We start from the raw sequence: 230,686 nt of genomic DNA on the forward strand, positions 1-230,686 counted from the left end.
CGATGCCGGCGTGACTGAAAGGGCTACAAACATCCTGCACAGGACAAATCCGACCAAAGCACGGTGATTTCGCGATGACGCCAAGGTTGCGCGCAGGGTCCCGATAGAGTCCAGCTTCGTGACCTAATGCGTCAGACGCTACCCATGACTAATGTCGCTCAAGGACTGAAGCATTTAAGCGACTGATAGATACAGGTATGAAAGAAAACGCGTTCCCGCTCATTTCTAACCTCCCAGCCACTGATACAGGCGGACTTCTATTCCCTTGATCCTTTGCCGACATGATGTCATCGAACTCCAAAGCTGCCGGACCATTCGATTTGATGTCGAGAGGAATTTGATTCTCTATACAGCTCGAGTCGACCATTGAAGAGCCATGCATCCCAACGACTATCTGACCGACCAAGCGAATATCACGACCGATATATTGTGAAGGGTGCTTTGAAACTTCGCACACCGAATCTACCTCATGAGCACCAATGTATAGCGGCATCATTGCCAGCATAGAAAATATAAACTGATGTGATTTCATGGGCATCGGCGTCCAGGACATTTGTGAAATGCCTCGCTTGTCGCATCCTCTACCACATTCGCCTGGCGGTAATGGTCACGATCATTGCTCGGCAACGATGGATTCCATAAATCGGAATACGACTTAGCGTTGTAAGCCTCGTTAACGTAGGACTGAGAGCGAAAAGCATTCATCTCGCCATAGAGTGTGTCATTGAAGGTATTGGCCGTAAAGACACCATTGTGCTGATCGATCACATGTTGTCCCTCATGAACCACGACTGCAGCCAACTCTATCCCTACATCATTTCCATTCGCCACAAACCTCGACGTCGCAGATGCAAGATTTAAGGTCACATCAATCTGTCCATTATCCTGGCTCTGCGTCTCAGCAAAGACACCGCGACCGAGGTCGCTAAAGTTAACCTGGACATCCACGTGTCGATCGTTACCAATCGTGCCATACCCCCCTTCTTTGCCATATGCAGCTGCGATGCTCTGCAAGGATGTCCGTTGCTTCGATCCTGCAGGTAATTTCCGAATGGCATCATGTATTCGCCTGACCGCATCCCGAATGACTCTGCACTCTCCATCCGATCCATTACAAGTGTAGTTGCCACTTGGATCACTCAACATAACCGGGTTGTTGTTAGCATATCCATAGTCATTAAAGCTAAAGATATTACCCGGCCCAAGCGTGATTGCATCAGCGCTAAGTAACCTACCAACCGCCGGGTCATAATAGCGCGCCTGCATGTAGACGAGCCCCGTATCTGGATCACTCACATGCCCCGCATATCCTGGCCCATTCGACGCATCCCCTAGCGCTTGCGACCCATATGGTCTGTAATCAAACGTCGCCGTGATGTTGCCACTAGCATCCGCCTCTGCCAACGGCGTTCCCTGTGGATCGGTATAGATGTAAGTGACAGTGTGCTGTTGCGCCTGCGCAACTCCGCACAGCAGTAACAATAAGACAAACCGGCAGAATTCCTTCCTCATTAGATACCCCCAGGCAGACCAACAATATTCATTGCCCTAAGCAAATCCGTAAGCAGACACACTCATTGTCAAACACATTAGGCGTGTAGCCACCGTTGACCACAGCGAAGCACCTGAATTTCGCTAAGTTAAGCCTTGCGGGACAGGGATAGCCGAGTTGACGAAGTTTTGATAGTCGATGCTGTAGTAGGTGTAGTAGTCAGTTGCGCTATCGCTCGCCCCATCGGATGCGCGGTGAGGTCAGTCAGCGTATGGGGATCCAACAGCAGACCGTGTTGCTTCAGCGTGTCGGCAGGGCCGGCTGCCACATGCCTTCGACGGCATGGGCGGAAGAAATGAAACCAGCGGAAATGGCTGTGGCCCGCAATAAACGACGCATATAGAACTCCTTTTCGAATGGCGCCGGGAGCGAGCCCGGCTGCGGTGAAACTCAAGAAGATAGCAGCCGGGTACCGCGCAAACAGCATCGAGGGCATCAGCAGTAAGTCATGAAACCCGGCCCGATCAACCCTGACACCGTACTCGAAACGGCCGCCGTCGCCAAAAAGCACCATGGCGCGCGCGCGCCGCGACCCAGGCTTTTCACCCATCGCCGCCCGCTTTAATGGGGCAAATTCATTGCGCCAGGGCAATGCGTGACATGGATAACACGTGGCATACATGCCAAGAGAGCGTCTGCGCGCGACGCCCTGGGCAGGTGTTTGTCGCGACTTTTTCCGCTCGCATCATTGGCCGAGATCGGCCTGCCAGAAAGACATGGTCTTAACAATACTTCGCGTTATGCTGCGTCCAAATAAAACATGTTCGGGGAACTGAGATGCGTACCACAGTGAAACGGCTGTTGCCTTCGGCGGCTCTTGTCGTAGCGGTTATCTGCGGTAACGCTTGGGCACAGCCAACGACGGCTGTCAGTACTGGTCTCGGCCAGGCGTGGCCCAATGCCCCTGATGTCAGCTCAAGTCCGCGCTGGCACGTCTATGTGTTCGAGCGCGACGGCATCAGGTTCGTCCAGGTCAATGACCTTAACGGTACGGTACGTGGAGCATTTGCCACAGTTCAAGGCGAGTTTCTGGCATTACCGATCGGCAAAGATTCCCAGTACATCAGTACGCCCCAGCATCAGCTCGACGTTTCCGCGCAAAGCCCCGTGGAGGAGGTCTACAAAGACAGCTCGATCAAGGTGCTTCTGACGCCGCAGATCAATGGCAAAGTGCAATTGAACGCCGTTGTGCTCGATTGCACCGGGCTGGATTGCAGTGGCGGTGGTCGAGTTAACTAACTGAGTAAGTCATCGCCATATATATAGCGAGATATATAGCGAGGCAATCGGAGCGGGGCCATCGAAAACTTACACGACCTCTCCAAATACCCAGTCAAGAGAGGGGTCCGAAGTATCTTGCAGTTGAGCGCGTACCCTGATGGTGCCTGCACGTAGCCGCTCGATAGCCAGGCTTCCCTTATACAGCCGAACTCGATTACGCATTTCTTCTTCGCTGAGTCCCGCGCTGCCCAGGCGAGCGAGGACATTCGTCCGATCTAGCGGCTCGACAGGATCACCGGCACCCTCGATGTCCAGGTCCACCGACCAGATGCCTCGTTCCGATCGTGTAAACGTACGTAGCACCAGCCTTTCAGTGGGCGCCTCGCACAGCACATAAGTCACGATCTCGCAGGCAAGCCGATAGAGCGCCACACGAATATCGGGGGCAAGAAGGCTCATCTGACCACCCGGCTCAACCTCGTAAGTCACGCCGAAATCACGAAGCGTTTGCGTAATGGGGCCTTCCCACAGCGCGTTCGGATGACCGACGCGCCCCCACTCCACCGGCGATAGACGTCCAGCCACCGTATGGAGATCTCTTTGCGCCGAGAGCAGTTGCTCGCGGTAGCCAAGCTCCTCACTTCCAGGCAGGTAGCCGCGCAGGCGATGCAACATTTGCCCATGAGTAAGGTTCAACTTTTCCCGTGCGGCTTCCACATCCTGGGCGTTGCGGCGAACACGCAACTCGTTGAGAAACAGTTCTTGCCGGGCGATACGAAGGTTGTGCCAACCCTCATGCAAAGACAGGCGCATCACCGTAGTGCGCGCACCCAGCATCAACAACGTAGTCAGGGCAAGCGCCATAGCTGTCTGCGCCAATAACGTGGCGCGATCACTATGCGCTGGCATGAGCCAGACAATGCAGCAGCTTGCCACTGCTCCCGCAAAGGCAGCGCCCCGCCAACCTCGACGCAGCGCGAAAAAGACCACTGGAACGAACAGCACTATCTGTGCGAGATCACGCCAGAATTCGCTGTTCGCAGCAAGGGCGCCCGCCGATGTCGCCGCCATGAGTAACAAGAGCAGCAGCGACTCACCCACAACATGCGCGCTGGGTGAAATAACTTTGATTAGCCCACCCTTTATGCCGTGCAACGTCGCGTCAAACGCAATCAGCGCCAGAGGGACTATCACCAGGATTCCGAGGTACGTGCCGAGAAAGTATTGGCTGGCGGCCTCTTCCAGAGGAACCTTCGCTTCGCCAGAAGTCGAGGGCACCAAGCTATAGACACCGGCATCGATGACCGCCGTCAGTATCGAAGTACCCAGGACGCACAACAACAAGCCCAGCATATGTTGGGCTGTCGATCGTCGAGGGCCAGGAAGGTGGTCACGCAACCATACGACGAACGGCATCGCGAGCAGGATCGGAGGCACGGACGCAGTCAGTGTCCATGCCGCGCCAAACTGTTGCAGACACTGAAGGTTGAAATAGACCAGCGGGATAATTTCCCCGACGACCAGTGCAGCCCAGTAGCGTCGAGGGAGCAGCAACAGACAGCCGAGACGCAATCCGGCAATGAGTGACCAATGCGAGAACGACACATTACGCAAAACGATATAAGCGAACGCGTAAACGGCTGCCATGGCGATGTGACATAGCCAGACACCTGTTCGATTCCCGATGCGCATATCACCGCCCCCGTTTAGACCGAATGCCGCGCCCTCAGCATTATTAGCTTAATGCGGGCATTACCTGAATCGAACCTTTTTCGAGATGAATTCCGCGTGAAATTATTCACGTTTGCAGGCGAATGGCAGTGCCGCCCCCAAAAACATCGGGGGAGTAGGCATTTTTGTCGGTGGGACGCCCTATAAAGCGTCCCAGCCCGGGGCCGTAACCGCCTGGCCGGGATAGCTCAGGGCACCCCTAGCTCTTTCAACAACTGCGGTGCGGGATAGACCTTGTCCATCAACCAGCGCATATAGCGCATGTCCACATGGATGGCGCGTTTATAGCGCGGGTCGTACATCCAACTCGCGCTTACCGCCTCCCAATTGCTATCGAAATTGAGGCCAACCAACTCTCCCCTCGCATTGAGTACGGGCGAGCCGGAATTGCCGCCAGTGGTATCGAGGTTACTGAGAAAATTGACTGGCATGGTTTTCGATACAGGGTCGATATAACGGCCAAAGTCGCCTTTGTGTATCGCAGCGAGCAAGGGCTGTGGCGCATCGAACGGTGGCTTGCCGGTGTTTTTTTCGACAATGCCGACGACACTGGTCAGCGGCCCGTAGGTCACCGCATCGCGTGCGATCAGCGGCGTGACTTTGCCGTAGCTGACACGCAGGGTCGAATTGGCATCGGGATAAACAGCACCGCCCTGGGTTTGGCGATAGGCCATCAGCGCCTTCATATACGACGGACGCAAGCGCAGCAGATCGCCCTCGCGCGCCTTGCGTTGCTCGTCCATGCGCAATAGCGCCGGCTGCAGCTTGCGTGCGGCAAGCAGCAAGGCGTCGTCACTGGAACGCAGCACCTCTTGGCTGGCTTTGAACAAGCGCAGGCGCTCAGCTTCGTCACCCATCCGGGTAGCCGCATAGATGCTATCCAGCGCACTGGATAACGCCGCCGGCGTACGGCCAAACACCTCATCGAATTCGGGTACGTGCTGCGCAGCGGGTAGCTGTTGATAGCGGTGGAGCAAGGCCGTCAGCAAGGCCTTTTCCATGGTCGGGTCATAACGACGGCTGATCTGGCGCAGCTGGCTTGCCAGCAGTTCTTCATCGCGTTGCTGATAGCCGGTTTCGCGCGCGGCATCGGGTTTGGCACGCTCAACGTCGAGGCGCTCGATCATCAGCGCGGCGCGCATCAGTTGGCTTTGCGGGCCGAGCAGGCCCAGCAGCAAATCGCGGTCGCGCGCGTCCTTGCCGGCGGCGATAAGTAGCGCCGCTTGCTCGATCGCCGCCTGCTCGTGCTGGCTATCGGGCTGATGGCGCAACCAGTCGAGCACCGCCGTCTCGTCTTCACGCCGCGTGGTAACGGCATCGCTGCGCTGCAACCCTTCCAACTCGCCGCTAAAGCGTTTAATGCTGTTTTTCAGCGACTGTAGTTGCGCGGCATAGCGGATGCTGGCCGCGTGATCGCGTTCACCCCCTGCCTCGATCACACCCTGCAACTGCTTGAGTACGGCCACCGTGGTGGGCAAACGCCACTCGATCTGATCGGCGAACTCCGCTGCTGTGCGATGGCGATAAGTGACGCCCGGATAGCCCGCCAGCATCACGAAATCACCCTGCTTCACGCCTTCGCTGGCGACCTGCAGATGCGCGGGTGGTGTGTAGGGTTTGTTCTCTTTGGCATAAGCTGCTGGCTTACCGTCCGGCCCCACATAGGCGCGCAATACGGTGAAGTCGCCGCTATGGCGCGGCCAGACAAAGTTATCGACCTCGTCACCGTAGTTGCCGATCGCACGCGGCGGCGCATAGACCAGACGCACATCGCGCAATTCCAACTGCTTCACCAGGTAGTAATCGCTGCCGTAGAACATGTTGACCAGGCTGCAGCGCATACCGGGCTCGCGTTCGCAATCGGCGACCAACTGTTTGCCGGCGGCATCCACGGCATCGTAAAACGCGCGCCCGGTTTTGCCGTGCGTATCGGCCAGCACTTGATCGGTGACCTTGTCGAAACCAGTGGTGACGCGCAGCCGGAAATCGGGATTGGCCGGCAGCTCTTGCGTGCGATCTGCAGCGACATAACCGTTTTCGATCAAGTCGCGTTGCGCATTGCTGTTGTACTGAATCACGCCAAAAGCCACGTGATGATTGGTCAGCACCAGCCCTTCATTGCTGACGAAAGCGCCGGTGGCGCCACCCACTTTCACCACGGCACTCAATGGCGGCTTGGTGAGGTCGGCCAGATCCGCCGGATCGCCCAGATATCCCGCCTCGCGTAGCTGCTTGCCAATGGTCGGAAGCTGCGAAGGCATCCACATGCCTTCGTCGGCCAGTACCGTGGCTGGGCATGCCATGGCCACGGCGGCCGGGATCAACAGGGTCTTCAAGCGCATCGCGTTGCCTTTAAGGGTTGTCGCACAAACTTGCGACCTTAGTTTGTTACCCGGCTGACGGCAACGCTGCACTGCACGAAAGCGGTGCATGGGCCTGCCGCCCTATAATCGCGCTTTGTCACCGCCCTCCCCGCCCCGGCCCACACCACGGGGCCAACCTGGATCTCTACATGCAGCAGATGATGAAAGCCCTGGTCAAGCGCAAGCCCGAGCAGGGTATTTGGATGGAAGAAGTGCCGGTGCCTGAGGTCGGCCCGAACGAAGTACTTATCAAGATGGAAAAAACCGCCATCTGCGGCACCGACCTGCATATTTATAAGTGGGACGAGTGGAGCCAGCGCACGATCAAGCCCGGCCTCACTATCGGCCACGAATTTGTCGGCCGCATCGCCGAGATCGGCCCTGGCGTGACCGGCTACCAGATCGGCGACCGCGTTTCCGCCGAAGGTCATATCGTCTGCGGCCATTGCCGCAACTGTCGTGCCGGCCGCCAGCATCTGTGCCCGAACACGATTGGCATCGGCGTGAATCGCAACGGCGCGTTCGCCGAATACATGACCATGCCGGCATCGAACCTGTGGCCGATCCCCGATCAAATCCCTTCGGAGCTGGCGGCGTTCTTCGACCCTTATGGCAACGCCGCGCATTGCGCGCTGGAGTTCGACCTGATCGGCGAAGACGTACTCATCACCGGCGCCGGCCCGATCGGCATCATTGCCGCCGGTATCGCCAAGCATGTGGGCGCGCGCAACGTGGTGGTCACTGACGTCAACGACTACCGCCTGAAGCTTGCTGCCGACATGGGCGCTACGCGCGTGGTGAATGTGTCCAAGCAGTCATTGAGCGATACCGTGAAGGATTTGCATATCGAAGGCTTTGACGTGGGCCTTGAGATGAGCGGCAACCCGCGCGCCTTCAATGACATGCTTGAGTGCATGTATCACGGCGGCAAGATCGCCATGCTTGGCATCATGCCCCGTGGTGCCGGCATTGACTGGGACAAGGTGATTTTCAAAGGCCTCACCCTGCAAGGTATCTACGGCCGCCGTATGTACGAGACCTGGTACAAGATGACCCAGATGGTGCTGACCGGCTTTCCGCTGCAAAAAGTACTCACCCACCAGATCACCATCGACGACTTCCAGAAAGGCTTTGACCTGATGGATGCCGGCAAGTGCGGCAAGGTGGTGTGCTCCTGGTAAGCGCATCACGCGGGTGGCGTCTGCACGATGCCACCCGTCAGCCTGTGCTGAGCCGACATCACGAACCTATCGTTCAGGCAGGTTCGTTCAACACATGCTCTTTCGTTTTATCGCGCACTGCGCGGTCTTGGCTTTCGTCTGGGTAGTGATACCAATCATGATGCAGCGAAGACCGCTTACACGATAGGCACTGCGTCCAAGTCCAGAAATGCCCGCAGCCTGGACAGCACCCTGCTGTCCAGAATGTGTTCCATGACGTACCACAGCCAGAGCCAGGCTCGCCTCGAACGCACATCCAACGGCTATCCGCCTTTGGTTCCCACGCACATCGCGGGCAATGGATATGCGGTTGTTTTTCCATGATGCGCCTTCCCTGGACTATGCATTGGGAGGGATTCTATAGCGCGACCGATGCCAGCCATAGAGCCGATTGTTTTGGCTAACCAGCCAGCGACCGCAGCGATGTGCCGCGCCACGCACGGGATATAGCGAAAGAACAGATTCGCCCAGGTATGCACTAAACGCTTCTGTGCATAGCGGCATCCCAGAGACTTCTTTCTGGGATGCCGCTCATGCCATCGATTACCTTGGGCACAGCTATTTCCACACCACCGGCCTGGCGCCACTGGATCAGCCTGTCGATAGGCATGCTCTGCGGTATCGCATTGAGCAATGTGCAGGCCACTTATTCCATCGCCGCTTGCGACATGTCGACCAAGACATGCGGCGTAGCCGTGCAGACCAATAATCTCGCCGTAGGTGCCAGCGTGCCTTATGCCCAAGCAGGTGTCGGTGCGGTGGCATCGCAGTTTGAAACCAATCCGGTTTACGGCCCCAAAGGCCTTGCCCTTATGAAGGCTGGCAAGACGCCTAAACAAGCTTTGCAGCAATTGCTCGCGGAAGACGGAAATTTCGAAGGCGAAGGAATACAAGCACGCCAAGTAGCGCTGGTCGGGATCGATGGCCTGACCGCGGTGTATACCGGCGCGGAGGCTCAGCAAGCAAATTGGGCCGGCAGCCGTTGTGGGCCCGGCTACAGCATTCAAGGCAATGGGCTCGCCGGTCCACAAGTGATCGAGCAGATGGAGCAAACCTATCTACACGCAGCCGGGTCTCTGGCCGAACGGCTGTTGGCGGCGCTAAGTGCTGGCGATGCCGCCGGTGGCCAGCGTAGTGGGCGCGAATCATCAGCCCTGTTGGTAAAAACGCCGCAAGGCTGGCCGGTAGATATCGACTTGCGCGTGGACCACGCTACCGACCCGGTCGGCGAATTACGCCATCTGCTCAACTTGGAAATGGCCCGGCGCCAAACCGTTACCGCGCAGCGGCTGGTCGATGCCGGGCAATTCGATCAGGCCCGCGAACAGTTGGATGCGGCACTGGCCAAGGCGCCTGATTGGCCACGGCTATGGCTGCGTGCGGCACGTATCGCCATGCAAATGGATGAGCCTGGATTGGCTATGCGTGACCTGGACACCGCCTTGGTCCGCCAACCTGCATGGGCAGCGACCGAACTCAACCAGGGCGTATACGCCGAGCTGGGCCAGCTAGAGCATTTCCACGCATGGATTGATACAGCACAGAAACAACAAACCCTGCGCGACGCCGATGCGCTGACTACCCATGCCACAGTTGCTGAACGTGTGGCTCTCACCCGGCGCCTTTTGGAAGACGGAGATGCAGCGACAGCTCGCAAGCTTATCGATGCGATTCCAGTATCAACAGGCAGTGCGGCCATGCATGAAGTACGTGCCGATATCGCGCTTGCGCAAACCGACACTGCGAAGGCTGCTGCCGAGATACAGCTTGCCGTAGCTGCGGCACCCGATGATCTACGCCTGCGCAAGAAAGCGTTGCGGCTAAAGCAGGCATTGCCTAAGCCTTGACCCAACGTCACCCAACCGGCGATTCAAAATCGCCGGTTAACCGACACCATCGAGACCCGGCCGGGGCTATCATTCGCACATCGCGATCAATGGGGCCTGGCCTGCATGACCACTCGAAAGCTCCCACGCCTACCCGACCCCGCCGCGTTGCGCGAAGGCACTCTTGCCATCTATCGCTCGCACCGCGTACGCAAGACGTTGTTGATCCTGGCTGTGCTGCTGGTGATCTTCGGCCTGCTCGGCTTCTTTGCCGCCCCACCGATCTTGAAAGGGCAATTGGAAAGCCGCCTCAGCACCACGCTGGACCGACCGGTGACCCTGGGCGCGGTGCATCTGAACCCCTACACGCTCAAGCTCGATCTGGATCAACTGCATATCGGCGAGCGCGATCGCAAATCACCCTTCGTCGACATCGACCGGCTCACTGTCAACGCCTCATGGGGCTCGCTGTTCCGGTTTGCGCCGGTACTCGATGAGCTGGTACTGCAGCACCCACAGTTGCACATCACACGCACCGCGCCGCAGCAGTTCAATTTCTCAGACTTGATTGAGCGTTTAGCCGCCAAGCCGACCGACCCTCCCTCATCTCCCACCCGCTTTGCGATCTCCAATATCAGCGTGCATAACGGCGATATCGGTTTTGACGATCGGGTATTGAATGCCAGCCACCACGTCGATCAGTTCGAGCTGGGCATCCCTTTCATTGCCAATCTGCCCAGCAAAACCGACGTCTTCGTCAAACCCCTGCTAGCCATGCGCGTGGACGGCAGCCCGATACATATCGAAGGCGAAACCAAACCTTTTGCCAGCACGCGCGAGTCGGCGATCAATTTCAAGCTCGATCATCTGGACCTGCCGCGCTACCTCGCTTATGCCCCGGTCGCGTTACCCATAGCGATCCCGCGCGGGCAGTTGTCGGGCGGGCTGGCGCTGCATTTCGTGGCGGCCGAATCCACCCCGCAGCTACGCCTTGACGGCCAGCTCGCGGTCGATGATTTCAAGCTCGTCAATCATGACAACACCCCATTGCTTGAACTGGGCCATGGCACCGCCACGCTTAATGACGTCGAGCCCCTGCTTTCGCGCTACCACTTCGCGGCGATCGCACTCGATCGCACCACACTGCATTACACCCGCATGGCCGGTGGTCACAGTAATTTCGATGCATTGACCAGCCCGGCGACACCAGCGGCGAACCCGGCAAAATCGACAGCCCCGGCTACGACAGTACATATCGATGCGCTTACCTTGCAGGATGCCGGCTTTGAATATGCCGACCTCAGTGGCCAAGCGCCGGCACGGCTGACGCTGGACCATATGCATGGCAGCTTGCACGGTTTATCCACCGCCGCCGGCCCGGCCGGCAGCATGGAGTTGGCGGCACAACTTGCCGGCGGCACCGTCAACAGCAGCGGCAAACTCGACCTGAACAAAAGTCGCTACGACGGTAAAGTGGATCTGAAAAATGTCGCGCTGGCGCCGCTGATGTCGTTGGCACCGCCGTTGTTGAATGCCGATATCACCGGCGGCAACCTCGATGCCAACGGTCAATTGCAAGCCGAATGGGGCCAGACGTTCAATCTGCATATCGAACCGGCGCAGGCCAGCTTGAATCGTTTTGCGCTGAGCCCGCGCGGTAGTCATACCGCACCGGTCGCCTGGGAGTCGCTGAATGCCGAGATCGCCAAGTTCGATCTGGCCAGCAGCGAGGCACGATTGACTCATGTGGTTTTACGCGGCTCCACGATCAACCTGCAACGCTTGAAAAACGGCAGCATGGATCTAAGCAGTTTGATGGCGACCCCTGCGAAATCGACGCCTGTGCCGCGCACCAATCGCGCCGCAGGCAAGCCGGCAACCAACGGCGGCTGGCATTGGAGTGTGGCAGACCTGAGTGTTGAAGGCAGCACGCTTACGTTCAAGGACGCCAACGCCAGCAAGCCCACCCCGCTGGTCGTGAAGGCGAGCAAGTTCAGTGTCGATGGACTGTCCGACGACATGCGCCAACCACTGAAACTGGCACTGACCGGCAAGCTGGGCAACGGCGACTACGATGTCAGCGGCAGCGTCAAGCCACAGCCGCTGGATGCCGACTTGCGCCTGAAGACTCGCGGCATGGATATCGCCCCGATGGAATCGATGATTCGCGTGCCATTGAACGTGCGCATCGGCAGCGCTCTGCTCAGTCTGGACGGCCGCCTGCGCTACAGCGATCACGGTAGCGAACCTGCGCATATCGACTACCGCGGCCAGGCCACCCTGGGCCGGGTCAAGGTGCAGGACAAGCTGACCGGCGACGATTTCCTGCGCTGGCATTCGCTGACGGCGACCGGCATGGTCATCCGCCTGGGCCAGGGTGCGCCGCACGCCGACATCGGCGGTCTCGCGCTCAGCGACTTTTATGCGCGCGTAATCGTCAATCCCACCGGCCGCATCAATCTGCAAGACGTCGTGGCCAGCCCGGAGACGGCGCCGGTCTCGGTAACGCGTGAGCAAAGCGCACCGCAAGCTGCCGCAGCTACCGCGGCAGCAAGCGCAGCCACCGCGGCCAAGGCAGCCGCACCGGAAGGCCCTAAGCCGGAAATCCAGATCGGCCAGATCAGCGTGGTCCGCGGCCAGCTCAACTACACCGACAATTTCATCAAGCCGAACTACACCGCGAACATCACCGACCTGGGCGGTAAGGTGGGCGCGTTCGGCACCACCGGCGGCGCGGCGCCTGCCGAGCTGGTATTGCAAGGCAAGCTCGACGGCAACTCACCGGTGGACATCGGCGGCTCGATTAACCCGCTGACCCCGGTGGCCTTCCTCGATATCAAGGCCAAGGCCGACGGTGTCGAGCTGACGCACCTGTCACCTTATTCCGGCAAATATGCGGGTTATCCGATCACCAGCGGCCGGCTCACGGTCGATGTGCACTACCAACTGGACCAGCGCAAGCTTACCGCCAACAACCATATCTTCATTACCCAGTTGACCTTCGGCGATCGCATTGAGGGACCGGGTGTCAGCCACCTGCCGGTGAAGCTGGCCGTAGCGCTGCTGAAAGACTCCGACGGCAACATCGACGTGAACGTGCCGGTATCGGGTTCACTGGATGACCCGCAATTCAGCATGGGCAGCCTGGTCTGGCACGCCGTCGTCAACCTGCTGACTCGCGCGGTGACTTCGCCGTTCCGCCTGCTCGCCTCGATCGGTGGCGGCAGTCATCCAGACCTGGGCTATGTGGAGTTTGCGCCGGGCTCGGCGGTGCTGGACGCCGAGGCGCAATCGCGGCTGGAACAACTGCTGAAGCTACTGCAGAGCAAGCCTTCACTTACGCTGGACATCATCGGCCGGATCGACCCCAGCGTGGACGAAAGCGGCCTGCGCAAAGTGATGGTCGACGATCTGGTGCGCAAGGCCAAGGCCGACGACAACGGCAAGAAAGAAGATCCGGCCACCCTGACGCTGACCCCCGACGAGTCCGAGCATTATCTGGAGCGTGTCTACAAGCACGCCGACTTTCCCAAGCCGAAAAACATGATCGGTTTGACCAAGTCGCAGCCGTCGGAGGAAATGCACCAATTGCTGGAGACCAATATGCCGGTCAACGCTGAAGCATTGCAGCACCTCGCCGAACGCCGCGCCGAGGCGGTGCAGACCTGGTTTAAGGGCAAGCTCGACGACAAGCGCGTGGCCATGCTGGCGCCCAAGCTGGACGCAAAAGGGATCGAGGACAAAGGCAAGACGACACGGGACGATTTCGGCCTGCACTGACTCGCACCTCACCGATGGGAATCACGCGAGGGCGAACGGTTTTGTGTGCCCCGGTTCACGGCAGCCCCTGAAGGCCTCACAATGAGTGCTTTCCCCAGGCCGGAACCTCTCTCCATGACCTACTCCGCCCAGACGCGCTACGCCAGCGAACTTGAATCCATCCGCGAACAAGGGTTGTTCAAGGCCGAGCGCATCATCACCTCGCCGCAGTCCGCCAAGATCCGCCTCGACAGCGGCAAGGAAGTGCTGAACTTCTGCGCGAATAACTATCTGGGCCTGGCCGATAACCCCGAGGTGATCCAGGCCGCCAAAGACGCATTGGATAGCCACGGCTTCGGCATGGCCTCGGTGCGTTTTATCTGCGGCACCCAGGATCTGCATAAGCAGCTTGAAAAGAAAATCGCCGAGTTCTTCGGTACCGAAGACACCATCCTTTACGCCGCTTGCTTCGATGCCAACGGCGGCCTGTTCGAGCCGCTGCTGGGCGAAGAGGATGCGGTTATTTCCGATGCGCTCAATCACGCCTCGATCATCGATGGCATTCGCTTGTGCAAGGCCAAACGCTTTCGCTACGGCAACTGCGACATGGCCGATCTGGAAAAACAGCTCCAGGCCGCCGATGCCGCCGGCGCACGTACCAAGCTCATCACCTCCGACGGCGCTTTCTCGATGGACGGCTTTATCGCGCCGCTGGATCAGATCACCGCGCTTGCCCGCAAGTACAACGCCCTGGTGCATATTGACGAATGCCATTGCACCGGCTTTCTTGGCGACAGCGGTCGCGGCTCGGCCGAAGTGCATGGCGTGATGGACAAGATCGACATCTTTACCGGCACCTTGGGTAAAGCGCTTGGCGGCGCGCTGGGCGGCTTCACCACCGGCCGCGGCGAAGTCATTGAAATGCTGCGCCAGCGCTCACGCCCTTATCTGTTCTCCAACTCGCTGCCGCCGCATGTCGTCGCTGCCGCGATCAAAGTATTCGACATGCTGGCCGCCGCCGGCGACTTGCGCGATCGAGTGAAAGAAAACACCCGCTACTTCCGCGAGCAGATGACCCAAGCCGGTTTCGACATCCGGCCGGGCGTGCATCCGATCGTGCCGGTGATGGTCTACGACGCCAAGAAAGCGCAGGCAATGGCTACCGAGTTGCTGGAAGAAGGCATCTACGTCACCGGCTTCTTTTATCCGGTCGTACCGCAAGGCCAGGCACGTATCCGCACGCAGATGAGCGCGGCGCATACGCGCGAGCACCTCGATCAAGCGATTGCGGCGTTCACCAAAGTGGGACGCAAGCTGGGCGTCATCGGCTGATTCGTTCTGCCGTAGCGCGCCCTGTGGCGCGCGCTACGGCAAGTAACTCAGCAAGGTGCGTCGCTGAAAGTATTTTTATCCACTTGAAAGCCGGGAAACCTCTTCGGCACTCAAATGGCGCCATTGCCCCTTGGCTAGATCACCCAGCGCAAGCGAGCCGACCGCCACGCGGATCAACCGCAGCACGTTGATATGGTGTGCCGCCAGCAAACGCCGAATATGTCGGTTGCGGCCTTCATCCAGCACGATTTCGAGCCAGGCATGCTTCTCGCCGCTGCGTAACAACACGACGTGCCTGGCCATCAGGCGCTCTCCCTGATCCACCACGCCAGCCGTCAATTGCTCCAGCAAGGCGGCATCGGGAATGCAATCGACTTGCACGTGATAGGTCTTGTCCACATGGTGTCTGGGCTCGGTAAGCCGCGCCGCCCATACACTGTCGTTACTCAGCAGCAGCAAACCTTCGCTGGCCTTATCCAAGCGCCCTACCGGCCCCAGCCAGGGCAATCCGGCGCTAGCGAGCAAGTGGTATACCGTGTCGCGCCCGCGTTCGTCGGCCGCGCTCACGACGATGCCACGCGGTTTATTGAGCATGAGATAGACCCGCGTCACCGCCGCGACAAGCTGGCCGTCCAGACAAATATGTTGGCGTTCGGCATCGGCCGGGCGCTCTGGATCGAGCACGATGCGGCCATCCACGCTTACCCTGCCCTCGCGCACGGCTCGCTCTGCCTGGCTGCGCGAACACACGCCGAGCTTGCTGAGCACTCGCGCCAGACCGTGACGAGGAACAGCCGCGGTATGAGGTGAATGAGGGGGACGACGAGCGGTCATATGGCACGTGAGCCTAACTGATGAGTCACCGGATGACTTCACAAAAGATCACTTCATGGAAGATCACTTCATGAGAAAAGAAAAGCCCGGCATAAGCCGGGCTTTTCGTTACTGCTCAAGACAAGCTCCCTGGGCCAGGCCCAGAAAGTCTGGCTCTTACTTCTGGACCTGCAGCTCGGTGCGGCGATTGCGCGCACGGCCCTGATCCGTCTTGTTGCTGTCGACCGGGTCATTCATGCCGTGACCGACCGGGCCCTGCAGACGGCTGGCGTCCACACCGTGCGAGGTCAGGTAGTCGTACACGATCTTCGCGCGACGCTCGGACAGACCCTGGTTGTAATCGGCCTTGCCCACGCCATCGGTGTAACCGGCCACATTCACCTGCACGTTCGGGTAACGCTTCAGCGTATCGACGGCCTGATCCAGGATCGACAACGAGTCGGCGCTCGGCTCAGCCAGAGCCTTACCGATGTTGGTCTCGCCTTTCTTCGGACGGTCGAACTTGAAGTTCACGCCACGCAGATCGATCACCACGGCAATCGGGCAGCCGTCCGGGCCAACCACGGTGCCTTCCGGCGTGTTCGGGCACTTGTTGTCGCACAGGTTCACGCCGTTGACGACCGTCTTGGAGCAATCCGGCACAGCCGGCGGCGGCACCACAGCCGCCGGAGCAGCAGCCGGCTCACCGAAGCGCGATACCAGGCTCAGGCCCAGGAACCAGTCGCCGTAACCGTCTTTTGCCTGGCGGCTGTTCGAGTTGGTCTGGCTCTTGTTGTCCCAGTCGTAGCGGTAACCGGCCTCGACACGGATGTCGCTGCTATCGGTAATCGTCTTGGAAACGCCTGCGCCCAACTCGGCAGCCGGTGCCCAGCCCTTGTTATTCGCATTGCGGTGGTAGCTGCCCATCACGCCGGCCAGCAGGTACGGACGGTAGGAGTCCCACGCGCCGAAGTAGTAACGAGCGGCCACGCCGTAGTTGTTGTTCGCCCAGCTACCGAAGCCGCTATGGCCAGGGCCATTCGGGTTGTCACGGTCACGCTTGGTGCGGTCGATGAACAGGTCGATCGAGACGTTCGGGGCGATGAAGCGGCCCACGCCCAAGCCGTAATAGAACTGGCGGCTGTTGGTGTTGCGATCGGTATCGTTGTAGTAGCCACCTACGGTGGGCGCGATGTACCAACGGCCGTCGTAGCTTGGTGCACTCGTAGCATTCTGCGCATGAGCGGCACCTACGCCGCCCAGGGCTAGGGCAATCAGAAAATATAAGCCCTTACGATTCATCAGGTGTCTCCTCGTTTATTGGTTTTCGCGTCCGTTCCACCCCAGACGGAAGTCGCGCGTCAGAAATCACGACACTACGGGAACTTATGCTGCTCCCTGCTTGACGTCCTACAACAAGCGGGCGAAGTGTAGCAAAACCGTTAAGGACTGCGCACGCATCGATTATTGGCTAATGTATCGATTCAAATCGACTGGTGAACTGATGTTCAGGCTGATTTTCGTCAGCAAACGCAGTCAACAAGCGGCATTCCGCCATTGTTGCAACGCAAAAGAAAAGCCCGGCATAAGCCGGGCTTTTCGTTACTGCTCAAGACAAGCTCCCTGGGCCAGGCCCAGAAAGTCTGGCTCTTACTTCTGGACCTGCAGCTCGGTGCGGCGATTGCGCGCACGGCCCTGATCCGTCTTGTTGCTGTCGACCGGGTCATTCATACCGTGACCGACCGGGCCCTGCAGACGGCTGGCGTCCACACCGTGCGAGGTCAGGTAGTCGTACACGATCTTCGCGCGACGCTCGGACAGACCCTGGTTGTAATCGGCCTTGCCCACGCCGTCGGTGTAACCGGCCACATTCACCTGCACGTTCGGGTAGCGCTTCAGCGTATCGACGGCCTGATCCAGGATCGACAACGAGTCGGCGCTCGGCTCAGCCAGAGCCTTACCGATGTTGGTCTCGCCTTTCTTCGGACGGTCGAACTTGAAGTTCACGCCACGCAGATCGATCACGACGGCAATCGGGCAGCCATCCGGGCCAACCACGGTGCCTTCCGGCGTGTTCGGGCACTTGTTGTCGCACAGGTTCACACCGTTGACGACCGTCTTGGAGCAATCCGGCACAGCCGGCGGCGGCACCACAGCCGCCGGAGCAGCAGCCGGCTCACCGAAGCGCGACACCAGGCTCAGGCCCAGGAACCAGTCGCCGTAACCGTCTTTTGCCTGGCGGCTGTTCGAGTTGGTCTGGCTCTTGTTGTCCCAGTCGTAGCGGTAACCGGCCTCGACACGGATGTCGCTGCTGTCGGTGATCGTCTTGGAGATACCTGCGCCCAACTCGGCAGCCGGAGCCCAGCCCTTGTTGTTCGCGTTGCGGTGGTAGCTGCCCATGACGCCGGCCAGCAGGTACGGACGGTAGGAGTCCCATGCGCCGAAGTAGTAACGAGCGGCCACGCCGTAGTTGTTGTTCGCCCAGCTACCGAAGCCGCTATGGCCAGGGCCATTCGGGTTGTCACGGTCGCGCTTGGTGCGGTCGATGAACAGGTCGATCGAGACGTTCGGGGCGATGAAGCGGCCCACGCCCAAGCCGTAATAGAACTGGCGGCTGTTGGTGTTGCGATCGGTATCGTTGTAGTAGCCACCAACGGTCGGCGCGATGTACCAGCGGCCGTCATAGCTCGGGGTGCTAGTAGCGGTCTGAGCATGAGCAGCGCCTGCGCCGCCCAAAGCCAGAGCAATCAGAAAATACAAGCCCTTACGATTCATGGGTGTCTCCTCGTTTCGTTATTGATTATTCGTATTCGCTTCAAGGCAGAACGGCGCGACCTGGTACAGGGATATTCAGGCTGCGCTTCGCTTTCTACTTGATAGCCCCAGAACGGGCGTGCTGCAGCTTAGCAAAAAATAAACAATTAAGCATTTACCGCACGCATCCGTTCAGTTTTGGCTCATCTCTCGTTACAGGGTGAAAAGCCCCATAAATTGCTGTATCGGCATGGCATCGAGCTTCACGGGGTCGCGAGTGGCCTCAAGAATGGCCTTTACCTTGTGCGCCGGCATGTGGCCGCGCATGGCCGCCTCGAACTTCTTCAGAAGCACCGGAATGCCCTCGGCGCGGCGCTTGCGGTGACCGATCGGGAAGTCGATCGAAACATTGTCCGTGCTGCTGCCGTCCTTGAAAAACACTTGCACCGAGTTGCCGATATAGCGCTTGTCGGGATCGAAGTAGTCTTTGGTGAACTGCGGGTTCTCGGCGACGACCATCTTGTCGCGCAGCGCATCGATGCGCGGATCGGCAGCCACGTCGTCGTTGTAATCGTCGGCGGTGAGGCGGCCGAAGATCAGCGGCACGGCGACCATGTACTGAATGCAGTGGTCGCGATCGGCGTAGTTATCCAGCGGACCGGTCTTGTCGATGATGCGGCAACCCGCCTCCTGGGTCTCGATCACTACTTTCTCGATCTGGTCGAGCTTGCCGGCGACCTGGTCATGCAGCGTCATCGCGCATTCCACCGCGGTCTGTGCATGAAATTCTGCCGGGAAGCTGATCTTGAACAGCACGTTCTCCATCACGTAGCTGCCGAACGGGCGCTCGAACTCGAATGCCTTGCCCTTGAAAGCAACGTCGTAATAGCCCCAGGTCTTGGCCGACAGCGCCGATGGGTAGCCGACTACGCCACGGTAAACCGCATTGATCGCGTGCGTAACCGCGCGACGGCAGGCATCGCCCGCAGCCCAGCTTTTACGCGGGCCGGCATTGGGTGCATGGCGATAGGTACGCAGCGCGCCGTTATCGATCCAGCTATGCGAAACGGCCGTGGTGATCTGCTCTTTGTCACCGCCAAGCATCGCGGTGGCGACGGCGGTGGAGGCCAGACGCACAAGGATCACGTGATCCTGGCCGACCCGGTTGTAGCTGTTCAGCAGCGCATAGCAGCCCTGGATCTCGTGTGCCTTGATCGCATAGGTCAGCACGTCGCGCACCGTCAGTGCTTTGCCGCCCTCACGCTCGGCCTTGCGGCTGAGGTAATCGGCAACCGCGAGAATGCTGCCGAGGTTGTCCGACGGATGACCCCATTCGGCCGCCAACCAGGTGTCGTTGAAATCCAGCCAGCGGATCTGCGTACCGATCGCAAACGCTGCCTGCACCGGATCCAACTCGTGACTGGTACCCGGCACGCGCGCGCCGCCCGGCAAGTTGGCGCCGGGCACGACCGGACCGAGATGCTTCACGCATTCGGGAAACTTCATCGCCAGCATCGAGGTGCCCAGCGAATCAAGCAGCATGTAGCGCGCCGTATCGTAGGCCTCGTTCGAATCGATCTGGTAATCGGCGACGTAGTTGGCGATATCGACCATCGGCTGGTCGGGATCGGGACGTTTGGCGGAACGGATGTCGTGTGCGCTCATGGCGAGTCTCGATGCAGGAAAAACCGCCATTCTAACTGGCGCCGATGTCTTTCAGCATCCCCAGCTCCCTTGACGCTGCCCATGGCGACACCCACAATCGGCGCCATCCCAAAGGGGAGTAGTTCTGGATATGCCCTGCATATCTGTGCGGTGATCGTCATCACGAGCGAGGTATCGCTCCGGTCATCGCGGCGGCAACGCGCTGCGAACGAGACTTTTGTGGAAACGACGGGCCGCGCGCGTCCGTCGTTTCTGCATGAGTCCGGCGCGCACTAGGAACCCGCATGGAACTGCTTGGCACCGATTTTCTCTCTGGCCTTCTGGCTATCGTCCTGCTCGACCTGGTGTTGGCGGGCGATAACGCCATCGTCATCGCGATGGCCGCGCGCAATCTACCCAAGTCGCTGCAAAAGAAGGCCGTGTTCTGGGGCACCTTCGGCGCGATCGCGGTTCGCGTCGCCTTGACGGGTGTAGTCGTCTATTTGCTGAAGCTGCCCGGCTTGATGCTGGCTGGCGGGTTAGTGCTATTGCCGATTGCCTGGAAGTTGCTCAAGTCCGACAACGATGCCCACGAAATCAGCGCGGCAGGCAGTTTTTGGATGGCGCTGCGCACGATCATCGTCGCCGACGCCCTGATGGGCATGGACAATGTATTGGCCATTGCCGGGGCATCGGGCGGCCATATGGGCCTGGTCATCATCGGCCTGGTCATCAGCGTCCCCTTGGTGGTGTGGGGCTCCACCCTGATATTGAAACTGATCGAGCGCTTTCCCGTCATCGTCTATATCGGCGCGGGCGCTATTGCCTGGACCGCGGCACGCATGATCGCTCACGACCCTCTGGTTACGGCATGGTTCGAAGCACATGGCTGGGCAAGCTATGTCATGGATGCCGTGTTCGTGATCGCCATCTGCGGCGGCGGCTGGCTGATGCAGCGGCGGCGCAGACAGGTGCAGGCGATCACGCCTTGAGGCAGCCCGGCACGGGCGTTAGTACATCATCGGCACCCGCACGGTCACCGTTGCATCGGGCGTGTCGCGGGTTACCCCGACGCCCAAGGTGAAATTCACCGTGCGCTTTTCGTTGAAGCGGTAGGAGCCTCCGATCAGCAATGTGCCGAGCACGCTTTTCGCCGAACCGGCTACGGTCTTGCCGTTCTGCTTGGTCAGGCCGACGAAGCTCTGGTCATAACCGATGCTGAAAGACGCTTTGTCGTTCAGCGCCAGCCCCATGCCTACGCTGACATCGACGACATCGCCCACCTGCACTTTCCCTAAAAACTCCTTGCCCGCCAGCACCAGGTTGCGACTGACATTGCTGCGGGCAAAATTATGCAGATAACTCAGGTTGCCGAAGAACACGACCGGATCAGACGGATACAGCCAGGTCACACCCGGCTGTATCGAGTAAAAGCCCGAGCCAGTGGGGAGTTGCAACGGCAGGCCCGTACCCGTCGCGTTCTGCACGCAGCGATTGACGCAGTCGGTAACCACTTCAAACGGGTCGCGACCGGTGCGCGATTTAAAACGCAGCCAGGCGATGTAATACGGCTTGTCGGCACCGCCGTTGTTGAGTTGATAACGCGCTGTGGCCTCCACATCGCCGATACCGTGTCCGCTGGAGCCAAACACTTTGTCTTGCGCACTGCCGGTAAAGATCTCACGACTGATCGTGTCGGTATGGCCGTAGACATACGGCACGCGCAACTCGACCTCCAGCCGATTGGTAATGCCATAACGCGCAGCGACCGCAGCGGTCTGGGTCGTCGTCTTGACCTGCCGCGCATCGATCAAGCCGATCAAAATCGCCGGAATAACGGTGTAGCCGATCAGGGCGACGCGATCAGCCGAGGAGTAACCGAACTGATAGGAAGGCTCCACCACCAGCTTGCCCCGAGGTGTCAGAACGCCTGGCTGATCGAAAATCGGCGCAACCTCCGGTGGCCGCTCATCGTGCTGTGGTGCCTGCCCGACGGGTTGAGGCGGCTTTACTGTCGTATCCGCGGCGGCCAATAGATCGGAACCAGGCATGGGTAAAGCCGACGCCCTCGCACCGGCTGCATTGGCGTTGCCGCCGCGCTGCTGATCGAGCACATCCATGCCGACGGCATGCCGCAGCGTCTGATACTCGGCCTCCTGCTGCGCCAACGTCCGCTTCATGGCGTCGATCTCTTCGAGCTGATTCGCCAATCGACTGCGCATCGCATCCAGTCGCTGGCCCTGCTCGACCACCTTCTGCTTGATCTGCGCCGATACTTCGCTCGAATTGTCCGGTGCTGGCGCCTGCTGAGCATTCATCGCGCCGCTGACCAGTACCAGGCTGGCGCAGCCCAACGAACAAAGGCGCATCCGTGATCGATAGGACCTCGTGTGTACGGGCATCGTCAATGTCCTAGTGAGTGGATCTGCGCCGATTGCAGGCTGTCCTGCAAGCCGAGACTGCGGAATGCATTGAGCGTATTCACCGCGACATTGAGCGTCGTCAGGCTTTGGATGTTCTGGTGGTCCAGCGTGTTCTGGATCACCGTAGACGCGGCCGCATGGCTGAGTGCCGACGGATCGAAACTGTTGCCGGGCCCGTTCTGCACCAGATTGACCGTGCCGGTGGCCACTGCCAGCGCACTGGTTTGCATGCTGCTGAGCTGGCCGATATCGGAGCCGGTGTTGGCGCCCATGTTGGAAATATTCAAATGCGTGCTGGTGACCAGATTGCCGTTGATGTACACCACGCGGTCGATGCCCAGCGATGCCTCAAGCCCGTTGCCGAAATCGAAGCCGCCACGCGTCAGATCCAGGCGTGCATCGCTGACGGCCGGCCAGCTCGCTATGCCGTAATTCGAGGTGTCCGCTGCCACCGCACGCAAACTCACCATGCTCAGCACGATGCATAGACCGATGTATTTCAGCGCTGGCCGCGAAGTCGTCATGGCATCAGATGTCGTTCGGCCCGCGCTTGGGCAGCGTGATGCCGTCCAGGCCACGGTGATCGATAACCGAACTCAGCGGAGCCGTCGGCATCACGCGCCAGTCGTTCGGGCTATTGAAAACCGCCTGTTCGCGGTGGTTGTGAATCACAAACACCAACCCGTTCTTCCATACCGCGTTGAAGCGTTCGCGCGGCACCGAGCGCGTACCTCGCGCGGGGTCGCCCAATAACACGCGGTCGTCCTGTATGCCCTTGACCACTACAAAATGGTGATAGCCCTTCTCGTCGATCAAGACGATGGCCGGCAGATGCTCCTGCTGCAGCTTTTCCAACGGCACCTGGAAGCCATCGGCCTCGAAGCCGATCGCCTGCAAGTACATCTTGATATCGAGCAGAGAGAAGCCTTCCGCATTGATTTTCTTGCGATCGCCATGCGAATACATCTGCTCGAAAGCCAATTGTTCGTTGACCGGATAGCCGTATTGATAGGTCAACAAGGTGGCCACGGCAGCCGAGCCGCAACTGAAATCGTATTTCTGCCGTATCGTGTTTTTAAAGCGGGCTTCCTTGAGACTGGTGACATGCAGGCGATAGGTCTCGCCCTGCACGCCCGTCAACTCGACAGCAGGCAAAGTCGACGGCAAGACCGCGAGTAACAGCAGTAACGGCAGATGCCAAGTCATGGCTTGAACTGCACATTGATAATGGTGGCGTTCTGGATCAACACGTTGTTGCCGGTGTTCTGGATCACCATCGGCACGCCTGCCGCACCGTTAAACGAGCCTGCGCCAATCGAATTGAAACCGGTCACGACATGATCGGCGTTGTCGTTGCTCACCGTGCCAGTAAGCGTCATCTGCTCGCTGACATCGCTGCCGCCGCTGAGCTTGTCCAGCACGCGGCTATCGATGCTCTGGCCCATGCCATCGACATAGCCTGGCCGATTCAATTCAGCCGTCTTGGCGCTCGCCACCAAGGGTGATTGCGAACGCGTGTCGGGATAAGCCATCGCAGTGGGTAATTCGACGGCAAAAATGTCGAACGGTGCGATAACCGACCACGTTACGACCAGGCCCAATGCAAGTCTGATAGGTCGCATGGCGCTACTCCCAAGAAGCTCGCGGCCGCGCAAGTCGCTCAGCCGCAAGCCGTCGCGGAGCGTTAAGCGCTCCGCGACGTGAGATTGCTAATCAATGACCGACATTCAGATTTGCCTGAACATTCACGCTCTGCTGAATCAGCGAAGCCATACCGCTGTTCTGTGCGATCACGGTCACACCGGCTGCCGCTGCGGCAGCGTTGTCCATGTGATTGGACATATCGAAGGTTCCGGCATCCGCCATCGCGCTTCCGCCCGCGGCACCCGCACCGCCGGCTCCGCCGGAGCCATTGCCACCCGATCCGGCAGCACCCGCGCCGCCGGCACCGCCGGCGCCGGCCATACTGTCGGCCGCGCCACTGCTGCCACCCAGGCCCATGCCGGTGCCGCCCGTTGCCGCTGACGCGCCTGTGCTTGCCGCGCCACCCGACCAGCTACCGGCGCCACTGCTACCCGAACTGGAATTGTCGTGATGAGCGCGCGAATGCACGTTGCCGGTATCTCCATTGCTTGCTCCGCCAACCGCGCTGCTACCGGCCAACGAATCGCCGTTGGTGCCAGAGCCATCACCGGCACTGCCACTGTGCGCACGAGCATTGCCACCTTCGCCACCCGATCCGCCGCGGCCGCCCTTGCCATCGCCACCGTAGCCTTCGCCACCGTATCCGCCATTACCTCCGTTGGCATTGCCCCAGTTCTTGGCCACGTTGCCGATGTCGTGGACATAGACATTGGTCACGGTACCGTCGAGCCGACTCACCGCGACCGCTTTGCTGGTATCGAACGAACTGGTGATGGATGACGAGGCCGCACCACCGTTATTGGCAGACGCACTGCCCTGGCCGTTGGCATACGCATCGCCATTGTTGCCGCGATCGTTGCCGGAACTGGAGTTATTACGTTGATTTGCCTGTGAGGAACTATCAATCACTGCTTTTGAATGATTCTGCGCGCTGGGTCCAGCGCCTCCGGTCTGGTTGTTATCCGCCAAGGCTGGAAGTGTGAAGCCCAAGCCGAGACAAATAGCTGTTACAAGAAAAGTCTTGCGCATGAGGGTGCTCCTGTAACGATACGATGATCCCCTGCCTGCCTTGCTCTGAAACGCTCTCGTATGTCGCAACATACGTGCCATAACCCACGCATAGCCGCCGCGCTTTTTCGACACGAGAAAAATCAGCAACTTGCAGCGCCAGGCGAACACGCTCTATCGCACCAGGGCAGCGGTCGATCAGGAAAAGTGCCTCATACGCGTTACACCCGGCTCAGGCGATCCCGCGTGTCATGGTCAAGACCGGCTCAATTGCGCGTGATTTTTCATGCGCTTACCGCACCGCGTTGCGATAGCACCGAAAAACGGCGCCGTGTATATCAGGGTTGTTACACCTATTACCGCCAAACAAAAAAAGCCCTCGCATGGCGAGGGCTTTTAACATCGACGCTATTTCGTCTTAGCGTTTTTCGATCGGCACGTAAGCCAAATCTTCCGGCCCGATGTAGTTTGCACTGGGGCGGATGATCTTGCCGTCTTCGCGCTGCTCAATCACATGCGCACTCCAACCGGAGGTACGGGCGATCACGAACAACGGTGTAAACATCGCCGTCGGCACGCCCATCATGTGATACGCGCTTGCCGAGAACCAATCGAGGTTGGGGAACATCTTTTTCAGATCCCACATCGATTTTTCGATGCGCTCGGAAACGTCGAACAAGGTCGGGTTGCCGCCATCGGTGCACAGCTTGCGCGAGACCTCTTTGATGATCTCGTTGCGCGGATCGGACACGGTATACACCGGATGACCAAAACCGATGATGATTTCCTTGCGCTCGACGCGAGCGCGAATATCCGCTTCGGCATCGGCTGCATTGCGATAGCGCGCGATGATTTCCATCGCCACTTCGTTCGCACCGCCATGCTTGGGGCCGCGCAGTGCGCCGATGGCGCCGGTGATCGCCGAATACATATCCGAACCGGTGCCGGCGATGACCCGCGCCGTGAAGGTGGATGCATTGAACTCGTGCTCGGCGTACAGCACCAGCGACTTGTCCAGCGCATGCGCATGCAATTCGCTTGGTTTCTTGCCGTGCAACAAGTGCAGGAAGTGCCCGGCGATGGAGTCGTCCTCCGTCTCGGTTTCGATGCGCTTGCCGTTATGGCTGAAGTGGTACCAATACAACAAGATCGAGCCGAAGCTGGCCATCAGGCGGTCGGCGATGTCGCGCGCGCCGGTGACGTTGTGGTCATCCTTCTCCGGCAGCACGGTACCCAGCACGGAGCAACCAGTGCGCATCACATCCATCGGATGCGTGGCGGCCGGCAGCAGCTCCAACGCGCTCTTCACCGGCGCCGGCAAACCGCGTAGACGCTTGAGCTTGGCGCGGTAAGCGTTCAACTCGGCCCAGTTCGGCAGTGCGCCGTGCACCAATAGATGCGCGACCTCCTCGAAGCAGCCCTTGGCGGCCAGATCGTGGATGTCATAACCGCGATAGTGCAGATCGTTGCCGCTACGGCCAACCGTGCACAGTGCGGTGTTGCCCGCGGCCACGCCAGACAGGGCGACCGATTTCTTGGCCTTGGGAAGAACTTGTTCAGTCATGCGATTTCTCCGTCTAACCCGCGAAACAGCGCACCCAGGTCAGCGTGCGCCGCCAGTCAAAAAAGTACGGCCGCCATAGGCAGGCAGCCTTGCCTGCGCTTAGCCTTCCTTGCCGCCAGCAAACAGTTCGTCGAGCTTTTGCTCATAGGTGTGGTAGCCGAGATAGTCGTACAGCTCCTCGCGGGTCTGCATGGTCGGCACGGCCGCCTTCTGCGTGCCGTCGCGACGCACCGTCTCGTAAAAATTGAGTGCGGCCTTGTTCATGGCGCGGTAGGCGCCGCAGCAATACAGAATGATGTCGACATCGGCGCTGGCCAACTCATCGCGGGTGAACAGCGGGGTCTGGCCGAACTCGGTGATGTTGGCGAGGATCGGCACCTTCACCGCCGCCTTGAACTGGCGATACTGTTCCAGCGTGTTGATCGCCTCGGGGAAAATCATGTCGGCGCCCGCTTCGACACAGGCCAGCGCGCGCTCGATCGCAGCGTCGATACCTTCTACCGCCACGGCATCAGTGCGGGCCATGATGACGAAACCCGGATCGTGACGCGCATCCACCGCTGCCTTCACCCGATCGACCATTTCATCCTTCGGCACGATCGCCTTGCCGGGCCGATGGCCACAGCGCTTGGCGGCTACCTGGTCTTCGATATGCAGCGCACCGGCACCGGCCTTAATCAACGAACGCACGGTGCGGGCGATATTGAACGCACCGCCCCAGCCGGTATCCACATCGACCAGCAACGGCAGATCGCAGACATCGGTGATACGGCGGATATCGGTCAGTACGTCTTCCATCGTGCTGATGCCGAGGTCCGGCATGCCCAGCGAGTTGGCGGCGACGCCACCGCCGGACAGATAAATCGCGCGGAAACCACTGCGTTGCGCCATGCGCGCGGCATAAGCCGTGATCGCGCCAACCACCTGCAACGGCTGCTCCTCAGCAACGGCAGCGCGAAAACGCGCGCCCGGGGATGCTTGCTGTGCCATATCACCTCCGTGAAAAACGCGCATTTTAGCGCACCGGGCGGTTTACGCCCGTGCTGCATGGCAGCAATCGCAAAAACATACGTGACGCCGTGCGCCTCGCCACGTACATTCAACCGATGAGTACATCGAAGCCACTCGCTACGCGCATTCTCTGGGGCCTGGTCATCGGCATCGCCGCCGCAGTGATGACGCTGGGTATCGGCCGATTCCATCCGGCCACGCTGCAAACCATGCAAGCGTTTTCCGGCGCAGTGCTCGATCCTTTCGGGCAAATTTTTCTGCGCATGCTGTTCTTCGTGGTGATCCCCCTGGTCTTCGCCTCGCTCGCTTCAGGCATTACCCAACTTGGCCGACTCGACAAGCTCGGCCCTTTGGCCGGGCGAACCTTTGCATTGTTCGTCGCCAATATGAGCATCGCCGTAATTATCGGCCTGGCCATGATGAATCTGCTGCAGCCCGGCCATCACTTGCCGATCGATGACAAAAGCCAACTGATGCAACAGTTCGGCGTCGATGCGAGCCAGACGGTCGAACGGCAACATACACAGCCATCGATGAGCTTCGCCACCCTGGTGGAGATGTTCATGCCACGCAATTTGTTTGGTGCGTTCGTGGGCCAGAGCACCGACAGGCTTGGCGATGTATTGCCGTTGATCCTGTTCGCGATACTCGTCGGCGCGGCAGCCACGCAATTGAGCGAAGACAAGCGGCAGAAATTCCAGGCCGGGCTGGACATGATGAGCGAAGTGATGACCGGCATTGTCGGCTTTGCGCTCAGGCTGGCGCCCTACGCGGTGCCGGCGATGATTTATAGCGTGATCGTGAAAATCGGCACCGGCATCTTGCTCACGCTGTCGGTGTTCGTGGTCGGCTGCACGCTCGCGCTCGCCCTGCATTTGTTCGGCACTATGTCGCTATGGCTGGTCTTGTTTACCAAGCGCAAACCGTTGGCTTACTTCCGGCAAATCCGGCCGCTGCTGATTACCGCCTTCTCCACTAGCTCCAGCAGCGCCTCCCTGCCCGCCTCGCTGGCCATCGCGCGCGATGAATTAAAGCTCGCGCCCAGCACCTCCGGTTTCGTTCTGCCGCTGGGCGCAACGATGAATATGAGCGGCACAGCTCTATTTGAAGGCTGCGTAGTGCTGTTCGTTGCGCAAGCATTTGGCGTCGATCTGTCGTTGAGTCAGCAGTGTGTCTTGATGCTGTTGTCGGTATTGAGCGCGGTTGCCGTCGCCGGTATCCCTGGCGGTTCGCTGCCCTTGATCGCCGGCTTGCTGGCGACCTTTGGCGTGCCGCCCGAGGGTATCGGCCTGGTCCTTGGGGTGGATCGCATCCTCGACATGCTGCGTACTACGGTGAACGTCGGCAGCGACATCGTCACTGCCACCGTAGTCGATGCGCAGACGCCTCGTACAAGCGCCACGTAGACAAGAGCGGCCACCTACGGAGTCAAGCGATCTTAATCAGGGCCGCGATCGAGTGCTCGCCGCACTTCGTCCAGCGCAGCGGGATCATCCAAGGTGGACAAATCACCGGGATCGGTATGTTGGATCAACGCCTGCAATGAACGCCGCAGCAGTTTGCCTGAGCGGGTCTTGGGCAATGCATTGACGAGATAGACCTGCGCGGGTTTGGCGACGCCACCGAGCTGATCGACCACCCGCTGCCGCATCGCCTGCGCCACGATGTGCGGCGATTCAGCCACACCTTGCTTGAGCGTAGCGAACACCACGGGCACCTGCCCTTTCAATTCGTCGTACACACCGACCACAGCAGCTTCAGCCACCGCGGGACAGGTAGCTACCGACTCCTCGATCTCGCGCGTGCCAAGGCGATGGCCCGCCACATTGATGACATCGTCAGTGCGGCCAAGAATAGTGATGTAGCCGTCCTCGTCACGAATGGCCCAATCCAGCGAGCTATACAGAAGCTCCTTGAAATGCCCGAAATAACTGCTGAGATAACGCTGGTCATCGCCCCATACGGTGGTCAGGCAGCCCGGTGGCAGCGGCGGCTCAAACACCAGCACGCCTTTTTGATGAGGTGGTTGCTCGATGCCGGTGGATTCGTCGATAACCTTCATGCGATAGCCAGGGCTGGGCAGGCCCGGCGAACCGAACTTCAGCGGTTTCAAATCCAGCCCCGGCATCAGGGTGATCGCAGGCCAACCCGTTTCGGTTTGCCAATAATTGTCGATCACCGGCACCCCCAGGCCATCGGTAAGCCAATGCGCGGTCGGCTCATCCAAAGGCTCACCGGCAAGAAACAACCATTTGAGCGTGGACAGATCGGATGCTTTCAGCCACGCCGCGTCCTGCCGCTTCAACACACGCATGCCGGTCGGCGAAGAGAACATGGTGCGCACGCCATAGCGCTCGCAAAGCCGCCACCAAATACCCGGATCGGGGCGAGTCGGCAAACCCTCGTAGAGCAATGACGTAGCACCGCCGATCAGCGGGCCATAAACGTTATAGGAATGCCCCACCGCCCAACCGACATCCGACGTGGAAAACATCACCTGTCCCGGCGCGATGTCGAACACCGTACTGATCGACATCGCCATGGCCACCGCATAGCCACCGACATCGCGTTGAATGCCTTTAGGCTTACCGGTGGTGCCGGAGGTGTAGAGCAAATAGCTGGGTTCATTCGCCTCCAACCAGGTCACCGGCACGGCCGCGCCTTCGTGCTGCGCGCGCAATACGGCGTAATCCAGATCGCGCCCTTCGATGCGGGTCATTTGCGCATCCAGCCCACGATCGACGATCAACACATGTTGCGGCGGGTGGATCGACTCAGACAATGCGGCATCGATCATCGGCTTGTAAGGAAGCACCTTGCCGCCACGCATACCGGCGTCGGCCGCGATCAACAACCTGGGCTTCGCATCGTCGATACGCAAAGCCAAGTTGTGTGCTGCAAAACCGCCGAAGACCACCGAGTGAATCGCACCGATGCGTGCGCAGGCCAACATCGCGAATACGGCTTCGGCGATGTTCGGCAGATAAATCACTACGCGGTCACCCTTGCCCACGCCTAATGAAACCAGCACGGCCGCAAAGGTATTCACTTCGCGAAATAGCTGGCGATAAGTGATCTCGCGGGTAATGCCGGTCTCGGTGGATATAGCCACCAGCGCAAGCTGTTCTCCGCGCTCCGCAAGATGGCGATCGATCGCGTTGTAGCAAAGGTTGGTCGTGCCGCCGACAAACCAGCGCCGAAACGGCGGCTGCGGTTGATCGAGAATTTTCTGCGGCGGCGTATCCCAATGAATTCGCCGCGCCTGTTCGGCCCAGAACAACTCAGGCTCGTCGATGGAGCGCCGATAGAAATCCTCGTAACGCATGTGCACACCCTGTGACTGTAATGAGAGCAAGACTAAGCCAGCATCGCATAACGCGTGCACTAGACCTTAGATCTATGCGTCAGCACCGATCCAGAGCATGTCCCGGCAGTCGGCCCCTCCCGCTGCATGCAGGGGAGGAGCCGGAGCGATGGCAGGCTGCGCTACGGGATGTGATTAACCGCCTGATCGACGATCAGACTGCCCCAGCCCGTGGTGTAGTCCCAGCCCGGCGCGGCGAAATAACCATTGCCGCCGCCGGGGGTGCTGATGTTGTTGCCGACGGTAATGTCGTGGAACGCTGTCGTGTAGAAGCGGCTTTGCGCAAGCGTATATAGCATCGGCGGCGCGAAGCCCGGGTTATAGCCCTTGGCTTGGATGATGCGCGCCCAGCCGCCGACGAATAGCGGCGAGGCGAGACTGGTACCGGCGAGCGGTGCGAGCACCGGCACGCCCGCCGGCCATCCCAACACACTGCTATCAGTGACGATCAAGGCCCCGGAATGAGTATCCGCGTCGTATGCGATATCCGGCACGCCGCGATACGTCTGGTTGGTGATCCCGGCAACACCGCGCTGCCACGACGGTATCGGCTCGAACGTGCTAGGGCTGCCGCCCGTTCCGTTCCATACCGTTTCGCCAGTCCAGAAATTGAGCACCGGTACGGCCGAAAGCGTGGTGCCGCCAACCGCAAGTACATAGGGCGAGGTCGCCGGGTAGTCAGGCGTGGTGCCGCCATTGAAACACTCGTCGGCACCGAAGTCGCCGGTAGACACGGAGAAGGTCCTGCCCTGAACCTGCGCGGCCTGAAAGAGCACGTCGCTGGCGACTAGGCCACTCGCCCTCGCATCGTTCTCGCATTCGCCCAACGACACATTGATGATCGGCGGCGCATTGGCACGATCAGTGAGCGCAAGATAGAGCGCGCTGTAGATATCGGGATCGTTCAATGACACACCGTCATACAAAACCAGCGACCGCACACCGCCCATCGCAACGATCGCCTGAGTGTCCAGATCCCACTCGGGAGCACCGCTGGTATCGCTACTACCGGGACCGACCAGTTTCACATTGACACTGTGCAAGCCATTTATCGCAGTGAAGGTTTTCAGATGACTTTGCGCTGCCGTCATATCGCCGGCGGTAATGATGCCCGGCGTCACCGAGGTCGCGGCAGGCAGACTGCGTGCGCCGTAGATGGCGGGAAAATCGGTCGGGTTATGCGCAAAGACCGCCCCGGCTCCGCTGCTCGCCCCAGTACGGACATACGTATGCAGCCTGTGCACATTCTGCATCCCCAGCACAGCGGCCACTGAGCCCTGCAGTGCCGCGGGAACGCGCACGTCGCTGGCATTGGCGTAGGCATCGCGGCCGTCATGCGTGTGCACCTGCACCAGCCGAGTGGCAAACGCCGCTTGCACCGAATCGGCGCGGCCAGAAGCTTCCACCATCAGCCGGCTGGGTCCGATCCGCACGTCGACCAAGCCGGCACGACGCAGGTGATCGGCCACTGCCTCGGCCTGCGCTGGTGTGGGTGCGTATTGCGCGTCGTACTGCTCCGGTGTCAGCGGCTTGAATCCAGGGGAAGCCATATAGGCGTCCAATTGATCTTGATTGCGTGGCTTCAGCGCGACGACGACATGCATGGGCTGCGACGAGGACAGCGGCCCCGTTATCGTGTCGCCTTGGCGCAGCAAAGTAGCGTGATGAAGACTGACCATCGCGGCATCGTTCGCCGGCCCCGCCCATGCGCTGGCGGCGGCAAGACTCATGGCGGTAATCAGCAGCTTGGTACGAAGACGATTCAACATGTCCGACTCCTCAGCTAAAACGACAGTGCGGCATCTCCAACGAGACTGCGCACACCCCGTAAAAAAAGAAACGCCGCGCTCGCGCGCGACTCCTTGGCTGAGATGGTTTCCCTTCGACTCGAAGAGTTTGGGCGCGCCACTTCGCCTCTAGCGGGCTAGCCGCCTTTGGAGCGCCCTCTTCTTCCTGTGACAGATACAGTCGAAACTATCGGCGCGAATAATCTTGGCCAACATTCCGCGATAGCCAGAAAACACTATCCAGCAGTATCTAGACGAATAAGCGAGAGGGAAATCGACATGCAGGTTTCTTTCACGGCACCTGCGTGGTCGCCACGGCATTTAGCCGGCTGTCGCCGGGACACCCTTGTTTGGCACCACAGGCATCACTGTTATTAGCGACTGCGAACATCCTGCATGGATCGTGATAAATAGATCGAGGCAGTCGAATCGGTGGCGGCCCAGGAAAATTCATCCACGGCGGCACAGCCGACCCTGAATCCACTTGCAGTCTTGGCACGAAACTATATCGTCAGCACGCATGCATCACTGCATTTATACCGACGATCACTATTTAAATCATGGTGACTGCCTGCATTAGCCGCACGAATGAATACGGCAAGCTCTCTCCTGCCAACATAGCCGCGCAGGTCCATGCCGAAATTTCCTGAGAGGGTCACCATCGTTTCTTGGACGTACGAGAGCAGGCTATTTTCCACACTGCCCGATGGCTATTTCGGCTCAAAATCACACCGATCAAGCCCTCATCTTGATTATCAAGATGACTGGATCATATGACTTGATCCAGGGTCATTTCGTAAGCATCAACGACTCGACGGTCTTGGAATCATACGAAATTACTGCGAATAAAGTATCAACCGAAACCATCACACAAAGCATACTTTTGCGTATAGATAATTCAAATGCACAGGAGGATACTAATTACGGCCGCAGATCGTGCTCGCATTAGCAGCGTCAATTAGCTAATTGCATCACATAATGGCCATGCCGAAAGGCAGGCCAATCCCCAGCGTCTGTTTCATTTAGATCATGGGACGCTCGCTGGGCCACGTAGTGGGTACTGGAGGGGCAGTCATGAACGAACATCGTTTAGGTGAAGTTCTCAGAAAGACCTTGCTCGCAACCTGCATCGTAACTGCCGCGGTATCTATTACGGCATGCTCAGGATCTAGCTCATTCAAATCGCCAGTCGGCTCAGGCAGCACCGTAGGCCCGAGTGGAGCCGGCTCCGGCAGCGGCTCGGGCTCTGGCTCAAGTGGCTCGGGCTCTGGTAGCGGCTCAGGCTCGACTGGCTCAGGCGCTGGTAGCGGCTCAGGCTCAAGCGGCTCGGGTTCCGGTAGCGGCTCAGGCTCAAGTGGTTCGGGCTCCGGTAGCGGCTCAGGCTCAGGCTCAGGCTCAGGCGCTGGTGGCGGCGGCACGGGTGGTGGCGGTACGGGCGGCGGCGGTACGGGCGGTGGTGGCACAGGTGGCACAGGTGGCGGTGGCACAGGTGGCGGTGGTACGGGTGGTGGTGGCACCGGCGGCGGCACAGGCAGTGGCACGCCTCCGCCAAGCGGTGTTGTCGGCGCCGTCGCTACAGGCGCCGGCGACATCGTCTCCAGCGTGGGCGGCACAGTCATCGGCATTGGTGCGCAGATCCCCGGTCAAGCCCTGCTCGGTGGCAATAATGGTGTCACCCAGGGCTTGAACACCGTTCTCCAAGAAGTGGGCGATTCCGTGAGTTTCGCCGGCGGCGGCATTACCAACGGTCTGGGGCAAGTCGGCAACATCTCCAATCCGGTCGGCGTCACTGCAGCCGGACTGGTTCCGGCAGTGACCGAAGTTGGCGGCACCGTTTCGGCGGTAGGCCAGACGGTCACTGCGCTAGGCGCGTTCCAAGGCTCGCCGATTGCACCGATCACTTCAGCGCTGGGCGGTCTCGTATCCAACGTAGGTCAAACTGTAAGTACGACCAGCATGGGAACGCTGGGAAATCTGGTCAATACAGGCCCGGTGGCATCGGTCACTCAACTGCTGAGCAATGTCATAACGCCGATTGCCACACTTGGCCAAAACGGCCCTGGAGGCACTGGCGCATCGTCCAATCTGGTGGCGACCACGTCGCAGGTGGCAGGTGCGGCCACCACCGGCGTCGGCGGTTTGGTGAGCGGTCTCGGTACGCAATTGACCGGCACCTCGTTGCCGGGCGCGGGTGGACCAGCCGGTCAGTTACTCGGCACAACCTTGCAAGGCGTCGGCGGAGCGGTCAGCACAGTCGGCACGGGCATCACTAGCGGCCTGGGCCAAGCCGGCACTAGCAGCAACCCGGTCGGAGTCACGGTTGCTGGCGTAAGCGGTGGCGCGAATGGCTTGGTGAATCAGACGACCAGTACGGTCAACGGCGCCGTCGGCGGCCTGCTCGGCAGCGGTCCATTGGCGCCGCTCAACCCTCTCACCAGTACGCTTACCTCGGTAGTCAGTACAACAGGCAGTACGGTGACCGGCTTAGTGAGCAACGTAAACGGCGCCGTCAACGGCGGTGCGCTGAGTCCCGTCACGCAAGTGGCCAACAATCTCGTCAACGCCGTAGCCAATGCCACCTCTGGACCGAGTGGCGTGGGTGGCCTGACGGGCGGGCTCACCGGTGGTCTTACTGGCGGCCTTACGGGTGGTGGCGCCGCAGGTGGCTCCACCGATCCGCTGAAGAACGTTTTGCAACCTGTCAGCAATCTGGTTAACAGCCTAACTGGAGCTGTCTCAGGAGCAGGGGCTGGAGCAACAGGGTCAGGGACGGCAGGACTGGGTGGGTTAGTAGGTGGCCTGACCGGCGGCCTTACTGGTGGCCTCACTGGTAGCGCAGGTGGCGGCACCGGTACAGGGGAATCGGGCGGCTTACTTGGCGGCCTCTTACCCAACCATAAGAAATAAGAGCAGTACCCCATGAGGCGGCCGTAATGGCCGCCTCATTTTATGGGCTGGCTATCGATGGAGAAGCTCGATCGGTGTCGCGACTGCTTGCAGCGATAACGGCACGGCAGCTCCAGGCACCTGCACCGAAGGACGTACGGGAGCTAAGCAAATATGAGGAAATGGTTGGGTTTAGTGTTGGCCGCGACCACCGCCACCAGCGCCTGGGGCCAAGCACGGCAACAAGTAGCCAATCCGGTGCAAAACCTGCCTCAAGTGGAAACACCCAAGGCAGCGCCAAACATCACCTTCAACGTGCAGCAGCAACAGCAGAACACCCAGCTTGCCACCCTGCTGGCCATCACACTCACGCCATCGCACATCAATATTGTCGGCGCACATTCCATTCCCTTCGATGAAGTCTCCGCACTGTTTAAACCACTGACTGGAAAAACGGTACGAATCGCCGATCTGGTCGCTGCCGCAGACGCATGCAGCAAGCTCTATCAGCAGCACGGCTACGCGCTGTCCTTCTGCTATGTGCCAGCGCAAACCTTTGACAACGGCGTGGTCAATGTCACCGTCGTCGAAGGCTATGTCGCCGAAGTCGTGGTCAGCGGTGACGCCGGCTCGCTAAGCAAGAAGATCAACGCCATCGCAAGCCATATCACGGCGGACCGCCCGCTGCGCAAAGCCACGTTCGAGCGCTATATCCAAGTACTCGGCATGCTGCCGGGTGCAAAGATAGCGGCCAATGTGCCGGTACCGACCACTACCGATGGCGCTACCCGGCTGGAACTGCAAGTCACTCGCAAGCGCTTCAATTCCAGCGCCGGTATCGACTTCAATCATCCCGGCATTCAAGGGTTGCTCAATGGCATGCTGAACGGGCTGACTCCGCTAGGCGAGCAAATCACCGCATCGGTTATTTATCCGCAAGGCCACGTATCGCAGGAGTTCTACGCCGCCGGTTATTCGCAGATGCTCGGATCATCCGGCTTGATCGGCAAATTGGACGGTTCGCATTTTTACGGCAACCCCGACATCAGTACGCAACTCCCCTCCTACCTGCGCCATCGCCTCACGCAAGACCGGCTCGCGCTCAATGTCAGCTATCCGCTATGGCTCAGCCCGTCGCGCAGCTTACTGGTCAATGCCAGCGCTTACGCCTCGAATCAGAACGATAGCTATCTCAACAAGATCAACGGCGCCTCGCTGCAATTCAAAACCAAGCTGCGCGTGCTGCAAGCCGGGCTCGACTACACCCAGGCCAGTGCCAAGCAAGTACGAAAATTCAGCTTCGGCATCAGCCACGGCTTTGATATATGGGGCGCCGGCACCAACACCGTCAGCAATATTCCCGGCACCAATTTGAGCGCAGCAACTGACACCCGCTTCACGCGCTACAACGTGAGCGCACTGCAGGGCAACACATGGGGAGCGCACATCGGCACCGTCGCCAGCCTTATCGGCCAATACAGCAACAATAGGCTGCCATCGAGTGAGCAAATCAGTTTCGGCGGCCCGCGTTTTGGCCTGGCCTACGATCCGGGCAGCGTGTCCGGCGACAGTGGCTGGGGCGCAGCGCTCGAGGTCAATCGGCCCTTCACCTATCCGGCAAAATGGCTAAAAACCTTGACGCCATACACCGTCGCGCAATTTGCGAGGGTGTATCAAAATAGCGGCCAGCCCACATTCGATGAGTTGAAGACGATTGCATTAGGCATGCGCCTGACTGACGGCAAGCACTATACGGTCGATTTCTCAGCAGCTCAGCCGGTGGGTACGCTGCCACTGAACAGCAGCGGCCGGCATCCGCGCTACAACCTCAGCTTCTCGTATCAACTGGAATAGCCACGCCCTGCCTCTCTAGCCGAGAGCGGGATATCGCCACTCTCGACTGCCGTCGCAGTGACGACAGCCGAGGCGATTAGCAATGACTTACTTGGCGAACAGGTGCTCGACGCCGGCGCGCTCTTCGCGCAGCTCCTTGTCGGTGGCATCCATGCGGGCGCGCGAGAAATCGTTGATGGCCAGGCCCTGCACGATTTCGTACTTGCCGTTCTTCACGGTGACCGGGTAGCCGTAGATCACGCCCGGAGCGATGCCGTAGGAGCCATCGGACGGAATGCCCATCGAAGCCCAGTCGCCTTCAGCGGTGCCCAATGCCCAAGTGCGCATATGGTCGATGGCCGCCGAAGCTGCCGATGCCGCCGAAGAAGCGCCGCGTGCCTTGATGATGGCTGCACCGCGCTGCTGCACGGTCGGGATGAAATCGTTGGCATACCAATTCTGGTCAACCAGTTCGAGCGCGCTCTGGCCCTTCACCGTAGCCTGATGCAGGTCCGGGTACTGGGTGGAGCTATGGTTGCCCCAGATGGTGACTTTCTTGATATCGGTGGTGTGCGAACCGGTTTTCTCGGCCAACTGCGACAGTGCGCGGTTGTGGTCGAGGCGAACCATGGCGGTGAAGCAGTTCGGATCCAGATCCGGCGCGCTTTGCTGAGCGATCAGCGCATTGGTGTTGGCCGGGTTGCCGACGACCAGCACTTTGACGTCACGCTTGGCGTGGTCGTTCAAGGCTTTGCCCTGTGGGGCGAAAATCGCACCGTTGGCTTCCAGCAGATCTTTGCGCTCCATGCCTGGGCCGCGCGGACGCGCACCAACCAGCAAGGCGTAGTCGACATCCTTGAAGGCGGTATTGACGTCGTCGGTGGCGACCACGCCGGCCAGCGTCGGGAACGCGCAATCGTTGAGCTCCATGACCACGCCCTGCAAGGCAGGCAGTGCCGGGGTGATTTCCAGCAGATGCAGGATCACCGGCTGGTCTTTACCGAGCATGTCGCCGGCAGCAATGCGAAACAGCAGGGCGTAACCGATCTGGCCGGCAGCACCGGTCACAGCAACTCGAACGGGGGCTTTCATCGTGGCAACTCCTTGGGGGTGCATAAATGGGGTGCGTAACGCAGAGCATCGGCCCGGCATCTGACGATGCGGGCCGATGCCTTAATCAACTCAGCTCGGCAAAGAATTCAGCCATGCGAGCAAGTCCCGGCGCCAACTGCGCCGTGGGGCAGGTGTAAGAAATGCGCAGCGCACGCGGTTCGCCGAAGGCCGAGCCGGGTACGCAGGCTACGCCCTTGGCTTCTAGCAAAGCGGCGCAAAACTGCACATCGTTTTCGATCTTATTGCCGTTGTGGCTTTTGCCGAACGCCACCGAGATATCAGGGAACGCATAGAACGCACCCTGCGGACGCGGGCAGATAACGCCGGGAATCGCACGCAAGGCAGCGACCACGGTGTCGCGCTTGCCGGCGAACTCAGCGCACTTTGCCTGCGGCATATCCTGCGGACCGGCGAACGCGGCGACGGCCGCGGCGGTGATGACCTCGGGCACGCTGGTGATGTGATTGGAGTTCAGCGTGGTGATCGCTTTAGCCACCGATTCGGGGCCGGCAATCATGCCCACGCGCCAGCCTGGCATGCCGTAGGTTTTCGATACCGAGTCGACAAAGATCAACCGCTCGCGCAGCTCCGGCCTGGCCTGTACAAAATTGTGATAACCGATGCCGTCGAACACCATCGAATTGTAGATATCGTCGGTAACGATCCAGGTATCGGGATATTTCACCAATACCTCGGCCAGCGCGGCGATCTCCTCGCGCGAATAGACCATGCCGGTCGGGTTGTTCGGGTTGTTGAACAAAAACAGCTTGGGCTTGCGCGCCAAGGCAGCATCCAACTGCGCCGCGGTGAGCTTGTAGTTCTGCTCGGCACCGCACGGCAACACGTTGACCTTGGCGCCTACGATGTCGGCGATATCGTGATACGTCGTCCAATACGGCGCCGGAAAACAAATCTCGTCGCCCTCGTCCAGCAAGGCCTCGGCCAGGTTGTACAACACCTGTTTGGCGCCGATGCCAATGGAAAGATTCAGACGGCCATAACCGGTAAGACCCAGTGCCTCGATGTGTTTGAGAAACGCATCCAGCAACGGCTCTGCGCCGCGGTTGCTACCGTACTGGCCGGAGTCATGCGAAAGCGCTTCGCGCGCCGCAGCATAAACATGCTCGCCAGGTAGGAAATTGGGTACGCCGATGGAAAAACTGATGATGTCGCGACCGGCAGCCTTGAGCTGCTTGGCCTTTTCGGCAATGAGCATGATCGCGCTGGGTTTGGCGCGGCCGATACGCTGGGCGAGCTGGGGCATGGTTTCCTCAGAGGGGGAGTGGCACAGCAAACCCGCCGGATTTTAGCATGTGGCGCTGCCGCATCGCGCTGCCGACCGCCACAGCCGCAAAAGCTTGCGCCAGCAAGAACGGATGCATATTCCCGGCCTTACATGCATGATGCACACACTGTCTTTTAGCAAGGCAGGGAGTCAGCCGGATGCGGACTCAATTGTGCTCAGGGGAATCTCACTCACTCTCGTAGAGGACACACGGATATGCATTGGCTCTGGGTATTTATTGTTGGTCTGGTGGTCGGTCTCATCGCCAAGATGTTCATGCCAGGCAAAGATCCAGGCGGCTTTATCATTACAGCCATTTTGGGTATTGCCGGCTCCCTGCTATCGACCTTCGTGGGTGAAAAGCTGCACTTGTGGGGGGAGAGCGGTCTGGTGCATTTTCTCGGATCGATCGGCGGTGCAGCTATTTTGCTAGCGATCTATCACTTCGCTACACGCTCTTCGTCGTCATAACCGACGGACTCTTCGTCGACATAATCGACTACGTCGGCGGGGCCTTGCGCCCCGCCGACGCGTTTATGGCTATGCTCGGGCGGCCTTACTTGCCGAACAACTTGCCGGCCAGCCCGGCCAGCGAACCGATATCGAAGCCGCCACCTGCAGCGGCCTGCGGCACCTGGCCATCAGGCGTCAGATGATCGACCGCATGCGGCAGCACCTGCGATAACTGCCCCAGCAACTGGCCCGGATCCACGCCCATCTTGCCAGCCGCTTCCTGCACTACCGAGCCCAGGCCGCCATTTTGCAGCGCCTGTCCCAACTGTTCACCGGATACCGGCTGGTTGGCGCCGGTACCGACCCATGACTGCACCGCATCGCCCAGGCCATGCTGCTGCAGCATATTGGTCAACCCTTGCACGCCACCGGCGCGTTCGATCAACTGGCCCGCCACCGAAACCAGCGAGCCGCCGCCCCCTTCCTGATTGCCACCGAGCAGACTGCCGAGACTGTCGAGTAATGACATTGCGACTCTCCTAAAATCGATTGATGGAAGGCTTGTACAGCCAGCCGATTCTAGGCCCACGCTTCCTACTTAGCCATGACAGGGCACAAAGAAAAAAGCCGCCGTCTGAACGACGGCGGCTTGGTCTCAAATACAGCCCTGGAATGGCTTAACCGCGCTGATCGAGCACCGTGTTCCACTCTTTCACGCGCTCGGCCTGTGCCGCGAGCAAGGCGTCCACATCGCCCTCGACAATAACTTTCTCGATCACGTCACCCTGAGCGATCGCATCCACCACGGCCTGATCTTCCGCCGCCACGACTTCGCCAAACACGCTGTGCTTGCCGTCCAGCCACGGCGTCGCACCATGGGTGATAAAGAACTGACTGCCATTGGTGCGCGGACCGGCATTGGCCATCGACAACACGCCCGGCTTGTCATGGCGCAGCGAGGGGTTGAATTCGTCCTCGAACTTGTAGCCCGGACCACCGCGACCGCTACCTTCGGGGCAACCGCCCTGAACCATGAAGTCGGCAATGACGCGATGAAACGACAAGCCGTCGTAATAGCCGCGACGCGCCAGATTGACGAAATTGGCCACGGTCAGCGGGGTTTTGTCATCGTGCAAACGCAGATGGATCGGGCCACGGTTGGTGTTGAAGGTAACGTTGATGGTCATGCGCAGTTTCCTGAAGAGGGACTGTAGAAAGGGGCACCCGCGCGGTGGCGACAGGCCGGGACCGTACATTATGCCCTCCCTTGGGGCCTGCCTAAAGTCTCAAAGCGGCCCGCGACGGCGATCTTAAGGCAAATTGAGCCTCGCCCGGTCCAGCGCAGCCGCCCCGCGCGGTTGCGCCGCCGGTGTCGCCACCTCGCTTGGCCACGGCTTGCCTTCGTACAGATGCGCCCACAGCCGATCCAGTGCGGCATAACCATAAGGAAGCAAAGGCACGTGCCGTTCGCCAAAGCCGGGCAAGGCCAGAAAAGCATCGAAATGCTGCGCGTAAGGCACCTTCCAATACAGCGGCTTGCGGCCTTGAGCACGCAACCAGGCCACATAGGGCTCCGAGCTGAAGGCGGTGGGGATCAAGCCGTCTTCGGCGCCATGGATCACCCACATCGGCAGATCCGTGCTCGGCAACTGTGCCGCCGTGGCCTCAATGGACGCATGCAGCTCGGATGAAGCAGCCCCTTTGCCGTCCCACAGGGCACGCAAACAATTACCCCCCCGCAGCGATGGATCAGGCGAGACATCGACCCCGCCATAAAGGCCGATGCCGTTGCCTGGCGGTATACCCGAGCTGTCGGCCCACCAACTGGCGCGGGTGATCGGATCGGTCACACTGGGCAATCCGGCCGCCCCCATGGCCGCATAGCGAAAATCGCATGGCATATCGGCCGCGCCGCGACGGGCATAGGCCGAGGCATAGCCTGCCGTCAGCGTGCGCCATAGATCGAACGCGGTGGTGGTCGCCGCTACCGTCATGGCCTCATCGGTCCAACCGGCTGCCCGTAGTTTTTGATACGCCTCGTCGGCTTGCGCAGCAGCGGTGTTAGCGCCGATGCGCCCCTCCGCGCGCAGACTGGCGCAACGCACCAGCCATGCCGGTGGCGGCAATCCGTTGGGTCCACGCGCAAACGGTGCCGCGGCAAACCGCGTATCGGTCAGCGCACACGGCAACCATAACGATGCCTCCGTGGCGTAGTCGTACAAGGCGCGGCCCTGCCCTGCAACGCGTACGTTGGGCTCCAGCGCCACGACACCGGCGAGCAGTTGCTGCGTATCCAAACCCGCCGCCTGCAGCACCGCAGCGCCGCCATTGGACAAGCCGGTGGCGATAATCCGAGTGTTTTGCGGGGTAAATGGCGCCTGTGCGGGGAAAGCACGATTAAGCATGGCAAGCCCGAACTTGGCGGCCTGCAGCACGTGTCGACCCCAATCGGCCTCGGGGTTATCGCCCGAGTGCGCATGCTTGAAGGCAATGCCGGTGTCCCGCGCCCCCACCGGCGGCTCGAATTCCAACCAGGCTTCACCGCGTTTCGCGCGACGGCCGTCCAGCGCCACGCCGCTGTCGTCGGCGAAGTCGAAATAGCCGGTACCGGCACCTTTATCGGTATAAGCCACAGCGCAGCCATGCGGTAAGCCCCAGGCCCCCGCCAGGGGGATCGCGCCATAAATGCCACGCGAGCCGGACGATGCCGTCACCACCAGGCAACGCCGCGCCAGGTCAAACGCATCGGGCACCTGCAACAACACGCGATGCGGGGATTTTGCGCCGGGTATCCAGGCAAAGGCCTGGTATTCACGCCCAGGTACGTCAGGTACGCCACCATAAGCGCGACCGTAGCCACCCAGCGGCCCTAAATCGGCAATACCTTTCCAACTGGACTGGATGGCACGCCGGCGCAGATCGAGCGCGGATGGTTGCAACGGATTAATCAGCGGTACCGGTGCACCGGCCAAGCCTGTCAGCCCAAGGCCGGCACTAAGCAAGTCATCGCGGCCGCGATGTTCGGTAACGCGAACCTCGCCTCGTACAAAATCGCTCGCTTGCATGCCATCGCTCACTGTAGCCCGCCCTATAGGTGCAGTTCCCAACGTACAGGCCGACAGCGTCGGCACCATCAGCAGAATCGCTCGTAAAAAACGCCGCTTCATAGCAAATACTTTCGATTTGCGAACAAGTACTCAGCGCGAATATCCGCAGCCCCCATGACGCCCTCCATGCTCACCAAACGTTGACGGTTGCGAAGACAACCGGATGTGCCACGCGTGAACTCATAGCATGTAATTAACCCTCAACTCAAAAAAAGCTTGCACTAGCCTGCCGGAGAGAGCGAGGATGGCGATTGCATTCGTGGCCGTTCTTTAAACGTCCTCGTGATTGCACTTGAACAATAGAGGACATAAAGCAATGGCAACTGGCACAGTCAAATGGTTTAACGATGCAAAGGGTTTCGGGTTCATCACTCCCGATGACGGCAGCGCCGACCTGTTCGCGCACTTCAAAGAGATCGATGCCGCCGGCTTCAAATCTCTGAAAGAAGGCCAGAAGGTTGAGTTCGACACCGTCAAGGGCCCCAAAGGCCTGCAGGCGTCGAAGATCAAACCGATCTAACTTCGTTCGATTCGCAACACCAGAAGCCCGGCCTTGCGCCGGGCTTCTTTATTGGGGCGACGGCATGCTCATTCGCCGCGATGCTCACATAACCTCGACGGCAAGCGCATGGCAGGCTACCGTCCGTCGTATGACCCGACTGCTGATTGCCGACGACCACCCGCTGTTTCGCGCCGCGCTACGCCAAGCCGCCAGGGAAAGCGTGCGCGATTGCACGGTACACGAGGCCGCCGACCTCGCCGGTGTACTGGCGGCACTGACGGCAGAGCCCGACATCGACTTGGTGCTGCTCGATCTGCATATGCCCGGCAGTCAAGGCTTGTCCGGTCTTGCCGCCCTGCGCGGTCAACATCCCAGCGTGGCCGTGCTGGTGGTTTCGGCACATGACGAGGCGCGCACGATACGTCGCGTGCTCGATCACGGCGCCGCCGGCTTTATTCCAAAGAGCGCCAGCCCGGCAGAGATCGGCGAAGCGATTCGCACCGTACTCGATTGCGGTAGCTGGCTACCGCCGGCCCTGGCGCAGACCATCGCCAGCCTGCCCGCCGATGCCGCCGATACCGATCTGGCCATTCGCCTGGCCCGGCTCACCGAGCAGCAATACCGAGTACTGGTATTGCTCGGTGAGGGTTTGCTCAACAAGCAGATTGCCGACCGGCTGTCGATCCAGGAGCGCACGGTCAAAGCTCACGCCACCGCGATCTTCGAAAAGCTCGGCGTGCGCAATCGCACCCAGGCAAGCGTATTGCTGCAGTCGCTGATGCTGGGTGAACCGGGGCGAGTGTGAAACTTAAGACTGCCCTCGCGCCGCCATCACGCGCTGCAATACCTGGCGCAGCGCCAGCGGCTTAAGCGGCTTATACAGCACGCCCATGCCGCGATCATGCAGACGCTGACGCAATTCGCCGTCGCGGTCGGCGGTGAGTATCACGGTGGGTACCGCAGCGGCGGACGCGCCCAGGGCATGCCACACCTCAAGGCCCGTGCGACCGCCATCGAGGTGGTAGTCGAAGATATGCAGATCGGCCTGCCACGGCGCTGCCTGTGCCTGCTCGGTGGTGCGTGCCGCATGCACTTGCCAGCCCCAGCTAGTGAGCAGCGCCGACAGCGCGGCGAGTGCGGCAGGCTCGTTGTCCAGCACCAGCGCACGCCCGGCTGGCAGAGGTTGCACTGCGGCGAGTATCGGCGACGGGCGTTCGATCGGCTGTGCGTTCGGCACCGTAAGATCAAACACACTGCCGCGCCCAAGCCAGGATCGCAGCCCTAGCGGCGCGCCGAGCAGTCCGGCCATGCGCTGCGCGATCGACAAACCCAGCCCCAGGCCCTGCCCACCGGTAGCACTGCCGCGACGGAACTCATCAAAGATCGCCAACTGTTCATCCGGCGCGATGCCTGGACCGGTATCCCAAACCTCCAATCGCCATTGCCCGCCGCAGCGGCGCGCGCCGAGCAATACCCGTCCGTGCTCGGCATAACGCAGCGCATTGGAGAGAAAGTTCTGCAACACACGCCGCAGCAATTGCGGATCGGAATGCACCCAGGCTCGGCTACGGACCACATCGAAGCGCACGCCACGCTCGTCGGCCAAGGCGCGAAACTCGGCCGCCAGTGGATCGAACACTTCAGCCAAGGCGAAATCACGCGGTTTCGGCACTAAGCGCCCGCCTTCCAGCCGGGCAATATCCAGCAGGCCCGCCAGTAACGATTCGGTAGCCGCCAGTGCGCCATTGAGATGACCCGCAGTGACCAGTTCATCGCCCTGCTTGCGATCCATTCGAACATGCTCGGCCAAGGCATGAGCAAATAATTTTGCCGCGTGCAGCGGCTGCATCAAGTCATGACTGACGGCTGCGAGAAAACGGCTCTTGGCCTCGTTGGCGTGCTGCGCTTCGGCAGTGGCACTGGCCAGCGCCCGCGTGCGTTCGTCCACCCGCAGCTCCAGCGTTTCGTTCGCGCGCTTGAGCGCCCCCTCGGCCTGCCGAAACGCGGTGACATCGGTAAACGTGGCGACAAAACCACCGCCCGGCATCGGGTTGCCGCGTATCTCGACCATGGTGCCGTCGGGAAAGCGCCGCTCCGACAAATGCCGCGTGCCGGCACGCATATGCGTGAGGCGCCGTTGCACGCGCTGATCCAATAGGCCCGCATGATCCAAGGCGCCATGATCCAACTCGCCCGGCCCAAGCATGCCGCGCTCGATATTGAAGCGCGTCAAATCGGCGACCGGCCGCCCTACTTGCAGCAAATCGGCCGGGTATTCGAACAGGCTGGCGTAACGGCGATTCCACGCCACCAGGCGTAGCTGTGCATCGACTACGCAAATGCCTTGACTCATGTTCTCCAGCGCAGCCTCCAGCACGCGCTGATTGAAGCGAAGATCCTGTGCCGCCTCACCGACAATCGCAGCCACCGTGTCCAGCTCGCCGCGCCGTTGCTGACTCACCACCTCCAGCAATAAGCGTGCGGACGCCGCACCGATCACCGCCGCCAGCTCATGCTCTACGGCAGCAACCCGAGCGCCACCGGCCAGACCTTGCAGCGGAACACCCTCGAATACATGCGCCACGCGTTCGGCAGGGAGAAAACGCGCAGCCAATGCGCGCAACTCGGCCACCCCGATATCACCCACGCTGGTCGGCCGCAACGCTTGCCCATAACGCGAACTGACCAGCATCAGCATGACCGTCATATTCACCGCAAGACTCAACACCACCGCACGACCCAGCCGACTCCAATCATCCAGCCCCAGCAAGCCATCGGGCGCCAGCCAATGCAGCCCGAACGGGCCGTCGCGCATCCAGTCAGGCCCGCCATGCTGCAGTAATGCCGGCAGCAGGGCCGGCAGCAGCACGTACAACCACACCAGCGTGCCCACAGCCAGACCAGCGGCTACCGCACGCGGCCCCCATTGCGGCCGGTACACCGCCACCAGCAAGGCCGGCGCCAAGCCCGCCAATGCCGAAAACGAAATCCCGCCGATATCGGCCAGGACATCGTTGCGCGCCAGCACCCGGCTGTATCCCCAGGCCAGCAGAATCACCGCAATAATCGCCAGACGACGCTGGTTAAGTACCTCGCCGCGCAAATCGCCGCGCTCGTCGCGTCCCCAGCCCGCGCGCACTCGCAATGGCGCAATAAAGTGATTGACGATCATCAGGCTCAAGGCCAGCGTCGCGACCACCACCATGCTGGTCGCCGCGCTCAAACCGCCAAGAAAGGCGAGCAAGGCCAAGCCGTGCTGCCCTCGCGCCATCGGCAAGGCCAGTACGTACAAATCGGAAGGCACCCCGCTGGGGCCAAGCCAGGCATCGCCCAGCCTTGCCAATGGCAGGATGGGCAACGCGACTAACAGCATGTACAGCGGAAACAGCCAGCGCGCCGTACGCAGATGCCCGCTATCGCGGCACTCCACTACACCGGCGTGAAACTGATGCGGCAAGGTGAACATCGCCATCGCGCCGAGCAGAATCAAGGCGGGAAAACCGCTGCTGTCGTGGGGCGGCGCCGTACCCGGCGTCACCCCCGCCGGCATCGGCGTAAACAACAACGTACCCAAGGCCAGCATCGCCACTAGCTTGAACACCGACTCGAACGCCATCGCCAGCACCAGCCCGCGGTTATGCGCCATGGCCGAAGCGCGCCGCGTGCCGAACAACATCGCGAACAGCGCCATCAACAACGCCACATAAAGCGCACTGTCCTGCCAAGGCGGGCTCTCGCTGAGCTGACCGTGACTGAGCATGGCGTAACTCATCGCCACTGCTTTCAGTTGCAGTGCGATATACGGAACGATGCCAATCACCACCACCGTCGTCACCAGTGCAGCGAGACCGGAGTGACGGCCCAATCTCACGGCAATCAAATCGGCCAGCGAACCGGCATTGTAGTCACGCGCAAGCTGCACCAGCCGGCGCAAAACACCGATGGCGAACAGATACATCAGGATCGCACCGACGAACGTCGGCGGCAGCCACCAGCCCGAACGGCTGGCCTGGGTCACCGTGCCGTAGAAAGTCCAGGAGGTGCAGTGGATCGCCAGCGACAAGGCATAGATCACCGCCCAGCGTCGTTCGAACCATTGCGGCCGGCGCTCGCCGATCAACGCCACACCGAATAGCAGGCCAAGCCAGACCAGGCCTGCAGTGGCGATCATGCTGGCGTTCAACATGCCAGCCACCACCCGCTAACAGCATCTGCCCCTCCCCCTGCACTCAGGGGGAGGCCGGGAGGGGGTGCGGGCTTGCGATAAGCCCACGTCATCAATGTCGAGCAGGCAACCCCAGCGCACCGACCACACCCGTCAGCCAGCGCAATTGCACGCCGTGGCGGCTGTCGTAATCGGTTCCCGAATATCCCCACCAGTCCCAACATGCCTGCGGATTCAAAGGCGCCATGCTTGCGCGGGTTTGAGGATATAACACGGCCACGGCGTAGACGTCGGCCCAGCGATTAAAGCCGGCGTCTTTCACGAAAGCCTCGCCTACCGCACCTGCATTCTGCTTGCAGCCATGAAACGCCACCAGCAAGCCGCAGGGCTTGCCGGCGAGGCAGCTCGGCGGCAAATACACATAGCCTTCGGCGGCGAGGAAAGCATCGGCTCCGTCGGGGCGAAACGCGTTCTGATCGAAGCGCCGCAACTCGCCTTTCGCCTCGCTCGCGGCATGCGCCGGCTTGCCATAAAGCTGGCTGAAAATCTCGCCGGCCGCATCGAACCCGCAATGCCCGAGAAACGGTGTTACCGATCGATCGCAATCGTCGCTGTCAAATGCGCCGGGTTTAGCCAAGATGGGCAAGTTATGCGCGAACGCCCGCTCGCCATCGTCATGCACTTGCATCGCTTTCAAGCCGGGCGTGCCATCACGCAGTTGCTGATAGAAATGCGTGGCGGCCTCAGCCACCGTGGGCGCCACCAATTTATCGTCCTTGCCGTGCAGCACGTAGACACGAGCATGGGCGAGATCTTTCAACGCACCGATGTCCCCCGCGGCAGAGCGCTGCTTGGCCCGGCCCACCAACGCATCCACATCCGGCGCCGGCACGCCCTTCATGCACGTACTCAGAGCGACGTCGAGCTTGCCGCCGGCACATCCGTACGGACCGCCGGCCACCAGTGCGGCATAAGGAAACAATTCGGGATACGCCAGTTGCGCCTGCGTCGCCATATACGCGCCCGACGACAGGCCGGCAACGGCAACCCTGGACGGATCCAATGTGAGTTTCGGCAAGGGTGCCGCCTGCTCGGCATGAGCCACCACGCCGACCACCAACAACCCCAACATGCTTATCCAGCGCATGGCATTCGCCCCTTAATCAGAATTTATAGCGTGCAGTCAGCGTCACCGTGCGCGGCGCACCGTAGAAGCCGGTGACGATACCCAGCGCAGCGATGTTGTAACCGGTGGTGCGATAAGACTTGTTGGCGAGATTGGTGCCTTGCAGACTCAGGGTCCATGGGTCGTTGATTTGCCAGATCAAGCCGGCGTTCCACAAACCGTAGGACGGCTGAGCGATCAGCGGCGACAATGTGGTCTCTGGATACACCATGCTTTGATAGCTGTAGTTAATGCGTCCGCTGATGCTGCCACCACCAGCCAATGGATAGGTGTTTTCCACCGACAGGCCGCCCGACCACTTCGGCGCATTGGTGAAGCGCTGCTTGTCCGCGATATTCACGCCGCCGCTGACGTACTGGGTGTACTTGGTATGCAGGTAGGCGAAGTTGCCGCTGACCGTCCAGTTCTCAGAGGGTTTCCAGGCGAACTCTTCTTCCAGGCCGTCGATATGGCCCTTGCCGGCATTGGTGAAATCGCCGAAGAAACCCTGGCTGCCGTTGGGCAAGGTGTAGGAGGTGAATACCGACAACTGGATGTTGGAGTACACATTGCGGAACAGCGCCGTATTCATCATCAAGCGGTCGTCAAAGAAAGTCATCTTGCTGCCCAGCTCGTAGGCCTGCACTTTCTCGTCATTGATCGGCCGGCACGAACTGGGGATAGCCACGCAATTGGCGCGGATGTTATAGCCGCCCGAGTGAAAGCCTTCGCTGTAGCTGGCGTAAAGCTTGATCTGGTCGCTGACGCTCCACGACAGCGAGACCTTCGGCGATGCATTGCGCGACGTATGCGACCCGGTGAAGTTCGCCAGCGTGGCGGTCGGTGTTTGAAAGCTTGCATCGGCGAATGCGTAATTCTGGATCTGCGCGCTCTTGGTTTCCTCGGTGAGGCGCGCACCGACGTCGAGACTCCACTGCGGGGCGAAATCCCAACTGAAGTCGCCATAAGCCGCATAACTCTTAGTACCCATACGCCCGCCGGTGCTGCCGTACTGAGACAAACCCAAGGTGCTATAGGGCGGCGAGCCTAGAAAAATATTGTGGATCTGGCCGCTGGCCGCGCCCTTGAAGTAGTACAGGCCGAACACGCCATGCACCGAGCCGCCGGAATCGTAATTGGCCTGTAGCTCCTGGCTGAACTGGTGATCCTTATAGATCGCACTCACGTCGGCGATCTTCTCGGGCAAGGTGTCGAAATCGATATTGGTGTTGGTGGAGGAATCCCGATACGCGGTCACCGACTTCAGCGTCCAATCCTGATTGACGACCCAGTTAAGCGTTAACGCGGAGCCTTTCAATTCGGTGTGATTGAGCTGCGCCATACCGCTGCGGGTATCGAAATCGCCGGACAGCGGCTGGTAGCTCGGATCGAGCTTGTTCACCTTGAGCATCTTGGCGCCGCGCGGATTGGAGTTGTCGCGCAGGCCATCGATAGTCAGTTGGGCGTTGAAGGTGCTGGACGGAAAGAAGCCAAGAGTGGCGCGCCCGGCATTGGTGTTTTTGTTGCCGTTGCGACTGCCGGTCGTTACGTCCTTGCCGAAACCGTCGTTGTGCTCGCTGGCCACCGCCACGCGCCCACGCCACATGCCATCCGTGCTGGCACCACCGAGATTGACCTTGATGTCCTTTTCACCATGCGTACCGAGCGTGCCTTCCACCGCACCGCCGGTGGTGGTCGGCAGCGGATTGGAAACGTATTTGATCGCACCGCCAATGGTGTTTTTGCCGTACAGGCTGCCCTGTGGTCCGCGCAGCACTTCGATGCGATTGACGTCGAAGACACTCAGCAACGCGCCCTGCGGGCGTGCCATATAAACATCGTCGAGATAAATGCCGACCGCCGGGTCGAAACCCCAGGTGGGGTCGGCCTGACCAATGCCGCGAATATAGGCGGTGAGTGTGGTATTGGAGCCACGTGCCGCATAAACCTGCAACGACGGCACCTTGCCCTGCAGGTCGCCCAGGTTCTGCACGTTTTGTTTGAATAGCGAGGCTGCGGTGAAGGCACTGACGGCGATCGGCACGTCTTGCAAAGTTTCCTCGCGCTTGCGTGCGGTGACTTTCACTTCACCCAGTTGCTTGGCATCGGCCTGCCTGGCTGCGGTGTCGCTAGCGACGGCCTGTTGCGCCGGTGTCTGTTGTGCATGCAGCGGCACGGCCCAGATCACCCCGAACACCAAGCCCAAAGCCAGACTCAAATGCGTACGTTTCATGTTGCCCCTCACCGTAAACGCACCCTTCCCCCGGATGCTGATGTCCCGCAGATTAGGCTGCGGCGGCAACGACGGCACTTGTACCTTCGTACAGTGCCGTGACCGATGGCACACACGGATACTTGCCGCCATCGTCATTGGACGAATGACCGCGTGAGGAATTATTTCAATGGCATTCCTGATCGTGCTGGCCGCGCTGTGCTTTCTGATGTTTGCGGCTTATCGCGGCTACAGCGTGATCCTGTTCGCCCCCATCGCGGCATTGGGTGCTGTGTTGCTGACCGAGCCGGCGTTGGTAGCGCCGATGTTCACCGGCTTGTTCATGGACAAGATGGTGGTTTTTCTCAAGCTGTATTTCCCGGTGTTCATGCTCGGCGCGGTGTTCGGCAAATTGATCGAGCTGTCGGGTTTTTCCAAGGCCATCGTCGCCGCCACCATCGGATTGGTCGGGCGCAGCCGCGCGATTCTGTCGATTGTGCTGGTATGCGCGCTACTCACCTACGGTGGCGTGTCGCTGTTCGTGGTGGTGTTCGCGGTGTATCCGTTTGCCGCCGAGTTGTTTCGCCAGGCGGATATCCCCAAGCGACTGATTCCCGGCACCATTGCGCTGGGTGCGTTTACCTTCACCATGGATTCGCTGCCCGGCACGCCGCAAATTCAAAACCTCATCCCCACCGGCTTTTTCGGCACCACGACCTGGGCGGCGCCATGGCTGGGCACGCTAGGTGCGGTATTCATTTTTATCGTCGGCTTGCTCTATCTGGAATCCCGCCGCCGCAAAGCGGCTGCCCATGGCGAGGGCTATGGCGACAACCTCGTCAACGAACCGGCGCCCTTCGATGGCGGCAAACTGGCGCATCCGCTGCTGGCGCTGTTGCCGCTGATCGTAGTCGGCGTCGTCAACAAACTACTTACCGATGCGATTCCCAAAATCTACGGCAGCACGCAATCATTCGTGCCAGCGGTCGTCGGTAACGCACCACCAGTGGTGCAAGAGGTATCCAAAGTCTCTGCGATCTGGGCAGTGGAAGGCGCGCTGCTGCTTGGCATTGTTTGTGTGCTGGCCTTTGCCTGGCGTCCGGTGGCGCGACATCTCGCCGAAGGCAGCAAGGCCGCAGTCAGCGGTGCGCTGCTGGCCTCGATGAATACCGCCTCGGAATATGGTTTCGGCGCGGTCATCGCCGCCCTGCCCGGCTTCAAGCTCGTCGCCGATGCGCTGCACGCCATTCCCAATCCGTTGGCCAACGAGGCGATCACCGTAACCGCCTTGGCCGGCATCACCGGCTCGGCCTCGGGCGGCTTGAGCATCGCGCTTGGCGCGATGGCCGAAACCTTTATCCATAACGGGCAAGCAGCCGGCATTCCGATGGAGGTACTGCACCGCGTCGCCGCGATGGCCTCGGGCGGCATGGACACGCTGCCGCACAACGGCGCGGTGATTACTTTGCTGGCGGTGACGGGGCTGACCCATCGGCAATCGTATCGGGACATTTTTGCTATCACCGTCATCAAGACGCTGGCGGTGTTCGTGGTGATCGTCGCGTTCTATGTGACTGGACTGGTGTAGCCGCGACGCAACTCGACAGTCCAACGCACGAAGAGGAAGCGAGCGATGTCTATCAAGAAGTGTCTGATCGGTAAACGTCTGATCGGTTTGTTGCTCCTGCTGCTGGCACCGTTTGTCGGCCTGCACGCGGCCTGCATCGATAACGTAGTGCTGGTACACGGCAATACCGGCAGCCCCAGCGATTTTCAGAACACCTACGACCTGCTGCGCCAGAACGGATATAGCGACGCACAGATTTATGCGCCGAGCTGGGGCAATCCCTATTGCGCCGCCTGCAACGATCACAACGGCAGCGAAGAAACACCGGTACGCGACGCGATCACCAGCGCCATCGCCAGCTCCTGCAGCGGGCATATCGACGTGATCGGCCACTCCATGGGCGCCACCCTCGCCGCACGGGAGATCGACAAACTCGGCGTGGCCGACAAGGTCGATGTGTTCGTTGGCATCGCCGGGGCGTTTCATGGCCTGTGGTCGTGCGGCACCTATCCATTCAACGTCCCCACCGCCACCTGCGGCAGTTCGGGGCTGTCAGTCAACAGCCCCTTTCTCAACGGCATCGCCGGTCATCGCTTCGGCAAACGGATGGTCTCGATCAAGTCCTGGATCGACGAGATCAACTGCTACTACGGCGTATGCACCGTAGGCGGCGTGCATACCTCCAGCATCGACGGCGAAGACAGTAGCCTGACCTACCCCTATGGCCACTATCAGCTACTGTGGCTCACCGCCGGCGATCAATTAAATCTGCTGCAATAAATCAGGAAAACCCTCTAAGCGGCAGCGCCTTACATGCTAGGCTGCGGCGCTGCCGCGTCAGGGAGGACGTCCGTGTGAACGACTCTCAGCGGGCTTACTCTCGGAGAGTCATGGAATGAGCACCTCACTACGCTTTACCTCACGTCGTTTGGCCTTGGTCACCGCGCTAACGGCGGGCCTGGCCCTGACCGCCTGCCATCGCGAGCAGTCCAACACACCCGATGCGGCCGCCCTGCAGCGCGCGCAGACCGAACTCTCGCAGCCGGCGTGGCTGCGCAATCATCTGCCCAATAGCACCGTCGCCTATCTGCGCATCCCATCGCCCTGGGGCATGCTCGGTGCGGTGCCCAATGGCCGCCCGCTGGATGGCGCGATGTCCAGCGAGCAACATCTGAAAGCGGTCGCCGCATTGCGCGAGGCGATCAGCAAAGACAAGGTTCTCGCCGAAGCTGGCGTCACCCCTTATCTGCTGCCGCTGCTGGCCGACCTGCGTTCGCCGGTCGAGGTGGCGATGATCGATCCGATCGGCATGATGTCGCCCGGCTCGCACGTGCTGGTCTCCATGCGCGTGGCGCAGAAAAACGTCGCCGAGCTGAATGCCCGTTTCAGCCAGCTCGAAGCATCGGGCTTGAAGCTGGCGGCCCCCGTGGACGACAAAGGCAACGGCAAGCTCGCCGGCGGGCCGCCGCTGCATTTCGACACCGCCAGTGGCCGCCTGTTTGTGCTTGCCGGCAAAGACGACCTCGAAGCAGCCCAGCTTGCCAACCTGCTTGAGGAGTTGCAGCGGGCGAAGAACGACAGCGCCGCGGCCAAGGCGATTGCCGCGCAAGAGCAGTTGATCGACCAGTCCGGCCAGGGCTTATTCGGCTGGTTCGGCCTGCATGGCATCGGCGGCATTGCCGCCGGCTCCATCCCCACCGATAAAGCCGGCACCTTGCCCGGCGACCTTACCGCCAAGACCGAAAGCATCGCGTTCGGCGCCGGCACGGTCGATGGCCATGGCCGCCTGCAAGTCATCGTGCATGCGCCACAGGCGCGCTTGCTCAGCTATCTCGCACCCAAACAATTCAAGGCGGATTTCAAAACCGCAGGGCAGCCCCGCTGGGTGATGAATCTGGCGTTGCCCAGCGCCGAGCAGGCCAACCTGATCGAGCATAATCTCTCGCTCGATTTCGGCGCGGATAAAGCTGCCGAGATCCGTAAGGGTTCCGCCGAAATGAAGCAAAAGTTCGGCTTCAGCATGGGCGATGTGGCGAGCTGGATCGGCCCGGAGATGGTCGTCTTTCAAGACGATGCCGGCACCTATACCGCCGTCCGCGCGAATGACCGCAAAGCCTTCTATGCCGCCTTGCCCACGCTCAGTGAACGGCTGCACGGCAGCTATCGCACGCAGTCACTCGATGGCTTGACCATCCATGCGCTGATCCTGACGACACCGGATATCGCTGCGCCCGACGACAAGTCGAGCCAGCCTGTTCTCAAGACACTGATGGCGCGCCTCGGCACGCATCTGTATTGGATCGAAGACGGCGACTACCTGATTTTTGCCCAGTTGCCACAGATGCTCGCCGATCGCCATGCAGCCAAGCTCGATACCGACATCGGCACCTGGCTGAAGTCGCAAGCCTGGCAAGGCCAGCAGAATCTGCTCGCCTTTACTACGGTGTCGCGCGACGCACAGCGCAACGCGTATTACACCTATCTGCAGGTGCTGCAGATTCTCGGCGACCTCAGCGGCCAGCCGACCGACATGATGTCCCTGCCCGCCGCCTACTCGTTCAAGCTGCCCAGCCAGGGCGTGCTCGGAGCCAGCTTGGGCACCAGCACAGACGACTTATCGTTCAGCATCACCTACGAACAACAACCGCTGGAAGTGTTTAGCAATGGCGGCTCGCTGGTCGCGGTGGCCGCGATGGGGGTTGGCGCCGCGATAGCCATCCCTGCCTATGAGGACTACACCGTGCGCGCCCAGGTCAACGAAGGACTGACCCTGGCCGAAGGTGCAAAAGTCGCCTTGAGCGCCTATCACCAGAGCAAAGGCCGCTGGCCCAAGGACAATACCCAGGCCGGGATCAACTCGCCCACCGACCTCGGCGACCAGTCCGTTGACAGCATTACCGTGAAGCCGGAAGGCATGATCGAACTGCACTTCAGCAGTGCCCCGCCGCATAAGGCGAAGGCCCAGCTCAGCGAGAAGACACTCAGCCTGGTGCCCAAGCGTAACCCTGATGAGAGCTGGGCTTGGTCGTGCAAATCGGACGATATTGCCGATAAATACTTGCCCGAGAGCTGCCGCCAGCCTTAAGTCCTTTCACCTTTAGCCCTTTCATCGACCCGGCCATGTGCCGGGTCGATCGTTTCTGAAGGTCCCATTCAGGCTCTTAAGCCAGCGCAGACAACTTGTCACACAAGTCCGTATAATCGACCGATTCGCCCTTCAGAAACTTACGAGACGGCCCCTGCGCCGCCCGAGCCGATCCCATGTCTATCGAAAAACTGCGCAATATCGCCATCGTCGCCCACGTCGATCACGGCAAGACCACGCTCGTCGATCAGCTGCTCAAGCAGTCGGGAACGCTCTCGGAGCGCACCGTGCTGGCTGAGCGCGTGATGGACAGCAACGACCAGGAAAAGGAGCGTGGCATCACGATCCTGGCCAAGAACACCGCCATTACCTGGCGCGACAACCGCATCAACATCGTCGATACCCCAGGCCATGCCGACTTCGGCGGCGAAGTGGAGCGCGTGTTGTCGATGGTCGACTCCGTGCTGCTGCTGGTCGATGCGATGGACGGCCCGATGCCGCAGACCCGCTTCGTCACCCAGAAAGCCTTCCAGATGGGCTTCAAGCCGATCGTGGTGGTGAACAAGGTAGACCGTCCGGGCGCCCGTCCTGACTGGGTCGTCGACCAGGTATTCGACCTGTTCGACCGTCTGGGCGCCACCAATGAGCAGCTCGATTTCCCGATCGTCTATGCCTCGGCCCTGCACGGCTATGCCAGCCTGGACAGCGAAACCCGCGAAGGCGACATGACCCCGCTGTACGAAGCGATCATGCAGCACGTGAGCAAGCCGGACGTCGATCCCGACGGCCCGTTCCAGATGCGCATCAGCCAGCTCGACTACAACAACTTCGTCGGCCTGATCGGCATCGGCCGTGTCCAGCGCGGCAAGCTGCGCAAAAACATGCCGGTCAGCGTCATCGACCGCGAAGGCAAGAAGCGCCAGGGCAAGGTCCAGCAAGTGCTTGGCTTCATGGGCCTGGAGCGCATCGAGGTTGAAGAGGCCGAAGCCGGCGACATCATCGCCATCTCAGGCGTGCAGGATCTGAGCATCTCCGACACGGTCTGCGCCCTGGATACCCCGGAGGCGCTGACCCCGCTCACCGTCGACGAGCCGATGATCAGCATGACCTTCCAGGTCAATAACTCGCCCTTCGCCGGCAACAAGGATCACAGCGGCGGCAAGTTCATCACCAGCCGTCAGGTGCGCGAGCGCCTGGAGCGTGAAACCCTGCACAACGTCGCGCTGAAGGTCGAAGAAGGCGCCGATGCGGACAAGTTCCTGGTCTCCGGCCGCGGTGAACTGCATCTGTCGGTGCTGATCGAAAACATGCGCCGCGAAGGCTACGAGCTGGCCGTGTCGCGTCCTGAAGTCATCATCAAGGAAATCGACGGCGCCAAGATGGAGCCGATCGAGCAACTGGTGGTCGATGTGGAAGAAATCCATCAGGGCAGCATCATGGAGAAGCTGGGCACCCGTAAGGGCCAGCTCAAGAATATGGAATCGGATGGCAAGGGGCGCGTCCGCCTCGACTATCAGATTCCGGCGCGCGGCCTGATCGGTTTCCAGAACGAGTTCAAGACGCTGACCCAGGGCTCGGGCCTGCTGTTCCACGTCTTCGATCATTACGGTCCGAAGGAAGACGGCCCCATCGCCAAGCGCAAAAACGGCGTATTGATCGCCAACGCTGCCGGCACCACGCCCGCCTACTCGCTTGGCCCGCTGCAAGAGCGCGGCAAGCTGTTTGCGGCCGAAGGCGACTCGGTTTATGAAGGCCAGCTCATCGGCATTCACGCCAAGGACAACGACCTCACCGTCAATGCAATCAAGCCCAAGCCGCTGACCAATATGCGTGCCTCGGGCAAGGACGATGCGATCCAGCTAACCCCGGCGATCAAGTTCTCGCTGGAACAGGCACTGGACTTCATCGACGACGACGAACTGGTCGAGATCACGCCGAAGGAAATCCGCCTGCGTAAAAAGCATCTCACCGAGAACGATCGCAAGAAGGCTTCGCGCAGCTAAGCCCACGGCGAAGATCACACCGCTTCGGCTTAGGGCTGAAGCGGTAGCTCCTAAAACAAAGGCCCCACTTGTGGGGCCTTTGTTTTGTTCAACGTCAAAAATCTCAGTTCTGCGGCAGCGGCAACCGCCAGCTCTGGTTGGTCGCCGTGGCGCTGCACTTCTGCGTCGTCAACTGCACTCCGGCCGCCGACGCTGTCAGGCAAAGTCCCGACAAATCGCTGCGGAGCTGTGTGCCGACCTGGGTCCACTGCTGATTGGGGTTTCCACTGCAGCTATAGACGATCACCGGCGCACCGGGTGCGCTGTTGCTGTTGGCGACATCCAGGCACAGGTTGTTCTCCAGCCGCAGGGTGTGGTCTACCCCATGCACCCAGGCCTGGTTAGCGCCACCGGTACAGTTGTAGGTAATCGCCGGCACATTACTGGTCGCGCCGCCTTGTGCGTCTATACAGCGGTCACCGGCGCCGATCACCGCACCACGCAACGAATTGCCGATGGCATTGCGCTGCAAACTGCCGCTGGCGGTTTTGCTGACCTCGCTATAGCTGGTGCAGGTCTTGCTGAGGCTGGTACCGGAAATACTCGCCACCGCGCTACCGCCGTTGCCAACCGGCAGATGAAATTCCGCACTTGAATAAGGCTGGTTGAAGCAGTTGGAATCGGCGGAACTCCATTCGAAGTACTCGGTCCAGTTGACCATGCCGTTCGGCGAAATACCGTTTGCAGCGGTGCGAATACTGCCGAGTTTGAACGAGCCGTTGGTGGTCAGGTCGGTCACCGTCACGCCGAGCCACTGATTGCCTTCGTAGGCCACATGGAAACGGTAGGTATGCCCTTGTTGCCATTCGTGTGCCATGCGGCAGCTCTGCCCTACCCCTTCGCCGCCGAAGCTGACGCAATAGCTGCCCGCACTGCCCGGCTTGGATTGGGTCGCATCCCAGATCGAAAACAGAAACATGCGCTTGCTGCCGCCGTTGCTCTGCATTCCGGTATAGCCGCCCGAACTGGTGCCGACCAGGCTGAATTGGTTGCTCCAATAGACATTGGCGCGATAGCCCGGATCGGTTTTCACGGTGATGCCGAAGTCGACGGCGTTGAGTGTGCTTACCGAGGGGTCGAACTTGTAATTGGTATAGCTGCCCGGTGTATCCCCGGCATGCGCGGCCAAGGGAAGCGCCGCCAGCAACAACAAACCGCATAAGCCTTTTATCGCTTTCATCGCTGACTCCATAGATGGGGGTTATTGCTCATGGCTTACGCACAACACGTGTGGCAAGCCGATTCAAAAACACTATTCATCTGTTCGCGATCGATCTTGGATAGCTGCCGTCGCTATCCATGTAGCGTGACGGCACCGTGAACCGGTGCGGCTTCGGTACGGTGTAGATCAAACACCAGCACCTCGTTGTCCCCTTCTCGCAACCACGATGCGGGGCAGTACAACCTTTGTTGCGGGCCGATGCGCCAATAGCGGCCGAGCAGCCGCCGATTGACCCATAGATAACCTTTGTCCCACGCGCTCATATCGATATAACTGTCACCGAGCCGATCGAGTTTCAGCGTGGCCTTGAAGAACAGACCAGGCCGCGATGCCTTGCCCGTCAACGGACGCAGCGAAGCGATGTAGGCATCGTCCAGCGGCAGGCCATGAACCTCCCAATCGTGCAGCTCACGCTCATCGAGGCGAATCGCGCCGACGATGCCCTTGCGATCCTGCATGGCCTGGCCGTAACCGACATGGCCGAAGCTGTCGACGAGAATATCGAGCGTCGCCTCCGCATCGCCATGGATCGCCGGCAAGGCGATTTTCTGTGTCTGTCGCAAACCAGGTTTCTGTACCCGCGACAAGTAGTCGAGGTAACGGCCATCGCTGAACACAGTGGCGTAGTCCCGCATGCCGTCAATCGACAACGCGCCATCTGCGCGCAGTTTTTTCCGATACACCACCATGCCGTGATCCTGCGCAAACAACAGCTCGTTGGGCTGCGGCCTGGTCGCCTGTTTAGCCGGTGGCAGGTTGTCCCATAGCGAAGCGTAGGGCTGCAGTGTCAGTGCAGGAAAACGGATCGCCGGCGGTGGCGAGGGAATCTCAGGCAGGCGATGCGCTGCATGCGCCGCCAGCAAGGCACGGAAGCGATGGTAGTCCGGCGTCGCTTCACCGCGTTCGTTGATCGGCGCGCCGTAGTCGTAACTGGTAATCGCCGGCTCGAAGTTCGAGTTATCGTTATTGGCGTTGGCACCGGCGGTAAATCCGAAATTGCTGCCGCCATGCACCACATAGAGATTGAACGAACGGCCTTGCTCAAGCAGTTGGCGCAGCGTGTCCACATAGTCGCCGCGCTGAAAATCCGCATCGCCCCAATGGGTCAGCCAACCGGGATAGCCCTCGCCCACCCATACCGGCGCATCGCCGGCCATTTTTTGCGCGGCGGCAAAATCGGTATCGCCATCGAGCCCCAGGGCGGTGCCGGGCAAATAGGTCTGTTGCTTCTGGATTTGCGATAAGCCATCGGAAATCGAAAACGGCCCCTCAATACCGCGCTGCTGCCACATCGCCTGCAATTGCTTCAGATAATCCAGATCGTGGCCGAACGAGGCGTATTCGTTCTCGATCTGCAACATCAGAATCGGGCCGCCGCGATTCACCATCAACGGCGCCACCAGCGGCGCTATCGCATCCAGATAACGCTCCACCGCCTGCATATAGTGGGCATCGTCTTTACTGCGTACGTGAATATCCGGCTGGCGCAGCAGATAGGGTGGCAAACCACCGAAATCCCATTCGGCACAGACATAAGGGCCGGGGCGCAGATAAACCCACATGCCCTCTTGCTGGCATAGCTTGATAAAACCAACGAAGTCGCGACTGCCGGTCTTCAGATCGAATACACCGGGCTCCGATTCCAGTGCATTCCACATCACATACACGGCGATGGTATTGAGACCCATCGCCTTGGCCATGCGGATACGGTGCTGCCAATACTCGGCGGGAATCCGCGCCGGATGCATTTCGCCGCTACGGATCTGCAGCGGCTTGCCGTCCAGCAGAAATTGCTGTGCGCTGAGTTCAAAGCGATGCACACGGCCATCGGGTAGCAGCTCAGGCACAGGCGGTGCGTCGCCGGCATGCCCGCGCAGACTCAACGCCACCAACGGCGTCAATACGCTGAGTCGAAGAAAATCCCGTCGCTGCATACCCGCTCCCCACGAAGTCTTGCTGGCTTCAATCACCTTCGCTCGCATGCGGACGAAGGTGTTCGTATCGTTAACTCGCTGGTGTCAGCTCCAGCGTCAACACCTCGAACGGCTTCAGTTGGATCGTGCTGGGATGATCGGCATCCAGCGGCACGACAGCACGTTCGCTATCGGACTTCCATGGGCTGCGCGCGCTGTACTTGCGTGCCGTGCCTGCCGGCAGTTCGAGTTGACGCTGCAAATCGATTACCGCCGTCTGCTCGCGCGCATCGGGGTTGCGCAAGGTAATGATGGCTTTCTGTGGCGACCATGCAGCCCAACCGTAAACATCGAGCCGCTGCGGGTCACCGCCCAGCCAATGCGTGTCGCGCAACACGGCCGCGTTTGCGCGCGACCAGCGCGCGGCTTCGGCGAGTACGTCCCAGTCGTTCGTGCTCAGCAGCGAGGGGGTGATGTACATCTCCTGCAACTGCGTGCCGGTGGCGAAATACGAGCGCACCTCGTTACTGAAGTCGTGTCCCGGATCGGTATTGAGCTTGCGATTCTGCTGCGCGTAGATAATGCCGTGCAGCATCAGCGAATTGATCGGAAACAGCGGCCCCTTGAGTACGACGTTACGGTAAGTCTGCGCATCGCGATAAGTAATCCAGCGTTCGCGATTGCTGCCGACACCGGCCAGGTCATCGTCCTCGCCATCGCGCCAGATCGAATCGGCATAGCGCAGCCAGAACGGCGATGGATAGGTGCCCGTGGTGAGGTTGATAAAGGTATCCGGCTTGGCCTCGCGCACATCCTCGATCAGCTCGATCGCCGCATCGAAGTCACTGGTAAAGCGGCTGCCCGGAAATACCTTGTCGGCATTGCCCGTGCCGTCGAACTTGAATTGGTTGATGCCATTGTCTTTGACCAGGCCCAGCACCGCATCATGGAAGCGCTGGTAATACTTGGGGCCGGACAAGGCCAGGCCGCCATCGATAATCTCGTAACCGTTCGCCTTGCCATGATCCACACGGGTCTGCTTGGGCGGGCCATAGCCACCCCAGGGCGATAGCCATACACCCGGCGCCGCACCGTACTTGGCGGCAGCATCGCGCAGCGGCAGGAAGCCATGCGGAAAATCCTTGCTGAAGCGCCAGCCGTTGAGATCGTCCCAGCCGTCATCGAACAGATACGAATCAAGCTGCACGCCGCGTTCGTCATGCAGCGCCTTGCCGAACGCATGGATGCGATCGAGTGCCTGCGCCTCGGTGTACGGCGTGAAATAGCCGATGTCGTACCACGAGTTGTAGTGCAGAAATGGCCGATACGGATGCGCTCGCTCGCGCTCCAGATAAGCGGCGAAGTCGCGGCGCAATTGACCATCGCGTGCAACACCCACCACCGCCGAATAAGTGATGGTCTTGCCCTGCTCCAACGGCAGTCCGCGCGCCAGGGTGAATTTGGCGGTATCTCGCCTGACCGCGCTCTCGGACAAGGGATGCTCAAAGCCCACATACACGTCGCCCGCGACGACCGGCGAACCTTTGACCTCGCCGCTGACCTGCGCGCCCGCGGCCTGCACTTCCAGCAGCGATACGCTGGTGATGTTCTCGTTCTGCTTAAGTGCGGTAATCGACACCTGCTCACGCAGATAAGGTGAATCTTTGCGCTGCACCAACTGCCAGTCCACGCGGAAACGGCCATGGGCATCGGTAAAACTCGCCTGTACGGCCTTGCCCGGCAAACGCTCGGCCAGGCGCGAGGCGGTCGCGTTGACTGCCAGGCTTTGTTCGCTCGGCGCCTTCAACAGGCGCATATCCGCGGCATACAGGGTGGTGCCGTCGCCAAGTATCAGGGCAAACGGCGCCAGTACTTTCAAGGTGCGGTCGTGTGCGTGATCGACGATGAGCATGTCGTTGAGCCGCTGATCGCTCACGTTCCAGCTCGCCTCAATGGCGGCATTGCCAAAGCGCGCGGCGCCACTTTTGGCGGTGTAGGCGGGCTTGCCTGCCTGGGCGATGACGCGTTCATCGGCATGGGCCACGCAGCTCAGCGCAGCGAACAGCAGCGCGCTCAACAAAGTCTTATCGATACGGGAATAGGTGCGAAACATGATTTTCCTTCAGTGTTTTACGTACTGCGGCAGCCTCCCCCTGCGCCAGGCAGGGGGAGGCGCATGCTCAGAAACGTTGCTGGTAGCGCACGTAGATGTAGCGGCCAATGTCATACGAGGCGTTGTAGTTATACGGCGTATCGCTGCCGGCATAGCCTCCGTAGGTATACGGCCCCTTGCGATTGAAGATGTTGTTCGCACCCAGCGAGAAGGTGGCATTCCATGGCGCTTTCCAATACACCTGCGCGTCATTGAAGGTCACCGAGGCAATCTGCGTCATCGGCTGCGGGCCCACGCCCGGAGCATAGTAGTCGGGCAAGGTGCAGGGGAACGCCGATCTCGTATCCGGCGGCGGAAATGCGCATGGCGCTTTCAGCGGTGAGAAGTAGCGCATGGTCCAGCTCGCGCCGACGTCGTGCCAGGACCAGTCCACCGTGAAATTGCCGCGCAGGCGCCACACCGACATGGACGTCTGCGCCGACGCCACGCCGGCGCCATAGCTGACCGCCGAACCGATGGTCGGCAGCATGTTGTAGCTGTCGACATAGGTGCCGTTCAAGCCGAGCTTGAATTGCCCGAACGAATACTTGGGCAAACTGTAGGCAAACGAGAAGTCGTAGCCGGCGGTCTTCTGCCAACCCGCGTTGGTTTCGAGATTCAGCAGATTGACGATCTGGTTCGATCCGGGCTGACGCTGAAACTGGGTGCAAGCATCGGTGAGGCCGTACTGATAGCAATTGGCCAGCACCTGATCGTTGGTGATACCGGTAATCAGGTTGCGGATGTTGTAGCGCCAGTAGTCGACGCTGAAGTTGAAGCCCTGGAACCATGAAGGACTATAGACCAGGCCCAATTGCCCGTTGTACGACGTCTCCGGCCGCAGGTGCGGATTGCCGCCGTTGAAACTCTCGGTAATGCCGGCAGCATCGGCCTGGGTCACCGGCAGGCCGGTCAGATCGACCTGGCGGAAATTGGGACCGACCCCCTTCAAACCACCGAATCCGGTCAGGCAACGCTGTGCCACCACCCCGCTGTAGCCATAACCGGCCGGGCCATAGACCGCGTCGCACGGGTCGGTAAAGCCGCCCGCGTTATAGCGACCCTGATAAAGATCGTTGACGGTGGGTGCGCGGAAACCGGTGCCATAGCTGGCCCGAACCAATAGATCTTCGATCGGTTGCCAGGTCAGCTTGAACGAGGTGTTGGTGGTGCTGCCGAAGTTGCTGTAATCCGAATAACGTATCGCCGCATCCAGCGAGAGACTCTTGATGGCAGGCAGGTCTTTCAGCAACGGTGCGTTGACCTCGGCATAAGCTTCGTTCAACGAATAGCTGCCGCTGTTGGGTCCGACCGCGCCGTCAGTGGAATTACCCGCCGCCGCAAAAGCATCCGGGCTGTCATAGCCGGACACGGCACGGTGCTGAATACCCGTAGCAAAACTGAATTGACCACCGGGTAGCGTAAACAGATCGCCGCCGAAATCCGCCGACGCCGCTTTTTCATTGCTGCCGTAATGCTCGACGCTGTTGACCCGCACGTAATTGAGCATGGCCGGCGTGATATTGCCCAGCGGATTCAACGGCACGCAACCGGCGATGACATTGCCCGGCGTACCGCAGGCGACCACGCCGTCGGCGCCGAGAAAAGACGGACCCAGCGCGTTCTTCGTATTGATTAAGTTGAAATAACCGGTGCGAGTGTTTACGCCGGTGATCTTGCTGTCGTAGTAATTGACGTCCCAGTTGAACAAGTGGTTGCCGATACCGAAGTTGCCGTCCAGGCCCACGCTGTAGCGATAGTTCTTGGGGTTGTTGTAGCTATTGAACGTGGTGCCCGCCAGCTTGCGATAGAACTTCACATTCTGCGGCGTCAACCCCGGCTGGTTATACGGGTTGTAGTAACTGTCGGCCGATAGCTGGGACGGAAAATCGTCATGTCCGCCCATGCCGCTGTAAAGCGTGGCCGTTCCGGCGGTCGCTTTCTCATGGTCGATGTTGTAACCGGCGTTGAACTTGGCCGTGATGTTCGAGGTGATGTTGTAGTGCGCGTCCAGATACAGGTTTTTCGTCGTATCGGCGGTGCGCAGCATGTTCTGATGACCGCTGTCGTTGTTGTAGGTGTAGTCGCCTGCATCGGCGAGACTGCCTACGTCGCCGCCGGCATTGAAGGTACGCGGCACGATCCGGTGGTAGTCACCGAGGTTGGCCGGATTGCCACCCGGGTTGAGCACCACGCCATGATGGCTTCCATCGGGGAAGGCCGCGTTGCTGATAATCGGCTGCAGGCCCACATAGGTACGGCCGTAGTACGGATGCCGGTCGGTCCAGGGGTAGCTTGAGAAATCGCGCGAGCTGGTCCATACCGGCCGCTGATCCTGGTACGAGGCGCTGAGCACCAGGCCCCATTTCGGCGTGGTCTTGCCGAAGGTGACGTCGTACTGGCTCTGCGCGCCATCTCCGTGCGGCGAGTAAATGCCGTTATAGGTGTTGATTTCGGCGCCATTGAAATTCTTGCGGGTGATGATGTTGATGACGCCGGCAATCGCATCGGAACCATAGACGGCCGAAGCACCGTTGGCCAACACGTCGATGTGATCGATGATCGCCACCGGAATCACGTTGACATTGGTGTAGCCACCGTGCGCGGCGCCAATGCGTTGACCGTCGACCAGAATCAGCGTGCGCGGTGCGCCGAGACCGCGCAGATTGATGAACTGGCCACCCTGGTTGGGGCCGAGGTCACCGGGTGCGGACATGCTCAAATCGGGTGTGCTGGCAGACGATACGTTCTGCAAAAGCTGTCCGACGGTAGCAAAACCTTGTCGCTCGATATCGACACGGCTGATGGTGATGACTGGCTGGGCATCGGCCACATCGACGCTGCGAATATTGGAGCCGGTCACGGTGACTTGCTGCAAACGCACGGCCTTGCCGTCTGCTGCCTGGTCGGCTGTCTTCTTGGTCGGTGTTTTCACCGTGGTATCGGTGCTGGCGCTGTCTTGCGCCATCGCGATGCCGGTATGCGCCAGGCTGCTCATTGCGCACATCATCAACGATGCGCGAATAGCCAGCGTCAGTGCCCGCGCACTTTTATTCGTTTTATTTTTTTTGGCTGTGCTTTTTTCGGCCATGACCTTGCCATCGACCGTACGACAACCACCCTGCTGCGTGTACATGAACGTGCTCCTCCCGTGGTTTGCTATCGCACTGCACCGGTACGGATGACGCACCTGTTGCAGGCGACGATGGTTGCCACGGAGAACTCCCCTTCTACGTGGACTTTCTTTTTTTGTTACTAAAAAATCCCTACTGCAGCGAAACAACTCGCCGCCAGTTCCAGCGCTTCCTAAAGGGTCAACCGCTGCACGCGCACCCGCGGCAACAACATCTCGACAGTCCGTCGTTCGACAAAACCGGTTTCATCGGCCAATGCATTGGCCGCACCGCAGGCCACGCCCAGACGCAGCACCTGATCCAGCGGCATGCGGCGTTTCACGCCGACTGCCATACCGGCCAGCAGGCAATCGCCCGAGCCGACGCTGTTGCGTACTTGATCGAGGGTAAGTTCGGCATGCCAGACGCCGGCGGCATCGGCGACGACCGCACCCAACGCCCCCATCGACACCACCGGCATGGCCACGCCACGTCCGTGCAACTGTGCCGCCGCGTCGATGGCTGCACTTAAATCGTCTACCGGGCGGCCAAGCAACTCAGCGATTTCGTCGCGATTAGGTTTAATCAAAAAGGGCTGCGCTTGCAGCGCATGTCGCATCACGATGCCGCTGGCATCGACCAGACAACGTTTGCCGACATCGCGCACCTGGGCCACCAACTCGGCGTAGGTGGTCGGCGGAAAACCGCGCGGCAGACTGCCGGATAAAACCACCAGCTCGCTTTCATCGACACTGCGACGAAAATCCAGCAACAACGACGCCCGCTGTGCCTCGCTAAGCAACGGCCCCTGACCGAGAATTTCAGTCATCTGTCCACCGGCCTCTTGCAAGGCCAGGCAATGACGGATGCTGTCGCTGATCTCGATGCCGTGAAACAACACGCCGCGCTCGCTCATCCGGCGACCGATCAAATTACGATGCGCCGCGTCGATCAAGCCGATCAATTGCACTCGCTCACCCAGCGCGGCAATGGTCTGCGCGACATGCAGGCCTTTACCGCCGGGATAAACCTGCTCGTCCAGCGCACGACTGACTTGACCGGGACGCAGCGCATCGAGCCGAATAAAACGGTCGATCGCCGTATTGAATCCGGCGACGGTAATCATGGCGACCGCGCCAGCAAGGCTTGCACTTCTTTGGCATCCGCTTGCCCGGTGGTGCCGCCGATGGCGCGGGTGGATAAGCTGCCGCAGGCACTGCCCCAGCGCATGCATTCGTGCAACGACATACCACGCAGCCAGGCATGCAAAAACCCCGCATCGAAGGAATCGCCCGCACCGGTGCTGTCCACCGCATCGACTGCATAGGCAGGCACTTCGAGCAGTTGCACGCCATCGAAAACGGCACAACCCTGACGCCCCCGCTTGACCACGGTGCGGGTGCGACCGTTGTCCAAGGCGCGTAGCGCGCTCGGCACATCGTCGCGACTGGTGATCGCTTGCAGTTCCAATTCGTTGGGCAGAAACAGATCGACCTCATGCAAGGTGTCGAGCAGCCCGACATCCCATTGCTGATCCGGGTCAAAGCCGGGATCGAGCGAGGTACTCAGCCCCGCCGCATGCGCACGCGCCAGCAATTGGCGACAACCGGGGCGCAGGGCTTTTTGCAAAAAGTACGACGAGATATGCAGATGGTCTGCGTTCGCCAATAGTTCGTCGCTGACCTCATCCGCTCGCAGCGCGGCAATGGCCCCGGCGAAAGTCACCAGGGCGCGGTCTTGCGGGGTGGATAGCGAAGCCGTCACCCCGGTGCGCAGCGCGGCATCGGGCCGCAGCGAGGACACATCAATGCCGGCGCCCTGCAAGGCATCCAGGCAATAGCTGCCCCAGGTGTCGGCACCGAGTTTGCCGTGGAAGGCCACCTGATTGCCGAGCCGGGCCAGACCCATCGCGCAAATCATCGATGAGCTGCCCGGCGTCATGATGAAGTCGTCGGCCAGCACTTCTTTGCCCAGCATCGGCGCGGCATGGCAGCCCTTGAAGACCAGATCGAGATTGATCTCGCCGATCACCAAAATACGTTTCATCGGGCCGGGCCTCACTTGAGCCATGGGCTTCACACCCGCTCCTGCTGGCCGCTGCCCTGATGAGTGGTGTCCTGATGAATCACGAAGTCCTCGACCACGCGCGTCAGCACGCCCTGGGCTGGCGCATCCGGCTTGCCGTCCAGATGCAGGCAGCGGAAGAAGGCCAGCAACTGCCCTACCGCCACGTGCGCCAGCAACGCCGGCACTTCGCCGTCCTCGGCTAGTCCCGGTGCTTCAATAGCGAGATCGTGTGGACCCAGCAGATCGGCTGGAATGCCCTCGCCCACCAAGACCTTGGCCATGCCAAGCTGCTTGCGCGACAACTCGCGCAGCAAATCGGCCTCGTAAGCGCGTACCGAAGGATCGGGCGACAGCAAGGCCACGATCAAGGTCGATGCATTGATGCTGGACATCGGCCCATGGCGCAAACCGAGATAGGTTTCCGCCATGGTGACGACGCGGCCGCCGGTCATCTCCAGCATCTTCAGCGCGCATTCGTGCGCTGCGCCGATCGCCCCGCCATTGCCCAGATAGACGGCCGAAGTGAATTCACGCCGCGCCATCTGCGCCAGCGCATCGGACTGGCGGTCGAAAACATCTTGCACGCCCGCCGTCAGACGATCGATAGCCGCTGGTGCAAGCCCTTCGCGCAACAGCCCCGTGCCGGCCAGCAACAGATTGGTAAAGCTGCTGGTCATCACCAGGCTGCGGTCGTTGGTACGTTCGTCGAGTACCAGTACGGTGACGCGCGGATCGTCGCGGTAATACGTGGCGAGCTTGCCGTTGGCGTTGCAGGTAATCACCAGATGGCGATAAGCCGGCGCGTCGACCAGCAAGCGGCTCACCACGCCACAGCTTTCCGGGCTGTCGCCCGAGCGTGCCAGCGAAATCAGCAGGCCCGGCCCCGGCGGCAACACGCTGCGCCAATGGGTGAGCAAGGTGCCGGCGGCAATCGCCTGTACCGGCAGGCCCAGACCCGACTGCAGGCTCGGCGCCAGACCCTCGCCGATATACATCGAGCTGCCTGAGCCGGTCAGCACGATATGGCTAGGCAGCGGCATCAGCGCCTGCGCGAGCCGCTCGCGGATGGCAGCGCTGCGCAGCAAATCGGCGGTAGCGCGCCAGGTCGTCGGCTGCTGCAGGATCTCGCGCAAGGTATCGGCATAACCCGCCGCCTGTTGCTGTGCGAACGAGCGAGCCAAGAGGCCTTCAATTTCTTTCGTTTTCTTATCAAGTATTGACATTTGGCTCAATTCACTCGAATGTGAAACCATCCGATTACGGATTTCAGGGTATTCGAAATGAAACAAAGCTTACAAGCCCTTTCGAAAGCTTCCGAAAAGTTTTCGCAACTTTCGCTCTCTCACGGCAAACGCACCCGGTTATGGCGGCTGCTGTACGGCCACGGTCCGCGTAACGGCAGCCTGCTGGTGCTGCCGCTGGATCAAGGGTTGGAACATGGCCCCACCGACTTTTTCCCGAACCCGCCGGCGCTGGACCCGGACTACCAGTTCCGGCTTGCGGTCGAGGGCAACTTCTCGGCGATCGCGCTGGGCATCGGCCTGGCCGAGAAGTACATGGCCGAGTACTGCGGGCGCATTCCGCTGATCCTCAAGCTCAACGGCAAGACCAATATTGCTAGCGATGCGGAGGCCACGTCGCCGCTATTCGCTTCGGTCGAAGACGCCGTGCGGCTCGGCGCCGATGCGGTCGGCTACACCATGTACGTAGGCTCGCCACGCCAGCACGACGAAATCCGCCAGTTCGAAAAAGTGCGCCAAGACTGCGAGCGCTTCGGCATGCCGCTGGTGTTGTGGTCGTATCCGCGCGGTGCCGCGATCGACGCCAAGGGCGGCAAGAACAGCCTGTACGCGCAGGACTACGCAGCACGCGTTGCGCTGGAGCTGGGTGCCGATATCGTCAAATTGCACGAGCCCAACGACGAGCGCACTAACGCACCCGCGCCTTACGACACCCTGGTGGAAGACGCCGCTGCGCGCAGTCAACGCGTGGTGCGTTCGGCCGGCCGCACCATGGTGCTGTTCTCCGGTGGTGAAAAGAACGACGACGATGCGGCCGTATTGCGCAAGGTCGAGTTTTATATGGCCTCGGGCGCCAGCGGCGTGATGTTCGGCCGCAATATGTGGCTGCGGCCGCTGGACCAAGCCATTGCGCTGACCAAGTCGGTGCACGAAATCATGGCCAAGTACCCACGCTGACGATGAACCACCCTGTGCGCGAAAAACCTTCAAGGCAATGCCTGCAGGGTGGGCTTCTATACCGAGTAACCATGCGATGAGCCGCTCACCCTCCTGCCTTTGCTGTGCGCCGCCCACCGGCGCAGGCACCGTCCGCATCCAGGACGAGAAAAGCCTGGGCGACAAAAACCCGCTCAAGACTGTCGCCCATGCGGGCGGCAGCGATGTACGGCTGAAAGATTTCCAGCCGCGCAGCATGTTGCATGTGCCCAGGACACCGATCGAGCACCCGCGTTTTCCGGTGATCGACGTGCATACGCATCTGACGTGGTCCAGCCATACCCGCAATGGTGTCTCGGTCGGCGAGGAAATCACTTTGTTCGCCCGCCCGGAGGACTTGCTGCCAGTGATGGATCGCAAGCACATCCGCACCCTGGTCAATCTCACCGGCGGTATCGGCGCCGGCCTGGAACAAAGCATCCGCAGCTTCGACCACGTCGCCCCCGGCCGCTTTTTGACGCTTACCGAACCGTCCTACGCCTACTTCCCCGAGCCGAACTACGCCCAGTTGCAGGGCGATGCCATCGCCCATGCCCGGCGTGTGGGCGCACGCGGCCTCAAGCTGCTGAAAACCCTGGGGCTGTATCTACGCGAGCGGATCGACGAAGGCCCGCTGGTGGCGGTGGATGACCGCCGTTTCGATCCGATGTGGGAGGCCTGCGCGGCCTACAACATGCCGGTATTCCTGCATGTCTCCGACCCGGAAGCGTTCTTTTTGCCGGCCGACGCTCACAACGAACGCTACGAAGAACTAAGCCAACATCCCGATTGGTCGTTCTATGGGCCTGAATTTCCCAGCAACGACGAGTTGATCGCGGCGCGCAACCGGATGATTGCGCGCCATCCGAAAACCACGTTCGCCTTGATGCACGTGGGCAACGGCGCCGAGAATCTGGCCGCCGTGGCCGACTGCCTGGACCGCTTTCCCAACACCATGGTCGACATCAGCGCGCGCATCGGCGAGCTGGGCCGGCAGCCGCGTAACGCCCGGCGCTTCTTTGACCGCTACCAGGACCGCATCCTGTTCGGCACCGATGCCGTGCCCTCGCCCTATGGCGACGACGTACCGCAACAACTGTTTGGAGACGAGCTGTACGAGATCTACTACCGCTTTCTGGAAACCGAAGACGAATACTTCGATTACGCCCCTGCGGCGACGCCCCCGCAGGGGCGATGGTCGATCTATGGGCTGGGGCTGACAGACGACATCCTTCGCAAGATATACCATGACAACGCTGCCCGGCTTTTGCAGATTCTGTCCTGAGTAGATGTCCTCAGTAATGCGCTCCAAATGAACTAGCCTCAAGTGAACCAGCCCCTAGTGAAGCTTGTAAGCCATGAATGAACCCCTCGCCGCCACGCCTTCACGCCGCCTGCTGGTCGAAGAGCGCCGACGCCTGATCGTCGAATTCGTGGAGCAGCACGGCCGCGCCACCGTTGAAGAGCTAGCGACCAAGTTCGACACCTCCACCGTCACCATTCGTGCCGACCTGGAGGTACTGGCGCGCAGCGCTGCCATCGCCCGTTCGCACGGCGGCGCCCTGCCGGTGATGCCGCCGTCCAGCAACGACACGCCGCTGAATATCAAAGAGACGCGCTGGCATGCGCAAAAATTGCGCATCGGCCTGGCCGCGGCCAAGCTGATCGGCGACGGCGAGACGATCATCCTCGACTCGGGCTCGACCACGGTGGAGATCGCACGACAGATCCGCCAGATGAAATTCGAGTCGCTGACGGTGATTACTAATGCGCTGAACATCGCGCTAGAGCTTTCCGGCCTGCCGCAAATCCGCGTGATGATGCTTGGCGGCCTGCTGCGTCAAACCTCGTACTCGCTGGTCGGCCCCGATGCCGAGCAAGCGTTGGCCAAGCTTTCCGCCGACCGCCTGTTTCTCGGTGTCGATGGTCTCGACCCAGTGGTCGGGGTAACCACCCCCGACCCGCTGGAGGCTTCGCTCAATGCGCTGATGATCCGCGTATCGCGCGAGACCATTGGCGTGTTCGATGCCAGCAAGCTGGGCCAGCGCAGCTTGTCGGTGATAACCCCGCTACAGAACCTGCATCGGGTCATCACCGACACCAGCGCCGACCCGGAGATGGTCGAAACGCTACGCGGTGCGGGCGTCGAGGTGATCCTGGTCTGACTTGGTCAGGTCTGACCTGGTCTGATCTTCTGATCTCGCCTGATCTCAGGTCGGCATCTGCGCCCGCTCCAGCGCCGCAATATGCCGTTCCAGTCGCGGCCCGAGATAACAATGCGAGCCGCACGGCAGCAAACCGGCCTTGCTGAATTCGCGCAGATACCAATTCGGCGCGCGCGAATTGAATCCGTCATGGTCACCCGCCACGTCGTCGCGATTGGTGAACACCTCTAAAAATGCGATGCCTTCGAGCATCTCGCCAACGCCTATCAGGCCAGCGCGAATCTCGGCAGGCTTCAGGTAATGCAGTACGTCAGTGCAAACGATCAGATCGAAGCGATGATCGAAACGCAGCTCGGCCAACTGACCGAAACGGGCCAGCCCGATATTGCGGCTACGCCCGTAGCGCATCACCGCATATTCGCTAGCATCCAGGCCACGGTAATGAATATCCGGCCGTAGCGCGCGCAACGGCGCCCGCCATGTCGCCTCACCGCAGCCGATATCCAAGACATTGCGAATCGGCCGGCCCAGGTAATACTCGGCCTGCGCCACCACCATCGCTACCTTGCGCTTGAGTTCGGCTTGAGAACCCACCGAGTGCTGCGGGTCGCGATACCACTTGTCGAAATAGGCACGGTCGTAAGTCTTCATAACGCCGCATGGTAACCGTGGTGCCGCTTCAGAACGAGGATTTGAATGCGGCCGAGCGCAAATTCATGCGAAACGGCACCGCCCGTTTATTTCCTACGTGAACCGATATCGAATACGACACACTCTCGTACGAACATTACGTCGGCCGATACGCGATTGCCGCGTTAAAGCTGTCCAGACCCGATCGACATGACTCGATCGACATGCTCGCCTTATGGCCAAGGGAAGTTCACCACGTATGCGAATCTCCTGTTCCGTTCCCCGCGCGTCATTCTCGCTACTTCTTCTAAGCCTGCTGCTGACGTCATCGTTGGCGCCCGTGTGCGCACTCGCACGAGACGCCAACCCGCTCAGCAGTGAAGACATCGCCTGGTTGCGGCGCGACGGTTTCGACCTCGATAGCGCCAGCGTCGAGCACTACCGCGCGGTGGGACGCTCGCGCTTTCTCGACGAACAGCTCGACAGCCACACCCCCGACAACCTGCCGCCGGAGATCGCCGCGCTCATCAGCAGCTACGAAGCCGTGCGCACACCGCCGGAGCAATTGCTGGCCGCGCAGGAAGAGGAACAAAAGCGGATCAAGAGCATGCCCGATGGCGACGCCCAGGTCGCGGCGAGAAAGGCCGAACAGCAACACGCCAACGATTTGCTGCAGCAAGCGCAGCAAACCGAATTGCTGCGTGCGGTATACGGCTCGAACCAGTTGAAGGAACAGATGGTGTGGTTCTGGCTCAACCACTTCAGCATCTACGGCACTAAGGGCCGGTTACGCTGGGTGGCCGGCGACTATGCCGAAGGTGCGATCCGTCCGCGTGCTTTGGGCAAGTTCAAAGACCTGGTAATGGCCACGTTGGAGAGCCCAGCCATGCTGGAGTTTCTGGACAACGCGCAAAATGCCAAAGGCAAGGTCAACGAAAACTATGCGCGCGAGCTGATGGAGTTGCATACGCTGGGCGTCGGCTCCGGTTATAGCCAGCAAGACGTGCAACAACTTGCCCTTATTCTCACCGGTGTCGGCATCACGCCGCGACGCGAGCAGCCGCTAAAGCTCGGCCCGAAACTTATGCCGCTCTACGTTCACAACGGCCTGTTTGAATTCAACCCAGGGCGGCACGACTTCAGCGACAAGGTACTGCTTGGCCAGCACATCAAAGGCAGCGGCTTCACTGAAGTAGAGCAAGCGGTGGACCTGATTACGCGCCAACCGGCCTGCGCGCAGTTCATCTCGCGCAAGCTCGCCGAGTATTTCGTCGCCGATGAACCGCCGCCGGCTTTAGTGGCGAAAATGGCGAAGACCTTCCAGCGCACCGATGGCGATATCACCAAAGTGCTGCGCACGATGTTCGAGTCGAAAGAACTACTCGCCAGCGCCGGCAAGAAATTCAAAGACCCCACCCAGTTCGTGGTGTCATCGGTGCGCCTGGCCTATGCCGGCAAGCCCGTCGCCAATGCCAAGCCCATGCTTAACTGGTTGAACCAGTTGGGTGAGCCAGTCTTTGGCCGGCTCACCCCCGATGGCTGGCCGCTGGAAGCCAGCGGCTGGGCCAGCTCAGGACAGATGGCCAAACGCTTCGAGATTGCTCGCGCTATCGGCACCGGCAATAACCAGCTATTCACCCCCGAAGGCAGCCCCAAGGTCGGCGCCGGCTTCCCGATGCTGACCACGCGGCTCTATTACGACGCGATGGAGCCGCAACTGGCCCCGGCCACTCATAGCGCCCTGAGCAAGGCTATCTCGCAGCAGGAATGGAACACCTTTTTATTGTCGTCGCCCGACTTCAATTACCGCTGACATTTTTTATCTCCCCCGCTTACCGGGGAGATGCGCATGTGCTTATCGACATCACCTTATCGAGATCAGGCTGAGGTATCCCATGAACCGCCGTGAATTTCTGCTCGCCGCCGCCAGTGCCGCTGTTGCGGCACCCGCCCTCAGCTTCTCCGGCAAATTGTTCGCTGCACCGGCCAATACGCCGCGCTTCCTGATGGTATTTCTGCGCGGCGGCTACGACTGCAACAACTTGCTGGTGCCTTATAGCAGCGATTTTTACTACCAGTCGCGGCCGAGTCTGGCGATTGCCAAACCCGATGGCGCCAACCCCAACAGCGCCATCGCGCTCGACGCGAACTGGGGCCTGAACCCGATACTGCGCGATTCGATTTATCCGCTATGGCAACGCAAGCAAGTGGCCTTCGTGCCGTTTGCCGGCACCGACGACATGAGCCGCAGCCACTTCGAGACGCAGGACAATATCGAATCGGGCGAACCGACCGAGCAACGCAACAACTACCGCTCGGGCTTTCTGGCGCGGCTGTCCGGCGCGCTGACCAGCGTGCCGGCCATCGCCTTTACCGATGCTTTGCCGCTGAGTTTTCAGGGTGGCGGCAAAGACATTCCCAATATCTCATTGCGTGGCGTAGCCAAGCCCGCCTTCGACGAACGCCAATCGGCGATCCTTTCCGAGATGTACAAAGGCACCTCGCTGGCCGCGGCGGCCACCGATGGCCTGGACCTGCGCCAGAAAGTTTCCAAAGATCTGCAAGACGAAATGGCCAAGGCCAATCGCGGCGCGGCCAGTGCGAAAAACTTCGCCGAAGAAACCCAGCGCATCGCCACCTTGATGCGACAGCAATATCGGCTGGGCTTTGTCGATGTCGGCGGCTGGGATACCCACGTCAATCAAGGCAGCACTACCGGCCAACTCGCCAACAACCTGTCCAACCTGGGTCAAGGCCTGGCCGCTTATGCCGAAGCGATGGGCGACGAGTGGAACAACACCGTGGTAGTGGTGGCCTCCGAATTTGGCCGCACCTTCCGCGAGAACGGTAACAAAGGCACCGACCATGGTCACGGCACCGCGTACTGGGTGCTCGGCGGCAAGATCAACGGCGGCCGCATTGCCGGCTCGCAAGTGGCGGTGAACCAAAAGAACTTGCTGCAAGACCGCGATTATCCCGTGCTCAACAACTACCGCGATGTGCTGGGTGGTTTGCTTGGCCGCACCTGGGGCTTGTCCGCCAGTCAATTGCAGGCGGTGTTCCCGCAATCGAAACCGCGGGATCTGCAATTGGTGTAGTCAATGCGCCCCTCTCCCGCTGCAGGAGAGGGGCATATCGCTCAATCGGCCGAGCCGCGCACCAGCAGATGCTTGGCGATATCGCCTTGCATCAGCCCCAGCGCGCGAACCAGGTGCAAAGTGGTAAACAGTAACCCGATACCGATCAGGCTAAGGGCCAGGGCATCGCCGATACCCGGGGTATGTGCGCCAAAACCAAAATCGACCGTGACACGGCTTTCAAAATCGCTAAAAAGCCAGGCAAATGGTGCACCGATAAAGCCGACCGAAAGACTTAACAAGGTGACGGTGAGTGTGAAGTAGACGACGCCTAGCGGAAGCATCAACAGCATGTAAAACAAGGTCGACCATGTGCGCGCATCAGTGAACATAGCGCCAATCCGTTTCATCAACGACATGGCCGCCTGTTCGGGATACGGCGGCCGGCGCGGCATGCGCACCCCAAGCATGGCCTCGACGATGCGCCCCTCCACCAATGACAGCGCGCGTACGGTTCCGAAGAACAGCACCACGAACGGAACGCCGATAATCAATACCGAAAAGCCAGCCGATAACGCGATGCCGGTGACCGCCCAGGTAAAGTAAAAAATGCCGGTCGCCAACGACAACAACATGTAAAACATCGCGCCGTAGGTGCGTGGATCGGCGGCGACACCAAAGAAGCGTCCAGTCAGCGAGCGACGCTTAGGCGCCGGCGGCGGACGCAGTGCACGCTGGATTTTGATCTCCTGATCGCGATAAAGCTCGGCCACCTCTTCAGGTGCGCCATAGCTACCGACCACATGAGCCAGCATCTCGGCCTCACTACGGCCGGGTTGTTCGGCCAGTTCGGCGCGCAAGTGTTCCTCGGCGTCGTACAAGGCATCTTGAATCAAGGCCGGATCGGCGCCGCGCAACGCGGCACGTAGTTGATCCAGGTATTGCGCAATCGTGCGCGGCGCATTGGTGTCCTGCGTATTCATCACACCCCTCCTTGCAAAACGGTATCGACAGAATCACGGGTGGCGGTCCAGGCAGCGACCCACTCACGCAACACCTCGCGCCCCAACTTAGTCATGCGGTAATAACGTCGTGGCGGCCCACTCACCGAAGGCTCCACTTCGCTGGCCAGCAGCTCGGCCGCCTCCAGATTGCGCAACACCGGATACAGCGCACTCTGCTTACCAGCCAGCACGCCCTCCCCCACTTCTTCCAAGCGTTTGGCGATCTGGTAGCCGTACATCGGCTGACGACTTTGACTAAGCACAGCCAGCAACACCAGCGACACGGTGCCGGAGGCCAGCTCCTTCTGGAATTTCTTCAGTTGGCTGGCGTTGTCGTCCACTTAACTCACCTGCACGGCTACTTACCCATGACTGAATCATAGTGTTTAGTTAACACTAGTGAATGAGCCGGAAGTCATGGGGGACGAGACTTTGGTGTGTGGGCATGACACCAATGTATGTACGCGTTGTACAAACATTGGTGTCATGGGGGATGTACAAACAATGGTGTCAGTTGGCGCAGCTACCCTTGAGACAGGAGGGGCGAGCGATCCCTTAGGGCATTAAACGCCTACCCAAGAAGGGGCCTGGCTTGGACGCCAAAATGGGGGACCGACCTATAAGGTCGAAAGCGGACATTCTCCGTACTGTCCAGCAGTCATTCGGTGGGTCGCCGCCGATGTGAGTCTTCGCTTGGGACCAGCTTGCCTACAAAGAGCCATAGCAAGCGGGCAATCACAACTATGAGTAGCGTTGTGCGCGAAGGGCCAAACTCGGACTCCCTGCCGCAGTAGTCGTTGCGGAGGTACACCTCAACCCGCTGGCCCTTCTTGGCGAAATCATGCGAACTGTCCACGACATCTGTAAGGACACCGCCGCCGGTGGGCACGTAAACAGATACCTCGGCCGGTCCGACCTCATGTTGAACGCCGGGGGGACAGGAAGCGAATACCAATGGCATACCAGGTATTGACCAACACGATCAGGACTATGGAGATAGTCAAAATCCGCCGTTGAATCCTTCCCAAGACACACCCCTTTGTTCACGTTTTAAGAAGTGACATCAATAGCGCATCAAAGCAGGTGCCAAATAGGGACCGTTGACAATAGCCCGCCCGCCACTAGAGCAAGAATTGAACGCCTGGTTGCAGATTGGAAGGCGAACCCCGCCAGCCATGTACCAACCAGAAGAGAAATTTGACCGAAGCCAAACCAACGAGCGATCACGTAAGGATTGGGCATGGGAACTGGGCCCGGGCCCGGATCAACCTGAGATGCGCCTAGTGCCATCGCTATCCCGATACCGCCTAAGAGCACAAATACCAGCGCCAGATTGGCGGCGAAGGTTTTCGTCATCTGGCGCACCTCCCTTTGTAGCTCAGCAAGGAAAACTCCTTATATCGGTTTGGGTCCGCTTCGGGTCGGAAGCGGACCTTACCTTTTCGCATCCGCCCAATACATAGCCCGGGCGAGGCTATCAGCATCATGACGTCCTGACTGGGCGGCAAGCTCATTGAGCTTTGCCTTGACCACGTCTCGGCCAAAAGTCCGCAGACACGGGGCTATGAAGAGCCGATTCGCACTTGGGTTCCATGTTGTGATGGAACGCAATGACCTCGTCCGTTCCATCGCAGCGGATACCCCACAGCTCGTCCGCAGATGAGGAGCCAAAGAACACGTACGGGCTGAGATCAAGATCAGGCCAAGTGCCTTTGAATTCCGTCCAACAGAACATCGTCAAGCTCTTCAACGAACCAATGTGGTCTTCATCGGTTAATGAGAGTAGGTACTTGGCATTCCCCCTGTCTTCTCTGAACCCATCACATTCAAGGTACAGAGCCCGGAGCTGCTCCGGAAGACGGACGCCTAACGCCGTCTCGACGGCCGCTATGTCTTCACCGGTCGCGGCCGCCCCGAACTCGCCATATGGATACATCATCCTTAGCATTTATTTCTCCTTGTAATCCAAAGTCCCGATGTCTGCTTTGGGTCGGAAGCTGACCTAACTAGCCTTTGAGCTCTACAACTTCTCCGACCGCCAGCTTGGTCAAATCCGCTGGCGAAAGCACCTGAAAGGCAAATACGGACAAGTCCGGCGTGCCATCCGGCTTCATGGACCGAGGCTGGTTAACGCCTCTCGCGATTGGGACGTCATTGAAAGTTGGTTTCTCCCCAAGCTGAAAGTCACCGGGCTCCAACCGCCGAACGATCACGTAAGGCGATGGCGTTGGTCCGGATATGTATTCAACCTTGAACTGCATAAATCAACGCCCCCCCCTATTTCGTCGACCGAACTGTCCGCTCTGGGTCGAAAGTGGACATCAAGACCAACGCTTAGAGCTCTTCAAATTCACCCGTTTCGGCGACATAGAAGCGCGCGCTCAACCGATTGCACAGCTGTCGCAGAACGGCCCGCTCCTCGTCTCCCCATACGCCGCTAACGGTGATGGCGCGTGGGTCGGCGCTCTCCTCAGGGCCTTCGATATTGGCTGTAAGCATCAGGTGTTCCGTGCCTGACATGAGCTCCGCGACAATGCTTTCCACGACTTGCCTTTGTCCAAGCGGAGCCGGCATCCAGTCCTGGCTTAACGACCCCGCATTTGCGTCCGCTCGCACGATGATTCCAATGCTGCTCATTCACACCTCCCTGTCAGAAAGTGTCCGCTATGGGTCGAAAGCGGACATTGAGGTTAGACCAGTTCGATGTATAGAACTTGGTCTGGATGATGTTCCCTGATCGTCGCCGTAGCCTCTTCCACGGCGGACTCATCGACAGGATCAATCCAGTGCACGAAGTCTGTTAGATCGAAGCCCTCGGTGCGGAGCTCCTTCATTTCAAGCTCATCAAGCAGCCCCCGGTTCACCCAGATTGCTGTCTTGCTTCCCCTGGCAAGATCGAACATCTCGCTTAGGCCATGCTTCGTAAGTGCGAAGATAACCAAATGCGCCTCCTTAGTGTTACCTGGTATGCCCGCCTCGGGTCGGAAGCGGACATCCCCAGGCGCTGATGGACCGCCGTCCGTACAACCACTAGCTGCCGAACGCTTGGGTGGCACGATCAAGTCGATCATCATCCTTGGGATCACCAGAGTGCAGGGTGTGCTCCAGCAGCAGTCCCTTGAGATGCGCCGGTATCAAGTCGACATCCTGCGGGTGGTAGCGCTTGAAACCCCATCCGGCGAAATACCGCGCAGCCCCCTCAAGCAAGGCGTCTTCGGCGCCGGGACTCTGCGCCACTGTCACGATTCGCTCAGTCGGAAAATCCAGCAATAGGGCATTTGCGATGTCCTCGTAAGCAGGATAGCCGCTCCAAGGGCCCACCCCTGACCCATTCAAGGTCAACAGCCTCCGAATCCGCTCATCGCGATCGGCGACTTCGGCTTGAAGGGCGCTCTTCAGGTCGTCCAATGCTTTCCCATGGGGATTCATGCCCATGCGAAACTGCGGATCAGTATCCCAGACGCGACGGATTGACGTCGGCATCGCTGGAAGCCATCGCCTCATTCCCTCGTCATACTTCTTCTGCTGTTCTCGCTGACTCGCCAGCGAATCTTCCAGCGAGTGGGAAAGCGGAACGTGAAGACTATTCATCAGTTCGTTTAGTGCCGCCGGCGAGCCCGCGGCACCGACAGATTCCAGAAGGTGACTATCGCGGTAAATCTCAAGCTGATGACAGGAATAGCAGAGCAGGAAGTCGTAGGTGTGACCGTTGGCTTGTATCCGCAATGCATGGCGTGGATCGAAGCATGCGGCAACGATGTTATCGAACCCGGCGATGGCTGAATCAATAGCTGCAACGGCGTTCGCTCGCTGAGAAGGGTTCAATGGCGACTGCCCGAGAATCTCAAAGCTCTGAAGCCTCGCTACTTTCTCCTCAGGATCAGCCCAAGGCTCAAGCGAATAGAGGACAGCCGAACCTCCCGAATGAAGCGCGGCCGCAACCTCGGCAGATAGCACGTTGGGCCGGGCGTAGACAAATGCAGGTGCGGCAAGCAAAACGATGGAGAGAATTCTGGTAACGAAGGCGGCCACCTTTCTAGAGACCGTCAAAGTTTGATTCTTGTTCATTTCCTGGTTCCATCGCATGCTCATCAATCCTTGTCTGATTGAAAAATCGACCAGTTCTGAGTGTCCGCTCTGGGTCGAAAGCGGACGGTTGAGTCTTACATCGCGGGTTAGTAGCCGTCAGCTATCACCGTCAGCACCATGCCCCCCAATCTTGCTGTCTTCGGCAAAACTGACCTCGATGTTGCTTCCGCGCGACTCAGTCCCGTAATAGAAGCTCACGTCTACGCGATCCAGGCTCACGCGGGATGAAAACTGCGTCGCCGGCGCCAGGCAGACGATGACGTCTTTTGCGTTATTGCCGGAAAACTCGATGGCGCCATGGTCCATCAGGTAGTCGCAGACAGACCGGGCAGGTTCATAGCTTGAAAACGTGCACCTTTTTGCAGCGAATACGTAGCCTTGTGAAGACGAGTCCTTGAAATCACTACCCCACGAAGTATGAAACTCCAATGTCCTTGACTCGCCCTTCTTGACCGACGCGACGAAGGCCCTGAGAGGAGAGCACAGCGGATCTCCTTTAGCTTTGGCTGCACCAAGACAAGGAAGGCCGGCTACGGCCAAGGCCGCTGATGCGATAGCCAAAATTTGAATCTTCATTCGCCCCTCCCGCACCCCTTTAATTAGCACCATTAAAAGCGTCCGCTTTGGGCCGAAAGCGGACATTAGAACCCTCTCCAGGTGTCCTTACAGCGACCGCAGGGACAATCCAGAAGCCACGCGGTTCCACGCGCCTCCACCGATATGACGTCACCACAGTATGGACATACCTGATCTACCGGAAGTCCTCTGGAGTATTCGCACATCGCTATGTACGAAGGCTTGGCATGCGCAGGGAGTGACTTACCTCTGACGAATTCATCAGCCTCTCGCTCAATGTTTTCGATGATCGAATCCATGACTTCCCCTAAGCAAAGGTCCGGCAGCTAAAAGGTCCGCTCTGGGTGGGAAGCGGACACTTCGAACCTTGCTAACCGCTGCCGCTACTCCATATTTTTGTAGCGATAGGTTCGAAAGCCGTCGCCCTGCAAAAAGCTATCCGGCTCCCAACCTCGCTTCAGTACGTGATCCGTGATGATCGCCATATTGATGCCTACCGGGTCCAGCAACTGCTGAGAAATCGTCAGTCGAAAATCCGACGCTTGGCCCTCAAACGCAGCCACCTGCTGCACCGCATCCTGTACAGAATCAATGATCTTCATCGACCGTCCCCTGTCTCCTTGAAAGTGTCCACTTCGAGTCGAAAGCGGACATTTCCCTGTCAGCTATTTGTAGGCACAACCTCGTAGCGCGGTTGCCCGGGTATCGGACTGTCAGGCATCACTCGAATCCTACGATCCCTGATCAACTCGTTTATTGCTGGCATGAGAGACGTGGTCATCTCGGGGTTGGCTCCCATAAGACGCCGGTCCAATTGGTACCAAGTCCAACGACCATCGTTTTGCGCGATAGCCTCGAAAACCAGTTCCTTGAACTCAACGAAGTCCATTCAGCCCCACCTGTTCACTAGATCGTGGTCTCGATACGTAAGGTCCGCTATGGGTCGGAAGCAGACCTTACCAATGATGGCTAGGGCTCCGAAATTTCGAACCTGATGGTAACTCCTGCTCCGTCGTCGGCACCCTGATAGCCAACAAGGAAGCCCTCATATATTGATGCTTGGAGCCATCGAAGCCCCATAGCCAAATCCACTGATTCCCATTCAGGGATAAGGCATGTCACCGGCTCACGCCCGCCAACTAGCGCGAGCAGGTTGGCTCTCGCCTCTAGCCATCTATCCTCCACACCGCGATCCATGGACTTCCCCATCTAGAGCTTTGAAGGGCAATTTAAAAAGCGTCCGCTTCGGGTCGGAAGCGGACGCTATTGAAGTCTGGTGATTGTACGCGACGGAGGCACCATCACTTGGAGACGGATCGTTGGAACGACCAAACTCGCTCGAAGATTAAGCGACCTTTGGCCTCGTTGCCCCAGAACTCGCCAGCAGGCCTTGGCGTGTAAGTTCCTGAGACGTCTATCTCGAACTCTACCAACTGGTGCGAAAGCGCGTGCTCTTCAGTCGCTTCATCAAAGCGCTGAACACTCTCATGAACCGGATCGCTCATCATCAGCCCCTTTTGTATAACCAGCCCCTTGCATTTGGGGTCGTCAAGAAAGGCGCCGTGCCGAAGATCGGTAACGAAGTGTGCCCTGACGTGAGCACGAATCGCGTCGGCCGGCCTGGCCTTTTCGGCCAGCTCGCAAATCGAGATGGTGCGCTCGCCTGCTTGAGCAACGTATTCCTCCGCGTGTGTAGGAGATACCGTGTAAGCCAATAGAAGAACTGCTCTAAAACCAGAGGCCACATACCTCATGCTCCCCTCCCAGGGAATCGCCCGCCAGGCACCCTAATGCAAGTCCGCTTCGGGTCGGAAGCGGACATCTACGATCCCTCAACAATCTCCCCAGCCTCAAGCTTCTTAACGAGCGCAGCGATCAACAACTCGTATACCGAATTTGCCGCGCTCTCGCTCGGAAGATAGAAGATCTTTGAGAGGCAATAGCTGGTACCCAGCTCCCGATTGATTTCAGCCAGCCCGGCAGTCACTTGCCTAAGCACTTCTCCAGGTTCAGCGCGCACCTTGCGGGTATCCTCTGCCCCCAACGCAACAAGCTCAATTTCCCCTGGATGATCGGAAAACGTCACGCCAAGAAGATTGTCTTGCGCGCCCGTGATTCTGGCGATCTTGTAAACGTCCCCGCTTTTTACAAGTTGCATCCACCCACTCCATAAGGCGCCAGAAGTGTCCACTATGGGAAGCAGACACTGGCTCCTGTCGAAATATCACTGTCCAGGCTGCCAGAGGACTCTGGTCCCAATGGGAACCTGCTCTTTCCGCAGCTCAGGTAAATAGACAACCAGCTTGTAGCCGCCGGGTCGGAAGTGTTCGACAGTTAGGCGCGCCTGAGCCTGGATAGACAAACCGTCCGGGCGTTCGACCAGAACATCATGGATCGAATCTTTGGTCCGATCGTGGAGCAGTAAATCGGGAGCCAACGCCAATCCGCGGCCAGCGATCTCAAAGGTGTCCTTTACTTCTAAAAGCAGTTCCATGTTGTCCCTCGATGACCGATTTCTGGCCGAGCTGCGATGTCCGCTTCGGGTCGAAAGCGGACATTAAGTACGCTTCGACAGTTCGCCTTCGCGTCGACAAATTTCCCGAACGAGAACGTCAGATAGCTTCATTGGCTCGTCGCCATGGCCCTCAACTATCGGAATCGCCCAGTCACAACCAGAGAGGCGGAAGTGCCGCTTCCAGTCAGGCAACGCCAATAGCTCATCGGTCCTCATTCGCCTTGATCCACCCATCTCACCGTGGCCGCCACCAATGGATTCACCTACATCAAATAGGTTGGCGCTGAACGGAAACAGATAGACGCCATAGACGTGGTGAGTTGGATGGGTCTCCGTAGGGGCCTGATTCTTGTAGCTTAAACGAAGTACTTGGTGCTCTAGGCCTTCTTTCGTGAGAGGCGTCGAGTTCCGATAAAGGTAGGCGGCGGATAGCTCACCAATCTCGGGCCATGTGATGGAACTGACCGTATAGGACAGGTTCTTTAGCCTGTTGGGATAGGCCAGCGCCGGCCAGCTCATCTCTTTTCGCGCAATCTCTGCGTCGAACAATCTGTGTTCGGCTCCGCCAAACTCGATGACCAACTGCCAAGTTTCATTGGGTACGACCCGCTCAAGTCCAGGTGCCGTCATAGAGGTGCCTTTGTTAGATCCTCGCTCAGGAATAGTGTCCGCTTCGGGTCCGAAGCAGACACCCGACTAGCGATCATGGAACCATTCCAGAAATTGTTCGGCAACATCCGAATCGAGCTCCAAGACGGCCTCTGCAATAGCGGCCTCACCTTTCGCGGCAGCTATGGCAGCGAGAGCTGCATTGCATGAAGCCATCATCGCAACGGCGTTTACTTGCATCCGCGACCAGCTGGGGAAGCTGCGACATGGCGCGTTTGTAGGTCAGTATCAGGTCGTCAGGTATGGAGATGTTCTTGCGTGCACGGCAGCACTCGACCCACGCCGGAAATTGAAAGTAGTTGGAGTCCGCTTTTAGAGGATCGATCGCGAGGGCCGCGATCACGTGCGGAACTGCGGCAAACGAGGCGGGATACACGCCTCCCTGATGGGCAAGTGAGCTCCATAGAGTCGCCCACGGCTCCTCCTCACAATCGCACGGAGGCACGCCATATAGCTGGCGAAGAAGATCCGGGATATCCGAGGCCGGCCCAAAAGCATGCCTCAACTCTTCCCATCGAGGGCTGTCCAGACTGAGCACCGATACCTCCTGTAAGTTGCCCACTAACGCGCCTTGCTTGATGTCGGCCTTGGGTCGCAAGCGGTCAGTCGAATCTGATCGTCACATGCTTGGACTCGGCCGCCAATCCACGCAAGAACTGGCAAAGTTGGCCGCCGCCAACGGTCCGTAAGCCGTCAAAATTCTTCAGCCGAAGAACACACTCGCCCGGCCAACCCGGTCCACCTCCAACGGAAGGCATCCATGTTGCAGCCGAAACTGGCGGCACCCTCTGGCCTGACAGCGTCTAGATATGCCAGCCAGAACCCGGCCTCATCTCGAACGCCAGAGCATTGAACAGCGAACTCCATTTCCATTCCTCATCATCGCTTTGAAGTGTCCGCTCCGGGTCGTCGGACCTTCCCAGAATATAGCCGTAAGCGCTCGTCGGCATCCTGCCTACGTTCTTGAGTGCTACGGTGAAGATCCAGCACATCATCGATGCCATCAGAAGCGGCTGACCGCCACTTTTCCTTCTCGGAGGCACGCCCCGCATGACGCGTCCTAGCGGCCTGTCTGACACATACTTTGGTTGTCAAATCAAAAATGCACCCAGCCGGCATGATCGGCTAAGCATCTGTTTCAATTAGCCATATACTTACTTAGCTGTTCAACAGTCAGCAAAGTACGTACACGAGGCACCTCCACTGCACACACTTTGATCTCCAAGACTGCGCAGACTTTGCTGTCATGCCCATGTGTGGGCATGACACCAACCGATCATAGGCACCGCGTTGCGCAATCGGCCACTCAAAATCGCAGCCACCGGCCCGAACCATCCGCTGACTCGAAGGCCTCGGGGCTCACGCCCCCCAGAGTGGCTTTGGCGATGTCAACGCTCCCAAACGGACAGAATCCATCAATCCGTCGCTGCTCACCATCGAACTTGACTTGGCCAAACCCGCGGCGGGAAAATTGTTACCCCCTTCGCGGCCGGGTCTCGCTGCGACATGTTGGTGTGTGCGTACCTTCAATGGAGGTTCGTATGAGCTATCACCTGGAAGGTCGGCTGCTCGAAGTTTGCAACTGCAAGGTCCTGTGCCCTTGCTGGATCGGAGAGGATCCTGACAACGGCACCTGCGACACCATTGTCGCGTGGCATATAGACAAGGGAACCGTCGACGGCGTTGATGTTGCCGGTAGTACGATCGCGGCCGTGGCCCATGTGCCCGGCAATATCCTGCAAGGCAACTGGACTGCCGCGATCTACATCGACGACCAAACTTCCAAGGCGCAGGAAGAGGCACTGCTAAAGGTCTACACCGGCCAGGCCGGCGGACCGGTCGCCGATCTCGCCAAGCTCATCGGCCAGGTCGTATCGGTGGAGCGAGCGCCTATCCGGTTCACTGTGGTTGCGGGTAAGGGCGAACTCGAGATCGGCACGAACTACTACGCCGAACTCGAACCGTATCTCGGCGCGACCGGCGGTCAAACCACCCTCTCCGATACCGTGTTCTCAACCGTGCCGGGGGCGCCGGTGTTTGTCGGCAAGGCCCCGACCTATCGATCCAGCAACGCCGCCCTCGGCATCAACCTCGACATCAAGAACCACAACGCCCTGCAGAGCACGTTCGTCTTCGACGCATGAACACAACGGCAGGCCCTTCGCCGCCTGGCGCCTCGCGCCATGTTCGCGTGTTCCTGCCGATCTTGGCCGCGCTGACTGCTTTCGCGTGGGTTGCGTTGTGGGCGTGGACGCGCAGCCCTTATGGACGCTATGTCGAACACGGTAACTGGATAGCCTCAGGATCGGTTGCGTTTCTATGCCGTGTCGTTCCGGCTGGCGATGTGGTCGTGCCGGTGTTACTTGAAGCCGTCGCGTGGATCCTCATGGCAGCGGCCATGATGTTGCCTACCACCTTGCCGCTGTTCAACGCCTTCGACCGATTGACGGCCGAGCGACCAGACCATGGGCGTCTCCTTATGTTGCTCGGCCTGGGCTATATGACAGTGTGGGGAGCCTTCGGACTCCTGGCGCATGCACTTCACAGTGCCCTGCTGTCCGTGCTCGCGAGCATACCCATGCTGGCGTGGAATGGCTGGCTGATTGGTGTCGCCATTATCGCGTTGGCCGGCGCATTTCAGTTCAGCAAGCTCAAATATCAGTGCTTGGAAAAGTGCCGTACGCCGTTGAGCTTCGTCATTGAGCACTGGCGAGGGCAAGCGCAAGCGCGGCAGGCGTTCGCGCTCGGCGCGCAGCACGGTTTATTCTGCGTCGGGTGTTGCTGGGCGTTGATGCTATTGATGTTCGCACTTGGTACCGGCAGCCTCGGGTGGATGCTCTTGCTTGCAGCCGTGATGGCGATCGAAAAGAACGTTCGCTGGGGCAAGCGTCTCAGTGCGCCCCTCGGCGTGGCGTTGCTATCGTGGGCAGTCGTTCTGGTGGCGACCCATGCATGAAACGCGCGATCGACTGCTCATCTTGCAGACGACCGTCCTCACTACGGTGGCCATGCTCGCCTTCGCGGCCAATTCGCTGTTGTGCCGGTTTGCGTTGCAGCAATGGAAAATCGACCCGGTCAGCTTCGCCGCCATCAGGCTCGTTTCCGGAGCCATTATGCTCGCCGTCATCGTTCGGCTCAGGCCGGGGCGGTCCTCGCCCAGCCATGCCGACTGGCTTGCTGCGACCATGCTGTTTGCCTATGTCGCCTTCTTCTCCTTCGCGTATCTCACCTTGCCCGCAGGCACGGGGGCATTGATTCTGTTCGGCGCGGTTCAATTGACCATGTTCAGCGTCGGCTTGGGCTCCGGCGAGAAATTCGGATACCTCGCTTGGCTCGGTCTCGCGCTGGCCGTAGCAGGGCTTTTCTACCTGGTGTCGCCGGGTATCGCAGCGCCGCCGCTCCTCGGCGCTGCGTTGATGGCGATCGCTGGCGTGGCGTGGGGCGTGTACTCATTGCGCGGCCGCCGCCTGACCAACCCGCTTGCCGCAACAGCGGGAAATTTCGCGAGGGCAGCGTTGCTTGCCCCCTTTCTTAGCTTGCTTTTCATCGTCAATGCCCGCGCTTATGCGGATGCGACCGGGGTCGCCTTGGGTATTGCCTCAGGCGCGCTCACTTCCGGCATCGGGTATGTCATCTGGTATACAGCGCTGAGCAGGCTTTCTGCCATGCGCGCCGCCACGGTACAGTTGTCGGTGCCGCTGATCGCGGCATTTGGCGGAGTGGTGTTCCTATCGGAAGCGATCACTCCGCGGCTGACCGTCGCTTCTACCGCGATTCTTGGCGGCATCGCGATGGTGATGACCAGCAGGTCGCGGAACCATTGAAGGCGGACCTTACTGTAAAGCGACGCGCCGCTTGTGGGATCGCCTATGCATAAGACCACGGCGCTTTGAGGCTTCGCTTCGTACCAGATCCCATCTGGATTGATCGAATACCAAATTCAGTAAGACAGCGACAACGAACTCATCCACGTCAAAGCTTCCGGCTGTTTCGGCGCCTGAATGGGGTTGGCGGTATAGCTCAGTTGGTTGGAGAGATAAACGCCGCGCGCCACACGGTAGACATAGGACAGCGCATAGTTGCGACTGTAGTCCACAGCGGCGATCCCGCTTGCCTGTTGCATGCGCTGGGAAGAGCGACTCAATCGGTTGAAGGTATAGCCCAGAGCGAGCGCGTCATCGGGCTGCCCGAAAGGACCCAGTACGTACAACGTAGCGCCGATATCTCCGGTATAGACGTTACGATCGGGTGGCGCATAGTCGGCTTTTACATTGACGTAAAATCCTCGATACGGCTTTGCCGCATCGGTCTGGAAAAACTGATAGTCGCCGACCAAGTAATAGGCATAGTTGCCACCCGCATAGCCTCCGCGGAACCTTGAGAAACGGCTTTCGTTATACATCACGCCCTGCCGCAGCCACATCATCCGTTGGCTGGGAGCGGCTTCGACCTGGTACCCCAACTCATTGATGAAGAGCGCCTTGGCACCGGGAATATGCCACTTCAGCCCCAGGAAATTATTGTGGTCCCAATCCGCTTGCGCCCCCTCGGGATCCACACTGCGGGTCACGCCGATCCGCTCATAGAAATGCTTATTGGCCGAAGCCAGGCGCAGGTTGATCTCGGGTGCCGTCTTGTTGAAGATGAAGCCGACTTCGTAGGGGATGGAACTTCCGACACCTGCCGGCGACGTCGTCGAACTGGTGCCGAGTGCAAACCCATAGAACTGGTTGCCTAGCTCCTCAAAGCCATATTGCAACTGCACGCGCCCCTCGTTGAAGCGCTGACTGACATAGAGGCTGTTGATGGCGAAACCGGTTGGATTTTCCCCGGCGTACCAGAACCGTTGCACGTTCGCATTGAACACGAGTTGCGAAGCGCCGGCAAAACCCACGCGGGATAGATCGTAGGTAGTGGTTACATACCCGTTAGCCCGATAAGTAGGATTTTGCCCGATGTAAAGCTGAGGATGCGCACCATGATGCAGCAGGTCGAAGGTTCCGCCCAGAGTGATGCCACCTTGAATCAGCCAGCCATGCTCGGCCGACTTTTCGCGAAACTTGCCCAAATCCGGTGACATGGTTTCACAGGTGCTGATCGCCGGATTGGTGGTGCCTTGCGGCTGCAAGCCGTCATACCGATGGCAAGGAAGGATCTCAGTAGCCATGTTGGCATCGGCGGAATCCGCCGCGACTACAAGTTCAGCGTGCACGTCATTGCAAACGGCCCATGAGACCAGCCATAGGCTTCCAGCTAACACGGGCGCAAAGCGGCGGAGATTTTTGGACATAAGGGTTTCTCGCACCCGCGCGTGACGGGTGCAAAAGCGAAAAGCGTTGCGTTGGGGAAAGCCTGGGGACGTTCAATATAGTAGCTGCGCTAACTCCCCATATACAGTGCCAGAGCCACTCGCCATGCCCCTACTAATGGGCCTTCCATTTCGATGGAGGCGGTCGCTTGCGTGCTCAGCATGGGCTAGTAGCGAAAAAGCATTACGACCTTCACATGACGCGCCTAGGCCTGCTCGGTTAATTTAAACCCGCCTTCGTCATGGATCATCCAACGGATCGATTCAGGCGATCAGGTGTGATCCAAGACGTCACAAGAAGAGACGCCTCTCCAACAAGGAAGATAAGTACCTCGGCAGCCACCCCACTGCCGTGATCCATTGACATCGATTGCAAACCGACCACTGCGCGAGCAGTTGAGCGGTTTGTCGCGCCACAACTTTTGAGCCCCCACATGAAAACCAGCAAGAAATCCGCAGCCATTGGGCACCAGCATCAAAATCGCCACTACGCGCTCAAGCTCATGACGGCGATAGCCGTGAGCGCATTCGGCACCATCGCAGTTAACGCTGCATACGCGCAGTCAACCAGCTCCAGCATTCTGGGCAAGGCCCCAACCGGCAGCACCATCACGGTGCACAGCGACAAGGGCATTACCCGCCACGGGTCCCCTAACGACACCGGTCGCTACAACCTCCCCGCGCTGATACCCGGAACCTTCGTGGTGTCGCTGGAAAGGGACGGCAAGACGCTCGCCACGGTGCAGGGTGTTCCGCTCTTTGCTGGCAGGGCATCCGAAGTGGATTTTGCTTGCGACAACGACCAGTGCACTGGATCGTTCAATCACTGATCGCGCGGGCCTCGGTGTCATGCCCCTCGGGCATGACACCGAACATCCGGGCGCACGCCCTACGGCATACACTTTGGTTTCCAAAAGTGCGCGGACTGGTACGCTCACGCGGTGAAGTCAGAGATGAGTGATGCAATAGCTGGATAGAGCCCCGCGCTGACACGGCTTCTGAATAGTTATCCCACGGTCCGTTGTCAGAATAATGGCCACCTTGTAGGTTGGGCACATGGCGCTTAAACGGATGGACAACGTAGGCATCGTCGTCGATGACCTCGAAGCGACGATCGCTTTCTTTTGCGAGCTCGGCCTCGATCTCGAAGGGCGGGCCACGATTGAAGAAGAATGGGCCGGACGTGTCACTGGACTGGGCGATCAGCGCGTTGAGATCGCCATGATGTGCACGCCGGACGGCCACGGCCGGCTTGAGCTCTCCCGGTTTCTCGCACCGCCTGCTATCGCGGATCACCGGAACGCTCCGGTGAACGCTTTAGGCTACCTGCGCGTCATGTTCACCGTGGACGACATCGACGAGACGCTCGAAAGGCTCCGCAAGCGCGGCGCGCAGCTCGTGGGTGAAGTTGTTCAATATAAAAACGCGTATCGGCTTTGCTACATCCGCGGCCCTGAAGGGATTCTCATCGGACTCGCCCAAGAACTTGGATGATAGCCGACACCACAACGCAGAGCGCTTGCATTCGACTATTGAGTACTTGACCCCTCTGAAATTCAAAGCGATGTGGCCACCCTGCGGTACACACTTTGGTTTTCCAAAGCGCGCATATCCTTGGCGCCATGCCCAATGTGGGCACTAAACCGTAGATGGCTGCCCCGTATGCAGGGACATGACAGTTGCGATCAAGACCTGGTTTAGGAGCTAGAGCGCCATCCATGGCGCAGCGCGGATCCAGGTATCCACGGTTATCGGCTCAAGCGCCGCCAAAGATCGCTAGTGCCTGCTCGTTGAAGCCATTGACGAAACCGTGCTCGCTCGGGCCGACATTGGCACGGAACATCTTGGCGGCCTCGACCACGATCTCGTCCGCATCCGTGCCAAGGATCGCCATCGCTTCGGCAATGAACAGATCAAGCGGCATGGCTTGTTCGGCCTCCTGGCTGTTCATGAGTTCGGTGCGTACCCAGGGCGGCGCAATCTCAATCACACGAACGCCCGTATGCCGGAGCATGAAGCGCTGCGACAGAATGTAGGAATGAAGCGCCGCCTTGGTCGATGAGTAAATACCGGTAACGGCCAGCGGTACGAAGGCAAGCACGGAACTCGTGTACGCCACGACCGCGTTGTCCTTGCCCTTCAGGTGCTCGATCAGCGCCGATGTCGTGCGAATCGGCCCCAGCAGATTGGTCGAGACGGTCGAGGTCAACAGGGCGTCGTCGATCTTCCCGGCAACGGCATCGGGTTGCATGATGCCGGCGTTGTTGATGAGGACATTGAGTTCGGGATGATCGACGATCAATTTCGCTGCCACGCGATCGATGCTGATCGGATCGGTGATATCGAGCTCGACCGCTTCCATACCGGGATTGGCTGCGATCACGGCGTTGAGATGACTGCGCCGCCGGCCGGCGATAATGACCTTGTTACCCAGCTTATGCAGCGCTTCGGCGAGCCCGCGGCCGATGCCCGAGCCGCCGCCAGTAATAAAGATGGTGTTGCCTGTGAGTTTCATGAGAGTTCTCCTTAGATAAGATCAGGCGGGGAAGCGATTGCCAAACATCGGCAATCCACTTTTGGATTCGGCTTGCGTTGCTTCGTCTTGCAGTACGTCCCAGTGCTCGGCGAGCTTGCCGTCTTCGATGCGCACGACATCCGCGGCGATCCATGCCGCTGGACGTCCGATGCCGGAGAACCGTCCATGCACGATGACGTAATCACCCTCGGCCAGGATCAGGCCGTGCTCGTAACGCAAGGTGCCGGGGATGCTGCGAACGAGGTTGAACAAGCCTTCGCGGCCCGGTTCGATATGTGCGCTGTGCTGGATGTAGTTACCAGACCAATAGCCTACGGCGGCTTCGTAGTCTCGCTTGTTGAACAGTGTGTCGAATGCCTCGAGGACAAGGGCTTTGTTCTGTTCGGATGAGGTCTTTGACATGGTCGCTTCCTCTTCGATGGTTGGTAGTTCAGGTGACGGTGTACTTGGTGCGGATTCGTCGATCTCACCCTAAGCACTCGGGTTAGCTGCTGGCATTAGCCTCAAATCACAATGGTGACCACCATTGATGTGAGTTATCATGGCGCCACCTTCAGGCCATTGTCAATGGTGATCGCCATTGTCATTCCATGCAAACCATGGCCGGGTTGCCAGACAGGAGTGGTCATATGGGCGTTTCAAAGCAACAAGCCATTGAAAACAAAAGATCTATTGTCGCCGCCGCGGAAAAACTCTTTCGCGAGCGTGGCGTAGCGGCAGTGGGCTTGACCGAGCTGACCAAGGCTGCCGGCTTCACCCAAGGCGGCTTCTACAACCACTTCAAATCGAAGGACGCCTTGGTCGCTGCCGTCATGGAGAAGGCGATGGAAGATGGTGCAGCCCAGCTCATCGCCGGTATCCAGGCGTCGAAGACCAGCGCGGCCGATCCGATGAAGCGGCACATCGAGTGGTACTTGTCCCCGGATCACCTGACCAACATCGAAGCGGGTTGCCCATTGACAGCGTTCGCCGGCGATGTCCGGCGACTTGGTAAGGAGGCGCGTCAGTCCTATGCGCGCGGACTGAGGTGGAATGTCGATCAGCTAGCGAACGTAATCGACGACGAGAACCCACAAGAGAGAAGAAGAAAGGCCATCGCGCTATTCAGCCAGATGGTTGGCTCGCTGATGCTTTCGCGTGCAGTGGCCGAGGTTGATCCTGACTTCGCCGATGAAATACTGAAAGATGGACGCCAGCAACTGCTGCAAGCCATCAAGGCCTGAGTAAAACCAACGAACTCAAAATAAGGGGTCAGAAAATAAGGCGACAGTGACATTTACCCCAAAAGAAAATCTCACTGCCCCCTTTGTTTTTGCGCGTCAGGCGTGCCGGCTGGATGCGCGACGACTGCCAAAGTCATGCCCATCGACACGCGCGTAAATATCTACGGTGGTGATAGCGTACTTGCGATGTGACGATTCGCCGATCCTACCTGTGAGGGCCGTATGCAGCACCATCTCTCGACTGCATTGTTTGGGCTTGTTGCACTATGCACTTCAGCGGCCTGCATGGCCCAGGCCACGCCGACGCCGACGCCTCCATTGCGAGGCGCCGCATTAGACAAAGAAGTACAACGGCTGATGGCTGAAGGGCACGTACCCGGTTTCGCCCTGGCGGTGATCGAGAACGGTAAGGTCGTACACCTGCGTGCTTACGGTGAACGCGATACACAAAAGAAACTGCCGCTGACCGTCGACACGGTGATGTACGCGGCCTCGATCACCAAGGCTGCTTTTAGCTACAGCGTCATGAGCCTGGTCGATCGACAACGCCTGAACCTGGACACGTCGATCGCCGATCTGTTGCCCAAGCCCTTGCCCGACTACCCCAAATACACCGACCTCACCGACGATCCGCGCTGGCGCAAGATCACCCCGCGCATGCTGCTAAGCCATAGCACCGGGTTTCCCAACTTTCGCTCCTATCCGCCTGACGGCAACGGCTACGACCCGAATAGCAAGCTGAAGATTTACGCGGAACCGGGCAGCCGTTTCGCTTACTCCGGCGAAGGCATCAATCTGATGCAATTCGTGCTTGAGAACGGTCAGGACACCGATGTTGTGACCTTGATGCAGAAGCAACTGTTCACCCCTTTCGGCATGACCCATAGCAGCATGACCTGGCGCAAGGATTTCGCCGACAATCTGGCCATCGGTTATGACGAATCGGGCAAGCCACTTGGTCACAAGCAACGCGAGTCGGCGCGTGCCGCCGGGTCGATGGATACCACGATCAGTGACTATGCGAAGTTGTTGGCGGGCATGGTGCGTGGCGATGGACTGAGCGCCAAGACGCATGCCGAGTGGCTCAAACCCGTGCAACGCATCCGCTCCATCCAGCAATTTCCCACGCTGGATACGGCAACCACCACGGACAATGACGGCATCAAGCTCTCCTATGCGCTGGGGGTGGCGGTATATCAATCGCCCCAGGGGCCGGCCTGGTTCAAAAGCGGCCATGAGGAAGGCACCAACAATCTCGCACTGTGTCTGCAACAGTCTCGCAACTGTGTGCTGATCATGAGCAACAGCTCAAACGGCGAAAGCATCTACAAGTACGTGATCGACGCCGCCCTTGGACCTAGCTGCTTTCCGTGGTTCTGGGAAAGCGATATTCCGTATGACCATCCCGAGTGGCGCCGCCCCGAGCATCGAAACCAGCCACATCCGCCCTGCGGCGCCCCACAACCGCAACCTACCGCTGCCTAGCCAGGGCGTGCACGCGTAACTTTGGGATCGAAACCCTATCAACGCACATGTCAGCGTGGAGATGAGAAATGGGTACGTGGGGAAGTGGACTCTACTCGGGCGATTTCGCCATGGATCTGCGTACAACCGTTGGTGCGGTTGCACGACTGCCTTACGACGCCGACCGGCTCGTCGATATCCTGTGCGAGACGGAGCCAGGAGCAGCAAACGATTCCACCCATGAAGACCACCTCACCTTCTGGCTGATCGTTGCGGATCAGTTCGCTAAACGCGGCATCGTTTGCGACCGCGTGCGGGAGAATGCGCTGCAGATTATCGACAACGGTGCGGATATCGCCAGACTTCAAGAGCTTGGCATGAATGAGCCTGGTCTCCGCAAGCGGCGTAACCAGCTACAAAACGTGCGCACGCGAATAGCAGCGGCGAATGCTGCCAAGCCGCGCGCCGTCCTAAAGAAGCCACAACCGCTATTGATGGATGTCGGGGACGTGATCGCTTACCCGATCCGACGCGGGGCTCCAATCAACCCTTACTACACCACCATCCGAATGGAGAACGGCCGGCCCTGGATACAGGACGGCTGGGGAGTAGCGGTAATCATCGACCGGGGACGCGCCTTCGAATTTCTGTCGTGGTACAGGCCACTGACCATGGCGGAGGCCAGCAATGAGAAGCCGCCATTGGACTCATTGCGCGGCAATGTGCGTTGGCGGCTCCAACAGCCGGGAACTTGCTCGGCGAGTCATTTCAAACGCATGGAGATAGAGAAGATCGGCAGTCTGGCGATCGATCCGGGGAAGCTGAAAAACCTCTGGCCGCGACTTAGTCCTGGAACCCTGCATGCGGCCAGCGATATTTCCCTGGGGAATAACTTGCGCGCAACTCCCCATGGCGAAGAAGAACCCAAGCGGTTCAAGCGCCAAGACTTGATCACCAGCCTTGAGCAGATGCTATGCGACGAGCATCGCCCCGCCACATAGTCCACTACCCTTTACCTCTTTGAACAACTTTCATTCTCGCTAGTCACACCGACGAGTTGCCCCTTGGCAAACTCCAGATTGACCGTCGCGCTCTGCGAAGTCGTTGGCGCGCCATGGGATGTAAGGCGATTAATGTTTAGCTGGATAAGCACCCCCAGACGATTGCACTTGGTGAAATCACCTTTAATCAGGGTGCGACCGACTAGCTCCGCGTTGATGCGAGCCAATGAGGCAGAAGTTACTTCAACAGAGTCCAGCGTGACTCGGCTGACCTTAAGCGTGTAGTAGCCCGAATCGTTATCGAACTCCTGATCTATTGAATACGAACCTTTGCCTCCGTTGCAGGTAAATGACACTTCTTTCTTAATTGACTGAGACACGGCGAAGTGACTATCTAAATTGTCCTGCACTATCTTGGCTGGACTGATGACAACGGGAGCAGTCGTTTGCTGAGCGCTAGCGAGTCCAACCATCATGATCGATGCCATGATTGCAGCCGAAATCTTCATGAATAACCTCAAGGAATAAAGACACCGTTCTTCAGTCCGACCGCCTCAAATCACGCCCCCGCACTGAAGCCGTGAGATCAGGCGATCAATAACGCGGAACTGGATTATCTAGCGACACCTTTTTTGCCCCTCGGCCAGAGCGCGGCACACGAGGCAGACCCATACCATCAATTCAACGGAGCCAGGCGCACGGGCATGGGAAGCATCCTGTGACGGTATTGGGGCGCGTTGCCTGCAACTAGCCAAAAAGCCAACAAAGCAGGCAGGCCAAGAATTAATCCGGTAACGGCCCATGCCAGGATGCCCATGCCACGACTACCGAGGCGGCTTGCATAGGCAGCGGACAACGCTGCGCTAAGCAAAGTCATGATGGTCGCCAGCCACAGCACTTCTGGCGGCGGTAAGTTGGGGTCGGCTGGGTTCAAACGCTCGTGACCTGCGAAGAGTGTGGTCGCCCATTGAGTGACGTGCTCGATCACAGGCGAGATCCACATGTCGATATAGCGAAACCACACGGGAAAGTCTTGCGTGATGGTACGCGTGGCGATCATTTGCCAGCGCCCTTGCCGATCCACGTGCAGTACATATTGCGCCCGCTGGAACGACTCGTAACGGAGCGCTCGGTAATACGCCATCGACACTACGTAGCCATCGTCGACATCGGCTATGTTCACGCGCGACAACACGTTGATCGGTCCCTGCAGCGGGACACGCACGCCGACCCTTCCATCATGTTGCGCATTGGCGTCTGCGTCGATGTGGAGCGCCTGATCGCTTAAGGCCAGCACATGCGTGCCGATCATCATCGGTGGCGCAGCGAAGACTTCACCGGCGGAAAGAGTCTGCCACGACTCTACGGCGCGCGAGTGCTGGTCATAACGCCAAGCCATGTTGTGGCCCAGCAGGGTCACGCGATCGTTCGTCTCTGATGGGTCCAGAAACGCCATGGTCGGGGTGGGAAACATAGCGGCGCCTGGTGGCGTCAACCGACCACGATCACTGAGGCCGTCAGCCAGTCCATGACCCACGAACTGCATCCGATCGTGGCTGAAAGTCCAGCGTGCGTCGTTGGTCTCATCGGCGAAACTGAGCGGCGCCAGGTTGGTGAACTGCTGACGCTCGGGCAACGCGTCCAGCATCGGTCCGTAGCGATCCACTTTGCCCGACTGAACTTGAGTCAACCAGCGCCCCGCTGACGAATCCTTGCTGGCGCGCAGGCCCATGACCAAGAGGGCTTTGTCCGTAGCCCGCTGGCTCTCCTGCGCAGTGCCATGCTCGGGTGCGGATGCCGTCGCTTGTGCCGACCCCAACGCAATCCAAGTCATTTGCAAGCCGATTCTAAGGGCCGCGACCAGCACGACATAGATACATACGCTGGTTGGGATGAATGCCGCGATCAGTGGCAGCGGGCGGGCCGGTGCGCTGACGCGGTCTGGCCGAAAGGTTATCCATACCAGCGTGGCCATGCAGCCGAGAACCAGTACCTGTAGCAGTAGCGACCACCAGGCCTGTGCATGTGCCTGCAAGATCAGCAGCAAGAACACCAGCGCGCCAAAGCCGTACCTTCGGTTCGCCAACGCAAGGTAGCCACCCGTCAGGTATCCAATCAATGCCACCAACAGCGCAGGTAGCGCCATCAGCCAGTGCCGAGTGTCGACCACTCGCGCCGTGGCTTCCGTTTGCCACAGCGCGATCAGCAAGATCGGCAATGCCGTGGTCACGGCTAGCCATACCGCACCAGCAGCGAAAATCGCGCCGCCGATGCGCCATGAGGGCAGTGGCCGGTGGATAAGCTGAGCCCAAGCGGCCGGCTTGGTGTAGCCGGTGATCTGGTAAAGGCCCAGCAGAAGTCCTCCAAGGGCATAGCAGGCGCCAATGACGATGTAGCCGATCGGCGCCTGTTGAGCCAAGTCGTTGGTCTTGGACATGAAGCCGAGCATCAGCAGGTGGCCGACACCGGCGATGGCGGCCCAGATACGAAAGCGGCGCAATTCGGCCGCAAATAGATGCCACATGTTGCGATCCTCGAATGTGTGTTTAGGCAGCTACGGGCATGCGATGCCCTTTCGCCAGGAAGCCGTTGACGGCGCGGTCGAGGCTGACCGGCATACTTTGCGTGGAGCGCGCTCCATGTTGCTGCAGGAATAGTGCGAAGGCATCGTCTTGGTCCAGCACCAGATAGTGGTGCAGCCCGTCAATGCGCTGTACTTCCAGCAGGCCAGGGATTGAGCTCGGGTCAGGTCCGCGGAAGGGCATCTCGGCGATCCAGTATCGGACGCGGGCGCGGAAATCATCCGGCGGTGACGTATGACGCAACGCGCCACGCTCAAGGATCACCAGGTTGTCCGCAACACGCTCGATTTCGTCCATCTGGTGCGAGCAATAGACCACCGTGCATGACTGCGTTGTATTGGAGTAAAGCAACGCCTCAAGAAATGCGCGTTTGGCGACAACGTCAAGACCCAGCGTCGGCTCATCCAGAATGAGCAACTTCGGTTGCTGCGCCAGATTGACCGCCAAGTTCACACCGGCGCGCTCGCCACGAGATAACTCACTGATGCGTTGGCGGGCTCTGACGTCGTAGTGGCCGATGACCTCATCGTAGATAGCCTGGTCCCAGTTCGCGTAATGCTGTCGCTGCATCGCTATGAGTTGTTCGACGCGCATCCATGACGGCAACGTGTGCTCCTCGTTGACGAAACCGATGAGGCCGCGGTCTGCTGGCGTCAGTGCATCACTAGCGCGCCCCAGTACCCACGCACGCCCTGCTGTCGGCTGCAAGAAACCCAACAGAATGCGAAAGAGCGTGGACTTACCGGCACCATTGGCACCAACGATGGCATGTATGGCACCTGGGTCCATGATGAGATTCAGATTATCCAATGCCATCTTGTCGCCGAAGCGCAAACTCAACCCTTCGGTGCGGATGACAGGAGTGTGGTTGCTCATTGCGGCTCCTCGCTCAGGCAGACAGGCGTGACACAGCACGCAGGGCGTCATCTAGACGGGCGAGAGCGTCGCTGGCGGGCACGCCCAAAGCGACGACCTCGTTGACGAATCGATCAATGGCCTCGGCAAGGCGACGCTCGCGTTCGGCCGAAGAGAATCTTGCTCTCGGCGCAGTGACATACAGGCCCAGCCCCTGCCGGGGTTGCAGCCATCCTTCTGCCGTAAGTTCGGCATAGGCTTTGGCAACGGTGTTCGGGTTGATCGACAACTGCTGGGCGAGGCCTCGCACGCTAGGTACTTGCATGCCTGGTTCGAGTTCACCGCGGGCAACCTGCATGCGTATCGCATCGACGATCTGCTTGCTGATAGGTCGAGAGTCACCGGTGGCGACACTTATCATCAAGGGATTAGTTCTCGCCATGGGGCGACTCCATACATGTGTACTGTGCGTACTAGTACACATGACTGATGAGCACCTGTCAACAAGGCTCCAAGCGATTTTTCGCACCAAAGCGATCATTGGCGCTTTCGCCCCAAGATATTGTTTGGCGCCATCGATGGCATGACATGGGTCAGGTCGCCCCCTGCGCGTCGACGTGCGCGAAGTGATACCCAACGTGGCGGATGTTGGGGTTCGCGGTGATGCCTAATACCGCGCAACGTTGCAGTTGCATGTGCACATGGTCCGATGCGCTTTGCGCCATGTCGATCATTTGGCGATGACAGCGAACACGCTGGAGAGGTGGTTGAAATCCACTTCGGCGTTCGGGGTAGGTTGGGGTGAGCGCGAGCGAACCCCAACGTGGCGCAACGTTGGGGTTCGCGGTGATGCCTAATGCCGCGCAACGTTGGGGTTCGCTTTGCTCACCCCAACCTACGCATCATCCAGCATCTCGTTGATATCGTCGCGCAGGCTCTCGGGCGTGGACCTCTTAGATCCGCCGAGCTGTCACCTCTGTTTAAGCCATCCAGATGTCATTGAAGACACGACTGAAATTGAGTCCAAGCACCTTTTCCGCCACCCGCGCACTGTAGCCGTGACTCAGCAATGCATCGGCCACTCGCTCCAGCTTGCGCGGGGTATTGAGGTCAGGGATGTAAAGAGGACGGTTTTCACCCGGCGCGGCAACTCCCTTTTTGATTCGCTCCTGGGTGTACGCCGCCATCGCCTTGAGGTCACTCTCCGTGACTTCAAAAACGTTTGTATCGGTACCCATGCCGACATGATCCTCGCCGCAGACATTCAGCGCATGCGTCATATGGCGCATGTAGTCTTCGAGCATGGGCTGCCTGGTGTCCTCCGTTAGAAACGGCAGCATATAGATGCCCATGACACCGCCCTTGTCGGCAAGCGCCTTCATCTCGCGGTCGTCCTTATTTCGCGGATGCGAAAAAACAGCGCGGCAGCCTGCATGAGAGATGAGCACGGGCTTGGTCGATAGGGCAATGCCGTCGGCCGTGGTGGCCGTATTGGCGTGACTAAGATCCAACGCCACGCCCAAGGCGTTCATTTTGGCTATGGCCTCGCGCCCCAGCTTGGTGACGCCATCCGAATCGCCGTCCAGACAACCGCAGCCCAATGGGGATTTGTGGTTATAGGACAACTGCATCACTAGAACGCCGAGCTTTCGGAATAGCTCAATGCGATCGAGCTTGTCCCCCAACATGGTGGCCGCCTCAAACGAAAAGATCAGGGCGACTTTTTTCTCGCGTTTCGCGCGGCCAAGATCGTCGTGCCGGGCAACTTTGATAAAAAGATCAGGGTATCTTTCGATCAGATTCTGCGCATCGGCGATGTCGTTCACCGCCTCCTCAAAGGACCCCTGAAATCCACCAAGGGTTGTCTTCAGCGCAGTAATTCCGCAATCGCGCACGACCGCCAAGTCTGCTTTCGTTTGCTCATTGCAGCACAACTGACCGATCGACGGCGTGCTGTTGCCATCGAGAACCAATGCGTCGCGATAAAGATGGTCGCCGAGTGTTGGCGGCGGGACGCTAGCCGGACTGGGTTGGCGACCGGCTTCGCCCGAGATCGCCACGGGTGACATGGCCGCCGCAAGCAATGCCTTGCCTGAAAGCGACAGAAACTTCCTACGTGCTCCAAGTCCGCTCACTAACCTCACCTCACGCCATATAAAAAGAGAACGCCTTCGTCCAAGCATCTCAAATAGCGAGGACTCCATCGCTTCAGATGCATGTCCAGTTTATGGAGCCGAGACACTTTCATTGGCCTGACGCATGACCTCACCCCGGCCAAAATCCAGCTTTGGCCGGTTGTATCGAAGGCATGTCAGACAGCACACCGACCGTCTCTCTCCCCTGCCCCAGTCTGCGACCAGGTTGGGTTCTTGTCATATGCTCGTGGTCATGCTCGCGCGCCGGACGGCAACTGAACCCAAGAATGTTTACGACATGCAAGGGCTTGATCGGGGTGTCAGGTCAGCCTAATCACAGCACGCCGGATAATGTCGGCACGATTCGCACATGGCCGACGCTGTTGACGTTGCGATAGACCAGTTTCATGTGCGCGGATGCGAAATTGTGGCACTGCGAGCAGTTATAGGTTTCACACCCTGCCAGGGATGCGCAGGCCACGACCAGACTCAGCGCGATGGCGATGCGACGGGTAAGACGACATAGCAGTAGCGTGGTCATGGCAATCTCCGAGCGTTGATTATGAGCGGACTGAAAACTTTTACAGCCGGTTACGACATCATCGAAAACAAAACGGGCTTGTTAGCAGAGCGTCGGTTAACGCGAAGTGACAACATTTGGCGTTGCCCCCCATCTTGTACTGTCCCGTTCGTCGTATTAGCATGCTAGCAAACTAGCACCAACGGTATGGCACTGCCCATGACGGACCCCGTTAAGCAATTCAACGTGTACTTGCCGAGCGAACTGATTCGCGAGGTCAAACACCATGCCGTCGAGACAGAGCAATCGCTGTCGGCCATTGTGGCTACGGCCTTGCGTGCCTATCTCGACGCACATCAACGAAAGCGGAGGAAGCATGAAAACTAAAGGCATCAACGGCATCCTGATCGAAACGCATAACTGGGGCCAAACGGTTGCGTTCTGGCAAGAGCTTGGATACGAGCTGGAATTCGAGACGGATCACAACTCAGGCCGCCTGCGTCATCCCAATGGCGGGCCCTACATTTTTATTGCGGAACGGCCGAGTCATCATGTGCTTCAGGTAGTACTCGGCTTAGCGGTTGCCGATGCGAGTCAGTTCACGCCACCGCACAGCGGTACGGTCCTGCGGCCGTTCGAGGAGCAGCATTGGCCGGTACTGCAAATGCTGCTCGCAGACCCTGATGGCCGGCAGCTTGCGGTGGATGCGCCGCTGCCGTCAGAAAAGTAGCCGAGATGACATAGCGATTTCATCAAGCTGTTTAGCGGCGTGTCGCCAGGACACCGTCCAGCGCCAGTTGCGCCTTGAAACCCGCCTTCTCCAAACGTTTCTCCACTTCGCGCGGGACGTCGCGGCCACTGGTGAGCTTGTTCGGACTCCCCGTATAGTGAAACAGGCGTCCGCCGCGACGGAGCACGCGTGCAAGTTGATCGTAGAACGCCTGTGAGTAGAGCTCACCGGCGATACCGAAACGCGGCGGGTCGTGCAGCAGCGCATCCACCGAGGCGTCGGCGATCTGCATGATCGCCTGTGACACGTCGGCATGGTTGAGTTGCAGACGGCCGCCGCTGGCGGGCGCATCCGGATCCGGTGACCAGGGGTTAAGCGTACGCAGCCACAGCACGTCGGGATTCTTCTCGAACGAATGGATGCGCGCCACGCCAGCCTCAAGACAGCAGGCCGCGAAGTAGCCAAGGCCACCGCAAGTATCGAGCAGCACCTTGCCGTGCGGCTCGACCAATGCCACTTTACGGCGCGCATCCTCAAACGGCGATTCCTTCGCCGTGGGTAGCATCTTGATACCGTCGATCTCGAAGGTGGGAGCGCCCCACTCCGTAGGCACCAGTTTGATAAGCGAGCCGGAAAAGCGCGATACCGGCGCGAACTCATCGCCGTCCCAGTAATAAATCGTGCGGTCTTTCAGCTTGTGCGGATACGGGTAGTACTGACCGCCCCATTGCCAAGCATCCGTCTGCAGCAACGCGCTGCCGTTTGAACGCCCCAGATCCAGTGACCCGGTCCATTCGCCCGCAGCGGCAGCGTGTGCAGCCAGCAGTGTCTCGGCGATGGGACGTGTGAGCAGGGGGCCGGAATAATGCGACACGAAGGGTAATCTCCTGGAATAGCAGCGAAAAAGATGTCTCACCGCCGAATGCAGTCCACGGTGTACTCAAGCAGATGAAGGGACAGCGGTCGATTCAAGAGACTTATGACTATCTCTTCGAATTTATTTACTTGGCTACCAAGTACGACCTGAAAATCGATCAGAAAGACCTCAGCGAACTCTCGCATGGAGAATGCTTCGGCTTGCTTCTCGTTTTCTATCTCATGCTGGATCGACAGGACATTCTATGGGTTATTGACCAACCAGAAGATAACCCTGGATTGCCCCCGCAAGCAGGGCGCTTTATCTGCCTCGCGGGGGCCTGCTCAAAGGTTTGAGGACCGATGCCTTCGAGTTCGCATAGCTACATCAACATTATTCCCCCCGGTACGATGGGAAAGCACGCGTGCTTAGGCCCAAACCGTCGAAACACCGAGGCGAGCCTCCACGTTAGCGATCAATGACATCATGCCAAAGTGCCCAGCAGGGGCGAAGGCTCCACCACGACTTGCACCGTACAGAAGGCCCAGCGCAGTCGACCCAACACCGTCGAGAACCAGCGATCCGGAGTCGCCGCCATCCACGAAGACACCGCCATTTCCGAAGATCTCCACCTGTTCAACGAGGTAAGTATTGCCCCCCCCTGGCGACCAATTGATAGTCATCCATTTGCCGACAACCTGAGCACCCAAGATGCTCCCATTCGTCGGTCCGGTCATAAAGCCTCGCTTGCGCACAGTTTGGAATATCGCCGGCTCGGCCGTCGCGGTCACTGCGGGTATCAAATCAGGAAAACCAAGGCCTTGGCCGGAAATTGCTCGCGAGACACCACGCCCCTGTGCTGCCGCCCCATTGGTCCGAAACACACCAGAATCGGTCGTGCTCACCCTTATCGGCGAAAGCGGCAACGGTGGCGTGTCCGGAAAATCAACACGAAGAACATCACCGACAAGGTCATCTAGTATCGGCGGGACACTTGCGATCAGATTCGGCGTCTTTGACTGCCAGATCTGCGTTCCAACTGGACCGGTGACATGGAAGTTACTCAGCCCAAGTATCTCCCCCGTTGCGGTATCCATCACCAGAGCACCCATTGTGCCGAAACCGCGTGCTTGGGACTCGATCCTGATTCCACCACGAAGCTCGGGGTAACGATCCACGTCCGGGAACGCGACCGGCTCATATACACGCTCGATGATGCAGACCGCGACACCTGCGATTTCACTGGGTAATCCATCAGGCACCCGTGAGGCATCCTCCACGAGGATCCTTACGGCAAGCTCATCAGAAAACTCGCCGTTCTCCTCTCGTGCACCAAGCCCTATGCCAACCACGCCAGGAAGGGCAAGCAAGCCAAACTCGACCTGAGCCTTCGCCTGTATGAGTTCTTCCGGAATGTCCATGAGCGCCTCCATATTTGGTGAATAAGATGGCTACACGTTTCAACGGATTGTCGGGATGTTCCCGGCCACAAGCCGGATAGAGCAGCGAAGATCATGGCACAGTTCTCTGGGATTGGGACTCGACTACATATCAGCCTCATCCGCATAAAGAAGTCCATCTGCGCGCAATGGATCAAAGCGCATAGGGGTCATTTGGACTAGCCTAGGGCCGTGGCTACTGAGACTCAGCGCAACGTCCCTACCCTGTCGATGACTGATGATCCCTGCGCCTCGGTGGTTAACCACGAGTGCTACGCAAGTGGGTTATGCCACGGCCATGACTGCCGAGCAGCTATTGACGCTACGCCAGTCGCGTCAATGCGGTAGCCAAGCGCTCCACATCCTCGTCGGTATTGAGATATGAAACCGAAGCACGGGCGATCCAATCGAGCCGCCGTGCCCGCATGTCCAGCGGAGTAAAAGGAATGCCGTTGGCCGCGATCTGGATCTGTTCTGCCGCGAGAATGGATTTGAGATCGAGCGCTTGATGTCCGCGCAGGTTGAACGATACCAGGCCCGAACGAACACCTTCGCCCAAGTCATGGACGGTCAGGCCAGGCACGCGCAAAAGTCGTGTTCTCAGCGCTTGTGCGCGAACAGCGATCTCCGCGGCGATATGGTGTGCGCCTAAGGTCAACGCCAGGGCGATCGATTCGGCTAAGCCGAGCAGAAGTGCTATCGGCTGCTCGTCAGCCTCGAAGCGGCGTACGTCGGCGCGCAACGAGAAATTCCCGCTAGTAAGGGGCGCATCGCGCGACGATGGTTCCAGATGTTCCAAGAACGCACGACGGACATAGAGAATGCCCGTATCGGACGGCCCACGCAGATGCTTTCGTCCTGGGCATACCAGCACATCGCATTGCAGCTCCTTAACGTCGACGGGAATCTGGCCGACCGCCTGCGCAGCATCAATAAAATAAGGGATGCCGGCTTGCCTGGTCACCTTGCCAACGGCGACTGCGTCGTTAATCAAACCACCATTGGCAGGCAACCAGGTCAGCGAGACCAGACGCACCCGCTCATCGACGACCTTGGCCAGCGCTTGCGCATCGACACTGCCATCCGCCTGAGTAGGAATGACCTCAACGCTAGCCCCGAAGCGCTGAGCCGCACGCTCGAATGCGGCCAGGCTACCACCCCATTCCTGTCGCCCCACGAGGATGCGCTCCCCCGGCTTGAGCGGTGGAAACGCGGCAAAAAAACAGTCGAAACCGTTGGAGCATGAGCTAGTAAACGCGATCTCATCGACGTCGGCATTGAGCAACGTTGCAGCGTCGCTGCGAGCCTTATCCAGTCGTTCGGCGACGTGGGCTGCCGCCGCCATCGGGCCAAGTTTCGACTCCAATGCGAGGTGTTCGCGTATCGCGTCGATGGCCGCAAGCGGCGGTAGCGACAAGCCTGCATGATTGAGGTGCACGGCATCACTCAGGCCCGGCGTCTGCGCACGCAGGTGTGCAAGCGTGGTCACCGGAATCATGCCGACACACCTTCGTGAAGCAGAACTTGAGCATCCGCCTCGGCCAAGGCCAGCAGGCGCCCTACTATCGACATGCGTGCCATACCCAACTGCGGCACATCGCGGATTTTCATCGAATCTTGCATCTGGTGCTGGTGCCGGGCCGTATTCGATCGGAGCTTATCTGTGCCAGATCCGGCTAACAACCGGATGCAGCACGGGACTCAGCAAGGTATGACGTCGCGCAGCCATCGGCTTGCGCAACGTCGATTTCAAACGTGCCCAATCAGGCGGCAGGCTTGCGGAACCGGTAGATGAACTGATCGGTCTGGCCGCGGATGGATTTGTCGAAGACCTGTTTGGTATGTGCATCGGTCGTATTGCGAAGCACGTTCAACTCGCCATCGAAAACGAAACCCGCCGCTTCTACCTGTTGCTTGACGATCGCCGGATCGATGCGATGAAGCGTGTCGGTGTCTCGCATGCCCGAGCCAGCCTGCGCCGCGTGATCGATAATCACGAACAAACCACCTGGACGCAATGCATCGAATACCTGCTTATTGAGTACAGCCGGATCCACGCTGCCCATGAACTTATCTGGATAGTCATGGTAATTCTGCGAGGTGAACACCAGGTCTACCGGCGCGGGAGCGGTGAGCTTGTCGGCGGGCTGCAGCATCACTTCGATGTTGCCGTAATGCGGCTGCTTGGCGACCTCGCGCAGCTTATCCGCAAAGCCCGGCTCCACCTTCTCGTAGGCGGTGGGAAAAACGGCGTAGACGTGGCCTTGCGGCCCGACCACGGCGCTGAATACGCGACTGAAATACCCACCGCCGGGAATCAGTTCGAGCACCCGGCTGCCTGGCTTGATCTCGGTGAAGGCGATCACGTCGACCACCTTTCGGCGAGCGTCATTGGCCGCATCCGATTTTCGGGCCGGATCATTCAAGGCCGTGCTGAGCGTGCCCGGCGCCGCAGGTGCTGCGGGTTGAGCATGTGCCGCGGCAGGTAAGGCAAACGCGATCAGAACGGCAAACAGAGTGTGACGCATCAGAGGCTCCATGGATGGGTGAGGACGAGTATGCGTGTTGCGCTTCTTTCGCACTACTTCATCGACTGACGATTATAAGAAGCGCCCACCCGACCTGGTAAGCGATGCGTCCAAGCGGTAGATCGGCGCGATGCATCGAGTTGGCATCGTCGGCGCCGATTCGCACGGCTAACGGATTACTCCGCTAACCGCATCCATCACGCGGCTTGATTCAGGCGCTCAAGCAGCAGCGGCGAGGCCAGCTTGCAGTCTGGATGCATCCGGTTGAGGCTATGGATCGCACCAGCCAGACCGGTCATCAGACCCGGTGTAAAGGCGGCACGAGTCATTCCGCCGATCACCCCGTGATGCTCCTCAATGGCCGAAATAACCTGCGCGGTCGGCTCATCCCGGTCGGCGCTGGAGACATCGGGATCCAGCGCCGCGGCGCGCACGAACAGCTCCCACAACGACAGGTCGCCGTGGCAAAGGGTGTGACTTGAACCCCACTGTCCATGCGAAGCCGTAACGGCGCGACGCAAGGTGCGCAAATGACGCGGATCACGCGTGCGCGCGTACAGATCGCCGGCGGCCAAACCGATGCCGACACTGCCATTGCACCAGGTGTGAAAGGTCTCAGTGACGCCCAGTTGGCGCATGTCGAGCCAATTGCCCAGCGTCTCGTCGTACAACGAATCCTGGAACGCGAACGCAGCGTTGGCGAGCGCACTCCAACGCGCGCGATCGGCCTCGTCGCCTGCACCGGCCAGCGCCAGTCGCGCCAATGACCAACCGACGCCGACGGCGCCGTGCGCGAATCCGCCGATCGGCTCGGCGAACACCGGCGTCTGCCAGCGCGCGCCGCGCGCATCGACAATAGCCGCTGCCTCCAAGTGCCGTGCCGCCCGCGCAGCCAGTGCGAGCCAGCGTGCATCGCCGGTGGCCTCGGCCAGTTGCAATAACGGCACGATGGCACCACTGGCCCCATCGATGATGTCGAAATAGGTATCGTTGCCGAAGCCTTCGAGCGCCAAAGCCTCGGCACAAGTCACCGCGTTAGCCAGCAACTCGGGACGCCGCAACAGATCATGCAGGGTCAGCCAGGTCCATATCTGCGCACCGTAGCCGCTAAAGCCGCCAATCGTCCGGGGCTTGTCGGCTATGACCAATGCCTGCAGGATTTTCAAGGCACCGTTGAGTGCGTCGTCAACACCGGGCACCACGTCTGCACGGCCGCACTCAACCTCGTATACGTAGCCAGCCAACGCGACCACGACCCCACCGAGGCCAAAGTAGACATCGGCCTGCAGCGGTTGGACCAGCCAGCCGCTCTGGGTCGTTTCCGGGGTAATCCAGGTCACCGAGCCATCGTCGCCGCGCACGGCAAGCCGTAGCAGGCGCTCGACCGCTTCCACAGCAAGCTTGCGGCGGCGTGCATCAAGACGATCAGTATGCGGATGGCGAGCGAAGTAATGACGCCCGCTTGCCACGGGCTCGTCAACGCTGCGATTGAGCTTGGTCGCGACTAACGCGCTGCGGATGGTCAGCTCCTCCAGATCGATGCGCATCGCCCGCCAGTCGGCCAGCGCTGCATCGATCCGCGCGCGATTCAGCGGCGCTGCGAAAACCGGCACATCGCCGTAGCGCAGATCGTCGATCTCGGCCGCTATCTCCTGCGCTGCCGATGGCGCGATCGGCACCACGAGAGCATTGCGTGCGAGCAAGTCGCGGGCACGCTCGATCGCCTTGGCTTCGTCGTACAGCGAAGCCGGGTGCCATAGCATGCGCCCGATTTCCATATAGGCCTGGGTCGGCCGGAGGATATCGCGAGCCTGGCAGTGCTCGAATGCAGCCAGCAACGGCATGAGTTCGCCATCGGCATCGAGCTTGCGCAACTGCGTTGTGGCAGCGAGAAAACCTTCGCTGATCTGGTCCCAATACAACGACACGTCAGGATTCCGGCCGGGGTGATTCCGGGCCGGAGTCACGTCGACATTGATGACCTTTACTCGCGCCTCCGTCGTGCCCTCGCCCACGATAACCGGCGCATGCACTTGCGGCTGCTGGTTCGGTAATGCGCCGGCCGCGGAGATGTCGACGCCATCAAAGCCTAACGCCGGCGCGCGGTAGGGGACGATACCGGTGCGCAGCACCGAGCTGCGGATCAGTACTTGGGCAACATCGTAAGCGTGGCCGTATGGCGATGGCAGGCCCTTGTCGATGACGGCGAACAAACTCTCGACGTCGATGACTACGGGTACCGGACCTGCGGCGATCAGATTTTCCAAATGGATGTCTGTGCCACCGAGCAGGCGCAACACCGCCAACCAATGACCCAGGCCGCGATAAAAGACCCGCAGCTCGTCTTCGCTTTCACAATAGCGCTGGACAACGAAGGCGGCCCAGCCATAGTCGCCGCGGTCGATCACCTCGGGCACGCGGATGCGGTTGGCGGCGGTGCCGAAAACGCCGGCAAGAAATGCATCGAGCACGCTGTCGATGCGTAGCGAACGCGGCTTGTACATTACCTCGCCGCCCTCCAGCGACAGCCGCGCTACGGCTTGGCCGCCCGCGTGCAGATCGCCCTGACCCAGGGCCAGTGCGGTCAGCCGCCCGGCCCGGCGGCCGAGCAGGCGCGCCAGCGCGGCACGGTCGGTGATAAACCGCATCAATAGTGTTTCGATGGATATTCGCTGCTGGCTGAGTACACGCTGCAGGCGCTTGCGCAGTGCCGGATAGCGACGATCCAGATGCTCGGCAAATTCCGCTTGCAGCGAGCGTTCGACGAATTGGGCAAAACGACCGGCGTCGTCTTCGGCAACCAATTCACCGGCCCGTTTGGCGGCGTGCAGCTCCAACAGCAGCACGCGATTGAGCTTGAGTCGCGCCGTATGGTGCACGGCCTCTTCGACCGCCGAGCGAATCAATGCCGCTTCGCCGAGATCGAGCCCTGTGGATAGTTCCGCGAGGCGGGCAGCGAACGCTGCACGTGTGGAGGCGGTGAAGTGTTCAATGATGCGGGTGAAGGCATCAGGTGTACTTGTCTCGACCATCGTTTGCTCGGAATCCTTCCAGTTCAGGAGGCAGTTCGCAAAACTATCGATGATAAACGCGCAGCCAAAAGCGGACTGCGCGTTGATTGAAGCTTAGTTCAACAGCAGTCACACCCGCCGAACCCGCCGCACGAAACGGTGGTCGCGCTGGTAAACATATTCATCCCCGCGGTCGAGCTGGTCAGTGCCGCCTCGGTCGCTGCCGCACCTTCGATGTAGAGTGGACCGGCCGGATTCTCCATGCCGTCAATGCTGTCCGAACCGCTGAGCCAGCCCGAAACGATATCGTCAGTCTGTTGCATAGCGTTACTCCTAAGCTATCGAGTTGGATTTGAATGGCAGCCAATCCCACTTCTCCGGGATTGAAGCCATTCCCGAACATTGATATTCAAGACGTATGCGGGAGCCCCTCTCCAAGCCGACGCAGTTGCGCGCCGAAGCCCTCTGTGGAAACACCGCGCCATACGTTGAGCGCAATGGGGCACGGTTGTCAACGCGAAATGCCAGCCTCACTTATCACTATCTGATGCGCTCTTGGGGCTTCTTAGCCGCACACAGGCTGACCCCGCCCCCGCCTATCGATCTTCACCGGCTGGCGATCGATACCCGACCTTGACCGGCACAGCCTCTTTCACGCCATCGTCACGTATGAGATGAGCCGCATCATTAACGGTCGTCCCTTCTCGGATCAAAGGAATATCGATATCTCAGGGGTGCTTGAACCCTTCTGTTAGGTGGATGTGCCATGCCTGCCGACAGCAACCTGAAGGTCGATTTCTACAGCAAGGATCCCTCTGAGATACAAGAGTATCTAGGGAAAATTTACGCCGACAATGCCTTCCAGGTCGGTGGAAAGCAGAAGTATGTGAAAACACGAATTCGCTTTTTATCAGAAAGCACGCGCGAGTCCTTTCTGATTATCTCGTGCACGGGTGGCAGCGCTGTCTACAGTCGCGATGATCTTTCGGCAGCGTGTTCGCCGGGGGTGATCGTCCCTATTTCAGCAACAGGCAACTCGCTGCGTATCGGCGGCCATGCCTTCGCTGCCGCCAGTTACAGCGACAAGATTGCAGGAATATGCCATTTCGTTGCTGCTTGAAATGCATCCTCACAACTACAGCCGCTTCTTTGAGCGCGCGGATAATGCACCCACCTGCCCCGATCATCGCCCACTCGGCGCATTGAATCGCTTACGCAAGGTGGTATACGACCGGATCAGCCGGGTAAGACATGAGATGAACTCGGTCCAAAGGCAGGAGCCTTAGCCTGTCGCCGGTTATGGCCCGGCCGAGCGATCACGCGAATCGCTGCCCGGCGGCCAGTCGGATGGCATAGGTCGAATCGTTGACGAGGTTGTAAGGCGCCGTCTTACGAGCCTCAAGAACTTGACGCATTGGCTAAAAGCAGCCCAACTTCTTTAATCTTGACGCAGCTAAAGAAATGCGTACAGATTAAGCCATGGGAATTTACGATTTATCGGTTCGCGCCATTCGGGCTGTCTATAGCGCTCACATCGCGACACCGCCAGTTTTAGATGCCGACACAGTATTCCCCGCAGCCCAGCGCTTTGCCGCCGCGTGGCCAGAGATCCGCGAAGAGGCGCTACTGCTTGCTCGCCAACTGCACAAGGTGCCGCGCTTTCATGAGCTGATGAAAGAGCAGTCGGAAATTTCGGCGAATGACGGCCGCGACTGGCGCCTCTTTCTATTGAAGGTCTACGGCGTCGATATCGCAAAGAATATGGCGGCCTGCCCTCGCCTCGCCGAGTTGATCTCGTCCGAACCCGACGTGCTTTCCGCGACGCTATCCTTTCTGGCTCCGCACAAGCACATTCCCAGGCATAGCGGCCCGTTCAAAGGGGTACTGCGCTTTCAGCTCGGGGTATCGGTACCGCTGGCAGAGGACGGTCGTCCGGCATCTGTGCTCGCTATTGAAGATGTGGAATATCGCATCGGCGATGGCGACTACCTGCTATGGGATGACACCTTCGCGCACGAGGTATGGAACCGGAGCGACGAGACACGGGTAGCGCTACTGCTCGATGTACGCAGGCGCAATATGCCCAGGGGCCTGACCCTGCTTTCGCGACTGCTGATCGCCATGATCGGATTTACCGCCCGGTTTCGCGGTTTGGCGTAAACGTCCGCCATTCACGGCAACATGAATAAGGACAGGAGAAGAGAACGATGCCGAGAATAGCGACCTTGCAAACCCTGGGGATACTCGCTGGCATGGCGATGGCATTGTCCGGCGCCGGCTGCGCCACGGTCGGCCATGAAGCACCAAGCTCCCCCTCCCCCATCCTGGGCTGGTGCTCTGTCACTTCTGAAAATACGGGCCCAGCGAAAACCATTCTCGACGTCGCCTTGCATCATCTCGACGACCGGCCAGGCGCCATAGCGCACGTACATACGGAGGGGACCCTGCCGCATCAGGGCATACGCGATCAAAGCATGGCGGCGGAGAAGGACTGGCCGATCATGCGCCGCGCCGCGCAGGCCTGGAGGATCAACGGCGATCCGCGCTACCTGAAACAAGTCGATGCCTACTTGGCGGCTTGGGCCGGCACTTACCAGCCGGACTTCAATCCGATCGACGAGACAAATCTGGATGGACTGATTGACGCCTATATGTTGACGGCCGACGCCTTAAGTCCAAGCACGCGAACCATGGCACAGGCGCTGCTACGCAAGCTCGGCACCGGCTATATCGATCGGATCCAGCACGCGCGCCGGCCTGGGCCTGCCACCACGATCAACAATTGGCAGAGCCATCGGGTCAAGCTGATCGCGCTCAGTGCGGCCGCGCTGGGCGACCGCGCCATGCTGAGCAGCGCTTTTGCGATATTCAAACAACAAGTCGCCGATAACATTCGGCCTGATGGCTCGGTGATCGATTTCGGCGAGCGCGATGCGTTGCATTACGTGGTCTACGACTTGCAGCCCCTGGTGCAAGCCACACTCGCCGCAAAGCCTTATGGTATCGGCGGCGACTGGCTGAACTACCGGACCTCGCAGGGTGCTTCGCTGCGTCTGGCGCTCGATTGGCTGCGCCCCTATGCCGAAGGTCAGCGCAGCCATCAAGAGTTTGTGCACACCAAGGTGCCGTTCGACCTGGCCCGACGAGAAGTCGGTGAGCCCGGCTATAGCGGCTTATGGGATGCCAAGACCAGCAGCACGTTGTATTGGCTTGCCGCAAAACTCGATAGCGGTTACCTGTCCGTGGCGCAAAAGCTGGCACCACAACCACCGGATTGGGTTGGGGTTTGCCGGTAGCGCGGGGGCATTGTCGCTGCCGGTTGCCTGCCCCCTAACTAACCGTATGCCAGCTCTGCTACCTTGCAGCACCGCCATCCTCTCAGCGCAAGGTTCGCCATGTCTCGATTCGTCTTACGTCTACTCGGCCTGTCCTTGCTTTGCGCAGTGAGCTTGCCTTGCGCCAGCGCCGATAGTCCGGCCGCAGCCAAGACACCGACGCCAAAAGAGCTACTGGAGCGATCCAAGCCGGAAGAGTGGCGTAAGCCCGATCCCGAGAACCTGCTGTTGATGCAACTGCCGCAGGGCCGGGTCATGATTGAATTGGCGCCGGACTTCACCCCACTGCACGCGGCCAATATCCGCACCTTGGTGCGTGAACATTATTTCGATGGCCTGGCGGTCATACGGGTACAGGACAACTTTGTCTCGCAATGGGGTGATCCCGAGGACGACGACAAGGGTGATAAGAGCAAGCTGCGCTCACTCGGCAAAGCCAAGCGCACCTTGCCTTCGGAATACACCCGTCCGATCGACAGCAAGCTGCCGTGGACCGCGCTACCGGACGGCGACGTCTATGCCCCCGAGGTCGGTTTTTCGGAAGGCTTTCCGGCAGCCCGCGATAAAGCCAGCGGACAGGAATGGTTAACTCATTGCTATGGCATGGTCGGCGTAGCGCGCGATGTGGGCCCCGAGACCGGTAGCGGCAGCTCGCTGTACGCCGTCATCGGCCAGGCGCCACGCGGCCTGGATCGCAATCTCGCCATCGCCGGCCGGGTACTGCAAGGCATGGAATACCTTTCTGGACTGCCGCGTGGCACGGGACCGCTGGGTTTCTATGAGAAACCGGCACAACGGCTGACTATCCAATCCATCCGCCTTGTCGCCGACCTGCCCGCAGCCGAGCGCGGCAAGCTTGAAGTACTGCGCACCGATAGCGCCACCTTCGCCGCGCTGATCGAAGCCAAGCGCAACCGCCGTGACGACTTCTATAAGCTGCCAGCCGGTAAGATCGACCTTTGCAGCATCAATATCCCGGTACGCGGGCCGTAAGACCTTGATGGTTTTGCTTCCGCCCCGCATATCAGAACATCCTGTTCATCTGCAGTTGTTAGCCTGCAATTGTTAGCCCGCAGTTGTTAGCGTGTACTTGCTAGACCTATATCGACGTCAGCCTTTGGCCAACGCCGCCCTTTTCACCGGAAGTTGTCGATGTCGTTGAGCGATACCCTGGCTTTTTTACGCGCATGGTTGCGTGATCCGCGCAGCATCGGCGCAGTGGCTCCCTCGGGGCCGGCATTGACGCGATTGATGACAGCTCATATCGGCCAGCTCGACGGCCCGGTGATCGAATTGGGCCCCGGCACCGGTGTGTTCACCCGCGCCCTGCTTGAAGGCGGCTTGCCTATCGATCGGCTGGCCTTGATCGAAGCCGACCCCCACTTTGCCGACGCACTGGCCCGCCGTTATCCGCAAGCTCGCGTGCTAAGCATGGATGCGGCCCAACTGGGTCAAACCCACCCCCTCTTCGGTGAGGAGCGTGCCTGCGCCATCATCAGCGGCCTGCCGCTGTTGTCGATGCCGACCGAGAAAGTGATCGCGATTCTGCAAGGTGCGTTCGATCAGCAACTGCATGCCGATGGCGTGTTTTATCAATTCACCTATGGGCCGCGTTGTCCGCTTTCAGACAGCACCCTGCAACAACTCGACCTGGTAGCCGTGCGCGTCGGCAGCGCCTTGCTTAATTTGCCGCCGGCTTCGGTTTACCGTTTTAGCCGTCGGCCGCAGGCGCGGTTTGTCGCCTAGTTTTCTACTTACCGATACCCTGCCGCCTGCAGCTCGAACAGCTCCGCGTAGTGCCCGCCAGCGGCGACCAGTGCATCGTGACTTCCTATCTCCACGATGCAGCCGTCATCCAACACAATGATGCGGTCGGCCATACGCACCGTGGAGAAGCGATGCGAAATAATCACCGCGCTCTTATCGTGCGACAACTCCTTGAAGCGCTGGAATACCTCGAACTCGGAGCGCGCATCCAGCGCGGCCGTCGGCTCGTCCAGAATCAGCAGTTGCGCATCGCGCATATAGGCGCGGGCGATGGCGATTTTCTGCCACTCGCCGCCGGATAAATCCACCCCGCCCTTGAATAGCTTACCCAGCATCTGCTCATAGCCTTTGGGCAGTTTCGCAATCACCTCGTCGGCTACGCTGCGACGGGCCGCATCGACGATACGAGCCTGGTCTTCGCGCGCCTCGATACGCCCCACGGCGATATTGTTCGCCGCACTGAGAAAATAGCGCATGAAATCCTGAAAGATCACACCGATATTCGCGCGCAGTTCTTGCAGATCGTATTCGGCCAGCGGATGACCATCCAGCAGGATGCGCCCTTCGCTTGGGTCGTATAGGCGCGACAACAGTTTCACCAAGGTGGTTTTGCCGGCGCCGTTCTCACCTACCAGTGCCAACACCTCGCCCGCATGCAGCTTGAAACTCAAATGCCGCACCGCCCAGCGCTCGGCATCGGGATAGCGGAAGCCGACATTGTCGAACACGAAGCCTTCGCGAATGGGATGTGGGAAAGGCCGCGGGTTCTGCGGCGAAAAAATCTCCGGCTTGATCTGAAAGAACGAGAACAAATCGTCCAGATACAGTGCCTGCCCTGCCACTTGCGAAAAGCCCACCAACAGCCCTTCCAGCAGGCTACGCAGGCGACGGAACGAGGCGGAGAGAAAGGTCAGGTCACCAATCGTGAAATGACCTTGCACCGTACGCAACGCAATGACCGCGTAAGCGGCGTAATAACCGATCGTGCCGATCGTGGTGAACAAACCACCCCAGCCGGCTCTGCGCACTGCAATAAGCCGGTTGGCTCGATAAATCGACTGTGACAGCACGCGATAGCGATCGATCAGGAAACGATTGAGGCCGAAACTTTTCACCTCTTTAGCGCTCTGCGCGCTGGCGCCGATCATGCGCAAATAATCCAGCTCGCGCCGCTCGGGCGTCCACTGGTAGTTGACCGCGTAGCTCTGCGCGTTGAAATGCAGCTCGCCGACAAACACCGGCACTAAGGCCACCAGCAACAGCACGATCAGCCACGGCGCGTAAATCATCAGCCCCACCGCAAAACTGACGATGGTGACCATATCCTGTGCCTGGCCCAGCAACTGCGACAACAGCGAACTACGCCCGGCGACCTGGCGGCGTGCGCGATCGAGCTTGTCTTGCAGATCGGCGTCTTCGAAATCCTCCAGATCCAGCGAGGCGGCATGCTCCATCAGTTGCACACTGGTGGCATTGGTATAAAGCTCGGACAACAGCGAATCGATCAGCGAAACGATACGCCCCAGCAAATCCGCCCCCACCGCGAGCGCAAATTCCAACGCCAACAGCCACCACAATCGATGCAGCAGCGGGTCGCTCAACCAGGCGGACAGATCAGCGTGCAGCCCGCCGGTACGAAAGAGGTGGGTGACCTCGTCGATGATGAGTTTGCCGACATAAAGTGTCGCCACCGGCAGCAAAGCGCGCAGCAAGCGCAAGACGATGCTGGCGATACTCATCGCCGGGCTGGTTTGCCAAATGCCGCGCAAGAACGGCGGCAAGTTGCGCAAGGCGACAAACCGCTCGCGCAAACTCTGCTTTGGCGGCGGCTCGCTGCGGCCCTGGCCACGACGGCCGCCCATGAGATTTTCGCGCGACATCGCGATGCAGTTCCTTAATAAGTATGGAAAGCCCGAGCCTGCTGTTAGCTGCGACGTGAAACCACTTTGCGCCACAGCCACCGCCATAGCAGCAGTAGCGGAAAAGCCAATAACAAGAACGGCAGGCCATAACCGAACATGTCTAGCGCATCGGCAATACCGTCAGTGAGGCGATCCATCCAACGACTGAAAGAGCCGCTTACCCGCGCCGAACGGTTATCCGCGCCGACCGGCGTAAAACTCAGGGTGACCTTGTTGGTATCGAGCCGGTGCTGCATGACGGCAGCGCCAAGCTCCAACTCCTGCATGCGGCTATCGATGTTGGCCTGCTCACGGCTGATCGCGATCAAATCGGCCACCGCGATATCGCGTCGCGCCGCAAGCTCGCTGAGATGCTGCGTATGCGCCTGCAGTTGCTCGCGTTCGCGATGATTGTCGGAAATCACCTGGGCCAGATCTTCGGCCGAGGTTTCGCGCTCGCCGATTTCGCCGCCTTGCGCGGCCAGGGCCACCAGCGGCTCGACCCCGGCTGGCACGATACGCAACACCAGTTCAGCGCGATTCTTGCTTTGCTCGATGCGCAGCACATTGCAGGCGCCGAATTGCGCTGACTCGCACGCACTGCGCGTGGCGGCGAGCCTGGGCGCGATGGCATCGGCAGGCAATTGCAGGCTCAATCGATGCTCGTAGGCCAGCATGGCTCCCGCCTTGCCCTGCTCGCCGGTCAACGTGGCCGGTGGTGCAACCTCCATCTTTTTGGAGCAGCCCGACAGGGCAAAAACCAGCAGCAGCACCATAAACAACACACGCCTTGCATACATCCACCCGCGCCCATTGATCCGCACTGCACACTCCTCGATATCTGCCCAAAGCCCCGTCCAGCGGCCGTTCGGCATTCTACGCGGTGCCGTTCCGGCAACCCGCACTTGCTTAAAGATATGATTGCGATATATCGTAACCCAACTTGCTACGATATATCGGAGTAACAACGTATGCATAAATACCCTATGTTCTTCCAGGCCATGCGGCATCGCTGGCATGAGCACGCCCACCGCCCTTTCTGGTGCGATGACTCCGGCGACGACCTGCACGGAAACCAGCACGAACGCCATGCCGGACGCGGCCCCTTCGGCGAGCGCATGGGCGGACATTTCTTCGCTGATCTGAACGGCCTGCGCGGCGGCGGTCGGCGCGGTGGCGGCGGCCGCATGTTCGGTCATGGCGATCTCAAATTGCTGTTGCTGGCCTTGATCGAGCAGCAGCCACGTCATGGCTACGAATTGATCCGCACCATCGAGGAAATGTTCCACGGCAACTACACGCCCAGCCCCGGTGCGATCTACCCCACACTGACGATGCTTGAGGAACTAGGCTACGCCAAGGTCGAAAACGAACAGGGCGGCCGCAAGTTGTATGCGATCACCGCCGAAGGCAGCGCCTTTCTCGACGAGAACCGCGAGGCGGTCGACGCCGTTATTGCGCGTACCGAGCACAGCGCCCGCATGGCCGCCAAGATGGCGTTGCCCACGGCCATACGCCATGCCATGCACGCACTCAAGCATGCCGTGCTGATGCGCGGCACCGATTGGAACAAGGCCGAGGGGCAGCGGGTGGCGGCGATCATCGAACGAGCTGCGACTGAAATCGCCAGCGGGATACGCCGCGAGTGAAACCACGGCGGCAAAATCGATAAACGCCAGCGCCTCGTCGCATCTGCAGCGCAAGACTCGTAGCCGGCCGCGCTCCCCCGCCTCGGAGATACCCCTTCGACAACGGGAAGCGCGGCGGCGACGATAGCGAGAACGACTGACGAGCGATGCGCACTCCTGGATATCGCTGGAAGAAAAACCTCCCGGCACGGTTAGAATGCGCTGCCGCGTCCAAGCGAATCTCCCCATGCAAGCCGTCAACAAGGCCCGTCTGCAGATCCACTTCTGCGTCTTGCTATGGGGCTTTACCGCCATCCTCGGCGCGCTCATTACTTTGCCCGCCTTGCCGCTGGTGTGGTGGCGCATGCTGATGGTGGCTGTGGCGTTGCTGCTGATGCCCAAGGTGTGGCGCGGACTCAAAGCCATGCCGGGGCGATTGCGCTGGGCCTACGCCGGCATCGGGGTGTTGGTGGCGCTGCACTGGCTCAGTTTTTACGCTGCCATCAAGCTGGCCAATGCTTCGGTAGCGGCGACTTGTATCGCGCTGGCGCCGGTGTTTCTTGCCTTGGTCGAGCCATGGATTGCACGGCGCCGTTTCGACACTCGTGAGTTACTCATCGGCGTCGCCGTCGTGCCCGGCGTCGCCATGGTGGTCGGCGGGGTACCCACGGATATGCGTATCGGCATCGCCGTAGGTACGGTATCGGCCCTGCTCGTGGCCGTGTTCGGCTCGCTCAACAAACGCTTCGTCGAGCACGGCGATCCGCTCACCGTGACCTGTATCGAACTAGGCACCGGCGCCATCTTCTTGACCTTGCTGGCGCCGTTGCTGCCGCATACCGGTGCCGCTTTCGTATGGCCCAACGGACATGATGCATTGTTGCTGCTGGTGCTGGCATTCGGCTGCACCTTGCTGCCATTCGCCCTCGCCCTGGTTGCGCTACGCCATATGAGCGCGTTCGGCACTCAAATGGTGACGAACCTGGAGCCGGTCTACGCGATCTTGCTCGCCGTCGTGCTACTCGGCGACCAGCACGTATTGAATCGATGGTTCTATGCGGGTGTGGCGGTGATCCTCACCGCGGTTTTCGTGCATCCCTGGCTTACTCGTCAACGCAACCCGGCGACGCAGTCGGAATTGCTCGGCACCGCTGAAAGTCACAGCGTGATCGACTAGACAGCGGCCTCAACCAATCGATCTCGCAAATGCGCGATAAAGGCCCGTACCTTGGCCGGCGGCTGTCGACTGGGATAGACGGCATGAATGCCGCCCTCGGGCAGCCGGTACTGCGCCAACAAGGCGACCATGCGACCGGCACGGATATCGGGCTCGGCGAGGTAATCGGGTAACACCGCCACACCCGCACCAGCCAATGCCACCGCGCGCACTGCAGCGGCACTGTTGGCCTGAGCCACCTGCGGAATGCGCACCGTGTGCCGCTTACCGTTTGAACTGGTGAAGATCCAGCGCGACGGCGATGCCAGCACCGACAACGCAATCAGAACATGCCCGGCCAGATCCGCCGGACGGCGCGGCACCCCGTTGGCAGCGAGATAAGCGGGTGCAGCGACCAGCAACTGGCGAAATCCATTCAAGCGCACGGCGCGCAGGTTGGAGTCGCGCAACCAGCCGCTGCGAATCGCCAGATCGAAGCGTTCCGCAATCAGATCGCTGACCTGGTCGCCAAGGGTGAGATCGACCTGCACGGCCGGGTGCAGCTTAAGAAAGCTGGCGATGGCCGGCGCCACAACCGCCACGCCGTAGTCCATCGAGGTCGTGATGCGCAGGGTTCCGGCGGGTGTATCGCGACTCTCGCCAATGCGCTCGATCGCCGCATCGGTCTCATTCAGTATCCGCACGCAGTCGGCGTGAAACATCACACCGGCCTCAGTCAACGACATACGCCGCGTGCTGCGCATCAGCAGGCTCACGCCGAGCTCCTGCTCCAGTCGCGCAAGGTGTTGGCTGACCATGGCCTTGGTCATGCCCAATTGCTCGGCAGCCGCGGTAAACGAGCCCGCCCCTACCAGGGCGACAAAAACCGCAAGCCGATTAAGATTGACTTCGTTTGCCATGCGCACCTCACTGTCAATCGTAACTTTACAGTGAATTATCTATTGGTGCGTATATCTAAACCAATGAACAGCGCAAGCTATACCCCACTGACCGCTCATTGGTGACTACCGAGACCTTTCCCCTCACCCTGCTCGCACTGACCGTATTGACCAGTACCGCGCAAGCAAAAGAACAGCCATTGAGACTCGACATGTACAACGCGGTCGACAAAGTCAGCAAAGGCGAGATGCCGCGGCCTTGAATCGAATCTACGCCACCCCACTATTCCCAATCGCTTCTGGAGAGTACTTATGAAAATTGCACTATTCGGCGCTACCGGCCATATCGGCCAAGGCATTCTCGACGAAGCACTGTCGCGTGGTTACGAGGTGGTCGCTGTCGTACGCGATCCAAGCCGCCTGGCTCAAAGCAACGCCAAACTTCAGGTCGTTACCGGTGACGTCGCCAAGCCCGATAGCTGGCTCGATGCCGTGCGCGGCACCGACGCCGTGGTAGCGAGCCTGTCCGCCCGCCGCGACGGCGACCTGTCCAGCGTGCCGGGCAATGCGGGCATCTTGCTCGACAACTTGCCCAAGGCCGGCGTCAAGCGCCTGCTCTGGGTGGGTGGCGCCGGCAGCCTGGAAACAGCGCCCGGTGTGAAAGTGATCGACGATGCGCACTTTCCCGAAGCATGGAGACCCGAAGCGGGGGCGCAAGGCAAAGCACTGGAGGTATTCCGTGCAAGCAAGAGCAATGTGGACTGGACCTATGTCAGCCCCGCCAAAATGATCGAGCCAGGTGAGCGCAGCGGCACCTACCGCGTGGGTGGCGATCAGGTTCTGCTCGATGCCAACGGCGTCAGCCGCATCTCTATCGCCGACTACGCCATCGCCATGCTTGATCGCATCGAAAAGCACGACGCGCTGCGTCAGCGCATCACGGTCGCTTATTAAGCCGCCTGTTGACCATTAAGTCGTAACCGATCGTTCGCCATCGCACGCAACGCGATGGCGAACGATCACTACCGCAGCTTCAATGTTCGTGTGGGGCAGCGGTACTTGAAGCCGATGCAGGCTTTGTCTCACCGGAAGGCATCGGCATGGCTTCGTGATCGTCATCATGCGCCATGCCGTGACCGCCACCGTGCCCGTCATTGCCAGGCATGCCGGCAAGCTCCACAAAATGCGCCTCATCGAGCTTGGGCAGTTGGCGCACAAAGGCGACCATCTCCCAGATCGCCGCATCGTCATGGCTACGCCCCCAGGCAGGCATCGCGGTTAACTTGATGCCGTGCTTGATCGTCCAGAATGCCTCGGCTGGATCATGCACACCATGCTGAGCCAGATCCGGCGGCTGTGGATATAAGCCTTCACGTAGTTCCGTCTCGCGCATTCCCGGCGTGAGATGGCAAGCCGCGCACATCTCGGCGTAGCGGCGCGCACCGCTGCGAATACGCGCCGGGTCGTCCAGGTCGGGTACGGTGATGCCGGCCGATTGATGCGCTATTGAACGGTCGCGCAAGGTCGCGATCGCCGTTTCAGTCATCGCCCAATGCGGGCGGTCGGCACCGATGTCGTAGACACCCGATGTTACAAAGACGACGGCCGCGACGACCATCAGCATTAGCAATGTCAGCAAAGCAATGAATGTCTTCATCGTCGTTCCTCAGAACCAGATCCGCACGCCAGCCACCCAGGTGGTATCGCGTGAATGTTTGTTTTCAAGGCTATCGCCACCACCACGACGATAAGTCCAATTGACACCGACGTAAGGCGCAAGACGGCGACTGAATTCGTAGCGCAGGCGAAGCCCGGCGCCTGCGTCGGACAAGCCGGATCGCATATCGCGACGGGCATCGTCCTTGCCGTAGAGGTTCAGCTCAAGCTTGGGCGTCAATATCAGCCGTTGCGTGAAAAGCAGGTCATAGCTGGCCTCGAAACGCGCTGCCGTGCGTCCGTTGGCGCCAAGGTAAAGCGTGGCTTGCGTTTCAAACCAGTAAGGCGCTAATCCCTGCACGCCGAAGGCCGCCCATTGCCGGTTGGGCCCCTGACCGAAATCCTGGCGCACGCCTAACTGCCAATCCCAGAACGTGGTTTTGGCATGACTCCATAGCAACTCGGCACGAGCATCTTGAGTACCTTCGCGCCCATGTTCACCTTCGGTCTTCAACCAAAGCCGGTTGATGTCACTGCCCCACCACGCTTCGGCCTCCCACGAGCTTGCGTAGTCGCCACGAATGCTGCGGCTGCGCTCCAGTCGATCCAGCAGCAACATGCCGCGCTCCCCGGTGTCATCCATCTGCATCACATCGGCCATGTGCTCAGGCAACATATCCGGCATCTGTGTGTGCGGCGCGGGCGGTGCTACGTGACCGTTCGGCGGCAGCGATGATGTTTCTGGATGTGCCATCTGATCCATGCCTGGCTGCTGCATATCGGATATCGGCATATCCATCGCGGCATGGTCATGCACCTTTTGCCCCTGGGCCGGCTTGGCGGGCTTGCCAGCACTCCCATGTATATCGTGTGCGTGCATGTCCGGCATCTGGTCAGTGGCTTCATTCGCCATGACGGCCAGCGGCAACAGCGCCAATCCAAGCCATGTCTTCGGCCATGTTCTCGAAAGCTTGCGCACACTCATGCCACCACCACTTCGCGGAACATGCCCGCCTCCATGTGATAGAGCAGATGGCAGTGATAAGCCCAACGCCCCACGGCATCGGCACTTACGCGATAGCTGATGCGCTGCGCCGGTTGCACCACCACCGTGTGCTTGCGTACCTGGAAGCTGCCGTCCGGCGACTCCAGCTCGCTCCACATGCCGTGCAGATGAATCGGGTGGGTCATCATGGTGTCATTGACGATCACCACGCGCACGTGCTCGCCATGCTGTAGGCGCAAGGGTTCGGCATCGGAAAAGCGAGTACCGTCGAACGACCACAGATAACGCTCCATATTGCCGGTCAGGCGCAGGGTGATCTCGCGATCCACCGTGGGTGAAATCGGCGCATCGACCGCATGCAGATCCGCATAGGTCAGTACGCGGCGACCGTTGTCGCGCAGACCCACGCCGGGATCGTCAAGGTTGCTGCGCGGCTGCGGCACGCGCATATCGACCTCGGGACTTGTCTTGAGCGGGGCCGTAGGCATGGCATCGCCATGTGTCATTGCCGAGTGATCCATACCGGCCATATCGCCCATGCTGCTCATGTCATGGCCCATGTCGGCATGACTCATGTCGGCATGACCCATCCGCCCCATCATGTCGCCCATGCTGAGCAAGGGACGTGGATCGAGTGGCGGCACTTCGGCTGACATGCCAGGCCGTGGCGTCAACGTGGCACGGGCATAGCCGGAGCGATCCATGCTTTGCGCGAAAATGGTCCACGCGCGATCGGCAGCAGGCTCGACGATGACGTCGTAGGTTTCCGCCGTGGCAATGCGGAATTCATCCACGCTTACCGGCTCAATCGGCTGTCCATCGGCGGCGACTACGGTCATCTTCAAACCAGGAATGCGCACATCGAAAAAGGTCATCGATGAGCCATTGATGAAACGCAGCCGCACCTTGTCGCCGGCATCGAACAAACCGGTCCAGTTGCCGGCCGGTGCGTGACCATTGATGAGATAGGTATAAGCGCTGGCGGAAACATCCGCCACATCGGTCGGGTCCATCCGCATCTGGTTCCACATGCGCCGCTCGGCAAGCGCCTGGCTCATGCCCTGGCGTCGCGCATCGCGCAAAAAGTCGCTTACGGTGCGTTTGCCGTGGTTGTAGTAATCGCTCTGCTTTTTGAGATTGGCGTAGATGCGCTCAGGGTCGTTATCGGTCCAGTCGCTCAACAGCACGACATAGTCGCGTTGCGTGCCATGGCGCTCGCCATCGCGCGGCTCGATCACAATCGGGCCGTACAGGCCGGTCTGCTCCTGAAAGCGCGAATGACTGTGATACCAGTACGTGCCGGACTGATTGACCGTGAAACGATAAAGGTATTCACCGCCCGCCGGGATACCGTCGAAACTCAGGCCCGGCACGCCATCCATATCAGCCGGCAGCACGATGCCATGCCAATGAATCGAACTGGCGACCGCCAGGCGGTTGCGCACGCGCAGATTGATGGTGTCGCCTTCGCGCCAACGCAGTAGCGGCGCCGGCAATTGACCATTGACCACGGTGGCTATGCGCTTGCGTCCGGTGTAATCAACCGGCAGCTCGCCGATCTCCAGTTCGAAATCGGTACCGCTCAACTCGGCGCGCGGCGCCACAGGCCGGGCCCATGCGTTATCGCCACCCCATAGACCTAAGCCGGCGGCCACACCCCCTAGCGCCAGCCCTTGTACGAAACGCCGACGCGGCAACTGAAAGCCGCGCGTATCTTGCTTACTCATTGAATCACTCCGTCACTCAAACCTGCCAGGCAGGCACGCTCATCGGCCATTGCATCGGCCGTCATCGTGAGAGAAGGATCAGGCGGCCGGTGGCCGTAGCGGAGGTAGCTGTATGGGTTGAGGAGCTTCACCGCCGAAATAAGGTGAATCATCAACCTTGGCCATGACGGTCTGCGGCGCGACCATGGCTATCTGCGGTAACGTCGCCGAGGCACAGGCACAGGTGCAACTGACCTGCGGGCTGCCCATGGGATGCCCCATATCGTGACCATCGCCGTGCATGTCGTGGTTAGACATGTCCGCGTGACCATTCATATCCATCGTCATGGCAGTGGATGAATGCAAGGTGCTGCAGCAACCGCCCTGCGCCCAGGCCATACCGATCAGCATCAGCCATGCACACAGCGCCAACGCGAACAAGGCGCGGCAGCGACGCAATGACGGCAGGAAATGAGCGGACATGGCGCGAGCATAACCAGCGCAAAGCGCCAAGCTCAACTCTGGAGCAGGCTCCAACCGGCTTAGAAGCCTATAATCGCCATCCACTTCAGCGAAACCGCCATGAATTATCGCCACGCCTACCATGCCGGCAACTTCGCCGATGTCCTCAAGCACACCGTACAGCTCGCCTTGATCGAGGCGCTGCGAGCCAAGCCGACGCCCTTTTGCGTCATCGACACCCATGCCGGTAGTGGTTGTTATGCGCTCGATAGCAAGGAAGCCGGCAAAACCGGCGAGTACAAGGACGGCATCACGCGTCTGCTGTATCCCGATTTACAGCGGCCCGATTTGCAGCGACCCGGCCAGCAACAGGCGCAGACCGGGCAAGCGCTACCGCCGCTGCTTCGTCGCTGGCTCGATTCCATTCTCGCCCTGCCCGGCAACGAAGACGGCCTTAAGCTTTATCCCGGCTCGCCGTTGCAGGCGGCACGCAGCATGCGGGCCGAAGACAGCGCCCAGCTATGCGAGCTGCATCCTGATGAGGCCGAGCGATTGCGCGCAGTGTTTCATCACGATCATCGCGTGCACGTACACCAACGCGATGGCTATGAAGCCTTGAAAGCGCTAACCCCGCCGAAAGAAAAACGCGGATTGGTGCTGATCGATCCGCCCTATGAGGCACAAGAGGCCGAATACAAAGCCATCGAAAAAGCGCTGAAAGCCGCACTGCTGCGCTGGCCCACCGGCATGTATGCGGTGTGGTATCCGATCAAATTGCGCAGCCAGGTGCAGCCCTTCCATCGCTGGTTGCAACGCTGCGGCGCCAAGCGCGTGTTGCGTGCCGAACTGTTGATTCACCCCGACGATTCGCCACTGCGCCTCAACGGCTCGGGCATGGTGATATTGAATGCACCGTGGCAGCTAGATGAAGCCTTGCGTGAATCGCTGCGCGCCCTGGCACGCCTGCTGTCACAAACGCGCCAGGCCGAATGGCGGCTGGATTGGCTGCTGCAAGACAGCCATCCTCCAGCGCCTTGACGCCTACCCTGATCGATCCGCACCGATTAAGCTCGTGTCTCATGTCGTCAAGCCGCACTCACTAAGGAGCCGGACCATGCGCACTCATGCCATCACTTTCTTGCGCCGCCTGATCGCACCGACCGCACTATTGGCCCTGGCAGCATGTGCACCGGCACCGATCTATAAGCCATCTACCGATGCGGTCCTCGCGTCGCCCACGGAAGTAGCTCAATCGCCTGAGCGATTCGCCCAACGCGGGGTGATCTGGGGCGGGCGCGTAGTCGGCGTTAAAAACCTTGCCGATCACAGCGAAATCGAGGTGTTGGCTTATCCCCTCGATAACTCGCAACGGCCCAAGGCCGGCGACAGTGGCAGCGGCCGCTTTATCGCGGTGATGCCAGGTTACGTGGAATCCATCAATTATCCGGCCGGCGCACTGATGACCCTCAGCGGCAAACTCGACGGCAGCCGTACCGGCAAGGTCGGCGATGCCAGCTATGTGTTTCCGCTGGTCAGTGTTGCGCAATCGCACGTTTGGACGGCCGATGAAATGCGCGGCGGCAAGCCGAACATCAACTTTGGCGTAGGCCTGGGCGTCGGCATTCGCTGATTTGCCGTCTGAATCCGCTCATCGTTTAAGCTGCAGCAAATCCCAGGCGTTGCCATAGAGATCCTCGAATACCGCCACGCTGCCATAAGGCTCGTGGCGTGGCTCTTCGCGAAAATGCACGCCTTGCGCGCGCATACGCTGCCAATCGCGCTCGAAATCATCGGTATGCAAAAACAGAAATACGCGGCCACCTGTTTGATCGCCGATGCGGGCAAGCTGTTCGGCACCGCTGGCTTTAGCCAACAGCAAACGCGTTTCGCTCGACCCTGGCGGCGCCAGCAATACCCAACGCTTGCCGCTGCCCAGATCGGTGTCATCGATCAATTCAAAACCTAGTGCACGCGTATACCAGGCGATGGCCTCGTCGTAGTCGGCCACGACTAACGCGATGCTGCCAATGTGCTGCTTCACGGCTTGCTCCTCGGCTCAACCGGCAACTCACCCAGCGAAGCCTGCAATTTCTTGGTCAGCTTAGCGCGCACCAAAACGTACGAGTCACGAATGAAAGACGCCAACTCGGCGGTGTCGAAGCGCTGCGGCTCGGCGATCAAAACCCAGCGTGCCCGCGCCAAATAAGGCGCCGGAATGATGCCAGGCTGATCGGTGAGTTCGAGAAAGCGGTCGTCCTCGACCTTGAACGACAACCGCCCACCTTCGCCGCCGTCTTCTGGCGTCACCACAAACATCTTTTCGCCCACACTGAAGACCAGGTTCGAGCCCCATTTGACGTCGCGTGTCACGCCCGGCCAGTTGCCGCAGAGCGCATCCAACTGTGCCACCGTCATCCCTTGCTTCCGTTTCGCTGTCATTGCGTGGTTCTCACTGAAATCACCTGACTGCTCGTCGTCGCACGATGATGCTGCCTCGCAGCATTCATAGGTTTTGCCCAGATGCTGTCTCAAACAAGTTCGCGACGGACTCTTAGCCTAGCTTAAGAGCACCCTCTGCAGACAGCCGACATAGAACCAATAATAACTTCAAGTATTTGTTTTAACTATTATTTAAATGAAGTAAAGGCGAATTTATCTGAGCCATTTCGAGCCATTGATGCTCAACTCAGAGCTTGGCGAACCGGCATCCATCCACGCCAGCATCACTTCTCCGGCATGAATATATTCATGTTGCATCGCACACAGTACGGTAAAGTATGGTCCATGCTGATGACACATACCCCCTCCCCTTATTCGTACAACGCGGGTACCCCGCAGACCGGCCTGCCGCCGCCTAGCAGTGTGCGCTTTGCGCCCGTGTGCCTGGCCAGCCCTCCAGAGGGTGAGCGGCTGCATATCCAGGACGGACGTGAGCTGCGTCTACGCGGTATCGAACCCAGCGATGTCCCGGCACTCAAACGCTGTTTCAATCGTCTTTCGCCCGAAGACGTCCGTCGTCGTTTCATGCACGCCATGGCCGAACTGCCTGAGCCGATGGCGCAACGCTTGTGCCGCATCGATCCGACCATCGAAACCGCCTATGTGCTGATGGACGAGTCGACAAAGCCGTCCGAAATGTGCGGCGTCGGCCGCATCTACGTCGACGAATCGGCCGCCAGCGCCGAATTCTCCGTGCTGATCGAACAGGATTGGACGCGCCTGGGCCTGGGCGCACTTTTACTGCAACGGTTGGTGGATGACTGCCGTCACCGTGGCCTCACGGAGATCTGGGGCTATGTACTGGTGGAGAACCGCCCGATGCTGGAGCTATGCAAAGAACTGGGCTTCACTCGCCGGCTGGCGCTGGATGAGCCCGGTACTGCGCTGATCTCGCTGCAGTTGTAGATCGAAGCTGCTGTGCCCTTACATGTAACGCGATGAGCCCGGTTCGCCGGGCTCATCGCGTTACACTTGCGCGCTTTCCCCGGCGCACATTGAAACTGCGCCCCCGAGCGCAGCGTTCACATGTCTAGCCCGAGCTTATCAAGCGTGATTCCGCATCCCCCGCTACCCACAACCCCCAAGCAGCGACGCTATTGGACACCACCGCACGGCTCCGCACGTGCCTTGCTGGTAGCGGAAACGGCACGTTCGCACGAGGGCCTACTGGTCGCAGTAACTCGCGACACACAACGCGCGCATGCACTAGAAGAAGAACTGCGGATCTTCGCCGGCGGCTTGCCGGTATTGCATTTCCCCGACTGGGAAACCCTGCCTTACGACGTTTTCAGTCCACATCCGGAAATCGTCTCGCAACGCATCGCCACGCTGTATCAACTGCCGGCCACCCAACGCGGCGTCCTGGTGGTGCCGATCGCCACACTGATGCAGCGCATCTCGCCACGCAGCCATATCACTGGCGCGGGCCTGATGCTGAAGAAGGGCCAGAAGCTCGATCTGGCTAACGAGCAGCGCCGTTTGGAGGCGGTGGGCTATCGCAACGTGCCGCAAGTAGCCGAACCTGGCGACTTCGCCGTGCGCGGTGCGCTGATCGATATTTTCCCGATGGGCGCGGCCGAGCCTTATCGCATCGAGCTGTTCGACGACGAAGTGGAATCGATCCGCAGCTTCGACCCGGAGACGCAACGCTCACAACAGCAGGTGGAGCGGATTGAGCTGCTGCCTGCGCGCGAGTTCCCGCTCACCGACGAAGCCACCAAGGATTTCCGCGGCAAACTGCGCGAGCGCTTTCCGATCGACATCCGCCGTTGTCCGCTCTATCAAGACATCAAAGAAGGCGTCACACCCGGCGGTATCGAGTACTACCTGCCGCTGTTCTTCCAGCAAACGGCTACGCTGTTCGACTACCTCGCAGACAGCGCGGTGTTCCTGCTCGGCGAAGGTACGCTGGAAGCCGCCGAACAATTCTGGACTCAAACCGGCGAGCGCTACGACCAACGCGCTCACGACATCGAGCGCCCGGTGCTGCCGCCGGCAGAGTTGTATCTGCCGCCCGAACAACTGCGCGAGCAACTCAATAAGCGCATGCGCGTGGAGCTGGTCGGCAGTAGCCACGAACATGCACAAAACATCGGCACCCAACCGGCGCCGGAGCTGCCGCTCAACCGCAAAGGCGAAGAACCGGGCACCTCGCTGCGACACTTTCTCGCCAGCTATCCGGGGCGGGTGCTGATTGCCGCCGATTCGGCCGGTCGCCGCGAGGCTTTGATCGAGCAACTGGCCGGCGCCGGACTCAAACCCGACACGGTGGAAAGCTGGCCTGCCTTTATCCACCCTGTATCTGCGAAGGCCGAGCCGCGTTTCGCCATCACCGTTGCCGCGCTGGAGCAAGGCTTTGCGCTAACCAAGCCGGCGCTTACCGTGCTTACCGAGCGCGAGCTATATGGCGAGCGCGTGCGCACCGAACGCAAGCGCAGGCGGGGGGCCACGCGCGATCCCGAAACGATTATCCGCGACCTCACCGAGCTGACGATAGGCGCGCCGATCGTTCACGTCGACCATGGCGTAGGCCGCTATCAAGGCCTGATATCGATGGATGTCGGCGGCATGGCCGGCGAATTTCTCACCATCGAATATGCCAAGGGCGACAAGCTCTATGTGCCGGTGGCGCAACTCGGCCTGGTCAGCCGCTATAGCGGCACCGCGCCCGAACTCGCTCCACTGCACTCGCTGGGCGGCGACGCCTGGGAACGCGCGCGTAAACGCGCCGCCGAAAAAGTGCGCGACGTCGCCGCCGAATTGCTGGCGATCTACGCCCAGCGCGAAGCGCGCGGCGGTGAATCATTACCGATCGATCGCCAACTGATAGAAGCATTCGGGGCAAGCTTTCCATTTGAAGAAACCCCGGATCAGGAACAGGCGATCGATGCCGTACTGAACGATCTCGCCGCGCCGCGCGCCATGGATCGCGTCATCTGCGGCGACGTCGGCTTTGGCAAGACCGAGGTAGCGCTGCGCGCCGCCTTCGCCGCCGCCACGGCCGGTAAACAAGTCGCCGTACTGGTGCCGACCACCCTGCTGGCCCAGCAGCACTACCGCAACTTCGCCGATCGCTTCGCCGACTGGCCGGTACGCGTCGACGTGCTCTCGCGCTTCAAATCGAGCAAGGAAGTCAACGAGGCATTGAAACGCCTTGCAGATGGCCAGATCGACGTCATCATCGGCACCCATAAACTGTTGCAGCCAGATATCAAGTTCAAGAATCTGGGCTTGGTCGTCGTCGACGAAGAACAGCGCTTTGGCGTGCGCCAGAAGGAGCAACTGAAAAAGCTGCGTGCCGAAGTCGACCTGCTCACCATGACCGCAACGCCGATTCCGCGCACCTTGAACATGGCAATGAGCGGCCTGCGTGATCTGTCGCTGATCGCCACGCCGCCGGCCCATCGCATGGCCGTGCGTACTTTCATTTCGGCGTGGGAGCCGGCGCTGATTCGTGAGGCTTTCCAGCGCGAGCTGCAACGCGGCGGCCAGGTCTATTTCCTGCACAACGAAGTGGAAAGCATCGAACGTACCGCACGCGAGGTGCAGGAGCTGATTCCCGAGTCGCGCATCGGCATTGCCCACGGCCAGATGCCCGAGCGCGAACTGGAACAAGTCATGGCGGATTTCCATCGCCAGCGCTTCAACGTGCTGGTGTGCACCACCATCATTGAAACCGGCATCGACATCCCTACCGCCAATACCATCGTCATCAACCGCGCCGATCGCTTCGGCCTGGCCCAGCTACATCAATTGCGTGGCCGCGTCGGCCGCTCGCATCACCGCGCCTACGCCTATCTGGTCGTGCCGGATCGCAAAAACATCACCGCCGATGCGGAGAAGCGCCTGGAGGCGATTGCCTCGCTGGAAGAACTCGGCGCCGGCTTTACCCTGGCCACCCACGATCTGGAAATTCGCGGCGCCGGCGAGCTGCTTGGCGACGAACAATCGGGCCAGATTCAAGAGATCGGCTTCGGTCTGTACACCGAACTATTGGAACGCGCCGTGCGCGCACTGAAATCAGGCAAGGTGCCCGATTTCGACCTGAGCAGCGAACACGAGACCGAGGTCGAGCTGCACCTGCCTGCGCTGATCCCGGACGATTACCTGCCCGACGTGCACGCCCGCCTGACCCTCTACAAACGTATCGCCAGCGCCCGCAGCGAAGATTCGCTACGCGAACTGCAAGTGGAAATGATCGACCGCTTCGGCCTGTTGCCCGACCCCGCCAAGCAGTTGTTCGCCGTAGCCAGCATCAAACTGATGGCGACCCCACTGGGCATCCGCAAACTCGACTTCGGCCCCAACGGCGGCCGCATCCTGTTCCGCGACAAACCCGAGGTCGATCCGATGGCGATCATCCGTCTGATTCAAAGCCTGCCGCGTGTATACAAGCTCGATGGGCAAGACAAGCTCAAGGTCACGCTGGACCTTCCAGGCGCGACCGAACGCATTCGCAGCGCACAGGAAGTTCTGGTGTTGTTGGGCGCACGCCGCGCCGCATAACTGGGCCGCATAACTGGCCATACCTCGAAACATCGGTCCTGACCGGGGAGCTGCCGCAAGCGCGCTCCCATGTCGGTTGGGCATCGAGTCAGGGCCGACTTCCGTTCATATTCCGTGATGGGTCAATGGCGGATGCTTAGCACTGGCAAGCACGCTTGAGCGCCACCGGCCCTGTCTTAAGCATCGAAGGCTTCAGGTCAACAAGCGCGGCTTTGAGCCTGCCTATGGACTCCATCCGATCGATGAGGCGCTTATGAAAACCATGACCCCCACTTTGCTGGTTCTCGCACTGGCCGTCGGCGCCGGACAGGCTCTTGCCGTAGACACAACGCCGGCACACACGCCGCTACGCCCCGTCAGCGAATGTATACGCCCCGACCGGATCAACGCCTGGCATATCGTGGATAACCGCACGGCCGTCGTGGGCACAGGTCCGCAGTACTACAAAGTCACCTTGCAATCGGACTGCCCGCGCTTGGGTGTCGGCCCTGCCGGCCTGATCTTCCGTGCCAACGAGTCCAATGCCACCGTCGCTCAGAGCCAGATCTGCGGCGAGGTCGGCGAAACGGTGCATTCAAGAAATCAACCGCCTTGCGCTATCCAGTCGGTGAGCAAGATCGACAAAAGCACCTTTGACGAACTAAGCAAAAAAGCCAAGCGCCATGGCAGCGGCGCGGATCAGCCGACCACCATGAAACCCTGACGCTGGCTCGATCAGATAGGTGCTGCCTGATGGATGCACCCCACAAACAAAAAGCCCGGCGATATGCCGGGCTTTTTGTTTCATTCCTGACATTCCTGAAATGTCAGATCAGTCACCGTAACCGTCGTCGCGGACGTAGCGCGTATCGTCGCGGATATAACGAGTCTGGTAGGTGTCTTCGTAAACCACACGCCGCGTCACGACCGGATCGTTCTCATAGATAACGCGCGTTGGCTGGCTATAGACCACAGCGGGTTGGTCGTAATACACCGGGGCCGGACGTAGCGCGTCGACAACGACGCCAGCGACGAGACCCGTTACGATCGCGCCGGCGATCCAACGCCCGCCACTCCAATGACCGCCACCATGACCATAGCCGCCGCGGTAATAACCATGGCCGTAGCCACCGCCGTGATACCCGCGGTCACCCCAGCCACCACGATCACCCCAGCCATGCGCCGATGCCGCCATGGGCAGGGCCATTGAAAGGGTTGCCACTAAAGCGACCGCGAAAATACTGAGGCGCTTAATCATCATAAATTCTCTCCGTTAAACGCAGCGATCAATCGTCGTCATCACCGCGATAACGACGGTGGCGGTAACCATCGCGATAGATAACGCGATCTTCATATACACGGCGCACATAGACCGGACGTTCAACCACGACGGGGTCATCGTAATAAACCACGCGCGGTGCCGGACGGTAGTAGACCGGCCCTGGGTAGTAGACCGGTCTTGCGTAACCATACCCGCCCCAGCCGCCGCCATAGTAAGCCGGCCCACCGATGCCGATGCCTACGCTGATGTGAGTGCGCGCAAAGGCAGGTGCGGCGACAGCGCAGCCGAACAAGACCACGCTAGCGAAAACGACACGCTTGACGGTGGAAAGCTTCGACATGTTCATGATTCTCAAGATCTCCAAGGGGGCGGCTAGATGCCGATAGCCGGCCGGTTCGATCCGGGCCGGTTATCGTTCTTGCCGGGGTCCATGCTCGGCCTGGAGCGCTGAATCCGCACTGAGTGAAAGCGGACTGTTAGGTCAGCGTTTAACCTTGTTGCGCACATGCTGAACCGTGTCGCTCCACGGCGACTCTTGCGGCCGCAGGCGCAGCAGCCAACAGCCGTGGATATTGTCGCGGCGGGCGAAGTCGAACGGGATGCTTGGGGTGCTCCAGTCTTCGATTAGGAAGCGTTCATCCAGCGCCGCCTGGTCGAGCTTGAAACGGCGGAAATTATTGGAGAACACGATGATGCCGTCACTGCTCAAGCGGTCCGCGCAGGCATTCAACAATTTCGCATGATCGCGCTGTACGTCGAAATCATCGGCACGCTTGGAGTTGGAGAACGTCGGCGGATCGACATAGATCAGCCCGTAGCGGTCACGATCGCGCTGTAAAAACTCCATCGCATCGGCCTGCATCAGCCGGTGTCTGGTTCCCGTGAATCCATTCAAGGCGAGATTGCGCGAGGCCCAATCCAGATAGGTGGCCGACAGATCCACGCTGGTGGTGTCTTTCGCGCCACCAGCAGCGGCGTACACGCTGGCGGTGGCGGTGTAGGCAAACATGTTCAGGAAGCGCCGCCCTGCCGCCAGCTCGCGCAGCTTGGCGCGGACCAGGCGGTGATCGAGGAACAGGCCGGTGTCCAGGTAGTCGGTGAGATTGGCCAGGAACTGCAGGTTGCCCTCGGCCACCTCGACAAACTCGCCGCGCTGGTCGAACTGGCCGTATTTGGAGCCCCCTTTGCCGCGCTCGCGCGTTTTCAACGCAATGCGATCACGCGACACGTCGAACACTTCACCGGCCACCCGCACGATCTCGCGCAAGCGCTGCCGGGTGGTCTCCACGGGGATTTCAGCCGGTGCGCGGTATTCCTGCACATGTAGCCAGGTTGCACCGGTTTCATTAGCGTAAACATCGATGGCCGCGGCGTATTCCGGCAAATCCTGATCGTAGGCGCGCCAGCAATGGATACCCTCGCGCTCCAGCCGTTTGCGCAGATGCTTGAGATTTTTCTCAAGCCGGTTCTTCAGCATTTGCGCGCCGTCTGACAGCGGCTTTGATTCGCGTGGCATGGCGTCGCGCGGATGCAGCTCAAAGATAAGCAGCACGGTTTCCAACGCACCGTTGTAGAGCGCATAGCGCTTCTCGGCACGCAGCGGCATCGCACGCCCCAGCTCGGCGTCACCGGCCAATACCGCCGCACGCCAACCGCTGAAGCGCGCGCGCAGCGCTTCACCAAGGGCGCGATACAGCCCTGGCATATCGACCCGCTCGCCCAGGCGCTCACCGTAAGGCGGATTGGTGATGACCAGACCGCGCTCGACGCTAGGCGGTGGCCCGACGTGCAAAGCATCGTGTTTGTCCAGGGTAAAGAAGCCGGAGACCTCTGCTTCTTGCGCATTGCGCTTGGCCGTCTGCACCATGCGCGGGTCGGCATCGCTGCCGAAGAAGCAGCTCCGCAAAGCACGCAGGCCAGTCTCCGCACGCTGACGCGCCTCATCCAACAGGCTGCGCCATACGGCAATATCGTGCTGGTGCCAGCCGAGAAAACCGAAATATTCGCGACGCAAGCCCGGCGCCACGTCGGCAACCATCAAGGCGCCTTCGATCAGCAGGGTACCCGAGCCGCACATCGGATCGAGCAAGGCACCGCCTTGCGCATAGATTTCCGGCCAACCGGCGCGCAACAACATGGCGGCGGCCAGGTTTTCCTTTAGCGGCGCCTCGCCTTGCACTTCACGCCAGCCACGGCGATGCAGCGGCGTGCCGGCCAGATCCAGCGACAAGGTGGCGCGATCGCGACGCAGGCGCAGGTTGATGCGTACATCAGGCTCATCGGTATCGACACCCGGCCGCGAGCCGTCGCGCTGGCGGAACTGGTCGACAATGGAATCCTTTACCCGCTGCGCAATGTACTGGCTATGCGTCAGCTTGCTTAGTGCGGTGCCGGCATCCACCGCCAGGGTGGCGTGCGACGCGAGGTGCTGCGACCAATCGATCGCCTGCACGCCGGCATATAGCGCATCGTCGGTAGCGGCCTCGAATTCGGCCAACGGCAACAGAATGCGGCTGGCCAGGCGCGACCACAGGCAAGCGCGATAAGCGGTTTCCAGCGTGCCGGAGAAATGCACGCCGGCCAACGACTCACGCACTTCGGTGGCACCGATAGCGACCAGTTCGTCACGCAGCAGGTATTCCATGCCCTTGGGGCAGGTGGCGAAATAGGCATTCACTGCACGGTTGCCTGTGGGTGGTTGGTCACGATGTCCATAAACAAACGGAAGTGTTGCGCGATCGCATCCATGCTCGCGCCAAGCCGATGGTCGTCTTCGAGCACCAGCAGAGGCAGCAGCCGCTTGTCGGCAAATGCCTGGATCTCGTCGACCGGGCAGATCTCGTCGTGCTGGCCGTGGATCAACAGGGTCGGCAGCTCATCGCGCAAATCGAAGACGTCGGCGTAGCCGGGAATATGCCCCGGAGTAGCCAGTAGAAATAGCCCGGCTACCGGTGTCTGCAGCGAGGCAAGCCCGGAGACGAAAGCCCCCATGCTCGACCCCACCAAGACGGGAGGCGCCTTCAAGGTCGCGATATGCGCCCGCAAGCGAGCGATTCGCGGCGCCACCGAGCCGGCATGCCCGCGCTTGTCGTCCTCGCGATAGTCGGGTCGCGTCGCCGACCAGCCCATGGCCTCGGCCAGCTCGGCCAATGCACTGACTTTGGTGGCACCCGGACCAGAATCTGATCCGTGTGAAAGAATGACATGGCCGTGCATCGCGATCTCCAAAGCATTACAGCAAGCTGCGTATGATAGCCGGCGCCATGCGAGACCGACCGACATGCCCGTATTAACCATCCACGACCAGCCCCTGCCCTATGCCGCACAACTGCCGGAGCGCCCGGCCGGCGCGGTGGAACTGGTGGTAATTCACTGCACCGAGCTGCCTGACCTGGCTACCGCCCGCATTTATGGCGAAAAGGCCTGGTACGACAGCGGTGTCGGCCATAGCGGGCATTACTACATCGACCGCGACGGCGCCGTGTACCGCTATGTTCCCGGTACTCGGGTGGCCAACCACGTGCGCGGCCATAACGCGAACTCGATCGGTATCGAGCTGGTCAATCTGGGCCGCTATCCGCACTGGTGGGATTCAGGCCAACAGACCATGACCGAGCCGTATACGCCGGCACAAATCGCCGCTTTGCGCGCCTTGCTGGCTCAATTGCGGCATGACTTTCCCAAGCTGCGCTATATCGCCGGCCATGAGGATCTGGACACTGTCCGGATGCCGGCCAGCGACGACCCGACCCGCGAAGTAGCGCGCAAGCTCGATCCGGGCCCGCTGTTTCCATGGACCGAGGTACTTGCAGGCAGCGGCCTGGAGCGGATCGATAGCCCCCGCGCATTGACACATCCCTAACACCCCCTTGCGCGCCGCTATACTCGCGCCCTCGTTATTGCCGCAAGGGTTAGGCACATGAAGGAAGCGCACGTCGGCGAACTGGTCGATCTGCTGGACCTGGAGCGGCTGGAAGACAACCTGTTCCGCGGCCAGAGTCGCGACATCGGCACCCACTTCGTGTTCGGCGGCCAGGTATTGGGACAGGCCTTGTCAGCCGCGCAGCAGACGGTCGATTCAACCCGTGAAGCGCATTCGCTGCATGCTTATTTCCTGCGTGCGGGCGATATCAACGCACCGATTGTCTACAACGTCGAACGCACTCGCGATGGCGGCACGTTCTCTTCGCGGCGGGTGGTGGCCATCCAGCATGGCCAGCCGATTCTCAATGGCTCGATCTCTTTTCAGGTCCCGGAGCAAGGCTTCGAGCATCAATCGTCGATGCCGGAAGTACCGATGCCGGAAGATCTTGAGCCGATGCCGCCGCTATCGCCCGAGCAACTGGCTCAGTTACCGACGAAGATCCAGCGCTGGCTTGGCGTGGATACTCCGATCGAATTTCGCCATGTCTGGCCGCAAGACCGTTTACACCCGACCAAGCGGCCGCCGATTCAGCACGTCTGGTTTCGCGTCACCGCGCGGATCAGCGATTCGCCCGCCCTGCACCGTTCGATGCTGGCCTACGCCTCGGATTTCAATCTGATTGGCACCGCCACCTTGCCGCACGGTATTTCGTACTACACCGACCGCGTGCAGATGGCCAGCCTGGATCACGCGCTATGGTTTCACCGCCCGTTTCGGGTGGACGAATGGCTGCTGTACTCGTTCGACAGTCCGACCGCTCAAGGCGCGCGCGGTCTGGCGCGGGGTCAAATCTTCAGCCGGGACGGTCGACTGGTCGCCTCAACGGTGCAGGAAGGGCTCATCCGTTTGCGCCCGGACTCACAGTAAACTCTCGCGATGCGCCAGCTTTATACCTCCCCCCGTATGGAAAACATCGACCGCGTGGTCGCCTTGCTCAACGAGCACCACATTGAGAGTTCGGTGACCAATCGTTCCAACTGGAACAAGCCTAGCTACGAGCGCTTCAGCTACACGCAGAAGCGCGAAAACCGCGATAACTGGCCGCAGGTTTGGGTTACCCACGCGGACGACTACACCAAGGCCCGCAGCCTGCTGCGCGAGATCGGGATCGAGCCGGTGATCCGCCATGCCGAGGAGCTGGCTGCGGCGCGCAATCCAACGTCACCGGAGGTGCGCAGGCAAAGCACCGCGGTACGGGCACGCCGCATCGTGCTATTGGCCCTTGCCGGGGCATCGGTCGTGCTGATGCTGCGCTATATGGGCTACATCTAAGGAAAATCAGCTAAGGAAGATCGGCGAGGAAAGATCGGCCAAGGACGACCGGCTAGCGATAGATCGGCCAGAAACAAACTCTTAGTACTCCCACGACGCATCAAAGCGGACATAGAATCGGCGCATGCGCTCCGATCATGTTCGACTGTTTCAAACCTTGCCACACGCCTGCGGCTATTTTGCCGAGCGAACAGCACAGAATCTGGTGATCGATCCGGCCTCGCCACAACTGGATCAGCTATACGGTGCGGCGCTGGAGCGCGGTTTTCGTCGGGCCGGCGGGCATTTGTACTTTCCGCACTGCGCTAGCTGCCATGCCTGCACACCTTGCCGGATCGACATAGCGCAGTTTGCGCCCGACCGTTCGCAGCGGCGCTGCATGAAACGTAATGCCGATCTGCAAGTGATCGAGTCGATGGCCGGCTATAGCACCGAGCGCTATGACTTGTACGAGCGTTATCTGCGCCACCGCCACCCTGGCGGCGGCATGGACGAGGCCGATGCCAGCGACTTTCGGCGCTTTCTCACCGCGCCCTGGAGCCCCACGTTGTTTCTGGAGTTTCGTCTCGGCCCCCGCCTGCTCGGCGTGGCCGTTACCGATGTCTGTCTGAACGGCCTATCGGCGGTGTACACCTTCTTCGACCCCGAAGAACACGCGCGCAGCCTTGGCACGTACGCCATCCTGCAGCAAGTTGAGCTGGCCCGCCGACGTGGCCTGCCATGGATTTATCTCGGCTTTTGGATCAAAGGCCATCCAAAGATGGACTACAAGCGGCGCTTTCGTCCGCTGCAAATCCGCACCAGCGAGGGCTGGGCGGATTTGCCGTAGAGCGCCGGCTGCTTCAGTCCGCCGAAGCCTGCGGTGCCTGGGGGTAAGGGAACAATTTCACCAACGGCACCGAAATACCGTCGTCGCCCACCACCCGACAGTGATTGCGGGTGAGTTCGCGTGGCTCATCGACACCGCAGCTATGCGCGATGATGCCGACTTCATGCATCAAATTTTTCGCGTAATGGAAGACGCGTTCGCTCTTGTCGGTGACGACCAGGCCACGCTGCAGTTTTGGATTCTGCGTGGTGATGCCGGTAGGACAGGTATTGCGATTGCACTGTAGGGATTGGATGCAACCGAGCGCGAGCATAAAGCCGCGCGCCGAGTTGACGAAGTCGGCACCTACCGACAACGCCCAGGCCACGTCGTAAGCGGTAATGCATTTGCCCGAGCAAACCACCTTGATGCGCTCGCGCAGGCCTTTGCTGATAAGCATGTCGACCAGTGCCGGCAGCGATTCGTGCAACGGCAGGCCGACGCCTTCCATCAAGGTTTGCGGCGCCGCGCCGGTGCCGCCCTCGGAACCGTCGACGATGATGAAGTCCGGTGCGCTTTCGATGCCGCGCTTATGTACCTCATCGCACAGCTCGCCGATCCATTCCAGGCCGCCCATCACCGCCTTGAAACCCGTGGGTTTGCCGGTGAGTTCGCGAATATGCCGCACCGCGTCGAGCAACTCGTGGATATTGCCGATGTCCAGATGGCGGTTAGGGCTTTGCGAATCTTTCCCTACCGGGATACCGCGAATCGCCGCGATCTCCGGCGTCACTTTGGCTGCCGGCAATAAACCGCCCATGCCTGGCTTGGCACCCTGCCCCAGCTTGATGCTGACCATTTTCACTTGCTTGTGCGCACAGATCGCCAGCAGCTTTTCATCGTCGAGCTTGCCGTCAGGGGTGCGTACACCGTATTTGGCCGTGCCGATCTCGAAGATGATATCGCAGCCGCCTTCCAGGTGATAAGGCGCCAAACCACCTTCGCCGGTATCCATCCAGATACCGGCCTTGGCCGCGCCTGAAGACAGCGCCCGCACGGCCGGCGCCGACAAGGCGCCGAAACTCATCGCCGAGATATTGAAGAAGGCCGCATGACTATAGGGCTCGCGCGCATATGGGCCGATAGTTACTGGACGTGGCTCGACGTGATGCTCATCCAGTGTGGGAAACGGCGCGTTGACGAAAAACGGCACACCCTCGCCACGCAGATCGCGACTGGAGCCGAACGCATTGGTGTTGTCCACATTTTTCGCGGCGCGATAAACCCAGGTGCGCTGTGCGCGGTTGAACGGCATTTCCTCGCGGTCGCTGGAATACAGGTATTGCCGGAAGAATTCGCCCAGGTGCAAAAACCAGTAGCGAAAGTGGCCAATGACCGGAAAGTTGCGCAATACCGAGTTAGCGGTCTGATTGCGGTCTACCAGCCATACCGTCAGCACGACCATCACCAACACCGCCAGCAGCACCAAGAACAACGCTGCGAACGTCTCCACTATGACGACTAGCCAATGCGCAAAACCCGTCGTTGACATGTGCTCTTTTCTCCGTGCCTGCGGTGCGGCGTGCCGCACCATGGGTAGGTGTTTCTAATCCGATTGCCGGCATGCTCGCATAACCGGCGCCGATCGCTTACAACTCGATACGTAATTTTTTCGCCGCGCGAATCGCCTTGGCCTTCGCCGCCTCGATGCTTTCGTCGCGTGCCAGCGTCACCGCCATGCGACGGCGGCCTTTTACCGCCGGTTTGCCGAAGATACGCAACTGCGTATCCGGCTCGGCCAAGGCCTCGGCGACATTGAAGTAACGCGGTGCCTCGCCATCGCCTTCCACCAGTACGGCACACGAGGCGGATGGCCCGAGCTGCCGGATGACCGGAATCGGCAGACCGAGAATCGCCCGCGCATGCAGGGAGAATTCGGACAATTCTTGTGAAACCAGGGTCACCAGGCCGGTGTCGTGCGGACGCGGGCTGACTTCGGAAAAGATCACCGCATCACCTTTGATGGGATCGGCCTTGACGAAGAACTCCACGCCAAACACACCCCAGCCGCCCAACGCCTCAGTAATCGCCGCCGCCTGTCGCTGTGCCTCGGCCAGTGCCGCATCGCTCATGGGTTGCGGCTGCCAGGATTCGCGGTAGTCGCCATCCTCCTGTCGATGACCGATCGGCGCGCAAAAACTCACGCCGCCATGGTGGCGCACCGTGAGCAGGGTGATCTCGTAATCGAAATCGACAAAGCCTTCGACAATAACCCGGCCTTTGCCGGCACGGCCGCCGGCCTGGGCATAATCCCAGGCGGCTGCTAGCTGATCTTCGCGGCGCACCACGCTCTGACCTTTGCCCGACGAGCTCATCACCGGCTTGATGACAAACGGCAAGCCCAGCACGGCGGCGGCCTGGCGATACTGCGCCTCGTCGTCACAAAAACGATAGGGCGAGGTCGGCAAGCCCAGCTCTTCGGCGGCCAGCCGGCGGATGCCTTCGCGGTCCATGGTGAGCCAGGCCGCGCGGGCGGTCGGAATCACCTTGAGGCCCTCTTTCTCCAATGCCATCAACGTCGGCGTGTGAATGGCCTCGATTTCCGGCACCACCAGATCAGGCCGCTCCTGCTCGATCAAGGCACGCAACGCGGCGCCGTCGAGCATGTCGATCACATGGCTGCGGTGAGCTACCTGCATGGCCGGCGCATGCGCGTAGCGATCGACCGCGATCACCTCCACGGCATAGCGCTGCAGCTCAATCGCCACCTCTTTGCCCAGCTCGCCAGAGCCAAGCAACAGCACCCGTAGGGCATGATCGGAATGGGGGGTGCCGAACGGCTTCATGGAGTTCTCCTGAAAGGACAGGCCGGCATTGTAAGCGGCCGGCAGCCATAGAGCCTGCTCAAGGCCTCCTACGCTGCACTGCGCATTGACGGCAGGCCCGGCGAGGCATCCACTGTGCATGTCCCGTCCCCGCGGATACGACCATGCGCAGCCTGATCGCCCTGCTTTTGCTGGTGCTTACGTTGTGCCCTGCCCCCTCGTTACGGGCTGCTGTGCCGACGGCCGAACCGGCCACTACTGAACTCACCTGGATGAGCGTGCGGCTCGGCGGCCGCAAGATCGGCCATCTGCAGATCGAGCATCGCCTCGAAAACAACACGGTGATGACCACCCAAACGCTATCGATCATGCTCAACCGCAATGGCAAGAGCATCCCCTTCACCAATGTCAGCCGTACCGTGGAAACGACCACCGGTGAAGCACTGTCGTTTTCGGCGCGCACCTCGATGTCGGCCATCGACAGCACGGTGAATGGCGAGCGCCAACCGGACGGTCGCTACAAAGTCACCACCACAGTAGGCGGCGCCAGCCATGAAACCATCATGGAATGGCCGCAAGGCGCCATGCTGACCGAAGGCCAGCGCTTGACCATGCTCGCGGCCAGCAGCCATACCGGCCAGCATTATCAATTGCTGATGTTCGACCCCTCAGGTTTGCAAGTCGTACCGGTGCAGATGGACGTGCTGGGCGATGAGCATGTCGACCTACCTGGCGGCACGGAAACCCTCAACCATCAACGACAGATACTGCAGCAGGCGCACGGCAACCAGATCATGGATCTGTGGCTCGATAAACGTGGACAAGCGCGCAAGGGAACGCTTTCCATGATCGGCCGGCAGTTGGATATGCTGGCCTGCGATGAAACCTGTGCGATGGCGCCGGTGCAAGATCTGGATATGTTTCGCGCAGCCATGGTCGAGTCGCCACGACCGCTTACGCCGAACCTGCGCGAATCCTTTCTGCGTTATCGCGTTCACATCAAAGGCAATGCCACGCAGCCGTTGATCGACACCGATGAACAGCACGTATTCAACATCGGTAATGGCGAATGGTTCGTAGACATCGGCGGCCCGAGATCCGGTGGTCAACCGCCGCCCGTCGAAGAAGACAAACTACCCAATGCCTGGCTGCAATCGGATGCACCGGCCGTTCGCAATCTGGCCGCACAAGCGGTAGGTGATGCCAGCAACGATCGCCAACGCATGCGTCGGCTGCGTATTTTCGTCAGCCGCTACATCACCCAACATGGCTTGGACATCGGCTATGCCTCCGCACTTGAAGTGGTTAGCAATCGCCAGGGCGACTGCACCGAATACGCGGTGCTATTGGCTGCCATGGCGCGCGCGCAAGGCATTCCGGCGCGGGTGGTTACCGGCATGGTCTACGCCGACCGCTACGCCAATACCTCGCGCGTATTTCTGCCGCATGCCTGGGTACAAGCCTGGGTGGAGGGTCGCTGGCAAAGCTACGACTCTGCCCTGCGCCGTTTCGACAGCACGCACATCGCACTGGACAGCGGCGACGGCGATCCTTGGCATTTCTTCAATGCCACCGATCTTTTCAGTGCGATGCGAATCGAAGAGGTCTTTCCCTATTGGGAGCAATCCGTTCCCGGACCTGCGCCGCCGCCCGGTGCGACCAGCGGGGGCGGACGCTGATGTCGAGAGCCGGCCAAAGATAGATCGACCCCGCACAAGAAACGGATAGTTTGGGCAACCCGGTGTCACCAGACTCATGGCTAATCTCAACATGGGAATTAGTCATGTCCTTTCGCATTACCGGGCTGCCGGCCGAACCATTCAACGAGCTGTTTTCCCTTAGCGACGCCGCCTTGGCCGAACGCCAGGCCATGCGCGTCATCGCCAATAAACCGCATGCATTCCCCTGCCGGATCAGTCTCACTGACGCCGAGCCAGGGCAATCGCTGATTCTGCTCAACTACGAACACCAACCCGCTGATTCACCGTTTCGTGCCAGCCATGCGATCTATATTCGCGAAGGCGAGCAACAGTACGACGAGATCGATCAGGTGCCCGAGCAACTGCAACGCCGCCTGCTTTCCGTGCGCGGCTTCGATGCGCAAGGCATGTTGCGCGATGCCGACGTCGTGGAAGGCAAAGCACTTGAACCGCTGATTGCGCGCCTGTTCGAAAACGCAAGCATCGACTACTTGCAAGTCCATATCGCCAGACCGGGTTGTTACGCCGCAAGGGTCGAGCGCGCCTGAACGCAGTAGCTGCCAGCGCTCGTCCCAAGAGCGACTTGAAGGCGGGATTCATGGCTCCTCGCCCGCCCTCAATCTGGCTGCCGGCTGTTACCGCACAAGCCCATCCCCAGCGCTATCCAGCCGACCATAAAGGCCACGCCACCCAGCGGCGTAATCGCCCCGCACCAGCGCGGCGCCCCCAGCGCCAATGCATACAGACTGCCGCTGAACAATACGATGCCGATCGCGAATGCCGCGATAGCCCAGCGACGCGACACTGCGCGCGGGGCGAGCACCGCCAGCACCAAAGCCAGGGCATGCCAGAAGTGATACTGCACGGCGGTATGCCATAGCTCGCTACCACGGGTATCGAGCACATCGCGCAATGCATGTGCTCCAAAAGCACCCAGGATCACCGCGCTGGCGCCGACGAAGCCGACCAGCAAGCCGGTGAAAGGACTGACAGTTTGTCGCATCGGGGCAAAATCCTTCGTTATGTTAAAGCCAGCAAAACCATCGGTATCGTATGCTGCCGGCATGAACAGCGCCGATTCTCGCACCCCGTTTCATCGCTCCGCCCGCATCCTTTTGTTGCTGGTCTTGCTCGCTGCGGGTGCATTACTCACCGCCTGCAATCGCGGTGAGCCGATGGCATGGCGGTTGACCAACGTCACCGGACACATGCCCGATCTCGATTTCAAACTCACCGACGATCAAGGCAAAACCGTCACCGGCAAAGATTTTCGCGGCAAGGCCGTATTGCTGTTTTTCGGCTATACCCATTGCCCGGACGTCTGCCCGCTGACTCTGGCGCAATTGCATGTCGCCATGCAGCGATTAGGACCACTGGCGGATGACGCCCGCATCCTGTTTGTTTCCGTCGACCCTGCCCGCGACACGCCGGAAATCATGCACGCTTACGTCAATGCTTTCGATCCGCGCGCCGTCGGCCTTACCGGCACATCGGGCGATATCGAAGCACTGGCCAAACGCTACCGCTCCGCGTTTACGCGCGAGCCGGATAAGGGCGATAACAACTACAACGTCAGCCACAGCTCGGCGATTTATCTATTCGACCGCAACGGCAAGGCACGACTCTTGTCTACGCCAGCCAATCCACAGGACGATCTCGTCCACGATCTGTCTCTGCTACTGGAGACCAAGTCATGATGATCCGTACTCTGTCGCTGCTGGCTGGCCTATGGCTCGCCGGCGGCACCCATGCCACCGAAGCCGACCATATCCATGCCAGCAAGGCGTGGATCCGCTTGTTGCCCGGCAACCTGCCCGCCGGTGGTTTTGTGGTGTTGGAGAACCATGGCGACCAACCCGCTTCACTGCGTGCCGCCAGCAGTTCGATCTATGCCGACGTAATGCTGCACAAAAGCAGCACGACCGGCGGCATGGGGCGCATGGAGATGGTCGATAACCTGACCATACCCGCCAACGGCAAGGCCGAGCTTTCGCCGGGCGGCTATCACCTGATGTTGATGAAGGCGAGCAAGCCGGTAAACGTCGGCGACACAGTCAAGCTAAGCCTGCAATTTTCCGATGGCAGCACGCTGAATACAGATTTCATCGCCCGACCAGCGAACACCATCGACGGCGCCGAATCACCGTCCGGGCATGAGATGGATCATTCGCGGCATTGAGCTTTTCCATCGGTAAGGTGCCGCTGCGGGTCGTTAAGGATGCCCTGACCTAACTGGTGCGCTGCGCCAAGGTTTATTGCCGCAATAGCGCTACCATTCTCGGGTTTGCACCACTCATCAGGAGTTACACCATGCGCCCGTTTCCGCTCGGAGAAGACATCGACCTGCTGCGCGAGAGCGTGCATGGCTTCGCGGAAAAAGAGATTGCGCCCCGCGCCGATCGTATCGATCACGAAAACCTTTTTCCCGCCGACCTCTGGCGCAAGTTCGGTGAAATGGGCTTGCTTGGCGTGACCATTCCCGAGGAATACGGCGGCAGCGGCATGGGTTTTCTCGCGCATATGGTGGCGATGGAGGAAATCTCGCGTGCGTCGGGCTCGGTCGGCCTGTCTTACGGCGCACATTCCAATCTGTGCGTGCAAAACATTTTCCATAACGGCAACGAAGCGCAACGGCGTAAATATCTGCCCAAGCTGTGCAGCGGCGAGCACGTCGGCGCACTGGCGATGAGCGAACCCGGCGCCGGCTCCGACGTGGTCGGCTCGATGATCTGCAAGGCCGAGCAGCGCGGCGATGTCTGGGTCGCCAACGGCACCAAGATGTGGATCACCAATGGTCCCGATGCCGACGTGCTGCTGGTTTATATGCGCACGGCACCGCGCGTTGCCGGCAGCCGCTGCATGACCGCCTTCATCGTCGAAAAAGGCATGAAAGGTTTCAGCACGGCGCAGAAGCTGGACAAACTCGGCATGCGCGGCTCAAACACTTGCGAGCTGGTGTTCGACAATTGCGAAATCCCTGCTGAAAATATTGTCGGCGAAGTCAACGAAGGGGTACGCGTGTTGATGGGCGGCCTGGACACCGAGCGCCTGGTGCTGTCGGGTGGCCCGATCGGCCTGATGCAAGCCGCGCTGGATCTGGTGCTGCCCTATGTCCGTGAGCGCAAGCAGTTCAACGCGCCCATCGGTACCTTCGGTGTGATGCAGGCCAAGATCGCCGACATGTACACCGCGCTGCAGAGCGCACGCGGTTTTGCCTACATGGTGGCGCAGCAATTCGACAACGGCGTGAAATCACGTATCGATCCCGCCGCCTGCCTGCTCAACGCCTCGCAGAATGCCGTGCAGGTCGCACTGGAAGCGATCCAGACCCTGGGCGGTAACGGCTATATCAACGAGTTCCCCGCCGGCCGTTTGCTGCGCGATGCGAAACTCTACGAAATCGGTGCCGGCACTAATGAAATCCGCCGCATGCTGATTGGCCGAGAGTTGTTTCACGGCAAGGCATGAGTGCATCGAAGCCGACAGTCATGCTGTCGGCTTCGAGTCTGTCTAAAGACAGCGCGATCTCAAAAGCCGTATTGATAATTGAGCGTGGCCATGTTCGCCTGCCCGCGCTGACTGAAATGCTGGTCGTAACCCAGCAACAGGCTGGAGCGCGGTGTGATTTCCCAATTCAAAGTGGTTCCGGCGACGCCGCTGTAGCGCGACAAGCCGATACCGGCCAGCGGCGCCCATTGCTCGACACCATTGAAACTGGCTTGGAAAACCTCGCCGCGCATCGCGAATGCCTGCTGCCATAGCAGCCGCATCTGCAAGCTCAGATGACCACCGCCAGCCAAGGTCCAGCGATGCATGGCACGCAGGCCGATACCGGCTTGCCAGCGCTCAGTGATTTGCGCATTGGATTTCAAGCCAAAGCCACTGCCACCGAACTCATTGAAACCATCACGCTGAATACGCGCGTATTGCAGGTTCACATAGGGCGTCAACTGGGTGCCACCCCAAACATAGCGATAGCCGCTTTCGCCATAAGCCACGTCGTAGCTGCCGCGACTGTCGCTAGCGACACCTGCAAGCTGGGTACCCAACTGCAAGCTGCGCCGCATGGTTTCCCGATAGCTGCCGATACCGATGCGACCTATCGCGTACCAATCGTTCTGAATCAGGCCGCCGTAGAGCATGCCCTCCATGGCGTGGCTGCGCCCTTGGTCTGCGCTTTCCGCCAGCCGCCCTAATCCCTGTGCCTGGCTGATCGCGAAACCGCTGATACCGTTGCTGCCGAAGCGACGATCCTGACCGATCATCCAGCCGCTGAGGTCATAGCCAACATTGCCATAGCCGTTGCGGCTCATGCTCCCGTGATAACCGAGATCCTGCGCCCAACCCCCGCTTACAGGAGCGTCGAGCAAATGATCGAAACGATCCGAAAGCGCACGCGTACCGGCATCGATCGCTTCGAATGTCATCGCCGCGCTGGCCGCATGCAACTGGCCAGACAGGCTTTCCAACGAATGCTGTACTGCTGCCGTCGTGGGCGACTGTTGCAAGCTTGCCGCACCGGCGATAAAGGCCGGGCTGATTTGCTGGATGTCGCTCGGCTTGGCGCCGACCGATACCGCGCTTTGGCCTAGCTGGGTATTGATCTGGCCGAATGCGTTGTCGACTCGTTGTGCCGCAGCGTACGACGCGGGCGTGTAGCTCACGCCCTGCACCGCACTCACTTGCACTTGCTGCACATTGAGCCAGGCGCTGGTCGCACCGTAGTTGAGAGTGGCGTTCAACAATACGTTCGAGGCGCTATTGAGGGCCGAGAAGGTGCCGCTAAGGCCGGCACTCGCACTAAGCACATCGGTATGCGAATTGACGACATAGCCTTGCTTGGCGCCGATCACAAACAGATCGCCACCGGTAAGGCTGGCATGCCCCGTAACGCGTAGCGCCGAGCCTAGTTCAAGCGCCAATCGGCCCGCACCTTGTTGGTTGTAATCGCCACCCACGGTGACATCGCCGCCTCGCACGGTAAGCACGCCGGCATTGCTGATGCTGCCGCTTATCGACGGCGTATCAGCGAGCTGACCGCCCGCACTGATGTTTACGCTGGAAGCCAATGATCGTGCGACAAGCACACCGGCCTGCACCTGCGTCAAGCCGGCATAACTGGCCGGCTGCGTAAGCGTGAGCGTACCGCTGCCTTGCTTGATAAGGCCGCCGGCCCCGGAGATCGCGTTATTCCAACTGGACGCGCCGGTGAAATTCACCGTGACATCGCCCCAGTCAAACTTGGCCGGCCCGTTTACCGCCTTGCCGACATTAAGCATGCCGTAGCCAAATACGGGGTCGGGCCCCGGCGCGCCCAAGTCGGTCGCCGTACCGAGCAAGGTCTGCCGCACCAGGTCGTTACTGAAATACGGGTAGGCCTGCCATACCAGTGCCGCTGCGCCGGTTACCTGCGGCGCAGCCAGCGACGTGCCTTTGACGATCCAGTAAGTAGGATTTCCCACCGTGTCATCTTTGCCGCTGACAATCACGTCACCGGCCGCGGCAAGGCAATAGCTCATCGCCTTGCCGCAGGCATTCGAATAACTGGCCAGGTGGGTCGGGTTATTGCTGTCCACCGCAACCACCACCAGCCAGCCCCTGGTCAGGTCGGGGGCGCGATTGGGCAACGCGGCGACATCGCTAGGATCGGCCTTGGAGTCATTGCCGGCGGCAAACACCACCAAGCCACCCCATTGGTTGATGAACTTGTTGTAGGCGTCGTGGAAACTTTGCGTCGTGGCCGTATCGGTTGCGTCCCAATACAACCCGCCCCAGGAGTTGTTGCTCACCTTGACGCCATTGGCAATGAGATCGTTATTAACCGCACCGAGCGGATCGGCTGTGCTGACCCGGTTGCCTTGGCCTGAGCCATCGTCCTTGGGGGCGGTATCGCTGATGATGCGCGCGGCAACCAGGTTGGCGCCCGGCGCAATACCGCCCGGATATTGGGCGAATGCGGTTCCGGCGGCGATTTCCGATACCCAGGTGCCGTGGCCGACCACATCGTCGATGCCGAGGTTGTTGGCGCTGGGGTCGACATAGACCAGCTCTTTGACCACCCGCCCCGCCAATGCCGGGTGATTGCGCATGATGCCGCTATCGACCACGCCAATGGTCACACCCCGCCCGGTAAAACCCTGGCTGTGCGCGGCATAGGTGTTGGTCAAGCCAAGCTGGGCGTCAAATGGCGGCTGCGTGCTTGGCGTAACCGGTGGCGGTGGCGGCGTGGTTGGCGTCACTTTGACATTGCCATTGCCGCCTCCGCCGCCTCCGCAAGCGCTCAGGCTCAATGCCATCAAAATCAACGCAACGGCTTCGCGCCGCCGTAGCCCCCGCATCTTCGTGTTCATATGCACTACCCCATATGCACGACCCCAATCCTGGCGATCACATCCATCTACTGACGCATGGCGCTATACATGCTACCCCCGCCGAGCATAACGCTGCACAACGCAAACACAACCAAGTGCGCCGCAGCCCGCATGCTTGTGCGAGGAGGGGGTGTTTGCCGTGATTCCTAACCGGCTGCGATAATCAGCGGATTGCTTAGCGGGCACCTGCCCCTTACGGAGATACCCATGTCGGACGTCAGTGTTGTCATTGCCGGTGCCAAGCGCACCGCCATCGGCTCTTTCCTCGGCCAGTTCACTGGCGTAGCCACCCCGGTTCTGGGCGCAACCGCCATCCGCGCCGCGCTGGAGCAGTCCGGCTTGACGGCAGATGCCGTCAGCGAAGTCATCATGGGCTGTGTGCTGCCCGCCAACCTTGGCCAGGCCCCGGCTCGCCAAGCCGCACTTAAAGCCGGCCTACCGGTCAGCACGGGTTGTACCACGGTCAATAAAGTCTGCGGTTCGGGCATGAAGGCGATCATGCTGGGCCACGACCTTATCAAGGCCGGTTCGGCCGCGGTGGTCGTTGCCGGTGGCATGGAGTCGATGACCAACGCGCCGCATATGGTCAACGCACGTACCGGCATCCGTTATGGCGACGGCCAATTGGTCGATCACATGGCATGGGACGGTTTGACCAACCCCTACGACGGCAAGGCGATGGGCGTGTTCGGCGAGCTGTGTGCCGACAAGTACCATTTCAGCCGCGAAGAACAAGACGCCTTCGCGATCGAATCGGTAAAGCGCGCGCAGGCTGCCCAGCAGTCCGGTGCCTTTGCCGATGAAATCGTTCCGGTGACCGTCGCCGGCCGCAAAGGCGAGGTGCAGGTCGACACTGACGAGCAGCCGGGCCGTTCGGACATCGGCAAGATCCCAACATTGAAACCCGCCTTCCGCAAAGAAAACGGCACGATTACCGCCGCCAGTTCTTCCAGCATCTCCGATGGCGCAGCGGCAGTAGTGCTGCTATCGGCAGCCGATGCCCAGGCACGTGGCGTGAAGCCGCTCGCGCGCGTCGTCGCGCACGCCACCCATTCGCAAGAACCCGAGTGGTTCACCACGGCACCGGTCAGCGCCATCCAACAGGTGCTGGACAAAGCCGGCTGGAAGGTCGCTGACGTCGATCTGTTTGAAGTCAACGAAGCCTTCGCCGTGGTCGCCATGGCGCCGATGCGCGAGCTAGGCATTGCTCACGAAAAGCTCAACGTCAACGGTGGCGCCTGTGCACTTGGCCACCCGATCGGCGCCAGCGGCACCCGCCTCGTCGTCACCCTGCTCAACGCACTGAAGACCCGCGGCCTGAAGCGCGGTGTTGCCGCTCTGTGCATCGGCGGCGGCGAAGCCACCGCAATTGCCATTGAGCTTGTGTAGACTAAGCCCTCTCCGACCACGCAAAAAGGGTGCCGGCAACACCTCCGGCACCAGCAGGGTGTTTAATACGCCCTGAAGCCGTCACACAAAAAAGTGGCGCAAGGTCGGCGAAAGCGTTATTAATACGCCCGCCAAACGGCATTCCACGGCATAAAGGAGATTCACAATGAAGTTCACGCGTACCCTACTCGCCTCCGCGCTCGTCGCGCTGCTGGCGGCTTGCAGCAACGGCGCGCAGGATTCCGCGCAGGACGCTCAGAAGTCGGCTGACCAGGCTCAGCAGTCTGCTGATCAGGCTCAGAAGGCTGCTGCTGCTGCTGCTCCGGCTTCGACTGCTGCCGCTCCGGCTGCTGCCCCGGCTTCGACCGCTGCTGCTCCGGCTGCTGCTCCGGCCTCGACTGCTGCTGCTCCGGCAACTGCTCTCGACCAGGCTAAGGATGCCGCCGGCAAGGCTGCCGACGCTGCCAAAGACGCTGCTGGCGCTGCTAAGGATGCCGCCGGCGCTGCTAAAGATGCCGCCAAAGAAACTGCTGACAAAGCTAAGGACGCCATGAAGGGTAACTAATACCCTTTGTTGGTTTCCAGAAAACCGGCCGCTTTTGCGGCCGGTTTTTTATTGTGACTTGACCCAGCGGCCGCGATGGCGGCCGGTTTTTTTCATGACTCGACCCAGCGACAGTTCAGGTGTGGCGCGGCGACCGCTATCATCGGGGACTCACTTTCACGGTAGCCACGAGTCATGAGTGTCATCGCCTCGCAGATCGACCCCCGCTCGACCGAATTCCAGGCCAGCAGTACCCAACTGCGAGCGCTAGTCGATGAGTTGCATCGCGAGCTGACGCGCAGTGCCGAAGGCGGTGGCGATAAGGCCCGCGAGAAGCACACGGCACGCGGCAAGCTGCTGCCGCGCGAACGCATTCGCGCCCTGCTCGATCCCGGCTCACCGTTTCTCGAACTGTCGCCATTGGCCGCTCACGGCATGTACGAGGACGCCGCACCGGCCGCGGGCATCATTACCGGCATTGGCCGCGTCAACGGTCTCGAAGTAGTGGTGGTCGCCAACGATGCGACCGTCAAGGGCGGCACATACTTCCCGATGACCGTGAAAAAACATCTGCGCGCGCAAGAAGTCGCGTTGGAAAACCGCCTGCCCTGTATCTATCTGGTCGATTCAGGCGGCGCCTTCCTGCCGTTGCAGGACGAAGTATTTCCAGACAAGGAGCACTTCGGGCGCATCTTCTTCAACCAGGCGCGCATGTCCGGGCTGGGCATTCCGCAAATCGCGGTCGTCATGGGGTCATGCACCGCAGGCGGCGCCTATGTGCCGGCGATGAGTGACGAAACCATCATCGTGCGCGAGCAAGGCACCATTTTTCTTGGCGGCCCGCCGCTGGTGAAGGCCGCCACCGGCGAAGTGGTCGATGCCGAGGCGCTTGGCGGTGCGGACGTCCATACGTCAATCTCCGGCGTGGCCGATCACTTCGCAGAAAACGACGCCCACGCGCTGTCCATCGCTCGCGACATCGTTGCCAGTCTCAACCGAAAAAAAGACATGCCACTGGCATTGCGCACGCCCGTCGAGCCGCGCTATCCGGCTGACGAACTGTATGGCGTAATTCCGCTCGATACTCGTCGCCCATTCGACATCCGCGAGGTGATAACGCGCATCGTCGACGGCTCCGAGTTTCATGAGTTCAAGGCTCGCTACGGCAAGACCCTGGTTTGTGGCTTTGCCCACATCCACGGCTATCCCGTGGGTATTGTCGCCAATAACGGCATTCTGTTCGCCGAGTCCGCGCTCAAAGGTGCGCACTTCATCGAGCTATGCAACCAGCGCAATGTGCCGCTGGTATTTCTGCAGAACATCACCGGTTTCATGGTCGGCAAGAAATACGAAAACGCCGGCATCGCAAAAGACGGTGCGAAAATGGTCACCGCGGTGGCCTGCTCGCATGTCCCCAAATTCACCGTGGTGATCGGCGGCAGCTTCGGTGCCGGCAACTACGCAATGTGCGGCCGTGCTTATGGCGCCCGTTTTCTATGGATGTGGCCGAACGCGCGAATCAGCGTCATGGGCGGCGAACAAGCTGCCTCCGTGCTCGCCACCGTGCGTCGCGACGGCATTGAAGCCGCGGGCAAGACCTGGAGCGCGCAAGACGAGGAAGCCTTCAAGGCTCCGATCCGCGACCAATACGAACGCCAGGGCCACCCCTACTACGCCAGCGCGCGGCTGTGGGACGACGGCATCATCGACCCCGCCGACACCCGCCGTGTGCTTGGCCTGGCGATTTCAGCTTCGCTCAACGCACCGATCGAGCCGCAGCGCTACGGCGTGTTCCGCATGTAGCCGACGTGGCGATGATCGCCGCGTCAGCGATTGCGCGGACGAAAGGTCAGCGGCTGCACATCATGCTGTGCAGCCGGGGCCGGGCCACAGGTACCGCACGTGCCGCAGCCGTCACCGCAACTTCCCGTTGCCTGCTTAGGTTGCAGCCAGCGCCCCATACGGCGCAGCCAAGACGAACGCCATGGTTTGTTCAAGCTAGCCGAAGCCTGTGCCAGCCAGCGCACGCTGATGCCGGGTAGCAGCTTGCGAAACGCATAAAGCGCGCTGCCTGACACCAACAGGCCGATCAACAATCCCTGCACCAGTCCAAAGGCGGTCATGTCAGTGCCTTGGCGATTTGATAAGTGAAAAGCGAGGCGAGATAGGCCAAGCCAAAAAGGTAACCCGCCGTGATCGCCACATTGCGCCACGAGTTGGTCTCGCGGCGAATCACCGCCAACGTGGACATGCATTGCGGCGCGAATACGTACCAGGCCAACAACGACAGCGCGGTGGCTAGCGACCATTGCTGCGCGATCACTGGACCGAGCTGGCTGGCTACGGCATCGGTACCACCGGACATCGCATATACCGTGCCCAAAGCGGATACCGCCACTTCGCGCGCCGCCAGGCCTGGGATCAGCGCAATGCAGATCTGCCAGTTGAATCCGATCGGCGCGAATACGTAATGCAAGGCATGACCAAGCCGTCCAGCGAGGCTGTAATCAATCGCCGGCTGCGTGGCGCCCTCCGGTGGCCCCGGAAAGCTGGATAGAAACCACAGCAATACCGTCAGCGCGAGGATGATGCCGCCAACGCGCTTCAAAAAGATCTTGGCGCGCTCCCACAGGCCAAGCGCCACATCGCGCAGGTTCGGCATGCGGTACGACGGCAGCTCCATCAATAAAGCGTGTTCGCTTTTATCTTTGCGGAAGCGTTTGATAACGAAGGCTACGGTCAACGCACTGACGATGCCCGCCACATACAACGTAAACAGCACGACACCCTGCAAGTTGAAAATACCCCACACCGTGCGATGCGGAATAAATGCGGCGATCAGCAGCGTGTAGACCGGCAGCCGTGCCGAGCACGTCATCAAGGGTGCTACCAAGATGGTGGTGAGGCGATCGCGCGGATCGGTAATGCTGCGCGTAGCCATGATGCCGGGAATGGCGCAAGCAAAGCTCGACAGCAATGGAATGAAGGCGCGCCCGGTAAGGCCGGCTTTGAACATCAGCCGATCGAGCAGAAACGCCGCCCGCGGCAAATAGCCCGATTCCTCAAGTATCAGAATGAACAAAAACAGGATGAGAATTTGCGGCAGAAACACCAGCACTGCGCCAAGACCGGCAAAGATGCCGTTATTGAGCAGGCTATGCAGGGCGCTGTCGGCGGGTAGGGCCACTGTCAGCATGTTACCCAGGTCAGTGACTCCAGCCTGGATGCCCTCCATCAATGGCTTGGCCCAGGAAAACACTGCCTGGAAAATCATGAACATCAAAATGGCGAGAATGCCCAAGCCGAATACGGGATGCAGCGCCCAGCGATCCAGCGCATCGTCAATCGCCGCCGTCGCACGAGGCATCACCACCGTCGCGGCCATCAGTTCGCGCACTTGCGCATGCAGATCGGCACGACTGACGGCATCGTCCGACTGCGCAGCTACAGCAACGGGCATCACCCCATCGACACGCTCGATCAGCGCTTTCGCTCCGCCGCGCTTTACGGCTACGGTTTCAACCACCGGAGCGCCGAGCCGGCGTTGCAGTTCGGCAACATCGATAGCAATGCCGCGACGCCGTGCGGTATCCATCATGTTCAAGGCCAATACTACCGGGCGACCCAGACGCTGCACCTCCAGCACGAAACGCAGGTGCAGACGCAGGTTGGTGGCGTCGGCGACACAAACGATCAGATCCGGTGCAGGCTCGCCCGGATAATTGCCTTCGCAAACATCGCGGGTGATTTGCTCGTCTGGGCTGTTGGCGTCGAAACTGTAAGTGCCCGGCAGATCGAGCAGATGCAAGACGCGACCCGATGGTGCGGTAAAACGGCCTTCTTTGCGTTCAACGGTGACGCCGGCGTAGTTCGCTACTTTTTGGCGACCACCGGTGAGCAGGTTGAACAACGCGGTTTTACCGCAATTGGGGTTACCCACCAGCGCAATACGCAAGGTACTCGCGCTCATGCTTGAACCTCTATACAGACACTGACACGGGCGGCTTCGCTACGGCGCAGGGCGAAACGGGTCGAGCCAATTTGTACCAATAACGGATCAGCACCCAGCGGGCCGCAAGCGACCACGCGCACCGGCTCGCCCTCAACGAAACCCAGGTCGCGCAATCGTTGCGCAATCAGGTCGGCATCATGGGCATCGTCTACTCGGTCTACCACGGCGGCAGAACCCTTTGGCAGTTCAGACAGGCGCACGGCAACCACTCAAACAAGAATGGTTCGCATTGTACATTACGCGCGGAAAATGGGGAGTTGTGCGTCATGGCGCAAGTTCGTGCGGCCATGCCATGCGCCATTCCCCACTCTCGATTCTTAAGCTCTCTACAATCCACCTACTTCGTCATAGAGCCGCGCATGTCCACTGTCTTGATAACCCATCACGAAGCTACTCGCCAGATCACTCTGAATCGGCCAGAAGTGCACAACGCGTTCGATGATCGCCTGATCGCCGAGCTGACCCAGGCGCTGGAAGCCGCCGCTAGCGATGCTTCTGTGCGAACGGTGGTGCTGACAGGCGCCGGCACCAGCTTTTCAGCCGGTGCGGATCTGAACTGGATGCGCGGGATGGCCAAAGCCAGCGAAGCGCAGAACCGTGAAGACTCGCTGCGATTGGCTCGTTTGATGCGTACGCTGCAATTTCTGCCCAAACCGACCATTGCTCGCGTCAATGGCGCCGCTTATGGCGGCGGCGTAGGCCTGGTGGCTTGCTGCGATATCGCCATTGGCGTGGATACCGCCAAATTCGGCTTGACCGAAGTGAAGCTCGGCCTGGTGCCGGCAGTGATCTCGCCCTATGTGATCCAGGCGATCGGACTACGCCAGGCACGCCGACTGTTTCTTACCGGCGAGCTGTTCGACGCCGCCACCGCGCAAAACATCGGTCTACTGCATCAAAGCGCACCGGCGGACGGGCTGGACCATGCCGTGCAAAGCACACTCGGCCTGCTCGCCAAAGCGGGCCCGGTTGCACAAGCCGAAGCCAAACAGTTGGCGTTCCGCACCGCCGGCGTTACCGCCATGACCGCCGAGCATATCGACCATGACAACGCGGCCCTGATCGCTCGTTTGCGCGTTTCCGCGGAAGGCCAGGAAGGGCTTGGCGCATTTCTCGACAAACGCGCAGCAAACTGGAACGCATCCGCGTAACAAAATCCGAGCTAACATCCTGTTTCTTGCCAGCAAAAGGACCTGCGTCATGTTCGATCATCTCGGCTTGCAAGTTTCAAACTACGAACACAGCAAAACTTTTTACCTACAAGCTTTGGCTCCGCTGGATGTCGCCTTGGTCATGGAGGTTACCGCTGAGCAGACCGGCGATTGTGCACATGCGGGCTTTGGCATCGACGGCAAGCCTAGTTTCTGGATCAGCGAAACGCTTACCCCCGCGCACGGCATGCATATCGCCTTGACGGCCAAGAGTCGGGCCACCGTGGATGCGTTCTATGCAGCGGCCCTCGCCGCTGGTGGCCGCGATAACGGTGCGCCCGGCCCGCGCCCACATTACCACCCGGATTACTACGGCGCCTTCGTACTCGATCGAGACGGCAACAACATCGAGGCGGTCTGCCGCTTGCCTGTTTAGTACTGCGTCCCTGCCCCATTGGCCGTGCAGCCGGTGGGCGCCCCTCGTCGCCCCATGCGTAGAGACACCCATGCCCCACCCGATCATCAATATCGCCGACGTCGAACCGCAGCCGCTGCCGCCAAGCTATAGCGCCACCGGCGCAGCCGCCGAACGCTACGCACCGCGCATAGCCTGGCTTAGCCCGCAATTGGGTGCGCAAAAGCTCGGCTACAACATCACGGCGCTAGCGCCGGGCAAACGCGCCTTTCCGTTTCATTGCCATCGCATCAATGAAGAGATGTTCTTCATTCTCGAAGGTAACGGCGAAGTACGTATCGGCGACGAGCGCCATCCGATCCGTGCAGGCGACATCATCGCCTGCCCGCCCGGCAGCTCGGAGTCAGCGCATCAGATCAGCAATACCGGTACGGTGGAACTGCGCTATCTCGCCGTCAGCACCAAACAGTCACCGGAGGTTTGCGAATATCCCGACTCCGGCAAGTACGCCGTCATGGCGGACCCGCTTGCCAGCGTCGACGGCAAGTCACCTGGCTTTCGCGTTGTCGGCAGGGCCGGTGAATCGGTGGACTACTGGGAAGGCGAATAAGCCACAGTGCCTCGGCGCTGACCCTCCATGCTGCGCCGCGCATCGGCGGCGGCGCTGCAATCTGTTAGTTTTAACGACTTTGCACCCACCTGCAAAGCGTCAAGGATCCTGCATGTTCGAGCGCGTACTTATTGCCAACCGTGGCGAGATCGCCTGCCGCGTGATCCGCACCTGTCGACGCCTCGGCATCCACACCATCGCGGTGTATTCACAAGCCGATGCCGATGCGCAACACGTACGCCTGGCTGACGAAGCCTGGCCGATCGGCGGGCCTCGACCGGCCGATTCCTACCTGCGCGGCGCAGCCATTCTCGAAGTCGCCAAGCGATCCGGCGCGCAGGCCATCCACCCATGTTATGGCTTTCTATCGGAAAACACCGGCTTCGCTCGCGGCTGCGCAGAAGCTGGCATCGCCTTTATCGGCCCCAAACCAGAAAGCATCGACGCGATGGGCTCCAAGGCCGCCGCCAAAGCGCTGATGGAAAAACATACGGTGCCGCTGGTCCCCGGTTATCACGGTGAAAATCAAGACCCTGCCTACCTCGCCGAGCAGGCAGGCAAGACCGGCTTTCCTCTCATGATTAAGGCCGCGGCCGGCGGTGGTGGCAAAGGTATGCGCATCGTGCGTACCGAACAGGAATTTGCCGATGCGCTCGCTTCCGCGCAACGCGAGGCCGCCAATGCCTTTGGCGACACGCGGGTGATTCTGGAGCGCTATGTCGAGCATCCGCGCCATATCGAATTTCAAGTGTTCGGTGATAGCCACGGCAACGTGATCCATCTCAACGAACGCGAATGCTCAGCGCAGCGCCGTTACCAGAAAGTGCTGGAAGAAACGCCCTCGCCCTTTCTCGATGACGCCCGTCGCAGCGCCATGGGCGCCGCAGCCGTAGCAGCGGCGAAGGCCGTCGACTACATCGGTGCCGGTACGGTGGAGTTCATCGTCGCGCAGAACGGCGAGTTCTTTTTCATGGAGATGAATACGCGCCTGCAAGTCGAGCATCCGGTTACCGAAGAAACGCTGGGGCTGGATCTGGTCGAGTGGCAGCTCCGCATCGCCGCCGGCGAACCGTTACCGCTCAAACAGGAACACATCCGCGCCCACGGCCACGCCATCGAAGTGCGCCTATACGCCGAAGACCCGGACCAGAATTTCCTGCCGGGCTCCGGCAAACTGCTGACCTTGCGCCTGCCGAAACCATCGCGCCATGTACGCATCGATGGCGGCGTGATCGAAGGCGACACCGTAACGATCTTCTACGATCCGATGATCGCTAAATTGATCGTGCACGATCGCGACCGCACCCAAGCCTTGCAACGGCTGCGTGAAGCACTTGAAGCGTGCGAAATCATTGGTCCGAAATCGAATATCGCTTTTCTCGAACGACTCGCCCGCCACCCGGTGGTCGTCGAGGGACGCATCGACACCGGTTACCTTGACCGCCATCTCGAAGAGTTCTTGATCGGCGACGTCGAGCCCACGTCAGGTGTGTTATTCGCCGCCGCCACCGCTGCGCTGCTATTTGACGAGCATGCCGTGAAAGGTGCCTCCGGCGACCCGCATTCACCGTGGGCCCGCGCCGATGCGTGGCGTATCGGCCATGCAGGCAAACGCATCGTTGCGCTCTCTGCGCGTGATGCTCGCTACGAAATCGAAGCATATGGTCATGACGGCGACTATCGCCTGCAATATGCCGGCGCTGCTTGCGAAGTACATGGCGCGCGCCATGATGGCGAAACACTCAGCGCCCGCTTCGATGGCGAAGCGCTGCGACTGCCCTTGCGCGCCGATGCACAGCACGTGCTGCTGCATGAGGCCAACGGCCAGCGCCACAGCTTTCTTCGTGCTGCGGCATTCGCCTGGGAGTCCAAGGAAGGCAAAGGCGGCAACCAGATCATTGCGCCGATGCCCGGCCGCATCGTGCTGGTGAATGCCAAGCCCGGCGACAGCGTCGAACAAGGTCAGGAGCTGCTCGTCATGGAGGCGATGAAGATGGAGCTGGCCTTGAAGGCACCGCGCGCCGGCACCATCGAAAGTATCAATGCCGCCCAGGGCGACTTCGTCGAAGCCGATGCCGTACTGGTACGTTTCGAGTCGTAATCTTAGGTAGAGCGGCCGATGAGACATCAGCCTCATGGTGTCATCGCTTTACCGGTTAGCTACAAAACGTGGAGCTTTGTATGAACACCACTGAAGTGCGCATCGTCGAAGTCGGTGCCCGCGACGGCTTGCAGAACGAAAAAACCCTGCTGCCCGCGGATGTAAAAATCGCGCTGATCGACCGACTCTCTTCTACCGGCCTGAAGACCATCGAAGCCACCAGCTTCGTCAGCCCCAAGTGGGTACCTCAACTCGCCGATGCCGCCGAGGTGTTTCGTGGCATCCGCAAGGTGCCCGGCGTGAGCTATCCCGTGCTGGTGCCCAACGAACAGGGCTATCAGCGTGCGCGCGATGTCGGCGCTACCGAGATCGCCGTATTCACGGCCGCATCGGAAGCGTTCAATCAGAAAAATATCCATGCCTCGATCGACGAATCCATCGAACGTTTCATCCCGGTGCTTGAGCGCGCCAAAGCTGACGGCGTCAAAGTGCGCGGCTATGTCTCCACGGTGCTGGGCTGTCCGTATCAAGGCGACGTGCCCGTAGGCGACGTCGTGCGTGTAGCCCGCCGCTTATACGAACTGGGTTGCTACGAAGTTTCCCTGGGCGACACCATCGGCGTCGGCACGCCAGCCAAGGCACGCGCGATGCTGCACGCGGTGGCGCAAGAGTTGCCGATAAGCGCATTGGCCGTGCATTTTCACGACACCTATGGCCAAGCATTAGCCAACATACTCGCTTGCCTTGATGAAGGCGTGCGTGTCGTCGACAGTTCGGTTTCGGGCACTGGCGGCTGCCCCTACGCCAAAGGCGCCACCGGCAACGTCGCCAGCGAAGACGTGGTCTATATGTTGCACGGCATGGGTGTACATACCGGCATTGATCTGGATCTGCTGATCGCCACCGGCGCCTGGCTGGCCGCGCAATTGCACAAGGAAACGGCAAGTCGGGTCACCAAGGCGCGCACGGCAGTCTGACCTGCAACTCGCGATGTCGCGCATCGCATCGCTAGAATCAAGCCTCAGGCCGTCATCCCGGCGCAAACCGATATGGCGGCGAGAGATTTCGTCCTACTGGGGATGCGTGATGTGGCTCAACTCAACCATGCGATGGCGGCAGCTTCTGCTCTGCCTGCTTCTGAGCGGGGTGGCCCCCCTTCATGCAGCCGTGCCGGTAGAAGACTGGCTGCTGCTGCCCGAACGGATATGGACAGGCGACGGTGACGGCACTCATACCGGCTGGGCGGTACTGATTCACGATGGCGCCATTGCCGCCGTAGGCCCCGCCGCATCCATTCAGGCGCCCGAAAACACACAGCGCATCACCCTGCCAGGCGCCACACTTACGCCCGGCCTGATCGACCTGCATTCGCATCTGTTTCTGCACCCCTATAACGAAACGTTATGGAACGATCAGGTGCTGAAAGAACCACAGGACTACCGCACTCTGGAAGCCGCCGAGCATGCGCGCGCCACTTTGCAGGCAGGCTTTACCAGCCTGCGCGATCTCGGCACCGAGGGCGCGGGTTATGCCGATGTCTCGGTAAAACGCGCCATCAATGAAGGGCTGATCCCCGGACCGCGATTATTCATCGCAACCCGAGCCATCGTTGCAACCGCCAGCTATGGCCCTGGCCCAGGTGGCTTTCGCCCCGATATCGAGCTACCCGGTGGCGCCGAAGAAGTCAGCGGCATCGATGCCGCCGCCCGCGCGGTACGCGAGCAAGCGGCACGCGGCGCCGACTGGATCAAGCTTTACGCCGACTATCGAATCGCTGCCGATGGCAGCAGTGCACCCACCTTCACCGCCGCCGAACTTAAAGCGATCGTGGATACCGCGCATCTGTCCGGCCGCCCGGTTGCCGCGCATGCCTCGACCGATGCCGGCGCACGCATGGCGGTGGAAGCCGGCGTGGACAGCATCGAACACGGCTATGGCGCCAGCGAGAGCACGTTCAAACTGCTCAAGCAACGAGGCGTAGCCTATCTACCCACACTCACCGCCGTAGCGTCGACCGCCGAATATTTCGACCACTACCGACCTGGTCAAAGCGAACCGACGCCGCGTATGCGCGAAGCCGAAAAAGCGTTTCGCAGCGCACTGAAACTCGGTGTCATCATCGGCAACGGCAGCGATGTCGGCGTGTTCGCACACGGCAGCAACTGGCGTGAACCGGTGGCGATGGTGAGCTATGGCATGACACCTGCGCAGGCCTTGCATGCGACAACCACGGTGGCCGCACGCATCCTGCGCCAGCACGATCACATTGGCCGGATCGCACCCGGCCTGCGCGCCGATCTTGCCGCCTTCAGCGGCGACCCCAGCGTTCAGATCGAAGCACTCCGGCATCCTGTCTTCGTGATGAAAGACGGCACGATTTACCGCAAACCTGAAACCACGCCATGAGTCCACTCTTTCAGATTCGCCCCATCGAACAGCGCGACAACACCGCCGTTGCGGCCATCATTCGCGCGGTGATGCCGGAATTTGGCGCCGATGGCCCCGGCTTTGCGATCCACGATGCCGAGGTGAACCTGATGTTTGAGACCTATACGCAGCCGCACTGCGCCTATTTCGTCATGGAGCAGGACGGCACCGTACTCGGCGGCGGCGGAATCGCACCACTGGAAAACGGCGAGCCCGATGTGTGCGAGCTGCGTAAGATGTACTTCATGCCGGCCGCGCGGGGCTTAGGTGCCGGCAATGCGATGATGCAGCGCTGTCTTGAGGCCGCCCGCGCCCGTGGCTTCCGCCGCTGCTACTTGGAAACGCTCACCGGGATGGATGCCGCCAAAGCGCTGTACCTGCGCCATGGCTTCACCCCGTTGAGCGCACCCATGGGCGGCACCGGTCACTTTAGCTGCGACCGTTTTTTTATCCGCGATCTTTAAGAGATTGATCTTTAATAGTTTGATCTTTAAGGGTCTGTTCAAAGATTAGGCAGCATTACGATAAATCAGAGCATCTCCAGCATGACCAACCGTCCAGAACTGAGTTTTTGCATCGATGATCCGAGCGCCCCGGATGTCTATCCGCTGATCGAGCAACTGGACGGTTATCTGTCCGAGCTCTATCCGACCGGAAACATTCACCCGGTCTCGGTGGCGGCACTGCAAGAGCCCAATGTCACCTTCATTACTGCCCGCGTGGATGGCGCACCGGTCGCCTGTGGCGCCTGCATCGATCATGGCGACTACGTCGAGGTCAAACGCATGTACGTGCTGCCCGCTTGCCGCGGGCTGGGTTTGGGCAAGCAATTGCTGGAAGCGCTGGAAGCGCAGATACGCCGCAACGGCGGGCAGTTGATTCGACTCGAAACCGGTACCGCACAAACCGAAGCACTGGAACTCTACGGGCGGGCAGGCTACCGCCGCTGCCTGCCCTTTGGCGATCATCACGCCAACCCGCGCAGCGTCTGTATGGAAAAGGTACTTGTATGATTCGCGTCGCCCGCATCGAAGATGCCGCCGCCATCCATGCCATCTACGCCCCAGCCATCACCGACAGCGCGATTACTTTCGAGAACGAGCTTCCCGGTGTCGAGGCCATGTGCGAACGCATCCGCACGCGTTTGCAGCACTACCCCTGGCTGGTTTGGGTGGAGCAAGGCCAGGTACTGGCCTATGCCTATGCAACCCGGTTTCGTGAACGCGCCGCCTATGACTGGATCGCCGAAACCTCGATCTATGTCCATGCCGATGCGCGTCGACGCGGCATCGCGCGACGCCTCTATGCAGCTTTGCTCGACAGCATGCGCCTGCAAGGCATCAACCAAGCCGTCGGCGTCATCACCCTGCCCGGTAAGGTTAGCGTGGCGCTGCATGAGTCGATGGGTTTCGACCCTGCGGGTGTGTGGCGCAAAGCGGGCTATAAGCTAGGGCAATGGTGGGATGTGGGGGTGTGGCAACTGCAGTTGAACGAGCCGCACATACCGCCAGGGCCAGTCATCGCATTCTCATCGCTGGCGCACTCGCCGCAGCTCGACCTGGCGTTGAACAAGGCCTGACATAAGTGCCGGCATCCAGCCTGTCGGTTAGCAAGCAGCCTCGCCGCCACAAGCCGTACAGGCTCCTAGGAATGCCCCACTCGGCTACCATTGCGTTTTTTCACGGCTTTGCGGGAACCTCATATGCAGCTCGATCAAGTCAAGGCGATCATCACCGGCGGCGCCTCCGGTCTCGGCCACGCCGTGGCGCAACATCTGGTGGCGAATGGCGGCAAGGTCGCGCTATTCGACGTGAACGAGGAGAAAGGCCAGGCTGCCGCCAAGTCGCTTGGCGGTCATGCGCACTTCTTCCGCACCGACGTCACCTCCGAGGAAGACGTCACTGCGAACGTTGCCGCTGCGCGTGAGGCGCTGGGCGGATTGAATGTGGTAATGAACTGTGCCGGCATTCTCGGCGCCGGTCGCGTGCTCGGCAAGGATGGCCCGATGCCGCTCAATACCTTCGCCAGCACGGTCATGGTGAACCTGGTCGGTAGCTTTAACGTCGCCAAGGCCGGCGCCGCGCTCATGCAAGGCAACGAAACCGGTGAAGATGGCGAGCGCGGTGTCATCATCAACACGGCATCCGTAGCCGCCTATGAAGGCCAGATCGGCCAGGCCGCCTATTCGGCATCCAAAGGCGGTGTCGTCGGCATGACCTTGCCAATGGCGCGTGAGTTATCGCGCTTCGGTATCCGTGTGGCGACGATTGCACCGGGCATTTTCTGGACCCCGATGGTCGATGGCATGCCGCCGCAAGTACAGGAGTCGCTGAGCGCATCCATCCCGTTCCCGTCGCGCCTGGGCAAGCCTGATGAGTTCGCCTCCACCGTCGCCTTTATCCTTGGCAATCGCTACATCAACGGCGAAACCATTCGTCTCGATGGCGCTGTGCGGTTGCAGCCCAAGTAAGGGGAATGAGCATGACGAATGCAGTTATGCGCACGCTCCTTTTTGCCATAGCCATTCTTTTTTCCCTGACTGGCCATGCCGCAGGCAACCCTAACAAATCAGCCTGCCAGGCTGATTTGAAGAACCTGGTTGTTCCAAACTTCAAGACAGCGATGAATAAGAGTGACATCTCTGTCGATATCGACGAGAACGACCACGGCGTCTATAAAGTGCGATTGTCCGTAGCCGCGGACAATCCTGGCAAGCAAGTGTCCATCGGCTGGGTGACGCTGGATACCAACAAGGGCACCGCCTACGACATCAGCAAGGATGATCGGCATCCCGAGACATTGCATGTCGATGCAGGCAAGTACCAAAACTTCATCGACACCTGCCTCCATCCTGTGAACAAGAGCGCCAATGAGGCCTTGGCGAATACCCATTTGCCGTTCGCATTCGAGACCTATTTCCGATGCGCCACAGGCGCAGAAAAAGCGAATGACTGCAGCACCCGCTTCCATGCCTATCCTGTTAGTGCCGTAGGCAATGAGTTGAGAAATCAGATCGACTCAAGTATCGATACGGTGTTTTTCCTGCCACCCCTGGGGGATTTAAAAATCATCCTTGCGGGCAGAACGGAAACCGACGTCAATGCCTACGAGCTTTATGTCTTTAAAGGCAATAAACGGGTATCAAAGGAATTGATCGGCAACATGGACGACGACAGCATGGTGACTTTTGATATCAGCAAAGACTACTTAATTACCACCTATGCGCGAAAAGGGACCATCCAAAGCAAGATAAGCAAGGTCACCCATCTGAAACTGGATGGCAGCGGTAATTTCATTACCTGCGCCGACGCAAATCCTACTTGCAAGTAGCATGACTGGCCACGCGCCACCGTACTCCATATCCATTCCCACTCTCCATGCCAAGCCAAAAACCATGAAAGCTTCCGACGTCAAGAAAGGCAACGTAGTCGAACACGACGGCACCGTATACCAGGTGCGCGATATTGAGCGCAGCTCGCCATCGGCGCGCGGCGGCAACGTTACGTTCCGCTTCACGCTGTACTCGATTCCTGCCGGGCGCAAATACGATCTGAGCCTGCGCGCCGACGACGACCTGAAGGAAATGGAACTGGTCCGCCGCGCAGCTAATTTTTCCTATATGGATGGCGAGGCATTCGTATTCATGGATGCCGAGGACTACACCCAGTACCTGCTGACGCCGGAGCTGGTCGGCGACAACAGCGGCTATATCGTCGAGGGTGTTGAAGGTTATTACGTGCAATTGATCGACGACGCACCGGTGGGCATGCAAGTACCGACCAGCGTCGTACTTACCGTGATCGATACTGCGCCCGAAATGAAAGGCTCCAGCGCCACCAAGCGGACCAAGCCGGCCAAGCTCAACACCGGCGTCGAGATCCAGGTGCCCGAGTACATCAGCAACGATGAAAAAGTGTGGGTCAACACCGTCACTGGCGAGTTCGCCGGACGCGCCTGATTCACGTTTGATTTGTGGCGGCTGCGACGCTTCCCTCGGGCCAGCGTCGCAGTCGTACGACCTGCCCCAAAGTGCTGGGTCTGATACAGCCCTACGTAGGGGGCGACTTCAACGCCAGCTAAAGAGCAACATGATAAGCACGCTACTCAGTACCTTGCTGTTATTGGCCGCTGACTCACACGTCACGGCCGCTTCGGCCAACGACATCGACAGCTTCATCAAGTCCAGCGAAGCCTGCGCGCTTTGGCGCGACAGCATCAAGGATCACTCCACGCCCGCCTCGGCCGCTGTCACCGGCGATACATGCAATCCCTTGCCACGACGTCTCGCCGAGCTTCGCGCAGCCAACGCTCATGATGTCGCTGCGCTGCAGCGGCTAAACACCTATGACGGCAAGACCGGCCAGTCCATCGCACCCTTGCCGAAAGACGTCGCCGCCGTCATCGATCGTCTGCAGCAATGTGGATTTCTCGGCGGAGAGTTCGGCGGCGACGGCTCGACCGAGGACCGCGCAACCACGCTCAAGATGGACAAGCTGCGCTGCGGAGATGCGCTGACCGCGGATTTGCACAACCTTCGCCAGCGCTTTCGTGACGATGTGCGGGTCAGCACGCGTCTGGCCATGTACGACAACGAAGGCACACCCATAGCGCTGATCCCGGAAGACTTGAGCGCCTTTGAAACACAAAGCGGCGCCTGTGCCGAGCAGCATGGCAACAGCACCGTCTGCACGCAGCTGCCAGCAGGCCTGACCAAGCTTCTAGCGAAGTACCACAGCCAGCGCACTCTTTATCCAGAACATTGCGTATGGGACGAGGAGCATTGCTACGACTCGACCACCGGCCTGCCGGTCCAGATCAACGAACGCTGGGATGCAAGCAAGATGCACGTGCTCAAAGACCCGGCCAGCGGCAAGCCATTGATAAGCATTACCCCTCGCAAACTCGGCACGGGTGGCGGTTAATTTCGACTTGGCGGACAGGATTCAGCCGGCGCAAAAAAAAAGCCCGCGATGACGCGGGCGAACCTCACCAGGAAGTGGAGCGTGTAGGTGACCAAGTTCATGTCACCTCACAAAGACGATATAGCGCAGTCCAGCCGGCAACTCGAATGCTTCTATGCATGCACTGCTGACACTAAAAACTTGCCCTGGTAAAACCTGCAACGACGCTTAGCCTCATGGCAGGCCTTGCCCTGAATCCTGTCGGCCATCCGTAAGCCAGCGGGTCCGGCGCTTCATACGCCGAACCCGCCTCCCCCTGATCAAACACTGGCGTGATTGACCAGATGCGGTACCTCCATGCGCCACAGCCCATCCCTGCGCCGCAGGGGTCACAACTCCTTGCAACGCCCTTCCTAAACTCAATCGACCCGGACTCAATTGACCCAGGCTAACCAGCCCTGGCCAGCACGGGTGCATTGAAAGCCACCGTGCTCAACATTTCTTTTGCCATCTGCGCCTGCGTTAGCTGAAAGCTCCAGAATTGCGCCCAGAGATCGCAATAGCGCAGGCACAATGCCTGTATCCGCGGATACTGATCGGGCGTGAGCGCCTGCGTCAGAATCAGCCATAAATCATTTTCGTGATCGTCATCAGCAGCATCCGAACTAGCGTCCTCACTGATGCCGTGCACAAAGTAGTAGCCATTGTTTACATCGATGCCCAGCGCTCGCGTCGCTTCGCGCAAAGGGGGACTGAAAAGGATGACCTCCTCCTCCGCCGCAGCCAAGAGCACGACCACATCGATATAACTGCCGTAACTGTGTTCGAGATACTCGCGCACACTTTGCGATGACTTGCTTGGTGCATAGGTCTTACGCGCCTGCTGCGTGATCTTGTACTCATCGAGTACGCGCTCAAAGAGTGGATAGTGCGCGTAGGCCGGATTACCTCGGTAGTAACCGTCAACGTCGAGACCGGGACGAAAACCGAATTCATCCAGGTCATTGAGTGTGAGCAAGAAACGAGGCGCCAGTTTGGCACCTGGATGCAGACGCGGCTCTAGCTGGCGACTCTGTAGCTGCGCAGCTAACAGCGCGTCGGTAAATATCTGCACAATCGCGTGGCGATATTCCAGATGGATTGTCCGCATGGCGGCGTGATCGAGCGCACCGCCGTTTAGCACAGCGATAGCGGGATGCTTGGCAACCGGATGCTCGGCAATCAATTGCCGTAAATTCTCAATAAATGCAGCATTCCGTTGCCACAAGTCCTCAGAAAGACTTGCTCGCATGGCGGTAACCGCCTTTTTGCGAGGTTGATCCAAATCAGCCATCAGAGAAGGCATGGATGTTCCCCCAGTGTTTGACTGCACTTACCAACAATAAACCAAACGTTTGGTTTTTTATCAAACAAATCTACGGATGTAAAGCGATACATCAATAGCTACAGAAGATTGCGAACTGAATCACAACACCGCCGCAAGGTCTCTTCGTCGCCAACAATCTGTAGCCAGATCACCGCACCCTCGATCTTTGCCAGCGCGTCGGCACTCAACCGCTGAGCTTCCTCGTTGCCATACCGCGCGACAAGCAAATCGGCCATCACGCTCTGCCAACGCAGGAAAAAACGCTGAATGATCTCACGCGCCTCCTTGCTCTCCTGCAAAGCATCGGGCCAAAGGTGAACCAAAGCGCAAACACGATGCTCGATGTAGTAACTCTCTACGGCATCGACCATAGCACCCAGCCGCTCTTTCGCCCCAACGTCGGTGCGCAGCGCAGGCGCAAAAACCTCATCTTCGAACAGTTCGATGACATGACCGATCACCTCGACCAGCAAGTGCTCTTTGTTCGCGAAATGATGATAGATGCTCCCTTTCAACAAGCCGCTGGCACGGCCTATATCGGCCATGGAAGTACGTTTGTATCCCTTGTTACGGAACAACGACAGTGACACTTTAATCAAATGAGATGAGTCTGTTTTCATGCGCGGCATTCTCCATGTGGGTCTGCTGAGATCCAGAACGAGTAAAGCCTGTTCCTTGTCTCCAAGTAGCTCGCAATGAACAGGCTCTTAGCCGTCCACCAGCACGGTGGCCGTACTCTACCGGGATTTTCAGCGCCCCGGATTTAGATCTCCATACGGCTTCCCGCCTATGCCAACTGCATCAGCTTCGTCAACCGTAAAGGCTACTATCCATCCAGGGGAACCCAGCTTACTCCAGGGATGCTCTGATCTAATCAGCGCAGGCATCACCGTAGCTGTCTGCTCGCAGATCACTTGGTGTTGGCGAGCCAGCGCACCGAAGAGCTGCAGGCGGACAGCTACGGTCCCAGCGAATTAAATCTGAAGACGGGGTGATGTCCAGAAGGCCCGCAGCCTGTGGCACCCGCCTTGCCAAGGGAGCCACCCTTCCCCGCGCCAAGCACCTCAACCGGGTTTCCCGACAACTTCAGCCTGCGTCAGGCAGAATCGCTCGATTGTTCAGGAACGAACGTTTAGGAGCGCACGAAATTCATGCCTGCCAGCGGCTACTCGCTACGTGCCACGGTTGTCGAAAGCCTCACCAAGATCAAACCCCCGGATGTGCCGCTGCGCGTCGTGCTACGCAATACCGCCGCCGTGGTGCTGCCACTGGGGATCGGCCTGGCAACCGGACATACGGAGATCGGGCTGGGCGTTGCCGCCGGTGCGCTGGACACTATGTTCTCCGACCAGCCCGGCCCCTATCGCCAGCGTATGTGGCAACTGGTGCTGGCCTCGTTGGCGGCCGGACTGGCCTCTTTATGCGGCTTTTTGATCGGCGACCAGTTAGTACCCATGCTCATCGCGACGGCGGCATTCGGCTTCTTTGGCGGCTTGCTCGTAGTGTTTGGCGTGGATATCGCGCGGGTAGGCATGACCAGCATGATCCTGCTGGTGGTTACGGCGGCCTCGCCGACCTCCCTGGTCGGGGCGATAAGCGGAGCCTTGCTGATTTTCAGTGGCGGCTTGCTGCTTACGCTGTTTTCAGTCGCCGCCTGGCCGCTGCAACGCTACCGGCCGGAGCGACACGCACTGGCCGGCGTCTATCGCGGCCTGGCGTCGCTGGCCCGGCAACAAGCACATGACGATGCCGACATACCAGCGTTGACCGACGCGATGACCGGCCTGCAACACACCCTACTTGGCCGGCACCATGCACGCGGCCGCGCCATGGAGGCGTTCGGCGTATTGCTGGAGCTGGCTGAGCGGATCCGGCTGGAACTCACCGCAATGGCCGAGTTGCGCGCCAATCCGACCATCCACACTATGTTTCGCAACGACGCCGCACGCGTGCTGGCGGCCATTGGCGATGCCCTGGAAACCGGTGAGTCGCCGCTACAAGCCGAGCGCGCGCTGCAAACCTTGCAGGCCAGCGAGAATGCCTTGCTTGGCAACGGCGGCGGCACCGACAGCCTGGCGATACATATCCATGCCCTATCCGGCCAGCTCGCCGCGGCGGTGCGTAACGCAAACTGGGCCGGCAGTCGCGGCGAGCTGCGTGCCGATGCCGCCGAAACCCCCTTGCCCACGGCGCTACGCAGCAATTCAGCCCGAGCCACGCTACGTGCCAATCTAACCCCGCAATCGGTCGCCTTTCGGCACGCAGTACGCAGCGCGGTTTGCCTGAGTGCCGCCCTGCTGATCGCGCGCCTGCTGAAGCTAGAACACGGCTACTGGCTGCCGATGACCGCAGCGATCGTGCTGCGCCCGGATTTTGCCGCCACCTTTAACTTTGGCCTGCTGCGTGTAGTCGGCACGGTGCTTGGCTTGATTCTGACGACGGCCTTACTGCACTTCATGCCGCACGAACCTTATGGGCAGTTGGCACTGATGGGGGTGCTGTGCATGGCTTTTCGCTATCTCGCTACGGCCCATTACGGTATAGCCGTGGCGGCGCTGACCGGTACGGTGGTTATTTTTCTCTCTTTCGTCGGCGTCAATCCCAGTGATGCGGTGATGGATCGCGTTATCAACACCGCACTCGGCAGCGGCATGGCCTTGCTGGCTTACATTCTGTGGCCCACTTGGGAACGGGGCCGCGCGCGCGCCGCGCTGGCCAATATGCTGGCCGCCTACGCCAACTATTTGCGTGCCTTGAGCCGTCCCGAGCAACCGGACGCCCACCGCGAAGCGCGCACGGCGGCCCGCACGGCACGTAGCAATGCACAGGCCTCGTTGGACCGTATGCGCACCGAGCCGGCTACGCCGAAACCCTTGCTGGATCTCGCCAACGCGCTGTTCACCAATGGCAATCGCCTCGCCCGTACCGCAATGACCTTGGAAGCGCTGGTCGACGACCACGATGCCATCCCGGAACAAGCCGAGATCAATACCTTCGTCGAACATGTCGCCAGTGCACTGCACGCAATCGCTGACGCACTGCGCGAAAATCGCACGACCCAATCCGTGCCCGATCATCCCCTGCACGATCCGCCCTTACCTGATCTGCGCGCACTGCAGCGCAGCCTGGGCGCCTTGTTGACCATGACCGAAAACAAACAGACCGCCGAGCTTATTGGCCGGATCAGCGACCGCCTGGTCGATAACGTGAATACGCTGGCGCATATCGTGGACCGTGCCCAGCAGAAGGCACTCGCCTCGGCATAGTGGCGACACCTCCCCCCACGCACGCGGGTCAAGACGGTTGCTGCAACGCAGCGACCGCGCTCCCGCCCGCTATCGAAGAGGTAGGGCGGCAGAGCAGTCCAGGGCGACGCCACATAGATGGAAGTTCTACACTCCGCACATGCTAAAAATCGACACCCACGCGCACATCTTGCCTCGCGACTGGCCTAATCTCGCGGCCAAGTTCAATGACGAACGCTTTCCCGTGATGACCCATACCGATGGCCATCACCGTATCTACAAGGACGGCAAATTTTTCCGTGAAGTGTGGGATTCCGCGTTCGATCCGCAGCACCGCATCCACGACTACGCCCGCTTCGATGTGAATGTGCAGGTGATTTCCACCGTGCCGGTGTTGTTCTCCTACTGGGCACCGGGCTATCAGGCGCTGGAGCTACACCGGCACTTGAACGATCACGCGGCCAGCCTTTGCCGCGACTATCCACGCCACTATGCCGGGATCGGTACGGTGCCATTGCAGTCACCAGAGCTGGCCATTCGCGAGCTGGAGCGCTGCATCGACGAGCTGGGCCTGCAAGGCGTCCAGGTGGGTTCACATTGCAATGACTGGAACCTCGACGCGCCCGAGCTATTCCCGTTTTTCGAGGCCGCCGCCGATCTGGGCGCCGCCGTACTGGTTCACCCTTGGGACATGATGGGTACGCCAAGCATGCCCAAGTACTGGTTGCCATGGCTGGTCGGCATGCCTGCCGAGCAGTCGCGCGCAGCCTGCTGCCTAGTGTTCGGTGGCGTATTGGAACGGCTGCCGAAACTGCGGGTGATGATGGCGCATGGCGGCGGCAGCTTTCCGTGGACCATCGGCCGTATCGAACACGGCTTTCGTATGCGCCCTGACTTGGTCGCCACCGACAATCCGCGCAATCCGCGCGAATATCTCAAGCGACTGTATTTCGACTCCTGCGTGCATGACCCGCAAGCGCTGCGCTACTTGCTGGATGTGACCGGCGTCGACCGCGTCATGCTCGGCACCGATTATCCTTTCCCGTTGGGCGAGCAGCATCCCGGCAGCGGCATCGAAGCCTTAGGCCTGGACGACACCTGCCGCGCCCGGCTATTCCATGGCACGGCCCTGGAATGGCTGGGCCTGCCGTTGCAACGCTTCTCACCCTGATCCATATGGACCCGATCCACATAGACCCGCTCTACATAGGCCCGATCCACACAGACTTGACCCAGATGGGCAGGTCCGACGCAACCCTAAACAATCACACTGTCACCGGAGTAGGCATGAGTTTCTTGCGCAACATCGTCCTGACCAGCCTGCTCTTGGCAGGCAGCGCCCACGCAACCGACGTCAGCATGGCCAATGGCAGCATAAGTTTCAGTACGCCCGATCAATGGATCGACATCATGGATACCCAGGGTGACCCGGAGGTGCGGGTATTTCAGGTGCCTGACCCGTCGCCCACCGCGACCACCAGCCTGGCCCGCATCACCATCACGGTGAAGCAGGCGGATGGCGCCGGCGCCTTTCAGCAATACATGAATAACGCGAACGCAAAAGCCAAAGGGCTTAGCGGCTATCAGGCAGCGGCCAGCTCGGTCCCGAACAGCTTCGTTTACACCGCACAAGAAAACGGTGCGCAGTTCAGCTACAGCGAACGCTACTGGTTTAAAGACAACCACGCGATCCAATTGCGCTGCGTGCGCCCGGCGCAAAGCCAGGCCGGCCCCGAGTGGAAAGCCAAGTTCGACAAAGGCTGCGATGCCATCGCTGCACGCCTGCAGTAATTGCAGCCCGACCGAGATCTGTTGATGTCCCTCTCTTACGAAGCCACCCTCGCCTGGGCGCAAGCCCAGGATGCCGCCGATCCGCTACGCGATTTCCGCGACGAGTTTTTGATCCCTCCGCACGAAGGCCGCGACAGTTATTACTTCTGCGGCAACTCGCTCGGCCTGCAGCCGCGTGCGGTGCGCGCGGCGATCGGTGCCGAGCTCGATAGCTGGGCTGAGCTGGCGGTGGAAGGCCACTTCAAGAGCACGCTGCCGTGGCTGGACTATCACGAGTTCGTGCGCGACGACCTTGCCGCCGTGGTCGGTGCCAAGTCCGGCGAAGTCGTAGCGATGAATACGCTGGGCGTAAATCTGCACCTGATGATGGTGAGCTTCTACCGCCCTACGGCCGAACGTCACGCGATCCTGATCGAGGGCGGTGCGTTTCCCACTGATCGCTACGCGGTCGAGTCGCAAATTCGCTTTCACGGCTTCGACCCCGCCACCTCGCTGATCGAACTGGAAGGCGACGAGGCCAACGGCACGATCTCCATGGCCGCCATCGAACGCGCGCTCGCGCAACATGGCTCGCGCATTGCGCTGGTCATGCTACCTGGCGTGCAATATCGCAACGGCCAGGTGTTCGATCTCAAAGCGATTACCGAGCTCGCCCATAGCCACGGCTGTATGGTCGGTTTCGACCTTGCTCACGCTGTCGGCAACCTGCCACTGCAACTGCACGACAGCGGTGCCGACTTCGCCATTTGGTGCAGCTACAAATACCTCAACGCCGGCCCTGGCGCCGTTGGCGGTGCGTTTGTGCATGAGCGCCACGCCCAGAGCACCCTGCCCCGCTTCGCCGGTTGGTGGGGCCACGACAAAGCCACCCGCTTCCAGATGGGGCCGCAGTTTGTACCCACGCATGGTGCCGATGGCTGGCAACTCTCCAATCCACCGATTCTTGCATTGGCACCCTTACGCGTGTCGCTGGAAATCTTCCGCCGCGCCGGCATGCAACGTCTACGCGAAAAGTCGCTCAAGCTTACGGGCTATCTGGACTGGCTGGTGCGCACGCAACTCGCCGAGGTACTGGAAATCGTGACCCCGCAGGAACCTGCCCGCCGCGGCTCGCAACTATCTCTTCGCGTCATCGGTGGCCGCGCGCGTGGCCGTGACTTGTTCGAGTACTTGACGCGGCACGGTGTCACCGGCGACTGGCGTGAGCCCGATGTGATTCGCATCTCACCGGCACCGTTGTACAACCGCTATGCCGATTGCCTTGCGTTCGCCGAGGCGGTGACAAGCTGGCATCGGTGATGAGTGCCGACGCCATGAAACCCGGCACTCCCCAAACCCAGAACGACTCCCAGCACTACTCCTGAACCACCACACTCTGCGGATGCCGCACCTGCCCTGCGCCGCGCACGACAAAGCGTTCTACCGTCAGCGCTTCGGCCCCCATCGGCCCATAGGCATGCAGGCGAGTGGTGGAAATGCCGATTTCCGCGCCCAGGCCAAGTTCACCACCATCAGAGAAGCGCGACGAGGCGTTGACCATCACCACGGCTGAGCGGATCGCTCGCACGAAACGTCGCGCTGTATCTTCGTCCTCGGTGGCGATCACCTCGGTATGGTCCGAACCATAGCGACGTATATGCGCCAATGCCGACTCCAAATCATCGACGATACGCACCGCCAGAATCAGGTCGAGATACTCGGCGGCGTAATCGGCCTCGTCGGCGGGCTTTAGCGTCGGCAACAGCATGCGCGTGCGTTCGCAACCGCGCAGCTCCACCTGCCGCCGCCCCAGGGCCGCAGCGGCACGCGGCAGAAAATCCGTAGCGATGTCCCGATGTACCAGCAAGGTTTCCAGTGCATTGCAGACACCTGGGCGCGAAGCCTTACCATCCACCAACAGATTCAGCGCCAATGCGATGTCGGCGGCGCGATCCACGTACAGATGACAAACGCCCTTGTAGTGTTTAATCACCGGCACGCGCGCATGCTCGGCGACGAAACGAATCAAGCCTTCGCCGCCGCGCGGTATCGCCAAATCGACAATATCGGTAAGTTGCAGCAGCTCGATCATCGTCTCGCGACTAGGATCGGTAACCAAGGTCAACGCCGCTGCCGGCACACCATGGGCTTGAAGGGCCGTGTGAAGTGCTGCGGCAATCGCGGTATTAGAGTGCAGCGCTTCGGAGCCTCCGCGCAGGATCACTCCATTGCCGGCCATCAGACATAGCGCGGCGGCATCGGCGGTGACATTGGGGCGCGCCTCGTAAATCATCGCAATCACACCCAGGGGCACCCGCACCCGCTCCACCGACAAGCCATTAGGTCGCGTCTCGCGACGAGTCACCACACCTACCGGATCAGGCAAGTTAGCGACCTCATGCAAGGATGCGGCAATCGCGGTGACGCGCTCCGGGTCCAGGCGCAGACGATCGAGCAAGGCCCCTTGTATGCCTTTCGCCTCGGCCAGATGCATATCCTTGGCATTCGCTTCAAGCACGGTTGCCGATTGCGCCTGCAAGGCGTCCGCCATCGCCAGTAACAGTTGTCGTTTCGCTGCCGTATCCAATTCGGCGACGATTTGCGCAGCGTCACGACAGGCCAGTGCCTGCGTGCGAATGCTGTCCGTTCGATCGGTGCTCATGAATTCGGCTCCGCTTTGATGATGACCAGGTCGTCGCGATGTACGACCTCCACGCCATAGCTATAGCCAAGCCGATCCTCAATCTCTCGACTGTGCCGACCGGCCAGTCGACGCACTTCGGCGACACCGTACTGGCATAAGCCACGCGCTATTGAGCGGCGTTCGTTATCGATAATTTCAACCATATCTCCGCGTTGAAATTCGCCCTCGGCATCGACAATGCCGCCCGGCAATAACGAGGCGCGGCCGTTGCCCAATGCCAAGGCCGCCCCGGCGTCAACACGAATTCGACCCGGCGCCGCCGGCGCATGCCGCAGCCAATATTTACGCGCCTGCATGCGGCTACTGGCCGCATCGATCAAGGTGCCGTGCAATTGTCCGTCGGTTAAAGCCTGCACGGTAGCGGCATGGCCGCCATGGAACAATGCGGTAGGGATGCCTGCAGCGGCGGCTTTGCCAGCGGCCTCCAGCTTGGTACGCATGCCGCCGGTACCGGCAGTACTGCCACTACCGCCGGCCATCGCCAGAATCCTGGGCGTCAACGCCGACACGTGACCTACCGGCTGCGCCGTCGATTCACGCCGGGGGTCGGCCGTGTACAAAGCATCGATATCCGAGGCGATCAGCAATAGATCGGCATCGACCAAAGCGGCAACGATAGCCGCGAGATTGTCGTTGTCGCCCAGTTTCAGCTCATCCACCGCCACCGTGTCGTTTTCATTGACGACAGGTAGTACGTCGAGCAACAGCAACTCGCGTAGCGTGGCGCGTGCATTGAGATAACGGCGGCGATTGCGTAAATCGTCATGGGTCAGCAATACCTGCGCTACCGGCCGCGCCGACAGGCTTTGCCACAAGGCGATCATCGGGGCCTGACCCAGCGCCGCCAGTGCCTGCCGTGCAGCGATGTCGCTGCCAGCGGGAGCATGTTCACGCATCAACGCGCGCCCCGCAGCCACCGCACCCGAAGACACCAGCACCACTTGCCGGCCTTGCGCATGGCTGCTGGCTATAAAATCCGCCAGTGCCTGGGCATACCGCACAGTCAATCCGCGGCCGTCGGCGGCAAGCAAGTTACTGCCCACTTTGAGTACAGCGCGACGCCAGTGCGGCAGCGCGCACACGGGTAACCGCTGCTCGTTATCGACACTGCGCGGCGTTGTCATCTCGGTCAGCCGTCGAGTTGGCGCAAACGCGCGGCGAGTTCATCCAGGCGCAGATCATTGCCCGCGCCGGGCGACACGCGCGCGGCAAGGCTGCTCTCCGGTGTGCGCCCATGCCCCGCCGTGCTGGCGGTTTCGGCAGCCGCGCGATAAGCGTCGCGGAATGGAACCCCAGCCGCCGCTTGTTCGATGGCGACATCGGTGGCGTACATCGCCGGCTCGATCGCGGCACGCATGGCGCTCTCATTCCACTGCATCCGCGCCAGCAGATCGGGGACCAGCTCAAGCGCAGCCAAACCATGACGACAACCGTGAAACAGCGACCCCTTGGAGAACTGCAAATCGCGCTGGTAACCCGAAGGCAGCGACAGCAATTGCTCGATCTCAGTGCGTGCAGCCGCCACGCTCGCATAGCTGGCGCGCAGCAACTCCACCACATCGGGGTTGCGCTTGTTCGGCATGATCGAACTGCCCGTGGTGTACTCCGACGGCAAGCTGACGAAGTTGAATTCAGCGGTGGTGAATAGCGACAAATCCCAAGCCAGCCGACGCAGGTCGAGCAAGGCGCCGGCGATGGCTTCCAGCACAGCCATCTCGAATTTACCGCGCGATAGCTGGGCATAGATCGGCGAAATCTGCATACGCGCAAAACCCAGCGCAGCGGTGGTGTGTTCGCGATCCAACGGCAGATTCACGCCGTAGCCGGCGGCGGTGCCAAGCGGATTGGCATCGATCAGCGTGGTGGTCTGTCGCGCACGTAATGCGTTGTCGATAAAACCTTCGGCAAAACCGGCAAACCACATCGCGGTGGACGACACCACGGCGCGTTGAAGATGGGTGTATCCCGGCAACGGCAAGGCCGGCTGTGCGGCGCGCTCCAGACAGGCCCTGGCGATAGCGCGGCAATGCGTTTCCAGCGCGGCAAGCTGGTCTTTCAGCCATAAACGTGTGGCGACCAGAATCTGATCGTTGCGGCTACGACCGGTATGCACGCGACGACCAGCATCGCCAAGGCGTTCGGTAAGTCGTGCCTCGATCGCCGAATGACCGTCTTCGTAGCGCTCGTCAAGCACGAACTCGCCACTGCGAAAATCTGCTGCCAGTACGTCAAGCTCACGCTTCAACGCAGCCGCCTCATCAACACTGACGACGCCAATATTCGCCAAACCCTCGACATGCGCCTTGCTGGCGGTGATGTCATGCAGAAAGAATTCACGATCCAGCAGCACGTCATCGCCGGCAAGGAACTTCATGATGCGTGCATCGATCTTGATGTTGGCTTTCTGCCACAGCGGCTGGGTCATTTTCGTATCCTGCGATGTATTAAGAGCGGTGAACGCTTGCGGCAAGGCTTCACTCGCGCGCGGCCCCCTTCTGCAAGTAGAAGGAGACGTATCCGACTACGCCATCGGAATGGCGGTGTATTCGCCGACACCGATAGCGCGATTAATGTTCTGAATAGCCTGGGTCGCCGCGCCTTTAAGCAAATTATCCAGCGTCGCCACCACGACTACCCGCTTACCGTCGGCCGACAGCGCAAAGCCACCGATCTCGACATGATGTTTGTTAGCCACCTGATTCACCCAGGGCGCCTCGTCCAATATGCGTACCAGCGGCTCGGCGTCGTAGCGCGCATGGAAACGCTGGATGACTTCTTCGCGCTTGAGCGGGCGGGCCAGATAAAGATTGGTCGTCACGGTAAGTCCGCGAAAATGCGGCGCGACATGAGGCAGAAACTCCACCGGCAAACCGAGATGGCGACTGGCCTCTTTCTCATGCATATGGCCGGTAAGCGCATACGGCATAAGATTGTCGCGCAGCTTTTCTGGATCGTTCTTGTCCGATGGCGTCGTACCGGCACCGGAGTAGCCGGAGACGCCAAAACACACCGGCGGCGCGGCCAGCAAGTCTTTCAACGGTGCAATCGACAACTGCATGGCGGTCGCGTAGCAACCGGGATTGCTGATGCGCTTCTGTCCATGCCACCGTTCGCGGGTCAGCTCCGGCAGGCCGTAATACCAGCGCTCATCGAAACGGTAATCGGCGGACAAATCGAGGATCAGCGTGTCCGGGGCCGCCTTATCGAGTGCCTCAACATAAGCAGTCGCCTTGCCGTTGGGCAGGGCCAGAATCACCACATCGGCGTTCTGCGAGGCGACGCCGGCGGGGTCCAGGCTGGCGTAACGAAGCTCGCTGACATAGCCATCCATATGATCGGCCACACGCTGCCCGTCCAGCTCGCGCGACGAGACAAAGAGCAACTCAAGCGCCGGATGCGCTGCAATCAGGCGAATCAGCTCAGCGCCGGTGTGACCCCGCGCGCCGACGATACCGATAGTTTTTTTCTGGTCTGCCATGAGTTCACTCTGTGCAATGTTTTTATCCTTCCCTGCCTTCACGCAGGGAAGGAGTGCAGTTTCAATCCAGCAACGTCGGTTGCCGTGTCGCGCAATGCGCGACACAGCGGGCGATGGTGTCGAAATCGCTCAAGCCATACCAGAACACTTTCCAGTGCTCCTGCTTGAAACAACCATCGGATTCGGCGTAGTAAAACGGATTGACCGGATTGCCGTGACGCGAACGCCAAAACAGTTGCGAGTTTTCATCGCGCATCACCTGCCACACAGCGCGGCCCAGACCCTCGCCCTGGGCATCGTCGAGCACGGCGAATTTGTCCAGATAGGCCAGCCCGTCTTCTTCGGTGAGAATCATCGCCGCGCGATAGTTTTCACTGACATAGATGCGATAGGGCTTGGTGCGTTCGAAATAGTCCGGCAACAAGGTGCGACCAAAGCTCGACTCGATCAGTCCGCGCATGCGCTCGCGATCGATACCGTCCCACGAGATCACGCGCAGCACTTTCTCGCCACGCCGCACCATGGTGCCCGAACCTTTATGGGTGAACAGCTCTTTGGCAAGCTCGGCGGGCCGCGTAATCGACACGGATGAGGTCAACGGCAGGTCTGCCAACAGGTCGGCGATCTGTTCGATCTTCAAACGCATGCCACCGTTGATCCACGGCTGGGACATCAGGTGCTCAAACTCGGTACTGAGGTTGATCGAGTCGATGATCTTGCCTTTATCGTCGAGCAACCCGCCGGTACCGGTGAGAAACACGATCTTGTACGGCTGCAACACCCGCACCAATTCGTTCGCCGCGAAATCGGCGTTGATATTGAGGATCTGCCCTTCTTCGGTTTCGCCAAGGCTGGCAATCACCGGGATGGAGCCGGCGCGCAGGCTGGCCTCGATCGGCGCGAGATTGATGCTGGCAACCTTGCCGACCAGGCCGTAGATATCGCGATCAAGATAGACCGAGGTAAAAACGCCCGACGGCACCGAGGTCGCACGAGTATCCATCGACTGCAGCGCTTCGACCAGACGCAGGTTCTGCTCTTGAAACACCTTGCGAACGATCGCCAGCGCCTTGGGCGATGTCACACGCAGGCCGTTGATGGTTTGTTTTTCGATGCCAGCCGCAGCCAGCTCTTCATCCAACTGCGGGCCCGCACCATGCAACACGATCGGAGTCAGCCCGACCTGCTGCAGGAACGTTAGCGATGAGGTCAACGCTGGCAAGTCGTCGCGCAATACGGCACCACCGACCTTGACCACGGCGAAGCGCTTCGCGTCGAGCTGCGAAAAGCGTTTCAGGTACTGCTGGATTTCCTTCGTGCTGCCCATGCTCGAAAGCAGGCGCACGATGGTCTTGCGGGTGTGCTTATGCGCTTCCACGGTCAATGATCCGGTAAATGGTTTCTGCGTAATGCTGCAATTGACTCAGTGCCACCCATTCGTCGGCGCTATGCGCTTGCGCGATATCGCCAGGGCCGTAGACGAAGGAGGTATAGCCAGCGGCGGAAAACAGTGCCGATTCGGTCCAGAAATCCACCGCGTTGCCGACCGGTATGCCAAGTTCGTCGGCCAGGTCGCGCGCGGCCAGGCGACGTGCTTCGGCGGTGGCGGTATCGCCCGCAGGCAGCGAATCGCCGCGGAAGGTTTCACCGAACTCCACCGGCTGCGGCTCGACCAAAGTACGAAAGGTTTCCAGCATGCGGTCGGCATCCATCGACGGCAACGGACGGAAGCCGAAGCGCACATCGGCTGTCGGCGCGATCACGTTGGCCTTGATACCGCCCTCGACCTTGCCGATATTGAAGCGCAGGCCGGTAAGGCCACCAAAGCGTTCATGCGATTGCTTCGCCACATAATCCATGGCGGCAGTGCCCCAGCGCATGGCCTGATGCAACGCATTGTCGGCAGGTTTCTGTTCACCCGAAGCGTGACCTGCGCGGCCCTTGAAGCGCATCTGTACCGAATGGATGCCACGGTGCGCCAGCACGGCTTCGCCACTGGTCGGCTCAGCGACAATGATGGCCTCGTAAACCGGATGGCCCTTCAAAAAACCGTCGATGCAGCGCGCGTCGTTGGCCTCCTCGTCAGTGGACAGCAGCAAGGCCATGTCACCGGTGGTCGCGTTGGCAACCGCGACCAAGGCCGCCGCCGCACCCTTGATATCGCAGGAACCCAGGCCAATCGCGCGATCCTCGGTCACCCGCAAAGTGTGCGGATCGGCCGACCAGTGCGGTGAGTCGGGCACGGTATCCAAATGCACATTGAACAGATACTTGGGCTGGCCGCGCACGGCGTACAAGTTCACCGCACCGGCGCCAAAATCGGTCACCGTCACCGTGAAACCCGGCAGATTCGCGCGCAGGTAATCGAAGATGCCACCGGTATTGATCTCGCGCGGTGGATTGCGCGTGTCGTAGCCGACCAATGCGCGCAAATGCTTAAGGGTTTCGTCCAGTAAAGAGCTCATGAAGTCCGTCTTATGGTTTCTTGATTATTCCGTTCATCGTCGGTCGGCGACCGCATAGATGTCCGGCACATAAATTTCCATCAGCGTGGCTGGCCGCTGCGGCGTGGTGAATCCATATTGCGCATACAGTTCGTGTGCATCGGCGGTAGCCAGAGTGAAACGTCGCATCCCTTGCAACGACGGATGCTCCATCACCGCTCGCACCACCTGCTTGCCGTATCCGTAGCCGCGATACTCGGGGAGCACAAACACATCCACCAGATTGGCGAAGGTCGCGTAATCGGTAATTACTCGTGCAAACGCTACCTGCGCCACGCCACGGAAGCCGCCAAAGCACAGCGAATGTTCGATCGACTTGCGCACTCGCTCAAGCGAAATCCCCTGTGCCCAACTCGAACGAGTCGACAGGAAATCATGAATCAGGGCGAGATCGAGCTCACTCCGTTCCGTACTGATGCGCAAATCTTCGCTCATAGGTTTACCTGTTCACCGATTGATTTCAGCCCACAGCGTGCTGCTCATGCCGTACAGACGAATAAAGCCTTCGGCTTCGGCCACACCCCAATCAGCGGCCTGGGCGTAAGTCGCGCCCTTGGCGTTGAGTATGTGCGGCGAACGGATCTCCACCGCATTGACTACGCCACCGCTGGTTTCCAGCACGACTTCGCCATTGACACAACGCTGACTGGCGGCCAGGAAAGCTTCCAGATCGGTCTTCAGCGGATCATGAAAAAAGCCCTCGTACACCAGCTCGACCCACTTCCGCGCCACTTCGGGCTTGAAACGATTCTGCTGCTTGCTCAGCACAGCCTCTTCCAGCGCTCGGTGCGCGGCTAGCAGGGCGAACAGGCCCGGCGCCTCATACACAATGCGTCCCTTCAGGCCGATAGTGGTGTCGCCGGTATACATGCCGCGACCCACGCCGTACTGCGCAAACAAGCCATTGAGTTTTGCCAGCAGCTTGTGGCCGGCGATCTTTTCGCCATCCAAAGCCACCGCTTCGCCGTGCTCGAACTTCAAAGTGACGCGCAACGTTTCAGACGGCCATTCGGCGCGCGGCTTGCACCAGCCACGCGAACCCTCGCCCGGTGCCTGCCAGCGATCGATCTCCCCGCCGGATAGGGTTACGCCAAGCAGGTTTTCGTTGATTGTGTAGGCCTTCTGCTTGGCGCGAACACCGAAGCCGCGGTCTTCAAGATACTTCTGCTCGTAGGCGCGCACTTCGGTGTGCTCTTTCTGGATTTCGCGAATCGGTGCAACGATTTCGTAATCGCCCAAAGCCTTGACCGCCAAGTCGAAACGCACTTGGTCATTGCCCATGCCGGTGCAGCCATGCGCAATCGCCTTGGTACCGATTTCGGCGGCGCGAGCCAGGGCGGCCTCGACAATCAGATAACGGTCGGACACCAGCAACGGGTACTGTCCCTGATACCCCTCGCCAGCCTGGATGAAGGGTTTGACGAAGCCGGCCCATATGGCCGGACCACCATCGACAGTGACATGCGAAGCTACGCCCAGTTCGGCAGCACGCTGCTCGATAAAGGCACGCTCTTCGGCGTCGACGCCACCGGTATCGGCAAACACGGTATGTACGGCCCAGCCGCGCTCCTGCAGATAAGGCACACAAAAACTGGTGTCGAGACCACCGGAGAAGGCGAGAACAATATCTTTGCTCATGGGCTTACGATCCTGAAATAAAGTAGCGGTCATACGGATTCAACGACGATGCGCGGCTCACAGCGCACTGGAAAATTCACTGATCTGGCGAGAAAGCAGGCATGGTGCGCGTCTTCATGCACGGCGACGGCCTTGGCCGTATCACTGGCGGCAGTCACCGTTACCACGGGACGCAATACCACTTCGCTGAGTTGGCCACCCTGGTCGTTGATAACGAGGGTGCCTACGGCGGCATCCACATAGGCCGTCACTACGACACCTGCGACAGCAGCCAGATGCAAGTACCAAAGCATATGGCAGCTCGACAGCGCGGCCACCATTAAATCTTCGGGATTGTGTTTGGACGCATCGCCGCGAAAGGCCGCGTCCGATGAACCGGCAATCGTCGGCTTGCCGGCGATCCGAATCTCGTGCTCACGGCCATAACCTTGATAGCTGCGCGTGCCGGTACCGCGATTGCCTGTCCACGCTACGTCGACCGCATAGCTGTGTTGTTCAGTCGTCATGTCTCAACCCTTCGATGGTGGTCATCATGTCGGCTAACTCGGCATCGCGACGGTCGTCGCGCTGCCGTAGCCCTTGTACGACTCCGTCGCGATTCGGCGCCGGATGGTTCTGGCTTAGCTTGAACTTGCCTTCGATACGCTCGATGGCGATCTCCAGACCGACGATGGCGCCGAGCATCTTGTCGATATGATCGGCGGGAGCATCGGCCACTCGCCACGGCGTTGGCTGATTTGCCTCATGGCGATCGCTCAGTGTTTCCAGCAAATGACGCAGCCAGCTCTTGTCTTCGATCGTGCGAAGACGACCATAGACGTGCGCCACGGCATAGTTCCACGTAGGAACCTCGCGCCCGGTCTCATGCTTGCTCGGATACCAATTCGGGCTGATATAGCCGTCCGGCCCCTGAAAGATCAGCAGCACTTCGGCGCCATCCGCCTGTGCAAGCTCGTTGCCGCGAGCTACATGGCCGTGCAGCAACGAGTCGCCGATCAGTTCGAACGGCAGGTGATTGACCGCCAGACCCGACATGGGACGAGTCGTCACCATCGTGGCGAAAGGGTAGTCGCGCAGCAGGCTACGCAGAACTTCGCTACGCGATTCTTTGAAATGCCGTGGCATATACATGCGATAGCGCTCAGCGACCAGCCATCAACGAGGCCATGACAGCCTTCTGCACATGCAAGCGATTCTCTGCTTCATCAATGGCGATGCAGGCGGGCGAATCCATCACCGCATCGGTCGCCTTGATATTTCGGCGCAACGGCAGGCAGTGGCTGAACAGGCCGTTGTTGGTCAAGGCCATCTTGGCCTCGTCGACGATGAAGTGCTTGTGCGCTTCGCGGATCGGTTTTTCCTGCTCCCAGCGACCGAAGAACGGCAGCGCGCCCCAGCTCTTGGCATAGACCACCTCAGCACCGCTATAGGCCTCTTCGATGTTGTGGCTGACCTTGAGCGAACCGCCGTTATCCTTGGCGTTCTGATAGCCGTAGGCCATGTAGCGTTCGTCGAGTACGTAGTCCGGCGTCGGGCATAGCAGGGTCACGTCCATGCCGAGCTTGGTCGCGATCAGCAGCGAAGAATTAGCCACCGCCGTGTTCAGCGGCTTCGGGTGATAGGTCCAGGTCAGCACGTATTTGCGGTTCTGCAGATCGCCCAGGTGCTCCTTCATGGCCATCGCGTGGGCCAACTCCTGGCAAGGGTGAGTGATCGTTTCCATATTGATGACCGGCACCGTGGCGTATTGCGCGAACGCCTTGATGACATGGTCCTGGCGGTCAACCGCCCAATCCTGAAACTTTGGAAATGCGCGTACCGCGATCAGGTCGACATAACGCGACAACACGCGCGCCACCTCGGCGATGTGCTCCTCGGTATCGCCATCCATCACGCTGCCGACCTCGAACTCGATCGGCCACGCATCCTTACCCGGCGCCAGCACGATCGCATGGCCACCCAGATGAAACGCACCCAGCTCAAAGCTGGTACGGGTACGCATCGAAGGATTGAAGAACAACAGGGCGATCGACTTGCCAGCTAGCTGCTGACCACGCGGCGAACGTTTGAAGGCGGCGGCCTGCTCCAGCAGCGCATCGATCTCAGCGCGGCTGTAGTCCTGCGTGCTTAGAAAATGTCGAAGAGTCATAGCTGCTCCCAATCCCCAATCCATAAACAAATCCCATAAACAAAAAAACCCGGCACATGGCCGGGTTTTTAGTCGAATCACATGAAACGTGCGCGACAGCCTACCCGGCCAGATGTCGGACCAGCGGTCGGCGAGCACGCGACGTCATACCTGCGGCCATACGGGCGCTGGTAAGGACGGTAGCGGTATAGACGGCTGCGGACATCGGAATTCCGGGTAAGTAAGCGCGCATCATGACGGGATTTTCGCTGCCATGCAATATGCGGACGCCTGATAGCAAACCGCCGCCCGAAGGCGGCGGAGGGATTATCAATCGGCGGGGCCTACGCTGACCCGAACCCGCAGGCGTTCGCCTGGATCGTAGTTGAGCCGCGACACGTAGACTTCGCCGTGATAACGGTACTCCACGTCGTAGCCCATGATCCGGCGCTGCTCGCTGATCGAACTGACCTGGCGGCAGCGGGTTTCAGTGCTCTCGTACTCACCGCCCCCCGTGCGCGTGACGCCATTGCCAACCGCGCCACCCACCACCGCGCCAGCCACTGTGGCGGCGGTGCGGCCATTGCCCTTGCCCACCGTGCTGCCCAATACGCCACCCACGACGGCACCCAGGATGGTGCCCGCCGTACTGCCGCTGCCCGAATCGCGCTGCACCACTTGCTGGTCGTAGCACTCCTGGCGCGGTACTTCGGTGCGGGCGACGCCATAGATGGGATCCACGCGCAGTACGTCGGCCCAACCGTAGTGGGCATTGTTGTCGACGTTTGAATAGCGCGCATCCTGCGCAAAAGCACTGGTACCTGTCATCAAACCCAGGGTAGCCAGAGCCCATATCAACGCGGGGGAAAACAGCTTGGTCATTACGACCTCCAATCGGGGGCATGTATCACGCTTTTCAGCGTCACTGGTGATTGCAACAAACTGACACTGAATCGAGGCTTAGAATGCCCGTAAGCCTGTGACGCCACTTACATCTTGTTAAGATGTCAGGCTGGTCTGCGCCCACTTTCGGGCCGTTCACTGCCGCGGATTTTCCACCGATGCCGATTTCGCTCTACAACAGCCTGACACGCCGCTCCGAGATCTTTGCTCCACTCGATCCGCAACGGGTGACCATGTATGTCTGTGGACCGACGGTCTACAACTACGTGCATATCGGCAACGCGCGCGGCCCGGTGGTCTTCGACGTGCTTGCCAGGCTGTTGCGCCGGCACTATCCACAGGTGATCTACGCCCGCAACATCACTGACGTAGAAGACAAAATCAACGCCGCCGCCAAGCAGGAAGGCGTGCCGATCAGCACGATCACCGACCGCTACACCAAGGCCTACCATGCCGATATGGCCGGCCTCGGTGTCGCTCCACCGGATATCGAACCGCATGCCACCGCGCATATCGGCGAGATCATCGCAATGAACGAGGCTTTGATCGCTAACGGCCATGCCTATGCCGCCGAGGGTCACGTGTTGTTCCGGGTGGACTCCTTCCCCGCCTACGGCGCGCTCTCTGGCCGCGATACCGAAGAATTGATCGCCGGCGCACGGGTAGAAGTGGCGCCTTACAAGAACAACCCCGGCGACTTCGTGCTGTGGAAGCCATCCACCCCGGATCTACCCGGCTGGGACAGCCCCTGGGGTCGCGGCCGGCCGGGCTGGCATATCGAATGCTCGGCCATGTGCTCGGCACAACTGGGCGAGACCATCGACATCCATGCAGGCGGTGTGGACCTGCTCTTTCCGCACCACGAAAACGAGATTGCCCAATCCACCTGCGCCCATGGCGGCAAGACCTTCGCCCGTTGGTGGATGCACAACGGCATGCTTACCTTCGACGGCCGCAAAATGTCCAAATCACTGGGCAACGTACTGCTGATCCAGGAGCTGCTCAAACAGCACCCTGCCGAAGCACTGCGCCTGGTATTGCTGCGTGGACACTACCGCCAACCGCTGGATTGGTCGGACAGCGCGATCACGCAAGCAGTCAGCACGTTGGATGGCTGGTATCGCGTACTGCGCGACCTGGCCGAAATCGACATGGGAGACCTCACCGTGCCCGTACCGGAGCGGGTGGAAGCGGCGCTATGCGACGACCTCAATACGCCACAAGCGCTCGCCGAGCTATCGCAACTGGCCGATGCCGCCCGCCAGGCTGGCAGCACCGAGGCCCGTCGCGAGGCTAAAGCCGCCCTGCTTGGCGCCGGCGCCCTGCTCGGCCTGCTGCAAGAGCATCCCGAAGCGTGGTTTAAGCAAGTCGGCACCATCGATATCGACGAGACGCGCGTCGAGGCATTGCTGAATGAACGCCGCAACGCCCGTGCCGCACGAGACTTCAAGCGGGCTGACGAGATCCGCGACGAACTCACTGCGCTTGGCGTCATTATTGAAGACGGCGCGCAGGGGACTCGCTGGAGCGTAGCGAAGGGATAACGTCTGCGCCCCCCTCCGAAGCGGCGAGAATGATCGCCCGCAAGGTGAGCTACTACGAATAAAGCGCAATAATGCGCGCATGAACGCTACCGCCACACCCAGCGCCGAACAGGCCCAGCAGGACATCGTCGACGAATTCGCCTTCTTCGGCGATTGGACCGAGCGTTATCAATACTTGATCGACCTGGGCAAAAAGCTGCCGCCCTTTCCCGACGCGCTCAAGACCGAAGAGCATCGTGTACACGGCTGCCAATCGATGGTGTGGCTAGTACCGAGCGGGGATGCCGCGAAGCTGCATTTCGCCGCCGCCAGCGATTCAGCCATCGTCTCAGGCCTGATTGCCCTGGTTTTACGCGTTTATTCGGATCGACCGGCGCTGGATATTCTCGCCACCGAACCGCGCTTCATCGAAGCGATCGGCCTGGCCAAGCATCTTTCACCGACCCGCTCCAACGGACTGGTGGCGATGCTGGCGAAACTGAAGGCGCACGCCGCGCAAGTAGCGCAATAACCGCAAGATGCCCATAAAAGGAAACCCCGCGCATGGCGGGGTTTCGCATGACACGAGCGACCGGCGAGATCAGTCGCCCATCTGTTTACGCTTATGCTCGTAGCGCTCCTGCGCATCGAGCGACAAGGTCGCGATGGGGCGTGCATCTAAGCGCTCCACACCGATTTCCTCGTCGGTTTCTTCGCAATAGCCGTAGCGACCTTCTTCAATACGGCGTAGCGCCTTGTCGATCTTGGAGATCAACTTGCGATAGCGATCACGGGTACGCAGCTCCAGCGAGTTCTCGGTTTCCCGAGTGGCCCGCTCGGCCTCGTCGCCGACGTCGCGCACTTCGTCGCGCAGGTTCTCCATGGTCTGCCGCGACTCTTCCACAAGCTGGTTGCGCCATTCGCGCAGCTTGTTGCGGAAATAAGCCAACTGGCGAGGACTCATGTACTCCTCACTCTTGTCGCTCGAGGGGTGATACCCCTTGGGCAGAGTGATCTGGGTGGTGGATGGCAGGGCATAGCGCCCATCGTCTTTGGTAATGCCGTTGTCTAACGCTGCGGAACTATTCATCGAGGACTGCGGGGTCTTCTGCTTTTTGTGGATGGTGTGGCGCGCGGTGGCAGAGGCCACCCGCGGAGTCGCCACGGCGACTGCACTCGCCACCTTGCCCTTGAGGGGCACGGCAGCGGGCTGCGGAGGTATGGATTTGGCTATTGTGGCTGGTTTGGCGGCCACTGGCACTATTTGCTTGATCGCCGGTTTGGCGGCGGCGGTCTTGGCGACCGGCGTGGACGCCGGTTTAACGGGGGCCGCGGCTTTCTTGACCGCTGGTTTTTGGACTTTTTTCACAGGCGCCTTCTTGGCAACGGTTTTCTTGGCGACGGGCTTCTTGCTCGGCGCGGCCTTCTTTGGCTGCGATTGCTTTGACACAGGCTTAACCGCCGCTTTTTGGGTCACTGCGGGCTTGACGGCCTTTTTCGCTGCGACCTGCTTAACAACTGCTTTCTTCTCTGCGGCCTTTTTGGCAGGTGCGGCGGCCTTCTTGGCTGCAACTTTCTTGACCACCTTGGCAGGTGCCGCTTTGGCAGGCAACTTCGCCACAGCGCGCTTCACCGCCTGCCCACTGTTGGCTGCACCGCCTTTAGCGGCAGTTTTTGACTTCGGGGCTTTGACATCATTCGCCTTGCTCGCAGGTTTCCCTTTCTGCGCCTTGACAGCTGCCGAACTACGCGTCGTTTTCGCCATTTCCCTTCACCGTTTTGGCCGTGGCGGCCCGGTGTTATAGCTCATGTGCCTTACACCAGCAACCATGCTTCTGGAATACTGCAGCACTAATGGAGCTTATCCCGGTAAGCCGCAAACTGTCTTGGCAGCGTGAAACGTTTTGACCCGACTCATACTTTTATTGCTTGGTTTCTATAAGCGCTGGCTCAGCCCGTTACTGGGGCAGCGCTGCCGCTTCCACCCCAGTTGCTCGGATTATGCACGGATTGCGGTCGCGCGCTTCGGTCCGCTTCGTGGCAGTCTGCTGACCGGCTGGCGGCTGCTACGCTGCCAGCCGCTGTGTACGGGCGGTGAAGATCCGGTCCCTGAGCAATTTGTTTTCAGAGCCTGCTCGAGACCTCCGAGTGACCCGCGTTGAGCCGCTATGGCCGCCAGGTGGTGGTGCGTGGCGCAGCGCCTGACTGGCCGTCAGGTCAAGCCACGCGCTGGCGCATGGCGGCCATAGCGGCTCAACCCTTCGGGCCGGGTCTGTTTGCCCGCAGTACCGCGTCATCATTCAGTCGTGTACCGACGTACACTTCATTCATTCTTCCTTGTCCTGCGCGCAAACAGCTTCCGGCGCGGGCCACTCGGAGATCTCGAGCAGGCTCTTACCTGTCGCCCCCGCGGAGAACCTCATGTCCATTGACTGGCTTATCAAAAATGCGGAACTGGTCAACGAAGGCCAACGCACCCACGCCGACCTGCGCATCAAGCATGGCCGTATCGAGACCATCGCCCCCGGCCTGGATGCCCATCCCGGCGAGCAGGTGATCGACGCCAGCGGCCTGTGGCTGCTGCCCGGCATGATCGACGACCAGGTGCATTTTCGTGAGCCCGGCCTCACTCATAAGGCCGACATTGCCCATGAGTCACGCGCTTGCGCGGCTGGTGGCATCACCAGCTTTATGGAGATGCCCAATACCAAGCCACCGGCGCTGGACCGCGACTCACTGGAGGCCAAGTACGCTCGGGCGGCGGAAACCTCGGCGGTCAACTACGCCTTCTACCTCGGCGCCAGCAACGACAACCTGGAGGCGATCCGCACCCTCGATCCCAAAACCGCCCCCGGAGTGAAGGTGTTCATGGGCGCATCTACCGGCAACATGCTGGTGGACAACCCGGAGGTACTGGATGGTATTTTCCGCGTGGCGCCGGTGCCGATCATCACCCATTGCGAAGACACCCCGATGATCGACGCGCTGCATGCCAAAGCGCGTGAAAAGTACGGTGACGATATCCCGGCGCGGGAGCATCCATTGATCCGCTCGCGCGAGGCGTGCATCAAGTCCACCCGACTGGCCATTGCGCTGGCACAGAAGCACGGCAGCCGCCTGCATGTGCTGCATATCTCCACCGCTGACGAGTTGGCGCTGTTCCAGCCCGGCCCGCTCAAGGGCAAGCGGATCACCGCCGAGACCTGCGTACATTTCCTGCATTTCGATGACGCCGACTACGAGCGGCTGGGTTTTCTCATCAAATGCAATCCGGCGATCAAGACCGCTGCCGATCGCGAGGCGATTACTCGGGCGCTGGCCGATGGCCGTATCGACGTACTGGCGACCGACCATGCCCCGCATTTACTGGAGGAGAAGGGCCAGCTTTACGACAAGGCGCCGTCCGGCCTGCCGCTGGTGCAGTTCGCGCTGCAGGCTGCGTTGCAGCGGGTATTCGAGGGCAAGCTGACCTTGGAGCGCGTCGTGGAAGCGGTCTGTCACACGCCGGCGACACTTTTCGAAGTCCACCAGCGCGGGTACCTGCGCGAGGGCTATGCCGCCGACCTAGTGCTGGTCGACCCGAATCGTCCCCATACCGTACGCCGCGAAGAAGTGCTCTCCCTCTGCGGCTGGTCGCCGTTCGAAGGCGTCACCTTCAACAGCTCGATCGCCGCCACCTTCGTCAATGGTCAACGGGTCTGGGATGGCTCGAAGGTCGACGCCGCCGTCCGTGGCCAACGGCTGGCCTTTGATCGATGAGGTGGTCGTTACTTGCTTTGCTTCTTACCGCCGCATCTATCACTGACGCCCAAGCAGCACCTGCCGTAACGGTATTGCCGCACAGCATCTCGCAAGGTGGCCTGGTCATCGCGACGGTCCCTGCAGGCACGCAAATCAAGATCGGCGACAAAGCCGTGCATGTGGGCCGCGACGGCACCGTCGTGTTCGGCGCGGGCCGTGATGAAAAAGGGCCGTTGAACGTCAACCTGGCCTATCGCGATGGGCACCATGAAACCGTGCGCATCAACGTTACGCCGCGCGATTGGCCGGTTGAGCGGGTCAATGGCGTGCCGCCGCAAACCGTGAACCCGCCGCCGGAAATCGCCGCGCGTATCAAGCGCGAACAGGCCGAGGTGACGGCCGCACGCAACCGCGACGACGAGCGCGAGGATTTTCTCGACGGCTTTGTCTGGCCGGTGCAGGGCCGTATCAGCGGCCGTTTTGGCAATCAGCGGATCTACAACGGCGACCCTAAGGCCCCGCATTCGGGCATGGATATCGCCGTGCCCGAAGGCACCCCGGTGAAAGCGCCGGCCGCCGGCATCATTACCTTCGCCAAACCCAGCCTGTACCTTACGGGCGGCACCGTGCTACTCGATCATGGCTTTGGGCTCAGTTCCAACTTTCTGCATCTGTCGCGTCTCGACGTGAAGCTCGGCCAGCGTGTACAGCAAGGCCAGGTCATCGGGCTCGCCGGCATGACCGGACGCGCCACCGGGCCACATGTGCATTGGGGCTTCAACTGGTTCGGCACTCGCCTGGATCCCTTGTTGTTACCGGGCATAGTCCAGCCCTGATCCATCCCTCAACCCGGCCGACCTGGCCCCTACCCTCAAGGAAGAAACGAATGTCCGTGGTTATCTCGCCCAAAAGCATGTGGCATTACCAAGACGGGGCTCAAGCCATCGGCCCTGTGAGTGCCGAGGTCGTTGTCGAGAAAATCAAACAAGGCACGATCCGGCGCGGCACTCTGGTCTGGACCGATGGCATGGCGAACTGGACTGCCGTGGAAAACACCCATTTCGGCAACGAAACGGAGTCGGCGCTGAACAACCCCTATGCCGCGACATCGACAGCGGTCTTTTCGCCAGCAGCCGCGATCACTGGCCCGGTCAGCGATGCCCCTGCCTGGGCCATCGCCACAGCGCCGCTATGGCTGGCGCTGCTGACGTGGATTCCGGGAACGAGCCTCATCGGCGTAGGTGTCTATGTCGGCCTCTCGATATGGGATCGCGATGCGATCAAGAAAACCGGCCACACCCCCTCCAACGGTTTCTGGTGGGCCATTCTGCTCGGCGCGGTCGGCGCCCCCATCTATCTCTATCTGCGAGCGCGTCGTCTCGACGGCAAGATGAACTACTTCGTGACCAGCCTGGCGTCGCTGGTGGCCTATATCGCCATCATCGTCGTCATCACCCTCATGTTGGCCAAGGCGTAACGAAACCAGGCGCTCGCCGCATTGATCGCAGCGAGCGCCCCAACATCTCAAGGTACCGCTTTAAGCACCACCCGCAGCGGACCACTCTGTCCTGAGCGCCCAAGCACGCTGACGCGCTCATCGTTGATAGCCAGCAGCTTGTCGCCTTGCTGCAGACGCGCGGATACCGCGAAATCCACTCCTTGCTTCAGATCGGTTGGGTCGTAGCTCAATAGAAATTCGACCGGGGACGTACCCGCCGGCGCGATACGTTCTTGCGCGATAACCCGCGAAGGCGCATCCATCCGGCTCACATCGGCCAGGGTGACTTCCAACCATGCATCCGCAGGCACCGGCTGCGACAGGTTGTATTCGACTTGACCGGTAAGCGATCGCATCAAAGCCTGATGCGAAGGCGCATTGCTCTTATGACCGCCGAACCAGCTCATGCAAGCCGTCAACGAAAAGAGGGCAACCACCAAGACAACATAACGGATACGCATGGACAACTCCTGCTGCCGCCAGATGACGGCAATAACAGCCCATGCTAGCAGCCGCACTTACTCAATCATCAGCAACGGTCACCGCTATAGCCGCCGACGATGCCCTTGCTGGCGTAAGCCACCGCATCATGCGGATGCAGGCTTTCTTGGTGCTCGACCCGAATATGGAAATCGCCAAGGCGATCGTCGGCATCGAGTACGCGCTGAATTCGCCGCGCGGCGTCTTCGCAGAACATCAAATTGCTGCCATTGGCGAGGGCAAAAGCCTGCTCGTCTTCGCGCTTTACTGCGGTTTGCACCGGTGTGCCAAGCGAGCCTTCTACCCGGTCGATCAAGCCGATCAGGTCAAAGCCGGCGCCTGCCGTCGGGCGTATCCGCAACCGGGCGATGCTGCGCTGAGCATGCGGCGTAGCCACGATGCCGCGCTCACTACCCAGCCAGGCCAGCACGGCAGCGTGATCGAGTGATGCCGCCGCATCGAAATCCTTGGCGAACTGATCTTGAATTAGCTGCCGCGACAAGGCCGCCGAGGCCGGACAGGTGGAGGAGTAAACCACTTCCGTGCCGAACTCGATCAGGAAATCGTCGCCCGTGAGGCTGGCTTCTATGCACACCGGATACGCGCGCCACCCGCTGTTGCCGCTACGCAACGCCGGACGCCGCACCAGATGCTCGAAACGGATGCTGAGGCAGGCACGGTCGGATAAATCTTTGTGCGAATCGAGAAAGCCACGCAGCAACTGGTGCAACATGACTGCGCTCAGTGTTTGCGTGCTCAGCGCCTGCTCCACCAGCAAGTAAAGACGCGACATGTGAATGCCGCGTTTGTCCGGGCGGTGCAAATTGACGAAAGCGCCAACCCGAGCGCTCGCGCGCTGCACATCGCCATCGCCGGCATCGAAACGTACCGGCACCTCGATGCCGTCCATGCCCACCCAATCCAGCGCGCCGGCAAAATGCGGCTGCGCATGTATAGCGACGTCGGGGAGCAGGCGGGCGGTATTTTCCGGTGTGTACATGGGGTAAATCCTGTAATGCAGGCGGTGTGCGCCGCCATGAGACACGCAATCTTGGGGCATCTACCCTGCGGCGCAATAGTGCGGAATGGGAAACGGTGCGTTTAAGGAGTCGATGGCACCATAATCAGATCGCCCACCCTACAAGGCCCGATGCCAGGCGCGCGCAGCTTGCCAGGCCTGCCAGGCAATGCTCGGGCCTTGCCGCACCTGCCCTTTGCGTAGCGCGGCAAGCGGATCGGCGGCTTTAACTGCACGCAAAGCCATACGGCCACCATGGCGCGATTCCAGTCGGCGAAACACGCTGAGCGGCCCAGGCAACTGCACCGATTCACGCCAGGCACTACACAGGTCGCCAAGTTGAGCGCGAATCGCGTCCTCACGCTCTGCACTGGCTTTGTGCAATTGCGCCCGACTAAGTCCATAGCGTGCCAATCGCGCCATCGGCAATGGCAGACGGTCGCGCTCGGCGTCCTCCTCCAGTCGCAACAAGGCATGCAACAGATGCGACAACGTGGCAACACGGGCTGCCTGCTCGAATGGCGCTTTCTCGCCGTACCACCAACTGGTCTCTAAAGCAGCCAGTGCACCATGCAGTGGCGTGGCGGCGACCAGTTGAGCAGAGAAATCTGCCGCCGTGCCCTGCTCTAGCTGAGCCATTGCCGCCAACACCGGCGCTAGCCAACGCTCGCTGGGCAGACTATGTGCACGCTCATCGTCAAACAGCACCTGGGTCAGCGGATGTCGACCGCCACTGGCAGCGGCGCCGGCAAGTTCTTCGGCCCACCAGTTGAGCTTGGCGGCGGCCACCTGAGGCTCGCGAATACCGTAAGCCGCGGCGAGCAGCTCTTGCTCCAACGCCGCCAAGGCGATATGCCCCGGATACTGCCTGGGGTCGACAAAGGTGAGCGCGATGCGCTGCTGCGGCTGTACCGCCAGCCATTTGTCGATATAGCTTTGCAGCGCGCCGCTGGGGGCAGCCTCGCCACTCATGCCAGCGCCTTTCGCTGCAACAGTTCGGCTAGCTGCGATGGATGCTCCAGCACGGCATCGGCGCCCCATTGCCACGGATTACCCCCGTCGAGATAACCCCAGCTCACCGCCACGGTATAAAGACCGGCCGCGGCGCCGGCGAGCACGTCGCGCGGATCGTCACCGACGAAGATGCAACGCGCAGGGTCAAGGCCTGCTTGCTCGCAGGCCAGCAGCACCGGAGCGGGGTCAGGTTTTTTCACCGCCAAGGTGTCGCCCGAAACCACTGCGCGGGCGCGTCCGGCCCAACCGAGGCGGCGCACCAGTTCGTCGGTGAGAAAGCCGTTTTTGTTGGTCACAATGCCCCAGGCCAAACCTTGCGCTTCCAGCAAGGCAAGCAGTTCGACGATGCCGTCGAAGGGCCGCGTTTGCTGTGCCATCACCGCTTCGTATAACTGCAGATAACGCGGCACCAATGCCCGTATGCCGGCCTCGTCACGAGTGGGGAAACCCCGACGCAGGATCTCCCGAGAACCGCGCGACACCACTTCGCGCACCGGCTCGTAGGCCGGTTCCGCAACGCCTTCTTCCTTGCATTGCAGTAGCAGTGCGCCATACAGATCGGGCGCGCTGTCGATCAAGGTGCCGTCCAGATCGAACAACACCCCTTGGATGTTTTCCGGCAACGGCTTTTCAGCGACTGACTTCACCGTGTCTGATTTTATGGGGCCTGACCTCATAGGGGCTTGCGCGCACTTAGCAGGTAATTAACCGCTGTGAAACGGCTAAGCCAGGCTTTACGAGTCAGCGGGTTATAACCGAGGCCGGAGACGTCCTCCAGCTCAAGGCCGGCATGACGAAGCAGCCGCCCCAGCTCTGACGGCTTAAGGAATTGCGCATAGTGGTGGGTACCGCGCGGCAGCATGCGCATCACGTATTCGGCACCGAGAATCGCCGCGCCAAACGCCGCAGGAGTGCGATTGAGGGTGGACATGAAAACACGCCCACCCGGCTTGACCAGGGCCGCTAAATCGGCCACCAGGGCAGCCGGATCGGGAACGTGCTCGATCAGCTCCATGCAACATACGGCATCGAAGCCTGCCGGTTCGGCGGCGGCGAGTTCGGCCGACGATTGCACCCGGTAATCGACGCTCAGGTTCGATTCGTGCAGATGCAGCTTGGCGATCTCGATCACCTTCTGACCCAAGTCGATGCCGGTGACACGCGCGCCGGCACGCGCCAGCGTCTCGCTGAGCAGTCCGCCGCCGCAACCGACATCGACGATCCGCGCATCGCGCAGATTCGTCCGTGCGGCGATGTAATCGGCGCGTACCGGATTGAGATCGTGCAGTGGGCGCGATTCGCCGTTCGGATCCCACCAGCGCGCAGCCAGTTTGTCGAAACGGGCGATTTCTTCGGGACTTACGTTGGCGGCTTGCATCATGGATTCCTCTTGCGCGCGGCAAGTCGGTAGTTTGATCGGCGGGTCACGAACAGCTTAACGCGCATGCCATTCGTAAACCGTCATCTCCCAGCCGCCGCTGATATACGCCGGGTCGGTGTGCACGATAGCCAGTGCCTCCTCGAAGCTGTCGGCATGCAGCAGATAGGCGCCACCGGTTTTATCGCCGAATGGCCCGGATAGCTCGATTCGCCCACCCGCGCGCAGCCCTTCGAGAAAGTCTTGGTGCGGCCGCACCATCGCCGGATCGAACTGTGGGCGACGCATGACCAGGATCAAATAGCGATTCATCAAAGTTACCAAGAGTTGGAAAATCAGCCTGCCGCAATGCGTTCGCGCCAGGCACGAGCCTTGGTCAAGATCGCGGCGGTATCCACGCCGATCAATTCGCGCGCGGCGAGTTTGCGCACACCGGCGATCCATACATCACTGACCTGGTGCCGGCCGGTGCTATAGACCAGTTGCGACGCTACATGGAACAGCGGCTGGGTCTCTAGATCGGACAGGCGCACGGCAGCGAAATCTGCCTGCTTGCCGATCTCGATCGAGCCGATCTTTGCCTCCAGCCCGATCGCCTTGGCGCCATTCAACGTGGCGGCGCGTAACGCGCTGGCGGCATCGAATGCGGCTGCGTCACCGGCTACCGCTTTTGCCAGCAACGCGGCGGTGCGCATCTCGCCAAACATATCCAAATCGTTGTTGGAGGCGCAGCCGTCGGTGCCGATTGCCACGTTGACGCCAGCCTGGCGCAGTTTCTCTGCCGGACAAAAACCCGAGGCCAGCTTGAGATTGGATTCAGGACAATGAACCACCGATACACCGGCCTCGGCACAGGCGGCAATTTCGCCGTCGGTCAACTGGGTCATATGCACGGCGATCAGGCGATCGTTAACTAGCCCAAGCTTCTGCAGGCGCTGAAACGGCCGCAGGCCGCTCTTTTTCTTTTCTTCTTCGACTTCGTGCGCGGTCTCGTGCGTATGCAGATGCACCGGAATATCGAGCTGGTCGGCCAGCACGCGGATGCGCTCGAAGCTCTCGTCGGACACCGTGTACGGCGCATGCGGGGCGAACGCCGTGCTGACCAAGGCGTCGCCGAGAAAACTGTCGTGCACTTCACCGGCGCGCGCGAAGTATTCGTCCTGGGATTTCGCCCAGGCGGTCGGAAAATCGATCACCGGCAAACCGACGACCGCGCGGAACCCCATGCGCCGATACGTCGCGCCGATCACGTCGGGGAAAAAATAGTTCTCGTTGGTGCAAGTGGTGCCGCCGCGCAGCATCTCCGCCACGGCCAGCTCGACACCGTCGCGCACGAATTCCGGGCCCATCACCTTGGCCTCGGCCGGCCAGATGTGCTGCTGCAGCCACACCATCAAAGGCAGGTCGTCGGCCAGGCCGCGCAACAAGGTCATCGGGTTGTGCGTGTGTGCGTTGACCAGGCCCGGAATCAATGCATGCTCGGACAACTCCACTCTTTCGCGGGGCGCATAGGCGGCACGGGCCTGGGCGATCGGCAGCAGCGCGACGATGCGGCCATCATTCACGGCGACGGCATGGTTTTCCAGGACGACGGCATGCGGTTCGACCGGCACGACCCAGCGCGCTTCGATTAGCAGGTCGACGGGTTGCGGGGCGGTCAGGCTCATGAGCATTCACTTCGTTGGCATAGGCTGGTACGACATGGGGCGGTACACCTTGCGGTGGCCGCCCCATGCTTTGATCGTCTTTCCAACGGAGGCCGGAAAGATGGGCCGGCTACAGCAGTAACGCCAAAGCCCATGAGCACGGCTCACGGGCTGGGGCATTACTTCACTCGGCTGAAGTATTCGCCGGTGCGGGTATCGACCTTGATGATCTCGTCTTGATTGACGAACAGCGGCACGCGCACCACGGCACCGGTCTCCAGCTTGGCCGGCTTGCCGCCGCCACCGGAGGTATCGCCGCGCACGCCCGGATCGGTTTCGACGATCTTCAATTCAACGAAGTTCGGTGCCTGTACCGAGATCGGGCGGCCGTTCCACAAGGTCACCACGCAGGCTTCCTCGCCTTTGAGCCACTTGGCGGTCTCACCCATCGCGGTCTTGTCGGCCTGGTGCTGCTCGAACGTCTCTTGCTGCATGAAGTGCCAGAATTCGCCGTCGCTATAGAGGTACTGCATGTCCGTGTCGACCACGTCGGCGCCCTCGAAGGAGTCGCTCGACTTGAGCGTCTTTTCGGTGGTGCGGCCGTTGAGCAGGTTGAGAATACGGATACGGGTAAAGGCCTGCCCCTTGCCCGGTTTGATGAACTCCGCTTCGACGACGGTATAGGGGGCGCCGTCGACGATGATTTTTACACCGTTTTTGACGTCGTTGAGCCCGTAAGTGGCCATGCAATACGCTCCAATGAAAATGCCGATATGCCGATTTCGATGGACAAAGACCCGAACAGGCCTTTGCACGCCCTCATCAGCGGCTAAAATATGCAGATTGACGGGCCAACGCCCGGCACAAGGCCGCACATGATAACCGCAAGCCCCCACGCCCGCATAACAGGTTCCGATACGGCAGGCCCATCGGCCTTGGCCGACTGGCGCCAGCTATGGCGTGACGCCGTGACCGACGTCGGTCAATTGCTGGGCTTGCTGGGCCTGGAGCATCTTCACAATCTCTTGCCGGAGGGCAACGCCGGCTTCGCCCTGCGGGTACCGCGCGGCTTTATAGCCCGCATGCGCCACGGCGATCCGCGCGACCCGCTGCTGCTGCAGGTATTGCCGTCGGTGGCCGAACTGGAACAGACACCGGGCTTTGTCATCGATGCGGTCGGCGACATGGGCTCGCGTGCGGCCCAAGGCGTACTGCATAAATATGAAGGCCGCGCCCTGCTGATCGCCAGCGGAAGCTGCGCCATCAACTGCCGCTACTGCTTTCGCCGCCATTTTCCGTATGGCGACGAGATGGCGGCGGCCGGCCAATGGCGGCACGCGCTGGAGCATGTGCGGCAAGATCATTCGATCAACGAATTGATTCTGTCCGGCGGCGACCCGCTGGCCTTGACCACGGCCAAGCTTAAAGAGCTGAGCCAGGGCCTGGCCGAGATCCCGCATGTAACCCGGCTGCGCATCCACACCCGCCTGCCGGTCGTGCTGCCAGAACGAATCGACGATGCTTTCCAACAGTGGCTGGCGGCGCTGCCGCTGCAAAAAGTGGTGGTACTGCATGCCAACCACGCCAACGAGTTTGATGCCAGCGTAGATGCCGCTTGCGCCCGATTGCGCGAAGCCGGGGCGACCCTGCTCAATCAATCCGTACTGCTGCGCGGCGTCAACGACGATGCCGATGCACTGACGGCGCTTTCCGAGCGGCTTTTCGCTGCCGGTGTGCTGCCGTACTACCTGCACCAGCTCGACCGCGTGCAAGGCACCGCACACTTTGAAGTGGCCGATACCGATGCCCAGGCACTGCTCGACGCTATCCGTACCCGCCTGCCCGGCTACCTGGTACCCAAGCTGGTCCGCGAAGTCGGCGGGGATGCCTCCAAGCGGCCAGTCTGAGTACGTCTTCGCCAACACATGCGCGCGCCGTCACTCTAGGGATATTTCTGCTGGCGGCAATGATCGGAATCCGTTACAACCCATTAAGGGTCGGCACTTCAGATGTAGCCGGCGGCAACCCACGGATAGCTCGACGTACTCATGAAGACAGACCTGGTTATCAAGATCCTTTTCATCGAAAAATCGATCGAAGACGCTGAGCAGATCATCAGCCTGTTACGCAACAACGGCATCGCCGTGCGCCCTGCCCGCGCCACTCAGGCTGAGCAGGTACAGACTGCGCTGGACGAGCTGGCACCGGACCTGGTGCTGTTCGATCCATCCATCGGCACGCTTGAGCTGCGCGACCTGACCCGTCAGCTCGATGCCCATGGGCGCGACTTGTCGCTGATCGCCCTGGTTACGCAACTGGATAACAACGAGGTCACCGAGCTGTTCGCCAATGGCGTACGCAGCGTCGGCCTGCGCCCTCAGCCCAGGCAATTGCTGGCTGTGATACAGCGCGAGTTCGATTCTCTCAATACGCGCCGCCAGTTGCGCCGGCTCGAAGCCGCGCTACGCGATTCCGAGCGGCGCTGCGACGCCCTGCTCGACTCATCCACTGACGCCATCGCTTATGTGCATGAGGGTATGCATGTACGCGCCAACCAGGCTTACCTGGATACTTTCGGCTACGACAGCTTTGACGATCTGCTCGGCCTGCCTGTGCTCGACATGATCGGCCCCAATCATGCCGACGAATTCAAAGCGGCACTCAAGACGCTGTCCCGCGGTGAAAAGGCTCCGAACATTCTCGACCTGCAGGCTCGCCGCGCCGATGCCGGCAGCTTCAAGGCCAGCGTGGAATTTGCCCACGCCACCTTCGAGGGCGAGTCCTGTCTGCAGGTCGTGTTCCGACGGCAGCAGATCGACCCGAACATGATCGAGCAATTGCAGCGCGACCAGGTCACCGGCCTGTTCAACCGCGCACGCACACTGGAAGGCATCGATCAGGCTGTGGCGGCTGCGGCCAAGGGCACCAAGGGTCAATCGCTGCTGCTGATCGAGCCCGACAACTGGCAGACCATCGTCGCCGGTATCGGTCTGGGCAAGGCTGACGAATTGCTCGCCACCTTTGCTGCGCGCGTGCAGGCCCTGCTAGGCCTCGATGACAGCGCCGGCCTGCTGGCCGAACACACGGTCGGTGTCATGCTGCATTCGCGCAACGACGAAAGCGTCAAGGCGTGGATCGCCAGCCTGCAACAAAGCATCGCCAGCGATATCTTCGATGTCGGCACCAGCTCGATCACGGTGACGACCAGCATCGGCGGCAGCCTGCTCGGCGAGAAAAACGCCAACACCGAGCTATTGCTCGACCAGGCCAGCCAGGCATTGCGCAACGCGCAGAGCCAAGGCGGCAACCGTAGCGAGCTACACGACCCCGCCGCACGCGACAAGGCCGACGAAGAGCGCGAGCGCTATTGGCTCAATCTATTGCAACAGGCATTGCTGCAAAACGATTTCGTGCTCTATCACCAGCAAATCATCAGCCTGCAGGATGCCGAAGGCGAGTTCTCCGAAATTCTGCTGCGCTTGAACGGCCCGCAGGGCGAGGTGCTGCCAGGCTTCTTCATGCCGATCGCCGAGAAGCACAATCTGACCCCCGCCATCGATCGCTGGGTGTTGAATCAGGTCATCGACACGCTTCGCGCACGCGAACGCTACAGCAGTCCAACCACCTTCTTCGTCAAGCTGACCGCCGGCTCGCTACATGACAACACGCTATTGCCCTGGCTGGGCGAGCGCCTGAAACAGGCCGCGCTGCGTCACGGCCAGATCGTGCTGGAAATGACCGAAAGCAAGGTCGTGACCGCGCTGCGCCCGGCGCAAGAGTTCGTCAATACCTGGAAACAGTGGGGCGGACGCTTCGCACTTGAGCAATTCGGCTCTGGCCTGAATTCCTTCCAGTTGCTCAACCATATCGATGCGGATTATCTGAAGATCGATCGCAGCTATATGGCCGAGCTGCCGCAGCATCCCGAAAACCAGAAGCGGGTCGCCGAGCTATGCCGCCAGACCCATGAGATGAAACGGCAAACCATCGCCGAATGGGTCGAAGATGCCGCCAGCACCTCGCTGCTGTTCGCCTGCGGTGTCGATTTCGTCCAAGGCAACTTTCTGCAGGAGCCTCAGCGGCTGCACGGCTAGATGGCGCGCCCCCGCCGCCGGGGGAGAACACAGGGCAAAACGCAGACAACAAAAACCCGCGGATCGCTCCGCGGGTTTTTGTTGTGCCAGACAGCGCTGCCTTATTACTTGGCGGCAGCGGCTGCAGCAGCGGCCTTCGAAGCAGCCTTGATGGCGGCAGCGGCGGCGATATCTTCTTTGATGCGGGCGGCTTTGCCTTCCAGGCCACGCAGGTAGTACAGCTTGGCGCCACGCACCTTACCCTTGCGCTTGACTTCCACCGAGTCGATGGCCTGGCTGTGCGACTGGAACACGCGCTCCACGCCGGTGCCATGCGAAATCTTGCGCACGGTGAAAGCCGAATTCAGGCCGCGGCTGCGCTTGGCGATAACGATACCTTCGAACGCCTGTACGCGCTCGCGGTTACCTTCCTTCACCTTCACGTTAACCACCACGGTGTCGCCAGGGCCAAAATCAGGCAGCTGGCGGGTGATCTGCTCGGATTCGAACTGTTCAATGATCTTGTTCATGGCACACCCGTCGATTATTTGCTGCGACCTTACTTAAGTCGCATCGTGTTGCCGCGCATACTCGCGGCGAAATTCATCCAACAACGCACGGGATTCAGCATCCAACGCGCGTTGCGCCAATAAGTCCGGACGGCGCAGCCAGGTTCTACCTAGCGACTGCTTCAAGCGCCAACGGCGAATCGCCGCGTGGTCGCCAGAGAGCAGTACCTCCGGCACGTTACCGAATGCATCGAGCACCGGCTTCGCATAATGCGGACAGTCGAGCAGTCCGTTCGAGAACGAGTCCTGCTCGGCCGACTGTGCATCGTTCAACGCACCGTCTTGCAAGCGGCCTACCGCGTCGATAACCACCGCGGCGCCCAGCTCACCGCCAGACAGCACATAATCGCCGATAGAGAGCTCTTCGTCGACCTCGTGCGCCAGCAGACGCTCGTCCACACCTTCATAACGCCCACAGAGCAAGGCGATTCGCGGCAACTTCGCCAGCGCCTCCACCCTGCCCTGCGTCAGCCGCGCTCCTTGCGGACTGAGATAAATCACATGCACCGGCTCCGGTGCCGCCTCGCGTATTGCCTTTAGAGCAGCACGCAGAGGTTCAATCAGCATCACCATTCCGGGTCCACCGCCGTAAGTGCGGCTGTCCACGGTGCGGTAACTGTCGGTGGCGAAGTCGCGCGGATTCCAGGTTTCCACCTGCAGCAGCTCACGCTGCTGCGCACGTCCTACGACACCTACGGCGGCACACTGACGCACGAAGTCGGGAAACAGCGTAACGACATCGAAGCGCATCAGATCCTCAATCCAAAACCATCAGAATTCAGGATCCCAGTCCACCACCATGCGCCCGCCGGACAGATCCACCGAACGCACATAAGAACCCTGGACGAAAGGAATCAGCCGCTCGCGCTCGCCGTCCCTCACTACCACGACATCGTTGGCGCCCGTGGCGAACAGGTGAGCCACCCGCCCCAGCGCAACGCCTTCCGTGGTGACGACCTCAAGACCTTCGAGATCGACCCAGTAATACTCATCCTTGCCGGGAGGCGGCAGTTGCTCACGGGCGACATAAATGTCACTACCGATCAATGCAGCCGCCTGTTCGCGGTCTGCCACATCAGGCAAGAAGGCGACTAGCCCCTTGCCCTGCGGACGACCTTTGACTCCCTTGACCTCCGATTCCGTGCCCGGCGCCGCACTTAGCAGCCAGGGCTGGTAATCGAAAATCCGCATGCGAGGCTCGGTCCAGGATTCAATCTTGAGCCAGCCCTGCACGCCATACAGTCCGACGATGCGCCCAACCAGGACGCGCCGACCGGTTGCCGTCACTTCAGGCAGCCTGCTGCTTGCCGGCTTCCTTGAGCAGAGCGGCGACCTTATCGGTCAACTGCGCACCCTTGCCCACCCACTCTTTAACGCGCTCGACGTTCAGCTCAAGGCGCTTGTCCTTGCCCGAAGCGACTGGGTTGTAATAACCCACGCTCTCGATGTTGCGACCGTCGCGCTTGTTGCGCTGGTCGGTAACAACGACGTGGTAGAACGGACGGCCCTTGGCGCCGCCGCGCGAAAGACGAATCTTGACCATAGTAAAAGCTCCAGAGTTGCCGGAAAGGCCGGCAGCACGCACGAGACCGTGCGCGGTAAACATGGCATTTTAGCGAAAAACAGGAAAAAGGGAATAGGGAATCGAGAATAGAGGCCATGCGGCCCAGGCCGCCGGCCGATTTCCGGCCCGATTCCGGGGGTAATCAGCGCATCGGGGGCATTCCACCGCCCATTCCGCCCATGCCCTTCATGGCGCCGCGCATCTGCCGCAGCAGACCCTTGCTGCCGCCTTTGGAGAGCTTGGACATCATTTTCTCCATTTGCATGTACTGCTTGAGCAACCGATTGACGTCGGCCGGCTGACTGCCCGAACCACGCGCCACACGGGCACGGCGCGAGCCGTTCAGCAAGTCGGGATGACGGCGCTCTTTCTTGGTCATCGAATTGATGATCGCGACCATGCGGCCAATTTCATTGTTATTGACCTTGGACTTCACGCTGTCGGGCAGATTGGCCACGCCGGGCAATTTATCCATCAAACCAGCGAGGCCGCCCATGCTGTTCATCTGCTCAAGCTGATCTTTCATATCGTTCAGATCGAAGCGCTTGCCCTTGATGACCTTCTCGGCCAGCTTCTGCGCCTTCTCCTGATCGACCTTGCGCTCGACCTCTTCGACCAGCGACAGCACGTCGCCCATGCCTAGAATGCGCTGCGCGACTCGATCGGGGTGAAACGGCTCCAGCGCATCGGTCTTCTCGCCGGCGCCCAGGAACTTGATCGGCCGGCCGGTGACGTACCGCACCGACAACGCCGCGCCGCCACGGGCGTCGCCATCGGTCTTGGTCAGCACCACGCCGGTGAGCGGCAATGCATCGGCAAAGGCTTTCGCTGTATTGGCGGCGTCCTGGCCGGTCATCGAGTCGACCACGAACAAGGTCTCGACCGGGGTGATCGCGGCATGCAATGCCTTGATCTCGGCCATCATCGCTTCGTCTACATGGAGACGGCCGGCGGTATCGACGAGCAGCACATCGACCACTTCACGCCGCGCCGCCGCCATCGCGGCCCTGGCGATGTCGACCGGGTTCTGGCCTGCCTCGGACGGGAAGAACTTCACCCCGACCTGCTCGGCCAGCGTGCGCAATTGCTCGATAGCGGCCGGACGATAAACGTCGCAACTGACCACCATCACTTTCTTTTTCTTGCGCTCGGTCAGAAAGCGCGCCAGCTTGGCCACCGTGGTGGTTTTACCCGCACCTTGCAGACCCGCCATCAGCACCACGGCCGGAGGCTGCTGGGCCAGGTTCAATTCGGTATTGACCGTACCCATGACCGCAGTCAGCTCGTCGCTGACCACTTTGACCAGGGCCTGGCCAGGCGACAGGCTTTTGAGTACGTCCTGGCCCACCGCGCGTACCTTGACCCGCTCGATCAGCGCCTGCACCACTGGCAAGGCTACGTCAGCCTCCAACAGTGCGATGCGCACTTCGCGCAACGATTCGCGAATGTTTTCCTCGGTCAGCCTGCCGCGGCCGCGCAGGCGGTTAACGGTGGCGGAAAGGCGTTGGCTGAGCGACTCGAACATGGCGGTGAGTGTTGGGCGGAAAGTTGCACAGTATAGCCGGGGGACGGTGGGGAACGGGGAACGGGGAACGGGGAACGGGGAACGGGGAACGGGGAACGGGGAACGGGGAAAAGCCTAAAAAGCAGAAGCAAAAAAGCAAGAGCAAAAACAAACAAAAATCAAAAAAGAACGCAGATCTGCAATATCCCCTCGAACTTCATGTTCCCCATTCCCCGTTCCCTGTTCCCCGCCTAAAAAAGAACGCGGCATCACAGCCACTACTCAAGCCGCATGTTCCCCGCTCCCCATTCCCCGTTCCCCGCTCTACACCTACACTCCCCGACTATGGTCATTCCCGTTCTCGCCCTGCTTGCCATCGCGCTTTATCTCGCCGCAGCGGGAGGCCTCGCCCGCCCGCTGCTGAGCGGCGGTCAACCGTTGAATAAATCGGCCCTGGGCTTGGCCGGCGCGGCGGTGCTGATCCATGCCGGCATCCTGCTTGGCATACATCGGGGGGCGCTGGACCTGCACTTCTTCGCCGCCCTCTCGCTGGTGGCCTGCGTGGTTTCCGCACTGACCTTGCTGGTGAACATGTCGCGCCCGGTCGCGGCGCTGGGTGTGATCGTATTTCCGCTCACCGCGCTCTTGCTCGCGGCCGACAGCTTCCTTGCCCCGCCAACGCAACCGCTGGCGCTGGATTGGCATATCAAGCTGCACGTCACGGTGGCGCTGGTGTCCTTCAGCGTGTTGTCGATCGCCGCGGTACTGGCGATTTTGCTGGCGGCGCAGGAGCGCGCGCTACGCCATCGCCAATTCGGCTCCTGGATGCGCGTACTGCCGCCATTGACCCTGACCGAGACCTTGCTGTTCCGGCTTATCGCTGCCGGCTTCATGCTATTGACGCTGACCTTGCTCACCGGCGCCTTGTTTGTCGGCGATCTGTTCGGCCAGCATCTGATCCACAAGACCGTGTTGTCGATCATCGCGTGGCTGGTCTTCGGCACCCTGCTCTATGGCCGCTGGCGTTATGGCTGGCGTGGCCGGCGCGCAGTCAACCTCATGCTGATCGGCATGGGCGTGCTGTTGCTGGCCTTCTTTGGGTCGAAGTTTGTACTTGAGCTGGTCCTCAATCGCAGCGCTTGATTGTTACCTAACTGTTGCCTACGCCTGCATCGCCGCAGCCACCTCGATCGCAACCTCTTGTTTACGCACAAACGCCCGCCGCGCCAGGTGATAAGCCGGATCGGGGCCGAAGAAATTTCGTCGCATCTCAGCCAGCTCTTCTACCGCATAGGCCTCGAACGGCTTTTGCTGCTCATCGCTCAATCGCTGTTGCGCCTTCTCGGCCAACGCCGTGCGCCATGGGCCCAGCTTGTTTCCGGCTGCCAATTCGGTTTCGATGTACTCGATCAAGCTTTCGCCTGACAACGCGTTGTCGAACCGTCCATCAAGCAAACCGATACGTTGCGCTCGCGCAGTGCCCAACGGCTGCAAGGACTCGGTGAGCTGTCGCGCGACTACCGCACCCACTCGCCGCGGCAGCAGATAGGTCCAATATTCCGAGCCGTACAATCCGCCCATGCCGCGGTAGTGCGGATTGAGCACAGCCCCTTCACGGGCATAGACCCGGTCGGCCGCCAACGCAAGAATCACCCCGCCCGCTCCTGCATTGCCCTGTATCAGCGACACGGTTCGCTTGTCATCGGTTTGCACGATTTCGCGAACCAAGGCATTTATCGCCAAGATGTTGTGCCAGGACTCTTGCGCGGGATCGGCCGCCGCCTCGATCGCATTAAGGTCGATACCGTTGGACCAGACATCCTCGCCGCCACACAGCACCAGCGTGCGGGTCGAGCGTTTGCGCGCATAGCGGTAAGCGGCCAGCAAACGTTCCAGCACCGGCGTACTCATCGCGCCATTGAGCAGATCGAAATGCAGATATCCGTTGTAGCCGCGCTCACGATAACGAATCGGTTGCCAGGTCAACGCGGTCGGTCGGCTTTCTGGCGGCAACGAGTGCTCCGCCACATCCTGCAAGCGATCGCTCAGCACCTGTGCGGCCGGCAATTTAATGTCGTAACGCGGATCGTCGGTATGCAGCCCCTGCCGCCTGCGCAGGTGACTGATCCACAACGCCGCATCGCCACAAGCAACGCACAACGCACCATCGCGCTGCGCCAGCAGTTCGCCGGGGCGCCCGCGCAGGCGAGCCTCCGGGTAGGCTCCGTATACCCGCACTTTGACGCCGGCCAAGGTCAGTTGCAGGCCCGGCGCGCTGTCGGCTGAGCGGATATGCCGCAACAAATCATCGAGTGGCGCGTCCCAGCCGATGCGGCGATCATCTTGCCGACACGGCATGCGTTCACGCCCCATCGGCGTGGCGGCATCGCTGACAAAAGGCGGCGTGGCACCCACGGAAAAACGCTGTAGCGCATCGCGTATGGCCAGCATCGCCGCATCGGTCGTTTCCCGGCGATAGATCGCGCCTTTACTGGTTCCGCGCATGGGGAATTCCCGATGCGCCCAGATCGGGCCGCCGTCCAGTTCGTCGCGCGCCTCCAGCACGGTTACCCCCCATTGCGGCGCGTCCTCCAGCAACGCCCAGTCCAATGACGATGGACCTCGATCACCCGGGATGCCAGGGTGGACGATCAAACAAAGATGGCGCTGCCATACCTCGGCAGGGATAGCCGACTTGAGCATGGGGGCCAAGATAAGATCCGGCCGAAATCTATTCGCGGCAGCCTCCATCTGAGCGCCATCGCTTACTTCGGCAACATCAACGTGATGACCTAAATCTTCCAGCTCGACTTGTGCGCGCTGCGACAGGCCATTGTGACGCGTAGACAGAAAAAGTATTCGCATGATGCGCTCCCCCCGTTCGCGCCATTGAGCGCGGAGTCGATGCTAGGTACGCGGCATGTGTATAGCGCGTGTAAATTTCCTCCTCAAAAGCACGCTGCGATAACGGCGCGCAGAATCTATGATCAGCCGCACATTTTGTCTCTTATCGGCCAGCCACCATCACTCAACGACGTTGTTCGCAGCCGTTTTTAAAACGCGTTATAGACGGCCACCGCTGGCCGATGTATCGCTGTTGCCGTGACATACCGCGATTCAAAACACGCACGGCAACGGCAAACCGCTTTGGATGATCGCGCGTTCTATCAACTCGTTCTATCAATGCATCGCTGGTGGAAAGCACGCCGTAGCCGATGCTTAGTTGACCGCATCGATCGCCTGCGACAGACGCTCTACTCCAATCACTTCCATGTCGCCGATGCGTGCCTTCTTCGGCGCATTCGCCTTGGGCACGATGGCGCGCAAAAAACCATGGGTAGCCGCTTCTTTCAGGCGCTCCTCGCCGTTGGGTACGGGACGGATCTCGCCGGATAAACCCACTTCGCCAAAGGCGATGGTTTTCTGCGGCAAAGGCCGATCGCGCAGGCTGGACAATACCGCCAGCAATACCGGCAGATCGGCCGCGGTCTCTTGCACCCGGATACCGCCGACGACGTTGACGAACACGTCCTGGTCATAGGCCGCCACGCCACCGTGCCGGTGCAGCACCGCCAACAGCATCGCCAGGCGATTTTGCTCCAGGCCCAGCGCGACACGACGCGGATTGCCCAATGAAGACTGATCGACCAATGCCTGCACTTCGACCAATAAGGGCCGCGTACCTTCGCGGGTCACCATCACCGCACTGCCCGAGGTAGGGCCGCTGTGCGCCGACAGAAAAATCGCCGAGGGATTGGGAACCTCGCGCAAACCTTTCTCGCTCATGGCGAACACCCCCAACTCGTTCACCGCACCAAAGCGGTTCTTGAAGGCACGCAATATGCGGAAGCGACTACCCGACTCGCCCTCGAAATAAAGCACGGCGTCCACCATATGTTCGAGCACGCGCGGACCGGCAATGCCGCCATCTTTGGTGACATGGCCGACCAAAAATACCGAGGTGCCGGTTTCTTTGGCAAAACGCGTGAGCTTGGCCGCCGACTCGCGCACCTGGCTCACCGAGCCTGGCGCCGCGGTGAGCAGCTCGGTCCAGATGGTCTGGATTGAATCGATTACCAGTGCGCGTGGCCGAGTCGCCATGGCTTGTTCGAGAATCCGCTCGATGCAGGTCTCAGCCAACGCATGCAGTGGCGCCAGCGGCAGATCCAAACGCTGCGCACGAGAGGCGACCTGCGCCAATGACTCCTCACCGGTGACATAGACGCTCGGCAATGTCTCGCCGAGCTTGCCGAGCATCTGCAGTAGCAGCGTCGATTTGCCGATCCCCGGATCGCCACCGATCAGCACGACTGAACCGTCGACCAGGCCGCCGCCCAACACGCGATCGAGTTCGCCGATGCCAGTCAACGTACGCGCCTCGGTGGTCAAGGCCACCGTAGCCAACGGAGTCACCTTGGGCGTGCCCGCCGCAGCTCCGGCATAACTGCCGCCACTGCGGGCAGCCCCTACCGATTTCACCGCCGGTTGCAGCACCACCTCGCTGAGTGTGTTCCATACACCGCATTCGATGCACTGGCCTTGCCATTTCGAATGCTCGGCACCGCAATCGGTGCAGACGTAGGCGGTCTTGGCTTTGGCCATGGGTCGATACAGCTCTGGATAAAGAATGGAGCCAGCTTAGCCGGTCACCATCGCATCTCGCGAGACAGCGCGGTCGATTAGAAGTGGTGAACCGGCTCTTAGAGCTGGTTCAAAATCTTCAGCGCCTGATCGGCAAACGGTCGCTATGGCATCGGCAGTGCCCATGTCCTTCAGTCAGCCCCCGAATCATCGTGACACGAAAGTATGTGGGTGCCGTCGTCGCGACCCAATTGATCCGCTGGCCCCTTAAGCAACGCCTGCAGCATGCCCCGCGAGTAGTCTTCATCAACGCTCTCAACCACGGCGCCATGACGCAACAATGCATGCGCAAGCAGCGCATCGCCGTCATCTGCGGCGCGCCCTAGCGACCTGCCATGGCTCCTATGGGCAGGCACCGTACCGAGTCTCGCCAGCGTATCCAGCATGGCTTCGAGTTGTCCGGTCCAGACGGCTCTCGGGCTGTGCTGGATCCACTCGTCGAAGGATTCCCAGACCAGGTCCTGCTCATAGTGGCTGTCGACCCGGACGCCTTGCTCGCTAAGCCAGCGCAAAGCCTCGACGGCGCCTGAGCGCATCGCCGCACTGCTGGCACTGTCGGTGGCAACCTGTGCAGGGGGGTGCTGGTCTATCGGCTGGTGCGGGTTTGCGCCATGCGCGATCAAAGCGCGCATGATCTCTACGTGATTGCCGAAGGCGGCGCCGACGAAGGCTTCCTGCACCTGATCCCGGTCCCATTGCGGCAGAAACTGCTCGATGATGGCCATGTCGCCGCTGGCACCGGCCCGTCCAGGCAGGGCGAAATAGCCTTCGTAATAAACACCGTCCTTGCAGGTGCCCATATGGTCGGCTGTGTTCAGAAAGTCGTCCTTATAGGTTCGCTTGGTCACACCCTCCAGCAGCACGCCGACGATGCGCGGTGCGTGGGCGGCGATAGCCTTAGGCAACCACTCCCCCAGCAGACAGTACCTCCCGCAGATTTTGTATGCCTTGGCGAAGCTTGCGTCGTCGTCATGTAACAGTGCGGCCTGCATGACGCCCTTAGGCTCTTGCGCACGTTCGACTCCTTCATCCCAGGAAGCCTGCTGGTGCCCGTACAGCCATTGGTGGAAAAAGGACGAGGTGAAGCTGATGCCGATCAGCCCTATCGCCAGCATTTGCAACCAGAAGAACCAGGCGCGCCGGAAGGGGCGCTTCCATGGTTTGTCCAGTGCGGCATGGACGATAAGCATGACCGCGCCGATGGGACAGGCGACCATGGCCAGCTCGAAGAAGGCGAGCCCCGCGTCGCTGCCATGGCCGCTGGCAAGATACCCAAGAAACAGCAGCGGCCCCCAAAGGAAGAGCGCCCCAGCCGTAAGCAACAGGGCCAGCAGCGGATGCATCGGTTTTGAATTCATTGCTTCGCTATCCATGCTTTGTCCCGGAGATGCCTAGTGCTTTGCAGGGACGCACGATGGCAGAGGGGGAACGCGAAGACAAACCCGGTGAAGCAAGCGACCGAAACAACGCAGTGCGCTGCACATCTTTGCCGCGATGCCTCAACGCTGGGTGGTCGAGCGCTCTTTTGCCTGGCTGGAGAAGTGCCGGCGACTCTGGAAAAAGCGGGGAACGCCAGCTCAATACCCGCTTGCAGTCACCCATCCGGCCTTTCTTACCCTGCTGCTGAAAAGATTTTGAACAGGCTCTTAGTGCTCGTCTTCGACGAACAGCACGCGGCGCGTCATGCCGCAGGTGAGGTCGTAGGAAATCGTCCCCGCTTGCGCGGCGATCTCCTCCACCGGCAACTGTGGCCCCCACAGAACGACCCGGTCGCCGACTTTCGCCAGCGGCGCCTCGCGCAAATCGAGGGTAATCAGATCCATCGAAACGCGCCCTACCAGCGGCACCTGGCGATCGCCGATCAGAACCGGCGTGCCGGCAACTGCGCTACGCGGGTAACCATCGCCATAACCCACCGCGGCCACACCGATCGGCATGTCTTGTGGGCAAGTCCAGGTACCGTTGTAGCCGATGCGCTCACCGCGTTTGATGTGGTTGATCGCAATCAAGCGCGTACTCAAGGTCATCGCCGGGCGAAACCCAAAGTCCGCACCGGTCTTATCCGCCACCACCGATAAGCCATATAGCAGGCCGCCACTGCGCACCCAGTCAGCGCGCGCATCCGGCCAGCCGAGCACAGCCGCTGAATTGGATAGCGAGCGCGGCCCTTGCAGTTGGCGGGTAGCGTCGTTGAAGCACGCCATCTGTGCCAAGGTTTCGGTGCCGTCGAATACTTCGGATTCCGCAAAATGTGTAAGCAAGCCGATCTCTCGATCGATACCCGGCATCGTCGCCAGCCTGGCATGAATATCGGCCGTGCGCTCGGGCGCAAAACCCAGCCGATGCATGCCGCTATCCACCTTCAGCCACACTCGCAGCAGGCCCCGCGCTGGCGTAGCCTCGGCCAGCCAGCGCAGTTGCTCTTCATGATGGATGGCCGCATCCAGCCCGAGTCGCTGCATTTCGGCGATATCGCCGGGCTGATCCGGACCGGACAACACCACGATGCGCTGACGATGCCCCGCCGCACGCAGTCGTAAGCCGTCGCCTAGTGCGGCGACGGCAAAAGCGTCGGCCTCTTGAGCAAGCGCCCGCGCTACGCGCTCCAAACCGTGGCCGTAAGCGTCGGCCTTGACCACCGCCATGACCTTGGCTGGCGCCGCCATCGCCTTGATTCGCGCAAGATTGTGGCGCAAGGCGCCAAGATGGATGGTGGCAACAGTCGTACGGCTCATAGTTCCAACTTCACCATGACGCGAACGTCATGGAAGGATCGGGAAGAACTGGCTTGGGCGAAATGCAGCGGTATCGCACAACGGATTTCCCGCCGAAGCTTATCCGTCATGATTCGCTCGCCATGCCAGCCGGAAAGGTCCACCAGCCTAGAAGCGAAGCGCCTTGCATGCATGTTGCGGGCAAGGCCTGCCGGAGGAAATTTGCGGGCAACGTCCGACCCTACTCGAACGAACCCACAAAAGAATCGGGCGCATAGTTTTCAAACTTGGTGTAGTGCCCCAAGAAGGTCAGCTTCACGGTATCGGTGGGGCCGTTACGTTGTTTGCCGATAATGATTTCGGCCAGGCCTTTATCGGGCGACTCTTTGTTGTAGTACTCGTCGCGGTAGATGAACATGATGACGTCCGCATCCTGCTCGATAGCGCCTGATTCGCGCAGGTCGGACATCATCGGCCGCTTGTCGGCGCGCTGCTCCAACGAGCGATTCAACTGCGAGAGCGCAATCACCGGCACGTTCAATTCTTTGGCGAGGCCTTTGAGCGAGCGCGAAATTTCGGAAATTTCGGTCGCGCGATTCTCTTTGTTGCCGGGCACCTGCATCAGTTGCAGGTAATCGATCACGATCAGGCCCAAACCGCCGTGCTCGCGGTGCAGGCGACGCGCGCGCGAGCGCATCTCCACCGGCGACAGGCTCGGGGTATCGTCGATGAAAATTTTCGCATCGGAAAGAATCGCGATCGCATTGGTGACACGCGGCCAGTCCTCCTCGGCCAGATCGCCGTTGCGCAGATGCTGCTGATGAATGCGACCGATCGAGGAAATCATACGAAACGCCAACTGCGAGGCCGACATTTCCATGGAGAAAATCACCACCGCCTTCTTGCCGCGCAACGCGGCCGATTCGGCGATATTGACCGAGAACGCGGTCTTGCCCATCGACGGACGCGCCGCGACGATGATGAGATCCGATGGCTGCAAACCCGAGGTCAATTCATCCAGATCGCTGAAACCGGTGGATATGCCGGTGAGCTGACCACGATTCTCGTAGCGCTCGGACAACAGGCGGAACGCGTCTTTGACGGCGTCTCGGATGGAGGTGGAGTCTTTCTTGCCGCGCGCACCCGATTCGGCGATCTTGAACACGCGCTGTTCGGCGCTTTCCAGCACCTCTTGCACGCTCTTGCCTTCGGGCCGGTAGCCATCTTCGGTCGTTTCGGTGCCGGCATCGATCAATTGCCGCAGGATCGACTTCTCGCGCACGATGTCGGCATAGGCAACGATATTGGCCGCACTTGGCGTGGCATTGGCCAGCTCGATCAAGTAACTCGCACCGCCGACCATCTCGGCCAGGCCGTTGGCGTCGAACCAGTCACCCAGGGTCACCGCGTCGCACGGCATGCCTTTGTTTGCCAGCTCGGTAATCGCGCGCCAGATCAACCGATGATCTTTACGGTAGAAATCCTGTTCGCCGAGCTTGTCGGCGACCTTGTCCAGCGCATCGGGGGCCAGCATCAAACCACCCAATACGGCCTGCTCAGCGTCGATGGAATGCGGCGGTATGCGCAATGCCTCAATCGAGGGGGCACCTACTCGGCGTTCGGGAACAAAAGACATCGATTTTCCTCGCGGCTGAACCACGGTGCCGGCAATCGCCGGGCCGCAACGCTGAGCGCCATCATACGCGGCGATGTCTCACCCGCCGAGACAATAAGTCTGTGGATAAGCTGTGTTTATGTGTGGATAAGTGGGGAACGGGGAACGGGGAACGGGGAACGGGGAACGGGGAACGGGGAACGGGGAACGGGGAAAAGCTTAAAGAGCAAAAGCAAAAGAACAAGAGCAACGAAAAACAAAGGTCAAAAAGAACGGGGCGCCTGGCGGCCCTCGAACTTCAAGTTCCCCGTTCCCTATTCCCCATTCCCCGCTTCTCATTAAAACAAACGGGCGCCCTGCGGCGCCCGTTGTTTCCATCAAGGATGGCGCGGCGACTTACTTCTCGCCAACCACGATCACCTTGACCGAGGTCTGCACATCGGCGTGCAGGCTGATGACCACGTCGAATTCACCGGTGTTGCGGATCGGGCCTTCGCCCTGGATCACTTCACCCTTGTGGACGCTCTGGCCGACAGCGGCCAACGCCTCGGAGATTTCGCGCGGACCGACCGAGCCATACAGCTTGCCTTCCGGGCTGGCGTGCGCGGTGATCGTCACCGACACGTCGGCCAACTTGGCCTTACGGGCCTCGGCATCGGCTAGCTGGGTGTTGGCCTTGGCCTCGTACTCAGCGCGGCGCTTCTCGAAAGCTTCGAGGTTGGCGGCGTTGACGCGCACGGCCTTGCCTTGCGGGATCAGGTAGTTACGACCGTAACCCGGCTTTACATCGACCTTGTCGCCAAGGTTGCCGAGGTTGCGGACTTTTTCGAGAAGAATCAGTTCCATGGTGGTTCCTTTTCGTTAGCGCCGGGGTGGCCGACGCAACCGTGGACGGTTGTCCGAAATTGTTTTCCGCCCTGCCCGGTTAACCGAACAGGGCGGAAACGACGATTAAACGTCGTGGTTGTCGGTGTACGGCAGCAGCGCGAGGAAGCGCGCGCGCTTAACCGCAACGGCCAACTGGCGCTGATAGCGCGACTTGGTACCGGTGATGCGGCTCGGCACGATCTTGCCGTTCTCGGTGATGTACTGGCGCAGCGTGTTGAGATCCTTGTAGTCGATCTCTTTCACGTCTTCGGCAGTGAAGCGGCAGAACTTGCGGCGGCGGAAGAACTTAGACATGTCAGTGCTCCTTATCAGTCGTCGCTGTCGCGATCATTGTCGTCGCGGTCGCGGCGGCTGCCGCGCTCTTCACCTTCGCTGTCGTCATCGCGGCGACGCGAGGACTTGGCATCATCCTTTTCTTTCGACTTCAGGATGAAGGACTGCTCGATGTCGGCTTCGTCACGACGAATCACCAGGTGACGCAGCACGGCGTCATTGAAGCGGAAACCCGACTCCAACTCGTTCAGCGCGCCCTGGGTCACTTCGATGTTCAACATGACGTAGTGAGCTTTGGCCAGGTTCACGATCGGGTAGGCCAACTGGCGGCGACCCCAATCTTCCAGGCGATGAATCTTGCCACCGTCGGTCTCGATCAGCGCTTTGTAGCGATCGATCATGGCGGGGACTTGCTCGCTCTGGTCAGGGTGGACCAGAAACACGACTTCATAATGACGCAGGGTCATTGTGGGTAGCTCCTTGTGGATGCGGCCGTTAGGCCTCGCAGCCTCCCGCCGGCGCGGTGAGGCAAGTACCTGCCCGCACAAAACGAGTGCGAACAGAAGCGGAATTGTAGGCTGTCAGGCCCAAATCACGCAAGTCATTGAAAAAACGGGTTACCAGCAAGCCATGGAGGGCGAATAGTCGGCCTGGAGCCAAACCGCCGTAGTACCGGCGAACCTCAACCGGCCTCAGCCCACCGTAAAGCTCTCGCCGCAGCCACACTCGCCGGTGGCATTGGGGTTGTGGAAGACGAAGCTGGCATTGAGCCCCTGGCGCTGAAAATCGATCACCGTGCCCTCAACCAGGGGCAGGCTCTTGCGGTCCACGATCAGGCGCACGCCATCGATCTCAACCTGCTGGTCGTCGGCACCGATCTCGTCGGCCAGGTCCACCACATAGGCGAAACCCGAACAGCCAGTGCGCTTCACGCCAAAACGTACGCCATTGGCATCAGGCGTATTCGCCAAAAAATGGCGCATACGTTCGTTGGCGGCGGGTGTAATGGTGATCGTCATAGTGATGCGTTGCTCATCGAGCGAAGGGCTGCGCGAACGGAAACATCGCGGTGCAGGCGACGGCTACATTATCATGCCGGTTTGCCCACACGCACCGATATGCGGTGCCTAGCAGGAGTTTCAATCCATGACGGTGGTCAGCGTCAAACAGGCTCTTTCCGGCAAACTCGAAGCCGGCAGCAAGGTGACCGTACGCGGCTGGGTGCGCACTCAGCGCGACTCCAAGGCGGGCCTGTCCTTCGTCAATATCAGTGACGGCTCTTGCTTTGACCCGATCCAGGCAGTGGTGCCGGCGACGATCGGCAACTACGAAAGCGAAGTCAAACACCTCACTACCGGTGCAGGCGTCATCGTCAGCGGCACCCTGGTGCCCTCGCAGGGCAAGGGCCAGAGCTTCGAGCTGCAGGCGGACAAGGTGATCGTCACTGGTTTGGTCGACGACCCATTGACCTACCCCATCCAGCCCAAACCGCACACGATGGAGTTCCTGCGCGAAGTGGCGCACCTGCGTCCGCGCACCAACCTGTTCGGCGCCGTGACCCGTGTCCGTCACACCATGATGATGGCGATTCACCGCCACCTGACCGAGCAAGGCTTCTTCTGGATCAACACGCCGATCATCACCACCTCGGATGCCGAAGGTGCCGGTGACATGTTTCGCCTATCCACCCTGGACCTGGCCAACTTGCCCCGCGATGAGCAGGGCAAGATCGACTTCCGCAAGGATTTCTTCGGCCGCGAGGCTTTTCTCACCGTGTCCGGCCAGCTCAATGTCGAGGCCTATGCCCTGGCGATGAGCAAGGTCTACACGTTCGGCCCGACCTTTCGCGCGGAGAACTCCAACACCCCGCGTCATCTGGCTGAGTTCTGGATGGTCGAACCGGAGATCGCCTTTGCCGACCTCACTGCCAATGCCGACTGCGCCGAGACGTTCCTCAAGGCGATCTTCAAAGCCGTGCTGGATGAGCGTGCGGACGATATGGCCTTCTTCGCCGAGCGCGTGCAGCCCGATGCCATCAGCCGGCTGGAAGCCTTTATCACCCAGCCATTCGAGCGCATCGACTACACCGATGCCGTCGAGATCCTCAAAAAATCCGGGCACAAGTTCGAATTTCCGGTGGCTTGGGGTATCGACCTGCAAACCGAACACGAACGCTATCTCGCCGAGAAGCATGTCGGCCGCCCCGTCGTCGTGATGAACTATCCCGAGCAGATCAAAGCGTTTTACATGCGCCTCAACGACGACGAAAAAACCGTCGCCGCGATGGATGTTCTGGCGCCCGGCATCGGCGAGATCATCGGCGGCTCTCAGCGTGAGGAGCGATTGGACTATCTGGATCGCCGCATGACCAAGTTCGGCCTCGATCTCGCCACATACGGCTGGTATCGTGACCTGCGCCGTTACGGCACTGTGCCGCACGCGGGCTTTGGCCTGGGCTTCGAACGTCTACTGGTTTACGTTTGCGGCCTGGCTAATATCCGCGATGCCATTCCTTACCCCCGTGCCGCAGGGACGGCTGAATTTTGATCGCCTGACTATCTGATGCGCTATCGACCGCCTGCCTCTGCCGCCCTGCTCGTCCTTACTCTGCTACTTGGCGCCTGCCATAGCGTGAAAGTGTTGGTGCCACCGAATTTTCGGCCACCGGAAAATACCGATAGTCCGTTGCAGCAGGCCAGGGCGGCGCTGCAGCAAGCCACCCCTTGCTGCAGCAATTTCGCCGATTTCTCCTACCAGACCCTGCTGCCGTGGCAGCCGAAAAAGTTCGAGCTCGGCAGCGGCAGCATGGTGCTCAACCTCAACGGCGAACGCAGCTATTTCCTCAGCTTTCGCTTGCCGAACGATGCGAAACTGCCTTACCGCGTAGCTTTGAAATCGGAATTGAACGGCCGCTGGCTGCGTTCCAGCTACCTGTTTGCGCCGACCGTCGTGCTGCTGGACGAGGCGTTCCAGCCGCTGGGTTCCGAAGACGTAAACCTGTGCGAACACATGGGCTGGAGCAGTGAGGCGAGCGGCGCCTTCGGCAGTATCGAAATCGCCCATCCGCAGGCACGCTACCTGGTGGTCTACAGCTCAGCCAAACAGCAAGCCGACCAGACCTATTGGGAGCAGTCACCGGCAGCTTTTTCGGCCGAGGCGCCGGTACGGATGGCATCGGCGGGCAGTTTCAAAATTCCCCATGGCCCTGACGGCACGCTATGGGTCGGCATGATGAACAAAACCTACGCCAGCGCGGTAGATAACGCCATTTGCGGCAAGCCGGCACAGGGCGAAGGCGTACTCAATACATTGCGCAGCGCCATACCGGCACCCTTGTGGTCAGGGCAAAGCAGCAGCAATGGCAGCAAGGCTGGCGCCGGCAAAACCCAAAGTAGTCAGCCTGAAAATAGCCAATCCGAAAGTAGCCGGCCCGAAAGTAGCCGGCATTAAGAGTCTGCTCCATCACTCTCATCGTTTTTCAGCAGGGCATCCATGATCGAGTTCTATCTATCGCTGTTGGTCGCCGGCGTGTTCTTTTTCCTGCTGCATTTTTTTGCCCAGGTGTGCATCGCCCGCCTGCTGCGACAGCGCCATCCGCAGCAATGGCAGATCATCGCCGTGCCCGATAACGGCAAGGCCAATCCGCTGCGCACCTGGATGCGCCTTCAATTGGCGCTGCGCTCGCCCGTGCTGCCCGCGCTGGAAGACCAGGCGATCACCCGCTGGCGACATGTCTGGCGCTACGCTCCATGGTTCGCCTGGATCTGCTGGTTCGGCGCGCTGGCTTTGCAATGGTCGGCACGCTGAAGCCACCTGCCTCCAGGGCCTGTTAAAAGGAGTTCGTCATGCAATTGGATCTGAGTGGGCGCCACGCCCTGGTCTGCGGCGCATCGCAGGGCATCGGCCGCGCCACCGCCATGGAATTGGCCGCACTGGGTGCGCATGTCACCGTATTGGCGCGCACGGCCGATACGCTGAAAACGCTCACGGCGCAGCTACCGCGCACACACGCCGACCAGCAGCACCATTGGCTCACGGCGGACATGCTCGATACCGCTGGCTTGATGGGTGCGGTCGCTGACGTTGTCAGCCGCGATCCGGTGCAGATTCTTATCAACAACAGTGGCGGTCCGCCTGGCGGCCCCGCTCATATGGCTACTGCGGCGGCCTTCGAAACGGCCTTTCGCCAACATTTACTGGCCGGCCAGGCGCTGGTGCAAACCCTGCTGCCGGGCATGCGCGCGAAAGGCTACGGCCGCATCGTCAATGTCATCTCCACCTCGGTAAAAGAACCGATCAGCGGCCTTGGCGTATCCAATACGGTGCGCGCCGCCGTGGCCGGCTGGGCTAAAACACTGGCAGGCGAGTTAGCCGCCGACGGCATTACCGTCAACAATGTGCTGCCCGGATATACCCGCACCGCCCGACTCGACAGCCTGCTCACCGCCCAGGCCGCCGCCAGCGGCCGCAGTGAAGAGGAGATTGCCCAAAGCATGCTGAGCACGGTTCCCGCACGACGCTTTGGCGAAGCCGCCGAAGTAGCCGCGGTAATCGCCTTTCTCTGTACCCCGGCAGCGGCGTACGTCAATGGCGTAAGCATCGCCGTGGATGGAGGCCGGACGCGGGCGTTGAGCTGAGGAACGGGGAACGGGGAACGGGGAACGGGGAACGGGGAACGGGGAACGGGGAACGGGGAACGGGGAAAAGCCTAAAAAGCACAAGCAAAAAAGCAAGAGCAAAAACAAACAAAGATCAAAAAAGAACGCGGCGCCACAACACCCCTCAAACTTCACGTTCCCCATTCCCTGTTCCCTGCTCTATCTGTCCCCCAACGCTCGGTGCAATTGACGGGGGCAAGCTTTAAGCTCCCAGGATGCCAAACCTGCGCCTCGCCAACTTGATCGACGGTCACTTGCAGGCGCCAAGCGCCGATCGATGGCTGGATGTATTCGAGCCTGCCACCGGCGAAGTATTCGCCCATTGCCCCGATTCGGACGCGGCCGATGTTGCCGCCGCGGTAGCGGCAGCGCAGCGTGCGGCGCCAGCCTGGGCAGCAACCCCGATCGAGCAGCGCAGTCATCTGCTGCAGCGGCTGGCCGATCTGCTCGAAGCTCGGCTGGACGAATTCGCGGCGCTGGAATCGCGTGACAGCGGCAAGCCACTCGCCCTGGCGCGCAGTCTCGATATTCCACGTGCGGTGAGTAATCTGCGTTATTTCGCAGCGGCCATCGTGCCTTGGGGCAGTGAGTCGCACGCGATGGAAAGCAATGCCATCAACTACACCCTGCGCCAGCCGCTGGGCGTGGTCGGCTGCATCAGCCCATGGAACCTGCCGCTTTACCTGTTCACCTGGAAAATCGCGCCCGCACTGGCTGCCGGAAATACGGTGGTAGCCAAGCCCTCGGAGATCACTCCTTGCACGGCCGCCCTGCTCGGCGAACTGAGCATTGAGGCGGGCCTGCCGCCGGGTGTCTTGAACATCGTGCAAGGTCGCGGCCCCGATGTCGGCCAGGCTATCGTCGAACACCCCTCGGTCAAGGCCATTTCGTTCACCGGCAGCACCAAGACCGGGGCCAGCATCGCCGCGGCAGCGGCCCCTCATTTCAAGAAAATCTCACTTGAGCTAGGCGGCAAGAATCCGGCCATCGTATTCGCCGATGCCGACCTCAGCGACGCCAACCTCGATACCATCGTGCGCTCGGGCTTCGCCAATCAAGGCGAGATCTGCCTGTGCGGCTCGCGCCTGCTGGTGCAACGCTCGATCTACGACAGCTTTCGCGAGCGCTACCTGGCCCGTGTCCAAGCCCTGCGTGTGGGCGACCCCAATGACAATGACAGCCACCTGGGCGCACTGGTCTCGCAAGCTCATTTCGACAAAGTAATGGATTGCATCGCCCACGCCCGTCGCGAAGGCGGTCAGATCCTGTGCGGTGGCGAACCCATTCATTTGCCCGGCCGCTGCGCCAATGGTTGGTATGTGGCGCCGACAGTCATCGAGGGCCTGCCCTCTGGTGCGGCAACCAACCAACTGGAAATTTTCGGCCCGGTGGTCAGCCTGATTCCGTTCGATGACGAGGCGCAAGCCCTGGCCATCGCCAACGACAGCATCTACGGCCTGGCCGCCTCGTTGTGGACTCGCGACCTGTCGCGCGCCCATCGGCTTGGCGCCCAGCTCGACTTCGGCATCGTGTGGATCAACTGCTGGCTGTTGCGCGATCTGCGCACGCCCTTCGGCGGCAGCAAGCAATCCGGTGTCGGCCGCGAGGGCGGCACCGAAGCGCTACGCTTCTTTACCGAGCCTAAAAACATTTGCATACGCTACTGAGAGCCAGCCCTTGACCAAGCCACCCGAAATCAATCCAGTGTTGACCAATCCACTGCAAGATCTGATTGACAGCAACCGCCGCTGGTCGGCGGCCGTGCGCGCACAAGACCCGCGTTTCTTCGAGCGCCTCTCGCAGCAACAGGCGCCCAAATACCTATGGATCGGCTGCTCCGATTCTCGTGTACCGGCGACGCAGATCGTCGACCTGCCACCCGGCGATATTTTCGTGCAACGCAATGTCGCCAACGTGGTTTCCCATACCGACCTGAACTGCCTCAGCACCATTCAATTTGCGGTGGACGTACTCAAGGTTGAACACATTCTGGTGGTCGGCCACTACGGCTGCGGCGGTGTGCAGGCCGTGCTCGACGATCGCCGGCTTGGCCTCGTCGACAACTGGCTGCGCCACGTCGGCGACGTCGCGCAAAAGCATGCCCACATGCTGGCCTCGCTCGATCTGGCGCATCTGCGCAATAGCCGCTTGTGCGAACTCAATGTGATCGAACAAGTAACCAATGTCTGCCAGACCACCAGCGTGATAGACGCCTGGGAGCGCGGCCAGAAACTTTCGGTGCATGCCTGGTGCTACAGCTTGTTCGATGGCCATATCAAAGACTTGGACATGCATGTCGATTCACGCCTGGCGCTGCCCTCAGCCTATCGCCACGCGCTGGATCAGCTACTTGCCGTGCCGGGCCAGCCGCGATGAGCACGACCGCGATGAGTGCAGGCGTATGAACCCCGATTCCATCGACACGGCCCTATCGGGATGACGCTATGAGCAACATCATCCGCACCGAGTCAGCACCGGCCCCCGTTGGGGCCTACCCGCATGCGCGGCGGGTGGGCGATCTGTTGTTTTTATCTGGGGTGGGTCCGCGCCAGCCCGGCAGCAATGCGATTCCCGGCAATGTCTACGATGCGCACGGCAAACTGATCGCTTACGACATCGCGGCGCAGTGCAAGCAAGTCTTTGCCAATGTACGGGCGGTACTCGAAGCCAGTGGCGCAGCCTGGACGGATCTGGTCGACGTGACCGTCTTTCTTACCGATATGACGCGCGACTTCCCCATCTACAACAGCCTCTATGCCGAACACTTCGCCGGTATCGATGCCTGCCGTACCACGCTGGGCGTCAGCGCCTTGCCGACACCGATCGCGATCGAGTTGAAATGCATTGCGGCGCTACCGCCTGCATCCGACTCATAAAAAAACCCCGGTGGCCAGCCTACCGGGGTTGCTCATTCTTAAAGAACCGTGGCTTAAAGAGCCGCCGCCATTAAGCGGCCTTTGACGCAGCCTTATGCTTGTGGCTATGACCATGGCCAGTCTTGCCGGCAGCCTTTTTCTTGGCCAATACCTGCCCCGACATCGACTTGCTGGAGCCCGGCTGAGCGGTGGTGGACTGGGTCGTAGCCAACACGGAGCCAGAGAAAGCCACGGCAGCCACAAGCAGAGAAGCGATCGCAAGTTTACGCATAGTCGTATGCCTCGAACGTTAGAGAAGGACGCGGACCCGGCCGGAACCCGGCAGCGCGAGCGGCGCGACGACCGCACCATAGCATCGCGTTCAATGCGTCGAAATGGGAGCTAGCACACTATTTCTTCCATCGATTCAAGCGCGGTTCTTGACTTTCAAATATGGCAATTCTGAAGCGCAATTATTTGCGCCACACCAGCTCGGCGCATCATGCTGCATGACGGCATCTGCTTCGTGACGGTCTACGCGCTCGCATAAAATAAGCCGTTATCCACATTCCGCTGCCGCATGAAAACGGCCTGGCCGCGCTAAAAACGTCCATACGTAACTTCATGCGATGCGGCGAGACGGTAAAGCTGCTGGATTCTGTTCATCCGTCGCTTAACTACCACGGCGCGTGCCCGCGTGTAGAAACAAACGTCAAAGACCGAATCGCGTCGGCGCATAGGGTGCGGGGTCGATATTTGTCGCGGCGCTGCCAAGCAGCGATGCGACCAACTCGCCGGTCGCCGCCGACATGCTTACGCCCAGCATGCCGTGCGCTGTCGCCAGCGTCAGGTTCGACCACCGTTTGCTCGGCCCGATGATCGGTATTTCATCCATGCTCATCGGCCGCCAGCCCCACCACTCCTCCAATAATTGCGGCCCTTCGGGTTCGCGCAACCCGGCGGCGGCGCCACGCCGCAACGCATCCAATCGGGTTCGATTAAGCCCTTCGGCGTAACCGGAAAATTCCATCGTGCTACCCAAGCGGTAGCCGCTGCCCCATGTCGTCACGCAAACTTTCGCTTCGGACAACACCAGCGCATGACGGGGCACGCGCGTGGGCCGGGTATAAGTGAGTGAATACCCCTTGCCCGGTTGCATCGGCAAACGCAGATCGAGCATGCGACCCAACAGCGGCGACCACGCACCCAGGGCCATCACCACACGCTCGCCACGAAACACGCCGCGCGTCGTTCGCACAACATCGACCTGGCCACCCTGCGTACCGAAATCGTCGATCTGCGCGCCACACTCGATCACGCCACCGAGTTCGCGCACTCGCCGCGCCAGTTCGGCCACATAGCGGTCGGGCCGCAACTGCGCATCGCCGGGATGGAACAGACCGCCGGCGACACCAGGTTTCAGCGCCGGCTCCAACGCTTCTACCTCATCGCCGCGCAAGCGCTGCACCTCTATACCCAGGCGATCCAGCACCGCCGCGTGATGCAGCTCGCCTGCCGCCAATGCGGATTGTGTGCGATACACATACAGCCCGCCGCCCGAAACGAACTCGCAATCGAGTCCCTCCTCGTGCACCAGTGCTTCAATCAAGCGACGCGAGCGCTGCAAAATCGCCGATCGCGCTTCGGCGGCATGCTGGAAATCACGCCAGTTACAACGGCGCGCAAAGCCGAGCAGCCAACGCAGACGATCCCATTCGGGCCGCGGATTCAGATAGAGCGGCGCATCGGCGCGAAACACTGAGCGCAAGGCCTCCCCAAGCACACCCGGCATGGCCAGCGGGGCGGCATGGCTAGGCGTAATCGTGCCGCAGTTCCCATGCGAACTGCCGCAACCAGGCGTACCTTGTTCGAGCACCCGCACGGAAGCGCCCGCCTTGAGCAGGTAAAAAGCACAAGCGAGGCCGATGACACCGCCGCCAAGAATCAGAACATCGCTGCGTGAAGCATCCATCCGAGTATTGTAGCGGCGCGGTGCGCTTACTCCCTGACATCAAAGCCCATGTTCCAAAGATCCAGGACTTGCACGATGCGAATGACTGACGCCATCCGAGCCTTACCGATCTGCCTGGTCAACCTTGGGCTGCTGCTATCGATGTCGCCCACTGCGCTAGCCGCTCAGCAATCCGCGCCGGCAGCGGCTGCCACGACTGCCCAGGCGGCGCCCAGCCAACCATCGCTGCTCCAACGCGAGTTGCTGCGCAAATTGCCGCTGCTTAAAAACGACCTTGCCCGCTATCAATACCTTACCGAGTCGATTCCGCAGCTCTCCGAAACAGATCGAATTCTCGCCCAGCAATTGCTGGCTACGGTGGAAAACGAACTAGGGATGTACAACGAAGCTATCCGCGACTTCCCCTTCGACAATCGGGTACGCAACGGCGCTGAGTTGCCACAATCAGCCCAATGGCAAGCTGTCGATGCTGCCGACGCCATCGAGAAGCTGGCGGCGAACCGGCGCCTCGTGATGATTAACGAAGCCCATCACGACGCCCATACACGGCAACTGACGCTTGCGTTGCTGCCGCGACTGCGCGCATTGGGTTTTACCCATTTCGCCATAGAGGCGCTGGACGACAAAGACAGCGCACTGATGAAGCGTGGCTACCCGGTCTCGGACAGCGGTAGTGAATACCTGCACGAACCGATTTACGGCGACATCGTGCGCGAGGCGATCAAGCTCGGCTTTATCATCGTGCCTTACGAATCAGACACGATAAGTACCGCCGATCGCGAAACCCATCAGGCCGACAACCTTTATCGGCGCGTGTTTATGCGCGATCCCAAGGCCCGCCTGCTGGTCCATGCCGGCTACGCGCACATCGACAAAGTCGTCGGCAGTTTCGGCAGCACCATCCAACCGATGGCGGCGCATCTGATACAGATCAGCGGCATCGACCCACTATCGATCGACCAGACCCAACTACGTGACGTAGGGCCGGTCAGAGGCGACACCACCTATCGTTCGTTGCTCGCCAGCTTTGAGCCCAAAGACCCTACCGTGCTGCTCAACCGCACCA

211 protein-coding genes and 1 pseudogene (1 of these 212 only partly in view) are annotated in these 230,686 nt (G+C 60.2%); 92 read left to right on the top strand and 120 right to left on the bottom strand.

Going from position 1 to position 230,686, the window contains the following annotated elements; all coding sequences use genetic code 11:
- Positions 1 to 148: 148 nt before the first annotated feature.
- Entirely contained in the window at positions 149 to 532 is a 384-nt protein-coding gene (locus DVJ77_RS21000) for a hypothetical protein (RefSeq protein ID WP_162791340.1), read from the bottom strand.
- Positions 529 to 1,512 carry an RHS repeat-associated core domain-containing protein gene (locus DVJ77_RS02605; protein WP_114843879.1) on the bottom strand — a complete coding sequence of 328 codons (984 nt, stop codon included), beginning with the start codon at positions 1,510 to 1,512 and terminating at the stop codon, positions 529 to 531. The genes DVJ77_RS21000 and DVJ77_RS02605 overlap by 4 nt, the downstream gene beginning before the upstream one ends.
- An 817-nt stretch (positions 1,513 to 2,329) precedes the next feature.
- Between DVJ77_RS02605 and DVJ77_RS02610 the strand changes: the two genes are divergently transcribed.
- The gene (locus DVJ77_RS02610; RefSeq protein WP_225427740.1) at positions 2,330 to 2,791 is read left to right on the top strand and encodes a hypothetical protein; all 462 of its coding nucleotides are present in this window, start codon (positions 2,330 to 2,332) and stop codon (positions 2,789 to 2,791) included.
- A 69-nt stretch (positions 2,792 to 2,860) separates the two neighbouring features.
- Here the strand turns inward: DVJ77_RS02610 and DVJ77_RS02615 are convergent, their stop codons facing one another.
- Positions 2,861 to 4,465, bottom strand: a complete 1,605-nt coding sequence (locus DVJ77_RS02615; protein ID WP_114843880.1) for an MASE1 domain-containing protein — start codon at positions 4,463 to 4,465, stop codon at positions 2,861 to 2,863.
- Positions 4,466 to 4,692: 227 nt separating this feature from the next.
- The gene (locus DVJ77_RS02620; RefSeq protein WP_114843881.1) at positions 4,693 to 6,846 is read right to left on the bottom strand and encodes a S46 family peptidase; all 2,154 of its coding nucleotides are present in this window, start codon (positions 6,844 to 6,846) and stop codon (positions 4,693 to 4,695) included.
- 182 nt (positions 6,847 to 7,028) lie between these two features.
- Between DVJ77_RS02620 and tdh the strand changes: the two genes are divergently transcribed.
- The 4 genes from tdh (at position 7,029) to kbl (ending at position 15,004) form a co-directional block, all read left to right on the top strand.
- On the top strand, positions 7,029 to 8,048 hold the full coding sequence (gene tdh, locus DVJ77_RS02625; RefSeq protein ID WP_114844211.1) for an L-threonine 3-dehydrogenase: 1,020 nt from the start codon (positions 7,029 to 7,031) through the stop codon (positions 8,046 to 8,048).
- A 572-nt stretch (positions 8,049 to 8,620) separates the two neighbouring features.
- A complete protein-coding gene (locus DVJ77_RS02635) occupies positions 8,621 to 9,934 on the top strand; it encodes a DUF1028 domain-containing protein (RefSeq protein WP_162791341.1) in 1,314 nt (437 codons plus the stop codon).
- 105 nt (positions 9,935 to 10,039) lie between these two features.
- Positions 10,040 to 13,693 carry a DUF748 domain-containing protein gene (locus DVJ77_RS02640; RefSeq protein WP_114843883.1) on the top strand — a complete coding sequence of 1,218 codons (3,654 nt, stop codon included), beginning with the start codon at positions 10,040 to 10,042 and terminating at the stop codon, positions 13,691 to 13,693.
- A 114-nt stretch (positions 13,694 to 13,807) separates the two neighbouring features.
- On the top strand, positions 13,808 to 15,004 hold the full coding sequence (kbl, locus tag DVJ77_RS02645) for a glycine C-acetyltransferase (protein WP_114843884.1): 1,197 nt from the start codon (positions 13,808 to 13,810) through the stop codon (positions 15,002 to 15,004).
- A gap of 75 nt (positions 15,005 to 15,079) precedes the next feature.
- Here the strand turns inward: kbl and DVJ77_RS02650 are convergent, their stop codons facing one another.
- The 4 genes from DVJ77_RS02650 to DVJ77_RS02665 all read right to left on the bottom strand — a co-directional run bounded on the left by DVJ77_RS02650 (position 15,080) and on the right by DVJ77_RS02665 (position 20,236).
- Positions 15,080 to 15,838 (bottom strand): pseudouridine synthase, encoded by a 759-nt coding sequence (locus DVJ77_RS02650; protein ID WP_114843885.1) that lies wholly within the window; start codon positions 15,836 to 15,838, stop codon positions 15,080 to 15,082.
- A 156-nt stretch (positions 15,839 to 15,994) separates the two neighbouring features.
- A complete protein-coding gene (locus DVJ77_RS02655) occupies positions 15,995 to 17,119 on the bottom strand; it encodes an OmpA family protein (protein WP_114843886.1) in 1,125 nt (374 codons plus the stop codon).
- A gap of 348 nt (positions 17,120 to 17,467) precedes the next feature.
- Positions 17,468 to 18,592, bottom strand: a complete 1,125-nt coding sequence (locus DVJ77_RS02660) for an OmpA family protein (RefSeq protein WP_114843887.1) — start codon at positions 18,590 to 18,592, stop codon at positions 17,468 to 17,470.
- A 192-nt stretch (positions 18,593 to 18,784) separates the two neighbouring features.
- Complete coding sequence (locus DVJ77_RS02665; protein WP_114843888.1) at positions 18,785 to 20,236, bottom strand: bifunctional 2-methylcitrate dehydratase/aconitate hydratase; 1,452 nt, start codon at positions 20,234 to 20,236, stop codon at positions 18,785 to 18,787.
- Positions 20,237 to 20,520: 284 nt separating this feature from the next.
- Between DVJ77_RS02665 and DVJ77_RS02670 the strand changes: the two genes are divergently transcribed.
- The gene (locus DVJ77_RS02670) at positions 20,521 to 21,207 is read left to right on the top strand and encodes a TerC family protein (RefSeq protein WP_114843889.1); all 687 of its coding nucleotides are present in this window, start codon (positions 20,521 to 20,523) and stop codon (positions 21,205 to 21,207) included.
- A gap of 18 nt (positions 21,208 to 21,225) precedes the next feature.
- Here DVJ77_RS02670 and DVJ77_RS02675 read toward each other — a convergent pair whose 3' ends face one another.
- From DVJ77_RS02675 to prpB, 7 genes are all read right to left on the bottom strand, one after another.
- Positions 21,226 to 22,584, bottom strand: a complete 1,359-nt coding sequence (locus tag DVJ77_RS02675) for an acetate kinase (protein WP_114843890.1) — start codon at positions 22,582 to 22,584, stop codon at positions 21,226 to 21,228.
- A 35-nt stretch (positions 22,585 to 22,619) separates the two neighbouring features.
- Entirely contained in the window at positions 22,620 to 23,162 is a 543-nt protein-coding gene (locus tag DVJ77_RS02680) for a hypothetical protein (protein ID WP_114843891.1), read from the bottom strand.
- A 4-nt stretch (positions 23,163 to 23,166) separates the two neighbouring features.
- Complete coding sequence (locus DVJ77_RS02685; RefSeq protein ID WP_114843892.1) at positions 23,167 to 23,844, bottom strand: C39 family peptidase; 678 nt, start codon at positions 23,842 to 23,844, stop codon at positions 23,167 to 23,169.
- The gene (locus DVJ77_RS21360; RefSeq protein WP_225427741.1) at positions 23,841 to 24,260 is read right to left on the bottom strand and encodes a hypothetical protein; all 420 of its coding nucleotides are present in this window, start codon (positions 24,258 to 24,260) and stop codon (positions 23,841 to 23,843) included. The genes DVJ77_RS02685 and DVJ77_RS21360 overlap by 4 nt, the downstream gene beginning before the upstream one ends.
- A gap of 91 nt (positions 24,261 to 24,351) precedes the next feature.
- Positions 24,352 to 25,311 (bottom strand): hypothetical protein, encoded by a 960-nt coding sequence (locus tag DVJ77_RS02695; RefSeq protein ID WP_114843893.1) that lies wholly within the window; start codon positions 25,309 to 25,311, stop codon positions 24,352 to 24,354.
- Between the two features lie 397 nt (positions 25,312 to 25,708).
- On the bottom strand, positions 25,709 to 26,854 hold the full coding sequence (gene prpC, locus DVJ77_RS02700; protein WP_114843894.1) for a bifunctional 2-methylcitrate synthase/citrate synthase: 1,146 nt from the start codon (positions 26,852 to 26,854) through the stop codon (positions 25,709 to 25,711).
- A gap of 99 nt (positions 26,855 to 26,953) precedes the next feature.
- Positions 26,954 to 27,844, bottom strand: a complete 891-nt coding sequence (prpB, locus tag DVJ77_RS02705; protein WP_114843895.1) for a methylisocitrate lyase — start codon at positions 27,842 to 27,844, stop codon at positions 26,954 to 26,956.
- A gap of 116 nt (positions 27,845 to 27,960) precedes the next feature.
- On the opposite strand from prpB, the gene DVJ77_RS02710 reads away from it, so the two are divergent.
- Complete coding sequence (locus DVJ77_RS02710) at positions 27,961 to 29,271, top strand: dicarboxylate/amino acid:cation symporter (RefSeq protein WP_114844213.1); 1,311 nt, start codon at positions 27,961 to 27,963, stop codon at positions 29,269 to 29,271.
- Positions 29,272 to 29,303: 32 nt separating this feature from the next.
- Here DVJ77_RS02710 and prpE read toward each other — a convergent pair whose 3' ends face one another.
- Positions 29,304 to 31,190 carry a propionate--CoA ligase gene (gene prpE / locus DVJ77_RS02715; protein ID WP_114843896.1) on the bottom strand — a complete coding sequence of 629 codons (1,887 nt, stop codon included), beginning with the start codon at positions 31,188 to 31,190 and terminating at the stop codon, positions 29,304 to 29,306.
- 161 nt (positions 31,191 to 31,351) lie between these two features.
- Positions 31,352 to 32,998, bottom strand: coding sequence for a S53 family peptidase (locus tag DVJ77_RS02720; RefSeq protein ID WP_114843897.1), 1,647 nt, complete (start codon positions 32,996 to 32,998; stop codon positions 31,352 to 31,354).
- A gap of 1,092 nt (positions 32,999 to 34,090) precedes the next feature.
- On the opposite strand from DVJ77_RS02720, the gene DVJ77_RS02725 reads away from it, so the two are divergent.
- On the top strand, positions 34,091 to 35,923 hold the full coding sequence (locus DVJ77_RS02725) for a collagen-like triple helix repeat-containing protein (RefSeq protein WP_114843898.1): 1,833 nt from the start codon (positions 34,091 to 34,093) through the stop codon (positions 35,921 to 35,923).
- A gap of 153 nt (positions 35,924 to 36,076) precedes the next feature.
- The gene (locus tag DVJ77_RS02730) at positions 36,077 to 37,756 is read left to right on the top strand and encodes a ShlB/FhaC/HecB family hemolysin secretion/activation protein (protein ID WP_114843899.1); all 1,680 of its coding nucleotides are present in this window, start codon (positions 36,077 to 36,079) and stop codon (positions 37,754 to 37,756) included.
- Between the two features lie 87 nt (positions 37,757 to 37,843).
- On the opposite strand, the gene DVJ77_RS02735 is transcribed toward DVJ77_RS02730, so the two are convergent.
- Positions 37,844 to 38,827 carry a malate dehydrogenase gene (locus DVJ77_RS02735; RefSeq protein ID WP_114843900.1) on the bottom strand — a complete coding sequence of 328 codons (984 nt, stop codon included), beginning with the start codon at positions 38,825 to 38,827 and terminating at the stop codon, positions 37,844 to 37,846.
- An 85-nt stretch (positions 38,828 to 38,912) separates the two neighbouring features.
- Complete coding sequence (locus DVJ77_RS02740) at positions 38,913 to 40,112, bottom strand: aminotransferase class I/II-fold pyridoxal phosphate-dependent enzyme (RefSeq protein ID WP_114843901.1); 1,200 nt, start codon at positions 40,110 to 40,112, stop codon at positions 38,913 to 38,915.
- 237 nt (positions 40,113 to 40,349) lie between these two features.
- Between DVJ77_RS02740 and DVJ77_RS02745 the strand changes: the two genes are divergently transcribed.
- Positions 40,350 to 40,604: a GlsB/YeaQ/YmgE family stress response membrane protein gene (locus tag DVJ77_RS02745; protein ID WP_114843902.1), complete on the top strand. Its 255-nt coding sequence runs from the start codon at positions 40,350 to 40,352 to the stop codon at positions 40,602 to 40,604.
- Between the two features lie 85 nt (positions 40,605 to 40,689).
- On the opposite strand, the gene DVJ77_RS02750 is transcribed toward DVJ77_RS02745, so the two are convergent.
- The 3 genes from DVJ77_RS02750 to DVJ77_RS02760 all read right to left on the bottom strand — a co-directional run bounded on the left by DVJ77_RS02750 (position 40,690) and on the right by DVJ77_RS02760 (position 43,651).
- Entirely contained in the window at positions 40,690 to 41,115 is a 426-nt protein-coding gene (locus tag DVJ77_RS02750) for a YidB family protein (RefSeq protein WP_114843903.1), read from the bottom strand.
- 148 nt (positions 41,116 to 41,263) lie between these two features.
- A complete protein-coding gene (locus DVJ77_RS02755) occupies positions 41,264 to 41,773 on the bottom strand; it encodes a peptidylprolyl isomerase (protein ID WP_114843904.1) in 510 nt (169 codons plus the stop codon).
- Between the two features lie 123 nt (positions 41,774 to 41,896).
- Positions 41,897 to 43,651, bottom strand: a complete 1,755-nt coding sequence (locus tag DVJ77_RS02760; RefSeq protein WP_114843905.1) for a 3-hydroxybutyrate oligomer hydrolase family protein — start codon at positions 43,649 to 43,651, stop codon at positions 41,897 to 41,899.
- Between the two features lie 358 nt (positions 43,652 to 44,009).
- Here DVJ77_RS02760 and DVJ77_RS02765 point away from each other — a divergent pair, with 358 nt between their 5' ends.
- Together DVJ77_RS02765 and DVJ77_RS02770 are read left to right on the top strand one after the other, a co-directional pair.
- Positions 44,010 to 44,213, top strand: a complete 204-nt coding sequence (locus DVJ77_RS02765; protein ID WP_114843906.1) for a cold-shock protein — start codon at positions 44,010 to 44,012, stop codon at positions 44,211 to 44,213.
- A gap of 130 nt (positions 44,214 to 44,343) precedes the next feature.
- Positions 44,344 to 45,000 (top strand): response regulator transcription factor, encoded by a 657-nt coding sequence (locus DVJ77_RS02770; RefSeq protein WP_114843907.1) that lies wholly within the window; start codon positions 44,344 to 44,346, stop codon positions 44,998 to 45,000.
- Between the two features lie 3 nt (positions 45,001 to 45,003).
- Here the strand turns inward: DVJ77_RS02770 and DVJ77_RS02775 are convergent, their stop codons facing one another.
- From DVJ77_RS02775 to DVJ77_RS02785, 3 genes are all read right to left on the bottom strand, one after another.
- Positions 45,004 to 48,381: a hybrid sensor histidine kinase/response regulator gene (locus tag DVJ77_RS02775; RefSeq protein ID WP_114843908.1), complete on the bottom strand. Its 3,378-nt coding sequence runs from the start codon at positions 48,379 to 48,381 to the stop codon at positions 45,004 to 45,006.
- A 91-nt stretch (positions 48,382 to 48,472) separates the two neighbouring features.
- Positions 48,473 to 49,507 carry an extracellular catalytic domain type 2 short-chain-length polyhydroxyalkanoate depolymerase gene (locus tag DVJ77_RS02780; protein WP_114843909.1) on the bottom strand — a complete coding sequence of 345 codons (1,035 nt, stop codon included), beginning with the start codon at positions 49,505 to 49,507 and terminating at the stop codon, positions 48,473 to 48,475.
- 16 nt (positions 49,508 to 49,523) lie between these two features.
- On the bottom strand, positions 49,524 to 51,758 hold the full coding sequence (locus DVJ77_RS02785) for a TonB-dependent receptor (protein ID WP_114843910.1): 2,235 nt from the start codon (positions 51,756 to 51,758) through the stop codon (positions 49,524 to 49,526).
- A 169-nt stretch (positions 51,759 to 51,927) separates the two neighbouring features.
- Between DVJ77_RS02785 and DVJ77_RS02790 the strand changes: the two genes are divergently transcribed.
- From DVJ77_RS02790 to typA, 4 genes are all read left to right on the top strand, one after another.
- A complete protein-coding gene (locus DVJ77_RS02790; RefSeq protein ID WP_114843911.1) occupies positions 51,928 to 53,325 on the top strand; it encodes a GntP family permease in 1,398 nt (465 codons plus the stop codon).
- Between the two features lie 45 nt (positions 53,326 to 53,370).
- Positions 53,371 to 54,084: an alpha/beta fold hydrolase gene (locus tag DVJ77_RS02795; RefSeq protein ID WP_114843912.1), complete on the top strand. Its 714-nt coding sequence runs from the start codon at positions 53,371 to 53,373 to the stop codon at positions 54,082 to 54,084.
- Positions 54,085 to 54,199: 115 nt separating this feature from the next.
- Entirely contained in the window at positions 54,200 to 56,389 is a 2,190-nt protein-coding gene (locus DVJ77_RS02800; RefSeq protein WP_114843913.1) for a pilin, read from the top strand.
- Positions 56,390 to 56,565: 176 nt separating this feature from the next.
- Positions 56,566 to 58,392, top strand: coding sequence for a translational GTPase TypA (gene typA / locus DVJ77_RS02805; RefSeq protein WP_114843914.1), 1,827 nt, complete (start codon positions 56,566 to 56,568; stop codon positions 58,390 to 58,392).
- Between the two features lie 103 nt (positions 58,393 to 58,495).
- On the opposite strand, the gene DVJ77_RS02810 is transcribed toward typA, so the two are convergent.
- The 7 genes from DVJ77_RS02810 to DVJ77_RS02840 form a co-directional block, all read right to left on the bottom strand.
- Positions 58,496 to 59,611: an RICIN domain-containing protein gene (locus DVJ77_RS02810; RefSeq protein WP_162791344.1), complete on the bottom strand. Its 1,116-nt coding sequence runs from the start codon at positions 59,609 to 59,611 to the stop codon at positions 58,496 to 58,498.
- Positions 59,612 to 59,724: 113 nt separating this feature from the next.
- Complete coding sequence (locus tag DVJ77_RS02815; protein ID WP_114843916.1) at positions 59,725 to 61,587, bottom strand: beta-galactosidase; 1,863 nt, start codon at positions 61,585 to 61,587, stop codon at positions 59,725 to 59,727.
- Between the two features lie 70 nt (positions 61,588 to 61,657).
- A complete protein-coding gene (locus tag DVJ77_RS02820) occupies positions 61,658 to 63,679 on the bottom strand; it encodes an alpha-galactosidase (RefSeq protein WP_225427745.1) in 2,022 nt (673 codons plus the stop codon).
- A gap of 67 nt (positions 63,680 to 63,746) precedes the next feature.
- Positions 63,747 to 66,854: a TonB-dependent receptor plug domain-containing protein gene (locus DVJ77_RS02825; protein WP_114843917.1), complete on the bottom strand. Its 3,108-nt coding sequence runs from the start codon at positions 66,852 to 66,854 to the stop codon at positions 63,747 to 63,749.
- Positions 66,855 to 67,024: 170 nt separating this feature from the next.
- Positions 67,025 to 67,957 carry a 1-phosphofructokinase family hexose kinase gene (locus tag DVJ77_RS02830; RefSeq protein WP_114843918.1) on the bottom strand — a complete coding sequence of 311 codons (933 nt, stop codon included), beginning with the start codon at positions 67,955 to 67,957 and terminating at the stop codon, positions 67,025 to 67,027.
- A complete protein-coding gene (locus DVJ77_RS02835) occupies positions 67,954 to 68,877 on the bottom strand; it encodes a carbohydrate kinase family protein (protein ID WP_114843919.1) in 924 nt (307 codons plus the stop codon). The genes DVJ77_RS02830 and DVJ77_RS02835 overlap by 4 nt, the downstream gene beginning before the upstream one ends.
- Positions 68,878 to 68,906: 29 nt before the next feature.
- Positions 68,907 to 70,079, bottom strand: coding sequence for an SIS domain-containing protein (locus DVJ77_RS02840; protein WP_225427746.1), 1,173 nt, complete (start codon positions 70,077 to 70,079; stop codon positions 68,907 to 68,909).
- A 99-nt stretch (positions 70,080 to 70,178) separates the two neighbouring features.
- On the opposite strand from DVJ77_RS02840, the gene DVJ77_RS02845 reads away from it, so the two are divergent.
- The 3 genes from DVJ77_RS02845 (at position 70,179) to DVJ77_RS02855 (ending at position 73,279) form a co-directional block, all read left to right on the top strand.
- A complete protein-coding gene (locus DVJ77_RS02845; RefSeq protein ID WP_114843921.1) occupies positions 70,179 to 71,096 on the top strand; it encodes a class I fructose-bisphosphate aldolase in 918 nt (305 codons plus the stop codon).
- Positions 71,097 to 71,172: 76 nt separating this feature from the next.
- A complete protein-coding gene (locus DVJ77_RS02850) occupies positions 71,173 to 72,399 on the top strand; it encodes an amidohydrolase family protein (protein ID WP_114843922.1) in 1,227 nt (408 codons plus the stop codon).
- A 73-nt stretch (positions 72,400 to 72,472) separates the two neighbouring features.
- A complete protein-coding gene (locus tag DVJ77_RS02855; protein ID WP_114843923.1) occupies positions 72,473 to 73,279 on the top strand; it encodes a DeoR/GlpR family DNA-binding transcription regulator in 807 nt (268 codons plus the stop codon).
- A 45-nt stretch (positions 73,280 to 73,324) separates the two neighbouring features.
- Here DVJ77_RS02855 and DVJ77_RS02860 read toward each other — a convergent pair whose 3' ends face one another.
- Positions 73,325 to 73,930, bottom strand: a complete 606-nt coding sequence (locus DVJ77_RS02860; RefSeq protein ID WP_114843924.1) for a class I SAM-dependent DNA methyltransferase — start codon at positions 73,928 to 73,930, stop codon at positions 73,325 to 73,327.
- A gap of 238 nt (positions 73,931 to 74,168) precedes the next feature.
- Between DVJ77_RS02860 and DVJ77_RS02865 the strand changes: the two genes are divergently transcribed.
- A complete protein-coding gene (locus DVJ77_RS02865) occupies positions 74,169 to 75,722 on the top strand; it encodes a DUF1800 domain-containing protein (RefSeq protein ID WP_114843925.1) in 1,554 nt (517 codons plus the stop codon).
- Between the two features lie 82 nt (positions 75,723 to 75,804).
- Positions 75,805 to 77,007, top strand: a complete 1,203-nt coding sequence (locus DVJ77_RS02870; protein ID WP_114843926.1) for a DUF1501 domain-containing protein — start codon at positions 75,805 to 75,807, stop codon at positions 77,005 to 77,007.
- Between the two features lie 41 nt (positions 77,008 to 77,048).
- On the opposite strand, the gene DVJ77_RS02875 is transcribed toward DVJ77_RS02870, so the two are convergent.
- From DVJ77_RS02875 to DVJ77_RS02950, 13 genes are all read right to left on the bottom strand, one after another.
- A complete protein-coding gene (locus DVJ77_RS02875; RefSeq protein WP_114843927.1) occupies positions 77,049 to 77,969 on the bottom strand; it encodes a sensor domain-containing protein in 921 nt (306 codons plus the stop codon).
- A complete protein-coding gene (locus tag DVJ77_RS02880; protein ID WP_114843928.1) occupies positions 77,969 to 78,331 on the bottom strand; it encodes a PadR family transcriptional regulator in 363 nt (120 codons plus the stop codon). Before DVJ77_RS02880 ends, DVJ77_RS02875 begins: the two co-directional genes overlap by 1 nt.
- Positions 78,332 to 79,064: 733 nt before the next feature.
- Positions 79,065 to 79,346 carry a hypothetical protein gene (locus DVJ77_RS02885; RefSeq protein WP_114843929.1) on the bottom strand — a complete coding sequence of 94 codons (282 nt, stop codon included), beginning with the start codon at positions 79,344 to 79,346 and terminating at the stop codon, positions 79,065 to 79,067.
- 154 nt (positions 79,347 to 79,500) lie between these two features.
- A complete protein-coding gene (locus DVJ77_RS02890; protein WP_114843930.1) occupies positions 79,501 to 79,938 on the bottom strand; it encodes an SMI1/KNR4 family protein in 438 nt (145 codons plus the stop codon).
- Between the two features lie 386 nt (positions 79,939 to 80,324).
- A complete protein-coding gene (locus DVJ77_RS02900) occupies positions 80,325 to 80,627 on the bottom strand; it encodes a hypothetical protein (protein ID WP_114843932.1) in 303 nt (100 codons plus the stop codon).
- A gap of 53 nt (positions 80,628 to 80,680) precedes the next feature.
- On the bottom strand, positions 80,681 to 80,932 hold the full coding sequence (locus DVJ77_RS02905) for a hypothetical protein (protein ID WP_114843933.1): 252 nt from the start codon (positions 80,930 to 80,932) through the stop codon (positions 80,681 to 80,683).
- Positions 80,933 to 81,020: 88 nt separating this feature from the next.
- Positions 81,021 to 82,058, bottom strand: coding sequence for a hypothetical protein (locus tag DVJ77_RS02910; RefSeq protein ID WP_162791345.1), 1,038 nt, complete (start codon positions 82,056 to 82,058; stop codon positions 81,021 to 81,023).
- 117 nt (positions 82,059 to 82,175) lie between these two features.
- The gene (locus tag DVJ77_RS02915; RefSeq protein WP_162791346.1) at positions 82,176 to 82,655 is read right to left on the bottom strand and encodes a hypothetical protein; all 480 of its coding nucleotides are present in this window, start codon (positions 82,653 to 82,655) and stop codon (positions 82,176 to 82,178) included.
- A 383-nt stretch (positions 82,656 to 83,038) separates the two neighbouring features.
- Entirely contained in the window at positions 83,039 to 83,257 is a 219-nt protein-coding gene (locus tag DVJ77_RS02920; RefSeq protein WP_114843936.1) for a hypothetical protein, read from the bottom strand.
- A 699-nt stretch (positions 83,258 to 83,956) separates the two neighbouring features.
- Complete coding sequence (locus DVJ77_RS02935; protein WP_114843939.1) at positions 83,957 to 84,409, bottom strand: hypothetical protein; 453 nt, start codon at positions 84,407 to 84,409, stop codon at positions 83,957 to 83,959.
- A 68-nt stretch (positions 84,410 to 84,477) separates the two neighbouring features.
- Entirely contained in the window at positions 84,478 to 84,813 is a 336-nt protein-coding gene (locus DVJ77_RS02940) for a hypothetical protein (RefSeq protein ID WP_114843940.1), read from the bottom strand.
- Between the two features lie 66 nt (positions 84,814 to 84,879).
- Entirely contained in the window at positions 84,880 to 85,149 is a 270-nt protein-coding gene (locus tag DVJ77_RS02945) for a hypothetical protein (protein ID WP_114843941.1), read from the bottom strand.
- A 63-nt stretch (positions 85,150 to 85,212) separates the two neighbouring features.
- The gene (locus tag DVJ77_RS02950; RefSeq protein WP_114843942.1) at positions 85,213 to 85,800 is read right to left on the bottom strand and encodes a PTS sugar transporter subunit IIB; all 588 of its coding nucleotides are present in this window, start codon (positions 85,798 to 85,800) and stop codon (positions 85,213 to 85,215) included.
- A gap of 1,580 nt (positions 85,801 to 87,380) precedes the next feature.
- On the opposite strand from DVJ77_RS02950, the gene DVJ77_RS02965 reads away from it, so the two are divergent.
- The 3 genes from DVJ77_RS02965 (at position 87,381) to DVJ77_RS02975 (ending at position 89,663) form a co-directional block, all read left to right on the top strand.
- Entirely contained in the window at positions 87,381 to 87,983 is a 603-nt protein-coding gene (locus tag DVJ77_RS02965) for a DUF1326 domain-containing protein (RefSeq protein ID WP_114843944.1), read from the top strand.
- Positions 87,984 to 88,045: 62 nt separating this feature from the next.
- Positions 88,046 to 88,795: a DUF2182 domain-containing protein gene (locus tag DVJ77_RS02970; RefSeq protein ID WP_225427750.1), complete on the top strand. Its 750-nt coding sequence runs from the start codon at positions 88,046 to 88,048 to the stop codon at positions 88,793 to 88,795.
- Positions 88,788 to 89,663 (top strand): DMT family transporter, encoded by an 876-nt coding sequence (locus DVJ77_RS02975; RefSeq protein ID WP_114843946.1) that lies wholly within the window; start codon positions 88,788 to 88,790, stop codon positions 89,661 to 89,663. The genes DVJ77_RS02970 and DVJ77_RS02975 overlap by 8 nt, the downstream gene beginning before the upstream one ends.
- A 116-nt stretch (positions 89,664 to 89,779) precedes the next feature.
- On the opposite strand, the gene DVJ77_RS02980 is transcribed toward DVJ77_RS02975, so the two are convergent.
- Entirely contained in the window at positions 89,780 to 91,006 is a 1,227-nt protein-coding gene (locus tag DVJ77_RS02980) for a carbohydrate porin (RefSeq protein WP_162791347.1), read from the bottom strand.
- A 575-nt stretch (positions 91,007 to 91,581) separates the two neighbouring features.
- On the opposite strand from DVJ77_RS02980, the gene DVJ77_RS02985 reads away from it, so the two are divergent.
- Together DVJ77_RS02985 and DVJ77_RS02990 are read left to right on the top strand one after the other, a co-directional pair.
- Positions 91,582 to 91,977, top strand: a complete 396-nt coding sequence (locus DVJ77_RS02985; protein WP_114843948.1) for a carboxypeptidase-like regulatory domain-containing protein — start codon at positions 91,582 to 91,584, stop codon at positions 91,975 to 91,977.
- Positions 91,978 to 92,203: 226 nt separating this feature from the next.
- Entirely contained in the window at positions 92,204 to 92,641 is a 438-nt protein-coding gene (locus tag DVJ77_RS02990) for a VOC family protein (protein ID WP_114843949.1), read from the top strand.
- Positions 92,642 to 92,903: 262 nt separating this feature from the next.
- Here DVJ77_RS02990 and DVJ77_RS02995 read toward each other — a convergent pair whose 3' ends face one another.
- Both DVJ77_RS02995 and DVJ77_RS03000 read right to left on the bottom strand, forming a co-directional pair.
- Positions 92,904 to 93,662, bottom strand: a complete 759-nt coding sequence (locus tag DVJ77_RS02995; protein WP_114843950.1) for an SDR family oxidoreductase — start codon at positions 93,660 to 93,662, stop codon at positions 92,904 to 92,906.
- A 21-nt stretch (positions 93,663 to 93,683) separates the two neighbouring features.
- Positions 93,684 to 94,085, bottom strand: coding sequence for a nuclear transport factor 2 family protein (locus DVJ77_RS03000; protein ID WP_114843951.1), 402 nt, complete (start codon positions 94,083 to 94,085; stop codon positions 93,684 to 93,686).
- Positions 94,086 to 94,273: 188 nt separating this feature from the next.
- On the opposite strand from DVJ77_RS03000, the gene DVJ77_RS03005 reads away from it, so the two are divergent.
- From DVJ77_RS03005 to DVJ77_RS03015, 3 genes are all read left to right on the top strand, one after another.
- Positions 94,274 to 94,906, top strand: coding sequence for a TetR/AcrR family transcriptional regulator (locus DVJ77_RS03005; protein WP_225427752.1), 633 nt, complete (start codon positions 94,274 to 94,276; stop codon positions 94,904 to 94,906).
- A gap of 285 nt (positions 94,907 to 95,191) precedes the next feature.
- Positions 95,192 to 96,391: a serine hydrolase domain-containing protein gene (locus DVJ77_RS03010; RefSeq protein WP_162791348.1), complete on the top strand. Its 1,200-nt coding sequence runs from the start codon at positions 95,192 to 95,194 to the stop codon at positions 96,389 to 96,391.
- Positions 96,392 to 96,501: 110 nt separating this feature from the next.
- Positions 96,502 to 97,371, top strand: a complete 870-nt coding sequence (locus DVJ77_RS03015) for a hypothetical protein (protein ID WP_162791349.1) — start codon at positions 96,502 to 96,504, stop codon at positions 97,369 to 97,371.
- A gap of 11 nt (positions 97,372 to 97,382) precedes the next feature.
- On the opposite strand, the gene DVJ77_RS03020 is transcribed toward DVJ77_RS03015, so the two are convergent.
- From DVJ77_RS03020 to DVJ77_RS03045, 6 genes are all read right to left on the bottom strand, one after another.
- On the bottom strand, positions 97,383 to 97,880 hold the full coding sequence (locus tag DVJ77_RS03020) for a hypothetical protein (RefSeq protein WP_114843955.1): 498 nt from the start codon (positions 97,878 to 97,880) through the stop codon (positions 97,383 to 97,385).
- 167 nt (positions 97,881 to 98,047) lie between these two features.
- The gene (locus DVJ77_RS03025) at positions 98,048 to 99,895 is read right to left on the bottom strand and encodes a hypothetical protein (protein WP_114843956.1); all 1,848 of its coding nucleotides are present in this window, start codon (positions 99,893 to 99,895) and stop codon (positions 98,048 to 98,050) included.
- Positions 99,896 to 99,917: 22 nt separating this feature from the next.
- On the bottom strand, positions 99,918 to 100,829 hold the full coding sequence (locus DVJ77_RS03030; RefSeq protein WP_114843957.1) for an ABC transporter ATP-binding protein: 912 nt from the start codon (positions 100,827 to 100,829) through the stop codon (positions 99,918 to 99,920).
- Between the two features lie 13 nt (positions 100,830 to 100,842).
- On the bottom strand, positions 100,843 to 101,250 hold the full coding sequence (locus DVJ77_RS03035; protein ID WP_114843958.1) for a GntR family transcriptional regulator: 408 nt from the start codon (positions 101,248 to 101,250) through the stop codon (positions 100,843 to 100,845).
- Positions 101,251 to 101,788: 538 nt separating this feature from the next.
- Entirely contained in the window at positions 101,789 to 102,943 is a 1,155-nt protein-coding gene (locus tag DVJ77_RS03040) for a dipeptidase (RefSeq protein WP_225427754.1), read from the bottom strand.
- 334 nt (positions 102,944 to 103,277) lie between these two features.
- Positions 103,278 to 103,484, bottom strand: coding sequence for a hypothetical protein (locus tag DVJ77_RS03045; protein ID WP_114843960.1), 207 nt, complete (start codon positions 103,482 to 103,484; stop codon positions 103,278 to 103,280).
- A gap of 198 nt (positions 103,485 to 103,682) precedes the next feature.
- Here DVJ77_RS03045 and DVJ77_RS03050 point away from each other — a divergent pair, with 198 nt between their 5' ends.
- Positions 103,683 to 103,850 (top strand): ribbon-helix-helix protein, CopG family, encoded by a 168-nt coding sequence (locus tag DVJ77_RS03050; RefSeq protein ID WP_114844215.1) that lies wholly within the window; start codon positions 103,683 to 103,685, stop codon positions 103,848 to 103,850.
- A complete protein-coding gene (locus DVJ77_RS03055) occupies positions 103,840 to 104,193 on the top strand; it encodes a VOC family protein (protein ID WP_114843961.1) in 354 nt (117 codons plus the stop codon). The genes DVJ77_RS03050 and DVJ77_RS03055 overlap by 11 nt, the downstream gene beginning before the upstream one ends.
- 31 nt (positions 104,194 to 104,224) lie before the next feature.
- Here DVJ77_RS03055 and DVJ77_RS03060 read toward each other — a convergent pair whose 3' ends face one another.
- The 6 genes from DVJ77_RS03060 to DVJ77_RS03090 all read right to left on the bottom strand — a co-directional run bounded on the left by DVJ77_RS03060 (position 104,225) and on the right by DVJ77_RS03090 (position 112,350).
- Positions 104,225 to 105,067 (bottom strand): class I SAM-dependent methyltransferase, encoded by an 843-nt coding sequence (locus DVJ77_RS03060; protein WP_114843962.1) that lies wholly within the window; start codon positions 105,065 to 105,067, stop codon positions 104,225 to 104,227.
- Between the two features lie 410 nt (positions 105,068 to 105,477).
- The gene (locus DVJ77_RS03070; protein WP_162791350.1) at positions 105,478 to 106,470 is read right to left on the bottom strand and encodes a chymotrypsin family serine protease; all 993 of its coding nucleotides are present in this window, start codon (positions 106,468 to 106,470) and stop codon (positions 105,478 to 105,480) included.
- A gap of 340 nt (positions 106,471 to 106,810) precedes the next feature.
- The gene (locus tag DVJ77_RS03075) at positions 106,811 to 107,986 is read right to left on the bottom strand and encodes an aminotransferase class V-fold PLP-dependent enzyme (RefSeq protein WP_114843965.1); all 1,176 of its coding nucleotides are present in this window, start codon (positions 107,984 to 107,986) and stop codon (positions 106,811 to 106,813) included.
- A gap of 265 nt (positions 107,987 to 108,251) precedes the next feature.
- On the bottom strand, positions 108,252 to 109,016 hold the full coding sequence (locus tag DVJ77_RS03080; protein WP_114843966.1) for a class I SAM-dependent methyltransferase: 765 nt from the start codon (positions 109,014 to 109,016) through the stop codon (positions 108,252 to 108,254).
- A gap of 197 nt (positions 109,017 to 109,213) precedes the next feature.
- Positions 109,214 to 112,048: a type 2 lanthipeptide synthetase LanM family protein gene (locus tag DVJ77_RS03085; RefSeq protein WP_114843967.1), complete on the bottom strand. Its 2,835-nt coding sequence runs from the start codon at positions 112,046 to 112,048 to the stop codon at positions 109,214 to 109,216.
- A 98-nt stretch (positions 112,049 to 112,146) separates the two neighbouring features.
- Positions 112,147 to 112,350 carry a DUF6229 family protein gene (locus DVJ77_RS03090; protein ID WP_114843968.1) on the bottom strand — a complete coding sequence of 68 codons (204 nt, stop codon included), beginning with the start codon at positions 112,348 to 112,350 and terminating at the stop codon, positions 112,147 to 112,149.
- Positions 112,351 to 112,793: 443 nt separating this feature from the next.
- Between DVJ77_RS03090 and DVJ77_RS03095 the strand changes: the two genes are divergently transcribed.
- The 5 genes from DVJ77_RS03095 to DVJ77_RS03115 all read left to right on the top strand — a co-directional run bounded on the left by DVJ77_RS03095 (position 112,794) and on the right by DVJ77_RS03115 (position 117,108).
- The gene (locus DVJ77_RS03095; RefSeq protein ID WP_114843969.1) at positions 112,794 to 113,147 is read left to right on the top strand and encodes a hypothetical protein; all 354 of its coding nucleotides are present in this window, start codon (positions 112,794 to 112,796) and stop codon (positions 113,145 to 113,147) included.
- A gap of 359 nt (positions 113,148 to 113,506) precedes the next feature.
- Positions 113,507 to 114,187: an aspartyl/asparaginyl beta-hydroxylase domain-containing protein gene (locus DVJ77_RS03100; protein WP_114843970.1), complete on the top strand. Its 681-nt coding sequence runs from the start codon at positions 113,507 to 113,509 to the stop codon at positions 114,185 to 114,187.
- A gap of 47 nt (positions 114,188 to 114,234) precedes the next feature.
- Entirely contained in the window at positions 114,235 to 115,323 is a 1,089-nt protein-coding gene (locus DVJ77_RS03105; protein ID WP_225427756.1) for an alginate lyase family protein, read from the top strand.
- 99 nt (positions 115,324 to 115,422) lie between these two features.
- A complete protein-coding gene (locus DVJ77_RS03110; protein ID WP_114843972.1) occupies positions 115,423 to 116,355 on the top strand; it encodes a peptidylprolyl isomerase in 933 nt (310 codons plus the stop codon).
- Positions 116,356 to 116,514: 159 nt separating this feature from the next.
- Positions 116,515 to 117,108 (top strand): class I SAM-dependent methyltransferase, encoded by a 594-nt coding sequence (locus tag DVJ77_RS03115; RefSeq protein ID WP_114843973.1) that lies wholly within the window; start codon positions 116,515 to 116,517, stop codon positions 117,106 to 117,108.
- An 8-nt stretch (positions 117,109 to 117,116) separates the two neighbouring features.
- Here the strand turns inward: DVJ77_RS03115 and DVJ77_RS03120 are convergent, their stop codons facing one another.
- Together DVJ77_RS03120 and DVJ77_RS03125 are read right to left on the bottom strand one after the other, a co-directional pair.
- Positions 117,117 to 118,991 (bottom strand): ABC transporter ATP-binding protein, encoded by a 1,875-nt coding sequence (locus DVJ77_RS03120; RefSeq protein WP_114844216.1) that lies wholly within the window; start codon positions 118,989 to 118,991, stop codon positions 117,117 to 117,119.
- Between the two features lie 62 nt (positions 118,992 to 119,053).
- On the bottom strand, positions 119,054 to 119,830 hold the full coding sequence (locus DVJ77_RS03125; RefSeq protein ID WP_114843974.1) for a DUF4349 domain-containing protein: 777 nt from the start codon (positions 119,828 to 119,830) through the stop codon (positions 119,054 to 119,056).
- 171 nt (positions 119,831 to 120,001) lie between these two features.
- Here DVJ77_RS03125 and DVJ77_RS03130 point away from each other — a divergent pair, with 171 nt between their 5' ends.
- The gene (locus tag DVJ77_RS03130) at positions 120,002 to 120,679 is read left to right on the top strand and encodes a PadR family transcriptional regulator (protein ID WP_225427758.1); all 678 of its coding nucleotides are present in this window, start codon (positions 120,002 to 120,004) and stop codon (positions 120,677 to 120,679) included.
- A gap of 226 nt (positions 120,680 to 120,905) precedes the next feature.
- Positions 120,906 to 121,835, top strand: a complete 930-nt coding sequence (locus tag DVJ77_RS03135) for a DMT family transporter (protein ID WP_114844218.1) — start codon at positions 120,906 to 120,908, stop codon at positions 121,833 to 121,835.
- Here the strand turns inward: DVJ77_RS03135 and DVJ77_RS03140 are convergent.
- The gene (locus DVJ77_RS03140) at positions 121,832 to 122,734 is read right to left on the bottom strand and encodes a LysR family transcriptional regulator (protein WP_114843975.1); all 903 of its coding nucleotides are present in this window, start codon (positions 122,732 to 122,734) and stop codon (positions 121,832 to 121,834) included. The two genes, DVJ77_RS03135 and DVJ77_RS03140, sit on opposite strands and share 4 nt — an antisense overlap.
- Positions 122,735 to 122,835: 101 nt before the next feature.
- On the opposite strand from DVJ77_RS03140, the gene DVJ77_RS21020 reads away from it, so the two are divergent.
- Positions 122,836 to 122,976, top strand: coding sequence for a hypothetical protein (locus DVJ77_RS21020; RefSeq protein ID WP_162791351.1), 141 nt, complete (start codon positions 122,836 to 122,838; stop codon positions 122,974 to 122,976).
- A gap of 49 nt (positions 122,977 to 123,025) precedes the next feature.
- Entirely contained in the window at positions 123,026 to 123,667 is a 642-nt protein-coding gene (locus DVJ77_RS03145) for an NAD(P)-dependent oxidoreductase (RefSeq protein WP_114843976.1), read from the top strand.
- 79 nt (positions 123,668 to 123,746) lie between these two features.
- Here DVJ77_RS03145 and DVJ77_RS03150 read toward each other — a convergent pair whose 3' ends face one another.
- The 4 genes from DVJ77_RS03150 to DVJ77_RS03165 all read right to left on the bottom strand — a co-directional run bounded on the left by DVJ77_RS03150 (position 123,747) and on the right by DVJ77_RS03165 (position 127,564).
- On the bottom strand, positions 123,747 to 124,370 hold the full coding sequence (locus DVJ77_RS03150; protein WP_114843977.1) for a c-type cytochrome: 624 nt from the start codon (positions 124,368 to 124,370) through the stop codon (positions 123,747 to 123,749).
- Positions 124,371 to 124,379: 9 nt separating this feature from the next.
- Positions 124,380 to 125,354: a copper resistance protein B gene (locus tag DVJ77_RS03155; RefSeq protein ID WP_225427760.1), complete on the bottom strand. Its 975-nt coding sequence runs from the start codon at positions 125,352 to 125,354 to the stop codon at positions 124,380 to 124,382.
- A complete protein-coding gene (locus tag DVJ77_RS03160; protein ID WP_114843978.1) occupies positions 125,351 to 127,102 on the bottom strand; it encodes a copper resistance system multicopper oxidase in 1,752 nt (583 codons plus the stop codon). The genes DVJ77_RS03155 and DVJ77_RS03160 overlap by 4 nt, the downstream gene beginning before the upstream one ends.
- 78 nt (positions 127,103 to 127,180) lie before the next feature.
- Positions 127,181 to 127,564 (bottom strand): hypothetical protein, encoded by a 384-nt coding sequence (locus tag DVJ77_RS03165; protein WP_114843979.1) that lies wholly within the window; start codon positions 127,562 to 127,564, stop codon positions 127,181 to 127,183.
- Positions 127,565 to 127,663: 99 nt separating this feature from the next.
- Between DVJ77_RS03165 and DVJ77_RS03170 the strand changes: the two genes are divergently transcribed.
- Both DVJ77_RS03170 and DVJ77_RS03175 read left to right on the top strand, forming a co-directional pair.
- Positions 127,664 to 128,581 (top strand): 23S rRNA (adenine(2030)-N(6))-methyltransferase RlmJ, encoded by a 918-nt coding sequence (locus DVJ77_RS03170; RefSeq protein ID WP_114843980.1) that lies wholly within the window; start codon positions 127,664 to 127,666, stop codon positions 128,579 to 128,581.
- Positions 128,582 to 128,657: 76 nt separating this feature from the next.
- Complete coding sequence (locus tag DVJ77_RS03175) at positions 128,658 to 129,173, top strand: Slp family lipoprotein (RefSeq protein ID WP_114843981.1); 516 nt, start codon at positions 128,658 to 128,660, stop codon at positions 129,171 to 129,173.
- Positions 129,174 to 129,191: 18 nt separating this feature from the next.
- On the opposite strand, the gene DVJ77_RS03180 is transcribed toward DVJ77_RS03175, so the two are convergent.
- A complete protein-coding gene (locus DVJ77_RS03180) occupies positions 129,192 to 129,584 on the bottom strand; it encodes a VOC family protein (protein ID WP_114843982.1) in 393 nt (130 codons plus the stop codon).
- Entirely contained in the window at positions 129,581 to 130,075 is a 495-nt protein-coding gene (locus DVJ77_RS03185) for an MmcQ/YjbR family DNA-binding protein (RefSeq protein ID WP_225427762.1), read from the bottom strand. The genes DVJ77_RS03180 and DVJ77_RS03185 overlap by 4 nt, the downstream gene beginning before the upstream one ends.
- A 258-nt stretch (positions 130,076 to 130,333) precedes the next feature.
- Between DVJ77_RS03185 and DVJ77_RS03190 the strand changes: the two genes are divergently transcribed.
- From DVJ77_RS03190 to DVJ77_RS03200, 3 genes are all read left to right on the top strand, one after another.
- A complete protein-coding gene (locus tag DVJ77_RS03190) occupies positions 130,334 to 130,948 on the top strand; it encodes a GNAT family N-acetyltransferase (RefSeq protein ID WP_114844220.1) in 615 nt (204 codons plus the stop codon).
- Between the two features lie 120 nt (positions 130,949 to 131,068).
- A complete protein-coding gene (gene mfd, locus DVJ77_RS03195; protein WP_114843984.1) occupies positions 131,069 to 134,548 on the top strand; it encodes a transcription-repair coupling factor in 3,480 nt (1,159 codons plus the stop codon).
- A 253-nt stretch (positions 134,549 to 134,801) separates the two neighbouring features.
- A complete protein-coding gene (locus tag DVJ77_RS03200) occupies positions 134,802 to 135,251 on the top strand; it encodes a DUF6491 family protein (protein ID WP_114843985.1) in 450 nt (149 codons plus the stop codon).
- A gap of 108 nt (positions 135,252 to 135,359) precedes the next feature.
- On the opposite strand, the gene DVJ77_RS03205 is transcribed toward DVJ77_RS03200, so the two are convergent.
- The 4 genes from DVJ77_RS03205 to DVJ77_RS03220 all read right to left on the bottom strand — a co-directional run bounded on the left by DVJ77_RS03205 (position 135,360) and on the right by DVJ77_RS03220 (position 139,025).
- The gene (locus DVJ77_RS03205) at positions 135,360 to 135,788 is read right to left on the bottom strand and encodes a hypothetical protein (protein WP_114843986.1); all 429 of its coding nucleotides are present in this window, start codon (positions 135,786 to 135,788) and stop codon (positions 135,360 to 135,362) included.
- 25 nt (positions 135,789 to 135,813) lie between these two features.
- Positions 135,814 to 136,149: a hypothetical protein gene (locus tag DVJ77_RS03210; RefSeq protein ID WP_162791352.1), complete on the bottom strand. Its 336-nt coding sequence runs from the start codon at positions 136,147 to 136,149 to the stop codon at positions 135,814 to 135,816.
- A 141-nt stretch (positions 136,150 to 136,290) separates the two neighbouring features.
- Complete coding sequence (gene rlmKL, locus DVJ77_RS03215) at positions 136,291 to 138,486, bottom strand: bifunctional 23S rRNA (guanine(2069)-N(7))-methyltransferase RlmK/23S rRNA (guanine(2445)-N(2))-methyltransferase RlmL (RefSeq protein WP_114843988.1); 2,196 nt, start codon at positions 138,484 to 138,486, stop codon at positions 136,291 to 136,293.
- A complete protein-coding gene (locus tag DVJ77_RS03220; protein WP_114843989.1) occupies positions 138,483 to 139,025 on the bottom strand; it encodes an alpha/beta family hydrolase in 543 nt (180 codons plus the stop codon). Before DVJ77_RS03220 ends, rlmKL begins: the two co-directional genes overlap by 4 nt.
- Before the next feature lie 64 nt (positions 139,026 to 139,089).
- Here DVJ77_RS03220 and DVJ77_RS03225 point away from each other — a divergent pair, with 64 nt between their 5' ends.
- The 4 genes from DVJ77_RS03225 (at position 139,090) to DVJ77_RS03240 (ending at position 141,835) form a co-directional block, all read left to right on the top strand.
- On the top strand, positions 139,090 to 139,671 hold the full coding sequence (locus tag DVJ77_RS03225; RefSeq protein WP_114843990.1) for an N-acetylmuramoyl-L-alanine amidase: 582 nt from the start codon (positions 139,090 to 139,092) through the stop codon (positions 139,669 to 139,671).
- 57 nt (positions 139,672 to 139,728) lie between these two features.
- Positions 139,729 to 140,601, top strand: a complete 873-nt coding sequence (tesB, locus tag DVJ77_RS03230) for an acyl-CoA thioesterase II (protein WP_114843991.1) — start codon at positions 139,729 to 139,731, stop codon at positions 140,599 to 140,601.
- 9 nt (positions 140,602 to 140,610) lie between these two features.
- Positions 140,611 to 141,006, top strand: coding sequence for a hypothetical protein (locus DVJ77_RS03235; protein WP_114843992.1), 396 nt, complete (start codon positions 140,611 to 140,613; stop codon positions 141,004 to 141,006).
- A gap of 124 nt (positions 141,007 to 141,130) precedes the next feature.
- On the top strand, positions 141,131 to 141,835 hold the full coding sequence (locus DVJ77_RS03240; RefSeq protein ID WP_114843993.1) for an arginyltransferase: 705 nt from the start codon (positions 141,131 to 141,133) through the stop codon (positions 141,833 to 141,835).
- 13 nt (positions 141,836 to 141,848) lie between these two features.
- Here the strand turns inward: DVJ77_RS03240 and DVJ77_RS03245 are convergent, their stop codons facing one another.
- Both DVJ77_RS03245 and purT read right to left on the bottom strand, forming a co-directional pair.
- On the bottom strand, positions 141,849 to 143,366 hold the full coding sequence (locus tag DVJ77_RS03245; RefSeq protein WP_114843994.1) for an FMN-binding glutamate synthase family protein: 1,518 nt from the start codon (positions 143,364 to 143,366) through the stop codon (positions 141,849 to 141,851).
- A gap of 97 nt (positions 143,367 to 143,463) precedes the next feature.
- Complete coding sequence (purT, locus tag DVJ77_RS03250) at positions 143,464 to 144,660, bottom strand: formate-dependent phosphoribosylglycinamide formyltransferase (protein WP_114843995.1); 1,197 nt, start codon at positions 144,658 to 144,660, stop codon at positions 143,464 to 143,466.
- A gap of 143 nt (positions 144,661 to 144,803) precedes the next feature.
- Between purT and DVJ77_RS03255 the strand changes: the two genes are divergently transcribed.
- The gene (locus DVJ77_RS03255; protein WP_114843996.1) at positions 144,804 to 146,318 is read left to right on the top strand and encodes a transglutaminase-like domain-containing protein; all 1,515 of its coding nucleotides are present in this window, start codon (positions 144,804 to 144,806) and stop codon (positions 146,316 to 146,318) included.
- A 104-nt stretch (positions 146,319 to 146,422) separates the two neighbouring features.
- Positions 146,423 to 146,887 carry a DUF1203 domain-containing protein gene (locus DVJ77_RS03260; protein WP_114843997.1) on the top strand — a complete coding sequence of 155 codons (465 nt, stop codon included), beginning with the start codon at positions 146,423 to 146,425 and terminating at the stop codon, positions 146,885 to 146,887.
- 68 nt (positions 146,888 to 146,955) lie between these two features.
- On the opposite strand, the gene DVJ77_RS03265 is transcribed toward DVJ77_RS03260, so the two are convergent.
- Entirely contained in the window at positions 146,956 to 147,342 is a 387-nt protein-coding gene (locus DVJ77_RS03265; RefSeq protein ID WP_114844221.1) for a DUF423 domain-containing protein, read from the bottom strand.
- Positions 147,343 to 147,403: 61 nt separating this feature from the next.
- Between DVJ77_RS03265 and DVJ77_RS03270 the strand changes: the two genes are divergently transcribed.
- From DVJ77_RS03270 to DVJ77_RS03280, 3 genes are all read left to right on the top strand, one after another.
- The gene (locus DVJ77_RS03270; protein WP_114843998.1) at positions 147,404 to 148,036 is read left to right on the top strand and encodes an SCO family protein; all 633 of its coding nucleotides are present in this window, start codon (positions 147,404 to 147,406) and stop codon (positions 148,034 to 148,036) included.
- Positions 148,033 to 148,518, top strand: coding sequence for a copper chaperone PCu(A)C (locus DVJ77_RS03275; RefSeq protein WP_114843999.1), 486 nt, complete (start codon positions 148,033 to 148,035; stop codon positions 148,516 to 148,518). Before DVJ77_RS03270 ends, DVJ77_RS03275 begins: the two co-directional genes overlap by 4 nt.
- Before the next feature lie 131 nt (positions 148,519 to 148,649).
- The gene (locus DVJ77_RS03280; protein WP_114844000.1) at positions 148,650 to 149,807 is read left to right on the top strand and encodes an isovaleryl-CoA dehydrogenase; all 1,158 of its coding nucleotides are present in this window, start codon (positions 148,650 to 148,652) and stop codon (positions 149,805 to 149,807) included.
- A gap of 59 nt (positions 149,808 to 149,866) precedes the next feature.
- On the opposite strand, the gene DVJ77_RS03285 is transcribed toward DVJ77_RS03280, so the two are convergent.
- Positions 149,867 to 152,689 carry a S8 family serine peptidase gene (locus DVJ77_RS03285; protein ID WP_114844001.1) on the bottom strand — a complete coding sequence of 941 codons (2,823 nt, stop codon included), beginning with the start codon at positions 152,687 to 152,689 and terminating at the stop codon, positions 149,867 to 149,869.
- Positions 152,690 to 152,917: 228 nt separating this feature from the next.
- Here DVJ77_RS03285 and DVJ77_RS03290 point away from each other — a divergent pair, with 228 nt between their 5' ends.
- From DVJ77_RS03290 to DVJ77_RS03300, 3 genes are all read left to right on the top strand, one after another.
- On the top strand, positions 152,918 to 154,099 hold the full coding sequence (locus tag DVJ77_RS03290; protein WP_114844002.1) for an acetyl-CoA C-acyltransferase: 1,182 nt from the start codon (positions 152,918 to 152,920) through the stop codon (positions 154,097 to 154,099).
- Positions 154,100 to 154,265: 166 nt separating this feature from the next.
- Entirely contained in the window at positions 154,266 to 154,664 is a 399-nt protein-coding gene (locus DVJ77_RS03295) for a hypothetical protein (RefSeq protein WP_114844003.1), read from the top strand.
- A gap of 174 nt (positions 154,665 to 154,838) precedes the next feature.
- Positions 154,839 to 156,446, top strand: coding sequence for a carboxyl transferase domain-containing protein (locus DVJ77_RS03300; RefSeq protein ID WP_114844004.1), 1,608 nt, complete (start codon positions 154,839 to 154,841; stop codon positions 156,444 to 156,446).
- Between the two features lie 23 nt (positions 156,447 to 156,469).
- On the opposite strand, the gene DVJ77_RS03305 is transcribed toward DVJ77_RS03300, so the two are convergent.
- The 3 genes from DVJ77_RS03305 to DVJ77_RS03315 are packed head-to-tail and all read right to left on the bottom strand — an operon-like array spanning position 156,470 to position 158,855.
- Positions 156,470 to 156,766: a DUF6587 family protein gene (locus DVJ77_RS03305; protein ID WP_114844005.1), complete on the bottom strand. Its 297-nt coding sequence runs from the start codon at positions 156,764 to 156,766 to the stop codon at positions 156,470 to 156,472.
- Positions 156,763 to 158,613, bottom strand: a complete 1,851-nt coding sequence (feoB, locus tag DVJ77_RS03310; RefSeq protein WP_114844006.1) for a ferrous iron transporter B — start codon at positions 158,611 to 158,613, stop codon at positions 156,763 to 156,765. The genes DVJ77_RS03305 and feoB overlap by 4 nt, the downstream gene beginning before the upstream one ends.
- Complete coding sequence (locus DVJ77_RS03315) at positions 158,610 to 158,855, bottom strand: FeoA family protein (protein ID WP_114844007.1); 246 nt, start codon at positions 158,853 to 158,855, stop codon at positions 158,610 to 158,612. Before DVJ77_RS03315 ends, feoB begins: the two co-directional genes overlap by 4 nt.
- A gap of 159 nt (positions 158,856 to 159,014) precedes the next feature.
- On the opposite strand from DVJ77_RS03315, the gene DVJ77_RS03320 reads away from it, so the two are divergent.
- The 13 genes from DVJ77_RS03320 (at position 159,015) to DVJ77_RS03380 (ending at position 170,281) form a co-directional block, all read left to right on the top strand.
- Entirely contained in the window at positions 159,015 to 159,806 is a 792-nt protein-coding gene (locus DVJ77_RS03320) for an enoyl-CoA hydratase-related protein (protein WP_114844008.1), read from the top strand.
- A gap of 49 nt (positions 159,807 to 159,855) precedes the next feature.
- Entirely contained in the window at positions 159,856 to 160,242 is a 387-nt protein-coding gene (locus DVJ77_RS03325) for a VOC family protein (RefSeq protein WP_114844009.1), read from the top strand.
- Positions 160,243 to 160,312: 70 nt separating this feature from the next.
- Entirely contained in the window at positions 160,313 to 160,831 is a 519-nt protein-coding gene (locus tag DVJ77_RS03330; RefSeq protein ID WP_114844010.1) for a cupin domain-containing protein, read from the top strand.
- 112 nt (positions 160,832 to 160,943) lie between these two features.
- Positions 160,944 to 162,932: an acetyl/propionyl/methylcrotonyl-CoA carboxylase subunit alpha gene (locus DVJ77_RS03335; protein WP_114844011.1), complete on the top strand. Its 1,989-nt coding sequence runs from the start codon at positions 160,944 to 160,946 to the stop codon at positions 162,930 to 162,932.
- A gap of 80 nt (positions 162,933 to 163,012) precedes the next feature.
- Positions 163,013 to 163,909 (top strand): hydroxymethylglutaryl-CoA lyase, encoded by an 897-nt coding sequence (locus DVJ77_RS03340; RefSeq protein ID WP_114844012.1) that lies wholly within the window; start codon positions 163,013 to 163,015, stop codon positions 163,907 to 163,909.
- A 127-nt stretch (positions 163,910 to 164,036) separates the two neighbouring features.
- The gene (locus DVJ77_RS03345) at positions 164,037 to 165,338 is read left to right on the top strand and encodes a metal-dependent hydrolase family protein (protein ID WP_225427804.1); all 1,302 of its coding nucleotides are present in this window, start codon (positions 164,037 to 164,039) and stop codon (positions 165,336 to 165,338) included.
- Entirely contained in the window at positions 165,335 to 165,823 is a 489-nt protein-coding gene (locus tag DVJ77_RS03350) for a GNAT family N-acetyltransferase (protein ID WP_114844014.1), read from the top strand. Before DVJ77_RS03345 ends, DVJ77_RS03350 begins: the two co-directional genes overlap by 4 nt.
- 81 nt (positions 165,824 to 165,904) lie before the next feature.
- Positions 165,905 to 166,372: a GNAT family N-acetyltransferase gene (locus DVJ77_RS03355; protein WP_114844015.1), complete on the top strand. Its 468-nt coding sequence runs from the start codon at positions 165,905 to 165,907 to the stop codon at positions 166,370 to 166,372.
- Positions 166,369 to 166,938 carry a GNAT family N-acetyltransferase gene (locus DVJ77_RS03360; RefSeq protein WP_114844016.1) on the top strand — a complete coding sequence of 190 codons (570 nt, stop codon included), beginning with the start codon at positions 166,369 to 166,371 and terminating at the stop codon, positions 166,936 to 166,938. The genes DVJ77_RS03355 and DVJ77_RS03360 overlap by 4 nt, the downstream gene beginning before the upstream one ends.
- Positions 166,939 to 167,061: 123 nt before the next feature.
- Positions 167,062 to 167,829 carry an SDR family NAD(P)-dependent oxidoreductase gene (locus DVJ77_RS03365; protein WP_114844017.1) on the top strand — a complete coding sequence of 256 codons (768 nt, stop codon included), beginning with the start codon at positions 167,062 to 167,064 and terminating at the stop codon, positions 167,827 to 167,829.
- Positions 167,830 to 167,840: 11 nt separating this feature from the next.
- Positions 167,841 to 168,689 (top strand): hypothetical protein, encoded by an 849-nt coding sequence (locus DVJ77_RS03370; RefSeq protein ID WP_162791353.1) that lies wholly within the window; start codon positions 167,841 to 167,843, stop codon positions 168,687 to 168,689.
- 64 nt (positions 168,690 to 168,753) lie between these two features.
- Positions 168,754 to 169,317: an elongation factor P-like protein EfpL gene (gene efpL / locus DVJ77_RS03375; protein ID WP_114844019.1), complete on the top strand. Its 564-nt coding sequence runs from the start codon at positions 168,754 to 168,756 to the stop codon at positions 169,315 to 169,317.
- A 130-nt stretch (positions 169,318 to 169,447) separates the two neighbouring features.
- Complete coding sequence (locus DVJ77_RS03380) at positions 169,448 to 170,281, top strand: hypothetical protein (protein WP_114844020.1); 834 nt, start codon at positions 169,448 to 169,450, stop codon at positions 170,279 to 170,281.
- Between the two features lie 427 nt (positions 170,282 to 170,708).
- Here DVJ77_RS03380 and DVJ77_RS03385 read toward each other — a convergent pair whose 3' ends face one another.
- Positions 170,709 to 171,551 carry a hypothetical protein gene (locus tag DVJ77_RS03385; protein ID WP_225427766.1) on the bottom strand — a complete coding sequence of 281 codons (843 nt, stop codon included), beginning with the start codon at positions 171,549 to 171,551 and terminating at the stop codon, positions 170,709 to 170,711.
- A 152-nt stretch (positions 171,552 to 171,703) separates the two neighbouring features.
- Positions 171,704 to 172,246 carry a TetR/AcrR family transcriptional regulator gene (locus DVJ77_RS03390; protein WP_162791354.1) on the bottom strand — a complete coding sequence of 181 codons (543 nt, stop codon included), beginning with the start codon at positions 172,244 to 172,246 and terminating at the stop codon, positions 171,704 to 171,706.
- A gap of 531 nt (positions 172,247 to 172,777) precedes the next feature.
- On the opposite strand from DVJ77_RS03390, the gene DVJ77_RS03395 reads away from it, so the two are divergent.
- The 4 genes from DVJ77_RS03395 (at position 172,778) to kynU (ending at position 177,961) form a co-directional block, all read left to right on the top strand.
- Positions 172,778 to 174,892 (top strand): FUSC family protein, encoded by a 2,115-nt coding sequence (locus tag DVJ77_RS03395; RefSeq protein WP_114844023.1) that lies wholly within the window; start codon positions 172,778 to 172,780, stop codon positions 174,890 to 174,892.
- Between the two features lie 139 nt (positions 174,893 to 175,031).
- Complete coding sequence (locus DVJ77_RS03400) at positions 175,032 to 176,042, top strand: amidohydrolase family protein (protein ID WP_114844024.1); 1,011 nt, start codon at positions 175,032 to 175,034, stop codon at positions 176,040 to 176,042.
- A 116-nt stretch (positions 176,043 to 176,158) separates the two neighbouring features.
- The gene (locus tag DVJ77_RS03405; RefSeq protein ID WP_114844025.1) at positions 176,159 to 176,662 is read left to right on the top strand and encodes a hypothetical protein; all 504 of its coding nucleotides are present in this window, start codon (positions 176,159 to 176,161) and stop codon (positions 176,660 to 176,662) included.
- 24 nt (positions 176,663 to 176,686) lie between these two features.
- Positions 176,687 to 177,961 carry a kynureninase gene (gene kynU, locus DVJ77_RS03410; RefSeq protein ID WP_114844222.1) on the top strand — a complete coding sequence of 425 codons (1,275 nt, stop codon included), beginning with the start codon at positions 176,687 to 176,689 and terminating at the stop codon, positions 177,959 to 177,961.
- A 55-nt stretch (positions 177,962 to 178,016) separates the two neighbouring features.
- On the opposite strand, the gene DVJ77_RS03415 is transcribed toward kynU, so the two are convergent.
- The 12 genes from DVJ77_RS03415 to DVJ77_RS03470 form a co-directional block, all read right to left on the bottom strand.
- Positions 178,017 to 179,303: a glutamate-5-semialdehyde dehydrogenase gene (locus DVJ77_RS03415; RefSeq protein WP_114844026.1), complete on the bottom strand. Its 1,287-nt coding sequence runs from the start codon at positions 179,301 to 179,303 to the stop codon at positions 178,017 to 178,019.
- Positions 179,300 to 180,469 carry a glutamate 5-kinase gene (gene proB, locus DVJ77_RS03420; protein WP_114844027.1) on the bottom strand — a complete coding sequence of 390 codons (1,170 nt, stop codon included), beginning with the start codon at positions 180,467 to 180,469 and terminating at the stop codon, positions 179,300 to 179,302. The genes DVJ77_RS03415 and proB overlap by 4 nt, the downstream gene beginning before the upstream one ends.
- A 5-nt stretch (positions 180,470 to 180,474) precedes the next feature.
- Complete coding sequence (gene argH / locus DVJ77_RS03425) at positions 180,475 to 181,770, bottom strand: argininosuccinate lyase (protein WP_114844028.1); 1,296 nt, start codon at positions 181,768 to 181,770, stop codon at positions 180,475 to 180,477.
- A gap of 96 nt (positions 181,771 to 181,866) precedes the next feature.
- Positions 181,867 to 182,823, bottom strand: a complete 957-nt coding sequence (argC, locus tag DVJ77_RS03430; RefSeq protein WP_114844029.1) for an N-acetyl-gamma-glutamyl-phosphate reductase — start codon at positions 182,821 to 182,823, stop codon at positions 181,867 to 181,869.
- Positions 182,824 to 182,884: 61 nt separating this feature from the next.
- Positions 182,885 to 184,150 carry an acetylglutamate kinase gene (locus tag DVJ77_RS03435; RefSeq protein ID WP_263853808.1) on the bottom strand — a complete coding sequence of 422 codons (1,266 nt, stop codon included), beginning with the start codon at positions 184,148 to 184,150 and terminating at the stop codon, positions 182,885 to 182,887.
- A gap of 37 nt (positions 184,151 to 184,187) precedes the next feature.
- Complete coding sequence (locus tag DVJ77_RS03440) at positions 184,188 to 185,288, bottom strand: acetylornithine deacetylase (protein WP_114844031.1); 1,101 nt, start codon at positions 185,286 to 185,288, stop codon at positions 184,188 to 184,190.
- A gap of 33 nt (positions 185,289 to 185,321) precedes the next feature.
- Positions 185,322 to 185,762, bottom strand: a complete 441-nt coding sequence (locus tag DVJ77_RS03445) for a GNAT family N-acetyltransferase (protein WP_114844032.1) — start codon at positions 185,760 to 185,762, stop codon at positions 185,322 to 185,324.
- 12 nt (positions 185,763 to 185,774) lie between these two features.
- Positions 185,775 to 186,965: an argininosuccinate synthase gene (locus tag DVJ77_RS03450; RefSeq protein ID WP_114844223.1), complete on the bottom strand. Its 1,191-nt coding sequence runs from the start codon at positions 186,963 to 186,965 to the stop codon at positions 185,775 to 185,777.
- A 29-nt stretch (positions 186,966 to 186,994) separates the two neighbouring features.
- Positions 186,995 to 187,471: an OsmC family protein gene (locus DVJ77_RS03455; RefSeq protein WP_114844033.1), complete on the bottom strand. Its 477-nt coding sequence runs from the start codon at positions 187,469 to 187,471 to the stop codon at positions 186,995 to 186,997.
- Positions 187,461 to 188,096, bottom strand: coding sequence for an FMN-binding negative transcriptional regulator (locus DVJ77_RS03460; RefSeq protein WP_114844034.1), 636 nt, complete (start codon positions 188,094 to 188,096; stop codon positions 187,461 to 187,463). Before DVJ77_RS03460 ends, DVJ77_RS03455 begins: the two co-directional genes overlap by 11 nt.
- Before the next feature lie 10 nt (positions 188,097 to 188,106).
- Positions 188,107 to 189,114: an N-acetylornithine carbamoyltransferase gene (locus DVJ77_RS03465; protein WP_114844035.1), complete on the bottom strand. Its 1,008-nt coding sequence runs from the start codon at positions 189,112 to 189,114 to the stop codon at positions 188,107 to 188,109.
- Between the two features lie 309 nt (positions 189,115 to 189,423).
- Positions 189,424 to 189,975, bottom strand: coding sequence for a glycine zipper 2TM domain-containing protein (locus DVJ77_RS03470; protein WP_114844036.1), 552 nt, complete (start codon positions 189,973 to 189,975; stop codon positions 189,424 to 189,426).
- A 179-nt stretch (positions 189,976 to 190,154) separates the two neighbouring features.
- On the opposite strand from DVJ77_RS03470, the gene cysS reads away from it, so the two are divergent.
- A complete protein-coding gene (cysS, locus tag DVJ77_RS03475) occupies positions 190,155 to 191,540 on the top strand; it encodes a cysteine--tRNA ligase (RefSeq protein ID WP_114844037.1) in 1,386 nt (461 codons plus the stop codon).
- A 79-nt stretch (positions 191,541 to 191,619) separates the two neighbouring features.
- Positions 191,620 to 192,051 carry a SufE family protein gene (locus tag DVJ77_RS03480; protein WP_114844038.1) on the top strand — a complete coding sequence of 144 codons (432 nt, stop codon included), beginning with the start codon at positions 191,620 to 191,622 and terminating at the stop codon, positions 192,049 to 192,051.
- Positions 192,052 to 192,120: 69 nt separating this feature from the next.
- Here the strand turns inward: DVJ77_RS03480 and dksA are convergent, their stop codons facing one another.
- Complete coding sequence (gene dksA / locus DVJ77_RS21370) at positions 192,121 to 193,284, bottom strand: RNA polymerase-binding protein DksA (RefSeq protein ID WP_225427767.1); 1,164 nt, start codon at positions 193,282 to 193,284, stop codon at positions 192,121 to 192,123.
- A gap of 139 nt (positions 193,285 to 193,423) precedes the next feature.
- On the opposite strand from dksA, the gene yidD reads away from it, so the two are divergent.
- From yidD to DVJ77_RS03510, 4 genes are all read left to right on the top strand, one after another.
- On the top strand, positions 193,424 to 193,681 hold the full coding sequence (gene yidD, locus DVJ77_RS03495; RefSeq protein ID WP_114844040.1) for a membrane protein insertion efficiency factor YidD: 258 nt from the start codon (positions 193,424 to 193,426) through the stop codon (positions 193,679 to 193,681).
- A 259-nt stretch (positions 193,682 to 193,940) separates the two neighbouring features.
- Entirely contained in the window at positions 193,941 to 195,278 is a 1,338-nt protein-coding gene (locus tag DVJ77_RS03500; protein WP_114844041.1) for a dihydroorotase, read from the top strand.
- On the top strand, positions 195,275 to 196,096 hold the full coding sequence (locus tag DVJ77_RS03505; protein ID WP_114844042.1) for a M23 family metallopeptidase: 822 nt from the start codon (positions 195,275 to 195,277) through the stop codon (positions 196,094 to 196,096). The genes DVJ77_RS03500 and DVJ77_RS03505 overlap by 4 nt, the downstream gene beginning before the upstream one ends.
- Before the next feature lie 50 nt (positions 196,097 to 196,146).
- Positions 196,147 to 196,737, top strand: a complete 591-nt coding sequence (locus DVJ77_RS03510; RefSeq protein WP_114844043.1) for a DUF4339 domain-containing protein — start codon at positions 196,147 to 196,149, stop codon at positions 196,735 to 196,737.
- A 47-nt stretch (positions 196,738 to 196,784) separates the two neighbouring features.
- Here the strand turns inward: DVJ77_RS03510 and DVJ77_RS03515 are convergent, their stop codons facing one another.
- The 8 genes from DVJ77_RS03515 to efp form a co-directional block, all read right to left on the bottom strand.
- The gene (locus DVJ77_RS03515; protein WP_114844044.1) at positions 196,785 to 197,219 is read right to left on the bottom strand and encodes a YbaY family lipoprotein; all 435 of its coding nucleotides are present in this window, start codon (positions 197,217 to 197,219) and stop codon (positions 196,785 to 196,787) included.
- A 68-nt stretch (positions 197,220 to 197,287) separates the two neighbouring features.
- Positions 197,288 to 198,238 (bottom strand): GTP cyclohydrolase FolE2, encoded by a 951-nt coding sequence (folE2, locus tag DVJ77_RS03520; protein WP_114844045.1) that lies wholly within the window; start codon positions 198,236 to 198,238, stop codon positions 197,288 to 197,290.
- Between the two features lie 138 nt (positions 198,239 to 198,376).
- Positions 198,377 to 199,228, bottom strand: a complete 852-nt coding sequence (locus DVJ77_RS03525; protein WP_114844046.1) for a squalene/phytoene synthase family protein — start codon at positions 199,226 to 199,228, stop codon at positions 198,377 to 198,379.
- Complete coding sequence (locus tag DVJ77_RS03530) at positions 199,225 to 199,917, bottom strand: HAD family hydrolase (protein WP_225427769.1); 693 nt, start codon at positions 199,915 to 199,917, stop codon at positions 199,225 to 199,227. Before DVJ77_RS03530 ends, DVJ77_RS03525 begins: the two co-directional genes overlap by 4 nt.
- A gap of 26 nt (positions 199,918 to 199,943) precedes the next feature.
- Positions 199,944 to 200,648, bottom strand: coding sequence for a bifunctional 2-polyprenyl-6-hydroxyphenol methylase/3-demethylubiquinol 3-O-methyltransferase UbiG (ubiG, locus tag DVJ77_RS03535; protein ID WP_114844048.1), 705 nt, complete (start codon positions 200,646 to 200,648; stop codon positions 199,944 to 199,946).
- A 57-nt stretch (positions 200,649 to 200,705) separates the two neighbouring features.
- Positions 200,706 to 200,960, bottom strand: a complete 255-nt coding sequence (locus DVJ77_RS03540) for a YciI family protein (RefSeq protein ID WP_114844049.1) — start codon at positions 200,958 to 200,960, stop codon at positions 200,706 to 200,708.
- A 23-nt stretch (positions 200,961 to 200,983) separates the two neighbouring features.
- Entirely contained in the window at positions 200,984 to 202,315 is a 1,332-nt protein-coding gene (locus tag DVJ77_RS03545; RefSeq protein ID WP_114844050.1) for a TRZ/ATZ family hydrolase, read from the bottom strand.
- Between the two features lie 158 nt (positions 202,316 to 202,473).
- Complete coding sequence (efp, locus tag DVJ77_RS03550; protein ID WP_114844051.1) at positions 202,474 to 203,040, bottom strand: elongation factor P; 567 nt, start codon at positions 203,038 to 203,040, stop codon at positions 202,474 to 202,476.
- Positions 203,041 to 203,169: 129 nt separating this feature from the next.
- Between efp and epmB the strand changes: the two genes are divergently transcribed.
- Both epmB and DVJ77_RS03560 read left to right on the top strand, forming a co-directional pair.
- Positions 203,170 to 204,201: an EF-P beta-lysylation protein EpmB gene (epmB, locus tag DVJ77_RS03555; RefSeq protein WP_114844052.1), complete on the top strand. Its 1,032-nt coding sequence runs from the start codon at positions 203,170 to 203,172 to the stop codon at positions 204,199 to 204,201.
- 141 nt (positions 204,202 to 204,342) lie between these two features.
- Positions 204,343 to 206,388: a GGDEF/EAL domain-containing response regulator gene (locus DVJ77_RS03560; protein WP_114844053.1), complete on the top strand. Its 2,046-nt coding sequence runs from the start codon at positions 204,343 to 204,345 to the stop codon at positions 206,386 to 206,388.
- 104 nt (positions 206,389 to 206,492) lie between these two features.
- Here DVJ77_RS03560 and rplS read toward each other — a convergent pair whose 3' ends face one another.
- The 5 genes from rplS to ffh form a co-directional block, all read right to left on the bottom strand.
- Entirely contained in the window at positions 206,493 to 206,897 is a 405-nt protein-coding gene (gene rplS / locus DVJ77_RS03565) for a 50S ribosomal protein L19 (protein ID WP_114844054.1), read from the bottom strand.
- 33 nt (positions 206,898 to 206,930) lie between these two features.
- A complete protein-coding gene (trmD, locus tag DVJ77_RS03570; RefSeq protein WP_114844055.1) occupies positions 206,931 to 207,686 on the bottom strand; it encodes a tRNA (guanosine(37)-N1)-methyltransferase TrmD in 756 nt (251 codons plus the stop codon).
- 21 nt (positions 207,687 to 207,707) lie between these two features.
- The gene (gene rimM / locus DVJ77_RS03575; protein ID WP_114844056.1) at positions 207,708 to 208,223 is read right to left on the bottom strand and encodes a ribosome maturation factor RimM; all 516 of its coding nucleotides are present in this window, start codon (positions 208,221 to 208,223) and stop codon (positions 207,708 to 207,710) included.
- A gap of 1 nt (position 208,224) precedes the next feature.
- Positions 208,225 to 208,479 (bottom strand): 30S ribosomal protein S16, encoded by a 255-nt coding sequence (gene rpsP / locus DVJ77_RS03580; protein ID WP_114844057.1) that lies wholly within the window; start codon positions 208,477 to 208,479, stop codon positions 208,225 to 208,227.
- A 163-nt stretch (positions 208,480 to 208,642) separates the two neighbouring features.
- Entirely contained in the window at positions 208,643 to 210,025 is a 1,383-nt protein-coding gene (gene ffh, locus DVJ77_RS03585) for a signal recognition particle protein (protein WP_114844058.1), read from the bottom strand.
- A 324-nt stretch (positions 210,026 to 210,349) separates the two neighbouring features.
- On the opposite strand from ffh, the gene DVJ77_RS03595 reads away from it, so the two are divergent.
- A complete protein-coding gene (locus DVJ77_RS03595; RefSeq protein ID WP_114844060.1) occupies positions 210,350 to 211,147 on the top strand; it encodes a cytochrome C assembly family protein in 798 nt (265 codons plus the stop codon).
- An 18-nt stretch (positions 211,148 to 211,165) separates the two neighbouring features.
- Here the strand turns inward: DVJ77_RS03595 and DVJ77_RS03600 are convergent, their stop codons facing one another.
- The 3 genes from DVJ77_RS03600 to DVJ77_RS03610 form a co-directional block, all read right to left on the bottom strand.
- Positions 211,166 to 212,869 (bottom strand): hydrogenase maturation protein, encoded by a 1,704-nt coding sequence (locus DVJ77_RS03600; RefSeq protein WP_114844061.1) that lies wholly within the window; start codon positions 212,867 to 212,869, stop codon positions 211,166 to 211,168.
- Between the two features lie 354 nt (positions 212,870 to 213,223).
- Complete coding sequence (gene radA / locus DVJ77_RS03605) at positions 213,224 to 214,606, bottom strand: DNA repair protein RadA (RefSeq protein WP_114844062.1); 1,383 nt, start codon at positions 214,604 to 214,606, stop codon at positions 213,224 to 213,226.
- A 170-nt stretch (positions 214,607 to 214,776) separates the two neighbouring features.
- Positions 214,777 to 216,003 (bottom strand): ankyrin repeat domain-containing protein, encoded by a 1,227-nt coding sequence (locus tag DVJ77_RS03610; protein WP_114844063.1) that lies wholly within the window; start codon positions 216,001 to 216,003, stop codon positions 214,777 to 214,779.
- Between the two features lie 106 nt (positions 216,004 to 216,109).
- Between DVJ77_RS03610 and DVJ77_RS21680 the strand changes: the two are divergent.
- A pseudogene (locus tag DVJ77_RS21680) lies at positions 216,110 to 216,283 on the top strand (IS5/IS1182 family transposase); the annotation flags it as partial.
- Positions 216,284 to 216,291: 8 nt separating this feature from the next.
- Here the strand turns inward: DVJ77_RS21680 and alr are convergent.
- The 6 genes from alr to DVJ77_RS03650 form a co-directional block, all read right to left on the bottom strand.
- Positions 216,292 to 217,380: an alanine racemase gene (alr, locus tag DVJ77_RS03620; RefSeq protein ID WP_114844064.1), complete on the bottom strand. Its 1,089-nt coding sequence runs from the start codon at positions 217,378 to 217,380 to the stop codon at positions 216,292 to 216,294.
- Positions 217,381 to 217,600: 220 nt separating this feature from the next.
- Positions 217,601 to 218,995 (bottom strand): replicative DNA helicase, encoded by a 1,395-nt coding sequence (locus DVJ77_RS03625; RefSeq protein ID WP_114844065.1) that lies wholly within the window; start codon positions 218,993 to 218,995, stop codon positions 217,601 to 217,603.
- 375 nt (positions 218,996 to 219,370) lie between these two features.
- Complete coding sequence (gene rplI, locus DVJ77_RS03635) at positions 219,371 to 219,820, bottom strand: 50S ribosomal protein L9 (protein ID WP_114844066.1); 450 nt, start codon at positions 219,818 to 219,820, stop codon at positions 219,371 to 219,373.
- Positions 219,821 to 219,925: 105 nt separating this feature from the next.
- Positions 219,926 to 220,156 carry a 30S ribosomal protein S18 gene (gene rpsR / locus DVJ77_RS03640; RefSeq protein WP_114844067.1) on the bottom strand — a complete coding sequence of 77 codons (231 nt, stop codon included), beginning with the start codon at positions 220,154 to 220,156 and terminating at the stop codon, positions 219,926 to 219,928.
- Between the two features lie 14 nt (positions 220,157 to 220,170).
- Positions 220,171 to 220,602, bottom strand: coding sequence for a 30S ribosomal protein S6 (gene rpsF, locus DVJ77_RS03645; RefSeq protein WP_114844068.1), 432 nt, complete (start codon positions 220,600 to 220,602; stop codon positions 220,171 to 220,173).
- Between the two features lie 225 nt (positions 220,603 to 220,827).
- Positions 220,828 to 221,154, bottom strand: coding sequence for a HesB/IscA family protein (locus DVJ77_RS03650; protein ID WP_114844069.1), 327 nt, complete (start codon positions 221,152 to 221,154; stop codon positions 220,828 to 220,830).
- Between the two features lie 127 nt (positions 221,155 to 221,281).
- On the opposite strand from DVJ77_RS03650, the gene asnS reads away from it, so the two are divergent.
- From asnS to DVJ77_RS03685, 7 genes are all read left to right on the top strand, one after another.
- Positions 221,282 to 222,682 (top strand): asparagine--tRNA ligase, encoded by a 1,401-nt coding sequence (gene asnS, locus DVJ77_RS03655; RefSeq protein ID WP_114844070.1) that lies wholly within the window; start codon positions 221,282 to 221,284, stop codon positions 222,680 to 222,682.
- A gap of 15 nt (positions 222,683 to 222,697) precedes the next feature.
- The gene (locus tag DVJ77_RS03660; RefSeq protein WP_114844071.1) at positions 222,698 to 223,585 is read left to right on the top strand and encodes a MalM family protein; all 888 of its coding nucleotides are present in this window, start codon (positions 222,698 to 222,700) and stop codon (positions 223,583 to 223,585) included.
- 42 nt (positions 223,586 to 223,627) lie between these two features.
- Positions 223,628 to 223,942 carry a hypothetical protein gene (locus tag DVJ77_RS03665; RefSeq protein WP_114844072.1) on the top strand — a complete coding sequence of 105 codons (315 nt, stop codon included), beginning with the start codon at positions 223,628 to 223,630 and terminating at the stop codon, positions 223,940 to 223,942.
- A 38-nt stretch (positions 223,943 to 223,980) separates the two neighbouring features.
- Entirely contained in the window at positions 223,981 to 224,772 is a 792-nt protein-coding gene (locus DVJ77_RS03670) for an SDR family NAD(P)-dependent oxidoreductase (RefSeq protein WP_114844073.1), read from the top strand.
- A 236-nt stretch (positions 224,773 to 225,008) separates the two neighbouring features.
- Positions 225,009 to 226,460, top strand: coding sequence for an aldehyde dehydrogenase (locus DVJ77_RS03675; RefSeq protein ID WP_114844074.1), 1,452 nt, complete (start codon positions 225,009 to 225,011; stop codon positions 226,458 to 226,460).
- Between the two features lie 10 nt (positions 226,461 to 226,470).
- Positions 226,471 to 227,169, top strand: coding sequence for a carbonate dehydratase (gene can / locus DVJ77_RS03680; protein ID WP_225427771.1), 699 nt, complete (start codon positions 226,471 to 226,473; stop codon positions 227,167 to 227,169).
- Between the two features lie 68 nt (positions 227,170 to 227,237).
- Positions 227,238 to 227,669: a RidA family protein gene (locus tag DVJ77_RS03685; protein WP_114844075.1), complete on the top strand. Its 432-nt coding sequence runs from the start codon at positions 227,238 to 227,240 to the stop codon at positions 227,667 to 227,669.
- 70 nt (positions 227,670 to 227,739) lie between these two features.
- Here DVJ77_RS03685 and DVJ77_RS03690 read toward each other — a convergent pair whose 3' ends face one another.
- On the bottom strand, positions 227,740 to 227,940 hold the full coding sequence (locus tag DVJ77_RS03690; RefSeq protein ID WP_114844076.1) for a hypothetical protein: 201 nt from the start codon (positions 227,938 to 227,940) through the stop codon (positions 227,740 to 227,742).
- A gap of 420 nt (positions 227,941 to 228,360) precedes the next feature.
- Positions 228,361 to 229,620, bottom strand: coding sequence for an NAD(P)/FAD-dependent oxidoreductase (locus DVJ77_RS03695; RefSeq protein ID WP_114844077.1), 1,260 nt, complete (start codon positions 229,618 to 229,620; stop codon positions 228,361 to 228,363).
- Positions 229,621 to 229,701: 81 nt separating this feature from the next.
- Between DVJ77_RS03695 and DVJ77_RS03700 the strand changes: the two genes are divergently transcribed.
- Positions 229,702 to 230,686: the 5' portion of a hypothetical protein gene (locus DVJ77_RS03700; RefSeq protein WP_114844078.1), read on the top strand. Its footprint extends 341 nt past the window's final position; only the first 985 of its 1,326 coding nucleotides appear in the window; it begins with the start codon at positions 229,702 to 229,704; the stop codon falls past the right edge of the window.

The organism is Dyella tabacisoli (genome assembly GCF_003350925.1).
GTDB lineage: Bacteria > Pseudomonadota > Gammaproteobacteria > Xanthomonadales > Rhodanobacteraceae > Dyella_C > Dyella_C tabacisoli.

Coding starts and splice junctions, on each gene's coding strand:
- DVJ77_RS03400 (WP_114844024.1), top strand. CDS start 175,032: ATGCTAAAAATCGACACCCACGCGCACATCTTGCCTCGCGACTGGCCT.
- DVJ77_RS02935 (WP_114843939.1), bottom strand. CDS start 84,409: ATGAGGTATGTGGCCTCTGGTTTTAGAGCAGTTCTTCTATTGGCTTAC.
- DVJ77_RS02615 (WP_114843880.1), bottom strand. CDS start 4,465: ATGCGCATCGGGAATCGAACAGGTGTCTGGCTATGTCACATCGCCATG.
- DVJ77_RS03055 (WP_114843961.1), top strand. CDS start 103,840: ATGAAAACTAAAGGCATCAACGGCATCCTGATCGAAACGCATAACTGG.
- radA (WP_114844062.1), bottom strand. CDS start 214,606: ATGGCCAAAGCCAAGACCGCCTACGTCTGCACCGATTGCGGTGCCGAG.
- DVJ77_RS03650 (WP_114844069.1), bottom strand. CDS start 221,154: ATGACGATCACCATTACACCCGCCGCCAACGAACGTATGCGCCATTTT.
- DVJ77_RS03355 (WP_114844015.1), top strand. CDS start 165,905: ATGACCAACCGTCCAGAACTGAGTTTTTGCATCGATGATCCGAGCGCC.
- DVJ77_RS02920 (WP_114843936.1), bottom strand. CDS start 83,257: ATGAAGATCATTGATTCTGTACAGGATGCGGTGCAGCAGGTGGCTGCG.
- DVJ77_RS03095 (WP_114843969.1), top strand. CDS start 112,794: ATGCCTGCCGACAGCAACCTGAAGGTCGATTTCTACAGCAAGGATCCC.
- DVJ77_RS03560 (WP_114844053.1), top strand. CDS start 204,343: ATGAAGACAGACCTGGTTATCAAGATCCTTTTCATCGAAAAATCGATC.
- DVJ77_RS03270 (WP_114843998.1), top strand. CDS start 147,404: ATGAACAGCGCCGATTCTCGCACCCCGTTTCATCGCTCCGCCCGCATC.
- DVJ77_RS03525 (WP_114844046.1), bottom strand. CDS start 199,228: ATGAGTGGCGAGGCTGCCCCCAGCGGCGCGCTGCAAAGCTATATCGAC.
- DVJ77_RS02780 (WP_114843909.1), bottom strand. CDS start 49,507: ATGCGCTGGATAAGCATGTTGGGGTTGTTGGTGGTCGGCGTGGTGGCT.
- DVJ77_RS02800 (WP_114843913.1), top strand. CDS start 54,200: ATGAGCACCTCACTACGCTTTACCTCACGTCGTTTGGCCTTGGTCACC.
- DVJ77_RS02785 (WP_114843910.1), bottom strand. CDS start 51,758: ATGAAACGTACGCATTTGAGTCTGGCTTTGGGCTTGGTGTTCGGGGTG.
- DVJ77_RS02855 (WP_114843923.1), top strand. CDS start 72,473: ATGAATGAACCCCTCGCCGCCACGCCTTCACGCCGCCTGCTGGTCGAA.
- DVJ77_RS03300 (WP_114844004.1), top strand. CDS start 154,839: ATGAGTGTCATCGCCTCGCAGATCGACCCCCGCTCGACCGAATTCCAG.
- DVJ77_RS03135 (WP_114844218.1), top strand. CDS start 120,906: ATGCAAGCCGTCAACAAGGCCCGTCTGCAGATCCACTTCTGCGTCTTG.
- DVJ77_RS03175 (WP_114843981.1), top strand. CDS start 128,658: ATGCGCACTCATGCCATCACTTTCTTGCGCCGCCTGATCGCACCGACC.
- DVJ77_RS02610 (WP_225427740.1), top strand. CDS start 2,330: ATGCGTACCACAGTGAAACGGCTGTTGCCTTCGGCGGCTCTTGTCGTA.
- DVJ77_RS03245 (WP_114843994.1), bottom strand. CDS start 143,366: ATGTCAACGACGGGTTTTGCGCATTGGCTAGTCGTCATAGTGGAGACG.
- DVJ77_RS02830 (WP_114843918.1), bottom strand. CDS start 67,957: ATGATTACCGTCGCCGGATTCAATACGGCGATCGACCGTTTTATTCGG.
- DVJ77_RS03010 (WP_162791348.1), top strand. CDS start 95,192: ATGGCCCAGGCCACGCCGACGCCGACGCCTCCATTGCGAGGCGCCGCA.
- mfd (WP_114843984.1), top strand. CDS start 131,069: ATGTCTAGCCCGAGCTTATCAAGCGTGATTCCGCATCCCCCGCTACCC.
- DVJ77_RS03020 (WP_114843955.1), bottom strand. CDS start 97,880: ATGAAGATTTCGGCTGCAATCATGGCATCGATCATGATGGTTGGACTC.
- DVJ77_RS03340 (WP_114844012.1), top strand. CDS start 163,013: ATGAACACCACTGAAGTGCGCATCGTCGAAGTCGGTGCCCGCGACGGC.
- DVJ77_RS02975 (WP_114843946.1), top strand. CDS start 88,788: ATGCATGAAACGCGCGATCGACTGCTCATCTTGCAGACGACCGTCCTC.
- DVJ77_RS03240 (WP_114843993.1), top strand. CDS start 141,131: ATGCGCTCCGATCATGTTCGACTGTTTCAAACCTTGCCACACGCCTGC.
- prpB (WP_114843895.1), bottom strand. CDS start 27,844: ATGGCACAGCAAGCATCCCCGGGCGCGCGTTTTCGCGCTGCCGTTGCT.
- asnS (WP_114844070.1), top strand. CDS start 221,282: ATGACGGTGGTCAGCGTCAAACAGGCTCTTTCCGGCAAACTCGAAGCC.
- DVJ77_RS03150 (WP_114843977.1), bottom strand. CDS start 124,370: ATGAAGACATTCATTGCTTTGCTGACATTGCTAATGCTGATGGTCGTC.
- DVJ77_RS03405 (WP_114844025.1), top strand. CDS start 176,159: ATGAGTTTCTTGCGCAACATCGTCCTGACCAGCCTGCTCTTGGCAGGC.
- DVJ77_RS02755 (WP_114843904.1), bottom strand. CDS start 41,773: ATGACCATCAACGTTACCTTCAACACCAACCGTGGCCCGATCCATCTG.
- DVJ77_RS03595 (WP_114844060.1), top strand. CDS start 210,350: ATGGTCATTCCCGTTCTCGCCCTGCTTGCCATCGCGCTTTATCTCGCC.
- DVJ77_RS03335 (WP_114844011.1), top strand. CDS start 160,944: ATGTTCGAGCGCGTACTTATTGCCAACCGTGGCGAGATCGCCTGCCGC.
- rplI (WP_114844066.1), bottom strand. CDS start 219,820: ATGGAACTGATTCTTCTCGAAAAAGTCCGCAACCTCGGCAACCTTGGC.
- DVJ77_RS03515 (WP_114844044.1), bottom strand. CDS start 197,219: ATGCGTATCCGTTATGTTGTCTTGGTGGTTGCCCTCTTTTCGTTGACG.
- kynU (WP_114844222.1), top strand. CDS start 176,687: ATGTCCCTCTCTTACGAAGCCACCCTCGCCTGGGCGCAAGCCCAGGAT.
- alr (WP_114844064.1), bottom strand. CDS start 217,380: ATGAGCCGTACGACTGTTGCCACCATCCATCTTGGCGCCTTGCGCCAC.
- rpsP (WP_114844057.1), bottom strand. CDS start 208,479: ATGGTCAAGATTCGTCTTTCGCGCGGCGGCGCCAAGGGCCGTCCGTTC.
- DVJ77_RS02835 (WP_114843919.1), bottom strand. CDS start 68,877: ATGAAACGTATTTTGGTGATCGGCGAGATCAATCTCGATCTGGTCTTC.
- DVJ77_RS03015 (WP_162791349.1), top strand. CDS start 96,502: ATGGATCTGCGTACAACCGTTGGTGCGGTTGCACGACTGCCTTACGAC.
- efp (WP_114844051.1), bottom strand. CDS start 203,040: ATGGCCACTTACGGGCTCAACGACGTCAAAAACGGTGTAAAAATCATC.
- DVJ77_RS03465 (WP_114844035.1), bottom strand. CDS start 189,114: ATGACTCTTCGACATTTTCTAAGCACGCAGGACTACAGCCGCGCTGAG.
- DVJ77_RS02820 (WP_225427745.1), bottom strand. CDS start 63,679: ATGTTTCGCACCTATTCCCGTATCGATAAGACTTTGTTGAGCGCGCTG.
- DVJ77_RS03105 (WP_225427756.1), top strand. CDS start 114,235: ATGCCGAGAATAGCGACCTTGCAAACCCTGGGGATACTCGCTGGCATG.
- DVJ77_RS03305 (WP_114844005.1), bottom strand. CDS start 156,766: ATGACCGCCTTTGGACTGGTGCAGGGATTGTTGATCGGCCTGTTGGTG.
- DVJ77_RS03455 (WP_114844033.1), bottom strand. CDS start 187,471: ATGACGACTGAACAACACAGCTATGCGGTCGACGTAGCGTGGACAGGC.
- DVJ77_RS03275 (WP_114843999.1), top strand. CDS start 148,033: ATGATGATCCGTACTCTGTCGCTGCTGGCTGGCCTATGGCTCGCCGGC.
- DVJ77_RS02740 (WP_114843901.1), bottom strand. CDS start 40,112: ATGCCCCAGCTCGCCCAGCGTATCGGCCGCGCCAAACCCAGCGCGATC.
- DVJ77_RS03320 (WP_114844008.1), top strand. CDS start 159,015: ATGTCCACTGTCTTGATAACCCATCACGAAGCTACTCGCCAGATCACT.
- DVJ77_RS02790 (WP_114843911.1), top strand. CDS start 51,928: ATGGCATTCCTGATCGTGCTGGCCGCGCTGTGCTTTCTGATGTTTGCG.
- DVJ77_RS02875 (WP_114843927.1), bottom strand. CDS start 77,969: ATGAATACGCAGGACACCAATGCGCCGCGCACGATTGCGCAATACCTG.
- DVJ77_RS02730 (WP_114843899.1), top strand. CDS start 36,077: ATGAGGAAATGGTTGGGTTTAGTGTTGGCCGCGACCACCGCCACCAGC.
- DVJ77_RS02770 (WP_114843907.1), top strand. CDS start 44,344: ATGACCCGACTGCTGATTGCCGACGACCACCCGCTGTTTCGCGCCGCG.
- DVJ77_RS02870 (WP_114843926.1), top strand. CDS start 75,805: ATGAACCGCCGTGAATTTCTGCTCGCCGCCGCCAGTGCCGCTGTTGCG.
- DVJ77_RS03685 (WP_114844075.1), top strand. CDS start 227,238: ATGAGCAACATCATCCGCACCGAGTCAGCACCGGCCCCCGTTGGGGCC.
- dksA (WP_225427767.1), bottom strand. CDS start 193,284: ATGGCGAAAACGACGCGTAGTTCGGCAGCTGTCAAGGCGCAGAAAGGG.
- DVJ77_RS03330 (WP_114844010.1), top strand. CDS start 160,313: ATGCCCCACCCGATCATCAATATCGCCGACGTCGAACCGCAGCCGCTG.
- DVJ77_RS03365 (WP_114844017.1), top strand. CDS start 167,062: ATGCAGCTCGATCAAGTCAAGGCGATCATCACCGGCGGCGCCTCCGGT.
- DVJ77_RS02945 (WP_114843941.1), bottom strand. CDS start 85,149: ATGGAACTGCTTTTAGAAGTAAAGGACACCTTTGAGATCGCTGGCCGC.
- DVJ77_RS03625 (WP_114844065.1), bottom strand. CDS start 218,995: ATGTCTTTTGTTCCCGAACGCCGAGTAGGTGCCCCCTCGATTGAGGCA.
- DVJ77_RS03030 (WP_114843957.1), bottom strand. CDS start 100,829: ATGAGCAACCACACTCCTGTCATCCGCACCGAAGGGTTGAGTTTGCGC.
- tdh (WP_114844211.1), top strand. CDS start 7,029: ATGAAAGCCCTGGTCAAGCGCAAGCCCGAGCAGGGTATTTGGATGGAA.
- argC (WP_114844029.1), bottom strand. CDS start 182,823: ATGGCAGACCAGAAAAAAACTATCGGTATCGTCGGCGCGCGGGGTCAC.
- DVJ77_RS03260 (WP_114843997.1), top strand. CDS start 146,423: ATGTCCTTTCGCATTACCGGGCTGCCGGCCGAACCATTCAACGAGCTG.
- DVJ77_RS02655 (WP_114843886.1), bottom strand. CDS start 17,119: ATGAATCGTAAGGGCTTATATTTTCTGATTGCCCTAGCCCTGGGCGGC.
- DVJ77_RS03380 (WP_114844020.1), top strand. CDS start 169,448: ATGATAAGCACGCTACTCAGTACCTTGCTGTTATTGGCCGCTGACTCA.
- DVJ77_RS03545 (WP_114844050.1), bottom strand. CDS start 202,315: ATGAGCCTGACCGCCCCGCAACCCGTCGACCTGCTAATCGAAGCGCGC.
- DVJ77_RS03125 (WP_114843974.1), bottom strand. CDS start 119,830: ATGTATGCAAGGCGTGTGTTGTTTATGGTGCTGCTGCTGGTTTTTGCC.
- DVJ77_RS03090 (WP_114843968.1), bottom strand. CDS start 112,350: ATGCAACAGACTGACGATATCGTTTCGGGCTGGCTCAGCGGTTCGGAC.
- DVJ77_RS02760 (WP_114843905.1), bottom strand. CDS start 43,651: ATGCAAGCGAGCGATTTTGTACGAGGCGAGGTTCGCGTTACCGAACAT.
- ffh (WP_114844058.1), bottom strand. CDS start 210,025: ATGTTCGAGTCGCTCAGCCAACGCCTTTCCGCCACCGTTAACCGCCTG.
- prpC (WP_114843894.1), bottom strand. CDS start 26,854: ATGACTGAACAAGTTCTTCCCAAGGCCAAGAAATCGGTCGCCCTGTCT.
- DVJ77_RS03025 (WP_114843956.1), bottom strand. CDS start 99,895: ATGTGGCATCTATTTGCGGCCGAATTGCGCCGCTTTCGTATCTGGGCC.
- DVJ77_RS03480 (WP_114844038.1), top strand. CDS start 191,620: ATGAACGCTACCGCCACACCCAGCGCCGAACAGGCCCAGCAGGACATC.
- DVJ77_RS02640 (WP_114843883.1), top strand. CDS start 10,040: ATGACCACTCGAAAGCTCCCACGCCTACCCGACCCCGCCGCGTTGCGC.
- DVJ77_RS03695 (WP_114844077.1), bottom strand. CDS start 229,620: ATGGATGCTTCACGCAGCGATGTTCTGATTCTTGGCGGCGGTGTCATC.
- DVJ77_RS03470 (WP_114844036.1), bottom strand. CDS start 189,975: ATGACCAAGCTGTTTTCCCCCGCGTTGATATGGGCTCTGGCTACCCTG.
- rplS (WP_114844054.1), bottom strand. CDS start 206,897: ATGAACAAGATCATTGAACAGTTCGAATCCGAGCAGATCACCCGCCAG.
- DVJ77_RS02775 (WP_114843908.1), bottom strand. CDS start 48,381: ATGTTGAACGCCAGCATGATCGCCACTGCAGGCCTGGTCTGGCTTGGC.
- DVJ77_RS02680 (WP_114843891.1), bottom strand. CDS start 23,162: ATGACGACTTCGCGGCCAGCGCTGAAATACATCGGTCTATGCATCGTG.
- DVJ77_RS03070 (WP_162791350.1), bottom strand. CDS start 106,470: ATGGACATTCCGGAAGAACTCATACAGGCGAAGGCTCAGGTCGAGTTT.
- DVJ77_RS02660 (WP_114843887.1), bottom strand. CDS start 18,592: ATGAATCGTAAGGGCTTGTATTTTCTGATTGCTCTGGCTTTGGGCGGC.
- DVJ77_RS03155 (WP_225427760.1), bottom strand. CDS start 125,354: ATGAGTGTGCGCAAGCTTTCGAGAACATGGCCGAAGACATGGCTTGGA.
- DVJ77_RS21000 (WP_162791340.1), bottom strand. CDS start 532: ATGAAATCACATCAGTTTATATTTTCTATGCTGGCAATGATGCCGCTA.
- DVJ77_RS03460 (WP_114844034.1), bottom strand. CDS start 188,096: ATGTATATGCCACGGCATTTCAAAGAATCGCGTAGCGAAGTTCTGCGT.
- tesB (WP_114843991.1), top strand. CDS start 139,729: ATGAAGGAAGCGCACGTCGGCGAACTGGTCGATCTGCTGGACCTGGAG.
- DVJ77_RS03510 (WP_114844043.1), top strand. CDS start 196,147: ATGTCCGTGGTTATCTCGCCCAAAAGCATGTGGCATTACCAAGACGGG.
- DVJ77_RS03435 (WP_263853808.1), bottom strand. CDS start 184,150: ATGGGCAGCACGAAGGAAATCCAGCAGTACCTGAAACGCTTTTCGCAG.
- DVJ77_RS03450 (WP_114844223.1), bottom strand. CDS start 186,965: ATGAGCAAAGATATTGTTCTCGCCTTCTCCGGTGGTCTCGACACCAGT.
- prpE (WP_114843896.1), bottom strand. CDS start 31,190: ATGCGTTACGAGGATTTCTATCGGCGCTCCATCGACGAGCCTGAGTTG.
- DVJ77_RS03390 (WP_162791354.1), bottom strand. CDS start 172,246: ATGAAAACAGACTCATCTCATTTGATTAAAGTGTCACTGTCGTTGTTC.
- DVJ77_RS03370 (WP_162791353.1), top strand. CDS start 167,841: ATGACGAATGCAGTTATGCGCACGCTCCTTTTTGCCATAGCCATTCTT.
- DVJ77_RS02965 (WP_114843944.1), top strand. CDS start 87,381: ATGAGCTATCACCTGGAAGGTCGGCTGCTCGAAGTTTGCAACTGCAAG.
- DVJ77_RS03500 (WP_114844041.1), top strand. CDS start 193,941: ATGTCCATTGACTGGCTTATCAAAAATGCGGAACTGGTCAACGAAGGC.
- DVJ77_RS02815 (WP_114843916.1), bottom strand. CDS start 61,587: ATGCAGCGACGGGATTTTCTTCGACTCAGCGTATTGACGCCGTTGGTG.
- DVJ77_RS02865 (WP_114843925.1), top strand. CDS start 74,169: ATGCGAATCTCCTGTTCCGTTCCCCGCGCGTCATTCTCGCTACTTCTT.
- DVJ77_RS03140 (WP_114843975.1), bottom strand. CDS start 122,734: ATGGCAAACGAAGTCAATCTTAATCGGCTTGCGGTTTTTGTCGCCCTG.
- DVJ77_RS02605 (WP_114843879.1), bottom strand. CDS start 1,512: ATGAGGAAGGAATTCTGCCGGTTTGTCTTATTGTTACTGCTGTGCGGA.
- DVJ77_RS02810 (WP_162791344.1), bottom strand. CDS start 59,611: ATGAAAGCGATAAAAGGCTTATGCGGTTTGTTGTTGCTGGCGGCGCTT.
- DVJ77_RS02980 (WP_162791347.1), bottom strand. CDS start 91,006: ATGGCTACTGAGATCCTTCCTTGCCATCGGTATGACGGCTTGCAGCCG.
- DVJ77_RS02825 (WP_114843917.1), bottom strand. CDS start 66,854: ATGTACACGCAGCAGGGTGGTTGTCGTACGGTCGATGGCAAGGTCATG.
- DVJ77_RS03290 (WP_114844002.1), top strand. CDS start 152,918: ATGTCGGACGTCAGTGTTGTCATTGCCGGTGCCAAGCGCACCGCCATC.
- DVJ77_RS02985 (WP_114843948.1), top strand. CDS start 91,582: ATGAAAACCAGCAAGAAATCCGCAGCCATTGGGCACCAGCATCAAAAT.
- DVJ77_RS03190 (WP_114844220.1), top strand. CDS start 130,334: ATGACACATACCCCCTCCCCTTATTCGTACAACGCGGGTACCCCGCAG.
- DVJ77_RS03660 (WP_114844071.1), top strand. CDS start 222,698: ATGCGCTATCGACCGCCTGCCTCTGCCGCCCTGCTCGTCCTTACTCTG.
- DVJ77_RS03160 (WP_114843978.1), bottom strand. CDS start 127,102: ATGAGTAAGCAAGATACGCGCGGCTTTCAGTTGCCGCGTCGGCGTTTC.
- DVJ77_RS03110 (WP_114843972.1), top strand. CDS start 115,423: ATGTCTCGATTCGTCTTACGTCTACTCGGCCTGTCCTTGCTTTGCGCA.
- DVJ77_RS03385 (WP_225427766.1), bottom strand. CDS start 171,551: ATGCGAGCAAGTCTTTCTGAGGACTTGTGGCAACGGAATGCTGCATTT.
- DVJ77_RS03085 (WP_114843967.1), bottom strand. CDS start 112,048: ATGGTCGAGACAAGTACACCTGATGCCTTCACCCGCATCATTGAACAC.
- DVJ77_RS03675 (WP_114844074.1), top strand. CDS start 225,009: ATGCCAAACCTGCGCCTCGCCAACTTGATCGACGGTCACTTGCAGGCG.
- argH (WP_114844028.1), bottom strand. CDS start 181,770: ATGACCCAGCCGCTGTGGCAGAAAGCCAACATCAAGATCGATGCACGC.
- DVJ77_RS03115 (WP_114843973.1), top strand. CDS start 116,515: ATGTCGTTGAGCGATACCCTGGCTTTTTTACGCGCATGGTTGCGTGAT.
- cysS (WP_114844037.1), top strand. CDS start 190,155: ATGCCGATTTCGCTCTACAACAGCCTGACACGCCGCTCCGAGATCTTT.
- DVJ77_RS03200 (WP_114843985.1), top strand. CDS start 134,802: ATGAAAACCATGACCCCCACTTTGCTGGTTCTCGCACTGGCCGTCGGC.
- DVJ77_RS02910 (WP_162791345.1), bottom strand. CDS start 82,058: ATGAACAAGAATCAAACTTTGACGGTCTCTAGAAAGGTGGCCGCCTTC.
- DVJ77_RS03280 (WP_114844000.1), top strand. CDS start 148,650: ATGCGCCCGTTTCCGCTCGGAGAAGACATCGACCTGCTGCGCGAGAGC.
- DVJ77_RS03445 (WP_114844032.1), bottom strand. CDS start 185,762: ATGAGCGAAGATTTGCGCATCAGTACGGAACGGAGTGAGCTCGATCTC.
- trmD (WP_114844055.1), bottom strand. CDS start 207,686: ATGCGCTTCGATGTCGTTACGCTGTTTCCCGACTTCGTGCGTCAGTGT.
- DVJ77_RS03075 (WP_114843965.1), bottom strand. CDS start 107,986: ATGATTCCGGTGACCACGCTTGCACACCTGCGTGCGCAGACGCCGGGC.
- DVJ77_RS21360 (WP_225427741.1), bottom strand. CDS start 24,260: ATGCGACCTATCAGACTTGCATTGGGCCTGGTCGTAACGTGGTCGGTT.
- DVJ77_RS02990 (WP_114843949.1), top strand. CDS start 92,204: ATGGCGCTTAAACGGATGGACAACGTAGGCATCGTCGTCGATGACCTC.
- DVJ77_RS02665 (WP_114843888.1), bottom strand. CDS start 20,236: ATGAGCGCACACGACATCCGTTCCGCCAAACGTCCCGATCCCGACCAG.
- DVJ77_RS02695 (WP_114843893.1), bottom strand. CDS start 25,311: ATGCGCAAGACTTTTCTTGTAACAGCTATTTGTCTCGGCTTGGGCTTC.
- DVJ77_RS03235 (WP_114843992.1), top strand. CDS start 140,611: ATGCGCCAGCTTTATACCTCCCCCCGTATGGAAAACATCGACCGCGTG.
- DVJ77_RS03035 (WP_114843958.1), bottom strand. CDS start 101,250: ATGGCGAGAACTAATCCCTTGATGATAAGTGTCGCCACCGGTGACTCT.
- DVJ77_RS03210 (WP_162791352.1), bottom strand. CDS start 136,149: ATGTCGAAGCTTTCCACCGTCAAGCGTGTCGTTTTCGCTAGCGTGGTC.
- DVJ77_RS03665 (WP_114844072.1), top strand. CDS start 223,628: ATGATCGAGTTCTATCTATCGCTGTTGGTCGCCGGCGTGTTCTTTTTC.
- rpsF (WP_114844068.1), bottom strand. CDS start 220,602: ATGACCCTGCGTCATTATGAAGTCGTGTTTCTGGTCCACCCTGACCAG.
- feoB (WP_114844006.1), bottom strand. CDS start 158,613: ATGAGCGCGAGTACCTTGCGTATTGCGCTGGTGGGTAACCCCAATTGC.
- DVJ77_RS03610 (WP_114844063.1), bottom strand. CDS start 216,003: ATGAATTCAAAACCGATGCATCCGCTGCTGGCCCTGTTGCTTACGGCT.
- purT (WP_114843995.1), bottom strand. CDS start 144,660: ATGAAGCCGTTCGGCACCCCCCATTCCGATCATGCCCTACGGGTGCTG.
- typA (WP_114843914.1), top strand. CDS start 56,566: ATGTCTATCGAAAAACTGCGCAATATCGCCATCGTCGCCCACGTCGAT.
- DVJ77_RS03345 (WP_225427804.1), top strand. CDS start 164,037: ATGCGATGGCGGCAGCTTCTGCTCTGCCTGCTTCTGAGCGGGGTGGCC.
- DVJ77_RS03285 (WP_114844001.1), bottom strand. CDS start 152,689: ATGAACACGAAGATGCGGGGGCTACGGCGGCGCGAAGCCGTTGCGTTG.
- DVJ77_RS03045 (WP_114843960.1), bottom strand. CDS start 103,484: ATGACCACGCTACTGCTATGTCGTCTTACCCGTCGCATCGCCATCGCG.
- epmB (WP_114844052.1), top strand. CDS start 203,170: ATGATAACCGCAAGCCCCCACGCCCGCATAACAGGTTCCGATACGGCA.
- DVJ77_RS03005 (WP_225427752.1), top strand. CDS start 94,274: ATGCAAACCATGGCCGGGTTGCCAGACAGGAGTGGTCATATGGGCGTT.
- DVJ77_RS02710 (WP_114844213.1), top strand. CDS start 27,961: ATGAGTACATCGAAGCCACTCGCTACGCGCATTCTCTGGGGCCTGGTC.
- DVJ77_RS02890 (WP_114843930.1), bottom strand. CDS start 79,938: ATGCTAAGGATGATGTATCCATATGGCGAGTTCGGGGCGGCCGCGACC.
- DVJ77_RS03255 (WP_114843996.1), top strand. CDS start 144,804: ATGCGCAGCCTGATCGCCCTGCTTTTGCTGGTGCTTACGTTGTGCCCT.
- DVJ77_RS03395 (WP_114844023.1), top strand. CDS start 172,778: ATGCCTGCCAGCGGCTACTCGCTACGTGCCACGGTTGTCGAAAGCCTC.
- DVJ77_RS03205 (WP_114843986.1), bottom strand. CDS start 135,788: ATGATGATTAAGCGCCTCAGTATTTTCGCGGTCGCTTTAGTGGCAACC.
- folE2 (WP_114844045.1), bottom strand. CDS start 198,238: ATGTACACACCGGAAAATACCGCCCGCCTGCTCCCCGACGTCGCTATA.
- DVJ77_RS03295 (WP_114844003.1), top strand. CDS start 154,266: ATGAAGTTCACGCGTACCCTACTCGCCTCCGCGCTCGTCGCGCTGCTG.
- DVJ77_RS03690 (WP_114844076.1), bottom strand. CDS start 227,940: ATGCGTAAACTTGCGATCGCTTCTCTGCTTGTGGCTGCCGTGGCTTTC.
- DVJ77_RS02850 (WP_114843922.1), top strand. CDS start 71,173: ATGAGCCGCTCACCCTCCTGCCTTTGCTGTGCGCCGCCCACCGGCGCA.
- DVJ77_RS03600 (WP_114844061.1), bottom strand. CDS start 212,869: ATGCGAATACTTTTTCTGTCTACGCGTCACAATGGCCTGTCGCAGCGC.
- DVJ77_RS02995 (WP_114843950.1), bottom strand. CDS start 93,662: ATGAAACTCACAGGCAACACCATCTTTATTACTGGCGGCGGCTCGGGC.
- DVJ77_RS03080 (WP_114843966.1), bottom strand. CDS start 109,016: ATGCGTCACACTCTGTTTGCCGTTCTGATCGCGTTTGCCTTACCTGCC.
- DVJ77_RS02745 (WP_114843902.1), top strand. CDS start 40,350: ATGCATTGGCTCTGGGTATTTATTGTTGGTCTGGTGGTCGGTCTCATC.
- DVJ77_RS03145 (WP_114843976.1), top strand. CDS start 123,026: ATGAAAATTGCACTATTCGGCGCTACCGGCCATATCGGCCAAGGCATT.
- DVJ77_RS03120 (WP_114844216.1), bottom strand. CDS start 118,991: ATGGGCGGCCGTCGTGGCCAGGGCCGCAGCGAGCCGCCGCCAAAGCAG.
- DVJ77_RS03050 (WP_114844215.1), top strand. CDS start 103,683: ATGACGGACCCCGTTAAGCAATTCAACGTGTACTTGCCGAGCGAACTG.
- DVJ77_RS03325 (WP_114844009.1), top strand. CDS start 159,856: ATGTTCGATCATCTCGGCTTGCAAGTTTCAAACTACGAACACAGCAAA.
- DVJ77_RS02635 (WP_162791341.1), top strand. CDS start 8,621: ATGCCATCGATTACCTTGGGCACAGCTATTTCCACACCACCGGCCTGG.
- DVJ77_RS02950 (WP_114843942.1), bottom strand. CDS start 85,800: ATGACGGCACCTGGACTTGAGCGGGTCGTACCCAATGAAACTTGGCAG.
- DVJ77_RS03415 (WP_114844026.1), bottom strand. CDS start 179,303: ATGAGCACCGATCGAACGGACAGCATTCGCACGCAGGCACTGGCCTGT.
- ubiG (WP_114844048.1), bottom strand. CDS start 200,648: ATGCAAGCCGCCAACGTAAGTCCCGAAGAAATCGCCCGTTTCGACAAA.
- proB (WP_114844027.1), bottom strand. CDS start 180,469: ATGACAACGCCGCGCAGTGTCGATAACGAGCAGCGGTTACCCGTGTGC.
- DVJ77_RS02885 (WP_114843929.1), bottom strand. CDS start 79,346: ATGACGAAAACCTTCGCCGCCAATCTGGCGCTGGTATTTGTGCTCTTA.
- DVJ77_RS03170 (WP_114843980.1), top strand. CDS start 127,664: ATGAATTATCGCCACGCCTACCATGCCGGCAACTTCGCCGATGTCCTC.
- DVJ77_RS02685 (WP_114843892.1), bottom strand. CDS start 23,844: ATGACTTGGCATCTGCCGTTACTGCTGTTACTCGCGGTCTTGCCGTCG.
- DVJ77_RS02650 (WP_114843885.1), bottom strand. CDS start 15,838: ATGACCGCTCGTCGTCCCCCTCATTCACCTCATACCGCGGCTGTTCCT.
- DVJ77_RS02675 (WP_114843890.1), bottom strand. CDS start 22,584: ATGCGCCTTTGTTCGTTGGGCTGCGCCAGCCTGGTACTGGTCAGCGGC.
- DVJ77_RS03100 (WP_114843970.1), top strand. CDS start 113,507: ATGGGAATTTACGATTTATCGGTTCGCGCCATTCGGGCTGTCTATAGC.
- DVJ77_RS03670 (WP_114844073.1), top strand. CDS start 223,981: ATGCAATTGGATCTGAGTGGGCGCCACGCCCTGGTCTGCGGCGCATCG.
- DVJ77_RS02915 (WP_162791346.1), bottom strand. CDS start 82,655: ATGAAGATTCAAATTTTGGCTATCGCATCAGCGGCCTTGGCCGTAGCC.
- DVJ77_RS02735 (WP_114843900.1), bottom strand. CDS start 38,827: ATGAAAGCCCCCGTTCGAGTTGCTGTGACCGGTGCTGCCGGCCAGATC.
- DVJ77_RS03440 (WP_114844031.1), bottom strand. CDS start 185,288: ATGAGCTCTTTACTGGACGAAACCCTTAAGCATTTGCGCGCATTGGTC.
- DVJ77_RS02765 (WP_114843906.1), top strand. CDS start 44,010: ATGGCAACTGGCACAGTCAAATGGTTTAACGATGCAAAGGGTTTCGGG.
- DVJ77_RS02860 (WP_114843924.1), bottom strand. CDS start 73,930: ATGAAGACTTACGACCGTGCCTATTTCGACAAGTGGTATCGCGACCCG.
- DVJ77_RS02940 (WP_114843940.1), bottom strand. CDS start 84,813: ATGCAACTTGTAAAAAGCGGGGACGTTTACAAGATCGCCAGAATCACG.
- DVJ77_RS03130 (WP_225427758.1), top strand. CDS start 120,002: ATGCATAAATACCCTATGTTCTTCCAGGCCATGCGGCATCGCTGGCAT.
- DVJ77_RS02670 (WP_114843889.1), top strand. CDS start 20,521: ATGGAACTGCTTGGCACCGATTTTCTCTCTGGCCTTCTGGCTATCGTC.
- DVJ77_RS03350 (WP_114844014.1), top strand. CDS start 165,335: ATGAGTCCACTCTTTCAGATTCGCCCCATCGAACAGCGCGACAACACC.
- efpL (WP_114844019.1), top strand. CDS start 168,754: ATGAAAGCTTCCGACGTCAAGAAAGGCAACGTAGTCGAACACGACGGC.
- DVJ77_RS03265 (WP_114844221.1), bottom strand. CDS start 147,342: ATGCGACAAACTGTCAGTCCTTTCACCGGCTTGCTGGTCGGCTTCGTC.
- DVJ77_RS03225 (WP_114843990.1), top strand. CDS start 139,090: ATGCCCGTATTAACCATCCACGACCAGCCCCTGCCCTATGCCGCACAA.
- DVJ77_RS03505 (WP_114844042.1), top strand. CDS start 195,275: ATGAGGTGGTCGTTACTTGCTTTGCTTCTTACCGCCGCATCTATCACT.
- DVJ77_RS02750 (WP_114843903.1), bottom strand. CDS start 41,115: ATGTCATTACTCGACAGTCTCGGCAGTCTGCTCGGTGGCAATCAGGAA.
- DVJ77_RS02620 (WP_114843881.1), bottom strand. CDS start 6,846: ATGCGCTTGAAGACCCTGTTGATCCCGGCCGCCGTGGCCATGGCATGC.
- DVJ77_RS03165 (WP_114843979.1), bottom strand. CDS start 127,564: ATGTCCGCTCATTTCCTGCCGTCATTGCGTCGCTGCCGCGCCTTGTTC.
- DVJ77_RS03000 (WP_114843951.1), bottom strand. CDS start 94,085: ATGTCAAAGACCTCATCCGAACAGAACAAAGCCCTTGTCCTCGAGGCA.
- DVJ77_RS02720 (WP_114843897.1), bottom strand. CDS start 32,998: ATGTTGAATCGTCTTCGTACCAAGCTGCTGATTACCGCCATGAGTCTT.
- DVJ77_RS03540 (WP_114844049.1), bottom strand. CDS start 200,960: ATGAATCGCTATTTGATCCTGGTCATGCGTCGCCCACAGTTCGATCCG.
- DVJ77_RS03220 (WP_114843989.1), bottom strand. CDS start 139,025: ATGCACGGCCATGTCATTCTTTCACACGGATCAGATTCTGGTCCGGGT.
- DVJ77_RS02795 (WP_114843912.1), top strand. CDS start 53,371: ATGTCTATCAAGAAGTGTCTGATCGGTAAACGTCTGATCGGTTTGTTG.
- DVJ77_RS02725 (WP_114843898.1), top strand. CDS start 34,091: ATGAACGAACATCGTTTAGGTGAAGTTCTCAGAAAGACCTTGCTCGCA.
- DVJ77_RS02845 (WP_114843921.1), top strand. CDS start 70,179: ATGAAACAAAGCTTACAAGCCCTTTCGAAAGCTTCCGAAAAGTTTTCG.
- kbl (WP_114843884.1), top strand. CDS start 13,808: ATGACCTACTCCGCCCAGACGCGCTACGCCAGCGAACTTGAATCCATC.
- DVJ77_RS02900 (WP_114843932.1), bottom strand. CDS start 80,627: ATGAGCAGCATTGGAATCATCGTGCGAGCGGACGCAAATGCGGGGTCG.
- DVJ77_RS03360 (WP_114844016.1), top strand. CDS start 166,369: ATGATTCGCGTCGCCCGCATCGAAGATGCCGCCGCCATCCATGCCATC.
- rpsR (WP_114844067.1), bottom strand. CDS start 220,156: ATGTCTAAGTTCTTCCGCCGCCGCAAGTTCTGCCGCTTCACTGCCGAA.